The sequence below is a fragment of the Henriciella sp. genome (assembly GCF_029936995.1).
In the GTDB taxonomy this organism is placed as follows: Bacteria; Pseudomonadota; Alphaproteobacteria; order Caulobacterales; family Hyphomonadaceae; genus Henriciella.
Map to the genome: position 1 here is coordinate 230,686 of NZ_JAPYRE010000004.1, position 219,623 is coordinate 450,308.

The 219,623-nt window shown below is 59.5% G+C and carries 237 protein-coding genes, 4 tRNA genes and 1 pseudogene (1 of these 242 running past the window's edge); 141 read left to right on the forward strand and 101 right to left on the reverse strand.

The window, feature by feature from the left end; translation table 11 throughout:
• Position 1: 1 nt before the first annotated feature.
• From Q1K31_RS10500 to Q1K31_RS10520, 5 genes are all read left to right on the forward strand, one after another.
• On the forward strand, positions 2-3,148 hold the full coding sequence (locus tag Q1K31_RS10500; protein WP_300379207.1) for an efflux RND transporter permease subunit: 3,147 nt from the start codon (positions 2-4) through the stop codon (positions 3,146-3,148).
• Positions 3,145-4,572 (forward strand): efflux transporter outer membrane subunit, encoded by a 1,428-nt coding sequence (locus Q1K31_RS10505; protein ID WP_300379208.1) that lies wholly within the window; start codon positions 3,145-3,147, stop codon positions 4,570-4,572. Before Q1K31_RS10500 ends, Q1K31_RS10505 begins: the two co-directional genes overlap by 4 nt.
• A gap of 69 nt (positions 4,573-4,641) precedes the next feature.
• On the forward strand, positions 4,642-6,150 hold the full coding sequence (locus Q1K31_RS10510) for an NAD(P)/FAD-dependent oxidoreductase (RefSeq protein ID WP_300379209.1): 1,509 nt from the start codon (positions 4,642-4,644) through the stop codon (positions 6,148-6,150).
• Between the two features lie 75 nt (positions 6,151-6,225).
• Positions 6,226-6,302, forward strand: a tRNA-His gene (locus Q1K31_RS10515).
• Between the two features lie 245 nt (positions 6,303-6,547).
• On the forward strand, positions 6,548-7,738 hold the full coding sequence (locus Q1K31_RS10520) for an OmpA family protein (protein WP_300379210.1): 1,191 nt from the start codon (positions 6,548-6,550) through the stop codon (positions 7,736-7,738).
• Between the two features lie 192 nt (positions 7,739-7,930).
• On the opposite strand, the gene Q1K31_RS10525 is transcribed toward Q1K31_RS10520, so the two are convergent.
• The 3 genes from Q1K31_RS10525 to Q1K31_RS10535 all read right to left on the reverse strand — a co-directional run bounded on the left by Q1K31_RS10525 (position 7,931) and on the right by Q1K31_RS10535 (position 11,244).
• Entirely contained in the window at positions 7,931-10,105 is a 2,175-nt protein-coding gene (locus Q1K31_RS10525; RefSeq protein ID WP_367187578.1) for a S9 family peptidase, read from the reverse strand.
• A gap of 149 nt (positions 10,106-10,254) precedes the next feature.
• Positions 10,255-10,677, reverse strand: a complete 423-nt coding sequence (gene msrB, locus Q1K31_RS10530; protein ID WP_300379212.1) for a peptide-methionine (R)-S-oxide reductase MsrB — start codon at positions 10,675-10,677, stop codon at positions 10,255-10,257.
• A 111-nt stretch (positions 10,678-10,788) separates the two neighbouring features.
• The gene (locus Q1K31_RS10535) at positions 10,789-11,244 is read right to left on the reverse strand and encodes a MaoC family dehydratase (protein WP_300379213.1); all 456 of its coding nucleotides are present in this window, start codon (positions 11,242-11,244) and stop codon (positions 10,789-10,791) included.
• A gap of 189 nt (positions 11,245-11,433) precedes the next feature.
• On the opposite strand from Q1K31_RS10535, the gene Q1K31_RS10540 reads away from it, so the two are divergent.
• The gene (locus Q1K31_RS10540; protein WP_300379214.1) at positions 11,434-11,787 is read left to right on the forward strand and encodes a DUF4870 domain-containing protein; all 354 of its coding nucleotides are present in this window, start codon (positions 11,434-11,436) and stop codon (positions 11,785-11,787) included.
• Here the strand turns inward: Q1K31_RS10540 and Q1K31_RS10545 are convergent.
• On the reverse strand, positions 11,784-13,193 hold the full coding sequence (locus Q1K31_RS10545; protein WP_300379215.1) for a GH1 family beta-glucosidase: 1,410 nt from the start codon (positions 13,191-13,193) through the stop codon (positions 11,784-11,786). The genes Q1K31_RS10540 and Q1K31_RS10545 overlap by 4 nt on opposite strands.
• On the reverse strand, positions 13,186-14,736 hold the full coding sequence (locus Q1K31_RS10550) for an acyl-CoA synthetase (protein ID WP_300379216.1): 1,551 nt from the start codon (positions 14,734-14,736) through the stop codon (positions 13,186-13,188). The genes Q1K31_RS10545 and Q1K31_RS10550 overlap by 8 nt, the downstream gene beginning before the upstream one ends.
• 268 nt (positions 14,737-15,004) lie before the next feature.
• On the opposite strand from Q1K31_RS10550, the gene Q1K31_RS10555 reads away from it, so the two are divergent.
• On the forward strand, positions 15,005-15,943 hold the full coding sequence (locus Q1K31_RS10555) for a hypothetical protein (protein ID WP_300379217.1): 939 nt from the start codon (positions 15,005-15,007) through the stop codon (positions 15,941-15,943).
• Between the two features lie 4 nt (positions 15,944-15,947).
• Here the strand turns inward: Q1K31_RS10555 and Q1K31_RS10560 are convergent, their stop codons facing one another.
• The 4 genes from Q1K31_RS10560 to Q1K31_RS10575 all read right to left on the reverse strand — a co-directional run bounded on the left by Q1K31_RS10560 (position 15,948) and on the right by Q1K31_RS10575 (position 18,883).
• Positions 15,948-16,439 carry a hypothetical protein gene (locus tag Q1K31_RS10560; protein WP_300379218.1) on the reverse strand — a complete coding sequence of 164 codons (492 nt, stop codon included), beginning with the start codon at positions 16,437-16,439 and terminating at the stop codon, positions 15,948-15,950.
• Positions 16,440-16,586: 147 nt separating this feature from the next.
• A complete protein-coding gene (locus Q1K31_RS10565) occupies positions 16,587-16,760 on the reverse strand; it encodes a hypothetical protein (protein ID WP_300379219.1) in 174 nt (57 codons plus the stop codon).
• 131 nt (positions 16,761-16,891) lie between these two features.
• Positions 16,892-17,854, reverse strand: coding sequence for a sterol desaturase family protein (locus Q1K31_RS10570; protein WP_300379220.1), 963 nt, complete (start codon positions 17,852-17,854; stop codon positions 16,892-16,894).
• Positions 17,855-17,959: 105 nt separating this feature from the next.
• Positions 17,960-18,883: a sterol desaturase family protein gene (locus Q1K31_RS10575; protein WP_300379221.1), complete on the reverse strand. Its 924-nt coding sequence runs from the start codon at positions 18,881-18,883 to the stop codon at positions 17,960-17,962.
• 133 nt (positions 18,884-19,016) lie between these two features.
• Between Q1K31_RS10575 and Q1K31_RS10580 the strand changes: the two genes are divergently transcribed.
• Positions 19,017-19,934 carry a crotonase/enoyl-CoA hydratase family protein gene (locus tag Q1K31_RS10580; RefSeq protein ID WP_300379222.1) on the forward strand — a complete coding sequence of 306 codons (918 nt, stop codon included), beginning with the start codon at positions 19,017-19,019 and terminating at the stop codon, positions 19,932-19,934.
• Positions 19,935-20,034: 100 nt separating this feature from the next.
• Here the strand turns inward: Q1K31_RS10580 and Q1K31_RS10585 are convergent, their stop codons facing one another.
• Both Q1K31_RS10585 and Q1K31_RS10590 read right to left on the reverse strand, forming a co-directional pair.
• Positions 20,035-20,616 carry a hypothetical protein gene (locus Q1K31_RS10585; RefSeq protein ID WP_300379223.1) on the reverse strand — a complete coding sequence of 194 codons (582 nt, stop codon included), beginning with the start codon at positions 20,614-20,616 and terminating at the stop codon, positions 20,035-20,037.
• A gap of 129 nt (positions 20,617-20,745) precedes the next feature.
• Complete coding sequence (locus Q1K31_RS10590) at positions 20,746-22,209, reverse strand: MFS transporter (RefSeq protein ID WP_300379224.1); 1,464 nt, start codon at positions 22,207-22,209, stop codon at positions 20,746-20,748.
• 179 nt (positions 22,210-22,388) lie between these two features.
• Here Q1K31_RS10590 and Q1K31_RS10595 point away from each other — a divergent pair, with 179 nt between their 5' ends.
• The 15 genes from Q1K31_RS10595 to Q1K31_RS10665 all read left to right on the forward strand — a co-directional run bounded on the left by Q1K31_RS10595 (position 22,389) and on the right by Q1K31_RS10665 (position 33,885).
• Positions 22,389-22,856 (forward strand): hypothetical protein, encoded by a 468-nt coding sequence (locus Q1K31_RS10595; protein ID WP_300379225.1) that lies wholly within the window; start codon positions 22,389-22,391, stop codon positions 22,854-22,856.
• A 71-nt stretch (positions 22,857-22,927) separates the two neighbouring features.
• A complete protein-coding gene (locus tag Q1K31_RS10600; protein WP_300379226.1) occupies positions 22,928-24,136 on the forward strand; it encodes a DUF2336 domain-containing protein in 1,209 nt (402 codons plus the stop codon).
• Positions 24,137-24,264: 128 nt separating this feature from the next.
• Positions 24,265-24,771: a Na+/H+ antiporter subunit E gene (locus Q1K31_RS10605; RefSeq protein WP_300379227.1), complete on the forward strand. Its 507-nt coding sequence runs from the start codon at positions 24,265-24,267 to the stop codon at positions 24,769-24,771.
• Entirely contained in the window at positions 24,768-25,079 is a 312-nt protein-coding gene (locus Q1K31_RS10610) for a monovalent cation/H+ antiporter complex subunit F (RefSeq protein WP_300379228.1), read from the forward strand. Before Q1K31_RS10605 ends, Q1K31_RS10610 begins: the two co-directional genes overlap by 4 nt.
• Entirely contained in the window at positions 25,072-25,437 is a 366-nt protein-coding gene (gene mnhG, locus Q1K31_RS10615; RefSeq protein ID WP_300379229.1) for a monovalent cation/H(+) antiporter subunit G, read from the forward strand. Before Q1K31_RS10610 ends, mnhG begins: the two co-directional genes overlap by 8 nt.
• Entirely contained in the window at positions 25,434-26,030 is a 597-nt protein-coding gene (locus Q1K31_RS10620; protein WP_300379230.1) for a DUF4040 domain-containing protein, read from the forward strand. Before mnhG ends, Q1K31_RS10620 begins: the two co-directional genes overlap by 4 nt.
• A 1-nt stretch (position 26,031) precedes the next feature.
• The gene (locus Q1K31_RS10625; protein WP_300379231.1) at positions 26,032-26,490 is read left to right on the forward strand and encodes a Na(+)/H(+) antiporter subunit B; all 459 of its coding nucleotides are present in this window, start codon (positions 26,032-26,034) and stop codon (positions 26,488-26,490) included.
• Complete coding sequence (locus Q1K31_RS10630; protein WP_300379232.1) at positions 26,490-27,008, forward strand: cation:proton antiporter subunit C; 519 nt, start codon at positions 26,490-26,492, stop codon at positions 27,006-27,008. Before Q1K31_RS10625 ends, Q1K31_RS10630 begins: the two co-directional genes overlap by 1 nt.
• Positions 27,005-28,540, forward strand: a complete 1,536-nt coding sequence (locus Q1K31_RS10635) for a monovalent cation/H+ antiporter subunit D family protein (protein ID WP_300379233.1) — start codon at positions 27,005-27,007, stop codon at positions 28,538-28,540. Before Q1K31_RS10630 ends, Q1K31_RS10635 begins: the two co-directional genes overlap by 4 nt.
• Positions 28,537-30,018, forward strand: a complete 1,482-nt coding sequence (locus tag Q1K31_RS10640) for a proton-conducting transporter membrane subunit (protein ID WP_300379234.1) — start codon at positions 28,537-28,539, stop codon at positions 30,016-30,018. The genes Q1K31_RS10635 and Q1K31_RS10640 overlap by 4 nt, the downstream gene beginning before the upstream one ends.
• Positions 30,015-30,401, forward strand: a complete 387-nt coding sequence (locus Q1K31_RS10645) for a hypothetical protein (RefSeq protein WP_300379235.1) — start codon at positions 30,015-30,017, stop codon at positions 30,399-30,401. Before Q1K31_RS10640 ends, Q1K31_RS10645 begins: the two co-directional genes overlap by 4 nt.
• A complete protein-coding gene (locus Q1K31_RS10650; RefSeq protein ID WP_300379236.1) occupies positions 30,398-32,146 on the forward strand; it encodes a Na(+)/H(+) antiporter subunit D in 1,749 nt (582 codons plus the stop codon). Before Q1K31_RS10645 ends, Q1K31_RS10650 begins: the two co-directional genes overlap by 4 nt.
• 187 nt (positions 32,147-32,333) lie before the next feature.
• Entirely contained in the window at positions 32,334-32,750 is a 417-nt protein-coding gene (locus Q1K31_RS10655; protein ID WP_300379237.1) for a MucR family transcriptional regulator, read from the forward strand.
• A 165-nt stretch (positions 32,751-32,915) separates the two neighbouring features.
• Positions 32,916-33,410, forward strand: coding sequence for a PAS domain-containing protein (locus tag Q1K31_RS10660; protein ID WP_300379238.1), 495 nt, complete (start codon positions 32,916-32,918; stop codon positions 33,408-33,410).
• A 91-nt stretch (positions 33,411-33,501) separates the two neighbouring features.
• A complete protein-coding gene (locus Q1K31_RS10665; RefSeq protein WP_300379239.1) occupies positions 33,502-33,885 on the forward strand; it encodes a helix-turn-helix domain-containing protein in 384 nt (127 codons plus the stop codon).
• Here the strand turns inward: Q1K31_RS10665 and Q1K31_RS10670 are convergent.
• Together Q1K31_RS10670 and Q1K31_RS10675 are read right to left on the reverse strand one after the other, a co-directional pair.
• Complete coding sequence (locus Q1K31_RS10670) at positions 33,830-34,282, reverse strand: SufE family protein (protein ID WP_300379240.1); 453 nt, start codon at positions 34,280-34,282, stop codon at positions 33,830-33,832. The genes Q1K31_RS10665 and Q1K31_RS10670 overlap by 56 nt on opposite strands.
• An 80-nt stretch (positions 34,283-34,362) precedes the next feature.
• A complete protein-coding gene (locus Q1K31_RS10675) occupies positions 34,363-35,406 on the reverse strand; it encodes a hypothetical protein (RefSeq protein WP_300379241.1) in 1,044 nt (347 codons plus the stop codon).
• 117 nt (positions 35,407-35,523) lie between these two features.
• Between Q1K31_RS10675 and Q1K31_RS10680 the strand changes: the two genes are divergently transcribed.
• Positions 35,524-37,221, forward strand: coding sequence for a HAMP domain-containing sensor histidine kinase (locus tag Q1K31_RS10680; RefSeq protein ID WP_300379242.1), 1,698 nt, complete (start codon positions 35,524-35,526; stop codon positions 37,219-37,221).
• 26 nt (positions 37,222-37,247) lie between these two features.
• Here the strand turns inward: Q1K31_RS10680 and Q1K31_RS10685 are convergent, their stop codons facing one another.
• On the reverse strand, positions 37,248-37,484 hold the full coding sequence (locus Q1K31_RS10685; RefSeq protein ID WP_300379243.1) for a hypothetical protein: 237 nt from the start codon (positions 37,482-37,484) through the stop codon (positions 37,248-37,250).
• 91 nt (positions 37,485-37,575) lie between these two features.
• Between Q1K31_RS10685 and Q1K31_RS10690 the strand changes: the two genes are divergently transcribed.
• The 6 genes from Q1K31_RS10690 (at position 37,576) to Q1K31_RS10715 (ending at position 41,000) form a co-directional block, all read left to right on the forward strand.
• On the forward strand, positions 37,576-37,935 hold the full coding sequence (locus tag Q1K31_RS10690) for a DUF1491 family protein (RefSeq protein WP_300379244.1): 360 nt from the start codon (positions 37,576-37,578) through the stop codon (positions 37,933-37,935).
• A 90-nt stretch (positions 37,936-38,025) separates the two neighbouring features.
• A complete protein-coding gene (locus tag Q1K31_RS10695; protein WP_300379245.1) occupies positions 38,026-38,616 on the forward strand; it encodes a thymidine kinase in 591 nt (196 codons plus the stop codon).
• 136 nt (positions 38,617-38,752) lie between these two features.
• Complete coding sequence (locus Q1K31_RS10700; protein ID WP_300379246.1) at positions 38,753-39,292, forward strand: rhodanese-like domain-containing protein; 540 nt, start codon at positions 38,753-38,755, stop codon at positions 39,290-39,292.
• Positions 39,293-39,455: 163 nt separating this feature from the next.
• Positions 39,456-40,271, forward strand: coding sequence for a ferredoxin--NADP reductase (locus Q1K31_RS10705; RefSeq protein WP_300379247.1), 816 nt, complete (start codon positions 39,456-39,458; stop codon positions 40,269-40,271).
• A gap of 22 nt (positions 40,272-40,293) precedes the next feature.
• Positions 40,294-40,752, forward strand: a complete 459-nt coding sequence (locus Q1K31_RS10710) for a GNAT family N-acetyltransferase (RefSeq protein ID WP_300379248.1) — start codon at positions 40,294-40,296, stop codon at positions 40,750-40,752.
• A gap of 56 nt (positions 40,753-40,808) precedes the next feature.
• On the forward strand, positions 40,809-41,000 hold the full coding sequence (locus Q1K31_RS10715; protein ID WP_300379249.1) for a hypothetical protein: 192 nt from the start codon (positions 40,809-40,811) through the stop codon (positions 40,998-41,000).
• On the opposite strand, the gene aroC is transcribed toward Q1K31_RS10715, so the two are convergent.
• A complete protein-coding gene (aroC, locus tag Q1K31_RS10720) occupies positions 41,001-42,089 on the reverse strand; it encodes a chorismate synthase (protein ID WP_300379250.1) in 1,089 nt (362 codons plus the stop codon).
• A gap of 153 nt (positions 42,090-42,242) precedes the next feature.
• Between aroC and Q1K31_RS10725 the strand changes: the two genes are divergently transcribed.
• Together Q1K31_RS10725 and pdxH are read left to right on the forward strand one after the other, a co-directional pair.
• Entirely contained in the window at positions 42,243-42,998 is a 756-nt protein-coding gene (locus Q1K31_RS10725) for an SDR family NAD(P)-dependent oxidoreductase (protein ID WP_300379251.1), read from the forward strand.
• A gap of 51 nt (positions 42,999-43,049) precedes the next feature.
• On the forward strand, positions 43,050-43,721 hold the full coding sequence (pdxH, locus tag Q1K31_RS10730) for a pyridoxamine 5'-phosphate oxidase (RefSeq protein ID WP_300379252.1): 672 nt from the start codon (positions 43,050-43,052) through the stop codon (positions 43,719-43,721).
• Between the two features lie 4 nt (positions 43,722-43,725).
• On the opposite strand, the gene Q1K31_RS10735 is transcribed toward pdxH, so the two are convergent.
• The 5 genes from Q1K31_RS10735 to Q1K31_RS10755 form a co-directional block, all read right to left on the reverse strand.
• Positions 43,726-44,583, reverse strand: coding sequence for a fatty acid desaturase (locus Q1K31_RS10735; RefSeq protein WP_300379253.1), 858 nt, complete (start codon positions 44,581-44,583; stop codon positions 43,726-43,728).
• A complete protein-coding gene (locus tag Q1K31_RS10740; protein ID WP_300379254.1) occupies positions 44,580-44,777 on the reverse strand; it encodes a hypothetical protein in 198 nt (65 codons plus the stop codon). The genes Q1K31_RS10735 and Q1K31_RS10740 overlap by 4 nt, the downstream gene beginning before the upstream one ends.
• A gap of 63 nt (positions 44,778-44,840) precedes the next feature.
• Positions 44,841-45,713, reverse strand: coding sequence for a fatty acid desaturase (locus tag Q1K31_RS10745; RefSeq protein WP_300379255.1), 873 nt, complete (start codon positions 45,711-45,713; stop codon positions 44,841-44,843).
• Entirely contained in the window at positions 45,713-45,907 is a 195-nt protein-coding gene (locus Q1K31_RS10750; RefSeq protein WP_300379256.1) for a hypothetical protein, read from the reverse strand. Before Q1K31_RS10750 ends, Q1K31_RS10745 begins: the two co-directional genes overlap by 1 nt.
• Positions 45,908-46,119: 212 nt before the next feature.
• Positions 46,120-47,121 (reverse strand): glycerophosphodiester phosphodiesterase family protein, encoded by a 1,002-nt coding sequence (locus Q1K31_RS10755; protein ID WP_300379257.1) that lies wholly within the window; start codon positions 47,119-47,121, stop codon positions 46,120-46,122.
• A gap of 105 nt (positions 47,122-47,226) precedes the next feature.
• On the opposite strand from Q1K31_RS10755, the gene Q1K31_RS10760 reads away from it, so the two are divergent.
• Both Q1K31_RS10760 and Q1K31_RS10765 read left to right on the forward strand, forming a co-directional pair.
• Positions 47,227-48,852, forward strand: coding sequence for a long-chain-fatty-acid--CoA ligase (locus Q1K31_RS10760; RefSeq protein WP_300379258.1), 1,626 nt, complete (start codon positions 47,227-47,229; stop codon positions 48,850-48,852).
• Between the two features lie 99 nt (positions 48,853-48,951).
• Positions 48,952-49,869: a DUF1499 domain-containing protein gene (locus Q1K31_RS10765; RefSeq protein ID WP_300379259.1), complete on the forward strand. Its 918-nt coding sequence runs from the start codon at positions 48,952-48,954 to the stop codon at positions 49,867-49,869.
• Between the two features lie 75 nt (positions 49,870-49,944).
• On the opposite strand, the gene Q1K31_RS10770 is transcribed toward Q1K31_RS10765, so the two are convergent.
• The 3 genes from Q1K31_RS10770 to Q1K31_RS10780 all read right to left on the reverse strand — a co-directional run bounded on the left by Q1K31_RS10770 (position 49,945) and on the right by Q1K31_RS10780 (position 52,372).
• Positions 49,945-50,856 carry an MBL fold metallo-hydrolase gene (locus Q1K31_RS10770; protein ID WP_300379260.1) on the reverse strand — a complete coding sequence of 304 codons (912 nt, stop codon included), beginning with the start codon at positions 50,854-50,856 and terminating at the stop codon, positions 49,945-49,947.
• A 42-nt stretch (positions 50,857-50,898) separates the two neighbouring features.
• Positions 50,899-51,834: a hypothetical protein gene (locus Q1K31_RS10775; RefSeq protein WP_300379261.1), complete on the reverse strand. Its 936-nt coding sequence runs from the start codon at positions 51,832-51,834 to the stop codon at positions 50,899-50,901.
• A gap of 127 nt (positions 51,835-51,961) precedes the next feature.
• Positions 51,962-52,372: a TIGR01244 family sulfur transferase gene (locus tag Q1K31_RS10780; protein ID WP_300379262.1), complete on the reverse strand. Its 411-nt coding sequence runs from the start codon at positions 52,370-52,372 to the stop codon at positions 51,962-51,964.
• Between the two features lie 124 nt (positions 52,373-52,496).
• On the opposite strand from Q1K31_RS10780, the gene Q1K31_RS10785 reads away from it, so the two are divergent.
• From Q1K31_RS10785 to Q1K31_RS10795, 3 genes are all read left to right on the forward strand, one after another.
• Positions 52,497-53,468: an ABC transporter permease gene (locus Q1K31_RS10785; RefSeq protein WP_300379263.1), complete on the forward strand. Its 972-nt coding sequence runs from the start codon at positions 52,497-52,499 to the stop codon at positions 53,466-53,468.
• Positions 53,468-54,370 (forward strand): ABC transporter permease, encoded by a 903-nt coding sequence (locus Q1K31_RS10790; RefSeq protein WP_300379264.1) that lies wholly within the window; start codon positions 53,468-53,470, stop codon positions 54,368-54,370. The genes Q1K31_RS10785 and Q1K31_RS10790 overlap by 1 nt, the downstream gene beginning before the upstream one ends.
• A 165-nt stretch (positions 54,371-54,535) precedes the next feature.
• Positions 54,536-55,384, forward strand: a complete 849-nt coding sequence (locus Q1K31_RS10795; protein ID WP_300379265.1) for an acyl-CoA thioesterase II — start codon at positions 54,536-54,538, stop codon at positions 55,382-55,384.
• Between the two features lie 54 nt (positions 55,385-55,438).
• Here Q1K31_RS10795 and Q1K31_RS10800 read toward each other — a convergent pair whose 3' ends face one another.
• A complete protein-coding gene (locus tag Q1K31_RS10800; protein WP_300379266.1) occupies positions 55,439-55,927 on the reverse strand; it encodes a hypothetical protein in 489 nt (162 codons plus the stop codon).
• Between the two features lie 649 nt (positions 55,928-56,576).
• Between Q1K31_RS10800 and hisS the strand changes: the two genes are divergently transcribed.
• The 5 genes from hisS to Q1K31_RS10825 all read left to right on the forward strand — a co-directional run bounded on the left by hisS (position 56,577) and on the right by Q1K31_RS10825 (position 62,738).
• The gene (gene hisS / locus Q1K31_RS10805; RefSeq protein ID WP_300379267.1) at positions 56,577-58,070 is read left to right on the forward strand and encodes a histidine--tRNA ligase; all 1,494 of its coding nucleotides are present in this window, start codon (positions 56,577-56,579) and stop codon (positions 58,068-58,070) included.
• Positions 58,067-59,167, forward strand: coding sequence for an ATP phosphoribosyltransferase regulatory subunit (locus tag Q1K31_RS10810; protein WP_300379268.1), 1,101 nt, complete (start codon positions 58,067-58,069; stop codon positions 59,165-59,167). The genes hisS and Q1K31_RS10810 overlap by 4 nt, the downstream gene beginning before the upstream one ends.
• Positions 59,164-60,108 (forward strand): ATP phosphoribosyltransferase, encoded by a 945-nt coding sequence (gene hisG, locus Q1K31_RS10815; protein ID WP_300379269.1) that lies wholly within the window; start codon positions 59,164-59,166, stop codon positions 60,106-60,108. The genes Q1K31_RS10810 and hisG overlap by 4 nt, the downstream gene beginning before the upstream one ends.
• Before the next feature lie 707 nt (positions 60,109-60,815).
• The gene (locus Q1K31_RS10820; RefSeq protein ID WP_300379270.1) at positions 60,816-62,006 is read left to right on the forward strand and encodes an aspartate aminotransferase family protein; all 1,191 of its coding nucleotides are present in this window, start codon (positions 60,816-60,818) and stop codon (positions 62,004-62,006) included.
• Between the two features lie 42 nt (positions 62,007-62,048).
• Positions 62,049-62,738, forward strand: coding sequence for an SOS response-associated peptidase (locus Q1K31_RS10825; RefSeq protein WP_300379271.1), 690 nt, complete (start codon positions 62,049-62,051; stop codon positions 62,736-62,738).
• A gap of 62 nt (positions 62,739-62,800) precedes the next feature.
• On the opposite strand, the gene Q1K31_RS10830 is transcribed toward Q1K31_RS10825, so the two are convergent.
• Positions 62,801-64,078 carry an acyl-CoA dehydrogenase family protein gene (locus tag Q1K31_RS10830; RefSeq protein ID WP_300379272.1) on the reverse strand — a complete coding sequence of 426 codons (1,278 nt, stop codon included), beginning with the start codon at positions 64,076-64,078 and terminating at the stop codon, positions 62,801-62,803.
• Between the two features lie 138 nt (positions 64,079-64,216).
• On the opposite strand from Q1K31_RS10830, the gene Q1K31_RS10835 reads away from it, so the two are divergent.
• Positions 64,217-64,672 (forward strand): MarR family winged helix-turn-helix transcriptional regulator, encoded by a 456-nt coding sequence (locus Q1K31_RS10835; protein WP_300379273.1) that lies wholly within the window; start codon positions 64,217-64,219, stop codon positions 64,670-64,672.
• 129 nt (positions 64,673-64,801) lie between these two features.
• Here the strand turns inward: Q1K31_RS10835 and Q1K31_RS10840 are convergent, their stop codons facing one another.
• Together Q1K31_RS10840 and Q1K31_RS10845 are read right to left on the reverse strand one after the other, a co-directional pair.
• Positions 64,802-65,413 carry a glutathione S-transferase family protein gene (locus tag Q1K31_RS10840; RefSeq protein ID WP_300379275.1) on the reverse strand — a complete coding sequence of 204 codons (612 nt, stop codon included), beginning with the start codon at positions 65,411-65,413 and terminating at the stop codon, positions 64,802-64,804.
• A gap of 64 nt (positions 65,414-65,477) precedes the next feature.
• Positions 65,478-66,389: a YihY/virulence factor BrkB family protein gene (locus Q1K31_RS10845; RefSeq protein WP_300379277.1), complete on the reverse strand. Its 912-nt coding sequence runs from the start codon at positions 66,387-66,389 to the stop codon at positions 65,478-65,480.
• Between the two features lie 105 nt (positions 66,390-66,494).
• Between Q1K31_RS10845 and Q1K31_RS10850 the strand changes: the two genes are divergently transcribed.
• Together Q1K31_RS10850 and Q1K31_RS10855 are read left to right on the forward strand one after the other, a co-directional pair.
• Positions 66,495-66,695, forward strand: a complete 201-nt coding sequence (locus Q1K31_RS10850; RefSeq protein WP_300379279.1) for a hypothetical protein — start codon at positions 66,495-66,497, stop codon at positions 66,693-66,695.
• A gap of 25 nt (positions 66,696-66,720) precedes the next feature.
• Positions 66,721-68,001 (forward strand): S41 family peptidase, encoded by a 1,281-nt coding sequence (locus Q1K31_RS10855; protein ID WP_300379281.1) that lies wholly within the window; start codon positions 66,721-66,723, stop codon positions 67,999-68,001.
• 12 nt (positions 68,002-68,013) lie between these two features.
• Here the strand turns inward: Q1K31_RS10855 and Q1K31_RS10860 are convergent, their stop codons facing one another.
• The 3 genes from Q1K31_RS10860 to Q1K31_RS10870 are packed head-to-tail and all read right to left on the reverse strand — an operon-like array spanning position 68,014 to position 70,946.
• A complete protein-coding gene (locus Q1K31_RS10860; protein WP_300379283.1) occupies positions 68,014-68,454 on the reverse strand; it encodes a hypothetical protein in 441 nt (146 codons plus the stop codon).
• Entirely contained in the window at positions 68,455-69,936 is a 1,482-nt protein-coding gene (locus Q1K31_RS10865) for a mechanosensitive ion channel domain-containing protein (protein WP_300379284.1), read from the reverse strand.
• Positions 69,927-70,946, reverse strand: coding sequence for a zinc transporter ZntB (locus Q1K31_RS10870; protein WP_300379286.1), 1,020 nt, complete (start codon positions 70,944-70,946; stop codon positions 69,927-69,929). Before Q1K31_RS10870 ends, Q1K31_RS10865 begins: the two co-directional genes overlap by 10 nt.
• A 146-nt stretch (positions 70,947-71,092) precedes the next feature.
• Here Q1K31_RS10870 and argF point away from each other — a divergent pair, with 146 nt between their 5' ends.
• The 5 genes from argF (at position 71,093) to Q1K31_RS10895 (ending at position 76,127) form a co-directional block, all read left to right on the forward strand.
• Complete coding sequence (gene argF / locus Q1K31_RS10875) at positions 71,093-72,019, forward strand: ornithine carbamoyltransferase (protein ID WP_300379288.1); 927 nt, start codon at positions 71,093-71,095, stop codon at positions 72,017-72,019.
• Positions 72,020-72,064: 45 nt separating this feature from the next.
• Positions 72,065-73,312 carry a Xaa-Pro peptidase family protein gene (locus tag Q1K31_RS10880; protein WP_300379290.1) on the forward strand — a complete coding sequence of 416 codons (1,248 nt, stop codon included), beginning with the start codon at positions 72,065-72,067 and terminating at the stop codon, positions 73,310-73,312.
• A 74-nt stretch (positions 73,313-73,386) separates the two neighbouring features.
• Entirely contained in the window at positions 73,387-74,082 is a 696-nt protein-coding gene (locus Q1K31_RS10885; protein ID WP_300379292.1) for a hypothetical protein, read from the forward strand.
• 79 nt (positions 74,083-74,161) lie between these two features.
• A complete protein-coding gene (locus Q1K31_RS10890; protein WP_300379294.1) occupies positions 74,162-74,905 on the forward strand; it encodes a DUF3307 domain-containing protein in 744 nt (247 codons plus the stop codon).
• Positions 74,906-75,026: 121 nt separating this feature from the next.
• Positions 75,027-76,127 (forward strand): Zn-dependent alcohol dehydrogenase, encoded by a 1,101-nt coding sequence (locus Q1K31_RS10895; RefSeq protein ID WP_300379296.1) that lies wholly within the window; start codon positions 75,027-75,029, stop codon positions 76,125-76,127.
• An 11-nt stretch (positions 76,128-76,138) separates the two neighbouring features.
• On the opposite strand, the gene Q1K31_RS10900 is transcribed toward Q1K31_RS10895, so the two are convergent.
• Positions 76,139-76,882: a hypothetical protein gene (locus Q1K31_RS10900; RefSeq protein ID WP_300379298.1), complete on the reverse strand. Its 744-nt coding sequence runs from the start codon at positions 76,880-76,882 to the stop codon at positions 76,139-76,141.
• Between the two features lie 300 nt (positions 76,883-77,182).
• Between Q1K31_RS10900 and Q1K31_RS10905 the strand changes: the two genes are divergently transcribed.
• Entirely contained in the window at positions 77,183-78,385 is a 1,203-nt protein-coding gene (locus Q1K31_RS10905) for an AI-2E family transporter (RefSeq protein ID WP_300379300.1), read from the forward strand.
• A 10-nt stretch (positions 78,386-78,395) separates the two neighbouring features.
• Here Q1K31_RS10905 and Q1K31_RS10910 read toward each other — a convergent pair whose 3' ends face one another.
• Positions 78,396-79,706: an MFS transporter gene (locus Q1K31_RS10910; protein ID WP_300379302.1), complete on the reverse strand. Its 1,311-nt coding sequence runs from the start codon at positions 79,704-79,706 to the stop codon at positions 78,396-78,398.
• 209 nt (positions 79,707-79,915) lie between these two features.
• On the opposite strand from Q1K31_RS10910, the gene Q1K31_RS10915 reads away from it, so the two are divergent.
• Together Q1K31_RS10915 and Q1K31_RS10920 are read left to right on the forward strand one after the other, a co-directional pair.
• Complete coding sequence (locus Q1K31_RS10915; protein ID WP_300379304.1) at positions 79,916-80,518, forward strand: VTT domain-containing protein; 603 nt, start codon at positions 79,916-79,918, stop codon at positions 80,516-80,518.
• A gap of 83 nt (positions 80,519-80,601) precedes the next feature.
• Positions 80,602-81,804 (forward strand): serine hydrolase domain-containing protein, encoded by a 1,203-nt coding sequence (locus Q1K31_RS10920; RefSeq protein WP_300379306.1) that lies wholly within the window; start codon positions 80,602-80,604, stop codon positions 81,802-81,804.
• A gap of 15 nt (positions 81,805-81,819) precedes the next feature.
• Here the strand turns inward: Q1K31_RS10920 and Q1K31_RS10925 are convergent, their stop codons facing one another.
• A complete protein-coding gene (locus tag Q1K31_RS10925; RefSeq protein WP_300379308.1) occupies positions 81,820-83,799 on the reverse strand; it encodes an EAL domain-containing protein in 1,980 nt (659 codons plus the stop codon).
• A gap of 231 nt (positions 83,800-84,030) precedes the next feature.
• On the opposite strand from Q1K31_RS10925, the gene Q1K31_RS10930 reads away from it, so the two are divergent.
• The 4 genes from Q1K31_RS10930 to Q1K31_RS10945 all read left to right on the forward strand — a co-directional run bounded on the left by Q1K31_RS10930 (position 84,031) and on the right by Q1K31_RS10945 (position 87,069).
• A complete protein-coding gene (locus Q1K31_RS10930; RefSeq protein WP_300379310.1) occupies positions 84,031-84,951 on the forward strand; it encodes an Hsp33 family molecular chaperone HslO in 921 nt (306 codons plus the stop codon).
• Positions 84,952-85,211: 260 nt separating this feature from the next.
• Positions 85,212-86,231, forward strand: a complete 1,020-nt coding sequence (locus Q1K31_RS10935; protein ID WP_300379312.1) for an NADP-dependent oxidoreductase — start codon at positions 85,212-85,214, stop codon at positions 86,229-86,231.
• Entirely contained in the window at positions 86,228-86,560 is a 333-nt protein-coding gene (locus Q1K31_RS10940; protein ID WP_300379314.1) for a hypothetical protein, read from the forward strand. Before Q1K31_RS10935 ends, Q1K31_RS10940 begins: the two co-directional genes overlap by 4 nt.
• Before the next feature lie 62 nt (positions 86,561-86,622).
• A complete protein-coding gene (locus Q1K31_RS10945) occupies positions 86,623-87,069 on the forward strand; it encodes a hypothetical protein (protein ID WP_300379316.1) in 447 nt (148 codons plus the stop codon).
• A gap of 9 nt (positions 87,070-87,078) precedes the next feature.
• Here Q1K31_RS10945 and Q1K31_RS10950 read toward each other — a convergent pair whose 3' ends face one another.
• Positions 87,079-87,231, reverse strand: coding sequence for a hypothetical protein (locus tag Q1K31_RS10950; RefSeq protein ID WP_300379318.1), 153 nt, complete (start codon positions 87,229-87,231; stop codon positions 87,079-87,081).
• A 93-nt stretch (positions 87,232-87,324) separates the two neighbouring features.
• On the opposite strand from Q1K31_RS10950, the gene Q1K31_RS10955 reads away from it, so the two are divergent.
• The 31 genes from Q1K31_RS10955 to Q1K31_RS11105 all read left to right on the forward strand — a co-directional run bounded on the left by Q1K31_RS10955 (position 87,325) and on the right by Q1K31_RS11105 (position 116,098).
• A complete protein-coding gene (locus tag Q1K31_RS10955; protein WP_300379320.1) occupies positions 87,325-88,602 on the forward strand; it encodes a terminase family protein in 1,278 nt (425 codons plus the stop codon).
• Positions 88,603-88,718: 116 nt separating this feature from the next.
• Entirely contained in the window at positions 88,719-89,834 is a 1,116-nt protein-coding gene (locus Q1K31_RS10960; protein ID WP_300379322.1) for a phage portal protein, read from the forward strand.
• Positions 89,831-90,247 (forward strand): HK97 family phage prohead protease, encoded by a 417-nt coding sequence (locus Q1K31_RS10965; protein WP_300379324.1) that lies wholly within the window; start codon positions 89,831-89,833, stop codon positions 90,245-90,247. The genes Q1K31_RS10960 and Q1K31_RS10965 overlap by 4 nt, the downstream gene beginning before the upstream one ends.
• 130 nt (positions 90,248-90,377) lie before the next feature.
• Positions 90,378-91,556, forward strand: coding sequence for a phage major capsid protein (locus tag Q1K31_RS10970; protein ID WP_300379326.1), 1,179 nt, complete (start codon positions 90,378-90,380; stop codon positions 91,554-91,556).
• 74 nt (positions 91,557-91,630) lie between these two features.
• Positions 91,631-92,176, forward strand: a complete 546-nt coding sequence (locus Q1K31_RS10975; RefSeq protein WP_300379328.1) for a hypothetical protein — start codon at positions 91,631-91,633, stop codon at positions 92,174-92,176.
• 11 nt (positions 92,177-92,187) lie between these two features.
• Positions 92,188-92,604 carry a DUF3168 domain-containing protein gene (locus Q1K31_RS10980; protein WP_300379329.1) on the forward strand — a complete coding sequence of 139 codons (417 nt, stop codon included), beginning with the start codon at positions 92,188-92,190 and terminating at the stop codon, positions 92,602-92,604.
• Positions 92,604-93,023: a phage major tail protein, TP901-1 family gene (locus Q1K31_RS10985; protein ID WP_300379331.1), complete on the forward strand. Its 420-nt coding sequence runs from the start codon at positions 92,604-92,606 to the stop codon at positions 93,021-93,023. The genes Q1K31_RS10980 and Q1K31_RS10985 overlap by 1 nt, the downstream gene beginning before the upstream one ends.
• A complete protein-coding gene (locus Q1K31_RS10990; RefSeq protein WP_300379333.1) occupies positions 93,020-93,310 on the forward strand; it encodes a GTA-gp10 family protein in 291 nt (96 codons plus the stop codon). The genes Q1K31_RS10985 and Q1K31_RS10990 overlap by 4 nt, the downstream gene beginning before the upstream one ends.
• Entirely contained in the window at positions 93,294-93,485 is a 192-nt protein-coding gene (locus Q1K31_RS10995; protein ID WP_300379335.1) for a phage tail assembly chaperone, read from the forward strand. Before Q1K31_RS10990 ends, Q1K31_RS10995 begins: the two co-directional genes overlap by 17 nt.
• Positions 93,472-93,849 carry a phage tail tape measure C-terminal domain-containing protein gene (locus tag Q1K31_RS11000; RefSeq protein WP_300379337.1) on the forward strand — a complete coding sequence of 126 codons (378 nt, stop codon included), beginning with the start codon at positions 93,472-93,474 and terminating at the stop codon, positions 93,847-93,849. The genes Q1K31_RS10995 and Q1K31_RS11000 overlap by 14 nt, the downstream gene beginning before the upstream one ends.
• Positions 93,846-94,466, forward strand: coding sequence for a DUF2460 domain-containing protein (locus Q1K31_RS11005; RefSeq protein ID WP_300379339.1), 621 nt, complete (start codon positions 93,846-93,848; stop codon positions 94,464-94,466). Before Q1K31_RS11000 ends, Q1K31_RS11005 begins: the two co-directional genes overlap by 4 nt.
• Positions 94,467-94,480: 14 nt before the next feature.
• A complete protein-coding gene (locus tag Q1K31_RS11010; protein WP_300379340.1) occupies positions 94,481-95,122 on the forward strand; it encodes a DUF2163 domain-containing protein in 642 nt (213 codons plus the stop codon).
• A complete protein-coding gene (locus Q1K31_RS11015) occupies positions 95,119-95,550 on the forward strand; it encodes an NlpC/P60 family protein (RefSeq protein WP_300379342.1) in 432 nt (143 codons plus the stop codon). Before Q1K31_RS11010 ends, Q1K31_RS11015 begins: the two co-directional genes overlap by 4 nt.
• Before the next feature lie 3 nt (positions 95,551-95,553).
• Positions 95,554-99,231, forward strand: coding sequence for a glycoside hydrolase/phage tail family protein (locus tag Q1K31_RS11020; protein WP_300379344.1), 3,678 nt, complete (start codon positions 95,554-95,556; stop codon positions 99,229-99,231).
• Between the two features lie 42 nt (positions 99,232-99,273).
• Complete coding sequence (locus Q1K31_RS11025) at positions 99,274-100,161, forward strand: J domain-containing protein (protein ID WP_300379346.1); 888 nt, start codon at positions 99,274-99,276, stop codon at positions 100,159-100,161.
• Positions 100,162-100,216: 55 nt separating this feature from the next.
• On the forward strand, positions 100,217-100,531 hold the full coding sequence (locus tag Q1K31_RS11030; RefSeq protein ID WP_300379348.1) for a PepSY domain-containing protein: 315 nt from the start codon (positions 100,217-100,219) through the stop codon (positions 100,529-100,531).
• A gap of 9 nt (positions 100,532-100,540) precedes the next feature.
• Entirely contained in the window at positions 100,541-101,227 is a 687-nt protein-coding gene (locus Q1K31_RS11035) for a response regulator transcription factor (protein ID WP_300379350.1), read from the forward strand.
• A gap of 27 nt (positions 101,228-101,254) precedes the next feature.
• The gene (locus Q1K31_RS11040) at positions 101,255-102,655 is read left to right on the forward strand and encodes a sensor histidine kinase (protein ID WP_300379352.1); all 1,401 of its coding nucleotides are present in this window, start codon (positions 101,255-101,257) and stop codon (positions 102,653-102,655) included.
• Entirely contained in the window at positions 102,652-103,254 is a 603-nt protein-coding gene (locus Q1K31_RS11045) for a hypothetical protein (protein WP_300379354.1), read from the forward strand. Before Q1K31_RS11040 ends, Q1K31_RS11045 begins: the two co-directional genes overlap by 4 nt.
• A 79-nt stretch (positions 103,255-103,333) precedes the next feature.
• Positions 103,334-103,759, forward strand: coding sequence for a cytochrome c maturation protein CcmE (locus Q1K31_RS11050; protein WP_300379356.1), 426 nt, complete (start codon positions 103,334-103,336; stop codon positions 103,757-103,759).
• Positions 103,756-105,669: a heme lyase CcmF/NrfE family subunit gene (locus Q1K31_RS11055; protein WP_300379358.1), complete on the forward strand. Its 1,914-nt coding sequence runs from the start codon at positions 103,756-103,758 to the stop codon at positions 105,667-105,669. The genes Q1K31_RS11050 and Q1K31_RS11055 overlap by 4 nt, the downstream gene beginning before the upstream one ends.
• Positions 105,666-106,088, forward strand: a complete 423-nt coding sequence (locus tag Q1K31_RS11060) for a cytochrome c-type biogenesis protein (RefSeq protein WP_300379360.1) — start codon at positions 105,666-105,668, stop codon at positions 106,086-106,088. Before Q1K31_RS11055 ends, Q1K31_RS11060 begins: the two co-directional genes overlap by 4 nt.
• A 75-nt stretch (positions 106,089-106,163) precedes the next feature.
• Positions 106,164-107,411, forward strand: coding sequence for an alpha/beta fold hydrolase (locus Q1K31_RS11065; protein ID WP_300379362.1), 1,248 nt, complete (start codon positions 106,164-106,166; stop codon positions 107,409-107,411).
• A gap of 111 nt (positions 107,412-107,522) precedes the next feature.
• Positions 107,523-109,076, forward strand: a complete 1,554-nt coding sequence (locus Q1K31_RS11070) for a Do family serine endopeptidase (RefSeq protein ID WP_300379739.1) — start codon at positions 107,523-107,525, stop codon at positions 109,074-109,076.
• A gap of 19 nt (positions 109,077-109,095) precedes the next feature.
• Positions 109,096-109,770 carry a response regulator transcription factor gene (locus tag Q1K31_RS11075; protein WP_300379742.1) on the forward strand — a complete coding sequence of 225 codons (675 nt, stop codon included), beginning with the start codon at positions 109,096-109,098 and terminating at the stop codon, positions 109,768-109,770.
• Positions 109,767-111,170: a HAMP domain-containing sensor histidine kinase gene (locus tag Q1K31_RS11080; RefSeq protein WP_300379364.1), complete on the forward strand. Its 1,404-nt coding sequence runs from the start codon at positions 109,767-109,769 to the stop codon at positions 111,168-111,170. The genes Q1K31_RS11075 and Q1K31_RS11080 overlap by 4 nt, the downstream gene beginning before the upstream one ends.
• 9 nt (positions 111,171-111,179) lie before the next feature.
• Positions 111,180-113,909 (forward strand): bifunctional [glutamine synthetase] adenylyltransferase/[glutamine synthetase]-adenylyl-L-tyrosine phosphorylase, encoded by a 2,730-nt coding sequence (locus Q1K31_RS11085; RefSeq protein WP_300379366.1) that lies wholly within the window; start codon positions 111,180-111,182, stop codon positions 113,907-113,909.
• 46 nt (positions 113,910-113,955) lie between these two features.
• Positions 113,956-114,444: a hypothetical protein gene (locus Q1K31_RS11090; RefSeq protein ID WP_300379368.1), complete on the forward strand. Its 489-nt coding sequence runs from the start codon at positions 113,956-113,958 to the stop codon at positions 114,442-114,444.
• A gap of 135 nt (positions 114,445-114,579) precedes the next feature.
• Positions 114,580-115,080: a sigma-70 family RNA polymerase sigma factor gene (locus tag Q1K31_RS11095; protein WP_367187569.1), complete on the forward strand. Its 501-nt coding sequence runs from the start codon at positions 114,580-114,582 to the stop codon at positions 115,078-115,080.
• Positions 115,081-115,082: 2 nt separating this feature from the next.
• The gene (locus tag Q1K31_RS11100; RefSeq protein WP_300379372.1) at positions 115,083-115,556 is read left to right on the forward strand and encodes a hypothetical protein; all 474 of its coding nucleotides are present in this window, start codon (positions 115,083-115,085) and stop codon (positions 115,554-115,556) included.
• The gene (locus Q1K31_RS11105; RefSeq protein WP_300379374.1) at positions 115,553-116,098 is read left to right on the forward strand and encodes a periplasmic heavy metal sensor; all 546 of its coding nucleotides are present in this window, start codon (positions 115,553-115,555) and stop codon (positions 116,096-116,098) included. The genes Q1K31_RS11100 and Q1K31_RS11105 overlap by 4 nt, the downstream gene beginning before the upstream one ends.
• 15 nt (positions 116,099-116,113) lie before the next feature.
• Here the strand turns inward: Q1K31_RS11105 and Q1K31_RS11110 are convergent, their stop codons facing one another.
• From Q1K31_RS11110 to Q1K31_RS11140, 7 genes are all read right to left on the reverse strand, one after another.
• Complete coding sequence (locus Q1K31_RS11110) at positions 116,114-117,553, reverse strand: amidase (protein WP_300379376.1); 1,440 nt, start codon at positions 117,551-117,553, stop codon at positions 116,114-116,116.
• Positions 117,554-117,576: 23 nt separating this feature from the next.
• Positions 117,577-117,984 (reverse strand): metallopeptidase family protein, encoded by a 408-nt coding sequence (locus tag Q1K31_RS11115; protein WP_300379378.1) that lies wholly within the window; start codon positions 117,982-117,984, stop codon positions 117,577-117,579.
• Positions 117,985-117,998: 14 nt separating this feature from the next.
• Entirely contained in the window at positions 117,999-118,475 is a 477-nt protein-coding gene (locus Q1K31_RS11120; protein WP_300379380.1) for a YbjN domain-containing protein, read from the reverse strand.
• Between the two features lie 87 nt (positions 118,476-118,562).
• Positions 118,563-120,716 (reverse strand): methylmalonyl-CoA mutase, encoded by a 2,154-nt coding sequence (gene scpA, locus Q1K31_RS11125; protein WP_300379382.1) that lies wholly within the window; start codon positions 120,714-120,716, stop codon positions 118,563-118,565.
• Positions 120,717-120,763: 47 nt separating this feature from the next.
• A complete protein-coding gene (locus Q1K31_RS11130) occupies positions 120,764-121,408 on the reverse strand; it encodes a hypothetical protein (RefSeq protein ID WP_300379384.1) in 645 nt (214 codons plus the stop codon).
• A gap of 10 nt (positions 121,409-121,418) precedes the next feature.
• Positions 121,419-122,156 carry a hypothetical protein gene (locus Q1K31_RS11135; RefSeq protein ID WP_300379386.1) on the reverse strand — a complete coding sequence of 246 codons (738 nt, stop codon included), beginning with the start codon at positions 122,154-122,156 and terminating at the stop codon, positions 121,419-121,421.
• A 96-nt stretch (positions 122,157-122,252) separates the two neighbouring features.
• A complete protein-coding gene (locus tag Q1K31_RS11140; protein WP_300379388.1) occupies positions 122,253-124,196 on the reverse strand; it encodes a methylmalonyl-CoA mutase family protein in 1,944 nt (647 codons plus the stop codon).
• Between the two features lie 176 nt (positions 124,197-124,372).
• Between Q1K31_RS11140 and Q1K31_RS11145 the strand changes: the two genes are divergently transcribed.
• Positions 124,373-124,615: a hypothetical protein gene (locus tag Q1K31_RS11145; protein ID WP_300379390.1), complete on the forward strand. Its 243-nt coding sequence runs from the start codon at positions 124,373-124,375 to the stop codon at positions 124,613-124,615.
• A gap of 239 nt (positions 124,616-124,854) precedes the next feature.
• Positions 124,855-125,487 (forward strand): hypothetical protein, encoded by a 633-nt coding sequence (locus tag Q1K31_RS11150; RefSeq protein WP_300379391.1) that lies wholly within the window; start codon positions 124,855-124,857, stop codon positions 125,485-125,487.
• Positions 125,488-125,620: 133 nt separating this feature from the next.
• Here Q1K31_RS11150 and Q1K31_RS11155 read toward each other — a convergent pair whose 3' ends face one another.
• Positions 125,621-126,364 (reverse strand): pyridoxine 5'-phosphate synthase, encoded by a 744-nt coding sequence (locus tag Q1K31_RS11155; RefSeq protein ID WP_300379393.1) that lies wholly within the window; start codon positions 126,362-126,364, stop codon positions 125,621-125,623.
• A gap of 148 nt (positions 126,365-126,512) precedes the next feature.
• Between Q1K31_RS11155 and Q1K31_RS11160 the strand changes: the two genes are divergently transcribed.
• Positions 126,513-127,082, forward strand: coding sequence for a carboxymuconolactone decarboxylase family protein (locus Q1K31_RS11160; RefSeq protein WP_300379395.1), 570 nt, complete (start codon positions 126,513-126,515; stop codon positions 127,080-127,082).
• Here Q1K31_RS11160 and Q1K31_RS11165 read toward each other — a convergent pair.
• Together Q1K31_RS11165 and Q1K31_RS11170 are read right to left on the reverse strand one after the other, a co-directional pair.
• A complete protein-coding gene (locus Q1K31_RS11165; protein WP_300379397.1) occupies positions 127,079-127,402 on the reverse strand; it encodes a hypothetical protein in 324 nt (107 codons plus the stop codon). The genes Q1K31_RS11160 and Q1K31_RS11165 overlap by 4 nt on opposite strands.
• Positions 127,403-127,490: 88 nt before the next feature.
• Positions 127,491-129,068 carry an ABC-F family ATP-binding cassette domain-containing protein gene (locus Q1K31_RS11170; RefSeq protein ID WP_300379399.1) on the reverse strand — a complete coding sequence of 526 codons (1,578 nt, stop codon included), beginning with the start codon at positions 129,066-129,068 and terminating at the stop codon, positions 127,491-127,493.
• Positions 129,069-129,254: 186 nt separating this feature from the next.
• Here Q1K31_RS11170 and Q1K31_RS11175 point away from each other — a divergent pair, with 186 nt between their 5' ends.
• Entirely contained in the window at positions 129,255-130,550 is a 1,296-nt protein-coding gene (locus Q1K31_RS11175; protein WP_300379401.1) for an NADH:flavin oxidoreductase/NADH oxidase family protein, read from the forward strand.
• Positions 130,551-130,576: 26 nt separating this feature from the next.
• On the opposite strand, the gene Q1K31_RS11180 is transcribed toward Q1K31_RS11175, so the two are convergent.
• A complete protein-coding gene (locus Q1K31_RS11180; protein WP_300379403.1) occupies positions 130,577-130,996 on the reverse strand; it encodes a hypothetical protein in 420 nt (139 codons plus the stop codon).
• Between the two features lie 54 nt (positions 130,997-131,050).
• The gene (locus tag Q1K31_RS11185; RefSeq protein ID WP_300379405.1) at positions 131,051-131,860 is read right to left on the reverse strand and encodes an SDR family oxidoreductase; all 810 of its coding nucleotides are present in this window, start codon (positions 131,858-131,860) and stop codon (positions 131,051-131,053) included.
• Between the two features lie 223 nt (positions 131,861-132,083).
• On the opposite strand from Q1K31_RS11185, the gene Q1K31_RS11190 reads away from it, so the two are divergent.
• The 3 genes from Q1K31_RS11190 (at position 132,084) to Q1K31_RS11200 (ending at position 134,121) form a co-directional block, all read left to right on the forward strand.
• On the forward strand, positions 132,084-133,103 hold the full coding sequence (locus Q1K31_RS11190) for a nitronate monooxygenase family protein (protein ID WP_300379407.1): 1,020 nt from the start codon (positions 132,084-132,086) through the stop codon (positions 133,101-133,103).
• Between the two features lie 125 nt (positions 133,104-133,228).
• Entirely contained in the window at positions 133,229-133,657 is a 429-nt protein-coding gene (locus Q1K31_RS11195) for a D-Ala-D-Ala carboxypeptidase family metallohydrolase (protein ID WP_300379409.1), read from the forward strand.
• Positions 133,645-134,121 carry a hypothetical protein gene (locus Q1K31_RS11200; RefSeq protein WP_300379411.1) on the forward strand — a complete coding sequence of 159 codons (477 nt, stop codon included), beginning with the start codon at positions 133,645-133,647 and terminating at the stop codon, positions 134,119-134,121. Before Q1K31_RS11195 ends, Q1K31_RS11200 begins: the two co-directional genes overlap by 13 nt.
• Before the next feature lie 74 nt (positions 134,122-134,195).
• On the opposite strand, the gene Q1K31_RS11205 is transcribed toward Q1K31_RS11200, so the two are convergent.
• Together Q1K31_RS11205 and Q1K31_RS11210 are read right to left on the reverse strand one after the other, a co-directional pair.
• Positions 134,196-136,340, reverse strand: a complete 2,145-nt coding sequence (locus tag Q1K31_RS11205) for a TonB-dependent receptor (protein WP_300379413.1) — start codon at positions 136,338-136,340, stop codon at positions 134,196-134,198.
• Positions 136,306-137,061 (reverse strand): TonB-dependent siderophore receptor, encoded by a 756-nt coding sequence (locus Q1K31_RS11210; protein ID WP_300379415.1) that lies wholly within the window; start codon positions 137,059-137,061, stop codon positions 136,306-136,308. The genes Q1K31_RS11205 and Q1K31_RS11210 overlap by 35 nt, the downstream gene beginning before the upstream one ends.
• Before the next feature lie 278 nt (positions 137,062-137,339).
• Here Q1K31_RS11210 and Q1K31_RS11215 point away from each other — a divergent pair, with 278 nt between their 5' ends.
• The 3 genes from Q1K31_RS11215 (at position 137,340) to Q1K31_RS11225 (ending at position 141,697) form a co-directional block, all read left to right on the forward strand.
• A complete protein-coding gene (locus Q1K31_RS11215; protein WP_300379417.1) occupies positions 137,340-139,367 on the forward strand; it encodes a prolyl oligopeptidase family serine peptidase in 2,028 nt (675 codons plus the stop codon).
• Positions 139,368-139,889: 522 nt separating this feature from the next.
• The gene (gene mobC / locus Q1K31_RS11220) at positions 139,890-140,273 is read left to right on the forward strand and encodes a plasmid mobilization relaxosome protein MobC (protein WP_293948682.1); all 384 of its coding nucleotides are present in this window, start codon (positions 139,890-139,892) and stop codon (positions 140,271-140,273) included.
• Positions 140,270-141,697: a relaxase/mobilization nuclease domain-containing protein gene (locus Q1K31_RS11225; RefSeq protein WP_300379419.1), complete on the forward strand. Its 1,428-nt coding sequence runs from the start codon at positions 140,270-140,272 to the stop codon at positions 141,695-141,697. Before mobC ends, Q1K31_RS11225 begins: the two co-directional genes overlap by 4 nt.
• Positions 141,698-141,703: 6 nt before the next feature.
• Here the strand turns inward: Q1K31_RS11225 and Q1K31_RS11230 are convergent, their stop codons facing one another.
• Both Q1K31_RS11230 and Q1K31_RS11235 read right to left on the reverse strand, forming a co-directional pair.
• Positions 141,704-141,988, reverse strand: a complete 285-nt coding sequence (locus Q1K31_RS11230) for a hypothetical protein (protein ID WP_300379421.1) — start codon at positions 141,986-141,988, stop codon at positions 141,704-141,706.
• Complete coding sequence (locus Q1K31_RS11235) at positions 141,985-142,233, reverse strand: hypothetical protein (protein ID WP_300379423.1); 249 nt, start codon at positions 142,231-142,233, stop codon at positions 141,985-141,987. The genes Q1K31_RS11230 and Q1K31_RS11235 overlap by 4 nt, the downstream gene beginning before the upstream one ends.
• A gap of 371 nt (positions 142,234-142,604) precedes the next feature.
• Here Q1K31_RS11235 and Q1K31_RS11240 point away from each other — a divergent pair, with 371 nt between their 5' ends.
• On the forward strand, positions 142,605-142,784 hold the full coding sequence (locus Q1K31_RS11240) for a hypothetical protein (RefSeq protein WP_008891788.1): 180 nt from the start codon (positions 142,605-142,607) through the stop codon (positions 142,782-142,784).
• A 50-nt stretch (positions 142,785-142,834) separates the two neighbouring features.
• On the opposite strand, the gene Q1K31_RS11245 is transcribed toward Q1K31_RS11240, so the two are convergent.
• The 11 genes from Q1K31_RS11245 to Q1K31_RS11295 all read right to left on the reverse strand — a co-directional run bounded on the left by Q1K31_RS11245 (position 142,835) and on the right by Q1K31_RS11295 (position 157,834).
• Positions 142,835-143,734, reverse strand: a complete 900-nt coding sequence (locus Q1K31_RS11245) for a zincin-like metallopeptidase domain-containing protein (RefSeq protein ID WP_300379426.1) — start codon at positions 143,732-143,734, stop codon at positions 142,835-142,837.
• Positions 143,735-144,066: 332 nt separating this feature from the next.
• The gene (locus Q1K31_RS11250; RefSeq protein ID WP_300379428.1) at positions 144,067-145,476 is read right to left on the reverse strand and encodes a DUF2779 domain-containing protein; all 1,410 of its coding nucleotides are present in this window, start codon (positions 145,474-145,476) and stop codon (positions 144,067-144,069) included.
• Between the two features lie 188 nt (positions 145,477-145,664).
• Positions 145,665-147,797, reverse strand: a complete 2,133-nt coding sequence (gene drt3b / locus Q1K31_RS11255) for an antiviral reverse transcriptase Drt3b (RefSeq protein WP_300379430.1) — start codon at positions 147,795-147,797, stop codon at positions 145,665-145,667.
• Positions 147,787-149,151 (reverse strand): antiviral reverse transcriptase Drt3a, encoded by a 1,365-nt coding sequence (gene drt3a, locus Q1K31_RS11260; protein WP_300379432.1) that lies wholly within the window; start codon positions 149,149-149,151, stop codon positions 147,787-147,789. Before drt3a ends, drt3b begins: the two co-directional genes overlap by 11 nt.
• Positions 149,144-150,364, reverse strand: a complete 1,221-nt coding sequence (locus Q1K31_RS11265) for a GIY-YIG nuclease family protein (RefSeq protein ID WP_300379434.1) — start codon at positions 150,362-150,364, stop codon at positions 149,144-149,146. The genes drt3a and Q1K31_RS11265 overlap by 8 nt, the downstream gene beginning before the upstream one ends.
• Entirely contained in the window at positions 150,357-152,402 is a 2,046-nt protein-coding gene (locus Q1K31_RS11270) for a DEAD/DEAH box helicase (protein ID WP_300379436.1), read from the reverse strand. The genes Q1K31_RS11265 and Q1K31_RS11270 overlap by 8 nt, the downstream gene beginning before the upstream one ends.
• Before the next feature lie 2 nt (positions 152,403-152,404).
• Positions 152,405-152,818: a hypothetical protein gene (locus Q1K31_RS11275; protein ID WP_300379438.1), complete on the reverse strand. Its 414-nt coding sequence runs from the start codon at positions 152,816-152,818 to the stop codon at positions 152,405-152,407.
• Entirely contained in the window at positions 152,815-155,565 is a 2,751-nt protein-coding gene (locus tag Q1K31_RS11280) for a DNA methyltransferase (protein WP_300379440.1), read from the reverse strand. Before Q1K31_RS11280 ends, Q1K31_RS11275 begins: the two co-directional genes overlap by 4 nt.
• The gene (locus Q1K31_RS11285; protein ID WP_300379442.1) at positions 155,552-155,815 is read right to left on the reverse strand and encodes a hypothetical protein; all 264 of its coding nucleotides are present in this window, start codon (positions 155,813-155,815) and stop codon (positions 155,552-155,554) included. Before Q1K31_RS11285 ends, Q1K31_RS11280 begins: the two co-directional genes overlap by 14 nt.
• Positions 155,816-156,351: 536 nt before the next feature.
• Positions 156,352-156,705: an ankyrin repeat domain-containing protein gene (locus Q1K31_RS11290; RefSeq protein ID WP_300379444.1), complete on the reverse strand. Its 354-nt coding sequence runs from the start codon at positions 156,703-156,705 to the stop codon at positions 156,352-156,354.
• Complete coding sequence (locus Q1K31_RS11295; RefSeq protein WP_300379446.1) at positions 156,698-157,834, reverse strand: hypothetical protein; 1,137 nt, start codon at positions 157,832-157,834, stop codon at positions 156,698-156,700. The genes Q1K31_RS11290 and Q1K31_RS11295 overlap by 8 nt, the downstream gene beginning before the upstream one ends.
• A gap of 118 nt (positions 157,835-157,952) precedes the next feature.
• Here Q1K31_RS11295 and Q1K31_RS11300 point away from each other — a divergent pair, with 118 nt between their 5' ends.
• From Q1K31_RS11300 to Q1K31_RS16660, 10 genes and pseudogenes are all read left to right on the forward strand, one after another.
• Positions 157,953-158,393: a hypothetical protein gene (locus tag Q1K31_RS11300; protein ID WP_300379448.1), complete on the forward strand. Its 441-nt coding sequence runs from the start codon at positions 157,953-157,955 to the stop codon at positions 158,391-158,393.
• A 129-nt stretch (positions 158,394-158,522) separates the two neighbouring features.
• Complete coding sequence (locus Q1K31_RS11305) at positions 158,523-158,810, forward strand: hypothetical protein (protein WP_008891772.1); 288 nt, start codon at positions 158,523-158,525, stop codon at positions 158,808-158,810.
• Between the two features lie 21 nt (positions 158,811-158,831).
• The gene (locus Q1K31_RS11310) at positions 158,832-158,954 is read left to right on the forward strand and encodes a hypothetical protein (protein WP_008891771.1); all 123 of its coding nucleotides are present in this window, start codon (positions 158,832-158,834) and stop codon (positions 158,952-158,954) included.
• A gap of 67 nt (positions 158,955-159,021) precedes the next feature.
• The gene (locus Q1K31_RS11315) at positions 159,022-159,201 is read left to right on the forward strand and encodes a hypothetical protein (RefSeq protein WP_300379451.1); all 180 of its coding nucleotides are present in this window, start codon (positions 159,022-159,024) and stop codon (positions 159,199-159,201) included.
• Between the two features lie 2 nt (positions 159,202-159,203).
• Positions 159,204-159,488, forward strand: a complete 285-nt coding sequence (locus Q1K31_RS11320; RefSeq protein ID WP_300379453.1) for a hypothetical protein — start codon at positions 159,204-159,206, stop codon at positions 159,486-159,488.
• 2 nt (positions 159,489-159,490) lie between these two features.
• Positions 159,491-161,098 (forward strand): type IV secretory system conjugative DNA transfer family protein, encoded by a 1,608-nt coding sequence (locus tag Q1K31_RS11325; RefSeq protein WP_300379455.1) that lies wholly within the window; start codon positions 159,491-159,493, stop codon positions 161,096-161,098.
• Between the two features lie 15 nt (positions 161,099-161,113).
• Positions 161,114-161,362 (forward strand): hypothetical protein, encoded by a 249-nt coding sequence (locus Q1K31_RS11330; RefSeq protein ID WP_300379457.1) that lies wholly within the window; start codon positions 161,114-161,116, stop codon positions 161,360-161,362.
• A 2-nt stretch (positions 161,363-161,364) separates the two neighbouring features.
• Entirely contained in the window at positions 161,365-161,637 is a 273-nt protein-coding gene (locus Q1K31_RS11335) for a hypothetical protein (protein WP_300379459.1), read from the forward strand.
• A 507-nt stretch (positions 161,638-162,144) separates the two neighbouring features.
• Positions 162,145-162,486 carry a hypothetical protein gene (locus Q1K31_RS11340; RefSeq protein ID WP_300379461.1) on the forward strand — a complete coding sequence of 114 codons (342 nt, stop codon included), beginning with the start codon at positions 162,145-162,147 and terminating at the stop codon, positions 162,484-162,486.
• 25 nt (positions 162,487-162,511) lie between these two features.
• Positions 162,512-163,510 (forward strand): annotated as a pseudogene (locus Q1K31_RS16660) (recombinase family protein); the annotation flags it as partial.
• 547 nt (positions 163,511-164,057) lie between these two features.
• Here Q1K31_RS16660 and Q1K31_RS11350 read toward each other — a convergent pair.
• Positions 164,058-164,132, reverse strand: a tRNA-Thr gene (locus tag Q1K31_RS11350).
• 77 nt (positions 164,133-164,209) lie between these two features.
• Between Q1K31_RS11350 and Q1K31_RS11355 the strand changes: the two genes are divergently transcribed.
• The 5 genes from Q1K31_RS11355 (at position 164,210) to Q1K31_RS11375 (ending at position 167,976) form a co-directional block, all read left to right on the forward strand.
• Complete coding sequence (locus tag Q1K31_RS11355; RefSeq protein ID WP_300379464.1) at positions 164,210-164,359, forward strand: hypothetical protein; 150 nt, start codon at positions 164,210-164,212, stop codon at positions 164,357-164,359.
• 78 nt (positions 164,360-164,437) lie between these two features.
• A complete protein-coding gene (murA, locus tag Q1K31_RS11360; RefSeq protein ID WP_300379466.1) occupies positions 164,438-165,718 on the forward strand; it encodes a UDP-N-acetylglucosamine 1-carboxyvinyltransferase in 1,281 nt (426 codons plus the stop codon).
• Positions 165,719-165,732: 14 nt separating this feature from the next.
• Entirely contained in the window at positions 165,733-166,188 is a 456-nt protein-coding gene (locus Q1K31_RS11365) for a DUF2948 family protein (protein WP_300379468.1), read from the forward strand.
• On the forward strand, positions 166,188-167,495 hold the full coding sequence (gene hisD / locus Q1K31_RS11370) for a histidinol dehydrogenase (RefSeq protein ID WP_300379470.1): 1,308 nt from the start codon (positions 166,188-166,190) through the stop codon (positions 167,493-167,495). The genes Q1K31_RS11365 and hisD overlap by 1 nt, the downstream gene beginning before the upstream one ends.
• The gene (locus tag Q1K31_RS11375) at positions 167,488-167,976 is read left to right on the forward strand and encodes a UPF0262 family protein (protein WP_300379745.1); all 489 of its coding nucleotides are present in this window, start codon (positions 167,488-167,490) and stop codon (positions 167,974-167,976) included. Before hisD ends, Q1K31_RS11375 begins: the two co-directional genes overlap by 8 nt.
• Positions 167,977-167,980: 4 nt before the next feature.
• Here Q1K31_RS11375 and Q1K31_RS11380 read toward each other — a convergent pair whose 3' ends face one another.
• The gene (locus Q1K31_RS11380) at positions 167,981-168,994 is read right to left on the reverse strand and encodes an HWE histidine kinase domain-containing protein (RefSeq protein ID WP_300379472.1); all 1,014 of its coding nucleotides are present in this window, start codon (positions 168,992-168,994) and stop codon (positions 167,981-167,983) included.
• Positions 168,995-169,174: 180 nt separating this feature from the next.
• Here Q1K31_RS11380 and infA point away from each other — a divergent pair, with 180 nt between their 5' ends.
• Together infA and Q1K31_RS11390 are read left to right on the forward strand one after the other, a co-directional pair.
• Positions 169,175-169,393 (forward strand): translation initiation factor IF-1, encoded by a 219-nt coding sequence (gene infA / locus Q1K31_RS11385; RefSeq protein ID WP_300379474.1) that lies wholly within the window; start codon positions 169,175-169,177, stop codon positions 169,391-169,393.
• Positions 169,394-169,969 carry a Maf family nucleotide pyrophosphatase gene (locus tag Q1K31_RS11390; RefSeq protein ID WP_300379476.1) on the forward strand — a complete coding sequence of 192 codons (576 nt, stop codon included), beginning with the start codon at positions 169,394-169,396 and terminating at the stop codon, positions 169,967-169,969. It abuts the gene before it with no gap.
• On the opposite strand, the gene Q1K31_RS11395 is transcribed toward Q1K31_RS11390, so the two are convergent.
• On the reverse strand, positions 169,966-170,781 hold the full coding sequence (locus tag Q1K31_RS11395; protein WP_300379478.1) for a hypothetical protein: 816 nt from the start codon (positions 170,779-170,781) through the stop codon (positions 169,966-169,968). The genes Q1K31_RS11390 and Q1K31_RS11395 overlap by 4 nt on opposite strands.
• Before the next feature lie 134 nt (positions 170,782-170,915).
• On the opposite strand from Q1K31_RS11395, the gene Q1K31_RS11400 reads away from it, so the two are divergent.
• The 4 genes from Q1K31_RS11400 (at position 170,916) to Q1K31_RS11415 (ending at position 174,051) form a co-directional block, all read left to right on the forward strand.
• On the forward strand, positions 170,916-171,635 hold the full coding sequence (locus Q1K31_RS11400; protein WP_300379480.1) for a sulfur transferase domain-containing protein: 720 nt from the start codon (positions 170,916-170,918) through the stop codon (positions 171,633-171,635).
• A gap of 85 nt (positions 171,636-171,720) precedes the next feature.
• Positions 171,721-172,029 carry a hypothetical protein gene (locus Q1K31_RS11405; RefSeq protein ID WP_300379482.1) on the forward strand — a complete coding sequence of 103 codons (309 nt, stop codon included), beginning with the start codon at positions 171,721-171,723 and terminating at the stop codon, positions 172,027-172,029.
• Between the two features lie 140 nt (positions 172,030-172,169).
• Positions 172,170-173,066, forward strand: a complete 897-nt coding sequence (locus Q1K31_RS11410) for a hypothetical protein (protein ID WP_300379484.1) — start codon at positions 172,170-172,172, stop codon at positions 173,064-173,066.
• 22 nt (positions 173,067-173,088) lie between these two features.
• Positions 173,089-174,051 carry a hypothetical protein gene (locus tag Q1K31_RS11415; protein ID WP_300379486.1) on the forward strand — a complete coding sequence of 321 codons (963 nt, stop codon included), beginning with the start codon at positions 173,089-173,091 and terminating at the stop codon, positions 174,049-174,051.
• Here Q1K31_RS11415 and Q1K31_RS11420 read toward each other — a convergent pair whose 3' ends face one another.
• From Q1K31_RS11420 to uvrA, 3 genes are all read right to left on the reverse strand, one after another.
• Positions 174,052-174,468: a hypothetical protein gene (locus Q1K31_RS11420; RefSeq protein ID WP_300379488.1), complete on the reverse strand. Its 417-nt coding sequence runs from the start codon at positions 174,466-174,468 to the stop codon at positions 174,052-174,054.
• Positions 174,469-174,609: 141 nt separating this feature from the next.
• Entirely contained in the window at positions 174,610-175,236 is a 627-nt protein-coding gene (locus tag Q1K31_RS11425) for a hypothetical protein (protein ID WP_300379490.1), read from the reverse strand.
• 91 nt (positions 175,237-175,327) lie between these two features.
• A complete protein-coding gene (uvrA, locus tag Q1K31_RS11430) occupies positions 175,328-178,255 on the reverse strand; it encodes an excinuclease ABC subunit UvrA (protein WP_300379492.1) in 2,928 nt (975 codons plus the stop codon).
• Between the two features lie 210 nt (positions 178,256-178,465).
• On the opposite strand from uvrA, the gene ssb (Q1K31_RS11435) reads away from it, so the two are divergent.
• Positions 178,466-178,957 (forward strand): single-stranded DNA-binding protein, encoded by a 492-nt coding sequence (gene ssb / locus Q1K31_RS11435; protein ID WP_300379494.1) that lies wholly within the window; start codon positions 178,466-178,468, stop codon positions 178,955-178,957.
• Positions 178,958-178,996: 39 nt separating this feature from the next.
• Entirely contained in the window at positions 178,997-179,857 is an 861-nt protein-coding gene (blaOXA, locus tag Q1K31_RS11440) for an OXA-1090 family carbapenem-hydrolyzing class D beta-lactamase (protein ID WP_300379496.1), read from the forward strand.
• 15 nt (positions 179,858-179,872) lie between these two features.
• Here blaOXA and Q1K31_RS11445 read toward each other — a convergent pair whose 3' ends face one another.
• Together Q1K31_RS11445 and Q1K31_RS11450 are read right to left on the reverse strand one after the other, a co-directional pair.
• Positions 179,873-180,499 carry a YitT family protein gene (locus Q1K31_RS11445; RefSeq protein ID WP_300379498.1) on the reverse strand — a complete coding sequence of 209 codons (627 nt, stop codon included), beginning with the start codon at positions 180,497-180,499 and terminating at the stop codon, positions 179,873-179,875.
• A gap of 781 nt (positions 180,500-181,280) precedes the next feature.
• Positions 181,281-182,306 (reverse strand): kelch repeat-containing protein, encoded by a 1,026-nt coding sequence (locus Q1K31_RS11450; RefSeq protein WP_300379500.1) that lies wholly within the window; start codon positions 182,304-182,306, stop codon positions 181,281-181,283.
• Between the two features lie 176 nt (positions 182,307-182,482).
• Here Q1K31_RS11450 and Q1K31_RS11455 point away from each other — a divergent pair, with 176 nt between their 5' ends.
• From Q1K31_RS11455 to tgt, 6 genes are all read left to right on the forward strand, one after another.
• Positions 182,483-183,718: an acyl-CoA dehydrogenase family protein gene (locus Q1K31_RS11455; protein WP_300379502.1), complete on the forward strand. Its 1,236-nt coding sequence runs from the start codon at positions 182,483-182,485 to the stop codon at positions 183,716-183,718.
• A 270-nt stretch (positions 183,719-183,988) separates the two neighbouring features.
• Positions 183,989-186,772 carry a DNA gyrase subunit A gene (gyrA, locus tag Q1K31_RS11460; RefSeq protein WP_300379504.1) on the forward strand — a complete coding sequence of 928 codons (2,784 nt, stop codon included), beginning with the start codon at positions 183,989-183,991 and terminating at the stop codon, positions 186,770-186,772.
• Between the two features lie 45 nt (positions 186,773-186,817).
• A complete protein-coding gene (gene coaD, locus Q1K31_RS11465) occupies positions 186,818-187,312 on the forward strand; it encodes a pantetheine-phosphate adenylyltransferase (RefSeq protein WP_300379506.1) in 495 nt (164 codons plus the stop codon).
• 5 nt (positions 187,313-187,317) lie between these two features.
• Positions 187,318-188,232 (forward strand): peptidylprolyl isomerase, encoded by a 915-nt coding sequence (locus Q1K31_RS11470; RefSeq protein ID WP_300379748.1) that lies wholly within the window; start codon positions 187,318-187,320, stop codon positions 188,230-188,232.
• A gap of 13 nt (positions 188,233-188,245) precedes the next feature.
• A complete protein-coding gene (gene queA, locus Q1K31_RS11475) occupies positions 188,246-189,301 on the forward strand; it encodes a tRNA preQ1(34) S-adenosylmethionine ribosyltransferase-isomerase QueA (RefSeq protein ID WP_300379508.1) in 1,056 nt (351 codons plus the stop codon).
• A gap of 49 nt (positions 189,302-189,350) precedes the next feature.
• On the forward strand, positions 189,351-190,484 hold the full coding sequence (tgt, locus tag Q1K31_RS11480) for a tRNA guanosine(34) transglycosylase Tgt (protein ID WP_300379510.1): 1,134 nt from the start codon (positions 189,351-189,353) through the stop codon (positions 190,482-190,484).
• Positions 190,485-190,493: 9 nt separating this feature from the next.
• Here the strand turns inward: tgt and Q1K31_RS11485 are convergent, their stop codons facing one another.
• Positions 190,494-191,141: a hypothetical protein gene (locus tag Q1K31_RS11485; RefSeq protein ID WP_300379512.1), complete on the reverse strand. Its 648-nt coding sequence runs from the start codon at positions 191,139-191,141 to the stop codon at positions 190,494-190,496.
• A gap of 114 nt (positions 191,142-191,255) precedes the next feature.
• On the opposite strand from Q1K31_RS11485, the gene Q1K31_RS11490 reads away from it, so the two are divergent.
• Positions 191,256-191,331: transfer RNA gene (locus Q1K31_RS11490), tRNA-Lys, on the forward strand.
• A 242-nt stretch (positions 191,332-191,573) separates the two neighbouring features.
• On the opposite strand, the gene Q1K31_RS11495 is transcribed toward Q1K31_RS11490, so the two are convergent.
• Complete coding sequence (locus Q1K31_RS11495) at positions 191,574-192,083, reverse strand: hypothetical protein (protein ID WP_300379514.1); 510 nt, start codon at positions 192,081-192,083, stop codon at positions 191,574-191,576.
• A gap of 38 nt (positions 192,084-192,121) precedes the next feature.
• The gene (locus Q1K31_RS11500) at positions 192,122-192,934 is read right to left on the reverse strand and encodes a hypothetical protein (protein WP_300379516.1); all 813 of its coding nucleotides are present in this window, start codon (positions 192,932-192,934) and stop codon (positions 192,122-192,124) included.
• A gap of 425 nt (positions 192,935-193,359) precedes the next feature.
• Between Q1K31_RS11500 and Q1K31_RS11505 the strand changes: the two genes are divergently transcribed.
• Genes Q1K31_RS11505 through Q1K31_RS11515 form a run of 3 tightly spaced genes read left to right on the forward strand, consistent with a single transcriptional unit; the run spans position 193,360 to position 195,575 of the window.
• Complete coding sequence (locus tag Q1K31_RS11505) at positions 193,360-193,725, forward strand: hypothetical protein (RefSeq protein ID WP_300379518.1); 366 nt, start codon at positions 193,360-193,362, stop codon at positions 193,723-193,725.
• A gap of 18 nt (positions 193,726-193,743) precedes the next feature.
• Complete coding sequence (locus tag Q1K31_RS11510) at positions 193,744-194,682, forward strand: hypothetical protein (RefSeq protein WP_300379521.1); 939 nt, start codon at positions 193,744-193,746, stop codon at positions 194,680-194,682.
• On the forward strand, positions 194,679-195,575 hold the full coding sequence (locus Q1K31_RS11515; protein WP_300379523.1) for a hypothetical protein: 897 nt from the start codon (positions 194,679-194,681) through the stop codon (positions 195,573-195,575). The genes Q1K31_RS11510 and Q1K31_RS11515 overlap by 4 nt, the downstream gene beginning before the upstream one ends.
• A gap of 148 nt (positions 195,576-195,723) precedes the next feature.
• Here Q1K31_RS11515 and Q1K31_RS11520 read toward each other — a convergent pair whose 3' ends face one another.
• Together Q1K31_RS11520 and Q1K31_RS11525 are read right to left on the reverse strand one after the other, a co-directional pair.
• Entirely contained in the window at positions 195,724-196,209 is a 486-nt protein-coding gene (locus Q1K31_RS11520) for a terminase small subunit (RefSeq protein ID WP_300379525.1), read from the reverse strand.
• A 150-nt stretch (positions 196,210-196,359) separates the two neighbouring features.
• Entirely contained in the window at positions 196,360-198,123 is a 1,764-nt protein-coding gene (locus Q1K31_RS11525; RefSeq protein ID WP_300379527.1) for a phage/plasmid primase, P4 family, read from the reverse strand.
• 129 nt (positions 198,124-198,252) lie between these two features.
• On the opposite strand from Q1K31_RS11525, the gene Q1K31_RS11530 reads away from it, so the two are divergent.
• On the forward strand, positions 198,253-198,411 hold the full coding sequence (locus Q1K31_RS11530) for a hypothetical protein (protein WP_300379529.1): 159 nt from the start codon (positions 198,253-198,255) through the stop codon (positions 198,409-198,411).
• Positions 198,412-198,457: 46 nt separating this feature from the next.
• On the opposite strand, the gene Q1K31_RS11535 is transcribed toward Q1K31_RS11530, so the two are convergent.
• The 4 genes from Q1K31_RS11535 to Q1K31_RS11550 all read right to left on the reverse strand — a co-directional run bounded on the left by Q1K31_RS11535 (position 198,458) and on the right by Q1K31_RS11550 (position 201,341).
• A complete protein-coding gene (locus tag Q1K31_RS11535) occupies positions 198,458-198,643 on the reverse strand; it encodes a hypothetical protein (RefSeq protein WP_300379531.1) in 186 nt (61 codons plus the stop codon).
• A 326-nt stretch (positions 198,644-198,969) separates the two neighbouring features.
• Complete coding sequence (locus tag Q1K31_RS11540; protein ID WP_300379533.1) at positions 198,970-199,170, reverse strand: helix-turn-helix domain-containing protein; 201 nt, start codon at positions 199,168-199,170, stop codon at positions 198,970-198,972.
• A 60-nt stretch (positions 199,171-199,230) separates the two neighbouring features.
• On the reverse strand, positions 199,231-200,067 hold the full coding sequence (locus tag Q1K31_RS11545) for a hypothetical protein (protein ID WP_300379535.1): 837 nt from the start codon (positions 200,065-200,067) through the stop codon (positions 199,231-199,233).
• A complete protein-coding gene (locus Q1K31_RS11550) occupies positions 200,064-201,341 on the reverse strand; it encodes a tyrosine-type recombinase/integrase (protein ID WP_300379537.1) in 1,278 nt (425 codons plus the stop codon). Before Q1K31_RS11550 ends, Q1K31_RS11545 begins: the two co-directional genes overlap by 4 nt.
• Positions 201,342-201,648: 307 nt before the next feature.
• On the opposite strand from Q1K31_RS11550, the gene Q1K31_RS11555 reads away from it, so the two are divergent.
• A complete protein-coding gene (locus Q1K31_RS11555; protein WP_300379539.1) occupies positions 201,649-202,632 on the forward strand; it encodes an NAD(P)H-hydrate epimerase in 984 nt (327 codons plus the stop codon).
• Here Q1K31_RS11555 and Q1K31_RS11560 read toward each other — a convergent pair.
• A complete protein-coding gene (locus Q1K31_RS11560) occupies positions 202,611-203,933 on the reverse strand; it encodes a glycosyltransferase family 4 protein (protein WP_300379541.1) in 1,323 nt (440 codons plus the stop codon). The genes Q1K31_RS11555 and Q1K31_RS11560 overlap by 22 nt on opposite strands.
• A 349-nt stretch (positions 203,934-204,282) precedes the next feature.
• Here Q1K31_RS11560 and Q1K31_RS11565 point away from each other — a divergent pair.
• A tRNA-Lys gene (locus tag Q1K31_RS11565) sits at positions 204,283-204,358 on the forward strand.
• A 76-nt stretch (positions 204,359-204,434) separates the two neighbouring features.
• On the opposite strand, the gene Q1K31_RS11570 is transcribed toward Q1K31_RS11565, so the two are convergent.
• From Q1K31_RS11570 to Q1K31_RS11670, 21 genes are all read right to left on the reverse strand, one after another.
• Positions 204,435-205,616 (reverse strand): hypothetical protein, encoded by a 1,182-nt coding sequence (locus Q1K31_RS11570; RefSeq protein ID WP_367187572.1) that lies wholly within the window; start codon positions 205,614-205,616, stop codon positions 204,435-204,437.
• Complete coding sequence (locus Q1K31_RS11575) at positions 205,613-205,876, reverse strand: hypothetical protein (RefSeq protein WP_300379543.1); 264 nt, start codon at positions 205,874-205,876, stop codon at positions 205,613-205,615. The genes Q1K31_RS11570 and Q1K31_RS11575 overlap by 4 nt, the downstream gene beginning before the upstream one ends.
• A gap of 237 nt (positions 205,877-206,113) precedes the next feature.
• The gene (locus Q1K31_RS11580; RefSeq protein ID WP_300379545.1) at positions 206,114-206,386 is read right to left on the reverse strand and encodes a hypothetical protein; all 273 of its coding nucleotides are present in this window, start codon (positions 206,384-206,386) and stop codon (positions 206,114-206,116) included.
• A complete protein-coding gene (locus tag Q1K31_RS11585; protein ID WP_300379547.1) occupies positions 206,376-206,831 on the reverse strand; it encodes a hypothetical protein in 456 nt (151 codons plus the stop codon). Before Q1K31_RS11585 ends, Q1K31_RS11580 begins: the two co-directional genes overlap by 11 nt.
• Positions 206,824-207,072 (reverse strand): hypothetical protein, encoded by a 249-nt coding sequence (locus Q1K31_RS11590; RefSeq protein ID WP_300379548.1) that lies wholly within the window; start codon positions 207,070-207,072, stop codon positions 206,824-206,826. Before Q1K31_RS11590 ends, Q1K31_RS11585 begins: the two co-directional genes overlap by 8 nt.
• Before the next feature lies 1 nt (position 207,073).
• A complete protein-coding gene (locus Q1K31_RS11595) occupies positions 207,074-207,478 on the reverse strand; it encodes an HNH endonuclease signature motif containing protein (protein ID WP_300379550.1) in 405 nt (134 codons plus the stop codon).
• Positions 207,475-207,870 (reverse strand): recombination protein NinB, encoded by a 396-nt coding sequence (locus Q1K31_RS11600; protein WP_300379552.1) that lies wholly within the window; start codon positions 207,868-207,870, stop codon positions 207,475-207,477. The genes Q1K31_RS11595 and Q1K31_RS11600 overlap by 4 nt, the downstream gene beginning before the upstream one ends.
• Positions 207,870-208,328, reverse strand: a complete 459-nt coding sequence (ssb, locus tag Q1K31_RS11605; protein WP_300379554.1) for a single-stranded DNA-binding protein — start codon at positions 208,326-208,328, stop codon at positions 207,870-207,872. The genes Q1K31_RS11600 and ssb (Q1K31_RS11605) overlap by 1 nt, the downstream gene beginning before the upstream one ends.
• The gene (locus Q1K31_RS11610; protein ID WP_300379556.1) at positions 208,325-208,978 is read right to left on the reverse strand and encodes an RAD52 family DNA repair protein; all 654 of its coding nucleotides are present in this window, start codon (positions 208,976-208,978) and stop codon (positions 208,325-208,327) included. Before Q1K31_RS11610 ends, ssb (Q1K31_RS11605) begins: the two co-directional genes overlap by 4 nt.
• Positions 208,979-208,986: 8 nt before the next feature.
• Positions 208,987-209,769 carry a PD-(D/E)XK nuclease family protein gene (locus Q1K31_RS11615; RefSeq protein WP_300379558.1) on the reverse strand — a complete coding sequence of 261 codons (783 nt, stop codon included), beginning with the start codon at positions 209,767-209,769 and terminating at the stop codon, positions 208,987-208,989.
• Positions 209,769-209,999, reverse strand: a complete 231-nt coding sequence (locus Q1K31_RS11620) for a hypothetical protein (RefSeq protein ID WP_300379560.1) — start codon at positions 209,997-209,999, stop codon at positions 209,769-209,771. Before Q1K31_RS11620 ends, Q1K31_RS11615 begins: the two co-directional genes overlap by 1 nt.
• A complete protein-coding gene (locus Q1K31_RS11625; RefSeq protein ID WP_300379562.1) occupies positions 209,992-210,345 on the reverse strand; it encodes a hypothetical protein in 354 nt (117 codons plus the stop codon). The genes Q1K31_RS11620 and Q1K31_RS11625 overlap by 8 nt, the downstream gene beginning before the upstream one ends.
• A complete protein-coding gene (locus Q1K31_RS11630; RefSeq protein ID WP_300379564.1) occupies positions 210,335-210,943 on the reverse strand; it encodes a Lar family restriction alleviation protein in 609 nt (202 codons plus the stop codon). The genes Q1K31_RS11625 and Q1K31_RS11630 overlap by 11 nt, the downstream gene beginning before the upstream one ends.
• The gene (locus tag Q1K31_RS11635; protein WP_300379566.1) at positions 210,933-211,190 is read right to left on the reverse strand and encodes a hypothetical protein; all 258 of its coding nucleotides are present in this window, start codon (positions 211,188-211,190) and stop codon (positions 210,933-210,935) included. The genes Q1K31_RS11630 and Q1K31_RS11635 overlap by 11 nt, the downstream gene beginning before the upstream one ends.
• Positions 211,190-211,363, reverse strand: a complete 174-nt coding sequence (locus Q1K31_RS11640) for a hypothetical protein (protein ID WP_300379568.1) — start codon at positions 211,361-211,363, stop codon at positions 211,190-211,192. The genes Q1K31_RS11635 and Q1K31_RS11640 overlap by 1 nt, the downstream gene beginning before the upstream one ends.
• The gene (locus Q1K31_RS11645) at positions 211,360-211,728 is read right to left on the reverse strand and encodes a hypothetical protein (protein WP_300379570.1); all 369 of its coding nucleotides are present in this window, start codon (positions 211,726-211,728) and stop codon (positions 211,360-211,362) included. The genes Q1K31_RS11640 and Q1K31_RS11645 overlap by 4 nt, the downstream gene beginning before the upstream one ends.
• Positions 211,725-212,054 carry a hypothetical protein gene (locus Q1K31_RS11650; RefSeq protein ID WP_300379572.1) on the reverse strand — a complete coding sequence of 110 codons (330 nt, stop codon included), beginning with the start codon at positions 212,052-212,054 and terminating at the stop codon, positions 211,725-211,727. The genes Q1K31_RS11645 and Q1K31_RS11650 overlap by 4 nt, the downstream gene beginning before the upstream one ends.
• Positions 212,054-212,554 (reverse strand): hypothetical protein, encoded by a 501-nt coding sequence (locus Q1K31_RS11655; protein ID WP_300379574.1) that lies wholly within the window; start codon positions 212,552-212,554, stop codon positions 212,054-212,056. Before Q1K31_RS11655 ends, Q1K31_RS11650 begins: the two co-directional genes overlap by 1 nt.
• Positions 212,554-212,859, reverse strand: a complete 306-nt coding sequence (locus Q1K31_RS11660) for a hypothetical protein (RefSeq protein ID WP_300379576.1) — start codon at positions 212,857-212,859, stop codon at positions 212,554-212,556. Before Q1K31_RS11660 ends, Q1K31_RS11655 begins: the two co-directional genes overlap by 1 nt.
• On the reverse strand, positions 212,859-213,611 hold the full coding sequence (locus Q1K31_RS11665) for a hypothetical protein (RefSeq protein ID WP_300379578.1): 753 nt from the start codon (positions 213,609-213,611) through the stop codon (positions 212,859-212,861). Before Q1K31_RS11665 ends, Q1K31_RS11660 begins: the two co-directional genes overlap by 1 nt.
• Before the next feature lie 81 nt (positions 213,612-213,692).
• Positions 213,693-214,391, reverse strand: a complete 699-nt coding sequence (locus tag Q1K31_RS11670; RefSeq protein ID WP_367187573.1) for an XRE family transcriptional regulator — start codon at positions 214,389-214,391, stop codon at positions 213,693-213,695.
• Between the two features lie 271 nt (positions 214,392-214,662).
• Here Q1K31_RS11670 and Q1K31_RS11675 point away from each other — a divergent pair, with 271 nt between their 5' ends.
• Positions 214,663-214,809: a hypothetical protein gene (locus Q1K31_RS11675; RefSeq protein ID WP_300379582.1), complete on the forward strand. Its 147-nt coding sequence runs from the start codon at positions 214,663-214,665 to the stop codon at positions 214,807-214,809.
• 185 nt (positions 214,810-214,994) lie between these two features.
• Here Q1K31_RS11675 and Q1K31_RS11680 read toward each other — a convergent pair whose 3' ends face one another.
• Complete coding sequence (locus Q1K31_RS11680; protein WP_300379584.1) at positions 214,995-215,201, reverse strand: hypothetical protein; 207 nt, start codon at positions 215,199-215,201, stop codon at positions 214,995-214,997.
• A 34-nt stretch (positions 215,202-215,235) separates the two neighbouring features.
• Between Q1K31_RS11680 and Q1K31_RS11685 the strand changes: the two genes are divergently transcribed.
• From Q1K31_RS11685 to Q1K31_RS11705, 5 genes are all read left to right on the forward strand, one after another.
• Positions 215,236-215,655, forward strand: a complete 420-nt coding sequence (locus Q1K31_RS11685; protein ID WP_300379586.1) for a hypothetical protein — start codon at positions 215,236-215,238, stop codon at positions 215,653-215,655.
• 66 nt (positions 215,656-215,721) lie between these two features.
• A complete protein-coding gene (locus tag Q1K31_RS11690; protein ID WP_300379588.1) occupies positions 215,722-216,117 on the forward strand; it encodes a VRR-NUC domain-containing protein in 396 nt (131 codons plus the stop codon).
• A complete protein-coding gene (locus Q1K31_RS11695; protein ID WP_300379590.1) occupies positions 216,114-217,022 on the forward strand; it encodes a hypothetical protein in 909 nt (302 codons plus the stop codon). The genes Q1K31_RS11690 and Q1K31_RS11695 overlap by 4 nt, the downstream gene beginning before the upstream one ends.
• Complete coding sequence (locus Q1K31_RS11700; protein WP_300379592.1) at positions 217,019-217,279, forward strand: hypothetical protein; 261 nt, start codon at positions 217,019-217,021, stop codon at positions 217,277-217,279. Before Q1K31_RS11695 ends, Q1K31_RS11700 begins: the two co-directional genes overlap by 4 nt.
• Positions 217,263-219,623, forward strand: the 5' portion of a protein-coding gene (locus tag Q1K31_RS11705) for a DEAD/DEAH box helicase family protein (RefSeq protein ID WP_300379594.1). 243 nt of this gene lie beyond the right edge of the window; only the first 2,361 of its 2,604 coding nucleotides appear in the window; the start codon lies at positions 217,263-217,265; its stop codon lies beyond the right edge, outside the window. The genes Q1K31_RS11700 and Q1K31_RS11705 overlap by 17 nt, the downstream gene beginning before the upstream one ends.

The window sequence follows — 219,623 nt, forward strand, 5'->3', positions numbered from 1 at the left end:
CATGGCTAATTTCTTTATCGACAGGCCGGTTTTCGCCTGGGTGATCGCGATTGTAATCATGGTTGCGGGCGTGATGTCGCTGCGCGCGCTGCCGATTGCCCAGTATCCGGACATTGCACCGACAACAATTTCGGTAAGCGCCAATTATCCCGGTGCCTCGGCCAAGGCTGTCGAGGACTCGGTGACCCAGGTTATCGAACAGCAGATGACGGGGCTCGACGGGCTTGATTACATATCCGCTACATCAAGCTCTGCCGGTACCAGCCAGATCACGCTGACCTTCAAGACCGGGACGGACCCGGACATCGCGCAGGTTCAGGTCCAGAACAAACTGTCACTAGCGACGCCGCTCCTTCCGGAGCCGGTCCAGCGACAGGGTGTCGTCGTCAACAAGGCGAGCGACAACTTCCTGCTGATCGCGTCGCTCTATTCTCCGGATGGCAGCTATGACCAGACCGATCTGGGCGACTATATCCGCAGCAATCTCTACGATCCAGTCAGTCGCGTGGATGGCGTCGGGCAGGTTCAGCAGTTCGGTTCGCAATACTCGATGCGGGTCTGGCTCGACCCTGACAAGCTCTCCCAGTTCAACATGGTTGCGGCCGACGTCGTCTCGGCAATCCGCGCGCAGAACACCCAGGTGTCCGCAGGCGCGCTCGGCGGGTCCCCATCCGTCGAGGGACAGGAGATCAATGCGACCATCACGCTTCAGTCCCTGCTGTCGACGCCTGACGAATTCCGAGAGCTGCTGATCAAGACCACGCAGGAGGGCGGCTCGGTCCGTCTGGAGGATGTGGCGCGTGTTGAGATTGGTGCGGAGGATTACTCCTTTGTTTCACGCTTCAATGGCTACCCGGCGTCCGGCTTTGGCCTGTCCCTCGCCACAGGAGCCAATGCGCTGGAGACATCCGAGGCCGTGAAAGAGCGGGTGCGTGAACTGGCCGAGGACTTCCCCGAAGGCATTGAATATGCGTTCCCGGTGGACCAGACGCCATTTATCGAGACGTCCATCCATGAGGTCCAGAAGACCCTGATGGAAGCCGTGGTGCTGGTTTTCCTCGTGATCCTTGTCTTCCTACAGAGCTTCCGCGCCTCTTTCATTCCCATGATTGCCGTCCCGGTCGTGCTGCTGGGCACGCTGGTTGTGCTCCTGACGCTCGGTTTCTCGATCAACACGCTGACCATGTTCGCAATGGTTCTGGCTATCGGCCTGCTTGTCGATGACGCGATTGTCGTGGTGGAAAATGTCGAACGCGTGATGGAGGAAGACGGGCTCGGCCCGCGCGAGGCAACGCGGAAATCGATGGGTCAGATCACCGGCGCCCTTGTCGGGATTGCAACAGTGCTGTCCGCAGTCTTTGTGCCGATGGCGTTTTTCCCCGGCTCGGCCGGTCTCATCTACCGGCAGTTCTCTGTCACCATCGTTTCAGCCATGGTACTTTCTGTAGTGGTCGCTGTGATCCTGTCGCCGGCGCTTTGTGCGACGCTCCTGAAAAAGCCGAAGGAGGCGCATGAGAAGTCAGATGGCTGGGCTGGAAAGCCTGCCGCTTTCTTCAATCGCAATTTTGACCGGCTGCGCGGTGGTTATGAGGTTGTTGTCGACCGCATCATACGCAGACGCTGGATATTCATGGGCGTCTTCGCCGTCATCGTGGCGCTTGTTGGGCTCGGTTTCACACGGCTGCCCAGTTCCTTCCTCCCGCAGGAAGACCAGGGGTCGTTCGTGACGCTCGTGCAGTTGCCGGCCGGCTCAAGCCTCGAGCGCACGGCCGGGGTGATGGAGAACATCCAGGGTCATTACAGCGAGACATATGGCGATAATCTGAAAGGCCTTTTCACGCTCTCGGGCTTCAGCTTTGCAGGGCAGGGGCAGAATAATGGTATCGCCTTTGCTGCGCTTGAAGACTGGTCGCAGCGCACAGGGCCCGGTGAAAGCGCCAGTGAGATCGCGAATGCGGCAACTGGCCACTATCAGGGTTTCTCAGAAGCGCAGATCTTCGCCATCGTGCCCCCGCCGATCCCGCAGCTTGGTAATTCGTCCGGCTTTAACATGTATCTTCAGGATTCCGGCGGCGAAGGCCATGATGGCCTGATGCAGGCACAAGGACAATTGCTGGGGACGGCGAACCAGCAGCCCGTTCTGGCAGGTGTGCGCCCGAACGGCCAGTCCGACAGCCCGCAATTCAATGTCGATATCGACTACCAGAAGGCCCAGGCGCTTGGTGTCGATGTCAGCAGTGTGACCAACCTTCTATCGGTCGCGTTTGGCGGGGCCTATGTGAATGACTTCCTCGACCGGGGGCGCATCAAGCGGGTCTATGTGCAGGGCGAGGCAGAAGGCAGAATGCAGCCTGACGATCTGGGTGACTGGCGTGTGCGCAATGCCAATGGCGGGATGACCCCGATCGAGGAAATCGTCTCCGCCGACTGGACTTACGGCTCGCCGCAATTGCAGCGCTACAATGGCCTGCCTGCGGTCAACATCCAGGGTAATCCTGCACCGGGTGTGAGTTCTGGCGTTGCGATGGACCGTATGGAGCAGCTGGTCGAGGAGCTGCCGGGCGGTTTCGAGATGGAGTGGACGGGCATTAGTGCGCAGGAGCGTGAGGCCGGCAATCAGGCCATGCTTCTTTATATCCTGTCCTTCCTTTTCGTCTTCCTGTGCCTGGCCGCGCTTTATGAAAGCTGGGTCGTGCCGGTGGCCGTTCTCATGGTGGCCCCGTTCGGGGTGGCGGGGGCTGTGCTTGCCGCACACCTGCGCGGGCTCGACAATGACATCTTCTTCCAGGTTGCCCTTCTGACGACGGTTGGTCTGGCATCGAAGAATGCCATCCTGATTGTCGAGTTTACACGGAATCTGGAAAAACAGGGTGTCGAACTCTTCAAGGCGGTCAAGGAAGCGATCCGTCAGCGTTTCCGCCCGATCATGATGACGAGTTTCGCCTTCGGCTTCGGTGTCCTGCCGCTGGCGCTGAGCACAGGGGCCGGTGCAGCAGGTCGTGTTGCGATCGGCACTGCGGTTGTCGGCGGGTTGATCACGGCTGTTGCGTTTGGCTTGTTCTTCGCCCCACTGTTCTATGTCGTGGTGCGCAAACTGACCGGCGGGCGTCCGCTCGCCCAATCTGAGACTTCGGAGGCACGAGCATGAGCCGCTCCATACTAAAGATGACCGCTGCGACCGGAGCGCTCGTGCTCCTGTCTGGCTGCATGACGATTGACGAACCTTATGAGCGGCCAGCTGCGCCGATACCCGAAGCCCTGCCGGTAACGGATGCCAGCGGAGAGGCTGTCGCGCCGATTGTCTGGCAGGATGTGTTCACCGATCCGAAACTGCGCGAACTCATCAACCTTTCACTTCAGGAGAACCGCGACCTGCGGATCGCTGCGGCCAATGTGCGGCTTGCGCGTGCCCAGTACGGCATATCGCGGGCCCAGCGTCTGCCCACCGTGACGGCCTCTGGCTCTGTGACCGAGGGTGGAACGGTTGATAGTGGCTCGACTACTGGAGGCGGCAGTTTCGGGGATTCCGCCAGGGCCAGCCTTGGCGTGACCGCCTATGAACTCGACCTGTTCGGCCGTGTCGCCAATCTCAACGAATCCGCCCTGCAATCCTACTTCGCCACGGAAGAGGGTGAGCGCGCAGCGAAGATCTCGATTGCGGCGACCGTGGGGGAGCTCTGGCTCCAGCTTGCAGCCGACAAGGCATTGCTGGCGCTGGCTGAAGATACTGTCGAGTCGCAATCGGAGTCGCTCACCCTTACCCGGGAGCTTTTCGACGCGGGCGTATCCACAGAGCTCGACGTACGCAGGGCATCGGCGAGTGTGGAGACCGCGCGCGCCCAGGCCGCCCAGTTTGCGGCCCGGATCGACCAGGACCTGAACGCACTTCGGCTCGTTGTTGGAACTGATCTGCCGGGCGGCGTCTATGAAGCAGCTGACCTGGAGCCGGCGCCGGTCGTCACAGATGTGCCGGTCAGCCAGTCTTCACTTGTCCTGCTCAAGCGCCCGGATGTCCAGCAGGCTGAACGCCAGCTCATGGCCGCGAATGCCGATGTTGCCGTGGCGCGTGCGAATTTCTTCCCAGTGATCTCGCTGACAGGGCAGGTGGGCTATGCCAGTAGCGATCTCGGGGACCTGTTCGATGGAACGGCGGGGTGGAGCTTCGGGCCATCCATATCATTGCCTATCTTTGACGCCGGGCAGCGTCAGTCCAGCCTAGATGCTTCGCTGGCCCAGCGTCAGATTGCGGTGGCGAACTATGAACAGGCGATCCAGTTCGCGTTCCGTGACACGGCCGATGCACTGGCCATATCCCGTACGATCGACGAGCGTGTCTCGGCGCTGGACCGTCTGGTGGAGGATACATCGAAGACGCTGGAACTTTCCCAGGAGCGTTTCCAGGTCGGTGTGGACGACTATCTCTCTGTGCTGGATTCCCAGCGTCTATATTACGACGCCCGTCAGCAGCTTATCCAGGCCGAACTGGACAGCCGGCTCAATATCATTGCCCTCTACAGGGCGCTGGGGGCATGGCCGGATAGCCTGGCTGGGGCATCAGCAAGCAATAGCTGAGCCGATATCCAGAAAGTTGACGCGAGTGTCATCTAGACAGGCCTGCTGTTTGGGTGTTCACTCGCGTTCATGACCCAGACCCATTTCGATGTAATCATTGTCGGTGCCGGACTTTCCGGTATCGGTGCAGCCTATCATTTGCAGGAAAAGTGCCCGGGCAAGTCCTACACGATCCTTGAGGGCCGCGATGCGATTGGGGGAACATGGGACCTGTTCCGTTATCCCGGCATCCGCTCGGACAGCGACATGCATACGCTCGGTTACATCTTCAAGCCGTGGAAGGAACGCAAGGCGATTGCTGACGGTCCATCCATCCTGAAATATGTCCGGGAAACAGCCGAAGAGAACGGTATCGACCAGCATATTCGCTACAACCACCTGGTTGAGCAGGCAGACTGGAATTCTGAGACCGCGATGTGGGCCCTGACGACAAGGGACGCGACGACAGGCGAGTTACGGCATCTCAGCTGCAACTTCCTTTATATGTGTTCGGGCTACTATTCCTATAAGGGCGGTTACCGGCCGGACTTTCCGGGCGAGGAAAACTTCGAGGGCCAAATCGTGCATCCGCAGCACTGGCCGGAAGACCTTGATTACAAGGACCGGAACGTCGTGGTCATCGGTTCGGGCGCGACATCGGTCACGCTCGTTCCGGAAATGGCGAAAAAGGCAAAGCACGTCACCATGCTTCAGCGTTCGCCAACGTATATTGTCTCCCGTCCAGCTGAAGACAGTTTTGCCAATGGCCTCAGGAAGTGGCTGCCGGAGAAGTGGGCCTATGGCATCACGCGCTGGCGCAACATCCTTTTCCAGATGTTCTTCTTCAGCAAGTCGCGCAAGGATCCTGACAAGGTGAAGGGGAAGATCATCGACATGGCGAAGGACGAACTCGGTCCCGGCCATGATGTCGATAGACACTTCACGCCGAGCTATAATCCATGGGACCAGCGTCTGTGCCTGGTTCCGGATGGAGACCTGTTCCAGTCTCTCAAGGATGGAACATCCTCGATCGTCACTGATCATATCGAGCGTTTCACGAAAACCGGTATAGAGCTCAAATCCGGGGAATCACTGGACGCGGATATCGTGGTGAGCGCAACGGGTCTGGAACTCGTGTTTCTTGGCGGGGTCGAGTTGACCCTAGACGGGCGGCCAGTCGATGTTTCGACATTACACGGCTATCGTGGCGTGATGTTCGAGGATCTGCCGAATCTGGTTTCGACTTTTGGCTACACGAATGCCTCCTGGACATTGAAGGCGGACCTGACGGCGGACTTTGTCACGAAACTGCTGAAGCACATGGAGCAAGGCGGCCATGATTCGGTGGTGCCAAAAGTGGAGGCGCCACTTGCAGACGAACCGTGGCTGGATTTCTCTTCCGGGTATGTGAAGCGGGCCATGGACCGTTTTCCCAAACAGGGAGACCGCACGCCCTGGCGCCTGCATCAGAATTATATCAAGGACATATTCCTGCTGCGCCACGCGAAGTTTGATGACGGGGTTCTCGTTTTCCGTAAGGCTGAACGCCAGCCTAAAACAGTTGCTTCAAAGCCTGAAGCATCGGTTGCGGCGGAGTAGGTGCAGCATGACTGCAATGCGCGCGGCAAAAAATCTTGAACCTCATGCCCGCCCGGCGTATGTGGGCTACGAAGTGCCGCCTTAGCTCAGTTGGTTAGAGCGCTGGTTTGTGGAACCAGAGGTCCTCCGTTCAAGCCGGAGAGGCGGTACCATTAACGCTCTCTTAAAGAATGTGGCAAACTGGCAGCGTAATTCAGCTCGAAGCGTGGCAGAGAGCGTGGATTGTTGCATTTCAGCCGCGCCACCCGGAAAAAACTGGAAGTTTTGAGATTTTTCCGACAATCTCTTCTCGTCTTGGGAACAAAACTTCTATAGATGAGTAGTCACACGGAATGGTCCGTTAGTCTCTGCGGTCGGTGAGCAATAGTGCTCATGCGGCTCACAAAAGGGGATGAGTATGAAAAAAACTCTGATGTGCGCGACAGCTGCGGCCGCTCTGGCGTCGGCTGGCAATGTCGCAACGGCTCAGGACGGTTGGTACGGTCGTGCCGATCTCGGGTATACCTTCGAAGGTACACTCGACCATGATGCCGAAAAGAACTCACTTTATTCGCTGGGCGGTGACTCCGATGTCGCCGACGGTCTCGGCAACGTTCAAGTTGGCCTCGGTTATGGCTTCGACAACGGCTTCCGTCTTGAATCAACCTTCGGTTATCGCGGCGGCAGCCTCGACCCGGACGGCGTAATCAATGGCGGCATGCCGCCGAATACCGCTGACCGGTTCTACGATCAGGGCGCTGACGGCAAGATCAACATGTATGATCTGATGTTCAACGGCCTGTACGATTTCAACGTTGATGGCCCGGTTCAGCCCTATATCGGTGCTGGTATCGGTCTTGCGCAAATGCGCGCTGAAGCCTTCAGCCTGCGTTATCTGAACACCAATACCGGTGACACGTTCACCGCAAACGGTTTCAGTGACCAGGACACAAGCCTTGCCTATCAGGCTCTGGCTGGCATCGGCTATGACATCACCGAGCAGCTCAAACTCGACGTTGGCTATAAGTTCTTCGTTGCAGACGAGTTCGACTTCGACGGTCGTGACGAGTTCGCTAACCCGGTGGCTTATGAAGGTCAGTACCAGGATCACACCGTAACGGTTGGTCTGCGGTATCAGTTCGCGGCTCCACCGCCGCCGCCTCCGCCGCCACCGCCGCCGCCGCCACCACCGCCGCCGCCGCCACCACCGCCGCCTCCGCCTCCGCCGCCGCCGCCTCCGCCGGCTCCGGATTGCTCGACGGTCAACCAGGCGTTCGTGGTTTACTTCGAGTGGGATCAGTCCGATCTGACCAGCCAGGCTTCGGCTGTGATCGATCAGGCGGTTGCAAACATTCGTGAGCGTGAAGACTGCGCACCGGGCTCCGTGACCATTGTTGGCCACACTGACACCTCGGGTGCCAAGTCCTACAACGCCCGTCTGTCGCAGCGTCGTGCGTCCACTGTTGCGAATGCGCTTACCTCACGTGGTATCGCTTCCAGCATGATCACGACCGAAGGCCGCGGTGAGAACGATCTCGCCAAGGCAACCCGCGATGGTGTTCGCGAGCCTCTGAACCGTCGTTCGGAAGTTACGATCATCGTCCGCTAAGCGGCAGATCAGATAGATTTGGAGATGGCCCGGCCTTTGTGCCGGGCCATTTTCGTTTGACTGGATATTCCGGAAGCAGCACTTTGCCTGCTGCAGGATGCCCAAAAAAAAGCCCCGCCTCTTATCCGGGCGGGGCTTTGTCTGTGCGCTGAACCGCGGTGTTCAGCCTATTCTATACGTTGCGTCTACGAGTTACTCGCCCTGTGATGGGGAGCGGGAAAGATCCAGCGTTTCAACCTTGCCAGCCGCGGCCAGAGCAAATGCATACTCAATGGCGGTCTCTTTCAGGCCTTCAAAGCGGCCGGTGGATCCGCCATGTCCGGCATCCATGTTGATACGCAGGAAATACGGGCCAGCGTTCGGGGCCTCGTGGCGCAGCCTGGCCGCCCACTTGGAGGGCTCCCAATAGGTCACGCGCGGATCCGAAAGTCCGCCGGTAATAAGCATGGCCGGGTAGTCGCGTTCGGCCACCTGGTCATAAGGGCTGTAGGCGAGGATGGTGTCGTAATCTTCGCCGGAAGTGATCGGATTGCCCCATTCAGGCCACTCGGGCGGTGTGAGCGGCAGGCTTTCGTCCGACATGGTGTTGAGTACGTCGACGAAGGGAACCGCGGCGATAATGCCGCCAAAGAGGCCCGGGTCCATGTTGGCCGCAGCCCCCATGAGCAGACCGCCTGCTGATCCGCCATGGCCGATCACGCGGCCTTCAGCGCTATACCCATTCTCCACGAGATAGCGTCCGGCGGAAATGTAGTCCTTGAACGTGTTGGTCTTCTTCTCGAGCTTGCCATCAAGATACCATTGATAGCCTTTCGCCTGGGAGCCGCGGATATGGGCGATCGCATAGATAAAACCGCGATCGACAAGGGACAGGCGGGTGGTCGAGAAACTGGCCGGAATGGTGTTGCCGTAGGAGCCATAGCCATAAAGCAGCATTGGCGCCGAACCATCGACAGGTGTATCAGCCCGGCGCAGGACAGTGACCGGGATCTGCTCATCGTCCCAGGCCGGGGCCTGGATGCGCTCGACAACATAGTCTTCCGGGTTGTGCCCAGACGGCACTTCACGTGTCTTGCGCAAGGTCCGCTCGCGGGTCGCCATGTCGTAGTCGTAGACCTGGTCCGGCCGGGCCGGGGAGGCGTACTCATAGCGCATGACGCTGGAATTGTACTCGCCATCGCCAAGGCCGAGGGCGTAAGCCTGTTCGTCCATCTCAATGGCGTGCTCTTCTCCAGTGTCCCGCTCACGGATGACGATACGGGGAAGCGCATTGGCCCGTTCAAGTCTGACGAGGTGGTCGCGGTACGGGTCGAGCCCGAGGACCAGTGTTCCGGGGCGGTGAGGAATAACTTCTTCCCAGTTGTCCCGGCCGGGTGCGTCTATCGGCGCCTTCATGACCTTGAAATCAACCGCGCCATCTGAGTTGGTCAGGATGTAAAACGCATCGTTCCAGTGAACGATGTCGTATTCTTCATCCTCCTTTCGCGGCGCGATCAGTTTCGGTTCGGGCGATTTTGCGCCCGCTGGGAAGAACCAGGTTTCACCGGATGTATGTCCACCCGTTTCGATCAGGATGTAGTCTTCCGACTCGGTCTTGCCGACACCCACGAAGAAACCCGGATCGCTTTCGCGATAGATTTCCACGTCCTCACCAGTTTCGAGATTGCGCTGGAAGACGGCTGTTGGTCGGCCCATTTCGTCGCGTTCAACCCAGTAGAGCAGGTTGGAATCGGCCCCCCATACAAAGCTTCCATACGTGCCTTCGATCGGGGTGCCTACGGCGGCACCGGTTTCGATATCACGCACGCTGACAGTGTAGTATTCGCTGCCCTGTGTATCGACGGCGGAAGCGAGTAGCTTGTGGTCAGGAGACTGTTCGAGCCCACGTATCGAGAAGTAACTTTCGTTCTCGGCTTCCTTGTCCCCATCAAACAGGACAGTTTCAGGTGCTTCCTCGGCAAAGGCCTGACTGGCGGGCTTGCGGGCATAGACCGGATACTCGCCACCCTCGCGGTAGCGGACGTAATAAGCATATGGGCCGTCCTTGGCCGGTACGGAGCTGTCATCCTCCTTGATACGTCCGCGCATTTCCTTGAGCAGGGTCTCGCGTAGCTGTCCCGTGGGGTCTTCGAGAGCGGCCTTGGTATAGGCATTCTCCGCTTCGAGGTATTCACGGATATCCTGGCGCAGGACAGACGGGTCGCGCATGACCTGCTGCCAGTTCTCATCCTTCATCCAGTGATAGGGGTCCGTGCGTGTGCGCCCGACCTGTTCGATGGTGAAGGGGTCACGCTTTGCGGCTGGTGGAACCTGTGTGTCTGGGTTGGCAGCGGCTTCGCCAGCTTTCGGTGTATCGGCATATGTCATGGAGACGGGCAGTAGCGCGGTGAGGGCGGCACTGGCAAGCAGGTGGGGCAGGCGCATGAAGAAGACATCCGTTTCGTGGAGAATGTCTGAAAGTGATAAGCGCCCGCCCGGTATTGTCCAGCTTGGACTTGGGCCGCTTCGTTCGCGGCTCAGGCTGGTTTGAATTCCAGCACGACACCATTGATGCACCAGCGCTCGCCGGTCGGATCCGGGCCGTCCTTGAAGACATGGCCCATATGCAGCCCGCAGGTCGCGCAGTGGCATTCCTTGCGCGGCATGATCATCTTGAAGTCGGTCTTGGTGTCGACAGCTGTTTCCCGGATCGGCTTGTAGAAGCTTGGCCAGCCTGTGCCGGAGTCGAACTTGTGTTCCGATGACCAGAGGGGCGTGTCGCAACCGACGCAATGAAAAACGCCGTCGCGTTTCTCGCTGTCATGATTGCCTGGCGAAAAAGGACGTTCGGTGCCTTCCTTTACGCCGACGCGAAACTGTTCCTCGGTCAGGATTTCGCGCCATTCCTTTGTTGACCGCGAGACCCGTTTGAAATTGTCGGCCGGTTTGGGGGGAATCATTTGCGGCTCCTTCATCTGTATCTTGATGATGAATATAGGACCGGCAGGACAGACGAAAAAGGCCGGGCGCTTCTGGCCCGGCCTCAAGGTCCTGTGAACGGCTAGCGAGCCTTAGCCGTAGAGTACGGTAAGCGTCTCGGCGACGAGGGCCGGGCGGTCCTGGCCTTCGACCTCGATCGTCGCTTCCATACGGGTCTGCTTGCCGCCAGCCTTGTCTTCAACAGCGAGACATTTCTGGCGCAGGCGTACCTTGGAGCCGACTGGAACCATGTTCGTGAAACGGACCTTGTCCGAGCCATAATTGATGCCACGGGTCGTGCCCTCAACGCGCATGACTTCCGCGCCGAGCATCGGCAGGAGGGACAGCGTCAGGAAGCCGTGCGCGATCGGGCCGCCCATCTCCTTGGTGGCGCGTTCGACATCGACGTGGATCCACTGATGGTCACCGGTCGCGTCGGCAAACTTGTTGACGCGGTCCTGGTCGATCAGGTGCCAGTCGGAGACGCCGACTTCCTTGCCAGCGAGCGATTCGAGGTCCGAGTAATGAATCTTCTTCGGGTCTGCCATGATCTGTTGTTTCCTTCCTCAGAGGCTTTGAATTTGACGGGACTTTTCTGCGCCGGATTTTGCTGTGGTGCAAGACTGCCGGAGGGTGAAGGCGAGTGGCGCACGGACCGGGTTCAGTGATGATTGCCTGATGGTATTAGGCAGACTACGCTTGGGGCCACATCACTGCGCAGCGCTCAAGGGGGCTCCATGTCAGACCAGCAGATTTCGATTGATCCGGGTGAGAAGGGCAACGCCAACCTGGTCTATATTCTCTACCTGGTGAGCCTCGTCATCGGGATCACAAGCATTTTTGGCGTCATCCTCGCCTATACCGGCAAGTCGGGAGCTTCGCCGACGATGGTCAGCCACTACAACAATCAGATCAATATCTTCTGGAAGGCACTGCTCTATGTCATTATTGGCGCAGTGCTGACCATTATCCTGATTGGTGTGATTATCCTGCTGGCGGCAGTGGTCTGGTATATTGTGCGCACCATAAAGGGAATGCAGGCCCTGTCGGCTGACCAGCCGATTGAAGACCCTGGCAGCTGGGGGTTCTAGTCTGGTTCACTATCTGCGGGCGCAGCGTCAGGAATGTCGCTGGCGGGAAACTCGCTGACCGGAGGCTCTTCAACGCGGGGTTCACGCGATTGCGCGATCAGGGCCTGTAGCCAGTCATGGGATGCTTTCGGCGTACGCTCCAGCGTGTCGAAGTCACAGCGGATAACGCCAAAGCGCGTCCGGTAGCCAAGCGCCCATTCGAAATTGTCCATGAGCGACCAGATCAGATAGCCGCGCACGTCCGCGCCCTTGTCGACCGCGTTGAGCAGGGCGTTCAGGTGGCCGGTATAATAATCAATCCGGTTCTGGTCGCGCTCGCCAGCCGGCAGGGCGTCGGCCGTTCCGTTCTCAGTAATGTAGATGGGCAGGCCGGGATAACGCTTCGAGACATCGAGCAGGGCGTCAGTAAAGCTCGGCGGGTCGGCGTGCCAGCCCATCAGCGAGATGTCGGCGCCCAATGGCGGGTCGGCCATCTTCATGCCCGTGCTGTTGCGGGCGGCTTTCGCGTAGAGCGGGCTGTAATAATTCACGCCGAACCAGTCGAGCGGCTGGCGGATGGTTTCCATGTCACCCGGTTTGATCCGGTCACCAAGGCGCTTCGTCATGATCGGGTCGTAACGGCCATGCACCATTGGCTCTGCAAAGGCCCGGTTCCAGTAGGAATCGAGGATACGGGCAGCTTCACGGTCAGCGATCGTCGGGGTGGCAGGTCGCACAGGCTGCATGTTCGGGGCAAGCCCGATGCGGGCGTTTGGCACATTTGAACGGATGACCTGACACGCCTTGCCGTGCGCGAGATTGACGGTGTGGACGGCATCCAGGAACGTCTCGTGGTCTGAAACCCCCGGCGCATGATAGCCAATGAGATAGCCGAAAATGCTGAATACGTTCGGCTCATTGAAGGTGAGCCAGGTCTTTGCGCGGTCACCAAGGCGTGCCGTGACAGTGTTCGCATAGTCAGCAAAGGCATCAGCACAGGCGCGGTCTTCCCAGCCTTTGCCTGCCATGTGGAGCGCATCCGGCAAGTCCCAGTGATAAAGGCAGGGCCAGGGCTCGATTCCGGCTTCCAGAAGGCTGTCCGTCAGCCGGTCGTAGAAATCCAGCCCGGGCTCGTTTACCTCGCCAGTGCCTTCAGGAATGATACGGGGCCATGCGATGGAGAAGCGGTAGGCATCAAGGCCCAGTGTCTTCATGAGGCCGACATCTTGCGCGTAGCGATGATAATGATCGCAGGCTGTGTCGCCGGTTTCCCCACGTTCTACCTTGCCGGGCGTGTGAGAAAAAGTGTCCCAGATCGAGGGCGCCCGGCCATCTTCATCGACCGCGCCTTCGATCTGGTAGGATGCGGTCGAGGCTCCCCAGATGAAACCCTCCGGGAAGCGTGCAGCATCAACAGTCTCAGACAATCCGCGAGTCCTTTTTGCCCCAATAGCGATCTTGTACCAGACGCTTGTAGAGCTTGCCAGTCGGGTGGCGGGGCAGGGCGGGGTCGAAGTCAACGGACTTGGGACATTTGATCTTGGCGAGCTTGGAGCGGCAGAACTCCAGAAGGTCTTCTTCCAGTTCCGGGCCCGGTTCGACGCCTTCGGCCACCTGGACCACGGCTTTTACCTCTTCGCCGAACTCGTCGTTCGGCACCCCGATCACGGCCACATCGGCGACTTTCGGGTGTGTGATGAGAACGTTTTCGGCTTCCTGAGGATAGATGTTCACACCCCCGGAAATGATCATGAAGGCCTTGCGGTCTGTCAGGTAAAGGAAGCCGTCCTCATCGACGCGCCCGACATCACCCAGTGTCGACCAGTCAGGGTGTTTCGGATTGAGGGCGCCCTTCGTCTTGTCGGGGTCATTATGATAATTCGGCGGATTGGTGCCGCCATAATAGATCGTGCCGGGTTCACCGACCGCGACTTCATTGCCATCATCGTCGCAGATGTGCAGCTCGCCATGGACCGGCTTGCCGACGGAACCCTTATGGTTGAGCCAGTCATGCGAGTTGATCCAAGTCATGCCATTACCTTCAGAACCGGCATAATATTCCTCGATCACAGGCCCCCACCAATCGATCATCTGTTCCTTGACCGGGACAGGGCAGGGCGCAGCCGCGTGAATGGCGCAACGCAGGGACGAAACATCATACTTCTTGCGTGCCTCCTCCGGCAGCTTGAGCATCTTCACGAACATGGTGGGCACGAGCTGGGTGTGCGTGACCTTGTACGTCTCGACGCATTCGAGGAATTTTTCCGGATCGAACTTTTCCATGATGACCAGCGTCGCGCCGAAGCGGGTAAACGTCATGCACCAGCGCAGCGGGGCGGCATGATAGAGCGGAGCCGGGGAAAGATAGACCATGTCATCGCCGTCGGCGCGGGCGAGGACCTTGGCCAGCTGGACCAGCACGTTTGGCTCATCAATCGGCGTATCGGGTTCCAGCGCCGGGCGGATGCCCTTTGGACGTCCGGTCGTGCCTGAAGAGTAGAGCATGTCAGTGCCGGCCATCTCGTCGGCGATAGGGGTGTCGGGCTGTCTGGAATAGAGCTCTTCCAGCTTCTGGTGGCCATCAATGGCGCCATCGATGGCCCAGTAGGCCTGAAGCTCCGTTATGGTTTTTACCTCTGTTGCCACACTGGCGAGACTTGCCGAACTGATCAGCACCTTGGCGCCTGAATCCTCGACAATGTACTGGACTTCCGGTGGCGTCAGGCGTGAGGAAATGCAGACATAGTATAGCCCCGAGCGCTGAGCGGCCCAGGCGATCTCGAAATAGCGCGCGCTGTTTTCTGCGAAGATGGCGATGGTGTCGCCGGGATTGATGCCGTTCTCGCGGAAAAGATGCGCAATCTGGTTGGAGCGCTGGTCAAGCTGTTTGAACGTGACCTGCTCACCGGAATTCGCCATGATATAGGCGGCGTGGTCGGGCTTGGTTTTCGCGAAATGGCTGGGATGCATTCTGACTTTTCCTCCGGGCGGGCACCCTTGCAACCGGGCGCGTCTCAACACTCACGAGGGGTGTTTTAGCAATCGGAATCTGCGCGTCCATAGCCGACGCAGGGGAAGGGAAGACTCGCGACCCGGCTTGCAATCCAAAGTGGAACAGTTGAAACCTTGTCGTGTGGTTTTACCGATACGAGTCTCGTCGATCAGTCGATGCCTGTGTGCCGGCAAGTTCGCCGCGTTTTCCATATCGCACTGGGGATTGGCATTGGCTGTCGTGGCCATGTCGTCTTGTGCCAGCCGGGCTCCTGAGATCGACACAGAGTTCTTTTCGACGAGTGAAATTCAGGCTGCTACAGGCGCTGCATACGCCGTCGGCATTCAACTCCAAAAGCGAAATGGGACGATGGTCTATCGCACCTACTCACTCGGTGGGGACGTCCCCCTGCCTGTGCAAGAATACGATGTTGAGTGTTCCTATGTCACAGCTCAAACCGAGGTTCGAATACATTCATTAAATGACGGGCCGGCATGGACCTGTCCTGAGTTCGATCCAGGAGTTATCGTTTCAGGAGCCCAACGTCTGACGGGGCGTTCCCTTGTTGTTGACTTATACCGGGATGATGAGCGCGAATTTTATCACAGATATGAAGGACGTCTGTTGAATAACGATTCTCCAATCACGGTCGCTTTCACATTTCGGGAAACGATGTCTTTCAACAGAACGCTCGCCGCGGTTCTGCACGAGGTCTTTCACATCCACGATAATGCACTGGCCAGCAATCTCCAGTCGATCCAGGAAGAGATCAATGCCGACCTGTTCGGTATGTGCGTCGTTGTGCCTTCGCCGGGCTCTCGATATTCCGCCGAGGTATTTGAACGTTCAGAATGGGCAATGAGAGCTTCGACGATTGTTGATGAGAGTACTGGTGAAAGACGTGAAGTCAGATCCCGCTCAGATCTTGAACTCCTGCTGCGGGCGATGCTGGAATACAATGAAGTTTACCAAGCTTCTGATTATGCTGAAGTCCCTCGTGAGGTCCAATTCGTCTATTCCACCTTTTCAGAGCTAGTATTTAGATATCTCGCCTACTATGGCTCAGACGAGCCTACGACAGAACGCTTCGAGGCCCTTTGCAGCAGCCTCTGGCGAGACAATTTCAGCCAGCCGCTGACAATGGAACATATAGAAAGCGCCGACGCCGTGAGTGCTGCGAACTAGCCGCTCACGCCCGCCCGCCAGCGACGGCGTGCAGCGTGCCTGTACGTGGACGCCGGGTAACGACAGGATAGGGCAGGGCGATATGATAGCCGTGATGGGCGAAAATCGTTGCAATGCTGTCGGTCAGGCTGGTCAAGGCAGTATCCGGCGCGCTCGCGGTGAGCCAGGTCAGGTGGGCGTCTCTTAGTGCCTCATCCTGCATCTGCGCGGCGGCGAAGACGGTCAGCAGCGAAAGCTCGTCCCGGGTGATGCGCGCACAGCCAGGCATGGCGAGGCTGACCTTGCGCCGTCCGTCATGACCGATGAAGCGGGCCATTGCCAGCATGTGTCCGAGCACGGGCGCCCCGTCCGTATCGAATGCGTTCTCGAAACCGCGCACGATGGTGCAGCAGCCAGCTCCACCCATGGCGCAGGCCCGGAAGCCCCAGATAGCGAGCCCGGATGCCTTGCCCAATTCCGGCAGGTAGGTGTCTGTGACGAAGGTGTTGTTTCGCATGGGACGTGGTTCCGCGTGGGTAAGGGCTTCGGGAGCGTGAGAAGGTATGCCGTGACGCCCCGCGATCAGGGCTAGGGAGGAAACGCGCGCCTCATGATCGCAACCAGGAGCGACCCAGGAGTGGGACGCCACGACAATCTCGGTGGTTCAGGCGGCGATCTGGCGATGTGTGAGGTCAGCCAGCTGCGTGGCCAGCCAGGTTTCGTGGCGGGCGATGGCATTGGCCTTGTGGCTGTCACTGACTGTCAGGCGCCAGCCCCGCATAAGGGCCAGCTGTTCGCGCAGCCATTCAACGGAATAGGCATCTGGTTCGCTGGTCATGAAACCTCCTCTTCGGTGTCAGAAGACCAGACTATGCGAATGAGAATGATTTGCAAGTATAATTTTTGGTTATTTCGGCGCGATGGCGGTGCGGTAAGTCAGGCGCTGTCCTGAAGAGGGTGTGCGTGCGGCTATTCCGCCGCGACGCGAAAGGCTTCGGGTGCGGAATCTTCAATGATGCGATTGCCGGTGTTTTCATAGCCAGTGTGGCCAGCGCACCATCCCGCCTTGATTTCCTCGCTTCGCTGGTGACGTCCATCTGGGCACCAGCCGGGCGGGTTGAGCGCGCGCATCGCCCAACGGTGAGGTCTCAGGCCATCACGCCGGAAGTCCGCAAACAGGCCGGCAAAGCCATGATAGGCGACGATGACAGGATTGTGGGTCTCAAGCGGTGTCACAATGCCATAGCGCGTCGCCTCTTCGGCTTCTTCCGGCATGAAGGTGCCGAACAGCCGGTCCCAGACAATCAGCGTGCCGCCGAAATTGGTGTCGAGATATTCCGGATTGGTCGCATGATGGACGCGGTGATGGCTTGGTGTGACGAAGACCGCCTCGACAGGGCCGGGAAGTTTGCCGATGGCTTCGGTATGGATCCAGAGCTGGTAAGCGAGATGTGCCGTGGAGGCACCAAGCACCAGCGAGACCGGAAAGCCGAGCACGACCATCGGTCCGCCCGTCAGCAACAGGCCGGTAAGCGGACCCGTCCAGGGCTGTCTCAGGGCCGTAGTGAGATTGTAGTGCTCACTGGAATGATGGGTCACATGCTCGGCCCAGAACCAGCGGGCACGATGGCCGATCCGGTGCTTCCAGTAATACAGGAAATCATGGACAAGAAAGGCACCTGCCGCGGCTGTGACGCTCAGGCCAAGGTCGAGAACCTGCACCTTTGCTGCTAGCGTCAGCACCCAGAATGAGAGAAAGGCGAGAGTGGAATTGATGAGGATGTTGCCCGCGCCCATCGTCAGCGATGTCAGGGCGTCTTTCGCGCAGTAACGGCCATTGATCCGGCCCTTCCGCACGGCCCACCACTCTGTCGCGATGGCTGCCAGCACGATGGGTGTCGCTATCATCCCCAAGGCAGGCAGGTCAGGCATTCAGACGGGCTCCTCACGCAATACTCACGAACACTTCACATAAAGGTGAGGTCTCGCTTATCGAAAGAGGGCCACTGGTGAAAGGCCGGTGGAATTACAGTTTGCTCAGGATCCGGGCAGTCCCGGTGTGCCGGTCTCCTGCGGGTTATCACGCAGGTATGCGGCCTTGAGTTCGGCTGAACGGGTGTGCTGGCCGTCCGGGGACCAGCCGGGGCCGTTGATGGCGCGGCGAACCCAGCGGTCAGGGCGAAGGCCATCGCGCCAGCAATCCCGGGCAAGCCCGGCGGCTTCGTGAAAAGCAACGGTGAGCGGGTTGTAGCTCTCGAGCGGTTTGACAGTGCCATAGCGTGGCGGATCGCTCTCAAGCTCCGGTACGAAGCTTCCGAAAAGCCTGTCCCAGATGATGAAGACACCAGCATAGTTTGCGTCGAGATAACGGGGGTTGGTGGCGTGATGGACGCGGTGATGGGAAGGTGTGTTCATCACGGCCTCGAACCAGCGCGGCATTTTCCCGATGCTCTCTGTATGGATCCAGAACTGGTAGAGAAGGTTCAGCCCGCCAGTGAAAAAGATGAAGAGCGGGTGGAAACCGATCATGACGAGGGGCAGGCCAAGCAGGATAAGCCCGGTGAAAGGGCCAAACCAGGGCTGGCGCAGCGCGGTGGTCAGATTGTAATGGCCGGAGGAGTGATGCGTGACATGCTCCATCCAGAACCAGCGCATCCGGTGGGCGAAGCGGTGCTTCCAGTAGTAGACGAAATCATAGGCAAGAAAGAGCGCGAGAAAGCTCCACCAAGTCACCGGGATTTCCGCAATCCGGTAGGGCCAGGCAAGCAACATCATGCCGAGCGCGACAGCACCTGTCAGCGTATTTACAACCAGATTGCCCGTGCCCATGGCAAGCGATGTCAGTGCATCCTTGGTGTCATAGCGCCCGCCCGCACGGCCCGATTTCACGGCCCACCACTCCAGGGCGACGGCGAGGACAAAGGCTGGTGCGGCCAGTGTTGTGGGCGAGGGAAAGTCCATGGCGCAGAAAATGACACGCGCGTCACGGGATTTGAAGGCAGTAAATACCGTTCCGATTGGCGCTTGACGGACGCGGGGGAAATCCGCCTCTCTGGCCTCAGCTTTTATCAGAACACCTACAGGGAGAAAGCCAATGAGCGCCACCACCATCAAGGAATTCGAGCAGATCAAGCTGGAGAAGGAAGACGGTATTGCGGTGCTAACGCTTTACCGGCCGGAGAAGATGAACGCCTTCACCGGCAAGATGATGCAGGAAATGATCGCCGCCTTCGACGAGACCGACAAGGATGATGATGTAAAGGTCGTCATCGTGACCGGGGATGGCGAGCGGGCCTTTTGCGCCGGGGCAGACCTTTCTGAAGGTGCGAAGACGTTCGACTACGATGCCCGCAAGGGCGATGGAGAGGCCGGTCGCTCCACTGACGAAGATGTAAAGCGCGATGGCGGTGGCCGCGTCACGCTACGCATCTTTGAGAGCCTGAAGCCCGTCATCGGCGCGATCAATGGCGCAGCTGTCGGCATCGGTGTGACGATGCAATTGCCCATGGATATCCGTATCGCGGCCGACAATGCGCGGTTCGGTTTTGTCTTCAACAGCCGCGGGATCAATCCGGAAGCTGCTTCCAGCTGGTTCCTGCCGCGCCTTGTCGGCATCTCCAAAGCGCTAGAGTGGTGCTATACGGGGCGTGTTTTCCCCGCCTCGGAAGCGCTCTCCGGCGGTCTGGTTTCTGAAGTCGTGCCGCAGGCTGACCTGATGAAGCGGGCGAAAGAGCTTGCCCGCGAAATGGCTGACAAGACTGCCCCCGTTTCCAACGCGCTGACGCGTCACATGATGTGGCGCATGCTTGGGGCGTCTCACCCGATGGATGCGCATATCGTTGATTCGGCTGCTATCTATGAGCGGGGCCAGTCACCGGATGCGAAAGAAGGCGTGATGAGCTTCCTCGAAAAGCGCCCGGCCGAGTATACCGGCAAGGTCTCCAATGAAATGCCGAGCTTCTTCCCCTGGTGGGATGATCCGGCATTCAAATGGATTTCCAAGAAAGGCTGAAGAGTTGGGCGGGCAACCACGTGGACTGAACTGGCTGCCCGCCCCAGAGGCCGGATCGGGGGTCGAGGGGGAGGAAACCACCGGCCTCTGTGTCCTTCAGCTAGTTGTCGGGCATCATGCGTGTGGCCCTGGAGCCGCCGCGACGGCCCATGCCAGCGCGTGGTACGTCGAAAACAAGTTCGCTGCGTTCAAGCTGCCCGTCGCCGGAACTGTCATGTTTCTCGAACTCGGCGCGTAGACGCGCCTCGAACTCGGCCCGGCTGATCTGTCCATTAAGATTGGTGTCGAAGGCGACGGATGATGGCTGGGCATCGGCTGAGCCCAGGGCTGCAACCAGCCAGCTGGAGAGGTCCAGCGGCTTGATGGCGGAATCTCCGCCTGAAAGATTGTCCCAGATGCGATCCGATGCCATTGCCAGTTCAGAGCGGTCGACCAGCATGTCCTGATCTGCATCCATGCTGGCAAACAGGAGCGCGACCGGGCGGGCAAGAGGGCCTGACAGGTTGCTTGCGCCACCACGTCTGTCGTCCATCCCGCCCCGCTGTCCGCCGGATACACCATCTCCCGGTCCGCCGGGTGGACCGCCCCGCCTGCCCGGGCCGGACGACGTACACGCGCCGAGCGCCAGAGCAGCCGCGAAGAATATAAGCAGACGAGAAGAAGTCGTGGGAGAAAAACGCATGGACGGACCTTCCTGCAGTGCGCCCTGAGAGCGCTGTTATCTGAATGCAGGAGATAGAAAGAGGGTAGCCCCTATTTCCGTCGCAAATGCTGTATTAAATGATCTTCACGTTCCTGGAGCGTTGTTTGATCACTCTTTTTTGGTGACGACACTCTTCATGTTCCATATCTCCGTGCGCAGGGCGAGCCAGACGATCAGGACCGTCATGCCGGTCGCCGGGACCACGGCAACCCGCTGAGGATCATCGGGGAAGAAGTCGACCAGCCAGCCCATGAGAGCGGCCCCAAAGGGCGCGCCGGCCATGAAGCCCAGCTGGTAGATCGACAGGACGCGCGCGAGCTGGTTTCGCGGCGCGGCATCCTGGACGATGGAGCGGCTGGTGGCGATCGAGATGCCTGCGGCCAGGCCCCACACGAAGACGATGGCCAGGAAAATCCAGTGCGGGGGCCGGCCCAGCATGATCAGGATGGCCAGCGAGCCGATCAGCTGCGCGGTGAGCAGGAGGCGACCCTGACGCTTGACATTGCGAAAGACCGACAGGGCGACAGATGAAACAAACGCGCCGAGCCAGAACGTCACGAACATGTCGCGGATGCCGTCCGAGGAGAGGCCGTAGAGATCCCGGTTGATAATCGGCAGCACGACAAGAAAGGAACCGATCACGAAGATACCGACCCCGAACATCAAAACGGTCATCGCCCATAGCTTGCCGTTTGCGAAAACGACCTGGAAGCCTTCCTTGATGTCCCCGATAGCCGCGCCGACGCCTGACCGGCCTGTCTGCACGCTGCGTCCGCGCGCCAGGAAAATAGCGAAGCCCGTGCCCAGCCCGGCGATGATGGCCTGGAAGGCCAGAAGCCGCCAGCTTGCAATCGGGCCGACGGAAAACCCACCCAGCCATGCCGGCATGCGGGTAAGCTTGTCGGCATATCCGCCAATGATAAGCCCGGCGATCTGCGCGGCAAATTGCGCGATGGTCGCGAAGGCGACGCCCTGCTGGAGCGTGACGCCGGAGCCGATGCGCGAGCGGCGTTCGACCACTTCGTTGATGATGGAATCGCGCGCAGGCATCATGAAAGCGCCAACCGTGCCCATGGCGAGCCCGTAAATGATCATGAATCCATAGGCGAGATTGCCGGTCGCGATCACGATGGCGAGCGCGGCGGCGGGCAGGGCGGCTGCAAAGTGCAGGGACATCAGCAGCGGTTTGCCGCGCGTACGCTCGGCGACCACACCGCCGAGCAGTAGGAAAATGACGGAAGGGCCGGACAGCGCCATATTGGCAAGCCCGAGTTCGGTGCCGTCGAGACCCAGCCGGTTGGTAATGAGATAGGGGAACAGCACCATCTGTAGCCCGAAGGCGGTAAACCAGCTGCACTGGATCATCAGATAGGCGGGCAGTTCGGACTTCACGCGACGATGCGTGCGCCGGGCAAAGAGTGAGCGGGCGGTGAATTCCAGCGAGGCCCCAGCGCCCGTGGCGCTATCAACACCGCTTACGGGTGACTTGATCTGGACGGTGCGGTCTTCCTCGAGTCCATCAAGGTCCGCTTCCGGATCTGTCTCCTGCCATTTGCGGTCATCGTCCGTCATGCGGAATCTTCTCGCCTCAAAAGCCGGCCACTGTATAGGCCCGCGCTGACGAGAAAAGCAAAAAGGCATTACGGTTCCGCAAGGGCACTCAGGTGTAGGCAGGCCCGAGCGATTGTATTCATCCCGGCCAGTGTCTATTCTTGGCACAGAGTGAGATTCTTGGAGGCAGGGCAGAGTTGATGCGAGGACTGCGCCAACTGGCAAGCTGGGGGCTCGCCCTGTTCCTGATCTTCATGTTCGTGCAGGCCACTCTCCATCCGGTCGGTGAGGCACAGCCGGGCATGGAGCTTCTCCTGGACCCGGCTGGCGAGAACATATTATTCCACACAATGGCAGAGAAGACGGGGCTGAGCTGGCTGGAGCCGGAAGCCCGCTATGCCGTATCGGTCCTGATATTGGTTGCGTGTCTGCTGCTACTCATTCCGCATTCACGGCGGACCGGCGCGATCATTGCTGTCTTTCTCATGAGCGGCGCGATCGCAGCTCATCTATCACCAGAGGTTCTTGGCCGCGAAATTCCGGCGGCGATAGGGAGTGAGGAGAACGACACGGGACGGCAGTTCTCTCTTGTGACGGCAATGTTTGCCCTCTCGATGCTGTTGATCTTTGTCCATCCCGGCAAAAAGCCGGAAACCTTGCGCCGATAGGGCCATACCGGCTGTTAACCTCTTCCTGACAGATTGCTGCCCCAAGCAATCGCACTGAGCCGGACCTCATCATGGCAGAGATTTCAGAGTTCAACGAAGCTCCGAATACTGGTCGCGCCCGTCGTCTCCTCCTTCGCCGCCTGATCGACTTTGTGGCCTTGCCCGCAACAGCCGTGGCACCTCAGGACCGTTCAATGGCAGGCGATATACTTCTCGACATGCTTTTCCATGCCACCGATGAGGAGCGGATTTTCTGTGCCAAGCGGCTCAGGATCACGAAAGAGGCCCCGCGCCGGCTGATGCGTTATCTCGCGCAGAGCGATCTCGATATCGCGCAATACGTGCTTGAGGATAATGAAGTCTACGATTCGGCCGACCTCTGTGAGTTTGCTGACAAGACGAGCATGGAGCACCGGCTGATGATCGCCCGGCGCAAGCGTGTTGCGCCCACCGTGTCGCAGGAACTGTGCAAGCGGGAGGAGCCGACCGTTCTAAAGGCGCTGTTGCAGAACCAGGGTGCCATTATTCCCGAGGCGGGTATGGATTTGCTCGTCCATCATTCCCGCAAGGTTGAGGGGCTTCCCAACCTCATCATCAAGCGTCTTGAGCTGATTCCCAGTCAGGCGATGGCCATGTTCTGGTGGTCGGACGGGCCGACGCGGCGCACGATTTTGAGGCGTCAGGCGGCCGACCGGCTCGAACTGGTCGATCTCTGTTCGGATGTGTTCCCGATTGCGGCAGCGGAAAAATGGTCCGATCCGGTTGCCCGCAAGACATTGCAGCTGATCGAACGGCGCCAGCGCAATCGCCAGGCGATAGACAAGAGCCCATTCGACAATCTCGAGCACGCTGTCGAGACAGCCGCTGAGAAGGGGCTGAACCCGGAACTGGCCCAGGAGATCGGCTTCCTCGCCGGTGTCAAACCCGTGACCATTGCAAAAATTCTGTCCGACCCAGGTGGGGAGGGGCTGGCCGTCCTGTGCAAGGCGACCGGTCTGAAGCGACCGTACCTGACCTTGCTCTGGCAGGCGCTGCGTCGTCCGATGGAGCTTGATGGAGGAGAGCCGCACCCGCAGTTCGCGTACGTCAAGGAGACCTATGAGCTGCTTGCTGTCGCCAAGGCGCAGACAACCTTGCGCTACTGGAACTGGTCCCTGTCATCTTCCTACTCCCCGCAGCAGGCAGCCGCGCCGCAGGCTGCGGAGCTCATGGAGGAAGCTGATGCGGAGTTTTCCGCCTCCCGCCGGACGGCTCGCCTGGTCTTCGGACAGCATGGGTAAAATCACGCCGGCTGCAAAAAGACCGCGTCAAATTGGCCATGCGTGACTGCTCGGGTCTGGTCAAAGCGGGTACGAACATTTAACAGTTCCTGAGAAGTCAAAACCAAGACTGAGGGAGCGGGTTACCTGTGGGCTATTTTATTGGGCTGATCGTCGTCCTGGGCGCGCTTTGGCTCGGCCTGTCAGGCATTTACACGCCGCTGCTGCTGATCCTTGCGACAATTTCGATTCTGCTTTGCCTGATTCTGGCGGCACGCCTTGAAACGGTTGACCGGGAGGGTGCGCCCTATGCCCGTGCGCCACAGATCATCCGCTACTGGTGCTGGCTGATCGTGGAAATCTTCAAGGCCAACTGGCCTGTCATCAAGGCCTGTGTCAGCGCAAATCGGGACATCAATCCGGCGCTCGTCAAAGTGAAGACCCAGTGTGAGAGTGATCTCGCCAAGACGATATTCGCCAATTCCATCACGCTGACACCGGGCACCGTCACAATCGAGGTCGAAGGCAACAAGCTGCTTGTCCACGCCCTTTACGAAGAGGATGCAACGCCGGAATCGTTTGCCGAGATGGACGAGCGCTCCAGGCGGTCTGTCGACAGGCGTGCAACAGACGGAAATGAGCAGGTGAGCGCATGATCGGAGCAGCAGCCATAGCCCTGATCGTTGCGATCGCCCTGATGATGATTCGCGCGCTGAGCGGGCCGACACTTTATGATCGCGTGCTGGCGATGAACTCGCTCGGCACCAAGATCGTTCTGTTCATTGGCGTTCTGGGCTTTGTGCTCGGGCGTCCGGACTTCCTTGATGTTTCAGTGCTTTATGCCCTGATCAACTTTGTCTCGACGATCGCGATCCTGAAATTCTTCCGCTACCGCTCCTTCCAGGTGCCCCTGATGCGGCGCACCCCTGCGCGGCGGCCTGCCGAGGGAGGTGAGGGTGACTGAAGTGCTTGATATCATCATGGCGGTTAAGCCGGTCCTGGGCGCATTGCTGTGTCTGGTTGGCGGTATTCTGGCGATCATCGGCACGGTCGGTGTGCTGCGCTTTCCTGATTTCTATACGCGTCTTCACGCAGCCAGTATCACCGATACGAGCGCGGCCACGCTGACCATTCTCGGCATGGTATTGCTCGCGCCAAGCTGGCTGATCGTCTTCAAACTCGCGGCGATCTGGCTGTTCCTGTTCCTTTCGGGGCCGACCGGCTCTCACGCACTGGCCAATGCGGCGCATACGGCGGGGCTGCAACCTGTCATCGGGCGCCTGCGCGGCCGCGTTGATTCCTCAGGGGAGGAGCCATCATGACCGGATATGAAGGTGCCGATCTCGCCATTGCCCTGATCAATGTCGTCCTGCTGGGGCTGCTCTTCGTGATTGGTATCGCGATTGCGCGCATGCGCAGCCTGTTTGCGATTGTCATGCTGTCGGGCATCTATTCGCTGATTTCAGCCACGTGGTTTGTTGCCGTGGATGCAGTCGATGTGGCCTTTACCGAGGCGGCTGTGGGGGCCGGGATTTCGACCGCGCTGCTGCTCGGCGCGATGCTGCTGACGTCGCGCACGGCCAAGCCGGAAAAGAAGGCCATGTCTCTCGTTCCGCTGCTGGTCGTGATCGCGACCGGTGCCATGCTGGTCTATGCGACCATTGATCTGCCAGCCTTCGGTGATCCGGAAAGTCCGGCCAATACCTATGTGGGCACTGATTACATCGAGCGCACGCCTGAGGATATCGGGGTGCCAAACCTCGTGACGGCGGTCCTCGCCAGTTACCGGGGCTTTGATACGCTGGGTGAGACAGGCGTGGTGTTTGCCGCAGCCCTGGCCGTTATCCTGCTGCTTGGCTTCGGGGAGCGTTCACTCGCGTCCAGTGTTGGAAGCCGCAGGGGACGGGAGAAGTGAGATGAGCCAGAAGACAGATCATCACGTCATCCTGCGCATTGTCGCCAAGCCGCTGATCCCCATTATCGCGCTATTCGGCTTTTATGTGCACTTTCACGGGGACTACAGCCCCGGCGGCGGTTTCCAGGCCGGGTGTATCATCGCTGTCTCGGTGATCCTGTATTCCCTGATCTTCGGCATTGCCCCGGCAATGCGCGCCGTGCCGCCGGCTTTTACAAGGTCGCTTGCAGCACTCGGCTTCCTGATCTTTGGCGGCGTCGGTGTCTGGGCGCTCCTGATGGGCGGCAATTATCTCGACTATGACGCGCTGTTCAACGAGCCGCCGGGCGGCCATGACGGTCAGCACTACGGCATTCTCATGGTCGAGTTGGGCGTGCTGTTCGCCGTGGCAGGCTCCATGCTGTCGATCTTCTATGCGTTTGCGGGCCGCGTTACTGAAATCAAGGATGAGGACTGGTAATGCTGGAATTCATTCTGGAGCGCGGGAACTACTGGGCGATCATCGGCCTGATGATGATCGGGCTGTACACGCTGTTTGCCGCGACAAACCTGATCAAGCGTCTGGTGGGGCTGTCCATTTTCCAGACATCCATCATCCTGTTCTATATCTCGCTCTCACGTATTGATGGCGGCACCGCGCCGATCCTCTATGGCAAGGACGCCAAGGGACACGGCGGCGGTCATGGAGAGGAGGCTGCGGCGGGACATGCTGCAGAGGCCACACATGGCGCAGCCGATGCCGCACACGGCGCAGCCAGTCACGGCATGGCGCATATCTATTCCAACCCGCTGCCGCATGTCCTGATGCTGACAGCGATTGTTGTCGGTGTCGCGACGCTGGCGGTCGGTCTCGCGATCGTTGTGCGTATCCGCGAGGCTTACGGCACGATCGAGAGCGATGAAATCCGTCAGATGGACCTGGACGTTGCGCTGGCGGAATACGCTGAAGATCATTCTGGTGAGGCGAACCCGGCATGATGGACTGGATCCTGCAAATGGCGCCGGCATGGGCCGAAGCGCATGCCCCGGCGTTGATCGTCGTCCTGCCGCTTCTGGCCGGGCCGATCTGTGCTTTCCTGCCGGGCAAGGGGCGGATCGCCTGGTTGCTGACTGTGGCGGTGACAGCCCTCTGTACCCTGCTGGCGCTGGTGCTTCTGGCACAGGTGCGCTCGGTCGAGGGCGGGGCGATCATCTCATATGCAATGGGGGGCTGGGCCCCGCCACACGGTATCGAATTCCGCATTGATGCGCTGAATGTGCTCGTGCTCCTCCTGGTCAGCAGTATTGCCTTCCTGACCAGCATATTCGGCTGGCCCACGATCCGCGCGGAAATCAATCAGGAAAAGCGCGCCATGTTCTTTGGCGCGTTCCAGGTCTGCTTCATGGGCCTGCTGGGCGTCACCTCAACGGGCGATGCGTTCAACCTCTTCGTCTTCCTCGAGCTATCCTCGATTGCGACTTACGTGCTTGTCGCCCTCGGCTCGGGCCGTGACAGGCGCGCACTGCCGGCCGCCATCGACTATCTGTTGATGGGCACGATCGGGGCGAGCTTCTATGTCTTCGGTGTCGGCTTCCTTTATGCTGCGACGGGCACGCTCAACATGGCCGACCTGGCCCTGCAGCTGCAGGATGTCGGTGGTAACCGGGCCGTCCAGGTAGGGTTTGCCTTCATTCTTGTCGGGCTTGGCCTGAAAGCGGCAATGTTCCCGCTGCACCAGTGGCTGCCAAACGCCTATTCCTACAGCCCCAGCTTCGTCACCGCCTTCCTTGCTGCGACAGCAACGAAGGTGGCGATCTATGCACTGGTGCGCTTCCTGTTCTCGGTTTTCTCGCTGGAATACATCTTCGAGGGCGCAAGCCTCGCCATGATCCTGATGCCGATGGGGATTGCTGCGATGCTGGCCTGTTCCTTCCAGGCGATCTTCCAGACAGACATACGCCGGACGCTTGCCTATTCTTCCGTGGCGCAGGTCGGTTACATGCTGCTGGGTATCTCGCTCGGCACGGCTGTCGGCGTTTCGGCGGGCCTGTTCCATCTGGTCAACCACGCGCTGATGAAAGGCGCACTGTTCATGGCGGTCGCCGGTGTTGTGCTGACCTATCAGGGCACCCGCATTCATGACTTTGCAGGCCTTGGGCGGGCGGCTCCCTGGACGATGACGGCCTTCGCTATTGCTGCGCTGTCGCTTATCGGTGTGCCGCTGACAGCCGGCTTCCAGTCCAAGTTCGCGCTGGTTTCAGCACTGCTGGCAAGCGGTTGGTGGTGGGCTGCCCTGATCGTCGTATTCTCGAGTGTGCTGGCGGTTGTCTATATGGGCCGCATCCTTGAGGCGGTTTTCTTCAAGGCACCGAACAATCCGCACAAGGAACACAAGGAAGCCCCGCTTCTCCTGCTTATTCCACTCTGGGTTCTGGCGCTCGCCAATATCTGGGTCGGGGTGAACGGCAGCTTCGTTTCCGGGCTGGCCGATGACGCTGCCGCAGCCCTGTTTATCGGAGGTCTCCAATGAGCGGTGAGCTTCTGATTCTCGCGGCGCTTATCATCCCGCTTGTCACCGGTGCCGGTATCTTCATCTTCGGCAAGCTGCCGGACATCCGTGAGGGTGTCACACTGGTCGGCGCAGCGCTTCTGTTTGCCACAGCCATCGGGCTGGCCATGTCGGTCGGTACCGGGGCTTCGGCACAGTTCTTCCTTGGCACAGCTGTGCCCGGTCTCGACTTCGCCTTCGAGATGGAGCCACTGGGCGCCATGTTCGCGCTGGTGGCGAGCGGGCTGTGGATCGTCAACAGCTTCTATTCCATCGGCTATATGCGTGGCGGCAAGGAGCGGCACCAGACGCGTTTCTATATCTGTTTCGCCATCGCCCTGATGGGCGCGATGGGCGTTGCCATGGCGTCGAACCTGTTCACCCTGTTCGTCTTCTATGAAGTGCTGACGCTGTCGACCTTCCCGCTAGTGGCCCACAAGGGCACCGCGGAGGCGCTGCGCGGCGGACGTATCTACCTGATGACGCTGCTGGCGACCTCGATCGGGCTTTTCCTGGTTGGTATCATCTGGACGGCGACACTGGCAGGCAGCATGGATTTCGTGCCTGGCGGCCTTCTTGCCGGTGTCGATGGTGTGACGCCACTCATTGCGAGCGCGCTACTCATCCTGTTTGCCTTCGGTATCGGCAAGGCTGCGCTGATGCCGATCCATTTCTGGCTGCCAAACGCCATGGTCGCGCCAACGCCGGTTTCGGCGCTGCTGCATGCCGTGGCCGTTGTGAAGGCCGGTGTGTTCACCATGGCCAAGGTCGGGGTCTACGTCTTCGGGCTCGACCTGCTGAAAGAGACGCCTGCGCGGGACTTTGTACTGGCAGTAGCGTGTTTCACGATTGTTGTCGCCTCGCTGGTGGCTCTCACCAAGGACAACCTCAAGGCACGGCTTGCCTATTCGACGATTGGCCAGCTTGCCTATGTCACAGCGGGGGTGATGCTGGCGACCACAGCAGGCGTCATGGGCGGCAGTCTCCAGATTGCCGCGCACGCCTTTGGCAAGATTACGCTCTTCATGTGTGCCGGTGCCATCTATGTCGCGACCGGCAAGGCGCAGATTTCGGAGATGCGCGGGCTGGGGCGGCGTATGCCCTGGGTGTTTGGGGCGTTCCTCGTCGGGTCGCTGTCAATTATCGGGATTCCGCCTTTTGCGGGCACGTGGCCGAAGGTCATGCTGATGCTTGGGTCGGCTGATACCGGCGATGCCTATGTCGCGTGGGTTCTGATTCTCTCGTCGTTGCTGAACATTGCCTATCTTCTGCCGATTGCCTTCATCGGCCTGATGCCGCCAAAAGGCACGCCGGAACCTGTGGCTTATAAACGGCCCGGTGGTGCGCCGATGTTCACTGTGGCAGCGCCGGTCTTTACCGCTTTCGGGACCCTCGTCCTCTTTTTCTTCATGGGCGAGCTCTATGATTTCCTTCTGCCAGCTATTGGAGGCCAGCCATGAGCGATCCCGCCAAGCCGCCCCATCTGAGCGATCATGGTGAACATGAGCTGCCTGATGACAGCTACACCACACCGACAGCGAAATTCCTTTTCGGCTGGACATCGAAGCCGTGGACAAGCCGCCTCCTGCTGATCGTCACTGTCTTGATTTCGCTTATCCTGATCGGGCTGGAACCGCTGCTGGAGGCCCTTTCGGGCGAGGGGCATCATTTCCGCCATACCTATTTCGATATCGACGCGATCACCGCGTTCCATGCCTGGTGGGGCTTCGGATCTTTCACGCTGGTCGTGCTCGCAGGCTGGCCGCTCGGCCGTCTCATGCGCCGGCGGGAAGACTACTATGACGACGAAGCAGAACCGGCTGGCGAGGAGCCCCACGCATGAGTGAGCTGATTTCCTCCATAAACCCGGGTCTCATCCTGATCCTGGCCGGTATCCTGGCAGGTCTGGTGCCCATGCAGCGTGCGCGCCAGGCGCTGACGCTGACAGCCCCGGTCATTGGCCTTTTGCTGCTGCTGGCCGCCCCGCGTGAGACCGATCTCGCCACGATGAGCCTCATGGGCTTCGACATGGTGCTTTACCGGGTCGACTCGCTTTCCTTCATTTTCGGGCTCGCTTTCCTCATCGCGGCGTTCATCAATGCCGTCTACTCGTTGCACAATGACAGCCAGCTCGAGGATTCGATGGCGCTGTCCTATATGGGCGCAGCCGTGGCGGCCTGTTTCTGCGGCGACTTCATCAGCCTGTTTGTCTTCTGGGAACTGACGGCAGTCACGTCGGTCTTCCTGATTTTCCTGTCAGGCACGAATGCGGCCTACAAGGCAGGGATGCGCTATCTGGGCCTGCATGTCCTGTCTGGCGTGATGCTCCTTTTCGGGGCGATGCTGCTCTATTTCGACACCGGCGATCTTGGCATACGCCAGCTCGAGCTTGGTAATCCGGGTGTGCTGCTCATCTTTCTGGCGCTGGGTATCAAGGCAGGCTTTCCCTTCCTGCACACCTGGCTTGCAGACGCCTATCCCAAGGCGACAGTCACCGGCACGGTGATCCTGTCGGCCTTCACCACAAAGCTCGCCATCTATGCGCTGGCGCGGATGTTCCCCGGAGAGCAGAGCCTGATCTGGATCGGCGCGATCATGACTGTCTATCCGGTCTTCTTCGCCGTGGTCGAAAATGACCTGCGCAAGGTGCTGTCCTTCTCGCTGAACAACCAGCTCGGCTTCATGGTCTGTGCGATCGGGGTGGGTACGCCGCTGGCGCTGAATGGCGCGGCTGCCCACGCCTTCTGCCACATCATGTACAAATCGCTCCTGTTCATGAGCATGGGCGCCGTGCTCTACCGCACAGGCACGACCAAGGCGACAGAGCTTGGCGGGCTTTACCGCACCATGCCCTGGACAACGGTTTTCTGCCTGATTGGGGCCGCCTCGATCTCGGCGTTCCCGCTTTTCTCCGGCTTCGTCTCGAAGTCCCTGACCATGAGCGCCGTCGCCGGCGGAGGTTTCCTGATCCCGTTCCTGATGCTTCTGTTCGCCTCGGCTGGCGTGCTGGAGCATTCCGGCATCAAGATCCCGTACTTCGCCTTCTTTGGCCATGACAGTGGCAAGCGCCCGCGTGAGGCGCCGTTCAACATGCTGCTCGCCATGGGGGCTGCGGCCTTCATCTGTGTCGGCGTCGGGCTTCCGGCCTTTTTGCCGGGCTTTGGCTTCGACTGGCTCTATTCCATCGTGCCGTATGCCGATGATCCGTACACGCAAGGCTACGAGCCTTACACAGCGGATCACATCCTGACCCAGATGCAGCTCCTGATGCTGGCCATATTCGCCTTCGTCATCCTGCAACGTATTGGCGCGTATCCGCCGGAGAAGCGCGGGATCATCCTCGATACCGACATTCTCTGGCGCAAGGTTGGCTATGGGCTGGCCCGGTGGAGCGGGTCTGTCTGGCAAAAGGCTGGCCCCGCTCTGACTGGCGTATTCGGCGGCCTTTCAGCACGCGCCTTCACGCGCCTGGAAGCTGCGTTCAGCCCGCGGGGCACGCTGGCGAGAGGCGGACTCTATAACGGCATGGCTGTCTGGACTGCAGTTCTCCTTGGGCTGGCGCTGGTCGTGGCGTTCTTTATTCGCTAGCGGCAGGATATTGTTCGTTAAAAGCAGAGCCAGTCCGCGCAAGTCGTGCGGACTGCTTTGCTAACATATATCATGATACCGCTGCACTAGACTGCGATTTAAGAATAGAAACTGATATAGCTTGCGTTTACGCTGTGCTGTGTTTTTATAATGACTTTGTAATCACAAATAAAAGCTGGAGTAGACCGTGGACGCACCCGTAGAAAATGGCGTTACGCCCGTGACTGACCCGCTGGAACTGACGACAGAAATCGTCGCCGCCTATGTCAGCAATAATCCCGTTCAGAGTAGTGAACTCTCCAATATTATCCGCAATGTGCACGCTACCCTGACCGGGCTGTCCAGCACGCCTGTGGAGACTGTCGAGGCCAAGCCCGCCATTCCCGTGAAGAAGTCGGTGACGGATGACTACATCGTCTGCCTCGAAGACGGGAAGAAGTTCAAGTCGCTCAAGCGCCACTTGCGCGCGAAGTATGACATGACCCCCGAAGAATACCGTGAAAAGTGGGGGCTGCCGTATGATTATCCCATGGTCGCGCCGAGCTATGCTCGTAAACGCTCCAAGCTTGCCAAGCAAATGGGCCTGGGAACAGGCAAGAAGTAGAAGAGTGCTTTGTCGAATACTTCATTTCGGGTTCAAAACGAAACGTTTCGCATCCGAAATGAAGTATATGTTTCATTAAAGTTAATTTTTTACATGGCAGAGACTTGCCGCCGGAATCGAATTCCGCCACACCAGTGATATCGCATCACCACGGGGGTGGCTCACATGATCAGGCAAGGTGGATTTCGGGGGCTTTCCAGAGCCCAGAAAGAGATCATCGGACACTGGGAGGCCGTGCGCGGGGACCGTAGTCTTCCGGGCAAGAGCGACATCGATCCCGGCGCGCTACGGACGCATCTGGCTTCCATCTCGATAATTGAGTTGAGTGCGCATGGGGAGGCACGGTTCCGCATTGCCGGATCCGGTCTGCGCCGGATGCTCGGCGGCGAGATGCGCGGGCGTTTTCTGAACGAACTGGAAAGCGATCTGGCGGCGATGTGGTCACTGGGGCTGAACGGCGCTATCCGGCGGGCAGAGCCAGTCGGCGGTATTGTGGAGCGTTCCAAGGATCAGCATGCTTGGCTGCGTCTTCCGCTCGAGGCGGAGAATGGCGCGCGTAACCTGGTCATGTGTCATGACGTCCTTTTGTCCAATCGCAAGCCGGAAAGACCTGAGCACGAAGACTTCCTGTCCGCTCTTACAAGAGGTCTGGCGGCCTGACTTTATTGGGATTGATTTCCCGAAATAGGAAAAATATCCTACACCCTGTCCGGAGGGCCTAGTATGGTCTTTCAGACACAGGGAGATGGATATGAAACGAGTGGCACATCATAATGACATACATAATGTTCGCCTCGCGGCGGGCCTGACAGGGTTTGCGTTAAGGCTTCCGGCTGAAACGATCCTGTCCTTCGACCAGCGTGAGCACAGGATTGCGCGGGCCCGCCAGGTGGCTATGTATCTCTGTCATGTCGTGCTGGGGATGAGCCTGGCGCGGATTGCCACGGCGATGGGGCGGGATCGTTCAACCGTGGCGCATGGCTGCCACCGGGTCGAGGATTTCCGTGACGATCCTGAAATTGATGCCTGGCTGGATGATCTTGAGAGCCGCCTCAGGGTGGCTGCCAATCCGGTAGATGTTACCCGTTGCCAGGCACACCGTCAGACACCGGCTGAGCGTCTGCAGCTGATTTGATCCGCTCAAGCATGGAGTTCAGCCCATTGGAACGCTGCGCGGTCAGGGCCCCTGTAACACCTATGTTCTCAAGGAAAGCAGGCGCGTCAAAGGCGAGGATTTCGTCCTTTCGGGCATCAGAGAACAACCGGATGAGCAGGGCGATCAGGCCGGACACGATCATGGCGTCTGATTCGGCGCGCATCTTCAGTCGGTCACCCTCGCTGGCATCGAACACCATCCAGACCTGCGAGGCGCAACCGCGCACGCGGGCGTCCTCAGTCCGCTCTTCCGGTTCAAGCGCAGGGTTCTGTTTGCCAAGGTCGATGATGTGGGCGTAACGCGTTTCCCAGTCGTCGAGAAACTCGAACTCGGCAGAGATGTCGTCGGCGCGTTCCTGTACAGTCATGACAGCCATTTGGGGCGCTTTGAGACAAAAGAAAACCCCGGTCCGCCAGAAACGGTCCGGGGTACGAGAGATTGAAAGTATCTTTGAGTTTACTGGCTGACCTTGCTTATGCAACGCCCAACATCAGCCAGCGCATGTTCGCCAATGCAGAAAGGCACTTCGAAATGCTGGTGCGTGGCGGCGATGCACTGCTGCAAATTCAGCTGCGCCATGGTGAGGCAGCCTTCGGTCTGCTTTTCAGTAAGTGCGCTCTTCACGGGCGTGGCACCTGTGTCGTTCGCCCCCAGGATGCGATAGGCAGCCAGCGTGGCGATTCGGTCAGCAATCGGTTTCTTGCCGGCGGCGACGTTACTGTCCGGCAGGCCGGCCGTGCCGGAACTCTCTGGCGGGCGGATGGAAACGGCAGAGCTTGAAACATTCTCCCAGACAGAAGTTGCCCCTTGCGATCCGGCTGTAACCAGGACCGTGTCTATGCCGGGCGCGGAGAAGGCGGACACCATGCCGTTGCGTGCCGGGCGCCCGGTCAGCGAGGAAGCCCGAAGCTGGGTCGCCAGATTGCCGGAGTCGCCGATACGGCCTTTTGCCCAGCTCTGCGCCTGAAGGGTGTAGGCCTGTTCCTTGACGATAGCGGCGGTGTTGACGAGCCGCTGCGAGTCCGCCTCGACCGCGCCAAGCGCTGAACGTACTGCCGCGCGGCCACCATGCAGTGAGTGGGCGTAATCTGTATCGTTCTGCAGGCCGCGCACAACCGCATCCTTGCCATAGAAGCCTTCAACATCGCGAAGGGCGGCGCGGAATTCGGGGGTCTGCGAGGCAACCAGGGCCGAATACGCCATCCAGCCGCGTGCGAGCTGTTCTGAGTTCTGCCCGCCAAGCGTTCTCAGGGCCGCCTGGATATCTGAGGAGCTCTGGAAACTGTTACGCTTAATATCAGTGACATCGCCATGATAGGTCGCGTAAACGGCGGCAGCCGAAGCAAGTGGATCGGTCGTCGGGGCGGGCGTTTCCTGTGCAGTTGCCGCCGCCTGCACATTGAGTGGTTCGACTTCAGCAGCAGGCTGTACCTGGGCCACACCGGGCAGGGCTACAACAAGAGCGCCAAGAGTTGCTGCGCAAAGTCTGTTGAAATTCATGTTCAGGTTCCCTCGCATTGGCTGACACCACAGTGGCCTATCTTTCCAGCCTTGCAAAGCGTATCGTGGAGTCGGGAGTCGGTTACGACTGAAACTTAATGTTCAGCCAGAGTGAGAATGACTAACAAATCTGACCGGTCTGTTAATGCGCTGCGCCAGTCGAGGCTGACGGGACTCTTTCTCCTGTGGTTCGTGCTGACAGGCATTGCGGCTGCCACTCTGACGGGTGGCGGGGTGGCCCCGTACATTACCGGCCCGGCACTGGTCCTGTCCCTGTTTCCAGCAATACTTACCCTGTTCGTCGCGCTGGCAGGACGGGCCTGGCCGAGCAGCGTCCAGGCCGCACTTGTATGTCTGCCGTGGCTGTTGATGAGTAGCGTTTTCGTGATGCTGACCGGCGGCATTTCCTCGCCCGCCCTCGTTTTCGCGGTTTTTCCCCCGCTTTTTGCACTGGCTTTCGGCTGGCGCATGCTGGCTATTGAAGCGGCTGTCTTCTCGCTGATGTCAGCCCTGCTGGCCATCAGCCTGTCGGCCTTCTCGGCGGACTTTCCGGCGGCCAGCGATCTGGCCCGGACAGGAGAAGCATTCGCTATTGCCGGGCTTTGCCTGCTGCCCTTTCTCATTGCCGGTTTCCGCCAGCACCGGGCAGACCCTCCGAAAGCGGCCACAAGCCCTGAGCCCCTCACGAAGACAGACCTCCCTGTCGAGACGGCCGCTCCGGCTAACAGCGCAGCAGAAGGGCTGGAGCCGCTCGAGACGGTTCCTGACGCACATGAAGAACGCCGCGCCATCGTCGACCTGACAAGGGAAGGACATGTCCGTTCGGTATCAGGAGACCTGCCTGACGGCCTGTCCCTAAAGCCCGGCATGGGCTTCACCGATGCTTTTCCCGAGGAGACACGTGCCCCCTTGTTATTGCACATGACCAATGGGGGAACGTTCCGCCACCCCGTCAAAGGGGGCGGGGCTGTTGAATTGACCGTTGACCGCCACGACCTCGGGGCGCGCGTCTTTATTCTCGATGTCGCCGACATAGAGGCCGGGCTGGCCGAAACCGGGAAGGCAAGTTCGACTATCGCAGCAGAGGCCGAGGCGGCACTGGCTGAGCGGACTGCCTTTTTCGCGAGTCTCAGCCATGAGCTGAAAACGCCGCTGAATGCAATTCTCGGCTTTACCGAAATCATGCGCATGGAACTGCGCGGCGAGATGCCCGACGCCTACAAGGATTATGCCTCGCTGATCCATGAAAGCGGGCAGGACCTGCTGTTGATGGTTGAGGATATTCTTGATTACGCCCGCACTGAAGCGGGAGAGGTGCAGCTTGACTGTGAGCCTGTCGACCTTGTCGCAAGCGCCCGGTCGGTCATGGAGCAGTTGTCGGGACAGGCCCATCGCACCGGTGTCAGGGTGAGCCTTCAGGCCACCGGAGAGGTCTGGGCGCTGGCAGATGTACGCGCAGTCCGCCAGATCTGGCAGAACCTGCTTTCAAATGCGCTGAAATATTCAGAAGAGGGGGGAGTGGTCACGCTCGATGCGCGCGCCGGAAAGGAGGTTGTCGGCCTGTCCGTACGCGACCATGGCGCAGGCATGGACGCCGAAGACCTCGACCGTATTGCCCGGCCTTTCCAGCAGGGACGCAATGCCAAGGGCCGGACCGGTACGGGACTTGGCCTTGCAGTCGTGAAATCCTTTGCGGATGCAATGCAAGGCAAGGTCATCATAGATACTGCGCCCGGACGGGGCACGCGCGTGCGGGTCATGTTGCCAAAGATCGATGCAGAGCAGTATGCACCAATGGAAGATGCCGCCGAATAGCCGTGTTGGCGCATGCGTCGGCTCGCTCAGCCCTGGCGCTGTTCGATCCGGGTTTCGCGGATCAGCAGGGCGAAGCTTGAAATAATGAGGCAGCCCAGCACCACAAAAGCCACTTCGACAGGAAAGACCCCAAGGCTGACAACTTCGCTGGCACGCCCGGCAATCATTTCGGTATTGGCGGTGTTCACCGGCACGGCCTGTTCGCTGGCAAGGCCGGGGGCCTGCATGAGGGGCGAGCTGAAGAACTTTGAAAACAAGGTCATGATTGCGTGTGCCATATGGTTACCGAAATCTTTATTTGGAACACATGCTGCAATCAACATGCCGGAATAGGGCAACAGGCGGGAATTTGCGATGCAGGAAGAGAGACTTCCAAGCTGGATATGGGTTGATGCGCTGATACGCCGTGTCCAGGCGGCCGGCGCGGCCTGTTTCGTGGTCCAGTCGGGAGACCGCGAGCGCGGCGATGTCCTGGTCAAGGTTGCAGACCTTGCAGGCATGGCGCGCGGCTATGTCCCGCGTACGAGCATGGAAGGGGTGCGCGTATTTTCCGACCTGCGGCTTCAGGGAATTGGCGAGAGCGAAGCCGACATCGATTCCTATGTCGCACGCACCCGGGCGCGCGATCCAGACCTCTGGGTTCTCGAGATAGAGGACAGGCAGGCACGCCATTTCATCACCGAGCCGGTGGAGACGCCGGACACGTCTGATTAAGCTACAGGAACGGTCTTGGCAGGTCTGGTGGAAAGTCGCATCACTGGGCATCCGACAAGGCCCACAGCATAGCGTGAGGAGGCCAGCTGCTTGGCAAAGCTCTATTTCACCTATTCGGCAATGAATGCCGGTAAGACGACAATCCTGCTCCAGTCAGCCTACAATTACCGCGAGCGCGGAATGCAGGTGATGTTGTGGACGTCTGGACACTATAGCGACGAGGCGGGCGAGCGCGCAGATATCTGCTCTCGTATCGGTCTCCAGGCGGATGCCCGGCTGTACCGTGACGGGCTGGATATGTTCGAGGTCATCTCCGCGCGCAAGAATGACGGGCCGCTGAATGCGGTCTTTGTCGATGAAGCCCAGTTTCTTGATCCTGACCAGGTCTGGCAACTGGCCCGTGTGGCTGACGGGCTGGGTGTGCCGGTGATGTGTTACGGCCTGCGTACCGATTTTCAGGGCAAGCTATTTCCGGGCTCCGCAGAGCTTCTGGCGATTGCCGACCAGCTACGTGAGGTGAGAACCATCTGTCATTGCGGGCGCAAGGCGACGATGACGGCTCGCCTCGGAGCAGACGGCATGGCTATCACGGAAGGCGCCCAGGTCGAGGTCGAGAAGACGAATTATGTCTCGCTCTGCCGGCGTCACTGGGAAGAAGTGACCCATATCCATCCCGGCTGAAGACCGGGATAAAATTCCATTCAGGCACGAAAAAAGGCAAAGCGCGCGCAAGATGATCCTGCGATTGCCGTCTCCTGCGCCCAATCCGGCCCCAATTCGGGGGCAGGGTGAAATCATGGCGAGAAGGAGAGCCGCGATGAGCGAACGGCGCAATGCAATACTCGGGCTGGCTGTGATTGTCGTGTTTATCACGTCCGGCATGATGGCGAATGCACAGACACGCACTCCGGAAAAAGTGCCTGCCGACATTGATTACCGGGGATTTGCGCAGGTCAGCGAGAAGGTCATGACCTATCGGGAATCCCGCAAGGTCAGCCTTGCAGGGTTCAATGAAATGCGCACCCAGCCGGATACGATCATCCTCGATACCCGTAGCCGGGCAGCCTATGAGGCGGGTCACATCCGGGGCGCTGTGCACCTGAATTTTTCGGACATCACGGATGAGGCGCTGGCGGACCTGATCCCCACGCGCGACACACGCATCCTGATTTACTGCAATAACAACTTCACTGACGATGCCAGGCCAGTGATGCTCAAGCGTTCACCCTTCGCGCTCAACATCCCGACATTCATCACCCTGTACGGCTATGGATACGAGAACATCTACGAGCTTGGCGAGCAGGTTTCGATCCATGATGCGGACGTCTACTGGACGGGGCTGCGGCAGGCCTCCTGAAGGGTACGTTGGCGTGTAACCGGCCCCGTCTATCCCCGGCGGGGCACCGGGTTTGGCGGTTTCCCGGCTGTTTTAGTTCTGCTAAAGTGATCATTTGCTGCCTTGCACAATAGCTGCATCGCCGTCATCTGACAGGCGAACCAGCCAGTTTCAGGATTTGAGAATGACGACTGCCAGTACAGAGACAGCCGCCCCACGCGTCAATCCGAACGCGCCGACAGAGGAAACCGTCGTGTCGGTCGAGCATTACACCGACCGGCTCTTTTCCTTCCGTATCTCCCGCCCGCAAAGCTTTCGCTTCCGTTCGGGCGAGTTCGTAATGATCGGCCTGCCGCGCGAAAACGGCAAACCGCTTCTGCGCGCCTATTCGGTCGCTTCGCCGGCCTGGGATGACACGCTGGAATTCTACTCGATCAAGGTGCCGGACGGCCCGCTGACCTCGCGCCTCCAGAACATCAAGGAAGGCGACAAGGTTCTGCTCGGCAAGAAGCCAACAGGCACGCTCGTGCTCGATGCACTGACGCCCGGCAAGCGCCTCTACCTCTTCTCCACCGGGACCGGCTTTGCGCCGTTTGCAAGCCTGATCCGCGATCCGGAAACCTATGAGAAGTTCGAGGACGTGATCGTCACCCATACCTGCCGCCAGAATGGTGAGCTGAAATACTCCGCCCGCCTTGTCGAGGATCTGGTGAACGACCCGCTCGTCGGCGAGATGGTGCATGGCAAGCTGCGCCTGTTCACGACCTGCACGCAGGAAGAGTTCGAGCGCATGGGCCGGCCAACCGATCTCATCCGCTCAGGTGATCTTTTCAAATCCCTCGATGTGCCACCCATGGATCCGTCCACCGACCGGGCGATGATCTGCGGCTCCATGCCGATGACGCTCGAAATGAAAGAGCTGATGCAGGAGGCCGGTCTCACCGAGGGGTCAAACGCCGCCCCGGCTGAGTTCGTTATTGAAAAGGCCTTCGTGGGGTAGCAATCTTGCGCGCATAGTTCTTGTGCGTAATTTCACCCCGGCGGATGGTCCCGCTTTCAAGGCGCTCAATCTCGCCTGGATCGAACAGATGTTCGATGTCGAGGCCTCCGACCTTGCCCAGCTGGATGATCCCCAGGCGACGATTATAGATCTTGGCGGGCGTGTATTAATCGCTGAAGTCGATGGCGAGCCTGTCGGCACGGCCGGCCTTGTTGCCGGACATGCGCCAGGCACGCTCGAACTCGTCAAGATGAGCGCGCGCGATGACATGCGTGGCAAGGGGGTCGGCAAGGCCCTGATGGCGGCCTGCATTGAAACGGCACGCGAGGTAGGGGCGAAATGTATCTGGCTGGAATCAAACCGGAAACTTGATGCCGCGCTCGGTCTCTACAAGGCGGCGGGATTCCGTGAACTGACCGGGGAAGAGATGGCGGACACGCCATACACACGCTGTGATATCCAGATGGTTCTGGAGCTTTGAGGCGCCGCGGCAGCATATATCTCAAACGGTTCGCCTTGATTGCCGGGGCGATATTCGTGCTGACGGGGGTCGCCGCATTGGTGGGAGACGCCGATGAAGCCGCTCCAAGCAAGAAAACAGCTGTCTTCGTCAGGGCTTTACGCAGTCTGCGGGAAGCCTTTGGCGATCCGGGCGGTGGTATCGCCATGATTGCAGTGGGGCTGCTACTCGGCGGGCTTCTCTATTGGGCAGCCGGACGCAACTCCTGATTAGCCCATCTGCCCGCGATGGCGCAATTTAGCGTCCGCCAGCACGCAGGCCAGCATCGCTTCGGCGACCGGTACGGCACGGATGCCGACGCACGGATCATGACGCCCCTTGGTGCGCACATCGACCTCCTCGCCATCGCGCGTCACGGACCGTGTCACCGTCAGGATGGAGGACGTTGGCTTGATCGCAACGCGCACCACCACATCCTGTCCCGTCGATATGCCGCCAGCCACACCGCCATTATTGTTCGAAAGGAAGCGCACGCCTTCATTTCCCATGCGCATCTCGTCTGCATTCTCCTCGCCCGATAGGGCTGCTGCACCGAAGCCTGCGCCGATCTCGACACCCTTGGCGGCATTGATGCTCATCATGGCCGCGGCCAGCTCTCCGTCGAGCTTGCCATAGACCGGCGCCCCCCAGCCGGCTGGCACGCCTGAAGCCCGCACTTCGACCACTGCGCCAGAGCTTGAGCCTGCCTTGCGGGTTTCGTCCAGGAAGGTTTCCCATTTTTGTGCGGCGCCTTCGTCCGGACACCAGAACGGGTTCTTCGTCGTTTCGTCCCAGTCCCAGGCCTCCCGGTCGATCATGTGCGGGCCGATCTGGACGACCGCGCCCCGGATCAGGATATCTTCGCCGATCACCCGGCGCGCCACGGCACCGGCTGCCACACGGGCTGCGGTTTCACGTGCGGAGCTGCGCCCGCCGCCGCGATAGTCGCGTACGCCATATTTCTGGTCGTAAGGATAGTCGGCATGTCCGGGCCGGTAGCGGTCGCGGATCTCGGAATAGTCCTTCGAGCGCTGGTCTGTATTCTCGATCATCATCGAGATGGGTGTGCCAGTCGTGACCTGGCCATCGGTCCGGTCATCCTCGAAGACACCGGAGAGGATTTTCACCGCATCCGGTTCCTTGCGCTGCGTGACGAAGCGGCTGGTGCCCGGCTTGCGCGCGTCGAGATAGGTCTGCACCCAGGCCTCGTCGAGCTTCAGGCCTGGCGGGCAGCCATCGACCACGCAGCCAAGCGCGGCGCCGTGGCTTTCGCCCCAGGTGGTGACACGGAAGAGGTGGCCGAAAGTGTTATGCGACATGCAGGGCCTTGAAGCGCAAAACGGTGTCTTTGAACAGATGCACGGGCGGGTTTATCGCAAAAATCATCGCTTAAATTTCGGCGTGTGGCTCATTGATAAGTCCCTGAAAGGGAATAGGCTCGTGTCCACGAAACCATAAAGGGCAGGACCATTATGACTTACGACTTCTCCGGCAAGAATGCGGTTGTGACAGGCGCGAGCCGTGGCATCGGCGCAGCGATTGCAAGAACGCTTGCCGAGGATGGCGCCCGCGTCTGCCTCGTGGCGCGCAACACCGAGGCGCTGGAAGAACTTGCAAAGGACCTGCCGAACGATCCGGTCGTCCTGCATGCCGATCTCGGTTCGCATGATGGCTGGAAGCCGCTGGCGGAAGCCATTCTCGAACAGCTCGGGCCTGTCGATGTCCTCGTCAACAATGCTGGCGTCAGCGTGCATGAGCCAGCCGGTAAAGTGACGGAAGAAGGGCTCGACGCGACGCTCAATATCAACGTCCGCAACCTGATCCTGCTCACTGACGCGCTGACCGAAAGCCTGAAATCCCGCAGGGGCAATATCGTCAACATCTCTTCTGTCTCGGCCAGCACAGGCAGTGTCGGCCAAATTGCCTATTCGGCCTCCAAGGGCGCGGTGAACTCGATGACGCGCAACATGTCGATTGACCTTGGCCGGGCCGGGGTGCGGGTGAATGCCGTCGCGCCGGGCGTCATTGATGACGGCATGTGGAAGACTGCCTTTGAGAGCGGGCTTGATCGCGACAAGACGATGCAACGGATCGGAAAGGTCGTGCCGCTGGAAGGGCGCTGGGGCAGTGCGCAGAACATTGCTGACGCGGTCGCCTTCCTCGCCTCCGGCAAGGCGGATTATGTCACGGGACAGGTTCTGCGCGTCGATGGCGGTATTCTGGCGTGATGCTCGACCTATATGAGCCTGACAGGGCACTGCCGATACAGGATACAAGCCATGAGTAAGGCTGACCGCCAGACCGTTATCCCGCCATCCCCGAGCGAGGCTGACTATCAGCGTGATAGTGCGGGCAACCCGCTGATCCCGGATATCAGCGATCCAATCGCCCTGTTCACCACATGGATGGGCGAGGCGCGCGAGGCCGAGCCGAACGATGCCAATGCCATGTCACTGGCCACTGTCGATGCCGGGGGGCGGCCTGACGTACGTGTCGTTTTGCTCAAGGGCGTTTCGGACGAGGGCTTTACCTTCTATACCAATTTCGAAAGCGCAAAGGGCGAGCAGCTCAAGGCCAACCCGTTTGCCGCGCTCGGCTTTCACTGGAAGTCGCTGCGCCGTCAGGTGCGCGTGCGCGGAGCCATCCAGCCTGTGCCAGATGAAGAGGCCGATGCCTATTTTGCCTCCCGCGCCCGTGTGAGCCGCCTCAGCGCCGCTGCCTCCGACCAGTCGCGCCCATTGCCGTCTCGTGATGTTTTTGAGAAACGTATCGCGGCGCTGGAAAAGGAGTTCGAGGGCCAGGACAACATTCCGCGCCCGTCAGTCTGGGGTGGGTTTCGCCTGGTGCCAGAGGAGATCGAGTTCTGGCAGGATCAGGCCTTTCGTATGCATGACCGGCTGAAATTCACGCAGAAAGACGGCGTCTGGACGACCACACGGCTTTATCCGTAAGCCTTCAAAGCTCTTCAATGCGAGCGCCGCGCGCTTCAAGGACGGGTTTCATTTCCCAGTACGCTTGCGGTGTGCGGTAGAGCGGTATGCGCGGATGAAGATGGTGTACGATGTGATACTGCATCCCCATTGAGCCAAGATTACCGACAATGGAGCGAAAGCTGCGCGTATTACGATAGCGGCCTGTCTCGGTTGCTGGATGGTGCGGTGCCCAGCTGAGATAGAACTGGATATAGGTCAGCGCGATATGACGCGGCAGCCACCAGAGCAGGGCGGCCTCCAGCGCGAATCCAGTCCAGGCGAGCGTAAAAAGAATGGTGTAGAAGACGAGTTCATACACAACATAATCAAGTAGGACATCGGCGCGGCCAATTCGCTGAAGTGTCCCGCGATAGGCATTCTCGTGGCCAGGCTGTCGGTTTCGGATGCTCGTCCAGATCGCGGCAAGCGGCCCTTTCGCCTGCGTGCCATGGTCGGGGTCGAGATTCGGATCATTGGCATGCTTATGATGCTCAAGGTGTGTGAGTTTCGCGACCCGATAGGGAAGCAGGAGCGGAATCGTCGAGATGTGGCCGACGAGCTCGTTCAGCCAGCGCAGTCGGCTGCCGGGCTGGGCAATAATGTCATGCTGGGCTTCATGTGAGGGCAGATAGCTCAACATGATATTGAGTGTCGCGATGATAAATCCGGCCCAGAGCGGAATGACCCCCAGCATGACGAGTGGCCAGAGGCTGAGCCAGACAACAATATTCGTGAACGCCCAGGTCACGGCAAGATAGGGGAACTTGCCGATGTGACGCCGTGCGATCTCGCGCTCGATTTTCGCCAGCCCGGTTTCGGTCGTTGTTGATATATCGCTCATATCCAGCGTCCTCTGGCCTGCGCCACAACACCAAGCAGCCCGCCGATAATCAGGCCAGTCGTCAGTGACGAGAGACCGAAAGGCGGTGTCCAGCCTGCTGATTTGATGATCTGGGCTGTAAGGGGGGCCAGAAAACCGAAAGCAAAGAGCAGGGGGCCGAAGCGAAAAACGACTTGCACGATCTGGATCATCATTCTCTCCCGAGAAAGAAGATGACACATGCGTCAACTTTTTGCAATGAGGTTGTCGTAAGCCCTCTAAAGCCCGTCCACGTTTGCCCCGCGTGCTTCAAGAACGGGCTTCATTTCCCAATAGGCCTGTGGCGTGCGGTAGAGCGGTATACGCGGATGCAGGTGATGCACGACATGATACTGCATCCCCATTGAGCCGAGATTGCCGACGACCGAACGGAAGCTGCGCGTAGCGCGGTGTGGATGGGTTTCTTCTGCCGGATGGTGTGGTGCCCAGCTCAGATAGAACTGGATATAGGTGTAGCCGATATGGTGCGGTAGCCACCAGAGCGCGGCCGCTTCTATGGCGTGGCCGCACCAGGCAAGGGCGAACAGGCTCATGAACCATGCCAGGCGGCAAACTGCGGCTTCACGCAGCACGTCAAATCTTTTCAGCCTGACCAGTGTGCGCCCATAGGCATTGAACGCCCCTTTCGCGCGCGGCTGGCGATTGACGATCGAGCGCCAGACGGCATGCCACGGTCCGCGTGCGTGTGAGGAGACATCCGGGTCCAGCTCAGGGTGATTGGTATGCTTGTGATGTTCCTGGTGCGTGACCTTGGCCAGCTTGTAGGGAAGGGCAAGGGGAATTGTAGACAGGTGACCGATCAATTCGTTCAGCCAGCGCAGCTTCGAGCCGGGACGTGCGATGATGTCATGCTGGGCCTCATGGGACGGCAGATAGCCGACCGCGGCGTTTATGCTGGCGATGATGAGGCCGAGCCAGACAGGTATGATGCCGGTGAAGACGAGTGGCCACAGGGAGATCCATATGGCAAAGTTCACAATCGCGCAGATGACAATGAACCACGGAAACTTTCCGATATGCCGGCGGGCGATGTCGCGCTCGAGGCGGGCAAGTTCACGGTCGCTGAGCAGGCTGAGGTCACGGTCACTCATTAGATCCAGCGCCCCCGGATCTGTGCAGGAATACCAAGGGCAGCGGCGATCAGAAGGCCAGTGGCGAGCGGGCTGAGCCCGAAAGGCGGGGCCCATCCGGTACGCCCGATCAGCTGTGCGGCAAGGGGGGCAATGAAACCGGCCGCAAAGATCAGCGGCCCGAAATAGAAAACGCTCTTTAATCCCCGGCCCACAATGCCCCCTTCGGCGCGGTGTAATCCCCCGAACCGCCCAGCCTGTAATTATTACAACAGTTTCTGGACGTGTATTATATGGTAATAATTATAAACAACAGGTTTCATAAGCGCGAAATTACTAGCCTAAATCGCGTTTATTTCGGTCATTTATAAACCTGTAGGAGAAATTTGGGCGCGTAGGGCCGACTGAACCAACAGACGGGCCTACGTCACTTCATGAAATCGCGCATGCATTCCTTGCGGGCGATGTCCTGAGCCGTCCCGATGTTGCCATCGGCGCGGGCCAGCCGGTAGGGCGTATCGGTGGCCAGCATGGTCAGGCCGCCTTCGGACAGACGGTCATATTCGGAAGGGTCGCCGTCGGCCCAGTACTGGTCGTCCAGCCGCTCTCCGGGCCGGCCAAGCGTGCCAAACGCACTTTCGATGCCTTTCCTGGCAAGCGCCTGCCACTGGCCGGGCAGGGGAGAGCTCGTGCCAGTCCAGGCGATGAGGCGGTCAGGATCGGCACCGCTCTCGATCAGTGCAGCACGATGCTTATTGTCCCGGATTCCGGCAGTCATCATCATTTCCGGCGCGAGGCGGGCAACCTGTGCGGCCTCGGCATCATTATAGGTAATCAGGATGACATTCGATTCCGCACCGGCTTCACGCACCGCCGCGATAATATTGCGGAAACTGGTCGTCTCCTTGCGGTCGAGCTCGAGAATGGCGTTGTTGTCCACCGCCCATCCCAGCGCGGCGGCCAGTGTGGGAACCGGGAAATCCGTCACCGTGCCTTCATCGTCGACGAGGTTCAGCGCGGCAATCTCCTGCCAGTCAGTATCGGCGACCGCGCCGGAGCCTGTCGTCGTCCGCCCGAGCGTGCGGTCGTGCATCAGGAAGAGGGTGCCGTCACGGCTTTCGGCGACATCGACTTCCATGATGAAAGCGGCATTCGCCAGCGCATGGTCCAGTGTCTGTATCGCATTTTCCGGATAGCCGGGGGCCGGGCCGCCGCGATGGGCCGCCAGCAGCAGGCCACCTTCCTCGCGGACACAGTCGAACAGGGCAGGCAAGCGCTTATGGGCCTGCGGATCGGGGGCGGGCGATGTGGCGACGGTATCGAGGCTGGTATTGGCCATACCGGCCGTATCAGGCGCGCCTGCCTGTTCGCATGCAGCCAGCAGAACCGTGCTAATAGCCGATAAGAAAAGGCTTTTGTGAAATTTCATTGCGCCTCGCCCCTTTCAATTGCTTGCTGGCGACCCTAACGGGACATACAAGGAAAGTGAACGTCGCGTCACCCACGCGAAACAAGAAAACACCGGAGGAGACAAATGAAAGGCTTGATGCAGGATTGGCAGCTGACCGTGGACAAGGTTCTCGACCATGCCGCCCTCAATCATGGCGACCGCGAAATCGTCACCCGCAACGTCGAAGGCGAAGTTGTCCGCACGACTTACAATGCGCTGCACGGGCGCGCCAAGCAGGTTTCCAACGCGCTCCTGAAAGACGGGATCAAGCTGGGCGACCGCGTTGCTACGCTCGCCTGGAATACCGAAAAGCACATGGAAGCCTGGTACGGCACCATGGGCATCGGTGCCGTGCTACACACCGTGAACCCGCGCCTCCATCCGGATCAGGTCGCCTGGATCGCCAACCACGCTGAAGACCGTATCCTGATCTTTGACACGACCTTCCTGCCCATCGTCGAGGCGGCGAAAGACCAGTTCAAGACGATCGAGAAGTTCATCATCCTGGCCGCCCAGGACAAGATGCCGGAAAATTCACTGAATGCGGTATCCTATGAGGCCTGGATCGACGGCCAGCCGCAGGAAGCCGAATGGGGCAATTTCGACGAGCAGACTGCCTGCGGCCTCTGTTACACGTCCGGCACTACGGGCAATCCCAAGGGCGTGCTCTATTCCCACCGCTCCAACGTGCTGCACACCTTCATCACCATGGGCGTCGATACGCTGGGCATGGGCGCGGCAGATGTTGTCATGCCGGTCGTGCCGATGTTCCACGCCAATGCCTGGGGGCTGGCGTTTGCGTGCCCGGCAACCGGGGCCAAGATGGTCATGCCTGGCGCAGATATGTCCGGCAAGGCAGTCTATGAGCTGCTCGACAAGGAGAAGGTGACGATCACGGCGGCCGTGCCGACTGTCTGGCTGCTCCTGCTCACCTATCTTGAGGAAAACAATCTCAAGCTGCCGCATCTGCGCAAGGTCGTCATTGGCGGTTCGGCGGTGCCGGAACGTATTCTCAGGGCGTTCGAGGAAGACTATGATGTCGAGGTGTTCCACGCCTGGGGCATGACGGAACTCTCGCCGCTTGGCACGCTCGGCTCGCTTCCAGCCGAACTCGCCGATGCGCCGCACGAGAAACAGGTTGCCTACAAATTGCAGCAGGGCCGCCCGCCATTCGGTGTGGAACTCAAGGTTGTCGATGATGATGGCAATGAGTTGCCGCGGGACGGCGAGACGTCGGGACGCCTTGTCTGCCGTGGCCCGGCGATTGCCTCTGAATACTTCAAGGGCGATGGCGGCAATATCCTGGACGAAAGCGGCTTTTTCGACACCGGCGATGTCGGCACGCTCGACAAGCACTCGACCATGCACATCACTGACCGGGCCAAGGATGTCATCAAGTCCGGCGGGGAGTGGATCTCCTCCATCGACATCGAGAACTTCGCCGTGGGCCATCCGAAGGTCGCCAATGCCGCCGCCATCGGCATCTATCACCCCAAATGGGATGAGCGTCCGCTGCTGATCGTCCAGCCGGCCGATGGCGAGAAGCCGTCCAAGGAAGAGGTGCTCAAGCAGCTTGAGGGCAAGATCGCCAAATGGTGGACGCCGGATGATGTTGCCTTTGTCGACGAAATCCCGCTGGGCGCGACCGGCAAGATCAACAAGTTGAAGCTGCGTGAAATGTTCAAGGACTACACGCTGCCGACAGCCTGAAACAGTGACCCGGGACAAGACGGCTTGTCCCGGATCAGCCCTTGCGGGTACGCAGCAGACAGGTATGAGTCCCCGCCAGCATCCTTCGAGGAGTTATTCATGAGTGGTCCGGTTCCAACATCCGCAGGCTGGCGCCTGAAGCTGTCCATCGCAGCGGTCGCAGTCTCGCTCCTGACAGTGCTGTGGTTTGCTGCGGCTGCACTGGGGTCGAAATACGGGCTCTGGAGCTGGCAGTTCGGCCTCGGCAAGATGACCGGGAACGTGAATGCGGGTTATGGCCGGTATGTCCTGCTCGTCTCGGCACTGGTCTCGGTCGCTGCCCTTGCCGTTGCCTTTATCAGGTTTCCAAGGTTCAAGCCGGCGATCGTTGCGCTGCTCGCCACGCTGATCACGGCCTATGTCGGCGGGCGCTGGCTGGGCTTCCAGATGGAAGCGCTGGCCCTGCCGCCCATCCATGACATCCAGACAGACTGGTCGGAACCGGTGCGTTTCTCGGAAGCCCTGCTGGCCCAGCGCAAGGACGACGATGCGGCCAACCCTGTCGAGGATGAACCCGTCATTCCGGACTCTCCCGGTATCGAGGAACGCTGGCCCGGTATGGGCGGGCGCTCGGTGGCAGAAGTCCAGGAAGAGGCCGAATCCGAACGCACCGTCGATGGCGAAACCGTCCCACCGGCCTACGACCGGGAGATCGAGCCACTCTATTTTGACCAGCCTGTCAGCGACATTGCACAAATGGTGCTCCAGCTCGCTGAAGCACGCGGCTGGAACATCTTCTCACGGCCAGAGACAGGTGAGGAGGTCGAGGAAACCCTCATGGAAGCCACCGCGACGACCGGCTGGTTCGGCTTCAAGGACGATGTTGCCGTGCGTATCCGTGAGGTCGAGGGGGCAACCCGTGTCGATATGCGCTCGATCAGCCGTGTCGGCCTGTCAGACCTCGGCGCAAACGCCCGCCGCGTCTCGGCCTTCATGACCGAACTGGAAGACCGCGCCGACGGGCGGCTGGAGCCTTAGATTGGCTACAACAATGGCAGCCTCATCCTGAGCGAAGCCGATGGATGAGGTTGCCATTTGCGATTCATGGCTGGCTCAGCCCGTCGTCTGAAGCGCTTTCCAGGTGTATTCGGAGCGCACCGAGGGCTCTTTGGCCGGTGTCTCGACATAGCCTTCCTCGACCAGCTTCAGCATATGGCCGAGCACTGAGAGTGCCGCAGCCGGGTGCAGCTTCTTGTCGACATTGGCATACATGCTCTCGACCATCTTCGGAATGCTCGTCTCACCAGCCTTGAGATGCTTGATGATGGCGGCTTCCCGGTCGAGCCGGTGCTGGCGGTAGGCCCCGATGAAGCCGTTCACATCCTCGCGGATGGGCGAGCCGTGGGTTGGCCAGAGAATATCGAAATTACGGTCCTCGATCCTGTCGAGCGAGCGCATATAGTCGCCCATATTCCCGTCTGGTGGAGCAACGATCGTTGTTGACCAGCCCATGATGTGGTCGCCGGTGAAGCAGGCATTTTCTTCGCGCAGGGCAAAGCAGATATGGTTGCAGGTGTGACCGGGCGTCTCGATGGTCTCGAGCGTCCAGCCGGGGCCTGAGAATACGTCGCCGTCGCCGATCAGCACATCGGGCTGGAAGCCGAGATCGTCGGCAGAACCAAGCTCGCCCTTGGCGGTCGGCACGCCGCAATTCTTCGCATAGGTCTTGCAGCCGGCCCAGTCGGCCAGCGGCTGGGCGAGGGGGGAGTGGTCGGAATGGCCGTGCGTCACCAGGACATGCGTGACCTTTTCGTCTTTCAGGATTTCCTTCAGCGCCTCGAAATGCTCGGCCTGTTCCGGGCCCGGATCGATCACGGCAACCTCGCCATGTCCGATGATATAGACGCCGGTGCCAGTATAGGTGAATGGCCCTGGATTGTTGGCGATGACGCGGCGGATCAGTGGCGAGACCTGCTCGACCTTGCCGTAATCGAAATCTATTTCTTTGACGAACGGGATTCCCATGGGACCTCTTCGGCGGTTTCTGTTCGCTTCAGGCGACGAATATCAGTGTGACCGTTTCCGGGTGAACGCCGTGACGAAGGCATGGGCCATGCGGCGGGTCGCCTTCAGCTTGTGAGGAAGCTTCAGCGCCACGGGCGGTCCCATGTCCGTCTTGTTGGCATCCACGATATAGATACGGCCGGACGAGCGGTCGCGTAGCACGTCGATGCCGCCCCAATCCAGACCGAGCTCTGCAGCAAAGGCCCTTATGACCGCAATTTCATCAGCGGAGTAGCAATTGCGCGGCTCATCGAGCAAAACTTCGGCATTCTCATTAAGAAAGCGTCGCGTCAGCGGGCGGCGCTTTCTGAAAGAGACGGCCGGCTCTCCGCCGACGATGCAGCAGCGCAGGTCCTCGACCAGCCCCCCCTCGATCTCGTTGTCGATCAGGCGCTGATAGGTCTTGCCCGGCAGGGGGTCGAGAGGACCTTCAATGATGCGCCCGTCATGGCAGGCATTCTTTTCGGATTTTTCGACCATCGGGCCGCGATAGACGGTGGGGTCGACTTTCAGGCTGTAACCTGCGGCGCGCTCGAAAGCCTCTGCGACCTTGGTTTTGGAAATGTCGTTACAACCGAAATTGACGAGCGTGGCGCCGGGCTTGGTGGTCGGCGGGGTGTTCCGGGTGTGTGTGGAATCGTCAAACTGGAAGACGATGTCGGCCTTTTCCACTTCGGAGATGAGCTTGGCACCTGAAGCGTGCATGACAGGCCAGATGAAATACCAGGGGCGCGGCTTGTCTGGATGGAAAGCAATGGTGGGGCGTTTGTGGCCGGTCAGGAAGCGCCATGTGCGCCAGGACTGGGCGAGGGTGTAGAAGGTCAGCCAGGTAAAGATGTCATTGGCCAGCGCGAAGTTGGCCGGCACGCGGTGCCCGGTCTTTTTGACGAGCCACTTGCCGTCTTCGTATTTGAAATCTGTCAGCCAGTTGCGTGACATAAGACCTCGCTTCGCGCCCCCGCGCGCCAGAAAAAAGTTGAATCGCACGGCATATAGAGAGATTCAACCGTTTATATAGGGTGTGTTGCCGGTCAGTGTGCCGTCACATCCGTGCACATCAATGTGATCACAGAAGATGCTGGATACCTGACAGGTCATAGCCTGCGCCTGCGGCGGCATCTACGATTTCCTCCGACTGGCCCTGTCCACCATGTGTCAGCGCCCAGGCCGTGATGGAGCGTGTGCCGGTGCGGCAATATGCCAGAACCGGTGTCGGGGCTTCGTTCAGGATGGACTGCATACGCTCAATGATTTCCGGGGTCGGTGCCCCGGAAAAGGGCACGGCCACAAAGGTCAGCCCGCGGGCTTCGGCCTGCGTGCGAATCGAGCCCATGCGCGGCTGGTCGACCCCGCCTTCGCCATCCGGCCGGTTGGCGATGATGGTCTTGAAGCCTGCGGCGGCGATTTCATCCAGATCGGTCTCGTCGATCTGTGGGGCAACAGAGAAATAGTCTGTCACGCGGCGGATGTCGGCCATGTTGTTACCTCGGTGTCATGTGGCGTTGACAAGCGAACCTCTGGCGTGAACCTAGGATCGCGCTGCCGGACTTCCAAGTGCCGATAGCCGCTTCGAGTGAAACGGAAAAGAGAAAAACTCAATCGTGTCAGCGCTACAGCGAAGCTTTTCCCGTATTCCATGGGCTTATGTCACGCGACGGCTGCTGTTTGCGATTCCGACGCTTCTGGTCATCATCGCGGTTGCCTTCTTCATGATGCGCATGGCGCCGGGCGGGCCGTTCGACGGTGAACGCAAGCTCAACGCGGCCACTGAAGCCGCCATCAAGGCGAAGTTTGGCCTCGACCAGCCGCTGTGGAAGCAGTTCTGGGACTATCTGCTCGGTGTATTGCAGGGCGATTTCGGTCCTTCGATGAAAACCCTCGGCAAGAGCGTGAATGATCTTATCGCGGACGGCCTTCCGGTCAGCCTTGCCATCGGCACGCTTTCCATGCTGGTCGCGCTGACTGTCGGCACAGCGCTCGGCGTATTTGCCGGCCTGCGCCAGAACACGGCTGGCGACTATACAGTCATGGGGATCGCCATGGCGGGTATTTCCATCCCAACCTTCGTGACCGGCCCGTTGCTGATTCTCACCTTCGCGCTCGGGGCCGGGTTGTTCGCGGTCGGCGGGCTGGGCGAATACCCGAATATCGGGATGAGCTTTCACAACATGACCCTCCCGGTCCTGACACTCGCCCTGCCGCAGATCGCCATCATTTCCCGGCTGATGCGGGCCTCCACGATCGAGACGATGCGCTCGCCGCATGTGCGCACCGCGCGCGCCAAGGGGCTGGCCGAGCGCACCGTGATCCGCCGTCACGTCCTGCCATCTGCCGTCCTGCCGCTGGTCTCCTATGCCGGCCCGGCCATGGCGCGGGTGATGACCGGCTCACTCGTCATCGAGCGCATTTTCGGGCTGCCCGGCATGGGCTCGTATTTCGTCGATGGCGCGATCAACCGGGACTATACGCTCGTCATGGGCGCGCTGATCATCTACGCGACGCTGATCGTGATCTTCAACCTGATTGCCGACATCCTCTACGCGCTGCTCGACCCGAAAGTGAGTTATGACTGATGGTTGATACGCTGGACATGACGGGCCGGAAGGATCCGGTCGAGCAGGCGCTCGCAGGCGGACGTTCGCTGTGGGATGACGCCAAGCGCCGGCTGTTCAACAACAAGGCCGCTGTCATCTCCATGTGGGTGCTGGGTGTTCTGATCCTGATTGCGGCTTTCGGGCCGATGGTCTGGGTCCATGATTACAGCCAGATTTCCGCCGACACAGAACTGCCGCCCACCCTTCAGAACTGGCACCTGCTCGGCACCGATGAGCAGGGCCGCGATCTTGTCGCCCGCAACATGCTGGGCCTGCGCATCTCCATGGCGGTCGGCCTTGTGGCAACCATCGTCTCGCTCATCATCGGTGTGACATGGGGCGCGATTGCCGGTTTCGTCGGCGGGCGCGTCGACAACCTCATGATGCGCTTCGTCGACGTGCTCTACGCCATGCCCTTCATTTTCTTCGTCATCCTCCTGCTCACCGTTTTCGGGCGCAATATCATCCTGATCTTCGCCGCCATTGGCGCAGTTGAATGGCTGACCATGAGCCGGATCGTTCGCGGCCAGACACTCGCCATCAAGGGCAAGGAATTCATCGAGGCGGCCCGCGCCGCCGGCGTTTCCGGCCCGGCGATCATCCGCCGCCACATCCTGCCGAACGTGGTCGGCCCGGTCGCGGTCTATGTGACGCTCACCATCCCGGTCGTCATCATGGCGGAAAGCTTCCTCTCCTTCCTTGGTCTCGGCGTGAACGAGCCGCTGACCTCGCTCGGCGTACTGATCTCCAACGGTGCCAAGGAAATGCAGGACAAGCCCTGGCTCCTCATGGCCCCGGCTGTCCTGATGGCGGTGACGCTCCTCTGCCTGAACTTCATCGGTGACGGCCTGCGCGACGCCCTCGATCCGAAAGAACGGTAAAGCAAGCTCGGAGCAACCGGAATTGTTTGCGAACGGAGACTTGCGCCTGACCCGGACTCCAGCATTCCGGACTGGACGTTCAATTCCACGTCACGCCTGTTAGCAATAATCGGATTAAAACACCCATTCCCACCCGCGCATGAATTGCGCTAAAGCCTCATCCCCATGACCGATTCTCCTTTCATCGACCTTCAGTCGACGCACAATCCGCACCGCTGGTACCTGCCCGTGGAGGAGCGGCTCTGCGTCGGCCCGCCCGGCAAGAAGTTCCTGTTCGGGGGTGTCGGGCTGGCCACCGCAGTTACTGCGTTGGAGCGCACGACCGAGCGGCCATGTATCTGGGCGACCTCGCAATATCTCTCTTTTGCCAATCCTGGCCATGTCGTCGATGTCGACGTGCGCGCACCCGTCGTTGGCAAGAATATCACCCAGGCCCGCGTGCTCGCCCATGTCGGAGAACGGGAGATTTTCACCGCGAATGCCGCCGTCGGCGCACGCGACTCTGACCAGTCCCATCAGTGGCTGACCATGCCGGACGTACCTGCGCCGGACGACTGCCCGCCCATGCCGCGCTTCGACGAGACGAGCGAGGACCTGCACACCTTCCTCGACATGCGTGTCGGCCAGGGTCGCTACGCGCGCGGGCGTGACGTGAAAGGCGGGCGCAGTGAGGATGGCCGCGTCGTCCTCTGGGGCCGCGCAAAGACCGGCCATCCGATCGACTCGGTCATGCTGGCCGTTCTTGCAGATTTCGTCCCCTCCGGCACCAGCCATGCGCTTGGCCTGCCAGCCGGGGCGAACTCCCTCGACAATACGATCCGCATCCGCCGCATCGTCGAGACCGAATGGGTGTGCTGCGACATCCAGATCGAGGGCGTACACAATGGCTTTGTACACGGCCGCATTGCCATGTTCGCTGATGATGGCACGCTGATGGCCACCGGCAGCCAGTCCGGAATCATCCGCGTATTCGATCCGGAAGCCTTCAAGGCCCGCTTCAAGAAGGAGGGGTAGGGCGTTTCCTCGGCTCATTCCGGCCTGCGCCAGGATGAACGGCGTAAATGGTATCTACTCCAGCGCCGCCCGGGCCGCATCCGCGCTGGCGGCGCAGCTTGTCGCGCCAGCCTCCGCCGCTGGCCCGTCTTGTCCGGCTGACTGCGCCGCTGCCACCGCAATCGTTTCCGCGTCGGAGAACATCGCCGCCAGCCGCTTCAGGCTCGTATGCGTCTCGCGTGCACTGTCTGCGGTGTCGAGCGCGTCGAGTTGGACTTCGCCTTCCTCGGCCATGCCCCGAAAGATGCAGCCAAGGTCAGACGGGCCGCCATTGCCATCAATCCAGCTGCCAAGCCGGGACGCCGTCATGGAGAACCGCGCAATCTCCGTTTCAAAATCACTCGGCACATTCACCGTGCCGGAGGCTTCGATTACGGAAATCAGGCTGGCGGTGTCCTCGCGCAGGTCGCTTGCTTTCACGCCCCATTGCGTCGCCAGTTCGGGCGAGGCGGCAGCGCTGAAGGGCAGGGCGGCAGCGGCAAGGGCAAGCAGCATTCGTTTCATGTCGGCACGTCTCCGGATTTCTCCTGAGAGGCGAAGCAAGCCCCGTGCCGCTCGCCTGAAAGTAGACTCAATGTATAATTCCCAGACATGAGCACATTATCAGTGGGGCCAAGCATGGGAATTTTCAGAAGTGAAAAAGGGACCGTGTCGTTGAATCAAATGCCCAACCATGAGCCTGCAACACTTCGCAAACTGTCAGATGACGAGTTGCTTAAGTTCATTGGTGGTTGGAGAGTTGGCACGGAAAAGCATCTAGCTGGTATGCAGGAGTTGGAGCGACGTAATTCAAGACCTGCGGACATAAGGTCTTGGATCGCTATAGCTATTTCTTTCTTCGCAATGCTGGTAGCGCTTGGGCAAGCATTACTGAGTTAGTCATCTTGAACCTCGCTTGACTTCGCCGCCCCCGCCCCATATTCAGCCTCGCAATGAATACGAGAACGCATCACCACCATCACCACGCGTGACGCGCCGATCGAGGCGCGAACCGGTCCGGCTGCGCCTCTCTCTCAAGTGTTCATTCTTCTCATTGAACCGCCAGAGGCAGACGCGCCGCCACCCGGTCTCGCGCCCTATCGACGCGTCCGCCTTCACACGCTGAACAGCTTCGTCTAAGGCGAAGCGCGACTGACCAGACAGGACGGCCTCAATGAGCAAGAAGAAGAAACAGGACCCGGACGCCCCGAAGACAGGGAAGGACCTCGCCCGCAGCCCCCGAGGCTTTCCGGACCGGCGCGAGGGCCTCATTCATGCCCAGGCCGAGATGATCGACCGGGTGACATCTGTCTATCGCCGCTGGGGCTTCGAGGCGCTGGACACTGGCGCATTCGAATATGCTGACGCGCTCGGCAAGTTCCTGCCCGATGATGACCGCCCGAATGCCGGGGTCTTCTCGCTTCAGGATGATGACGAGCAGTGGATTTCGCTGCGCTATGATCTCACCGCCCCGCTTGCGCGCTTTGCTGCAGAGAACTGGCAGACCCTGCCGAAGCCCTTCCGCCGCTATGCGTCCGGCCCGGTCTGGCGCAACGAGAAGCCGGGGCCCGGGCGGTTCCGTGAATTCCTGCAATGCGATGCCGACACGGTCGGCGCGCCGGGGCCCCATGCCGATGCGGAGATGATCGCGATGGCCGCTGAAGCGATGCGCGCGGCCGGCGCGGGCGACAGCGAATTCGTCGTGCGGGTGAACACGCGCCGCCTTCTGAATGCGGTCCTCTCCGGCGTCGGCGCATCGGATGCGGGCACCCACCTCACCATATTGCGCGCGCTCGACAAGATGGACCGGCTGGGCGAAAGCGGCGTTGCCGACCTCCTGGGCAAGGGCCGCATGGACGATAGCGGGGACTTCACCAAGGGGGCCGGACTGGACCCTGAGCAAGTCAAACGTGTCCTCGCCTTCGCGCAGGCTGGCCGCGAGACCCGTGGCGAGACGCTGGAAGCGCTGGGGCAGGCCGTCGGCACCGGCGAGGAAGCGCAGGCCGGGCTCGATGAGCTCACCGCCATCGCCAGGGCGCTTGAAGCCTTTGGCTGCCCGGAAGGTGATGTGGCCTTCGACCCGTCGGTGGTGCGCGGCCTTGAATACTATACCGGCCCGGTCTTCGAGGCCGAACTGCTGCGTGAAACGCTCGACGAGGATGGCAACACCGTCCGCATCGGCTCTGTCGGCGGCGGCGGGCGCTATGACGATCTCGTCGCGCGCTTCACCGGTGAGAAAGTGCCCGCGACCGGCTTTTCCGTCGGTATCTCGCGCCTCGCCACCGCGTTTGCCATTTCCGGCAATATAGACGCGCTCAACGGCCCGGTTGTCGTGCTCAACCTCAACCGCGAAGACCCGTCAGACGCGCTCAGGGTGGCGACCGAACTCAGAAATGCAGGCATCCGCGCGGAAGCCTATATGGGTGGCTCCGGCATGCGCCCGCAGATGAAATATGCAGACCGCCGCGGCGCGCCCGTCGCCGTCATGGTCGGCGAGGACGAGATCGCCAAGGGCGTCGTCACCATCAAGGACCTGAAGGAAGGTGCGAAACAGGCCGCGGCGATCAAGTCGAATGCGGAATACCGCGAGGCGCGCCCCGGCCAGTTCGAAGCCCCGCGTAGTGAAATGATCGCCCGCGTGCGTGAGATTGTCGAGGCCGCCGAATGACCAGCCCGGAAGACATTTTCGCCCGCCTCGGCGGCGAGCTCACCGATCCCCCCATCGTCATGCCGGCGAGCCAGCCGCTGGAGCTCTCCGGCGAGGCGGTGCGTGCGCGCCTCTGCGTCTTTGTCGGCGCGAATGGTGAGGAATGCGCCCTGCGCCCTGATCTCACCCTGCCGCTTGCCATCGCGCAGGCCGAAGCCGGTGTCAGTGGCGAGACCGTCAAACGCTATGCTGCACGCGCCTTCCGCTTACCCATCGTGCCCGACGACAGGGTGGAGTTCACACAGGTCGGCTTCGAGCGCTATGGTGCGGCGTCCACGCCTGAGACCGATGCCGATGTCTTCGCACTCGTCTGCGAAGCCGCCCGCGAGTCCGGTGTGAAGGAAAGCGAGACCCGTATGGGCGACCTGGCCGTCTTCCCGGCTTTTGTCGACGCACTTTCGCTGGCGCCCGGTCTTGCCGATGCGCTGAAGCGTGCCTTCCGCCAGGTTGGCGGGGTTTCGGCGCTGCTCGAGGCAAAGCCGGAACAGCCCGCCCACGGTCTCGCTGCCCGTCTCAAGGGCGCAAGCCCGGCCGAAGCCAAGGCCATCGTGGCCGACATTTTCGCCCTGTCAGGCATCCAGCCGCAGGGCACCCGCACGCTGGACGAGATTGTCGAGGGTCTGCTGGCCCAGGCTGCTGACGCCGAACATGGCGGTGCGCCGGAACTGGCGCGCGAGACGCTCGAGGCTGTCATGGCCGTCGATTGCCCGCCCGAAGAAGCTGCCGACAGCCTCTCGACCATTGCTCGCAAGGCCGGCGTCAGCGGCGTTGATCCGGTTCTGGAAGGTCTGGAAAAGCGTGTTTCGGCGATGCGCGCGCAGGCGGGCGACTTCATGACGAGTGCCCGTTTCGGCACCCCCTTCGGACGCCGCTTCAATTATTATGACGGCTTCCTGTTCGAGCTGTTCCGCCCCGGTGAAGCCTCGGGCCGCAAGCCGTTCGGGGCGGGGGGGCGCTATGACACGCTCCTGTCAAAACTCTCGAATGGCACCGTCGATGCCACCGCGATTGGTGGGGTCGTGCGCCCCGACCGCCTGAAAGAGGGAGGCGCATCATGAGCCGCCTGACGATTGCGATTCCCTCCAAGGGGCGCCTTAAAGAGAATGCCGAGAACTGGTTCGCCAAGGCCGGGTTCAGCCTGAAGCAGACCGGTGGTGCCCGTGGCTACACGGCAGAGCTGAAGGGCCTTGCCGAAGCTGATGTGCTGCTTCTGTCTGCCCGTGAAATTGCGCAGGGACTGATCGACGGGGCCTTCCATATCGGCGTGACCGGCGAGGACCTGCTGAATGACCTCTCACCGGACCTGTCCCGCGATGCGAGCGTCATACGCCGGCTTGATTTCGGCGGCGCGGATGTCGTCGTAGCCGTCCCGTCAGCCTGGCTGGACGTGAACACGATGCGTGAGCTGGAAGCCGCTGGCGCGCTGTTCCGCCAGAAGCATGGACGCCGTATGCGGGTCGCGACCAAGTATATGCGGCTGACGCGCAACTTCTTCGCGCAGAAATCTGTTGGCGAATATCGGCTGATCGAGAGCGCCGGGGCGACAGAGGCCGCGCCCAGTTCTGGGCAGGCTGAAGTCATCGTCGATATCACCTCGACCGGCGCGACGCTCAAGGCCAATGGTCTGAAAGTGCTCGATGATGGTGTGATGCTGAAGTCCAAGGCGGCGCTCACCGGATCGCTGGGGGCGCATTGGGACGAGGAAGCGCTCGGCGCGCTGGAAAAACTGCTTGCTTCGGTCGAGGCGGTGGAATCGGCGGATGCGAAGAAACTGCTACAGGCCGCGCATCCGATCCCCGATTCTCTCCTCACAGGCGAAAACCTGGAGCCCGTGTCGGAAAATGCGGCTCTGTCGACCGCTCAGGCGGCGAAAGAAAATGCCCGGCGAATCGCGGAATCGGGGGCTGGGCCTGTTTCCATCCTCGGTGCAGAGTTCATTTTTGACCGGAATACGCCGTCATTCGAGAACTTTGTTACCAATCTGAAACAGCGCGCTTGACTTTGTGACAGAAAATTGGCGTTATGAGTCTTGCAAGTTTCTGGGAGGAAACGCTGCAAGAACTCTTACAGGCGCGGCCCGATGGCCGCGCCAATTTTTTTGCCTGATTCCGCTGTTTCAACGCCCTTTCACACAACCGGCTTTCTGGCATCACCATGCTCTCGCCAGACGTGCGGAAACAATGGACCTGGCTGAAATAATTGCGATACGAACCAGTTCTGCCCATCAACCGGGCGGACTTGCAGCATGTATGGGCGCTATTTCGTCCGGACGGGCACCTCGCCAGGGTGTCAGCCAAGAAAAAAGGCCCCCGGAGGAGCCTTTGAAGATTGGAGTTTCTCGTATGTGTTGAGCCCGACTGGTGGCTCAGGGTCAGGGCGTCAGGGGTGACACCAGCCGGGCTCTCGTTTATTATTGATAATCAATATATGCTTTATTGATAAACGTCAAGCACATATCGAAAAACAATTATTAAACATGATTTAGCCGTTGGCTCTGCAACCAACAGCGTGCAGGTAAGGCCATTGATGCTGCATGGCTAGCCTCGCTGTCAGCATGGCCCCCATGCATAATTGCAAATAAAACTATCTATCTGAAAGCCCATGTCGCAGAGGCGGCCACAGCGCCAATTTGCGCCCTGTGTTGACTTTGCCAGCCGCGCCCTACAAGTCGAATAACTTCGAAACATCAAACACTGGAGCCCGTTCATGTCTGATCCCCGCGCCCACATCCTGCCCGTCTACAGGCCGCCGGAAGAGGCGTTCGTGCGCGGTGAGGGCGTGCGCCTCTATACTGAAGAGGGTCAGGAATATCTCGACTTCATCGCTGGCATCGCTGTCAGCGCGCTCGGCCATTCCCATCCGAAGCTGGTCGAGGCCCTCCAGGAGCAGGCCGGCAAGCTCTGGCACCTGTCCAACATGTTCCGCGTCGAAGCGGGCGAGGACTTCGCCGACAAGATGTGCGCACGCACCTTCGCCGACCGTGTCTTCTTCACCAATTCCGGCACAGAGGCGGTCGAGTGCGCGCTCAAAGCTGCGCGCAAGTATCACTGGGCGAATGGCAATCCCGAGCGCATTGAGTTCGTCACCTTCACGGGCGCCTTCCACGGCCGTTCGCTCGGTGCGATCAATGCCGGCGGTAACCCGAAATATCTTGAAGGCTTCGGCCCGCCGATTGAAGGTTTCCGCCAGATAGAATGGGGCGATCATGATGCGCTCAAGGAAGCTGTCACCGACAAGACCTGTGCGGTCTTCGTCGAGCCTGTACAGGGTGAGGGCGGTGTGCGTGCGATGCCAGAAGAATGCCTCACCGGCCTGCGCAAGCTCTGCGACGAGACCGGCACGCTGCTGATCTATGACGAGATCCAGTGCGGCATGGGCCGGACCGGCAAGCTGTTCGCGCATGAGTGGGCCGAGAATGCCCAGCCCGACATCATGTGTCTCGCCAAGGGCATTGGCGGCGGTTTCCCACTCGGCGCCTGCCTGATGACCGAAGCGGTCGGCGAACCGATGCAGCCCGGCTCCCACGGGTCGACCTATGGCGGCAACCCGCTCGCCATGGCTGTCGGCAATGCCGTCTGGGACATCATTTCCGACGAAGCGTTTCTGGAGCAAGTCCGCCGCGTTTCCGGCACGGTGCAACAGGGCCTCAAGTCACTGGCTGACAGCCATCCCGACAAGGTCGAGGGCGTGACCGGCAAAGGCCTGCTCACCGGGCTCAGGCTAAAAGCCGCGCCGAAACCCGTCCAGAATGCCTGCCGTGACAAGAACCTGCTCGTCGGCGTCGCCGGAGCCAATGTCCTGCGCCTCGCCCCGCCGCTCATCATTGAGGACGCTGACGTGCGCGAAGCCATCGGCGTGATGGACACCGCGCTGACCGAGTGGGAGATGGAGGGGTAAACCTCTCTGGACTTTCTGCCGGGATCGGCCGACGCTTGAGCCATGTGCGGGCGTTTCTTCAGACAGGATGTGACATGGGCGGACTATCATGCCGCCCTGTCTATCCTTCAGCCGCCTGAAGGCGTCGACCCGCCAGAGTCAGCGTACAATATCGCCCCGACGCAGCTAGCGCCGATCCTGCGCCATGTGCCGGACAGGCCGGGGCGTGCGCCGATTGGTGAAATGGCCCCGGCCATGTGGGGGCTTGTGCCGTCATGGTGGAAAAAGCCTCTCAGCGAGAAGAAGTTCTCCACTTTCAGGGCGCGCAGTGAAACGGTTGCCGAGAGCAACACCTTTCGCGGCGCTTTTCGTCATCACCGCTGCCTGGTGCCGGCAAGCGGTTTCTATGAATGGTCCGGGCCGAGGGGTAAACGCCAGCCGTTTGGCATTGGCCTGCGCAACCGGCGCTGGTTCTGTTTCGCCGGTCTCTGGGACCGGGCCATGATTGACGGGTCGGAGATCGACACGTTCACCATCCTGACAACCCGTCCGAATGACCTGATGGCAGGCCTGCATACACGTATGCCGGTTATCCTGCGACCGGAGGATTATGCCCGCTGGCTGGACGCTGATGAGCGCAAGGTCGAAGACCTGTTCGAACCGTTCGCAACTGAGGACATGCACGCATGGCCGGTCGATCCGGCTGTCGGCAATGTCCGCAATCAGGGGGCGGCATTGGCCGCTGAAGTGTAAGGCATAAAAAAGCCGGCACCTTCGGGCGCCGGCTTTCTTCATTCTGGTATCGGGCGAAGTGCTTACTTCTGCCCTCTCATGCCCATACGGCCGATCTCGTTGCGGCCGACGACCATGTGGTGAACCTCATCAGGCCCGTCTGCCAGGCGCAGCGTACGCTGGCTGGTGTACATGTCAGCGAGCGGGGTCCACTGCGAGACACCTGTCGCGCCGTGCATCTGGATCGCGTCGTCGATGATCTTGCAGACCTTCTCCGGCACCATCGCCTTGACCATGGAAATCCAGACGCGGGCTTCCTTGTTGCCGAGCACGTCCATCGCCTTGGCGGCTTTCAGCACCATCAGGCGGCAGGCCTCGATCTCGATGCGGGCACGCGAGATCTTCTCCTGGTTGCCGCCAAGCTTGACCAGCGGCTGGCCGAAGGCATCGCGGCTCATGCCACGCTCGAGCATCAGGTCGAGCGCCTTTTCGGCCGCGCCGATGGAGCGCATGCAGTGGTGGATACGGCCCGGGCCGAGACGCAGCTGTGAGATTTCAAAGCCACGGCCAACGCCGAGCAGGATGTTCTCTTCCGGCACTTTCACGTCCGTGAAGCGGATATGCATGTGGCCGTGCGGGGCATCGTCCTTGCCGAAGACATGCATGGGGCCGAGCACTTCAACACCAGGCGTGTCCATCGGCACGAGGATCTGGCTCTGCTGCTCATGGCTCTGGCCGTCCGGATCGGTCTGGACCATCACGATCATGATCTTGCAGCGCGGGTCGCCAGCACCAGAGGCGTAATACTTCTCGCCATTGATGACCCATTCACCGTTCTTCAGCACTGCTTGCGTACGCACGTTGCGCGCGTCCGAACAGGCCGTGTGCGGCTCGGTCATCGCGAAGGCGGAGCGGATTTCGCCAGCCAGCAGGGGCTTCAGCCACTGGTCCTTCTGCGCCTGCGTGCCGACACGCTCCAGCACTTCCATATTGCCGGTGTCCGGTGCTGCACAGTTCATGCTTTCCGATGCGAGCGAGTTCTTACCCAGCTCAGCGGCGATATAGGCATAGTCGAGATTGGGCAGGCCCTCGCCGGTCTCGGCGTTGGGCAGGAAGAAGTTCCACAGGCCCTGGTCCTTGGCCTTCTGCTTGACCTTGTCGAGTTCCTCGAGCTGGCCGGGGGCGTATGAGAAGCGATCTGCGCGGTTGGCGCCGAGTTCGTGAAATTTCACGCTCATCGGATCGACTTCTTCCTTGATGAACTTCTTGACGTGCTCATACAGCGGGACGGATTTTTCCGACATCCGCAGGTCATGCAGGTCATCGCGGACGTTGAGTTTGTCGAGGCTTCCGGTATCCATGGTTTTCTTCTCCTCCCAGAGAAACTAGCGTTACGGATTGAGTCTGATGCAGGCTGGGTTTGCCAGATAGCCTGCAAATGTATATTATTTCACCTGTGAAGTATATCGGGTGTAAGCTGGAGGTGCAAGGGCAGGGCGATGGAAACTAGAACGAAAAATCCGCGGCTTTATTCACGCCTCCAGATCGCCGCCCAGCAGATGCGCAAGGTTACGGATCGCCAGCTGGTCGAGGCCGCCGGTATCACCGCCCCACAGCTTGGCGTTCTGACCCGCGTCGGCGCAGCGGAGGAACTCAACCAGACCAGCCTTGCGCGCGACCTGCGGCTCAATGATTCCGCGATCACCGCCATGGTCAAACGCCTGATCGGGCTCGGTATGCTGGAAAAGACGCGCAGCCGCAGTGACAGCCGCGCCTGGGTGCTGAAGCTGACGGGGAATGGGGAGGCAGCGATCGACTGCGCAAGCAACGCGATGCTTTCGATCAATCAGCGCATCGACGCGGAATTTGGCCCCGGAAAGCTCGACGACTTCGTCGCCAAGCTCAACCGCATCATAGATCTGTGTGATGAGGAACAGGCCGCGGCTGAAGGATAGCAGTACCGTCCACGGCACGCCTCACCCTCGACCGCGAAGCGGTCTGAGGGCCTATCTACTTAGATGTAAACCTGGCGCGTGTGGGGCTTTGGGCTTTGACACCTGCAATGAGCACGCGCCGGCTTTCTCCTAAGCCTTCGCACTCTCGCGTTTGGCCATCCGGTCAAACCAGGCAGCAACGTTCTTCAGGTCGCGATTGAGTGGCTGGCCAACCTGTTCGCCGAAGGCGAGGAAGCAGAACAGCAGGATGTCAGCGAGCGAGAAGTGATCGCCGGCCAGATAGTCCCGCTCGGCAAGCTGCTTGTCGAGGAAAGCGAGATTGTCCTGCGCGATGGCTTTCAGCCCTTCGGCGGCTTCCGGCAGGCAGCGCATCCGGTCCTTGAACATGGGCAGGCCCTCAGCGGCGCGGAAGCCCGATGTCAGCGGCTCGACGATCTGCAGGTCGGCCCAGCGGGTCCAGCGCCGCGTCTGGGCGCGTTCTTCCGGGGTCGCGCCGATCAGGCTGTCGCCAGCTTGCGTCTCGTCGAGATATTCGCAGATCGCCGTGATCTCGGTGATCAGCATACCGTCATCCAGCAGGAGGGCAGGCAGCTGTCCGGCCGGGTTGATCGCAAGATAGCCGTCCTGGCGGTTGTCGCCCTTCATGATGTCGACATCCTCGAGCGGAATGGTCAGCCCGCGTTCGGCCATGAACATGCGCACGACCTGCGGGTTTGGCCCGACGGAATTGTATAGTTTCATGTGATCCTCCCATTTTGCCGGGAGATTATTGGTGCGGCCGGGGGCTGCAAGATGCAACGTAGCGTCAACTGGCGGATTGAGCGGTGTCTTTTCTGTCGCGTCCGATGACGCCGTTCGTTTCTGCGCCGATGCAGACGGCGAAAGCCGACAGCCACAACCACATCAGCAGGGCGACCGCGGCACCAAGCGAACCGAAAGTCTCGTTATAGTCGGCGAAGTTGCCGAGATAGAAGGAAAAGCCAACCGAGGCGGCAAGCCAGATCGTGCCTGCGACAATCGTTCCGGGCAGGACCGGGCGTGTGCGCAGGTCGGCATGACGGACGCCATGCGGGCGTGCAATGCGGTAGAACGCATAGATGCCGCCGAGGAACAGGCTCAGCACCGCAATCCAGCGTACAATCCTGAGACCGGCTTCTATGAATGAGCCCAGCTGTAGCGCGTCGATAATTGGCGGCACAGCCCCAATCGCGGCCAGCGAGAGGAGGGCGAAGACGATCCCGCCGCCGGTAAAACCGAGCGCGAGCAGGTTCTGGGTGACGAAGCCGCGCTTCTTGTGGCGGTCATAGGTTACAGCCACCGCGCTGAGCAGGGCATTCACCGCCCGCGACGAAGACCAGAGCGCAAGTCCCAGGGAAAGCACCGCACCCCATGAAAGCCCGGTTGTCTGGCTGTCGGCAATCCGGATCATCTGGTTCGAGATCAGCGTGAAGGCCGATTCCGGAACGACTGCACTCAACAGGTCGAGATAGGAGCGTAGTTCGGTCTCAGTGGTGAACAGCCCCCACAGCATGAGAGCGCAGGCAATGGCGGGAAAGATGGAGAGAAAGGCATAAAAGGCCACTCCGCCCGCGACCAGCGCGACATTGTTCTCGCCCAGCTTGCCCCCGATGCCGGAAACGACGCGGGTTGTTGGCACGCCGACCTTCTGCCAGGGCGGTGAGCGGCGTATGACATTCAGCGGTCCGAACCATTGCATATAGTTTACAACGGACCAGCCGTGTGCCTGTTCCGAAGCCAGGGCTTGACCCGCGCGGCCAGAGGATCAGCATTACTGGTACATCCAGCTTCAGGAGATTTTTGAATGAAAAACGCCAAGACATGGCTCGCCTTAATCCTGCTCGCCCTTGTCATCATCTTCGCGTTGCAGAACCTGGCAACGATTCAGGTCAATTTCCTGGGCTTCGGATTTGAGACACGCCGCGTCTTCCTGATGTTGCTCTGTGTCGTGATCGGGTTCGTTCTCGGCAAGGCGATCAATCTGAAACAGCTCACCCGGCGCTGACGGTTCGGCACACGAGAGACAGCTCATGTTGAGAGGGATGCTGCCGCGCGCCCTGCCTGTACTGGCGAGCGCGATTTTCTGGACTACTGTCATACCGCTGGCGTACCACCACGAGACCATGCCGGACGTGGCCCATGCGCAGGAACGTCCAGAGGATGAAAGCCTTCCGGTCCGGCAGGATATCGACGCACTTTGCGACCTCGTGCGCGAGGAGTATGTCTATTTCGAGCCTCGGCGCGAAGGCTGGGCGGAAGCCTGCCAAATGGCACGGGCAGAGGCTGAGACCGCAGCCGCCGCGAGCCCGGCCGGCCACCTCGCAATCCTGGAGCGGCTGCTCGACCAGCTCTGGGACAATCATGTCTCGCTGAATGCCAACTCTGCTACCTCGCCGAGGCTTGTGCCTTCGGGCAGCGACTACTGGCTCGACTACAGGAGCGGCATAGCCGTGGTGACAGCTGTCCGGGCGGGCTCGCCAGCAGCTGGGGCCGGGCTGGAAGTCGGTGATATCGTGCTGGAGATGAATGGCGTGCCGGTCATTGCCAGCGCCATCGAGCGCATCCGGGCTGGGCGGAACCGGGTCAGCGAGGCGCGGCTCGAATGGGCGCTGAATGCGCAGGCCGCAGGGGTTCGCGGGGACAGCAGGACGATTCAAATTGAACGCAATAACAAGGCCCTGGAGCTTGATCTGCAAGCGTCTGGAGAGAGGGGGACGCGCGATGGTCTCGTGTCATCTCGCCGTCTGCACGGGAATATCGGCTATATCCGGTTCGAGGACTCGCTAGGAAATCCGGAGACAGTCGAGGCCTTCGAGGCCGCGCTGGATGAACTTCGCGGCGTTGAAGCCTGGGTGGTCGACCTGCGCAACACACCCGGCGGCGGCAATACCGATGTGGCAGAACCGGTGCTCGGGCGGTTCATTTCAGGGGTGAAGACTTACCAGCTCTCAGGCCCGCGCTGGGAGGGTGAGAGCAAGCGGCGGGCAGCATCACGCGGGCCTTGGCGTGTGAAGGGCCGCGTCGCGGTGCTGGCTGGGCGCTGGACGGGCAGCATGGGCGAAGGAATGGCTATAGGCTTTGACGGGCTGAACCGGGCGCGCGTCTTTGGTACGCCCATGGCCCGGCTCGCGGGCGGCGTGGAGAGTTTCGAGCTGCCGGGCAGCGGGCTCAGCGTGCGTCTGCCGGCCTATGACCTGCGCCATGTCGACGGTACGCCGCGCCATTACTGGGTGCCGCCTTACAGGGTTGTCGCGGACAATGGCAACGGGCCGGACCTGGCGCTTGAAGCGGCGCTGAACTGGCTGGACTAGGGCGCGGCGCATCTACCACGTTGTGGGATCGGCCTCGAAGAAGTCCGACATGGTCTTCCCGTTCTGGTCGCGAAATGTGGGATAGCGGTATTGTACCGCGTTTGCAGCGTCGATCACGGGAACCGCAACTGTTGCGAAGAACAGGATTGCGATCGCTGTGGCGGGCGACGTCACCCCGAAAGACGCGATCAGAAACATGAAGACCAGCCCGGCCAGCAGGACCAGGCAGCCCAGAAGCACCAGTCGATCCTGGAAACTGGCCCGTAACAGGGGGCTGAGACTGCCGCATATGGAATAAGGCAGAATGACGATGAACCAGAATGCTGTCCCGTATGCGAGACCGAAAAAGGGGTAGGCGAGCAACGCTGGTATGACGTTCAGCCCCACAACCCAGGCGAGTGTCGGCCAGGTCAGGCGAAACAGGCGTGTCTTGCCTGGTGTTGCATCACTCATCTAGGCGTCGCCCGGTTCCTCGCCATCTCTGGCCATGAAGACCTTGAAATCACCCGGATTGCGGAAATTGATATCGCGCTGCGGGAATGGGATTTCGATGTCGTATTTCGTGAGCGCGGTATGCAGTGCCCAATAGTAGTCGGCCTTTACGCGGGAGGGTTTCTTGACCGCTTCCTCTGTCAGCCAGACGACCAGTTCGAAATCGAGCGCTGAGTCGCCGAACCCGGTCAGCCAGACCTGAGGGTCACGGCCTGGGGCATCCCTGAACGTCCATTGCACTTCGTCAGCCGCTTCAAGACCGGCCTTCTTGACCACTTCCTTGTCGGAAGCATAGGCCACGCCGAACTCCACACGCATGCGGCGGCGCGCATCGCGCAGGGTCCAGTTGATGACCTGCGCCTTGATGAACTCCTCATTCGGCACGAGGATATCGACATTGTCATTCGTTGTGACCAGCGTCGAACGGATGTTGATCTCTTTGACGAGCCCCGTCACGCCGGATTGCAGCTCGATGAAGTCGCCGACCTTAATTGAGCGTTCGAACAGGATGATGATGCCGGAAATGAAGTTCGAGAATATCGATTGAAGGCCGAAACCGATACCGACACCGAGAGCGCCGCCAAAGACGGCAAGTGCGGTCAGGTCAACGCCAAGTGACGAGATCGCGAAGAGGATCGCGGCTGTCATGAAGCTGACCTTCAGGACCTGGCCAAGCAGGCCGGCCATTGAAGGGTTCAGTGACTTGCTGGATTTCAGCTGCGACTGGGCCGCATCCCCAGCCACGCGACCGATCCAGAGCGCAACCACCGCAATGAAGACACTGGTGATGATCCGCAGAATGGTGATCTTGACCCCGGCAACCGTGAAGGCTGCGGCATTCAGGGCATCTGTAACCGGCCCGAGCAGGCGGAGGATGTAGAGCGCGGCGACCGTCCAGGCGAGCACCGCGATGGCCGTCTGCCAGAAGCCTTCCTTCATGTTCGCCGTGATGAAGCGCACCACGATCCAGGCATTCAGAAGGCTCGCGGCGATGCGCAGGCCTGTATTGGGCAGGCCGACAGCATTGAACACCGCTGTCGCGATCCACAGCAGCAGGACAATGAAGACAGGCCAGACAATCCGGGCCAGCGACAGGGCAAGCCTTGAGAGGATGTCGTCATTCGGGCGGCTGTCGGCATATCTGCGCAGTTGGCCTGCCGGATAGCGTGAAACAAGCCAGCCAAGGCCGACGGCGGCCAGTACCGCAAGTGCCTGCCAGATAGAGCCAAGCGACAGGAAATTGTCCCGGAAAGTGTTGAAACCGTCGATGGTGGCCTCTCTGGCCTCGGTCCAGTCGATATGGTTCTGGATAAGATCCCCGTTCTCGCTGCCGGTGGTCTCTTCACCGTTGCTGGCCGTGTCTTCGGAGGTGGCCCCAGTTTCATCTGCGGGCTGGCTTGCGCCCTGTTGAGCGAGAGAGACTATCCAATGTGCTAGAGCCATTTGAGCTTCCTGAAGATTAAGTATTGCAGACCCATGATCGCTGCCAGCATACCGACCGTGATCCAGAAGGCATTACCGGATTCGACCCCGGGCATACCGCCGACATTGATGCCGAGCAGGCCGGTGATAAAGCCGAGCGGGAGGAACACCGCAGCCACGATGGAGAGCATGTACATGGTCTGGTTCATGCGGGCTGCGGCGCGGTTGTTGAGATCATCCTGGAGAACGAGCGCGCTCTCCTTGGAGACGTCGAGGTCTTCGAGGTAGCGCTCAAGCCGCTCGCCGGTCTCGCGGATGTCGATGAGGTTCTCCTCTGACAGCCAGGACGGTGGATTGCGCTGGATGAGGAGCAGGGCCTCACGCTGCGGCGACATGTGCCGTTTCAGGGCGAGACAGTTGCGACGGATTTCGGCGATCTCGGTGAGCAGTTCATCGACTTCGCTGTCCTCATCGTCCTCCATCTCGTCGATGCGCTCGTTCATCTCGACGATGGCACGGTTCATCTTGACGACGAGCTGTTCTGTCAGGGCGGTGAACAGGTCACCTGCGCTACACGGTCCGTTCCCGGAAGCGAGCTCGGCGTGAATGTCGCGCGGGGTTTGCAGCCGCCGGCGCCGCAGCGTGATGAGGCGCTGGCCGTCGCACCACATCTGCATGGCGATCATGTCTTCCGGGTCGGCACCGGGATTGAAGTTGATCCCGCGCAGCACCGTGATCAGGCTATCGCCCTCACGGAAGGCCCGCGGGCGGGTCTCGTTGGAGAGCAGAACGTCTGCCGTGGCTTCATTGAGATTCAGGGAATCGTGGAGCCAGTCGTCAAGGTCAGGATAGACACGGTCGAGGTGGAGCCAGAGAACGCTTCCCTTGTCGGGTTGTATCCAGCGCTGGGCTTCGGCCCATGAGACGGCTTTGGCGCCGCCTGTGCCATCCAGGACGCTTCCCAGCAGAAGCGGGCCATCGGCGGGCGCATCCGGCGGGACTGTCGTCGTGTCGGCCTTCTTGTCACTCATACATGTCAAACTAGACACAATTCGGGGGCAGGCAAGTTTGCGTTCGGGCCGTATCGCCCTAGGCACGGGTAAAATTTTCCATTAAGGCGCGGCCTTTGGTTTTTCCGCCTCATGATTTCAGGAGAGAGGCGGCAGGAGGACACGTCATGGCGATCCGGCATTTTCTCGATCTCTGGCAGCTTGAGGCTGGCGATCTGCGCAGCATGCTCGATGAGGCCCATGCCATGAAGGCGGCCCGGCGGGGCTGGCCGAAAGGCAAGGTGGACGAAGGAGCGCCGCTGGACGGGCATATCCTGGCCATGATCTTCGAGAAGTCATCGACGCGTACGCGCACCAGTTTCGATGTCGGCATACGCCAGCTCGGCGGAACCTCCATCGTGCTGAACTCCGCCGACATGCAGCTCGGTCGGGGTGAAAGCATTGGCGATACTGCCCGCGTCCTGTCACGCTATGTCGACATGGTGATGATCCGCGCGAACGATCATGGCGATGTGGAGGACTTCTCCGAGTCGGCTAGCGTGCCTGTCATCAACGGGCTGACCGACCGGTCTCACCCCTGCCAGATCATGGCGGACCTGATGACGCTGGAAGAGCATGGGGTCGACCTCAAGGGCGCGCGTCTGGCCTGGGTCGGTGATGGCAATAATGTCTGCTCCTCCTTCATCCATGCGAGCGCCAAGTTCGGTTTCACGCTGGCTGTCGGCACGCCGGACCGGTTCGCCCCGGACGAAGACGATGTCGAGATCGCCCGCGAGATGCAGGGCCGGGTCGAGCTTTATGCTACCGCCGAAGATGCCGTGGCCGGGGCCGATGTCGTGATCGCGGACACATTTGTCTCGATGGGCGACCTCGATGCCGATGAGCGCCTTGAGGCGCTGGAGCCTTACGCTGTGACCGAGGAGCTGATGGATCTCGCCCAGCCGGGCGCGAAGTTCCTCCACTGCCTGCCTGCGCACAGGGGTGAGGAGGTCGACAGCGAAGTGATCGACGGGCCGAATTCGCTGGTTTTCGACGAAGCCGAGAACCGCCTGCACGCACAGAAGGCGATCATGCGCTGGTGTCTGGACAAGTAGGGTGAGCGCGGCAGACTGTCTCCCGGATCAAGATGGAGGCGGAAGATGCTGACGAAACGCGAATTTCTTCTGACGAGCGGCGCGGCTGGGTTGGTGCTCGGCACGGGGCAGGCGACGGCGCAAACAGCCCCGGACGAGCTTCGCGACATTGCCGCCAATGCAGTGCCGATCTCACCTGAAGAACACCAGCAGCGTCTCGAAAAGGCGCAGGCGTTGATGCAGGAACAGGGCATCTCCGCGCTGGTGATCGAGGCCGGTTCGGCGCTTGTCTATTTCACAGGCATCCGCTGGTGGCGCTCTGAGCGGTTCACGGGTGTCGTGATCCCGGCCGAAGGCACGCCGGTGGTCGTCACGCCTTACTTCGAGGAGCCGTCGGTGCGCGAGAGCGTGAAGGTCGATGTCGATGTACACACCTGGCACGAGAATGAGAACCCGTTCGTGCTGGTGGCCGGGGCATTGAAAGACCGGGGCCATGACGCGGGTAAAATCGCCATAGAAGAAACAGTTCGCCACTTTATCGCGAATGGTATCGCGAAAGCCGCACCAGCCTTCGAAACGGTTTCCGGCATGAGCGTCACGCGCGGGGTTCGCATGTACAAGTCGCCCGCCGAGCTCGCCCTGATGCAGACGGCGAACGACATCACGCTGGCGGCTTACAAACATATTTACCCGCGTGTCGAACTGGGCATGAGCCAGGGCGACATTTCCGCGATGATGAGCAAGGCGACCGAAGCGCTTGGCGGGGCGGTGGAGTTTTCCATGGTGCTGCTGAACGAGGCGAGCGCCTATCCGCATGGCACAAACAGCAGGCAGACCGTGCGCGAGGGCTCGGTCATCCTGATGGATTGCGGCTGCGGGGTGCATGACTACGAGAGCGATATCTCGCGCACATGGGTGTTCGGCGAACCGACGGCGAAGCAGCGCGATGTCTGGAACACGGTAAAGGCCGGGCAGGAACTGGCGCTGGAGACTGCGCAGGTCGGTGTGCGGGCAGGGCTGGTCGATGAGACGGTGCGGGCCTTCTATGAAAGCAAGGGCTATGGACCGGGCTATCGTACCCCGGGGCTATCGCACCGGCTGGGCCACGGCATCGGGCTCGACGGGCATGAGCCGGTCAATTTTGTCGAGGGCGAGGACACCCCGCTTGCGCCGGGCATGTGTTTCTCCAACGAGCCGGGACTCTACACCTTCGGCGAATTCGGCGTGCGGCTGGAAGACTGCCTCTACATGACGGAAGACGGGCCGAAACTTTTCAGCGCGTTTTCGCCCTCCATCGACAAGCCGTTCGGTTAGTACTCAGTATTAGACAATCGTAAATGATTGTCTTATATAAGACAGTCAATAATAACTGTCTATTGGGTGCCGTAGTGGCCAATCCGCCAGAAAACCAGCGCATTCATGCCGTCCTGACGGGGGATATCATCGCCTCGTCGGAGATGCCGGCGGAGACGCTTGCGCAGGTGCGGGCGGTTTTGCAGGGGGCAGCAGAAGGGTTCTGCAACAGCTGGTCTGAACCTGTCGAAGCGCGGCTCGATATCTATCGCGGGGATGCCTGGCAGCTTCTCTTGACCGAACACAATCTCGCCTTGCGCCTGGCGCTCTATCTGCGCGCGCAGCTACGCGCCCGGCTTGAGGCCGATACGCGTATCTCCATAGCGATTGGAACATGCGAGCGTGTAGATTCCGAAAAAGTGTCGCTTTCGACGGGTGAGGCATTCACGCTTTCGGGCCGGGCGCTGGATGCGATGACCGGGTATTTCGACATGACCGCCGCACTGCCGGTACGGGCAGGTGAGACGGGCCTATGGGCAAAGGCGTCTGTTTCCCTGGTCAGTGAGCTTGTGCGCAGCTGGACACGCCGTCAGTCCGAGATTGCCGGGCTGGCTCTGCTCCACCCGGAAGAGACGCATGAGGAAATTTCCCGCCGGCTTGTTCCGCCAGTTACAAAACAGTCTGTGACCGCATCGCTGAGCGGGGCAGGGTGGCGGGCGCTTCAGGAGCCGCTTACGGCATTCGAGACGACGCAATGGAAGTCGCTTCTGGCCGCGCAAGCGACGGTGTGAGACAAGAGACAAAAAACGGCTTGTCTGGTGCCAGACAAGTGAATTGAGCTGTCAAATAGGTGTGAAAGGTCCGGTCTGAATGGCTGCAACACTTACCGCCCTGCTGTGCGCGCATTTCGTTGCCGATTTCCTGCTTCAGCCGGCCGGGCTGATCCGGAACAAGCGAAAACCTCTGGTCCTGCTCGGCCATGCGATCATCGTACTCGCGACAGCCGTGCTGTTTCTGGGCGGGTTTCCACTCCTCCCCCTGGCTCTCCTGCTGGGCACGCACATCGTCATGGATGCGGTAAAAGTCTATCTTCTGCCAGACCGTTTCTGGGCATTCCTCGCAGACCAGGGCGTACACCTTATGGTTATCCTTGGCCTCGCCATGGCCTTTCCGAACATCATGGCAGCCGGCTGGTGGGCTGACATCCTGCCTCCCGGCTGGGGCGAGGCCTACATGGCTGTGCTCGTTCTTTTGACCGGCCTTGTCGCAAGCCTGGGAGCAGGCGCGGTGCTGATCCGAAAGGCGACGGCCGGGCTGATGGACGAGATCCGCGCCCCGATCGAGGGCCTGTCGAATGGCGGGCTCTATATCGGCTGTCTCGAACGCGGGCTTGTCCTGCTGTTGATCCTGATGGGCCAGCCTTCCGGTGTCGGTTTTCTGGTGGCCGCAAAGTCCATCCTGCGCTTCGGCGACGTCACCAACCCGGCCGAGCGCAAGACGGCGGAATACATTATCATCGGCACCTTCATGAGCTTTGGCTGGGGCTTGCTGGTGGCGGTGCTGACAGCGGCCGGTGTACGTTTCTGGATGCCGGGGCTGGTGCCGGTGATCTGATCTCGGCGAAAGCGCGTTGACGCGGCGTCTGCAATGACAGGCCCGCAGCTGCATGATATTTCCAGAGTCAAACCCAAGAGAGGCCGGCACAAAAGCTGGCCCGACAGACCGGAGGAAACCCATGAAAGCTGCCGTGATGCGGGAGGCGAACAAGCCTCTGTCGATTGAAGATGTCTCGATTTCCAAGCCCGGCCCGCGCGAGGTGCTCGTGCGGCTGAAGGCGGTCGGGGTCTGCCACTCCGACGTGCATTTCTGGGACGGAGCGTTCCCGGCCGAGATGCCGGTCATCCTCGGCCATGAGAGCGCAGGCGTCGTCGAGCAGGTCGGCTCGATGGTTTCGGCGGTGAAGCCGGGCGATCATGTCGTTTCGATCCTGTCGCCCTTCTGCGGCACATGCGAGTTCTGCATGTCGGGGCACATGTCGGTCTGCCACACGGTGAACCGGCCTTTCTTCAACAGGGCCGAGAGTGAAGCGCCGCGGCTCAGTGCAGGCGGGGAACCGGTGCATCAGTTCCTGAACCTGTCCTCCTTTGCCGAACAGATTCTCGTGCATGAAAACACGCTTTGCGCCATCGACCCGGAAATGCCGATGGACCGGGCCGCACTGATCGGCTGCGGCGTGATCACGGGGGTTGGCTCGGTCTTCCATGCGGCACAGGTCGAGCCGGGTTCGACAGTGGCCGTGATCGGCTGCGGCGGGGTTGGCCTGTCGACGATCAATGGGGCCGCAATTGCAGGGGCAGCGCGTGTCATCGCGGTGGACCTTTCGGACGAAAAGCTGGCCATGGCGAAGAAGTTCGGCGCGACCGATTTTGTCAATCCGGCCAAGGGCGACCCGGTTGAGCAGGTGAAAGAGCTGACAGGCGGCGGCGTGCACTATTCGTTCGAATGCATCGGCCTGAAGCAGACCGCCGAACAGTCCTATCTGATGCTGCGTCCGCGCGGGGTCTCGACGATTATCGGCATGATCCCGCCCGGCGTGAACATCGAGATACCGGGTATTGAATTACTCGTGACGGAGAAGCGTTTGCAGGGGGCCGTTATGGGGTCGAACCGGTTCCGGATCGACTTTCCGCGCCTGATCGAACTCTACAAGCAGGGGCGGCTGCATCTCGACGACCTGGTATCCGACCGCATCGGCCTTGAGGGCATCACGGGGGCGCTCCAGAACCTGAAGGACAACAAGGGCTCGGTCGCCCGCCAGGTCGTGACGTTCGACTAGGCCGAAAGAAATCAGAAGTCGCGTGACAGCCAGATCCGGACATCATTGTCCGGGGCGGCGTCCGACACGCCGAACAGGTTGCCCACTGTCCAGCCCCACCCGTTACCGAGTGGGCCGCTGAGGGTCGGGCCGATCTGCTGGCGTTGCCCGTCTGTGCCAAAGTCGTCCAGCGTGCCGAGCTTGTTGAAGAAGAGCAGGGCGGCCTTGTAGCCTCCACCGAGATTGTAGTTCAGGCTGGCGCGTGCCTCGATGCCGATGCCGTCATCTGCCCGGTCGCCGAATTCCTTAGAGGTGGCGACCATGGCGCGTGCATGCCAGCGAGGGCCTAGCGTCCAGCGGTTTATCCAGTCGAAGCCAATCTGTTCTGGCGTTGATCCATTCGAAATTCGGCCATCCACACGCAGGGCACTCTGCCAGACGCGGGCATCTTCCGGAGTGACTTCCCAGATGAATTCCCCGCCGACATAGTTCAGGCGCGCATCGCGGCCAGCCTTGTCATCGACGACGGCGATCACTTTGACGCCCTGCCGTTCGTTCAGGGAAAAGGCATAGTCGAAGCGGTGCGCAAAGCTGTCGCCACGTCCGTTTTCGCCGGGCGTCCAGCCAAAGCGATATTCGAAGCCGCGTTCCCCGGCGTCGACACCGGGCGAAGAGACGGAGGAGGTGTTCTGCGCGCTCGCTGGAAGCGCGGTGTAGAGGGCGGCTGCGAACGTAAATGCAGCAAACCCTGTAAACCTGTTTCTGGTGATCGCCATGCCCCACCTGTCAGCCTGAATTTTGGGCAATTCTGCACAGTTTTTGAGTGCCCTCTGGGACATTCCCTACTGTTTATGGACGCGAATGAAAGGGGTTTACGACAGAAATGTGTCGGTTTCATCTTCGGGTATAATTCAACAGTTCGCAGGCCCACACAGGTTTATGACCGATGCAGGACCGGCTTCTCCGGAGGCTTTCTAACAGTCTGGACAGGAACCATGCCTGCATCTGGCCCGTTCAGATGAGCGATGGCCGGGAATCATCCTGATTCCTGCCGGGTTTTGCCGGGGGCGCAGGTCTTGAAACACGGACTATTATCCGTACAGCCGGAATCCTATTCACACTGGGCAATCATCGGTCTGTTCGTGATGATGTCGGTGGCGGCCCTGTCATTCGCGCAGGCGTTTTTCATTCCCGTCATCTTCGCCCTGCTCCTGGCGCTGACCCTGAGCCCGATCCGTCGCGGCATGGGGCGTCTCGGGATCGGTCCCGGCGTTTCCGCCGCCATCATCATGATCATTTTCTGCGCGATCAGCGCAGTCCTGCTCTTCCTGATTTCGAGTTCGCTGGCGACCATTGTCAGCGATGAGCCACAGCTGATGAACAAGGTACAGGAGCGGGTGAAGGAAATGACCGGCATGCTCGAACCGGTCCGCCAGGCTGGTGAGCAGCTGGAGCAGATGCAGCAGAACCGGCCCAATTCGCCCGAACAGGTTGTCGTACGCCAGGAAGGCATATTCAGCCTGTGGGCCCAGACGACGCCATATATCGCCGGACAGGTTGGCCTGTCGATCGTGCTGGCGACCTTCCTGATTGCCTCGGGCGACATGTTCTATGAAAAACTCGTGCAGGTGATGCCGAACCTGACGGCCAAGCAGAAAGCGCTGACTATTGCCCGGGAAATGGAACGTCAGCTCTCGACCTATTTCCTGACGATCACGGCGATCAACAGTGCGCTTGGTATCTGTGTCGGTACGGCGATGTGGCTGATTGGCATGCCCAATCCGGTCTTCTTCGGCGTTGCCGCCTTTGCCCTCAACTATATTCCATATGTCGGCTCCGTTATCGGGATCATCGTCACGTTCGTGATGGCTGTGGGCACATATGATAACCTGTTGATGTCGGTCGTGCCGCCCCTGGCATACTGGCTCATCAACACAGCCGAAGGCCAGTTCATAACCCCTGTCGCGGTTGGCAGGCGCTTGCGGCTGAACGCCGTGGCAGTCTTCCTGTCACTCGCCTTCTGGGCCTGGCTCTGGTCGTTTGCCGGCATGTTCCTGTCCACGCCCATGTTGATCGGCCTGAAAGCATTCTCTGCGCGCAAGCCGGAACTCTCCTGGCTGGATACATTCCTCGAGGGACGCAAGGCGGCAGGCGACCGTGACGATGATGTCATCAATGACGTCATGGGTGCCGGCAATGATGCCGGACAGCCCGGGGAGCCCAAAACGGCCGAGGAGGTTGCAGAACATCTGCCTGAAAAGCAGGCGCACGAATCCTGAAACGCTCGTATTAGGGGCCGTCGGCCTGAACCTCTTTCAGGCCGGCACCGACGACCGCGGCGGCTGCGCTCATTAGAGCGAGTATGCCGATAACGATGTCCAGCCCGGCAACTTCCGCAATGAGACTGAATATCCCGCCAAGGGCGACCAGAAGGCCGATAATGGTGTTTGAAAGCGCGGTATAGGCGATGCGCGTCTCTTCGGTGGCCATGTCCACCAGGTGCGTCGCACGGCCAAGGCGCACGCCCTGATAGGCAATCATCAGGGTGAAGATGACGAACGGAAGCGCCCAGACGGTTTGCAGCAAACCGGTTGCATTGAGGCCAAGCGTTGCAACCAGGGAAATCGTTGCGGCGAGCGCTGAAAAGATCAGGACCTTGCGGCTGGACTGGTCTGCCAGCCGGCCCCACACATAGGAGCTGAGCAGGGCGGCTCCGGAAGAGGCGATGACCAGCAGGCCGAGCCCGCCGAAGGCATTCTCAGCGGCCTGCGAAGCTGAAAGGGCGACCATGAAAGGCGGTGCCAGCGCGGTCGAGATCAGAAGGCCCCTTGTCGCGATGAACCTGCGCAGCTGGACGTCCTTGCCCAGCAAGGCGATGTTCTCCCAGGCCGCCTTGAGCGGGTTGCGTCCGCCCTCTGTCGAGCCGGGAACTTCTTCCAGGGTGGAGAACAGAAACGCCGCCATCATCCATAGCCTGCCTGCGACAAGCAGCGCTGAAACGACAAGGCTCAAACGGTCGAAATAGCCTGACGCAAGGGCGCCACCGAACAGGATGACGAATATGGCGGAGGCCGATGCAGCAGTGCCCGTCGCTGTGCCCCGGCGCACTTTCGAGACGGTCTTGCCGAGGACATCCTTGTAGGTGACAGATGATACACTGCGGGCAACCGCAAGCAGGCCGAGCAGCACGATGATGGCCGCACCCGCAGCCACGCCCTGCAGGGTCAGGGCGCAAACAGCGATACCGATCGCCGCGATTCCCTGCACCGCGCTGCCTGCGCTCCAGGCCCATTTGCGCTGAGGCAGGCGCCGCAGGCTGGCGGCGGTGAACAGCTGCGGCAAAAGCGCGCCGGATTCACGAACAGGGACAAGCAGACCGATAAACACCGCTGGTGCGCCAAGTTGTGTCAGCAGCCATGAGAGAACCAGTTTCGGGTCGATCAGGCCGTCTGCTGTCTTGGTCGCCCCGAGCGAAACGATATGGGTCAGGAAGTTCTGCGGCTGGTGATTACAGGCGCTTTCGGGGATGTCCCGGCATACCCTGCCGTCATCCTCCGAGGTGATCATCCGGTAGACCTTGTCGAGTGTCGTCTGTGACACGCCTGGCTCTCCTGTCAGTAATCCGCGTAGCGGAGGTAGCGCGTCGAGCCGACAAGGCAACCGGTTCCTTCGTGTTGCCGCGCCATTGCGTGCATGGCATTCAGGCCCAATCTGAAGATCGTTGCGGATGATGATGCGGACACGTCCTGCCAGCACATGAGACAGTCTGACGGGGGAACCGTTCACTTGCATACCGGTTTGATAATCTGATGTCCGAGGCCGCTGCCCCAAAGAGAAAACGCTCCATTCGCCAGAGGGTCTCTGAGTGGGGGAAGGGGCCGTGGTCGCTTCCCGTCTCGGTTCTGATCGGGTTTATCGAAAACACGATTGTCGTTGTGCCGGCGGAGCCGATCTACATGCCACTGATGGCATTGCGCCGGAAGACGGCTTGGCTGGTGGCTGCCGCGCTCCTGCTTGGTAATGTGCTTGGCGGGCTCGTCATGTACTGGCTGGGTGCGGTCTTTGCCGACGATGCGATCCAGCCGCTGGTGACCATGCTGGATGCCAATGTGGCCTATGAAGACACGATGGCGAAACTGAAGACCGATGGCTTCGCGACGCTCTTCATGGTCGGTGTGACGCCATTCCCGTTCCAGGTGGGGACTGCGGCGGCCGGAGCGGCGGGATATTCGATTCCCCTGTTCATCATTGCCGTGACGCTTTCACGCTCAATCCGTTATTTCGCCGAAGCCGGGCTGGTCATGCTAGTTGGTGACAAGGCCGAGGCGATCATGAAGCGCCATGAACTGGAGCTGACGATTGTCGGGGCCATCCTGTTTGTCGCCTTCATCATCTACTTCCTGTTTTTCTGACACTTGCCCCTGCGGCGCAGCTTGCAAGATATGCCCGCCTGACCGCAGTGTGAGCGCTGAGAGAGAACAAGGGAGACAGGCTCATGGCTGACACGGTGAAGGGGGCATGCGACCCGAAATTCGCGGAACTGAAGGACGAGTTCGCGCGGAATTTCGAGGAACGCGGCGAGGCAGGGGCTTCGGTCTGTGTCAGCGTGAATGGCGAGACAGTGGTCGATCTGTGGGGCGGGGTTGCTGATACGACAAGCGCCGAGCCCTGGCAGGAAGACACGGTTTCAATCGTCTTCTCCTGTACCAAGGCCGCCGTGGCGCTGTGTGCGCACATCCTGATTGACCGGGGGGAGCTGGAACTCCAGGCGCCAGTCTCAAAGTACTGGCCGGAATACGCACAGAAGGGCAAGGAGAACACAACGGTCCAGATGATGCTGAACCATGAGAGTGCCTTGCCGGCCCTGCGGGCACCTGTGAAGGAAGGCGGCTTTCTGGACTGGGACTATATGATCAAGCGGCTTGAAGAAGAGGAACCCTTCTGGGAGCCGGGCACACGCAATGGCTATCACATGGTCAATTTCGGCTGGACGGTTGGTGAGCTCGTCCGCCGGGCCTCGGGCAAGTCGCTGGGGCAGTTCTTCGCAGAAGAGGTTGCCGGGCCAACGGGGGCCAACTTCCATATCGGTCTGCCGGAGGACGCAAAAGCCCACATCGCGCCGATCATCCCTTATGAACCGAAGCCGGATGACCCGCTTTCGGATTTCACCAAGTCGCTTCTCGCCGATCCGAATTCGGTACAGGCGCTGTCATTCGTGAACAATGGTGGCTGGAAGGCTAACCAGCGGGAAGCGCACAGGGCGCAGATTGGCGGTGCAGGCGGGATTTCCAATGCGCGTGGGCAGGTGGCCATGTATACGCCGCTCGCCTGCAATGACGGGCAGCTGGTCTCGAAGGACCGCCTGCACGCCATGTCGATGGTTTCTACCGCGACACAGCGTGACGCCACACTGCTTATCCCGACCCGGTTTGCCTCCGGCTTCATGAAATCTATGGACAACCGGGCGCTGGCCGGGGGGCAGGACCAGTCGGCCATCATGGGTGAGCATGCATTCGGCCATGTCGGTGCGGGCGGACACATCGGTTTCGCCGATCCGGACTGTGGGATGGCGTTCAGCTATACCATGTCGAAGATGGGGCCGGGCCTGTTGATGAATGACCGCGGCCAGCCCCTGATCGATGCAGCCTACAGGGCGCTCGGCTATCGCACGAATGCGCCGGGTGCGTGGATCAGGTGATGTAAGGCGCCGGGATTATCCAGCCGCCTGGCTGCCCGGCGGGGACAGACGTGTCTCTGCCTCGATCTGGAGGACCATGTGCGTGTCGCCGGCCGACAGCGGCTTGGAATAATAATAGCCCTGTATGAGCTGGCCGCCGAGGTCGCAGACAAGGTCGAACTGTTCCTGTGTCTCGACGCCTTCGACGATACAACCGATCTCTAGATTTTCGCACAGGCTGAGTATGGAACGCAGGACGTTAGCGCTGCGCGAATTCAGTGTGAGGTCGCGGATGAAACTGCGGTCGACTTTCAGGATGTCGATTGGCAGGCGGTGGACATAGGCGAGACTGGAGAAGCCTGTTCCGAAATCGTCAATCGCGACATGCGCACCGGAGCTGCGAATATGGTTGAGCACTTCCATAGAGCTGTCGAAATCATTCATCACCGCTGATTCCGTGATCTCGAAAATCAGTCGGTTCATCGGGAGACCGGCCTGGTCGGCAATGGAGAGCAGTCGCATGATCGGGCCTGTCGAGGTCAGGCTTGTGGCAGACAGGTTGAAGCTGAGCGTAAGTTCACCGGGCCAGTGCCGGGCTTCGGCGACGGCCTTGCGGAACAGGACTTCGGTCAGGCGCCCGATCATGCCGATGTTTTCCGCAGCCTTTATGAACAGGTCCGGGCGAATTCGGCCAAGCGTCGGACTGTACCAGCGGGCAAGGGCTTCAAGCCCTTTTGTGTGACCTCGCTCAAGATCCAGGACAGGCTGGAATTCGACCGACATCTCCTTTTCCAGGTCCGCATGGCGGAGCGCCTGCTCCAGGGCGCTGTTGGCAAAGATCAGGCGTTCATGCTCATGCGAGAAGAAGACCGGCTCTGACTTGGAATTCTGTTTGGCAAAATAGAGCGCGTAGTCAGCACGGTCGAAGAGCAGGCTGCGCGTGTTGGCCGCTGCCGGGAAGCGGGCCATGCCCGCCGTCGCGCTGAGATTGGCAGAGCCTTCCTCGAAACGGTAGGTCTCCCGCAGCTTCTGACAGGCTGCATTGGCCATGGCCATGACGTCCTCATCGGCGCCGGGGGTGCGTATCAGCAGGCCGAATTCGTCGCCGCCGAGGCGGGCTACTGTGACTTGCTGAGCGTCGAACAGGCCGGTCAGGCGGTCTGCCGTCTGTATGAGAACCTGATCACCGGCCGGATGGCCGAACACGTCATTGACCGGTTTGAAGCCATCCAGGTCGAGCAGGGCGACCACGAATTCGCTGCTGTCGCGCTCATGCTGAAGGACGCATCTGTCTATCTCGGCAAGGAACTGCCGCCGGTTGGCGAGGCCGGTCAGGCTGTCAGTATTGGCGAGACGCTTGTTTTCGTCATTCAGGGATTTTAGCCGTATGTGCTGTTTTTTCTGCCTTTTTTCCTGCACGACCATATGGGCGAAATCGCGCTCGCTTCGCAGTATGAGAGTCGCGAAGACCAGTGTGATGACTGCCATGTTCAGGGCAATCGCCATCAGGACGAACTGACGGGAGGATACAAGGAAGATGCAGGTTACTGCGGCAACGACGAAGAGAAGCATCATGGCCGACTGACGCAGGTGCATCAGGCAGAAGGCGCATACAAAAGTGGTTACACCAATGAAGAAAACGACCTGCGCATGCTGTTCCGCATTGCCATACTGGTAAAAGGCCAGGCCCCAGCCGGAGAGGACAAGCGCCAGGACTGGCGTCTGCAGGACGGTCTTCCGAAGACTGTGAGTGATGTAGTCGTCGCTTAGAGGTTTATTGCGATTTCGAAGGTGAATGCTTGTGCGGACAATGCTGAAAAAGAGCACAATGGCCGGGATCACCATCGTCAGCACGACAGGCGCGGTCGACAGGTGTGTGCCGGCGACCATGAACATGTTGATCAGTATGATCCCGTACATCAGTGGAATCTGCCGGTTCAGGGCGCGGTAACGGGCCCGGTTGAGCTCGCTGTCGTCTTCTCTGACCGCCAGGAATGATTTCAGGCTGTGCAGCAAATCCCGATCCTTCGCTTGAGTACAGGTTTGCATGTATCGAAGTCATTTTAAATCGGCCTTACGGCGATAGAGCAGATTTGATGGATCGCCATTAAGCCCCGGGTAAGTTACAGTTTCAGCCTGCCGGATACCTTCCGGGCTGCTGCTCATGGCCCGACTTGCAGGCGCCCGGCTTGCCCTTGGCTGGTCAGACCGCCACATGAGCGATCAGTTTATCCAGGGGAGATATCCGTGAGCGCCCTTTCATCCCAACCTGAAGACTTCGTTGCCAGCTTCTCGTCCGACACGCTTCCCGTGAGTGGACGCATTGTGAAGATGGGGCGGCAATCCCTTTCGCCGATCCTCCAGCGCCATGCTTATCCTGATCATCTGGGGGAAATCCTTGGTGAGGCGATGATGCTGGCGACGCTGGTCGGGTCCGGCCTGAAATTCGATGGCCGCGTCATGACGCAGGCTGAAGGCGACGGGCCGATTTCGATGCTTGTCGGAGAGTATCGCAAGGATGGCGGTGTGCGCGCCTATGCGCGTTTTGAGCAGGAGCGATGGGCCTATCTGGAAAAGGTCAACAAGGGCGAGAAGCCCCATATGCCCCAGCTGTTCGGCCCGATGGGAGCGCTCGGTCTGATCATGGTGCACAACAGTGAAACGGCCCAGCCCTATCAGGGGATTGTTCCGCTCGCGAAAGGCTCACTGGCTGAATGCGCCGAGGACTATTTCCAGAAATCCGAACAGATCGATACTTGCCTGGCCATGTCGGTTGCCCGCGATGCGGCCGGAGAGTGGCATGGTGGTGGGCTGATGATCCAGCGTATCGCTGGGGATGAAGCCCGCGGCGACACAATGGATGGCTGGCGGGAGGCCCAGGCCCTCTTTGGCACGCTGACGCCTGAAGAGCTGCGCTCGGAGGAATTGTCGGCGGCTGACCTGCTGTTCCGCCTGTTCCATGAGGGTGGCGTGCGCATGGAAGCGCCGCAACTCCTGAACGATCATTGCACGTGCAATGAAGATCGCCTGAAGGGAACCCTTGCCGGTATGTCGGATGAATCCCTGCGCGAGATGGTCGAGCCAGATGGGATGCTGAAGGTCGACTGCCAGTTCTGCGCGCGCCATTACGATATCCCGATCGATGCCGTAACGGACACCACGAATTAGGCCGCTGCTGGCGATCTTCTCTGGCTTTGGAGAGACTGGCAATGTCAGGCGCGGCCGGCTTTCTGCCGGCCGCAAATTTACCTGTGCACCTGTCCGTTCATGGACTTGCAGCCCTGTAATGCCTGATATGGCTGAGGGGTTCCCGTATGGCCACAGCCTGCAAGGCCAGGCAGACCGTGCGGGCAGACCCGGCGTCATGTCTCGTCAGGCCAGCGCGGCATTCCTATGTTAGCCAGATAGCCAAGCAGGGAGGATAAGGCATGAGCGTTACGAACAAGATCTGGAAGCTGCGTAAGCGCCCGGTCGGGGACGTCAGTGAGGGCGATCTCGAATTCGTCGAGGAGCCCGTGCGCGCGCTTGAGGATGGGGAGGTGCGTATCCGGACCGTTTTCCTGTCACTCGACCCGACCAACCGTATCTGGATGTCGGACCGGGACCAGTACATGCCGCCTGTCGAGATTGGTGATCCAATGCGTGGCGGCGGCATCGCGATTGTCGAGGAGAGCCGCTTTGACGGTCTGGCGCCGGGGGATGTTGTCAATTCCGGGCTCGGTCAGTGGTCGCTCTACATGATCAAGCGCGGTGAGGAGGTAAACAAGCTGCCCGACATTCCCGGCGTGCCGCTCACGGCCTTCATGGGACCGCTCGGCATGACGGGCATGACCGCCTATTTCGGCCTGATGGACATTGGCAAGCCGAAAAAGGGCGAGACGGTTGTCGTCTCTGCGGCGGCCGGGGCTGTCGGTTCCATGGTCGGCCAGATTGCCAAGATACAGGGCTGCCGGGCTGTCGGAATTGCCGGGTCTGACGAGAAGTGCCGCTGGCTGACGGAAACGGCCGGTTTCGATGCGGCGATCAACTACAAGAAGGAGGATGTTGCTGCCGGGCTGGACAGGCATTGCCCGGACGGAATCGATGTGAACTTCGAGAATGTCGGCGGGGAAATCATGGACACGATCCTGCCGCGCCTGAACGATTTTGCACGTATGCCGCTTTGCGGGCTGATCTCATCCTACAATGCGACCGAGCCTGTGCCGGGCCCCTATAATTTTGCGATGTTCCTGATGCGGCATGTGACGCTCAAAGGCTATATCGTGACCGACTATATGGAGCGCTTCCCGGAAGGTATGCAGGCGATGGGCCAATGGCTCTCGGAAGGCAAGCTGCGGTTCGAAACAGATGTTGTCGAAGGGCTGGAAAATGCGCCAGCATCGCTTGAGCGCCTGTTCACTGGCAAGAATCTCGGCAAGCTTGTTGTAAAGGTTTCGGAGCCTGAATGACGAAGATCCTGCGAATTGCCTGGCTGGCCGTGTTCCTGATCGCCTATGCGGTTCTGGTCAGCCTGCAATTTGCGGGGCAGGGCGCGGGCGGAGATGTCCTCGGCTTTGTGCGTATCTGGCTCCCGGTATCGGGCGCGATGATGTTCTGCCTGGCCTATCTGCTGCCGCGTGAACCAGCGGTATGGGCGGTGCCTCTGCTGGCTTATCTGCTGCCCGCCGCATGGTTCAGGGAGGCAGGCTTCGTCAATCCAGTCCATATACTCCTGCTGGTGGTCGCCTCGGGGGCTTCAGCCTGGGTTTTCAGGAAATATCTCTCTGAGAGCGCGTGATGCCGTCTGACTGGCGTGTATGAGGAAAACGCGCTATTCTCCTGTTTTGGGGAGGATAAATCATGACAGATACAGCAAGTGAAGCACATCGTCGGACACCTTGGCATCTCTGGGTCGTGGGTGTGGTCTCATTGCTCTGGAACGGCATGGGTGTCGCTGACTTCACGATGACCCAGATACATTTCGAACCCTATATGAGCGGGTTCACGGAAGAACAGCTCGCCTTCTTCTACAGCTTCCCCGACTGGGCGGTGATCAACTGGGCGATTGGTGTCTTTGGCGCACTGGCCGGGTCCATCCTTCTCCTGCTGAAGCTGAAATGGGCCGAACCGGCCTTCGCGCTTTCGCTACTCGCCCTGCTGGTGGGGACGGTTTACTGGTATGGTTTCACAGATGCCTATGCCGTGACAGGTATGGGAGCGGCTATCTTCAATGGTGTGCTGGTTGTCGTCGCCATTCTGCTCCTGCTCTATGCCCGCGCCCTGAGCCGGAGTGGTGTGCTGCACTAACCTTTAGGCCTAGCCCTTGCGCTTGACAGCACCCTTGAAGGTAAAGCTGAAAGCAAGCGACAGTATAAGCGGCACCCAGATGGGAAGGGTGCCGAGGCCCGGCGTCTCAAGGGCGGCGGCAAGGTGATCGTCCACGCACCACCACAGCAGAAATAGGAACATGGGCTGTCTCCTCCTTGCAGTCTGTGATGATAGCGCGTGGCGGGCCGGACGCAATCTGTCCGACCGGGCCGGGTGTCCGGCTAAAGCTCCTTTATGGAGAATGAGCATCTGACCAGAAGCGCAGGCGGCGAGACGAAGAGTTTCCTGCTCAGCGCACGCGAAACGCAATGTGCGCCAACCGGGGATTGGCGGACATGGCTGTTCATGGGAGGGCGCGGCGCGGGCAAGACACGCGCCGGAGCCGAATGGGTTCGCCTGAGCGCCCTGTTCGGTGGATGCCGTCGGATTGCGCTCGTCGGGCCAACCTTCAGCGATGTACGCGAAGTCATGATCGAGGGCGAGTCCGGTTTGCGCCGCATCGCGCGCGCGGATGAGACAGCGCCTGTCTACGAAGTCTCCAGACATAGGCTTGTCTGGCCGAATGGCGCGGCGGCCTATGCCTTCTCGGCGGAAGACCCCGATAGCCTGCGCGGGCCCCAGTTCGATGCGGCCTGGTGTGACGAGATCGCGGCCTGGAAGGAGGGCGGCGCGGTCTGGGACATGTTGCAGATGGCGCTCAGGCTTGGCCCGGCTCCGCGTATCGTGGCGACCACAACCCCCAAGCCTGTGCCCCTGATCCGCCAGCTTGCTGCTGATCCGACTGTTGCCATGACGCGCGCGAAGACCGGGGAGAATGCGGCCAATCTTTCATCTGCATTCCTCGCGCATGTCGAGCGCGTCTATGGCGGGACCACGCTCGGGCGCCAGGAGATGGATGGGGAACTTCTCGATAATGTAGAGGGCGCACTCTGGACAAGGGCACAGCTCCGGGAGGCACGTTCGCTGGCGCCGCCAGGGCAGATGAGTGACATCATCGTGGCTGTCGATCCGCCAGCCAGTGTGGGAGCGTCCGCCGATGCCTGCGGGATCATCGCGGCGGGCCGGTGTCGTCCGCCAGGCGGGCAGGTGATGGCCTGTATTCTCGCGGACACCACGGTGCGCGGGCTTTCCCCGCTGGACTGGGCGAGGCGTGTTGTGGAGACGGCACGCATGGTGGGCGCGCGGCGGGTGATCGCCGAAGCCAATCAGGGCGGGGAGATGGTGCGCAGCATCCTGCTGTCGGCGGGGTGCGACGTGCCGGTGATCCTGCAACATGCCCGCATTTCGAAGCGGGCACGCGCCTTGCCGGTCGCCGCGCTCTACGAGCAGGGACGGGTCTTCCATCTCGGCGACTTCAAGGCGCTGGAAGACGAGATGCTGACTTTCGGTACGTCAGCCATGCGCGGCTCGCCGGACCGGGTCGATGCTTTGGTCTGGGCGCTCGATGCGCTGGTGGTCGAACCGCCCTTCAGCCCGAGTATCCGGCGGCTGGACTGGATGGCGGGGGACTGACAGCCCTGCATCCCGCGCATGGCCCCGTCCTGAAAGGGTATTTCTAAATCCGTCCGACCGGGCCCATCGCCTGCCTAATCTCCTGATCATCGACATGAAGACGGAGAGGAAAGCGCATGAGATGGCCCTGGCAGAGACCTGAAACTCGCTCCCAGTCTCCCGGACTGGTGGCGCTGGCGAACCTGCCAGCCAGCCATTGGGGGCGGATGGATGCGGGAACGCTGATGCGTGAGGGCTATGCCGGAAACGCGGTGGCGTATCGCTGTGTACGCATGATCGCCGAAGCGGCTGCTTCCATTCCGCTCGCCTGCGATCATGAGGCGGCTGCGAGCCTCATCGCCACTCCGTCGCCGGATGAAGCGGGACGTGTGCTGCTGGAGCGGCTTTATGGTGATCTCCAGATCACCGGTAATGCCTGGGCCGAAGCGGTCACGCTGGCAGGCGATGCAGCACCCAGGGGCATCTTCGCGCTCAGGGCTGATACGGTGCGCGCCGAGACCAATGCGCAAGGGGCTTTGACCGGCTGGGCGGTGCGCCAACGCCGCGGTGAACGGATCATCCCGCGCGAAGCCGATGGCTGGAGCCCGGTGCTTCACCTCAAGCTCTATCACCCGTCTGATGGAATCTATGGCCTGTCTCCGCTGGCTGCTGCGCGCAAGGCGCTCGACCTGCACAATGGCGCAGCGGCCTGGGCGAAGGCGCTGATTGACAATGCGGCCCGGCCTTCCGGCGCACTTGTCTATGGCCAGTCGGGCGCAACGCTGACGCCGGACCAGTTCGACAGGCTCAAAGAGGAGCTGGAGGCGGCGCATACAGGCAAGCACAATGCCGGGCGGCCATTGCTGCTGGATGGTGGGCTCGACTGGAAGCCGATGTCGCTCTCGCCCGCCGATATGGATTTTGCCGGGACTCGTCATGCAGCAGCGCGCGAGATCGCACTCGCCTTCGGGGTGCCGCCGATGCTGCTCGGTATTCCGGGCGACAATACCTACGCGACCTATCGCGAGGCGAACACCGCCTTCTGGCGCATGACGGTCCTGCCGCTCGTGACCAAGGTGGCGGATGCCCTGTCGATCTGGCTGGCGGGCCGGTTCGAGGACGTGACGGTGCGCCCGGACCTGGAGGATGTCCCGGCCTTCGCGGCCGAGCGTGAGGCGCTCTGGGCACGGCTCGAGGCGGCAAGCTTTCTGACGAAGGACGAGAAACGCAAGATCGCCGGGGTGGCGCAGTGAGTGGGCGCTCAGATCCCATCCTCATCGAAGGCCATGCCGCGCTATTCGGCGTGGCCGACCTGTCCGGGGATGTGGTGCGGGCAGGGGCGTTCGCGCGCAGCCTGAGAGCCGGGGGTGTGCCGATGCTGCTTCAGCACCGGCAGGGTGCAAGGGCCGGACGCTGGACGCGGATCATCGAGGATGGGCGAGGGCTTTTCGTGCGGGGGCTGATCGAAAGTGAGGGCTCACAGGCGGTGGTGAAAGCTGGACTGGACGGTCTGTCGATCGGCTTTCGCCCCCGGTTCTGGAAACCCCGCGCAGAGGGCGGACGGCTGCTGGTGGATGTCGAACTGGTGGAGGTGTCGCTGGTGGCCGCGCCGATGCAGCCGCGAGCGAGGTTTTCAATCGTAGGAGAAGCCGCGCGTGCGGCGTGAACTGACCCCAGTCCGACCTTTCCCGCAAGCGGGGGAAAGAGCCGTGAGTTTGAACCGGCACCAAGACAAGCAAGGCGCAGGCGCAAATGGCCTGAGCGAAGCGAAGAATAGCAATCGAACAGGAGAAAGAATGACCAAGGAAACCAAGATGGCCGATACTGATGTGAAGTCGCTGACGGCAGACATTATGGCGGCTTTCGAGTCCTACAAGGACGCCAATGAGGCCCGGCTTGCCGAGATTGAGGCCAAGGGATCGGCCGATACACTGATCGATGAGAAGCTGAAGAAGCTCGACAGGCGTCTCGACCAGCTGAGCCTGAAGGCCGCGCGCCCGGCAGAGGGGGCGCCTGCTGCTGAAGCCGATGGCGAGCGCTCACAGGCCTGGGCACGCTATCTGCGCACCGGTGATGATAGCGGCCTGTCGCGGCTGGATGTGAAATCACTGTCGGCAGGCACCGACGAGCAGGGCGGCTATACCGCACCGCCGGAGCTGGACCGCCTCATAGAAGCGCGCCTTATGCAAGCCTCGCCGATGCGTCAGATCGCGAGCGTACGCCAGACATCGTCGGGAGTTTTCCGCAAGCCGGTGAGCCTTGGTGTGGGCGCAGCCTGGGCCGGGGAAACCGAGGCTCGCACGGAGTCGACCACGGCGGGACTCAGCCTGCTCGAATTCCCGGCGGGCGAGCTTTACGCCATGCCGGCGGCGACGCAGACGCTGCTTGAGGATTCCTATGCTGACGTGGACGAGTGGCTGGCCGATGAGGTCGAGGCGGCATTTTCCATTCAGGAGAGCGCGGCATTTGTCTCCGGCGATGGGGCCGGCAAGCCGAAGGGTTTTCTGAGCCATGATGTGGTTGCCGAAGCGAGCCATGAGTGGGGCAAGATCGGCTCGGTGCCGGGCGACTTCGCCGTGGCCGATGCTGGCGACCAGATCATCGACCTGATCCAGACGCCAAAGTCTCAATTCCGCTCGAACGGTCGCTTCGTGATGAACCGGCGTACCGTGGCGGCTGTCCGCAAGCTGAAGGATGGTGACGGGCGGTATCTGTGGCGGCCCGGCATGAATGGCGAGGCCCAGTCGATCTTCGGCTATCCGGTGACCGAACTGGAGGACATGCCGGATATCGGCACCGGTAATGCGGCGATTGCGTTCGGCGATTTCCGGCGCGGCTATCTTATCGCTGACCGGCAGGGGGCGCGCGTGCTGCGCGATCCATACTCGGCCAAGCCATACGTCCTGTTTTACACGACCAAGCGCGTGGGTGGTGGCGTCCAGCACTTCGACGCGATCAAGGTGATGGTGTTCTAGTCGGCTAGTCGCGTCATCCCGGATGAACCGGGGTGACGTGCCAAGCCTCCGCACAATCAGACAGAGAGATAATCATGACACTGACGGTGATTTCACCGCCGGGCGAGGAAGCTTTGCCGCTCGCCGAGGTGAAGGCCTTTCTGCGGATCGGCCATGATGGCGAGGACGGCCTCGTCACGAAACTGGCGGCGGGCGCCGAGGCGCGGCTGGAAGAGGCGTCCGGACTGGCGCTGGTGACGCGCACGCTGCGGCGCAGCTGGACGGCCTGGCCATCGGCGCTGTGGCGGCGCGGCATTGCACTCAGGCCCGGTCCGGTAGGGACATTGCTGGCAGTGCGTATCCTTGAGGCGGATGGCATCGAGATGGACGTCACCGGGCGTTTCGCGCTGACGGAGGGGCGTCTGCACCTGAAAGCGGCCCAGGTCTGTCCACTCGTATCCATCGGTGGCCGGATCGAGGTGGACTTCGAAACCGGATTCGGCGACGCAGATGATATCCCGGGCGATCTTTTGCAGGCGCTGAAGGCGCTCTTGCTGGCGGCCTATGCCCGCGATGGCGGCACGGCCATGCCTGAAGCAGCGCAAGCGGTTATCGCCGCGCGCCGGGAGGTGCGGCTATGAGCGCGGACGGGATGATGTGGTCTGCCGAGGCGGCGCTGGAGCGGGCCTTCCTTGTGGCTTTGCGGGCCGATGCGGACGTTCAGGCCGTGTTCGGTAATCCGGCCCGGATTTTCGATGATGAATCGCCGGAACCGATTTTTCCCTATGCCGAGCTGGAGCGTCACGAGATCGAGGATCGCGGCACGTCCGGCAAGGCTGGGCAGGCGCATACACTGACGCTGTCGGTGCGCTCGCGCGACGACGGGCGGGCGGGCGCGAAAGCGGCGCTGGGGGCGCTGAGGGCGGCGAGTGAGCGGGCGGTGTTCTCGCTGATGGGCCAGCGCACCGTGTTGATCCAGCCGGTCTATTCCGACGTGATGCGGGCGCGCGATCTGCGCAGCTTCCGCGGTGTGCTGCGGGTGCGGATCATTACAGAGGAGGCAGGCTGATGGCGGGTCAGAGAGGACGCGATGTCCTGATAAAAATCTCCGATGGCGGGGCGCCGGAAAGTTTCGTGACGCTGGCCGGGGTCCGCACCAGCGAGCTTGAACTGAACCAGCAGCAGGTGGACGCGACCAGTGCGGACAGTCCGGAAGGCTGGCGCGAGCTGCTGGCCGGGGCGGGCCTCAAGACGATGCGGGTGCGCGGACGCGGCCTGTTCAAGGATGCGGCGAGCGACACGCGGATGCGGGCGGTCTTCTTTGCCGGAGAGATTGCCCGCTGGCGGCTGATCGTGCCGGGGCTTGGCAGCTTCACCGGACCGTTCCAGATCGCGCAGATGAACTGGGGCGGCACGCATGATGGAGAGGCGACCTTTTCGGTCGATCTGCAAAGCGCCGGCGCACTTGTATTCGGAGCGGTGGCATGAATGGCGCGCGGGGTGAAGTGAGCCTGGAGATCGAAGGCGTGGCCCGCAGGCTCTGTCTGACGCTCGGTGCGCTGGCAGAAATCGAGACGGCATTCGGCTGCCGCACACTGGCAGACCTGCAGGCGCGATTGCGGACGCTATCGGCGGCAGAACTGACCACGCTTCTGGCGGCGCTGCTTCGCGGCGGCGGCGAGGTGGAGACGGCGGCGAAGATCGCAGAGCTGAACGTGGATGCAGGTCAGGCGGCCCGCGCCGTGGCGGAGGCATTCCGTGCTGCCTTGGGCTGAGATGCTGCGGGCGGGCCTGCAGCTTGGCCTCACACCCGCCAGCTTCTGGGCCTGTTCGTTGAAGGAGTGGCGTGTGCTCACACGCGCGCCGGTGACCGTTATGGGCCGACAGGGCTTTGAACGGCTGGCGGCGAAATATCCTGACAGGAAGGAGAGATTTGATGGACGAAGTTGAGGAGAGTCTCGGCCATGCCGGGGCAGCACTACGCGGGCTGGCGGAAGGACCGGGCCGGGAAGCCGCAGAAGCGCTGGAACAGGCGTTTGGAGACGCCGGGCAGAGTATCGAGGCGGCGCTATCCAGGGCAGCGCGTAGCGGCGAACTCGATTTTGGGAACATGGCGCAGTCGGTCCTTGGTGATCTTGCCCGGATCGCAGCGCAGGCCGCGCTCGCACAGGCAGGCACAGGCCAGGCAGGTCAGGCGATGACCGTGAACCTGTCAGTCGGTCAGGGGGCGGATGCAGGCACGGTCGTGGGCGCGAAATCGGAAATTTCAAAGGCTGTCGCGCAGGCTGTCTCTCGAGGCGGGCGTTTCATATGAGCGTTGAGGGGTTTGATGACGTGCGCTTCCCGCTTGCCATCGGGCCGGGTGCGAGCGGTGGGCCGGAATGGCGAACGGATATCATCGCTCTGGCCAGTGGGGCCGAGGTGCGCAACGCGCGCTGGGCAGTTTCTCGCCGGCGCTGGGATGTGTCGACATCTGTGTCATCGCTGGCGGACCTGGCAGTGCTGTCGGCCTTTTTCGAGGCGCGGCAAGGCCGGCTTCGAGGGTTCCGCTTTCGCGATCCGGCCAACCATTCAAGTGCGCTGCCGGGAGGAGATGTGACGGCGACCGACCAGCCTGTTGGAACAGGCGATGGCGCGACACGGGAGTTCCAGCTCAGCAGGGCTTGCGGGCCGCTGGTAAAGCCGGTTTCCAAGCCAGTTTCAGGAAGTGTCCGCATAGCCATCAATGGTGCCGAAAAGGCAGATGGCTGGTCGGTGGACGCGGCGAGTGGGCAAGTCACGTTCGACATGGCGCCAGAGAACGGTGCCGATGTCACCGCGGGGTTCGAATTCGACTGGCCTGTCCGCTTCGATACCGACCGGCTGGACATCACCCATGAATTCATTGCGGCGGGCCGGGCTGTGAGTGTGCCGCTTGTCGAGCTGGTCTGAGGGAAGAAGACGTCATGAAACTGATTGATGAGACGTTCCGCGCGCGTCTTGAGCGCGGTCTACTCACGACATGTCTCTGCTGGAAGCTTGTGCGCCAGGACGGGCAGGCGGTCTGTGTGAGCGATCATGACCGGCCGCTGGTCTGGCAGGGCGAGACCTACCTGCCGGGGGCCGCGCTGGATGCCGGCCGGTTCGAGACTGCCGGCGGGCTTCGTGTGGGACGCGCGGCGGGGGCGGGCGCGCTGACGGCTGAGGCGATCACTGAGGCCGACCTTGCCGCCGGGCTGTGGACGGGGGCGCGCGTACATGTCTACCGCGTGGACTGGGATGCGCCAAAGCACGGCGTGCTCATCTGGACCGGCTATCTGAGTGAGATTACGCACACCGAAGCTGGCTTTGAGGCCGAACTCGTTTCGCTGAAGGCCGATCTGGAGCGACCGGTGGGGCGGACCTATTCGCGTCACTGTGATGCGCGTCTGGGGGATGCGCGTTGTGGCCTCACGGGTGTTGAAGGTGAAAGCTGTGACAAGCGCTTCGGCACGTGCCGGGACGTCTTTGCCAATACGGAGAACTTCCGTGGTTTTCCACACATGCCCGGCCCGGATGCCCTGCTTGCCGGTCCAGCGAGAAACGGCAATGACGGAGGCAGGCGATGAGGCGGGCGGACATTGTGGCGGCTGCCGAAAGCTGGTTGGGCACGCCTTACCAGCATCAGGCAAGCCGCAAAGGCGCGGGCACGGACTGTCTCGGCCTCTTGCGAGGTGTCTGGCGGGAAGTATGCGGGGCCGAGCCTCAACCGGTGCCTCCCTATACGCCAGACTGGGCTGAAGCGCTCGCCGATGACCTGCTTATGGCAAGTGCGCGGCAGCATCTGAACGAGACCGCACCGGGGCATGCGCGGGAGGGAGATGTCCTGCTTTTCCGGATGCGGCTTGGCGTCCCGGCCAAGCATTGCGCGATCCTCGTCGCGCCGGAGCGGATCATCCATGCATACTGGGGTCGCTCGGTCTGTATGACACGGCTCGTGCCCTGGTGGTCGCGGCGCGTTGCGGGGGCGTTTTCCTTTCCGGGGCTGGAGGATTAGACAATGGGTCAGATCATACTCTCTCAAGTCGGCTCGGTCGCCGGATCGGCGGCCTTGCCCAACGGGATCAATATTCTCGGTCAGCAGATTTCGGGCGCGGCGATCGGCTCGGCGCTGGGCGGCCTTGCGGGCCGGTCAATCGATGCAGCCCTGACACCTGCGGCCGAAGGACCGCGTATCGAAGCGCTACACCTGATGGAATCGCGTGACGGGGCCGGGATGGCATCTGTCTATGGCCGGGCGCGTGTCGGCGGTCAGCTCATCTGGGCGTCGCGGTTCAAGGAGCGCCGTCATGAACGATCGGCTGGAAAAGGTGGGCCGGAAATTGCTGAATACAGCTATTCCGTCAGTTTTGCGGTCGCGATTGCGGAAGGCCCTGTCAACCGGATCGACCGGGTCTGGGCGAATGGCGAAATACTGGCGTTGTCGGACTATAACTGGCGGCTTTACAAAGGCAGCAAAGACCAGTTGCCCGATCCACTGATCGAGGCGATTGAAGGCGCGGGCCATGCCCCCGCTTACCGCGGCACAGCCTATATCGTGTTCGAGGACATGCCATTGGACGCTTTCGGTAACCGATTGCCGCAAATGAGTTTCGAGGTGGTGCGGGCAAGTCAGCGCGATGACGGGCTGCGCCAGCTAGCCATGGGCGTGAACATCATCCCCGCCTCGGGTGAGTTCGTCTATGGCAGGGAAATTGTGCGCGAACGCCGTTTTCCGGGCATCGAAACACCGCTGAACATGAACAATGCGGCAGGCGAGGCGGATTTCGTCCGCTCGCTCGATCAGCTCACGTCCGATTTGCCAGCAGTGGAATCAGCCGCACTGACGGTTGGCTGGTTCGGGGATGACTTGCGCGCTGGCCATTGTCGTGTGCGCCCCGGCGTGGAGACACGTGAGCGTGCGACCGTGCCCTATGGCTGGGAGGTGGCGGGCAGGACGCGTGCGACAGCGAAACTGGTGAGCCAGTCTGGCGAAAGCGCGAATTATGGCGGCACACCTGCCGACAGGGCCGTCATTGAAGGCATCCAGGCAATGAAGGCGGAAGGCATTGCCGTAACACTGTCGCCATTCCTGCTGATGGACGTGCCGCCGGGCAATGGTCTGCCGGACCCGTATGGCGGGGCTGAACAAGCGGCTTTCCCGTGGCGTGGACGGATGACGAGCGAGACGGACGGAACAGCCGCGGCGCGTAGCGAGATTGAGGCATTTCTGGGTGCCGACGATGATTTCGGCTTCAGACATTTCATCCTGCATCATGCACGCCTTGGCGTGGAAGCAGGCGGGGTCGACGCGATTCTGATTGGCAGTGAGATGCGGGGCTTGAGCCGTGTACGCGATGAGACCGGTGCTTTCCCCTTCGTTGAGGGGCTGGTCCAGCTCGCGGCCGATGTGAAGGCGATTGTCGGGCCGGGCACGAAAGTTTCCTATGCTGCCGACTGGACGGAATACGGGGCTTATGTGCCCGGCGACGGTACCGGTGACGTGCTGTTTCCGCTCGATATGGTCTGGGCCTCGCCGGACGTAGATTTTGTCGGGGTGGACTGGTATCCGCCCGCCGGGGACTGGCGCGAAGGCGCCGATCATCTCGATGCGCTGGCCGGATATGAAGCAGCCGATGCCCCGGCCTATCTGGTAAGCCAGATGGCCGGCGGAGAAGCTTATGACTGGTATTATGCCGCTCAGGCTGACCGCGACGGGCAGGTCCGCACGCCCATCATTGATACCGCGCATGGCGAGGACTGGGTGTTCCGCCCGAAGGATCTGGCGGGCTGGTGGACCAATGCCCATCATGAACGCCCCGCAGGTGTACGTGATGTCCAGCCAACCGGCTGGGCGTCAGGCATGAAGCCGGTACGCCTGATGGAGATCGGGTTTCCGGCGCTCGACAAGGGCGGCAATGCGCCAAACCTTTTCTACGATCCGAAGAGTTCGGAAAGCGCTTTGCCGCCATACTCTTCAGGCCAGCGCGATGATGTCTACCAGCGTCGCGCGCTGGAGGTGGCGCTGTCATACTGGCAGGGCCAGCCTTTTATTGAGCAGGCGCTGATCTGGGCCTGGGACGGGCGGCCCTGGCCGGACTTCCCCGCGCGCGAAGACGTCTGGAGCGATGGGCCGAACTGGGCCTACGGACATTGGCTGAATGGCCGGACGGGGCTGATCGGCGTGAATGAAGTGATCGAGGACATGGCCGGGCGGGCCGGAGCCGGTGTTGCGGATATTTCTGTGAACGGGGTGCTGGAAGGGATGGTGCTGCGTGGCTCCATGCCGTTGCGCCGGGCACTGGAACCCCTGCGCGCCATGCACGGTCTGACCTGTCTGGAACGTGCCGACGGGCTCGAGTTTCTGGGCAGCCAGTCGCGCCAGTTCGTGAGCATCGACCCCGACAGGATAGCTGAACCCGGTTTGAGCCTAACGCATGAGCTGCTCGACAAGCAGCCGGGCCACTTGCAGCTAAGCCACATCAATGCCGATGGGGGCTACGCGCCTGCGACGGTCGATGCGCGTTCAGCACAGGGCGATCCCGGTTATTCCATCAAGGCTTCTGTGCCGCTTGTACTGTCTGAGGGCGTAGCGTCTGGCCTGGCAGACCATATGCTGGCGGCAGCACTCGAGCCTGACTCAGCCTCTATCACGCTGCCGCCTGAATATATTCGGGTGGACGCGGGCGACCTTGTGGCTCTGGAAGGGCAGGCAGGGCTCTGGGAAGTAGCAGACATCACCGATGATGGCCTGCTGCGGCAGTTGAACCTGACAAGACCGGCGGAAGGCGCGCATGCACGCACGCTCGGCCTGCCGGATACCGGCGAGGTTGCAGCGCCGGGTGCAGCGCCCGAACTTGTCCTGATTGATGGCCCAGCCCTTGGTGCCGAAACAGGGCGCGGGCCGTGGGCAGCAGTGAGTGCGACGCCATGGACCGGGCCGGTCACACTTCGGGCCGGAGGCGCGGAAACTGCAAAACGGGTCCGCGCAACGCTTGCCGCTCCATGCGGGATCGGGACGCTGACCCTACCCCTGTCTGAAGGCCTGCCCGGCCGCTGGGACCGGGCAAACGAGCTGAACCTGGAAATGAAGGGAGCGGATCTGGCTAGCGCGACAGAACAGGCTGTACTTGCAGGAGCAAACCGTATTCTGGTCGACGGGATGAATGGTTGGGAGCTTCTCGGTTTCGCAGACGCTGAGATAACAGGGCCGGACCGCTGGCGGCTCGGTAGCTTGTTGCGGGGGCTCAATGGCTCTCAGGCCAGCGCTGCGGAGGCAGGTGCCATCTGCGTCGTTGCAGATGAACGGCTCGTTCAGGGCCTCCTCTCCATGCAGGAGATCAGCCTTCCTCTTGAGTGGCAGGCCGGACATGGCGAGGCACAGACCTTCATTCACGAGGATGTCGCAGGCCTGCCCTGGCCGGTCGCGCATCTGCAAGCCGTCCGGCACGATGACGGGTTTACGGTCAGCTGGTTTCCACGCGGTCCCGATATTCCCGACAACTGGGATCTGCCAGATCCCGTTAGGCCCCGCCTGTTCCGGGTGGATGCGGTTCAGGATGGCAATCTCATCTCGACCCTTGTGGTCGGTGAGAATACCGCGGAAGTCCCTCTGGGCGCGACACAGGTGCGGGTTGCTGAGATTGGAACTGATGGCCGTGAGGGTCGCCGGGTTTCAATCGTGACGGGGGCATCCTAATTATAGGGCGTTGATTCCCCATAGAGAGTGACCTTCAAACCCGTGTCCCGCGACCTGTACAATATCCTGGGCGTTTCCAAGTCCGCCACCACCGAGGAGATCCGCAAGGCCTATCGCAAGAAAGCGAAGGCCTCACACCCCGACCTGCATCCTGACGACCAGAAAAAGGCTGATGAATTCAAGGAGGCTTCTGCCGCTTTTGAAATTCTCAGCGATGAGACAAAGCGTGGCAAGTATGACCGCGGCGAGATTGACGCTGATGGCAATCCGACCGGCTTTGCCGGCGCTGGTGGCTTTGGCGGCGGGCGTTATGGGGCCTATAGCGATTTTGCCGGTGCGGGGGGCGGTTCGTTCCAGGGCGATCCGTTCGAGGACATCCTGGCGGGCATGTTCGGCCAGCGTCGGGGAAGGCCCGGCCCGCGCAAGGGCGCGGATATGCGCTATCGGGTGGAAATCGCTTTCGAGGATTCAGTGCAGGGGGCCAAACGCACCATGACAATGGGCGATGGCAAGGCGTTGAATGTCTCCATCCCGCCCGGTGTCGAGACCGGGCAGACATTGCGCCTGAAAAGCCAGGGACAGCCCTCGCGCAGCGGCGGCCCGCCCGGCGATGCCCTGCTCGAAGTCCATGTGCGTGAAAGCAAGGTCTGGCGCCGGGATGGGGCTGATCTCCGCATGAGCGTGCCTGTGCCGTTGAAAACGGCGGTTCTGGGCGGTTCGGTCGAAGTGCAGACACCCGGCGGCAGTGTGACCCTCAAAGTGCCCGAAGGCGCCAACACCGGCACAGTCCTGCGTCTCAGAAACAAGGGCGTACAGTTCAGGGATAAGCCCGGCCATCTTTATGCCAGGCTGGAAATCATGCTTGAAGACCCGTCGGACCCAGCACTCAGGGAATGGGCCGCGCAGGAGGCACCGGAAAGTCATTCCTGACTGGAAGATACGTGCTTATTCACGAGGTGTTCAGGGCTGTTCAGCCATAAGGAGCATGATGAAACGCACACTTCTCGCTCTTGCGCTTTTCGCTTTGGTTTCGGCGCCACCAGCCTTTGCACAGGGCCAGTGGGGAAGCTCCTTTACGGCCGGGGAGGCCCGTGACGCGCGCGAGAAGGGCGAAATCAAACCCCTCAATGAGATCCTGCAGCCGATTCGCCGTCAGTATGGCGGCAATATGCGCCGTTTCGACGGGCTCTATGAAAGGGGCGGGCGTAAGGTTTATATTATTGACTGGGTGACAGGCCGCGGCCAGCTGGTGACGTTTACGATCGACGCCAGGTCTGGACGGGTTCTCAGTGTTGATTAGGTTGGGTATATGAGAATTCTTGTTGTTGAAGACGATGCGGACCTCCGCAGGCAGCTTGCCGACGCGCTCACGCAATCGGGATATGCGGTCGATCTCGCTGCCGATGGTGAGGATGGCCACTTTCTCGGTGATACGGAACCGTATGACGCCGTCATCCTCGATCTTGGCCTGCCCAAGATGGATGGTGTGACAATCCTTGAGCGCTGGCGCGATGACGGGAAGGATTTCCCGGTCATGATTCTCACCGCGCGTGACCGCTGGAGCGAGAAGGTGGCCGGTTTTGATGCGGGTGCCGATGATTACCTGACCAAGCCGTTCTACACCGAAGAGCTCCTCGCCCGCCTGCGTGCCCTCCTGCGCCGGGCAACGGGCCATTCGGCTGCGGCAATCGAGGCGGGCAGCCTTCGGGTCGATACACGGGCTGCACGGGCCACCGTCAGTGGGCGTCCGGTGAAGCTGACCGCGCATGAATACCGTGTGCTTTCCTACCTGATGCACCATCAGGGCCGCGTCGTTCCGCGTACCGAGCTTGTCGAGCACATCTACGATCAGGATTTCGACCGCGATTCCAACACCATCGAGGTGTTTATCGGCCGTCTGCGCAAGAAAATCGGTACCGACCGAATCCTGACCGAGCGTGGGCTTGGTTACCGGCTGGTCGTTCCGGAAGGGGAGACGGCAGGTGTTGCAGACTAGGTTTCGGTTGCGCCTTTCCCCGTCGCGATGAGCGACAAGGATACATCTCGGGCGAAACCGCGGCTGTCCCTGTCGCGGCGCATGTTCATAGGCGCCATCATATGGAGCCTGATCGCCGTGGTGGGCGGTATTTTCGCCATGACGGTCTCGTACCGGGCTCAGACCATACGCCTGCTCCAGCAGGAACTTGATTCGATCCTCGTCACACTGCCCCGTGCGCTGGAAATCCTGCCGGACGGACGGGTCGTCGACCAGCCTGAAAAACTGCCCAGTGATGTCCGTTACGACCTGCCATTGTCCGGCCGGTATTGGGCAATGATCGCGATCGAGGAAGATGGCTCGATGGGTAATGATATCCGCTCACAGAGCCTCTGGGACGGACCTTTGCCTGTGCCGCAACGCGAGGCGGATATTGCCCTCGCAAATCCCGGTATGACCGAATATGGCAATGCGATGGGCCCGGCAGACGAGCGCCTGCGGGTTGCCGTGCGTGCGATCAGTGTCCCCAACCGTGAAAACCCGATCCTGCTCATGGCGGCCGCTGACAGGCAGGCCACAGACGAAGGCGCCAACCAGCTGCGCTTCCTCCTCCTGATAAGCATGAGCCTGCTTGCCGCAGGCACGCTGATCGCGCTCTGGATCGGCCTGCGTCTGGCGCTCTCGCCCTTCGACAGGGTGCAGGCCCATATCTCGCAGGTCCGAGAGGGCAAGCGCGCGCGCCTTGATGGCGACTATCCGGTCGAGGTGCTGCCATTGACCGAGGAGCTCAACAAGCTGCTCGATAATAACCGCGCCATTGTCGAGCGCGCACAAACCCATGTCGGCAACCTCGCGCACGCGCTGAAGACGCCGCTTGCCGTGCTGCGCAACGAGGCGACGGGTAATAGCTCCCTTGATGATGTCGTGCGGCGTCAGACAGAGTCCATGCGCGCCAATGTCGACCATTATCTCAAGCGTGCACAGGCCGCCGCCCGCGCCGAAGCCCTTGGCGTGCGCACCGAGATTGCCCCTGTGGTCGATGGGTTGGTCCGCTTGCTGAACCGTTTATTCGGCGATGGCGGTATCGAAGTGGTCTCGAGCATCAAGGCTGGCGTCTATGTCCGTGCCGAGCAACAGGATCTGGAAGAGATGCTTGGCAACGTCATGGAGAATGCCTGCAAGTGGACGAAATCGCGCGTTGAAGTCTCCACGGAGGCGGGCGAAAATGACACCATGCTGATCCATATTGATGACAATGGCGACGGGCTGAGTGCCGATGAGATGACCTCTGCAGTCAAACGCGGCGTGCGCCTTGATGAAACGGCGCCTGGTACCGGGCTCGGCCTGTCCATCGTTGCTGACATTGCGGAAATGAACGGCGGCCGGCTGAGTCTGTCCGACAGTCCGCTTGGCGGGCTCAGGGCAACCATTGCGGTGCGCCGCTCATGACACGAAAAACACTGTTTGTGACGCTCGGGGGTGTGGCAGCTGCGGCCGGGCTCTATTTGTTGACGGGGCGGCCTTTCCTGTCCGAGCAGCCTTATGCCGAACGTGAAGCCGAGCTTGCCTCCCGCGATGCGTCCGAACTTTCACCACCGGAAATGCTGGCGCGTCTCCAGAAAACCGCACGTGAGCAGCCGGAGGCCCCCGAACCACAATACTATATCGGCCTCATCATGCGCTCGCAGGGACGCACGGATGATGCGCTCAGGGCGTTCCAGTCCGCGCTTCGCCGTGATGATACGCATGTGCCGTCACTCGTGGCCTTGGCCGATGCACTTGTCACAAGGGATGATGGTGTCGTTACCCAGCCCGCCGCACGGCTGTATGACCGGGCCTGGCGGCTTGATCCGACGCAGGTGAGGTCTGGTTTCCTGTCCGCCTTGCCAGCCTATCAGGCCGGGGATGTGGAAGCAGCCGAAGCGCACTGGGACAAAGTGGCTGAAGGGCTGGAGCCCGGCGATCCGCGTCTGGGGATGCTTGAAGCGCTGAAAGGCTCCATTGGCGAAGAGGATGAAGCCGGCGGGCCTGATGACAGCGCCAACTAGCCTGTTCAGGAAATCGCGCAATCATGCTGTTTCGGTCGCAGTGTCTTATGGCATCTTATGAGATATAGGCTGCGGAATTATGAGAGCGCGGACAAAGAGACTCTGGGGCGTTGGGACGGCTGCGATACTGATCGCAGCGGCCGTAGCCCTGTCGGCTGTCGCCCTGCGCCAGCACGCCGATCTGTTCTACACCCCCGGCACCATTGCGGAAAAAGGCCTGCCCGAAGCAGGCAAACGTGTGCGCGTCGGTGGCTGGGTACAGGAAGGATCGCTGGTCTATGGCGATGCGGCGGACATGACCTTCCTGATCGAGGACAGCTCCGGCGAGACAGTCGAAGTCAGCTATACCGGCATAGCGCCTGATCTTTTCCGGGAAGGCGAAGGTGTCGTTGCGACAGGCCGTTTCGACAATACCGGGGATTTTACCGCTGAGAGCATCCTCGCCAAGCATGATGAAAATTACGAGCCGCGTGAACTGAAGAAGGCCGGGCAGGCGACTTCATGATCGAGGCAGGGCACTTCGCGGCTTTCCTCGCACTGGTGTTCAGCGGTCTGCAGGCGGGGTTTGGCCTCGCTGGTGACAGGGCACGTAGCGGCCTGTTTGCCAAGATCGCCTTTACCACAATGGTTTTCGCCTTTCTGACACTGGTCTGGGCCTTTGCGCGGTCGGATTTCTCCGTTGAACTCGTCGCTTCTCACTCCCACACGCTGAAGCCATTTGGCTACAAGATTGCCGGCACATGGGGCAATCATGAAGGCTCCATGGCGCTCTGGTGCGTGGTGGCGCTCGGATTTGCGGCTTCAGCGGCGTGGTTGATGAAGTCTGACCGGCCGGCTTTCGAGGCGCGAACCCTGGGCGCTCAGGGGCTGTTGAGCTTTGGCTCTCTTGCCTATCTGCTGTTTGCATCCTCGCCGTTTACGCGGCTCGATCCGGCTCCGCTTCAGGGGCAGGGGCTCAATCCGCTGCTACAGGACCCGGCCCTCGCGATCCATCCGCCGATGCTTTACATCGGCTATGTCGGCTATTCATTCGTGTTTGCGCTGGCTGCGGCAGGGCTGATCGAAGGACGGATCGACCGGCAATGGGCGACAACGGCCCGCAACTGGGCGCTGGCTGCCTTTGTGCCACTCACGCTCGGCATCGCGCTGGGCAGTTACTGGGCGTACTATGAGCTCGGCTGGGGCGGCTGGTGGTTCTGGGACCCTGTCGAGAATGCGAGCCTCATGCCCTGGCTGATCGGCGCAGCGCTGATGCATTCCATCATCGTCACGGAAAAGCGCGGCAGCTTCTCAGCCTGGACGGCGCTGCTGGCCGTGCTCGCCTTCTGTTTCTCCATGCTCGGTGCTTTCCTGGTGCGCTCCGGTGTGCTGACCTCTGTTCATGCCTTCGCGGTTGACCCCTTGCGCGGCTCGCTCCTGCTGGCCGGGCTTCTGGTCTTTGGTGGGGCAGCTCTCCTCCTGTTTGCACTGCGGGCACCGAAAGTTTCCGGCGGGCCGTCCTGGACTGCGGCCAGCCGTGAGGGCGCACTGATGGGCAACAACCTGGTTCTTACGGTTGCCACAGCCACCGTGATGCTGGGGACGCTCTTTCCACTGCTGGCCGAAGCATTGGGTGAGACAATTTCCGTGGGCGAACCCTACTTCAATCTCACCTTCACGCCGATCATGGCGCTGGCGCTCATCGCACTGCCGGTTGTGCAGGCATGGGCGTGGGGACGGGCAGACCTCTCCTCGCTATGGAAGTGGGCAGCGGGTTTTGCCGGGCTTGTAGGCCTTTTCTGGCTGGCGGGGATCGGCCCGCTGGATATACCACTGCTGGCAGGATTCGGGCTGGCGCTCGGTGTCTGGCTGGTCTTCGGGGCGGCACAGGAAATCTGGCGGCGGGCAAAGACAGCTGCGCGCTTGCCAAAGATGCCGCTGCGGGTCTGGGGGATGACGATCGCTCATGCCGGGCTCGGTATCTTCGTGATCGGCGCTGTCCTGCAGACGTCGGGACGAACACAGACGACGCTTGCGCTTCAGGAAGGCGAGAGCCAGCCGGTGGCAGGCTGGGTCGTGCAGCTTGAGGATGTCAGCAGTATCGAGGGGCCGAACTGGTATGCCGACCGGGCGACGCTCTCGGTCCGCAAGGGAAGTGCGCGTAGTGAGCTGCAACCGCAGAAGCGCTATTATCCGGCCGCGCGGATGCCAACCAGCGAGACCGCCATTCACAAGACCGGTACCGGCGATCTCTATGTCGCGTTGGGGGATGGACGGCGCAATCGGGAAGGCGAGACACGCTGGACCTTCGAGATTTTTCACAATCCGCTCATTGACCTGATATATCTAGGGGTCGCCCTGATCGCACTTGGCGGGGGGCTGAGCATGGCCGGAAAGCGGACACGTACATCCAACCGCACCGGGGAGACCGCATGAAAACGCTGTTTGCCTCACTGATCTTGCTTTTCGCAGCGGGCGCGCAGGGCCAGCTTGATGATCCGAAAGAAGAAGCCCGCGCGCAGGACCTGATGCGGGAGATCCGTTGTGTCGCCTGCGAGAATGAACCGATCTCGAATTCAGCCTCTGACATTGCCGCCGATATGCGCGAACGTGTCCGGGCCATGGTCGCGGACGGCCAGTCGGACGAGCAGATCCGCGACTGGTTTGCCGAACGTTATGGAGAATTCGTGCTGTTCCGGCCCCGGCCGGGCGGTGCAGGGGGGCTTTTGCTCTGGGGCACCCCCTTCATTCTTCTTCTTGCTGGCGGAGCGCTCGTCTATGTCCTTCGCAGGCATGGCGGTGGCCGGCGCGAGCCAGTCGAGCCCGTTCCGCCAGAGGATGCCGGCTCGCCATAGTGTGATCGGTTCCCCTCTGGCGCGCCTGTCCCTGCCCATTATCTCTGTGGGAGGGCTGCCAAGAGAGGACCTCCCATGCATACGGAAACCGTTCAATTTGAAGGCGGCGCCGGACAGACACTGGCCGGCCGGCTCGATCATCCCGTGGGAGATGTCCGCGGATGGGCGCTTTTTGCGCATTGTTTCACTTGTTCCAAACAGGCCCATGCGGCCGTCCGTGTAGCCAAGGGACTGGCCGAACGCGGCATAGGCGTGCTGCGCTTCGACTTTACCGGGCTCGGGGAATCTGACGGCGATTTCGATTCAACAGACTTTTCGAGCAATGTCTCGGACCTGATCGCCGCGGCAGGATGGATGGAGAAGACGGGGCGTCCACCACAGCTCATGGTCGGGCATTCCCTCGGCGGGGCAGCTGTTGTCGTCGCGGCCAGTCAGGTCGACAGCATCAAGGCGGTCTCGACGATCAATGCGCCCTCGGATGCTGCGCATGTGATCCATAATTTCTCTGACGACCTTGAAGAAATCGAGAGCAAGGGCCGCGCGAAGGTAGACCTTGCCGGACGGCCTTTCATCATCACGCGGGACTTTGTCGAAGACCTGCGCGAAGCCAACGTCACGGAAGCGGCCCGTTCACTGGGCCGGCCGCTACTGGTGCTGCATGTACCAACCGACAATGTGGTCGGCATAGACAATGCAAGCGGCCTGTTTCTCGCTGCGCGCCATCCCAAGAGCTTTGTCAGTATTGATGGCGCAGATCACTTCCTGGGCCGGGCCGAGGATAGCGGTTTCGTGGCCAGCATGATCGCAGCTTGGGCGAATCGGTATCTCGGCGGGGCTCAGGATGATGGCGACCTGATCGAACAGACGCATGACGTCATCGTGCGCGAGACGGGGCTTGCCAGCCATTTCCAGAACGAGGTCTTCATCAATGGTCAGCGCTATCTGGCCGATGAACCGGAAAGTGTCGGTGGTTCGAACACCGGACCGGACCCGTACGCTTGGGTTGCCGCAGGGCTCGGCGCATGTACGTCTATGACACTTCGCATGTATGCGCGTCGCAAGTCATGGCCGCTGGAGCGCGCCATTGTCCGTGTCGATCACGCAAAGAACCATGCCGAGGATTGCGACTCCTGCGGACCAGGCGACAAGATTGATGTTTTTGACCGCCATATCGAGCTGGAAGGCGCTCTCGACCAGGATCAGGCCGAGAAGTTGCTTGAGATTGCGGACAAGTGTCCTGTTCACAGGACGCTTGAAAGCCAGGTCGTGGTGCGCACGCGCCTGGGCACCGGAAGCGGGAAAAATTCGAGCCAGACGGGGTGAATGCCTCACTCATGTCTAAATGATGTTTAATTCAGACAAAAGCTGGCACTATCCTAGCATGATTACCAATATTGCCAGGTGAGAACACGATCAGGAGGTTGCGTGACCAAGATGAAATCTTTGGGTATTTCCAGACAGGTACTGGCAGCAGGCGTTGTTGGCGCAGGTCTGACAGGTTCATTTCTTTATGTGCCGCAGGTATTCCAGCAAGCCCAGGCCAAACAGCCAATCGAAATCGAGGCGCCGAATGGTGCGCCGATCAGTTTTGCCGACCTTATCGAGGATGTCAGCCCGGCCGTCGTCAGTGTGAACGTCGTGACCGAGCGCGAAGTCTCGCGCATGGGCAATATGGAAGAGTTCTTCGAACGGTTCCGCGGCCTGCCGGGTTTTGACGACTATATGCGCGAACGCGAGGAAGAAGAGGGCCAGGGCGAGGAAGACGAGCCGCAGACCCGCGAAGCCCGCTCGCTCGGCTCGGGCTTCTTTATCTCCGATGAAGGTTACATCGTCACCAATCACCACGTCGTGCGTGAAGCGACAGAAATCGAGATTGTCCTCGAGGATGGCCGGGAACTGGAGGCCGAGCTTGTTGGCTCCGACCCGCAGACAGACTTGGCCGTGATCAAGGTGAATGAGCCGGGACCCTATCCCTATGTCGAGTTCGAGACGGATGCAGACCTGCGCCGCGGCGACTGGGTCGTCGCGCTCGGGAACCCGTTCGGGCTTGGTGGCAGTGCCACGGCCGGTATCGTTTCGGCGGAAGGGCGCCGCGAAGGCCTTCTGGCTCAGGGTAACCCCTATACCGACTTCCTCCAGATCGATGCCGCTATTAACCGCGGCAATTCCGGTGGGCCGACCTTTGACCTGAATGGCCGGGTCATCGGGGTAAACACAGCGATCTTCTCGCCAACCGGTGGGTCAATCGGCATCGGCTTCGCAATTCCCGCGGAACTTGCCGTCAATGTCACCCAGTCCCTGATCGAGAATGGCAAGGTCTCCCGTGGCTGGCTGGGTGTGACCATCCAGGATGTTACCGACGACATGGCCGAGGCGCAGGGTCTGGAGGAGACCAGAGGTGCCATTATCGCCGATGTCACGGATGAGAGCCCGGCCCAGAAGGGCGGCTTGCAACGCGGCGACATCATCCTGTCGGTCAACGGAAACGAAGCGACAGATGCCACATCCGTGACGCGGATGGTTGGCGGGCTTCTTGTTGATTCCGACAATAACTTCACCGTTCTGCGCAACGGTGAGCGTCAGGAAATCAATGTCACGGTGGGTGAGCGCCCGACCGATCCGAGTGAGTTGATGCAATCGGGCTCGGAGCGTCCTGAATCCTCTGACGAGGACGCTGAAGAAGGCCCCCTTGGTGTCAGCGTCCGTCCGCTCGATTCAGAAACACGCGACGCGCTTGGGCTTGAAGCCGATGAACCGGGCATGGTGATCGGCGACCTCGAATCGGGAAGTCAGCTCAGTGAAATCGGCGTCCAGCCGGGCATGGCGATCCTGTCGGCAGGCGGCAAGGGACTGACCTCGGTGGCTGATCTGGAGTCAGCGATTGCTGAAGCCGAGGCCAAGGGCCGTGACAAGCTGCTGCTCGCCGTGCGGAACGGACAGCGTACCATGTTCGTTACCGTTGATATTGGCGATCAGTCGGAAGACTGACAGTAAAGGAGTGCCCATGATGCGGGTCTTGGTAATCGAGGATGATCGCGAGCACGCGACATTCATCAACAAGGTGCTGTCTGAAGCCGGACACGATGTTGAAACGGCTTTCGATGGCGCCGGTGGTCTTGCCCTGGCTCGTGATGGGGGCTTCGACGCCCTTGTCGTCGACAGGATGCTACCGGAAAAGGATGGCCTTAAACTGGTCGAGGAGTATCGGGATGGCGGCGGGCAGACACCCGCCCTGTTCCTCTCGGCCCTGTCGGATGTCGATAACCGGGTCGAAGGTCTGAAGGTTGGCGCTGACGACTATCTGGCCAAGCCCTTTGCACCGGCTGAACTTGCCGCCCGCGTCGAAGCGCTTGGCCGGCGTCAGGTACAGGACGAACCACCTGTCACGAAACTCAAGGTCGGCGACCTGGAAATGGACCTGCTGGCCCGCAAGGTGTGGCGTGAAGGGAAGAAGATCGATCTCCAGCCGCGCGAATTCCGGCTGCTCGAATTCCTGATGCGTCATGCCGGACAGGTCGTCACCCGCACGATGCTGCTTGAAAAGGTCTGGGATTACCATTTCGACCCCCAGACCAATGTCATCGACGTTCATATTTCCCGCCTGCGCGCGAAAATTGACAAGGATTTTGACGAACCCCTCCTTCAAACCGTGCGTGGTGCAGGTTACTGCCTGGAGGCATGAAGGCAGGCCCGTTTGCGTTCATCCGGACGTCAACGTTCCGGATGGCGCTCGTCTATTCAGTCCTGTTTGGACTGTTCTCATTTCTACTTCTCGCCTACCTCTATCAGGCGACGGTCGGCTCTCTGCGCGCAGAAGCCGACCAGCGCCTTGATGCAGAGATGCGTGCGCTTGGCCTTGCCTATAATGCAGGCGGCCTCGAACGCCTCGAACAGTCAGTGATTGAGCGGGCGCTCGTGCCGGGAGCGCCCTTTCGCTATCAGCTGGAAACACCTGACGGCGAACGCATTATCGGCGATTTCCCAAATCTGCCGGTCTCGCCGCCCGAGACGATCGGCGAAGTCAGCATGGTGAGCCTGTCCATCGAGATGCCCGCGAGCAGCGGGGAAACGGTTGTGACAGAGGCCGAGGGCCGCATTGTCAGGCTGGCAAACGGAGATGTCCTGCTTGTCGCGATCGAGACCGGCGAGCGTGGCCGGATCGTGCGGCGGATCACGCAGGCGGTCACGACTGCTGCACCCATCGGTATTCTCCTGGCCCTGATCGGGGGCATCTTCATTTCCCGCTATGCTGCCCGCCGGGCCGAACAGCTGACCCGCACGACAGAAGAAATCGTGGCGGGCAACTTGTCCATCCGCGCGCCCGTCCAGGGCTCAGGTGACGAGTTCGACCGCCTCGCGACGCACCTCAATACGATGCTGGAAAAGCTCGAGCGCCTGATGGCGGCCAGCCGCCATTCGGGTGACGCCATTGCGCATGACCTGCGTTCGCCGCTTTCGCGTCTTCGTAACCGGCTGGAGGAATCGCTTCTGTCGCCCATGGATGAGGCGTCGGCACGCGAGACGCTGGCGCGTACGGTCGAAGAAGTCGACAGGGTGTTGAGCACGTTCAACGCCATCTTGCGCCTGTCCCGGCTGGATGCCGGTTCGGAAGGGCGCATGGTCAAGATCGACCTGCATGAAATCCTTGATGAGCTGGCAGAGCTCTATGAGCCGGCCTGCGAGGATGCCGGGCTGGCTTTCAGCCATGACATCTCCAACCCGATTGTGGTGCTGGGTGATCGTGAACTGATTGCGCAGGCGGTCTCGAACCTGCTGGACAATGCCATCAAGTACACCCCGCGCGAGGGCATGGTCCGCTTCACTGCAAGGCGGACATCGGATTCCATCGTGATAACGGTCGCCGATGATGGGCCGGGTATCCCCGAAGACATGCGCGAAAAGGCGAAACAGCGTTTCTATCGCCTTGATGCCGCACGCACACAGAGCGGGTCGGGCCTCGGTCTCGCACTTGCCGATGCCGTGGCCGAACTCCACAAGGGGCATCTCGATCTGTTCTGGACGCATGAGCCGCCCGCACATAAAGGCCTGAAAGCGGTTTTAACCTTGCCGCGGGACAAGTAGGAAGGCTGCATGTTCGAAATCAGACCGATTGGCGCCACGGCGCATGAGGCCTTCCAGGCTGCAACGGAACTAGCTCCATATCTCGCCAGGCTCGCGCGCCGGGCACCCGATGCGATCTCCTTCCTGAAATCGGACGGGGCCAACGCGCTGGCGGCGCGGGCCCTGAAGAAAGCGGAAGAGGCGGGAGAACTTTCCGATCTCGATGCCGTGATGACACAGTTGCGGCAGGCCAAGCTGGAACACCATATCGCGGTTGCCGCCATGGACCTTGCCGGCGAGGCCCGGACATCAAACATAACAGGCCACCTCACAGGCTTTGCCGACGCAGCGGTTCAGGCGGCGCTGGTGTCTGTCCTGCGCACACGCGACCTCACGCCAGACGGGATTTTTGTTATCGCGCTCGGCAAGATGGGCGCGTTTGAGCTCAACTATTCCTCCGATATCGACATGGCGGTCTTCTTTGACCCGGCGGTGTTCGCCAGTGGCGATCCCGAAGCGGGCGATACCGCCAGCCGCGTAGTCAAGCAGGCTATGCGTCTTCTCGAAGAACAGACGGGCGATGGCTACGTCTTCCGCACGGATCTGAGGCTGCGTCCCGATCCCGGCTCGACCCCGCCCGCGGTCTCCACCCAGATGGCTGACATCTATTACGAGAGCGTCGGGCAGAACTGGGAGCGTATGGTCTGGATCAAGGCGCGGACCTGTGCCGGGGACAAACGTGCAGGCGACCAGTTCATCAAACAGATGGAGCCCTTCGTCTGGCGCCGTCACATGGACTACTGGGCAATTGCCGATGTGCAGGCCGTCAAACGCATGATCAATGCGAAGACACGCGCCAGCGATCTTGCTGACCCGGCACCAGACATCAAGCTCGGGCCAGGCGGGATCCGCGAGATCGAGTTCTTCGCGCAGACCCAGCAGATCATCATGGGGGGGCGCAATGAATATCTGCGCCACAAGAAGACGCTGAGCAGTCTGGATGCGCTGGTGGCTTGCGGCGCAGTGGAAGAGGCTGTGGGCGGTGAACTGACGGAGGCTTACGGTATTCTGCGTAATGTCGAGCACCGTATCCAGATGCTCGAAGACGAACAGACCCACAGGCTGCCCAAGGATGAAGATGCCCGCAGCCGCGTGGCGAAACTTTGCGGCTGGGATGATCTCGCCGCTTTTGACGAGGCCGTCGCGGAGGTGCGCGAACGGGTCCATACCCATTACCGCGACCTCTTCGCCGAAGAGGAGCGCAAGGCCGAGACGGCTTCCCGCGGCAACCTCGTCTTTACTGGGGTCGATGAAGATCCAGGCACTGTGGAGACCCTGAAGGAATACGGTTTTTCCGAACCTTCGCGTATCATCTCGACCATTGCCGACTGGCATCGCGGCAAGACGCCAGCTACCCGCACCGAGCGTGGACGCGGCCTTCTGACTGCCATCCTGCCGGACCTGCTCGATGCGATGAGCCAGACCGGTGAACCCGACATCGCCTTTACGCGCTTCAGCCGCTTCTTCGAAGGCTTGCGCTCTGGTGTGCAGATACTCTCCATGCTGCTCAATGAACAGCAATTGCTGAGCGATCTCGTCACCACGCTCGCCATCGCGCCACGCCTGTCACAGACGCTTGCCCGCCAGCCCGGACTGCTTGAGGCGCTGGTGACGCCCGGCGGGCAGGAGTATCCGCCTGCGCTCTCCCGGGAAGCCGACTTCGAAACCCAGATGGACGAGGTCCGCCGCTGGCAGAATGAACGTGCTTTCCTGATCGGTCACAGGCTCCTTCACTCCCGCCTGCCGGCCTCGCAGGCCGCGCTGGCCTGGAGCGACCTGGCGGATGCCTGTATCGACCTCATGGCGGAAGCCGCGGCGCAGGAAACGGCCCGGCGCTACGGTCCGCAACCGGGAAGCTGGACAATCGGGGCACTCGGCAAGCTCGGTGGCAAGGAGCTGACAGCCGGGTCTGATCTCGACCTCATCATCGTCTTCGAGCCGTATGAAGACACAGCCGGAGAGGCGGGCCACTGGTTCACCAAATTTGCCCAGCGCCTCATCACCGCGCTATCGGCCGAAACGGCTGAAGGCAGCCTGTATGAAGTCGACATGCGTCTCAGGCCGTCTGGACGGGCAGGGCCTGTGGCGACCTCCATCAAGGCGTTTGACCGCTACCAGCATGAGGATGCCTGGACGTGGGAACTCATGGCGCTGACCCGTTTGCGGCCGGTCGCCGGGGATGAAGCCCTCGGCCAGCGCACACTTGAACTGGCCCGCCATGCAATCATCAATGGTAAACCGGAGGCCGAACGCCGCGCCGATATTCTCGACATGCGCCGCCGTCTCTGGAAAGAGCGTGCGCCCCGTGGTGACTGGGACCTGAAACTTGTCGATGGTGGACTGATCGACCTCGAATTCGTCCTGCAGCAGGCCATGCTGCTTTCAGGCGATGAGGCATGCGTCATCCCAACAACGCAAGAGGCGATAGAAACCCTGGCTGAAAGGGGACTGCTCGAAGCTGATGAGGCTGAAACACTGTCTTCGGCCTTTGGCCTCCTGCAGTCGCTCCAGCAGGTGCAGCGTCTGGCCGTTGGGGCAGAGCTGACGGCTGACATGTTCTCCGAAGGCCTCAAGGCGCGTTTCGCGCTGGCCGTGAGCTGCGAAACGTTTGACGAGGTCGAGCAGCGCTACAGGTCGGTTCTGAAAGATGTTTCTGCGCTCAGGCTGAAAAATATCGGGACGCTCGCGACGGATTCCTGATGCCTCTTCGTTCCACCTTGTGGGGCACATAAAGAGGATAATGAAAATGAAGAAACTTGCACTCGCAGCCATCCTTGCCGGCACCACCACACTGGGCGTCGCAGGCTTTGCAGCCGCCGAACGCCATGGCGGACACGGCAAAGGCCATATGATGGAAAAACTCGACACCAATGGAGACGGCCAGATTAGCCGCGCCGAAGTCGACGCGCTGAAAGCCGAGCGTTTTTCACGCGCCGATGCGAATGGTGATGGCGGCCTGACAATGGATGAGATGGAAGCCTTCCGGGAAGCCGAACGCGAACGCCGCATGGAAGAGCGCAAGCAGCGCCGCTTCGAACGCCGCGATGCAAATGGTGACGGGGTTATCTCCGCAGATGAGTTCGATTCGCGGGGCGACCGGATGTTTGACCGTGTCGATGCGAATGAAGACGGCATTATCACCGAAGATGAAATGAAAGCGATGAAGAAGAAACACGGCAAGCGTGGTGGACATCACCACCGTGGCGGCCCTGACAGCGACTCAACTGAACAGTAAGTCGCCTCATATGCGAACGCCGGTGCGGGAAAGGGGATATTCACCTCTCGCATCCTGCACTGGCGTCGCTAATGTGACGGTGTGCCTGGTATTACCGAGAGAGATCAGATCGCACGCGCGGCGGCAGGTGACCGAATGGCACAGGCCGCACTCGTCAACCGCCACATGCCGGTCATCTGGCGTGTGGCCTTTCGTATGCTGGGCGACCGGCAGGAGGCTGAAGACGTGACGCAGGAGACCTTCCTCAGAGCCTGGAAAATGCTTCCGGACTGGGAAGAACGGGCGAAGTTCTCGACCTGGGCCTGCACGGTCGCGATCAATCTCTGCCGCGACCGGCTGAAGAAGAAACGGCCGGTCCTGATGGATGAGCTGCCGGAGCAGACAGACGTCGCCTTGCGGCCCGATCAGGCACTTCACCAGAACCAGGCGAGTGCGCATATCACCTCGCTGGTAGATGCCCTGCCAGATCGTCAGAAAGAGGCGCTGACACTTTGCGCTTTCGAGGGAATGGGCAATATCGAAGCCGCTAAAACGATGGGTGTTAGCGTTGAAGCGCTTGAAAGCCTCCTGTCACGGGCCCGGCGCAGGTTACGGAGTGAGCTTTCTTATGAGCGGGCAGGGCAGGAAGGACATTAGAGATGAACGATGAACGTCTGCTTGAACTGATCGCCGCCTACGGCGCTGCGCCGATGGCCTGGCCAGAAGCTGAGCGCGAAGCGGCGCTAGCGCATCTCGACGCGCACCCGGCCCGCTTCGAAGCGGCCCTGGCTGATGCGCGAGCGCTCGATCATGCCTTTTCCACTGAAGTCCTGCCTGACGCGCCGGCGGAGCTGGCTGGAAAGATCATGGCCAGCGCGCCCTGGCCTGACACCCGAGCGGCGCGGCGCCCCGGTCCCGGACTTGCCGGGCGCATGAAAGAACTGGTTTTTCCGAATGGCCTTCGCTGGCCTGCAGGCGCCACGGTCGCGGCCCTTGTCATGGGGCTTTTCGCAGGCGTTGCGACAGCACCGGCCACGGCTGAAAACGGCTACAGCACGGATGGCGAGCAGGTTGTCTATTCAGCGCTCGGTTATGATAATTTCGCGGCCTATATTGAGGAAGTCGACGGATGACCCGGCAACGTACCCTATCAGCGCTGAGCGTCGTGCTCGTGATCTCCCTGATCGCGAATGCTTTGCTGCTCGGTCTTGTTCTTGGCAAGGCCATCGGCAAACCCGACAAGCCCAAGGGGCCACGGGGTGGGGGCGAAGAGTTTCACATTGCCCGTGCGATGGATGATGTCGTCCCCGAAGCCGCCCGGAAAGACATGCAGCAGGCCTTCAGGCAGACCTTCCGGGATTCCCGCGAAGCCTGGGACAACAAGCGCGCCGCCCGTGAAGCGCTCACCGAAGCGATCGTGGCCGATCCGTTCGATCCCGAGGCGGTTGACGCAGCGTTTGCGAGAATGCGTGCGGCAGACAGCCGTTTAACCGAGCGTTTTCAGGATGTCCTGTCGGCACAGCTGTCGACTTTGACAGTTGAGCAGCGTCTCGAGATGGTAAGCCGTCTTGAAGAGAAGCGTGCGCGCCGGAAAGAGCATCACAGACGCCACAAGCATGAAAAACAGGGGCGGGACGGGGACCGAAATGACGACCCGCTGCCACCGCCACGCTAGTCCCGGCTTCCTGCTTCAGTCACCACCAAACCACACAGGCGGGCGACGCCCGGTCCAGGGAGCGGCCCGTTCGATCTGACCGGCCAGTGCATACAGCAGGTCTTCCCGGCCAAGGCGCGCCCCGAACATCATGCCGAGCGGCAGGTTATCGGCGGTCTGGTGTAGGGGCAGGGAGATGGCAGGCCAGCCGGTCTGGTTGAAGACAGGACAGAAAGGCGCAAATCCCGTCACGGCTTCTCCATAGGCATCGAAATCCGCCGGATCGAGACTGAGGACGCCAAGTTCCACGGGCGGGCGCGCAAGCGTCGGTGCAAGGATGAGATCATAGCCGCCTTTATCCATGAAAGTCTCAAAAGCATGTGCAGCAAGCGCAAAGGCATTGTTTGTCTTCACGAGCTCAGACATGGGAATCGTCCGCCCCAGCTCGATAAATCGCATCGAAACCGGTTCGAAATCTTGCGCGCCGATCTTGCGCCCAAGCGTCTGCTCACGCTCGTCAGCGACCGAGGCCATGAAGGAGGAGACGATCATCATCATGCCTTTGCCGAGCGCTTCGCCGTCGAACGTCGGGCCGGCTTCCTCAACATGATGGCCAAGCGAGGCGAGCAGCTCACCTGTCGTCTTCATGCCTGCAGCCGCCTCCTTGTCCGGCGTCACGCCATTGGGCGCGGTCGTCCAGAGTGCGATTTTCAGCGGTTTCGGATCTGCCTGCGACGCGGCGAGGAAGCTCGTCTCCGGGGTCGGGGCGACATAGCGTGCGCCGGGTTCGATGCCATGGGTGGCGTCGAGCAGTGTGGCGCTGTCACGTACGCTGTGGGAGACGCAGTGATTGGTCGACAGGCCGAACCAGTTCTCGCTCATCGGCGGGCCCATTGGCACCCGCCCGCGCGACGGCTTCAGGCCGACGAGACCGGTGCACGCCGCGGGAATACGGATCGAGCCGCCGCCATCGCTGGCATGGGCCATGGGAATGACGCCCGAGGCGACGGTTGCAGATGCGCCGCCCGATGAGCCACCCGAGGTGTGTGCCGTGTTCCACGGGTTGCGCGTCTGGCCATAAAGCGCGCTTTCGGTTGACGTTGTCAGGCCGAATTCCGGGCTGGTCGTCTGTGCGAAGATGACGAGGCCGGCTTCGCGGTAGCGGGCTGCAAGCGTGGAATCGTACTCGGCCACTGTGTCCCGGAAGGCGCGGGATCCGCTTGTGAGGGGCTGGCCTTTCAGGCGCACGCCGAGGTCTTTCGTGGCGAAGGGCACGCCGGCAAACGGTCCGTCCGGTACACCGTTTTTAAGTGTCTGGCGGGCCGCATCTTCGAAGAACTGGGAGAAGCAGTTCAGTTCGTCCTGCGCGGCATGCGCGCTTTCAAGTGCTTCATCCAGCAGTTCTTCGGATGACACTTCTTTCTTGCGGACAAGTTCAGCCAGCGCGGTGGCATCATGATTGGCAAAGGATTTCATGGGGTGTGGCCTTCCTTGTGGGATCAGTCCCGGTCTTCCCGTTCGGCTTCGTCGAGCAAGCGGTGCATCTCTTCGTCAGACCAGCCGAAATGATGGCCGAGTTCATGAATGACGACGTGCTCGATCAGTTCTGTGAGGGTGACGTCCGGACGTGTTTCAAGCTCGGCGAGCAGCGGCTTGCGGTAGAGAAAGATGCGTGGATCGTCCGGGCTGGGATGGGTGACGCTGTCATGGATCAGCGGAATGCCCTGATAGAGTCCGGTCAGATGCATCGGATTGACGATATTGAGTTCTTCCAGGACGTCGCGGTCAGCAATGTCCTGGACGTGGATCACGATACGCCCGGCGGCCCGGCGGAACTCGACCGGCAGGCCGGTATAGGCGTCTTCCGCCAGTTTCTGGAACGTCTGGAGGTCCGGAGTGTCCCGCAACGGTGCGCCCCGGCCTAGCGTGAGGTGTTCCAGTGGCGGATATAGGTGTCGACTGCATTCTCGAACCTTGTGAGGTCGGCGCTGTCGAGTGTGGCTTCGCCGGAAACATCAATCACATAGTCGATGCCGATCAGGTTTGTGTTGCCATCTTCGGACGCAAAGGCGAAGGCCCGGCCAATCGGGTAGCGGTCATTGAACGTATTGGTTTTCTGAAGCGTGGCCTCATCAATGTCCTCCCCGGTCTCGAACGCATTATAGAGGATGACAAGGCCGCAACGATCCGAGGAATCACACTCATCAAGGCGGACATGAACGGTGAGGTCGTCAAGCTCGGCCTTGATGAGATGTGCGCTGTCGCTGATCCCCTGGGCGCTCGAAAGGCTAGCGCCATGGTCCTGGAGCACTGTTTCAACCTGCTGCGGCGTGACAGGGCCAGCTTCAGCCGCCGCTGCGAAAACAATGCTGGCCGCAGCCACCGTCAAGACTCTCATGGGGTATATCCTCGTGCGTCAGGTTGATTGGCCAAGTCTCGCACGCGGGTGGACGGGCCGCAAGATGAGGCCCGCCCGTATTCTCCCTTATTCGGCCGCCGTGCCGACCGGGTCATCCTCGAGCGATTCAAGCATGGCGCGGGCCGCGTCTGCGATGACAGTGCCCGGCGGGAAGATGGCCGACGCCCCGGCCGTACGCAGGGCATCGAAATCACCGGGCGGTATGACGCCGCCAACCATGATCTGTGTGCTTGCTGCGCCTTCATTGCCGAGCGCGCGCTTCAGCTCCGGCACCAGTGTCAGGTGGCCGGCGGCCAGCGAGGAGGCCGCAACGATATCGACCCGGGCCTTGCGGGCATCCTTCGCGGCTTCCTCAGGGGTCTGGAAGAGGGGGCCGATCTCGACATCCCAGCCAAGATCCATCAGCGCCGAGGCGACGACCTTCTGGCCGCGGTCGTGCCCATCTTGGCCCATTTTTGCAATATAAACCTTGGGCTTGCGGCCTTTTCTTTGCGTGAATTCTTCAGCCAGTGCGCGTGCGCCTGTGGCCTTTTCGTCCTTGCCGATGGAGTCGCCATACACGCCCTGGATCGAGCGGATGGTCGCCTGGTGGCGTCCCTGGCTGCGCTCCACGGCTTCCGAGATTTCACCCACCGTCGCCTTGGCGCGTGCCGCATCGACGGCAAGGGCGAGCAGATTGCCCTCCGTGGAGCTGGCTGCCTTGGCGATGGCGTCAAGTTTCGCCTCGACCTCGGCCGGGTCCCGGTCTTCCTTGAGCCGGGCCAGCTTGTCGAGCTGCATCCGGCGCACCGTGGCATTGTCCACCTTCAGCACCGGGACATCCTCGTCCTGGTCGAGTTCGAACTTGTTGACGCCGACAACTGTCTGTTCGCCGCTGTCGATGCGCGCCTGCGTGCGGGCGGCGGCTTCCTCGATGCGCAGTTTCGGCACGCCTTCCTCGATCGCCTTGCGCATCCCGCCCAGCTTCTCGACCTCGTCGATATGCTCCAGCGCACGTGCGGCGAGGTCATGGGTGAGGCGTTCCACGTAGTAGGAGCCGCCCCACGGGTCGATGGTCTGCGTGGCACCGCCTTCCTGTTGCAGGAAGAGCTGGGTGTTGCGCGAAATGCGTGCGGAGAAGTCCGTCGGTAGGGCCAGCGCCTCGTCGAAGCTGTTGGTGTGCAGGCTCTGTGTCTGCCCGCCGACCGCCGCAATGCCTTCAAGGCAGGTGCGGATGACATTGTTGTAGACGTCCTGCGCGGTCAGCGACCAGCCGGACGTCTGGCTGTGCGTGCGCAGGCTGAGCGACTTCTCGTTCTTCGGGTTGAGCTGCTTGACCAGCTTTGCCCAGACGAGGCGCGCAGCGCGCATCTTGGCGACTTCCATGAAGGTGTTCATGCCGATCGCCCAGAAGAAGGAAAGGCGTGGGGCGAACTGGTCGATATCGAGCCCGGCATCGAGCCCGGCGCGGATGTATTCCACACCATCGGCGAGCGTGTAGGCAAGTTCCAGGTCGGCCGTCGCCCCGGCTTCCTGCATGTGATAGCCGGAAATCGAGATCGAGTTGTACTTCGGCATGTTTTCGGACGTGTAGGCGAAAATGTCCGATATGATCCGCATCGAGGGTTTGGGCGGATAGATATAGGTGTTGCGCACCATGAACTCTTTGAGAATGTCGTTCTGGATGGTGCCTGCGAGCTTGTCGGGCGTCACACCCTGTTCCTCGGCGGCTGCGATATAGAGCGCGAGGATCGGCAGGACCGCGCCATTCATCGTCATCGAGACCGACATCTGGTCGAGCGGAATGCCCGAGAACAGCGTGCGCATGTCATAGATGGAGTCGATTGCCACGCCCGCCATGCCGACATCACCCGAGACGCGGACATGGTCGGAATCATAGCCCCGGTGGGTGGCGAGATCGAAGGCGACCGACAGACCTTTCTGGCCAGCGGCGAGATTGCGCCGGTAGAAGGCGTTGGAATCCTCAGCCGTCGAGAACCCGGCATACTGGCGCAGCGTCCAGGGCCGCTGGGTATACATGGTCGGGTAGGGCCCGCGGCCATAAGGGGCAAAGCCCGGAAAATCGTCGAGATAGTCGAGACCCCTGGTATCCGCCGCAGAGTAGGCTGTCGCGAGATCGATGCCTTCCGGCGTTTCGAGCGTGCGTTCACGCGGGCCGGACGGGGCTTTGGCATCCGGCGAACCAAGGTCGAGTCTGGTGAAATCGGGGAAGGTCGTCATTTGGCGGAAACTAACGCCACTGCAAAGAGGCACAAGACCTTATTGTCTCAATCGGCCTTTTCAGCGTTCTCACCTGTGAACTCCGGGCAGGGCGGGCCTTCCTTGCAATAGTCCAGGCCGAGCACGGTTCCGGGGACCGCCTTGTCATAGTGCTGCTCTTCCAGATATTCTGGCAGATCGGAGACGATTTGGTCCTCCAGATTGATCCGGTTTTGTGCTGAAATATGAGTATCCTCAATCGTGACACTATACTTATAAGCATTATAATCCACACCATCGAATTTTGCATATTTATAATGGGGAAGGCGGCTTATCCCGAAAAAATTCAGTTTGACTATGTAGTGGGGAATATCTTCAGGGCCGCTTCTATCGATGACTTTCCCGCAATATACGGATTCAAGCCAGTTATATTCTTGGAAATAGCTTGTATTTCGTGAGATAAAATTATCTATTTCTTCCGATATGGGCTTTCCATCTCTTGTGACACTATATGTATTTTTGCCTTGGTCAGAGCGGCTCAGGCTGACGCGATATTCACTTCCGCCACATTCAGCAGTCCATTCAGCGCTGGAAACATAACCCGCATCATCATTGTTCCAAAGCGCGAATCCACCAAAATCTGGTTCAGCAGAAGCTATATTCCCGAATATTGCGGCCGAAACCACCGCAGAAAAAAAATGTAATGGTTTCATCTTAATATTCCTAGCAATCAGAGCTAACGTCTATCGTGCCGTCATTGTTCACTCTGGCTCCAAAACGGTCAGTATCTGTGCCTGTAATATTCGAAAGTTGTTCCGAATTATATTCACGGACGACGTTATTTTGATCGATAACATACACTACAGGATTTTCATCCATACTGGGTAATAATGTCGGGAAGTCATTAAGGCGTTGCCGAACTTCAGTTTCAAATTCTGTGTCCCCTGGGGAAGCAATACCGCCTCGTCCCGTGGAATTCGGTTTATGTGTGTGAATAACTCCAACAATGGTGTCACCGGCAGCCAATCCAGAAAGATAGTTATTTGCGGCGCTCACGTTTACTCCGTCGGAAGACCCTGATGTTAATGGCCCAGATGCCTCCAAGCTGCCATCTGCTTTGCGAGTCAGATAAGCCGCATATTCTACAAATCCACTTGGATTGGTGTGAGAGCTATCAAACAGAGTAGGTGCTTGAGCTTTCGCCAGTGCCCGCAAGGCTTGCATCCCCTCTTCACCAATACCGTCAGGATACGCTGAGTTCACGATGGCATTGACGAGCGCTGCGATGCACGGATCGGAGCGTGGATCGTCTGGTTCTATTTCAGCATATTCCTTTTGATATGCAGGCGGTGGCGACACAAACAGCGGTAGGTTCACAACGAATGTTTCCCGGTCGTCAGGTTCCACGCCTTCTACAACGACAGGCGGTAGTGTTCTTGTGGGATCTTCGGGAGGGGGCATAACAAATCTCCAGCTTATAATGTCAGCCCCATTAACGTATATACCATGAGTGTGTGTGTGTGGAAACCTGTAAACTTGAAATATACAATTGGTCTGTCAGGTCAGCTTAAAGCCCAGTTCGGCCTGTGCGAGCTGTAGTGTTTCAACCGCGTCGCAGCCCATGAAGATGTTGGTGTCGATGTCTGTGGCTTCGAATTTGCCAGCCAGGAAGACGCGCTGGGCGCCTGCTGATTTGAGAGCCTTGGCGGCCGCTTCGGCTTCTTCCTCGTAGCGCTTGTCCGCCCCGCAGATCACGGCGATATGGCAACCCGATGCCTTGAAAGCGGCGGCGATGTCATCAGCCGATTTCGGCAGGGCCGGGGCATCCTTGCCCTCGATGCCGCCCGCGGCGAACAGGTTGCGGGCAAAGTCGACGCGCGCATTGTGCTCTGCCAGTGGGCCGAGCGTAGCGATGAAGATGGACGGCTGGACGCCCTTGGCCTCAGCGTGGGCAGCGGCCCGGTCGCGCAGGGCCTCGAAGTCACGCGCCAGATGGATTGGCGTGAACGCTTCGGCGGTGGTGTCCTCTCCGCCCCGGTCGGGCAGTTCCTTGAGGAAGGATTTCAGGCCAGCATCGGTGACGTCTGTGGCCTGGCTCTTATAGCTGATGTCGGCGGCTGGCGCTGGTTCGCCGTCGATCAGTGGGAACTCGCTCACACCGGTTACGGGCACCTTGCGCCTGGCAATGGCCTTGAAGCGGGCATCGCGCGTTTCAGCGATACGGGCCTGGAGCTTGCCTGCCATGAGGCTTTCGGCAAGGCCGCCCTCGGCCTCGATCTGCTGGAAGACGGCCCACGCAGATTCGGCGATATCAAGGCCAAGCGTTTCCTCGAACCATGCCCCGCCGGCCGGGTCGGCGACACGGCCGAGGCCAGACTCTTCCATGGCGATGATCTGGGTGTTGCGCGCGGTGCGCCGGCCGAGTTCTTCCGGCACGCCGAGCGCTTCGTTGAAAGCACGCACGGTCACGACATCTGCGCCACCAACGCTCGCGGCGAAGCAGGCTGCGGTGTTGCGCAGCATGTTCACCCATGGGTCGTAGCGCGTCAGCATCCGGGCGGAACTGACAGACTGGAGGCGCATCGGTTCCACGTCGAGCTCCATGGCCTCCTGCACACGTGCCCAGAGGCGGCGGGCAGCTTTCAGCTTGGCGATCTCGAGGCCGTAATTGCCCCCGGTTGCGAGGGTGAAAAGGGTCTGCGACGGGAAGGTGTTGATATCGTAACCAGCCGCTTCAAGACGGCGCATCGTGTCGACGGCATGGGCCATCAGTACGCCGAGTTCCTGGGCTTCCGACCCGCCTGCCTCATGCACGGCGCGGGCATCGACCCGTAGTGTCGTCGCGTTGGGATAGCTCAGGCAGAGCAGGCGTGAGAGTTCGGCTGTGCGCACGAATGCTGCATCAATACCGCCCTCGATCCGCCCCTTTCGTAGGAGCAGGCCAAGCGGGTCGATATTGAAAGCGAAGCCAAGCGTTTTCGGGTCGCCTGCGGTCTCGCCCCAGAGTGCCAGCAGGGCAGCAATGGATGTGCCTGCACCGTCACCGCGATGATCGAGCGCGATGGTCGCATAGTCGGCGCGCACATCTTTGAGGGCGGTTGCCAGGGTCGCTTCGTCATGGATGGCGCAGCCTTCGGCACCCGTGCAGTCGACCGAAAGTTCGACAGAAGCGACACCGCGTTCGAGGTCGCGAAGGATTTCGGCATTGGTGATGGCCGGGTCGGGGTGTGCGAAGGCCTGGCGGATGTCCCAGGGCCGGAACCTGTCCGGTTCGGCCTGCGCGCCACGCAGGTAGGGGGCCGCGCCTGGTGCGCCGAGCGGGTCTCCGGCACTGGCGAAATCGTTCTCACGGTAGAGCGGGCGTATCGCAATGCCGTCATCGCTGTGGCGTGTGATCCGGTCCAGTCCACCGCCCTTCAGCGCCTTTTCGGCCGCGGCGAGCCAGTCTGCTTCCGTCGCCGTCTCGAAACCGGCGCTCAGGGAAAGAAAATCGTCTTTCATGGCCTCTACTCATATAACTCTGTTTCTGCCCGGTATAGGGCTCTGCTTGACGTGTGCGTCAACCCTTCCATTGCGTCACATGACTGCGTTTGCCGCAGTCGGCCACCTGCTACCCCTTGACCTCGCGGCCAAATAGCCTGCAAATGAGAACTATTCGCAATATCGGAGGCGCGAAGATGATTACAGGACATGGTTTGGGGCATGAGCAGGCAGACGGGGCTGCTGAGACGGGCTGTGCAAGGCCGGGCCGGGCGACAGGCCGGGCGCGGCTTCTCGACTGGGTCGAGAGCCAGTCCCGTGTGACGCGAATCTGGCTCGACGAGCTGATCGCCGAGGGTGACCCGAACGACATGGCCAGCATGATCCACAGGCAGGCCGCCTGGCTCGAGCTGATGCAGGACCGGCTGCGGAATCACTAGAATTTCCGACCGGACGACGGCGGTAAGGTTTTCCGTGTTTCCAACGGATGGATGCGGTTTCTGATGGTGTGACAGGGGTGTGAGGATGGTGTGACGACGGTCCGGAATTCGGGGGTCGCGATATGGCTGCGCATGATTTCTAAGCCATCCCGGTGTTTATCCACGGTGTTCACCGAGCGGGCATCGCAAGTCAGGCCAATTCATCCGACACCTTTGTGGCCCATGGCAGTCTCGCCGCGATGAGTGAACCGACTTTCCACACCGACCTGGCCAGCGTGCCCAAGGGCCGGATGATGACTGTGCGCATCATCGAGACCGCCTTGCGGGCGGGCGAAACCTATGTGCAGGCTGCACGCCGGGCGAAAGTCTCACTCAGCACCGCCAAACAGTGGGCAGCGGCGATGAAGGTGCGCAAATGCGACCTCGACGCCGAAACCGCCGAAAACCGGATCGCGCGCCATGCCGCCTGGGCGGTCGCGCTGGCCCAGCTTGGCCGTGTCGACGAGGCCGGGGCGTTCGAGCGCGATGCGCGCCAGCTGGAAACGGTCGTGCGCCGCCTTGATGAGCGGATCGCGGTCGCCCCGGATGTGCCTGATCCGCAAGCGCCTGCACGTGCGTTCCTCGCTCGTGTTTCCGGAACGCCGGAAGCAGGGCCTGAAGCCATCCCCGCCTGGACGGCCGTGGCGGCCTATTACCGCCAGCTTCAGGCGCTCGGCGCGCTCATATTTCAGGACGGACGGGCAGACTGGCCGGACGGTGTACCCGCGAAAGATGTGCCGGATACACCCGACTGGCTGCCCTGCGCGCCGTGGGCGGTCGAGGATGAAGCGATGTGGGAGGCCGAGGTGGGAGAGGCTTTCAGGACGTTGTGAAACCCATAAGGAATTGGCCGCAGACACCTGCGAAGGCAGGTGTCCAAAGCGTCAGATGAGCAAACCATGTGAGATCGCAGATTTCATACCTGGATACCTGCCTGCGCAGGTATCGGCGGTAAAAGTATTGGCCCTACACCGCCTGTCCGCAGGCGCGGCGGAAGCGGCGGACGGTTTCGGCCATACCATGGGTGAGGGCGTCGGCGGTCAGCCCGTGGCCGATGGAGACCTCTGCGAGGGCCGGTATGCGTGCGACAAGCGGGGCGAGATTGGCGACGGTGAGGTCGTGGCCGGCGTTCACATCCATGCCATGCGCGAAGGCGGCCTCGGCGGTGTCTGCCAGCGCATCCAGTTCGCGCGCGGTGGCCGCCTCATCGTCATGGGCAGCGCCATAGGGGCCGGTATAAAGCTCGATCCGGTCTGTGCCCGTCGCAGCCGCTGCCTCGACATGCGATGGGTCCGGATCGGCAAACAGGGAAACGCGCGCGCCGGTGCGCTTCAGCCGGGTGACGAGGGCTTCGAGTGTCGCGCCGTGGGCCTTGAAATCCCAGCCATGATCGGAGGTGGCCTGTGCGGGATCATCCGGCACGAGCGTCACCTGTTCGGGGCTAATCTCCTCGATCAGGGCGAGAAAATCCTCCGACGGATAACCCTCTATGTTGAATTCGCGGTCTGGAAACTCACTGTCGATCAGCGTGCGGATTGCGGGCAGGTCCGCGCGCCTTGTATGGCGCTCGTCCGGACGGGGATGGACGGTGAGGCCCGCCGCGCCGGCCTCGAGCGCGATCCGGCCAAGCCCGGTCACGCTCGGCCAGGGCAGGCCGCGCCGGTTACGCAGCAGCGCCACGGCGTTGAGGTTTACGGAAAGGTCTGTCATGCGGCCGCTCGCCCGGAGCCTGAGGTTGGAAGAAGCCGAACATGTAGGCGATGCAGGGGCGCGGTGCCAGTGGTCGTTTTTACACGATGCTTGCACCCAGCCTGTTGCCGCCTTCTATTGGGCGCAAGAGTTCAGGAGGAGATGCCATATGAGACTGTCGAAACCGCGAGTCGCCCCGCTCAGCGATGAAGAGATGGGCGAGGAACAGAAGGCGCTGCTGGGCGAGCGCTTCAAGGGCGGAAACGTCTTCAACATCTTCCGCACGCTGTCGCGCGCACCGAAAGCGTACAAGCGGTTCATGCTGTGGGGCGGCTATATCCTGTCAGACCATAACAGCCTGGCCCCGCGCGAGCGCGAGCTCGTCATCCTGCGCGCGGGTTTCAACTGGAAATCCGGTTATGAATGGGCCCAGCATGTGCGCATCGGCAAGGATTGCGGGCTCACCGATGAGGAGATCGAACGCATCAAGGCCGGGCCGGACGCGTCGGGGTGGAGCGAGCTGGATGCGGCACTCCTGCAAGCCACCGATGAGCTGACCGCCGACGCCTTCATCACGGACGCGACCTGGGCGCGGCTGTCCACACTGAGCGAGAAGCAGCGCATGGACCTCGTCATGACGGTCGGCCAGTACACGCAGGTCTCGATGATGCTGAACAGTTTCGGTATCCAGCTGGACGATGACCTGACGCTGGACCCGGATCTGGATGGGCGGAGTTAGTCTGAGGTCTGCTTCTGAGCACTTATGAGTTCGCGCAAGGCTTCATTCGTGCGCTCGGTTTTGGCGTTCAGGGCTTCAAGCGATTCGGCGACTTCGGAGATCGAGATCAGCAAAAGACCGGGTAGGGCGATAAACAGGACAATAATGGCATAGGTTACAAATGCGACCATGCCAGCCTTGTCATTGTCGAGACCCGGAAAGGCGTTGAGATAGACTTCACGAAACCCCGGGTGGAAGATGTCGAACAGGATCAATGCGGCAATGCCTACAGGAATGACAATTACCCAACCGGCCAAGCCTACAACTTGCGACGCTTTCATTATAACCCCTCCACCTGCCTGCCGTGCTATAAGCATAAACAGTCTATACCGGAAGCTGGTGTGATAGAAAAAGTTACTGGCAGCATGCTTATGCAAGTTCGATCCGCCGCTCCACACTGATCGCTTCAAGGAAGCGCTCATCATGGCTGATGGCGAGGATGGCGCCGTCATAGGCGGCAAGTGCAGCTTCCAGTAACTCCACGGCCTCGATGTCGAGATGGTTGGTGGGCTCATCCAGCAGAAGGAATTCCGGCGGCTCCGGCGCGGCGAAGGCAGCGGCGAGTCCGGCGCGCAGGCGTTCACCGCCAGACAGTGTGCCAGCCGGTTGCAAGGCGTCGTCACCCCGGAACGCGAAACGGGCAAGCTGGGTGCGGGCGTCATTGTCGTTGAGGCCGGGTGCGAGGGTTTTCATGTTGTCGATCAGCGAATGCAAGGGATCGAGCCGGGTGACATGCTGGTCGAGCAGGGCGATGCGCGATGTGTGAAGCGTGACATTGCCCGCGACAGCTTTGAGATTGCCCGTTATGAGCTTCAGCAGGGTCGACTTGCCCGAGCCATTCGGCCCGGCAATGGCGACACGTTCCGGACCGCGAATTTCAAACGACAGCGGACCGAACAGGGGCTGCTCCCCAAAGCCCATGACAACATCTGTCAGACTGACGAGACGGCGCGTGGCGGGCAGGTGACAGGCTGGCAGGTCAATCGAAAGCGGGGTGACGATCTCCAGCCTCGCCTCCGCCTCTGACAGGGCGGATTCGGCTTCGCCCAGCTGCCGGTGGGCAAGATGCTGGCCACGTGCCCCAGTGGCTTCGGCGCGCTCGGCGCGGGCATCGAGCAGGATCTTTGGCTGGTCGCCACGGGCACGAACGGCCCGACCGCGCGAGTCCGAGCGGGCCTTGCGCTCCTTGGCCTGCTGGACCTTGCGTTCGGTGGTTTTCAGCTTGTTGGCGGCGCGTTCGGCCTGGCTGGCGGCACGGGCGCGGGCAGCTTCCCTTGCTTCGGCAAATTCGCGCCAGCCGCCGCCGAAAAGCGTGCAGCCGACGGGCGTGAGTTCCACGATACGGTCGACATGTTCGAGCAGCGCGCGGTCATGACTGGCGACGAGGAGACCGCCGGGCCAACGCTCTATCAGTGTCATCACCGCGGCGCGTCCGTCCGCATCGAGATTGTTGGTCGGCTCATCGAGGAGGATGAGATCGGGTTCGGCCAGCAGCAGGCGCGCGAGGCCGGTGCGCGTACGTTCCCCGCCAGACAGCGTGGCAAGACGGCGATCGAGCGGCATGGCACCAAGCCCGGTCTCCGCGAGGGCTTTCTCCAGGCGGGATTCGAGCGTCCAGTCGGCGGCGTTGAAGTCTTCAGCGGTACCATCGCCGGCAGTGATGCGGGCAAGGCGAGCAAGCTCGTCAGAAATGTTCAGGGCTTCTGCGACCGTCAGGGCCGCATCAAAACGCTGCTCCAGCCGCGCGATGCGGCCTTGCGTGTGAAGTGTGCCACTGGCAGGCGATACATCTCCGGAAATGGCACGCAGCAGGGTGGACTTGCCACAGCCATTGCGGCCGACAAGGCCGATGCGTTCGGCGCCCACGGAGAGTGTCAGATTGTCAAAAAGGCCTTCGCCCTCAGGTGTTGCGAGGCAGAGATTGTCGAGTGTGAGATAGGCAGGCATGGAGGACCGTCCGGTCAGAATGGATGTTCGGCGCGAAGTCTTTGCGGGCGAAATCCATTGTGGGTCTCCATTGGCTGGCAGTTCGATATCCCTGATTATGCCGGCAGGGTTGCAAACACAAGTCTGGACGCAGGCGCGAAGCAGCGCCATCTTCCTTGTCAGGGATGCCGGGGAGGGCACAGCGACATGACAAGTCTACTCGAACAGCCGCTTGCGTTGCCTTGCGGAGCGGAGCTGCCGAACCGGCTGTGCAAGGCGGCGATGACCGAGCAGCTCGCCGAGGCAGGCGTGCACAGGGCGCATGAGGGTCATGTCCGGTTATACGAGGCATGGGGCGAAAGCGGCTGCGGGATGCTGCTCACCGGCAATGTCCAGATCGACCGGGCGCATCTGGAAGCGCCGGGCAATGTCGTCATCGACGGGCCACAGGATGCAGGCCAGATGGCGGCATTGGAAGCCTGGGCGAAGGCTGGCCAGCGCTACGGCGCGAAGATGTGGATGCAGATCAGCCATGCCGGGCGCCAGACGCCGAAACTGGTCAATCCGCAGCCTCTGGCGCCGTCTGATATCGGGCTGGCCCTGCCGGGCGGGCAGTTCGGTACGCCGAAGCCGATGAGCGAGGATGATATTCGCAATGTCATTGCGGGCTTTGCGCATACGGCGTCTGTCGCGCGGGAGGCAGGCTTTGACGGGGTGCAGATCCACGCCGCGCATGGCTATCTTCTGAGCCAGTTCCTCAATCCGCGGGCCAACCGGCGTGAGGATGACTGGGGCGGCGCGCTTCAGAACCGGGCGCGGCTTCTTCTGGAAACTGTCGATGCGGTGCGTGCGGCTGTGGGTGCGGGCTTCCCGGTCGGCGTGAAGCTGAATTCGGCCGACTTCCAGAAAGGCGGGTTCACGTTCGCGGAGTGCCGTCAGGTCGTGAAATGGCTGTCTGAGCGCCAGATCGACCTGCTGGAGGTTTCCGGTGGAAACTACGAACAGCCGAAACTGCTCGGTATTGACGGGCTGGAAGCGGCCGAGGCGCAGCCTGTGCGTGAGAGCACGAAGGCGCGCGAGGCCTTCTTCGCTGACTATGCCGGCGAGGTGCGGGAGGAAGCCTCCATGCCGGTGATGGCGACGGGCGGGTTCCGCTCGAAGCTGGCGATGGAAGAGGCGGTCTCTGGCGGTCTGGCTGACATGATCGGCATTGGCGCACCGCTCTGTACAGATCCGCGCGGTGTGGCGAAGCTGCTCTCAGGCGAGCGTGAGCGGCTGGAGAATTACTCCAAGACGATGCGGCTCGGCCCCGGCTTTCTCAGCCCGGACAGCGGAATCGGCCTCATCAAGATGGTCAATGCGCTGGGCCAGCAGGCCTGGAACTATCTTGCCCTTCTGGCGCTGTCGGAAGGCCGTGAGGTGCCGCAAGGCATGGGGCTTCTGAGCGCTTACATGAAGCACCAGAAGCGGCTGAAAGGGCAGGCGAAGGCGCTGAAGCACTGAACAGTGAGCCTTCGCCAGCCTGTTGTCTACGACTCCTGGTCGATCTTCACGTCATGCACGATGACAGTGTATTCGCTGAAGAACTGGCGGAAGCGCTCGATCATATCGTTCCGGCCTTCCTTGGCGGCTTCTGCGGTCTCGAAGCACTGCGAAGAGCTGCCATTCAATGAGACGCCGTACTGGTCACCGACAACATCGTAGAAAAGACTGCCGAGCGATGAGCGGTCGGAGGCTTCATCCGCGATGACGTTCGAGATGAAGTAGAGCATCGTCTTGTCTTCATCCGGGGCCTGCTGGCAGAGGCTTGGCTCGTCCACATCCGCGGCTTTCTGCTCGCACTGTGCGGTGATGAATACGTAGCCGTCGCTTTCGGTGCATTGCGCACTGGCTGTACCTGCGGCCAGTCCGGCTGCGACGAAAGCTGTTGTCGCGATGAGCGATTTCATAGGCGTCCCCTCTTATTTGCCTGCCTGCAAGCACACCGTATGGGACACCGGATTTCAACCCCGCATTCTGGCGATGACGGTACGCACGTCATACTCCTCATCGCCGTCATAGCGCGGCGCATGGGTTTCGAAGGCAGCTTCTACCGCGTCGATGCGTTCACGGATGCGGACCCTGTTATAGGCATGGCTGACGACGAAGCGTTCGCCAGCCCGGATCTGGGGATAGATGATCGCGGCGAATTCGTCGGTGTCCATCGCATACTGATTGACCTCCGGCGGATTGAGTTCGGAGGCGACCCAGCCGGGAAAGATGGTGCCGACGGTGACGTGATCCGGCATGTCCTCGCGGAAATTCTCCGTCAGCCCGAGGACGGCATGTTTCGAGGCGATATAAGCAGCCGCACCCGGCATGGCGCAGAAGAATGAGTTCTCAGAGCCGGTATTGTAGATCATCGAGGGCGTGTCCTGGCTCGCCATGCGCGGGCCGAAGACAGCGCAGCCATGCCAGACGCCGAAGAAATTCACATCCATGACCCGGCGGGCTTCTGCCATGTCGACCTTGGGCAGCCGACCGGGCTTCTGGGCGACGCCGGCATTGTTTATCAGCACATCGCAGCGGGCATGTTCGCGCCAGACGAAATCGGCCAGTGCCTCGACGCTTTCAAGCTGAGCGACATCACAGACGTACCAGCGCGCATCGATGCCGTCTGAGCTGAGTGCCTCGCACGCTTCTTTCAGCCGGTGTTCGCGCGGCTCCGCAAGGACGAGCTTTGCCCCTTCGGCGCCAAACTGTTTCGCCAGTGCGAAGCCGATGCCTGTTGCGCCGCCGGTGATCACGACGACCTTGTCTTTCATGTCCATCATGGCGAATGCCTCCCTTGTGGCCTATGCCCACACCCATACGAGCGTGAAACGCGCGCGCAGGCTTCACAATGGGCTGTTTCAAAATAAGCGTGCGGGTTTTGCTCACCATCTGCGGGGCGCGGGCTCCAGTCGAGGTATCATCCCGCAACGTCACATCTTGCCGCGCGGGCCTGTACAGTTAATTTCGACCGGGAAGACAACGCCATTTTGAAGGATACCGTCCATGGCCCTGCCGCCCGTGTTCCAGAACCTGCGCCTGCCCGTTATCGGCTCGCCGCTTTTCATCATTTCCAATCCTGAACTGGTGATCGCCCAGTGCAAGGCAGGGATTATCGGCTCGTTCCCCTCGCTGAATGCGCGCCCGCTCAGCCAGCTGGACGAGTGGCTGGACCAGATCACGTCCGAACTGGACAGCTACAACAAGGCCAATCCGGACCGTCCGGCTGCCCCCTTTGCGGTCAACCAGATCGTCCACAAGACGAACAACCGGCTCGATGACGACATGGAGCTGTGCGTGAAATACAAGGTGCCGCTGGTCATCACCTCGCTTGGCGCGCGCCAGGAAGTGAATGATGCGATCCACTCCTATGGCGGCATCGTCATGCACGACATCATCAACGTCGTCTTCGCGCACAAGGCGCTTGAAAAGGGCGCCGACGGACTGATCGCGGTCTGCTCCGGTGCGGGTGGCCATGCCGGGACGCTTTCCCCGTTTGCCCTGATCCAGGAGATCCGGCAGTTCTTCGATGGGCCGCTGGCGCTGTCCGGCTCCATCGCACATGGCGGAGCGGTGGCGGCCGCACAGGCAATGGGCGCAGATCTTGGCTATATCGGTTCTGCCTTCATCTCGTGCGATGAGGCCAATGCGGTTGACGGTTACAAGGACATGATCGTCGACAGCAAGGCTGGGGACATCGTCTATTCGAACCTGTTCACCGGCGTGCATGGCAACTATCTCGCCCCCTCCATCGCACAGGCGGGACTCGACCCGAACGACCTGCCGCAAAGCGACCCGAGCGCGATGAATTTCGGCTCTGGCGGGAACCAGAAATCCAAGGCCTGGAAAGATATCTGGGGCTGCGGGCAGGGGATTGGCGCAATCGGGGAGCGTATGTCCACAGCTGCCTATATCGACCGGCTCGCCGAAGAATATGAGCAGGCCATCGGCGCGCTCGGCCAGCGCAAGGCCTTCGTGCCGGCAACAGCGCGGGCCAAGCAGAACCAGGCAGCCGGTATCGGGTGACAGGCTTGCGGGAACGCTTGCCCTATAAAAAGCCCGGCAGCGGCCAGTAGCCACACTTTGTAGATAAATCCGTCCCACAGCCCTGGGTGCCAGACATGATCCTTCTTCGTTGAAGGAGGATGCCCTTGCTGTTCAGGACGGTCGTCGAAGCCGAGAACGCGCTTTCCCGCCACTGGCGCTGGCCGCATTTTCGCGTGACGGAACTCGCCTGCCGGTGTGGCGGGCGGTTCTGCGGCGGGGAATACTGGCATGCGCCAGCCTTTCTGGAGGGCCTTGAGGCGATCCGGACAGAGCTCGGCGGGCCGCTGGTCATCAACTCGGGCCATCGCTGCCGGGGCTGGAATGCCGCGGTCGGCGGGGCGCCGCTCTCACAGCACAAGCAGGTGGCGGCCGATCTGAGGCTCGCCGGGCATGATCGTTTTGCCATGCTGGCGGCCGCAGGCCGGGCCGGGTTCACCGGCTTCGGACTGGCCGGGAGCTTCCTCCATGTCGACAGGCGGGCGCGGCCGGCGCGCTGGTTCTATCCGGGGAGTGAGCATTCATGGAAGAGATAACGGGGATTGCCGCGAGCGCGGCAGGTGGCGGGCTGTTCGGCCTGATCGGCACGGCGCTGGGGCGGCTGGCGGGCTATTTCGAGATGCGACAGGAACAGGCCCATGAGCGAGAACGCTGGGCGCATGAAACGGTGCTGATCGAGTTGCAGCAGGCCGCACGGGCGGCCGAAACGGAAGCCGAACTGGCGATCACAGAGACGGCGGGCAGCTGGGCCGGGCTGAAGGCGTCGATGCAGGCCGAAGCGGCGATTGGCGAGAGCTACCCTTGGGTCAATGCGGTGCGTGGGCTCACGCGGCCCGTGCTGACGCTTCTGCTGTGGGCGATTGCCGGCGGGATCTGGCTCGGTGCGGGTGAGGCGGCGCGTGGCTCGATCACGGAGACAGCGACCTTCGCGGCGACGGCGGCGACGCTCTGGTGGTTCGGCGACCGCAGTCCCCGGCGCGTGCGGGGCGGGGCGCCCTAGGCGGGCGGCAGGGATGAAAAAAGAAAAGGCGGGCACAGGGCCCGCCTCTTCCAGGATTGTATATCGCGTGAAGCCTAGAATTGCTTCTGGAGACGGGCGAAAGCGGCCCGGCCACGATAGCTGTACTGCGTACCGACCAGCGGGGTGTTGCCGCGACGGGTCGCTGCACCGCTGGAGACGTATGGGAACTGTTCGTCGAAGATGTTGCTGACACCGAGTGTAAGGCGCCAGTCATCTGCACGATACTGAACAGAAGCACCATGCTCGAAGTACGGCTCGGTGAACTGCTTGTAGTAGGTGTCTGGACGGCCACGGTAGGTAAAGAGCGAACCACCGTTAACAGCGTCGTTGGATGTCCGGCTAACGAAGTCCGTGAACCAGTTCAGGGTCCAGTCGCCTGTAACAAACTGGATACGCGAATTGGCAGTGAAGTCCGGCTGACCGATTTCACCATTGTCTTCGTCGACGTCGAAGTCCGTTCCACCGAACAGCAGGAACGAGTCTTCGAAGGTCCAGGTACCCTGGAGGTCGAAGATCAGGTCACCAAAGTCGAACTCGTGCTCGTAGCGAGTCGTGAGGTCGAGACCACGGGTGGTCTGGCTGTTGATGTTCACATAGCTGTCGTTGACCGTCAGGATTTGCTGGAAGGTCGGGCTATTCGGATCCAGGTCCCGCTCGAAGAGCGAGCAGAGCGGATCGTTCGGGAAGTTCGGCGAAGCGTAACAACCGCTCACAATCGAGCCGGAGCCAAGCTGAGCAATCTGGTCGTTCACTTCGATTTCGAAGTAATCGACTGCGATCGACAGGTTGGACCAGGTTGGCGTGTAGATTGCGCCTGCTGTGAACGCGTCAGACGTTTCTGCTTCCAGGACGTCTGCACCGCCACCTGTGGTGATCTGTGCCGAAGACCCGAACGGAACATAGTCGTTCGGAACCTGCGTCAAGCAGTTCTGACGGATGTTCGGGTTCTGAGGACCGCCGTCGGAGAAGTTACACGGATCGATTTCCAGCTGGCCGAGGAACGACGTCTGGTCGCCGAGGAACAGCTCATACAGGGCCGGTGTCCGGTAAGACGTACCATATGTACCACGAACGCGGACCGAAGGAGTAATCTGATAGTTCAGGCCAGCCTTGTAGACCGAGTCAGAACCATAGGAATCATACTCGAAGATACGGCCCGAGAAGTTCAGCGAAAGTTCTTCAGCAAACGGAAGACCTGCAAGAATCGGAACCTCAACTTCACCGAAGGCTTCCATGACGTTGTCGCTACCGGCAGTCACACCAGCGGAAGAAAGACCCCACTGATTGTTGTTTGCCGAGAAGAAGCCAGGTGTGTCTTCGAGTTCGTAGTCACGATACTCGACACCGAGAGCGACGCCCACATCACCTGCGGGGAGTTCGAAGACAGAACCGGTAACAACGCCGGAGAGCGTGAGCTGCTCATAGGTTGTCGTGCCGCTGTCGGTTTCGAACAGGAAGTCTTCCTGTGCCGACGTGAAGTTGCCGAAGATGAAGTCACGGGTGAAGTAGTTGATATCAACCGGGCAAGGGACGTAGGTGCCGCCGAGACCATTTTCCGCGAAATCCTGATCTTCGATGTACTGACAGCTGAAGCCGCCGTTTCCATCCGGAACATTGATTGCGCCGCCACCACGGATCGGGTCGACAACACGGTTCAGCGGAATGGTATCGCGGTTGTAGTCGGCGTCTGAATAGGAGTAGACAGCCGAGGTTTCCCAGGTCCAGTCCTGCAGGAAGCCGGAATTTCCGAAATCGCCACGGAGCCCGGCAGTTGCCGAGTAGTAGTCGATGTCGACATCGGTGTTGAACGGAACCAGCGTGATCGGGCGCGAGAAAGCGACCGGGGTCGGGTTCGTCGGGTCCGTCGGGCCAACCCAAGGGAAGAACTGGCGGAAGCTCGTCTGTTCTGTCTGGCGGTTGGTGTAAAGGAAGTCACCGAAGAACTCTGCGAAGCCGAGATTGTAGTCTGCGGTTGCAAAGAGCGACAGGCGCTCTGTTTCCGGGATCACATCCGAGGCTTGCTGACGCGGGTCGTTTGACGGTGTTTCCGCAACACCGGCGTTGCCATCCGCCCGCGGACGGAATGCGCCAATGCTCGGGTCAAAGATTTGACGGCGTGCGCCATTGTTATCGTCAAATACGTTGGCCAGGGAGTTAAAGCATTTATAGGTGCCGGTCGCCGAGGGACAGGTCTTCAAGCTTCTGGTACTGGGCCGAAATCACGGCGCTGCCACGGTCGAAGTTGAAGCCGTAGGCACCATCGATCGTCCACTGTTCGCCACCGCCTTCATACGGAGCGTTGACGGAAACATTGAGTTCCGGACGGTCGAGCGAGCGGCGGGTGATCACGTTGACCACACCAGCAACAGCGTCGGAACCATAGATCGACGAAGCACCGTCCTTCAGGATTTCAACGCGCTGGACAGCGGCGGTCGGGATGACGTTGAGGTCAACCGCGCCAACCTGGCCCTGGACACCGGATGGGCCAAGACGACGACCGTTGAACACAACGAGCGTACGCTGGGCACCCAGGCCACGAAGCGAGACTGTGTTGACGCCTGTGCCGCCCTCGACGACAAAGCCGCCGAAGTTGCCGTTGATCTGTGTGGAGCCGGAAGCGACCGACTGCGACTGGATGATGTCTGCAGCGTCGATCAGGCCTTCTGCCGTCGCCGTCTCCGCGGTGACAACCTGGATCGGCGAAGTCGAGCTATACTCGTCACGACGCAGAAGCGAGCCGGTGACGACCACTTTCTGTTGGCGTGATTCTTCTTCTCCAGCGTCGGCTTCTTCGGTCGTGATGACCGGATCGTCCTGCTCGGTTTCGGTTTCCTGCGCGTATGCGATGCCGTTAAAGGCAAGTGCACCATAGGCTACGGTGCCGAGCGCAAGATACCGAAGGTCAAGTTTCTTTGACATTGATACCCCTCAAAAAAAGTTGGATTCAGTTTCCAAACTCCCGCCCTGAGTGCCGGGATTGCGCCATGGATGCACGCGTCATTACAATTTCGCAAACTGTTACTGCTGCAATTGCCCAACTCCTGCCATAGTGTGACATTTCCGCTACAAGTGGAGGATGCTGTGCCCCGGATCGGGCGAAAGCGGGGGTCATCCGTGCGCGATGCAAGCGTCGATTGACGGCAGCTTTTCAATCGGGGAGGTTAATAACAACACTGTAATGGAGGAAGCAGACGCTCATGAAACGTCTAGGTGTGCTACTTGGCGGCGCTATCGGGGTCGCCCTTACGGTTTCGGCCGACCCGATTTCACCGGATGACCTTGCAAAGGTTCCGAATATTTCGAGCATAAGCATGTCCGGAGACGGGACATACATGGTCGGTCTTATTGCGGAGCCAGGCTCTGATAATGAGAACCTGGCGCTGGCCAGCTGGGAGCTTCCCGAAAACATTGATACCTCCAAGCCGCTGACGCCATCGCGGATCACACCGCCGAATCGCAAGATGCGTTTCATGGGAATCCAGACGCTTCCGGGCGATAATGCGTTCGTCATAGGCCACCAGGCCTGGACCGGTCAGACCTTCTGTACTGAAGGTGGTGGTTTCGGCGCGACCAAGACCTTCGTTTACAAGGCCTATGTCGGCTCGAAGGAGCTGGATGATCTTGATGAGGGTATTGCCGGGCTTGGCACAGAGCGCATGGCCAACAAGCAGCTGGAACAGTGCCGGGATATCAATAATACCACTGCGATAACGAACAGCCTTCCCCTCAACGAGGATGAAGTGATCGTGCGCTACAACAACATTTCAAGCGGCGAGACCGAGTACTATCGGGTGAACATGCGTACGGGCGCGAAGTCGTTCATGTATAACGACTCCGGACGCCAGCAGATTCTCTATACAAACCCGCGTGATGGCAGGATTCTTGCCAAGCAGGGGATCGAGTCCGCCGGCGATGGCGACTGGCGCATCGAGACCTATATGCTCAACACGGAAACAGGCGGTTTCGAGCGTGAAGAGGCCCTCGATTATCTCGCCTCCAACCGCTATCAGATCGACATTACCGGCTATGATGAAGCGTCAGGCCGTTATTACATGGTCACGGACAAGTTTTCCGATAAGGCGGCGATCTATTTCTACGATCCGAAAACGAATGAATTCAGTAGCGATCCGGTCTTTGCTCATCCCGAGTTTTCCGCAACCAGCGTTGTTCTGGGCAGGAGTGAAGAACGCTGGAATCAGCCGCTCGGCTTCCGTTATGCGGCAGATGTCGTGGAGACGTACTGGCTGGACCCGGAAATCCGTTCCATCCAGGAAGGGCTTGAGCAGGCTTTCCCCGGCAAACATGTCAGGCTGAACGAGTGGACGGATGACATGAACCGCATCCTGTTCACGACGGAATCCTCAGACTCACCGCCGGTCTATTACCTGCTGGTCAACAAGTCTGAAGTGGCCGGCATCGGTGCCAGCAAGCCCTGGATCAACGAAGAGGATATCGGTGAGACGGAGCTCGTTTATTATGATGCCCGTGACGGACTTAGCATTCCCGGCCTGCTGAGCCTGCCGGAAGGTTATTCCAAGGAAGAGGACGGGCGCATCCCGGCCATCATCCTGCCGCATGGCGGCCCGTGGGCGCGTGACTATGCCGGCTGGGACCAGTCAGGCTGGATCCCGTTCCTGACATCGCGCGGCTATGCTGTGCTCCAGCCGCAGTACCGCGGTTCGACCGGCTGGGGCCGGGAACTCTGGTTCGCTGGCGACATGGAGTGGGGCCAGAAGATGCAGGACGACAAGGATGACGGGGCGCAATGGCTCGTCGACCAGGGCATTGCTGATCCCGAAAAGCTTGCAATCTTCGGCTATTCCTATGGTGGTTTCGCAGCATTCGCAGCGACGGTGCGGGAAGACAGCCCGTATCAGTGTGCGATTGCCGGGGCGGGCGTTTCCAATCTCCAGCTTTTCCGCCGTATCGTCAGCGAAAACCGGATTTCACGTATCGTTCAGGGTGAAACGCTGGACGGGATGGACCCGATCGAGAATACCGACAAGGCAAATATCCCGATCCTCGTCTATCATGGTGACCGTGATGTGCGGGTGCCGATCGAGGAGGGCCGCGGTTTCTACAATGCGGTAAAGGACAAGGTGAACGCGAAGTTCGTCCAGATCGACGACATGCCCCACAGCCTTCCCTGGTGGCCCGACCATCACCGTGAGTCGCTTAAGGCCATCGACAGTTGGCTCAAGAGCGATAACTGCAACAATTTCTAGGGCGCAGGCGTCCTGAACGAGAATGACAGAGGCCGCAGGCATTGCTTGCGGCCTTTTTTATCTCCGGTGACCTCGGTAAGCCGGTCAGGTTCCGGCGCGCTGCGCCATAGGGCAGCCCTGAGCGCGATCCATCGCGGAACAAGGTAAAGCGGAGATCAAGATAAACAAAGCCCCTGCCGGGGCATTCAAAACCTATTTTCGTGCCACTGGCACGAAAATTTAGGCAAAGCCGAACCGGGCAGCCTTGAGCCGCGCTCATCTCGAACACCAAACTTGATCCGGGGGACGCGGGAGCAAACTTAGGAATCGCGACCGCGTTCTGGCACCTGCCGGTGCATTCGCTCCCGAAAATCGATTCACTGGATCGATTTTTCCGGCTGCTCCGGATTGGTCGCGAATGGTGCACCTGAGTAGAGAAAGCTCGAACTATTTGTTCGAAGTGCTTTCTGAATGGAATCAGGTACTTGAGACAATCGACGACCCTGTGAACGATCTTGAAATAGACGTTCACAGGGAGGTTGGATGACGACAAAGACACCTCCCTTCTCCCTCAGACTGACTTTTGAAGAGCGCGCTAGGCTTGAAGAGCTGGCTGGCGACATGCCGCTTGGAGCGTATATCCGCCGCAAGGTCTTCGACGGTCAGGGGCTCAAGAAGAAACGTGCACGGGCGCGATCTCGTCGCCCGATCAAGGATGAACAGAAGCTGGCGCAGGTGCTCGCCATGCTTGGGCAATCAAGGATCGCAAACAATCTGAACCAGCTCGCCAAGATGGCCAATCTCGGCACGCTGCCCGTTCTCCCCGATACGGAACGCGACATTCGGCGCGCATGCGCCGACGTGGCGCTGATGCGGCGGGAGCTTCTTCGCGCGCTCGGCCATCGTACCGATGTGGAGCCGTCATGATCCTGAAAGGATCACAACGAAGCGGCGCAAAGCAGCTCGGGCTGCATCTCCTCAAGACCGAAGAAAACGAGCATGTAGAGCTGCACGATATTCGCGGCTTCATATCAGATGATGTCGTCGGCGCGCTCCGCGAAGCCGAAGCCATCGCAAAAGGCACAAAGTGCCGACAGTTCATGTTTTCGGTATCTCTGAATCCGCCTGAGCACGAGCGTGTCCACGTTCGTACCTTCGAAAAAGCACTGGAAGCCATCGAAGAGAAAAACGGCCTCACGGGCCAGCCGCGCGTCGTCGTCTTCCACGAGAAGGACGGACGGCGGCACTGTCATGCGGTATGGAGCCGGATCGATCCTGAGACGATGACCGCCAAGCCGATGTCGTTCTACAAGAACAAGCTGCGGGAGGTCTCGCGCCAGCTCTATCTTGAGAACGGCTGGCAGATGCCGCGCGGCCTGATCGACCCTAAGGACCGCGACCCCCGCAACTTCTCGCTTGATGAATGGCAGCAGGCCAAGCGGATCGGACGCCATGCGGGCGAACTGAAAGAACTGATACAGGAAGCCTGGGCGACTTCGGACTCAGCTCGCACCTTCGCGCACGCTCTCGAAGAGCGTGGCTTCTATTTGGCGCGCGGGGATCGGCGCGGCCATGTGGCTGTCACCTTCGAAGGTGAAGTCATTTCAATCTCACGCGCGACGGGCAAGAAAGCGAAAGAGCTGCACGCCCGTCTTGGAAAGCCCGACGCATTGAACAGCGTTGAGGAGACCCGCAAGCGCATTGCTGAAGATATTCTCCCGCGCATCAAATCGCATGTCGATGAAGCGCGCGGGTCAGCGCGCGCCGAACTCGATCAACTGAATGCGCGCCGCATGGAGATGGCGAAGGCGCATGCCGAAGAACGCGCCAAGCTGGACGCAGGCCAGAAGACGCGGTTTGAAGCTGAAGCCCGCACAAGAGCGGATCGCTTCCGCAAGGGCATGATGGGCCTGTGGGATCGTCTGACAGGCAAGCGGGCTCAGCTCGAAAAACAAAACCAGCTCGAAGTGATATGGGCGCTGCGCCGCGATCAGGATCAGCGGCAAATGACGATCAACGCGCAACTGCGCGAGCGCGGCGATCTGCAAAAGGAAATAAATGCTGCGCGCACCAAACATGCCCAAGCCTTGCGCGCCCTGCATCACGATGCTGCCAACTATCGCCTGATGCGTCGTGGTGAAGAGCCCAAGGCAAAGACCGCCTTCGAGCGCCTGGACACACTGCGAGCGGAACCGAAAAAGCAGCCCGAGCGTCCACGCTTCGACAAGCTCAAAGAGCGCAAACCCGAGCGTCAAACCCGTTCCACCACGTCGGCGCAAGATCGTTTGCACAAACTCCGCGAGCAAAAAAGAGAAGGACCGTCCTATGACGGTCCTGATCTCGACCGATAGAAATCACTAGAACAATGAAAGCTGACGCGCGGCTTCTTCGCGCTTCTTCCATTGCGGGGTCTGCGCTTCGTGCTCAAGCCACGCGAGCACGTAGGCAACGGCCCCGCCATATTCGTCCGTGACATCGCTGTGCAGATAGTGCGAGCGATAGCCTGTCTCAGTGATGGGGATTATCCCATCGCCGATGACGTTGACTTCGATGTGGTCGAACGTCGACCACTGATGCCGATGATAGCTGACGCTTATCGCGACACCGCGCCAGTCGATCTGACTGGTGACGGGGGCGCTCATGAGCGCCCCGTGTCGTTTGCAGGTGAAGCCGTGTCTTCCAGCGGCTCGCGCAAGACGATGCGACCGCCGACAGGCAGGGATTCGAGCTGAAGCGTGTAGCCTTTGGCGTCCTTGTGCATCCACGCTGCGCCGACTTTGTTCCAGAAGGATTTGTCGCCTTTCTGGGTAACGTGCCACGCCAGAAACTCAGGGGCGCGAAACTCGCGTGTGCGCTCTTGCGCGGTTTGGGTGTTGTTGCGTGCCATGATTAATCTCCTTTGTTCGGGTTGGCTTGCTAACGCCCCCCGATAAGACCGAAGGCAAAGGATCGCCGTGTCATGTCCAACACGGGTGAGGCTACCGCCGAGCTGGTGCGGGCAGGATATTGATGCGCGATCCGCGTTCGGTCAGGGGAAAGGCGAATTGCTGCAAGCCGTGCGCGGGCAAAGGTCCATTCATGCTGCGCCAACTGCCGACACCGAATGCCTGTTCACTCGTTTTTCAGCGCCACCTCCCGATAGATTTCTAGTGCATTACCCCGATCCATCAGCGCCTTCACTGGGCCATGGATGATGTGTGCGAGGGCCGAAAGGCCCTGAACGGTTCGGGGCCTCCTGGCAATCAACAGGAGGTGACGATGAGACTCATCACACGCTTCGATGCAGCATCGCGCAGCACAGCCGAACTGCATGCCCTCTTACGCGAGGCTTTCAACGCCTTTGCTTCCGCTCCTCGCGGATCGATTGAACGCAGCAATGCTCTTGCATCGCTGCACAATATCGAGGCCGAGCTGGCGGTCCGCCCGCCAGGTCTTTGAAGCCATCAACGCGGCTGGCCCGAAGGCCAGCCGCGAATTTTTTCCGATGATCACGCGACGTTGCTCACTTCTTCGACGATAGGCTGAAGCTCATGCAGAAAATCGGCGGCGCGCTGGGCATGGGCGGCGGCGCTGAAGATCGCGCGCTTGTCGTTTTGCAGGACCTTGAGCCAGCTCTGGATATACGCCGCATGATCGGCACGCGGTTCCGGCGCGAGTTCAAGGTCAGCGCACAGAAATGCTGCGCCAAGTTCGGCGACAAGCTCTTCGCGCGCATAGCCTACATCGCCCCTGCGCTTGCGACCAAATTCGCGGTCAAGCCGCTTGGGATGTTTGGTCCAGTGCGTCAGCTCGTGCGCCAAGGTTGCGTAGTAGCTTTGCGGACTCCTGAAGGTCTCGAAGTACGGCATTTGCACATGATCACTGCCGCCGCTGTAATGGGCAGAGTTGCCGCCGTGGCGAATGTCCGCGCCCGTGCTCGCAAAAAACTCTTCAGCGTGCTGAATGCGGCGCGCGGGATCGATGATCGCTTTCGGCTTGGTGTAGTAGTGCTCGGGCAAGCCCTCGATCTGCTCGACATTAAAGACGCTGTATCCCTTCATGAAGGGGATTTTCCGCTCCTCCTCGCTGCCGTCGTCCTGTTCCTCGGTTTTGGTAATCGTGTTCGCATAGACAACCAGATTGCCGCGCTCGCCTTTGCGAACATGCGCGCCTAGTTCTTTCGCCTGTTTGAAGGTCATCCAGTACGGCGAAAGATAGCCCGCCTCGACGCTGGCTCCCCAAAGCATCAGTATATTGATGCCGCTATAAGGCACGCCGTTATGGCGTAGTGGCTTGGTGATTTTGCCTTCCATGTTGCCCGCGCTCCATGGCTTCAGCCATGTCAGCTCGCCTTGCTCAAGGTCGGCAATGATCTTGTTGGTAACCCTTTCATAAATGTCGGTTTTCATCTTTTGTCCCCTTTCTTGGGTAGTCGGTTGCGCATGCAACCGGACTAGGCCCGCGCCGATGAGCGGGGGGACGGCCGTCCAGACTGAAAGCCATGGAAGAGGTGCGGGCGCAGGCGCAGCCGAGCCACGGGCCATGGCTTTCGCCCGAAGCCATAGCGAAGGGCTTGGTCTTGACGGAGGACGGGGCCGCAGGCCCTTGAAACGAAAAGGAGGAGGTCAGCCCGCGAGGGCTGTCAGATGATGCGCAAGGGATCGAAGCCGAATGGCCGAGACAGCTTGCTGGCTTGGTTCACGAGAGCCTGGGCCGTCAGGATGCGCCCAATGCCATGAGACTATAGCGCTGCAAGAAACCTATAGATTTCCACCATCGCAAGCGTATCTCGCTCACAGTATCGCAGAAGCGCTTGAGCAATAGATTCTGCTTCATCGGACTCAGCAGAAACCATACGCTGCCACGCCTCCATGGCCGACGTTCCATCTTGAACGTCCAGATCGTCATACTTCAGCTCTGGACAAAGAATGGGCAACACCTTCTTGATCGAAGTCGAACCATCAAATTCGATATCAACGTAACTCGACTTGAAGACATCTTCTAAGTCGACCATTCGCGCATTTAATGTGTCTAAAAATGCTGCCTTGTGCGGAAAATCTACGGCTAGCTCTCTGTTCCTTGTCTTCTCAAATGAAGCGTGCCAGGACACAACACTTCCCTCGGGACCAATATCGTCTTGCATTCGTTCAATAAGCTCTAGCGGTAAACGCGCTTCCCGCTCCAAAAAATCGCGATGAACTAGAACTTCATTGGCTTCAAGAACGTGAAGTGAGTACTGCACTGGGAATTGCCGATGCGGGCTAGCGCCATCAATCAGCGGTACAGCTGAGGCGTAAGTCTCAAAATCGAAGAAGTACACAGGAAATTCGATTTTACTAAGAAATGACCTTATCTCTGAGACATTGATAATCGGCTTGCCACGTTTCGCCGACTGGACGACCAAAAGCTGACCCTCCGATAGATCGCAATCATCTGGGACATCCCGAAGATCGAAAATGCCGCGTGACACAAACTCATTCCTAAGCTTGGCACTGAGTCGAGGGATACTGTAGATCGAATGACGTGGTACACGTGGGTTGAAGATACGAAATGTATCGCATTGGTTCCCCCGAGACTTATACAGACAGGGACACCCGTCTCGATCAATAAACTCTTTCCTGGAAAGCACCAAAGCCTGATCGATTTCCAAGGCTGTCTCGCGTTCAAGATCGACAACCTGCTCGGTAACATCAATAAACGTAAGCAACTTTTCAGGTTCGATTGGACCATCGCGCTTATAGCTCGCGTTGAGATGTACGATGAAAACCCGATCAATATTTTCTCCCGCACGCTCAGCACAAATCTTCTGAAAACAAGCGTCCTTGAGATGGTTGGCTGACTGGTCAGTCTTGACGCTCGTGGAGGATTTGACCTCGTACAGGATTTTTTCACCAGACGCCGAGCGTTCGATGACATCGGCGCGAGCGTATAAACCGTCGCTGGTCTCGAACACTTTCTGGAAAGTCACGTCACGTCCGCTGTTCTTGAAGAAGCTACGGACGCATTCCTCAACCTCAAAGCCCTCCCGAGTGATCTTTTGTAGAAACAGGCTAAAGTCCCCAGGTGGATACTGGTCGGGTTGTCTCTTCAGAACCCAAAATGACTTTGGGCAGTTAAGATAGTGTATGAAATCTGTCTTCGTAACACGCATCACTTGATCCTGCTCGATTGCACCGCAGGAATAAAGCGGAGCGTGTAGCTTCCTGGTGCCTTCGAGAAATAGGGGTGGCACGCCAAGACCACCCTTTGTGCAAAGAGCCCGGTTTGAATTCAGCCTCCCCGCCGCGCATGTGTGTGTAGCTGCATACAGCCATTAACTGTCTGACGAAGCGCGTGTGCTTAGTATACCTCTTGACTTCGCTTGGCGTCCAGCTCTTTGGCGAAGTCGAACTCCAGCCAATTTGTGAACCACCGCTGAGGCTTAGAAGCATCGTCGGAGTATCCAATCATATCAGCGGCAAGTGCTGGATCAGAGACCCCAAATATCTTGAGCGCCTCCTCTTTCTTGTCGGACGGTACGTACGGGCAGGAGATCAGGTCGAACAGCAGCAAGACTAGCTCTGAGTCTTTGTGACAGGTCTCAGAACGATCACGAATACGCTTGATTGCGGTGTCCACCACATGCTCACGCAACTCATTGTACCGCACCTTATCGCGCATATAAAAGAGCGACACAGTGATCGAAAAATAGTTTAACGAGTCCCCCGTAGCACCTCTTCCTCCAACGGAAGCCACATCGATGCCTAGGTACTCAGACAACACTCCTTGCTCCAGCCAATAATCACGGCCTAATGCGGTTAAAGCGATAAGCAAATACAAAGTCTCAACCTGAACATGCTCCGAGGACTTGTTCTTTTTCAGTATGAAGCAGATGTTGTCATAAATGAGCTTGTGAACAATTTGAACTTGCGCGCGGTCGAAATGCCCCTGCCTCAAGAATGAGTTGAATACTTCAAGAATTCGGCAAAGCCGAATAGTTGTATTAACCCTTGGCGATACAGCATATATGAAAAATAAAAACTCTACGATATTTGTAATGGCGTTTGCCATCTGCCTGGGTGAGCGATTGTCTGTGTCCACCTTCATGTAGTCTTCGACAAGACTACGGCTCTTCCTCTCAACAATCGAAAGCGTATAGTTGAGCATGTCTTTATACTCTACAGCGCAAGTCTTGATGATTGTCTTAAATGACGTAATCAATGCATTGGAATTGACGAAAACGCTACCCTTAACCTCCTGTACTTCACCATCCTCATCGAAGACCTCATCTAGATTAAAATTTATCCTCTTTTCTAGAAGCTGGGCGATCTGCTGTTTTGCCATAGTAATTTCTGTGATGATAGGCTTCTCGTAGACAACCGCTTTCGCAGAATTCAAAGAAAGTTTGTAGCGCCGCAAAGCATGTTGGAGCTCGTCAACGATACGCGTCCTATCCTCGTCTCGGTTATAGAACACAAAATAGTCATCCACATACCGAAACACTTCATAGTCGACTTGGTGCTCTAGCCGTGAGCCTCCACTCCGTAGAGTGTGTTCAACCTCACGGTCGATGCTTTGAAGTATGATCTCAGCGAAAATTCGGGAGAACTCTGGACCAATTATGATCCCATTGGTCTCACCCATATTCATACGCTGCATCAGTCTATCGAACCGATCTGGGAAGGAACCACCGCTCTCTGCCAAGGCTTCCTTTTGAGCGTCTTTCCCAATGGTTGCCCAACCAATTGAGTGCGTATAGATGCTATCGAAGCACTTGGATACATCGAGTTTGATCAGGTTATTGTATTTCTTTTCGCATCGGTGGTAGCGGTAAGATTCGTAGAACTTATAGATATTACTGTACTCACGATACACGAAGAATGAGCGAAGACTTTCATACTCACTATCTATCACTTCGATCTTAGATGGTTCTACTGACAATCTCTCCTTATGAAGTTTGTCGTTGTGAAATGTGAATTTAGCAACTTTTGACGGTGCCCGGATCGAAAACGGGCTCAAGGAAGTGTAGTAGAGTATTGCCTCTTTGCATCGGTCATAGAATTCTGAGACGAGTAGCTGGCTACGGGGGTGCGGTACGCAAAGCTCTCTGAACTCAGCTTCTTTGTGATTAATCTTGTAGCAAAAGGGAACTAGGAAGCCCTCTGGTCTCGGCATTCTATTTGGCTTTGGGATGCCGCTGTCATTTAGTTGATATCTTCTAAAATCTAATAAGTTCTCGCCAACCAATCGTTTGACATCAGATAGTCGATGAGGATTGTTTGGAAGGCAGAAAAGCATACATACAAGGCGATCCAATGCGGGCGTTCCTTTGAGCCAAACAATCTCCTTGTTGTCATTCTTCTGAATTCGATGGCGCAAGATGAATGCGTACAGGTGACGGTTCGAAAACGAGACCGGAATCTCATACGGTAGAACATCCGAAAGTAGGCTGCGTTCCTTTTTATATGGTAGGCGAATCTTTTTAGGAGGCATGTTTCCAAACCTCCACAATGTCAAAGAGGTTGCGGGCCGAGAATTTACTATACCGTTTTGTCTGATATCCGTATTTGAACGACTGACTTGCTAAGCGATTCTTCAAGCGACCAGGTGGCAATGATGCAATCTTCGTCTGAAGGTACGCATCCAGATCATCAAGATCCTCGACGGTGTTTAAAAGTGGATTCGAGAAGTAGATACCTGAAACGACGTTTTTCTTGTTGTTCACAAGCCGTGTGTTACCCGTAAGAAAGCGCACCCGACGTTCGAGTAGCCGTCTAGCGCGTGGCTCTGAAGAAGTCGCGCTCTTGGAGTAAGCATCGAATGTCAAATCCATTCTCTTCTTGTATCGAGCGATCTTCTCGACGGACATTCTCAAGTCGACCTCCACGGGGTCATTTGGAGCCTTAGGTCCAACCTCAAATCTATATCCAAGGTATGTCAGTTGATAAGGCGCTTTGGATGCCACCTTCAGTATCTGAGTCTTGGCGCGGTTCCTCTTAAGCCCCATCCGTCTGAACGAGCGCCCGACTAGCTGTCGAAAAATTCTTGTTCCCACGTTGGGCGGGGGACAAAAAATGATAACTATGTCGTCCACGTATCGTGCATAGTACAGCACCCCAGGATGGTTGCGGATACTGCTGTCGATATCGCGCATATACAGTTCTGCCAGATAAGCGCTTATACCAATGCCGCGAGGAAGTCCTGCATCCCGTCCTGTAATCTGACTATACTCGTATAGAATTCGACGAATTATCTTCTTTGATTGCAAAGTCAGAAGTGGATCATTTCGCAGTTTTCCAAGAAGGATGTCTCGCGGAATGCTTTCGTAGAATGATGATATGTCCGTACGAACAATGTACTTTGGCATCGCATCCGCGAGCAATTCCCGCAACTGGCAGATGATTTCATGCCTATTGGCCTGTTTAACCTTATAGAGACGTCTTATGTTGTGCTGAATTTGCTTGAGCGCGAAGTGTGTCTCAGCACTTCGTTCGGCCACAAAAACTTTCTTGGGCCTGCCGATGTCAACCTCCCGAATGCCAAAAGAAAAGTCATTTGCACATACGTTCGAGCTTACTTCTTCAAGCTTTGCGTGGAGCATCTCCTCACGTTCTTTTCGCAGTGTTACCAATTTATCCGAAAGACTGATGCGTGCGGTCTCATATTCTTCAGGAGTGTCATTGTCTTTTTCAGTTTTGAGAGAGCGAAGCTCGCCAATGCATGATTGCACTTCCTGGCTTTTGCCTTCAATTTCTGGAAAAAATTCACCTTCGAGATAGTTTCCCTTTCGGTTCTCGATATCAAAGATTTTTCTAAAGTTTTCTGCTGAGAATGACTGATCAAGCATCGTTGGTTTTGCTCCGCGACTTTTCTGTTCGGGGAGTCAGGCGCGCTTGCTGAGGATCGTACACGTAGCCCTTGATGCTTCCGTCTTTGATCCGCTCGACGGCTTCATCGACCACATTGAACGGCACAAGGAACCACTCGCGCGGGACAACAGGATTTCCGAAGCGGTCCTTGATTTCAATGTCGAGTCGGGCCGGATCGAAGATGCGGTGAATCAGGTTTTCGAGCTTTGTTCGGTTAATGTTGTACAGTTCAAAGGTCGCAACGACCTCGACATCAGCCAGCAAGAATGTGGCGTCGATCTTTGCATTGGCGATGCGCCGCTCGACCTTTCCACTTGTCACACCGATCTTGTGGAGCACGTTGCGATGCTCCTTCACTATTGGAAGGTCAGACTTGCTGCGGAGGACGTAGATCGTGCCGCTCGCCTCATCGCCATCAGCCGTATGGTCTGCGAAGAGCGGTCCTGCTGAGGAATCCGTAATCCGACGGCCTGCATCATCCTTGTGAAGCGCCCTCTGTAGGGAGCGCATAAGCATATTGCTCTCGGTTCCGTTGTCGAAGATCACGCGCAGACGGGCATCCGTCATGCCTTGCGCCGTCAGGAAGGCTTCGTCCATCTCGGCAACATAGGCTTTTTGTCCGCCTACGATGAAAAATCGGCCTGGCGCGATCTCGGCCTTGCGTTCAAAGGGCCGTGTCGTTCGCATGCCTGTATCAATTTCGTTCTGAACCTGTTCGAACAACGGCTTGAACCGTTCGAAATCTTCACACCTCTGGCGATTGGCGATCTCCTCCGCCGCCTTCTTTTCAGCGCTGGACCTCACATGACGTAGTTCGGTGATGTCGGAAGTTTCCGCCTCGACGCCGAGTTCGGCCAGAAGCGCTTCGTCATCCATATCTTCTTCAATAGACGCGGCAACCGGAGCGCTGGCATCAAGCAATCCACTATGGTCAATCGGTTCGAGAAGTTGCCTGAACTCGCCAAGCTCTCTCAAGCGATCAAGGCGAACCGCGTAGAGCCGTTCGAATATGTCATTATTCTCTCCGTGCTGTGGTGGAGCCCCGTGCTCCTCGACGAAGCGCTGGATTTCTTCGAACCCTGCGATGACACGCTCTTCCTGCGGCGTTCTCGCAGCGACCTTCTTGGCCTCGACCTCGACCCCAAGTTCGGCAAGAAGCGCATCGTCTTCGTCGGTAAACTGCTTAGCCATCGGCGGCCTCCGCCTTCATTCGGGCCAGATAAGCAACGCCTTCCGCCATGCGTTTTTCCCACGCATCGGGCGAGGTGATTGACGGCAGCCTGCCGCGCTCCTGCTTGAACTTTAGCGCCCGTTTGGCCAGATCACGCGCCTCTTCAGGCGTTAGCTGCACCTTCTTCGCGGAGATGATGGCCGCAACCTGTTTCAGACTTTCCTCGCTCATCGTCTTGGCGAGGATCGCGTAGGCTTCGCTGAATGGATTGATGCGGTCGATCAGGTCGATGTCGAGTTCACGAACATCCATCGCAAACTTCCGCACACCGTCGATCAGAGCCGTATTGGCTTTGTCCTCGCCGTCGTCATCCTTGAGCGCTGCCTCCTTGGCCTTCTGGGTCAGGTTGAGCGCGGCGATGGCGTGCTGGCGGACAGCTTCCTGATCTTCGTCATCCAGCTCAGGGTATTTGTCCTTGATGATCTTTCCCATGCGGACCTGCGTCAGCTCTTCGGGGACAAGCTCTTCGTCGAACATGCCCCGCTCCACAGTCGGCTTGTCCTGCACGAAGGCGGCGATCACCTCGTTCAGGTCCTCCTGACAGATACGCTCGGCTTCTTCGCTCTTTGGCTCAGTGAGCCCCTTGATCTCGATCTGGAACTGGCCGCTCTCTTCGTTGAAGCCGACATTGCATTCGCCTTCTTTGTATCCGCCTTCGCCGTAGTCGAAGCCCTCGACAGGACCGCTGTCAGGACGCTTCGGAGTGAAATTGAAGCGAGGCGCAAGTACCTGTTCCATCAACAGGCTTGCGGCGATGGCCTTGAGCGTATCGTTCACGGCTTCCGTTACGGCATCTTCCGATGCATCGGGTTCGGCGATCAGGTTTGTGAAGCGGGCGCGGCTCTTTCCAGGGGCGTCGCGGGTCGCTCGCCCAATGATTTGAACGATCTCGGTCAGGCTGGCGCGATACCCGACCGTCAGCGCGTGCTCGCACCAAACCCAATCGAAGCCCTCTTTGGCCATGCCAAGCGCAATGATGATGTCTATATGATCGCGGTTGTTCTTCTGGGCGGGGTCTTTCAGCGCCGCCGAAACCTTGTCTCGCTTGGCGGCTTCGTCATCGACCAGATCGGCAATCCGCAGAATGCGTCCGTCCGATGTCTTGACCAACTGGAAGCCCGTTGTGGGGTCCGTGCCTTGCCAGTCGCCCAACTCATCGATGATGTGTTCGACTTCGCGGTGCTTGTCCTTCGTGCTTTCGCGCGAATTGACGCTCGGGATATGGATGATGGTCTTTTCGTTCGGATCGAGAACTTTCAGTATGTCATCCGCATACGCGCCAGAGTAGAAGAAATACCCGATATCGAGCTGCTTCAGATATTTGTAGCCGTTGAGCTGCTCATAATAGGTGTAGGTAACCGTATCAAACCTGGCCTCGTCGTGCGGCATGAGCACAGGTTCGGCATCGCCTCGGAAATACGAGCCCGTCATCGCGACGACATGAACCTTGTCCCGTCCGATCAACTCGGTGAGCTGCGCGCCAAGCTTGTTCTCAGGGTTTGCGGAAACGTGGTGGAATTCATCCACGGCGACAAGGCAGTCATCGAACGCCTCAATGCCGAACTTCTCAATAGCGTTTCGGAACGTCGCATGGGGACAGACAAGCACCTGATCCTCGCCCTTGAGAAACGACCCAACCGAGTCTGCTTTGCTGCCATCCGATCCAGGCGCGTTGCAAAGGTTCCACTTCGGTTCGACATGCCAGTCAGTCCAGAAACCGAACTTGGAAAGTGGTTCGTCGGCGAAGCTTGACCCGATGGACTTCTCGGGGACGGTGATGATGGCCTTGCGAAGTCCCTGATTGTGCAGCTTGTCCAGCGCCACGAACATCAGTGCACGGCTCTTGCCCGATGCGGGCGGGGACTTGATCAGAAGATACTGTTCACCGCGCTTCTCGTAAGCACGCTCCTGCATCGGTCGCATGCCCAGCTCATTCGATTTGGTCGAATTGCCGTTCTGGGCGTAGCTGACGGACACGGAGGGAACATTATTGGTCATAGTCAAATCCTAAACTCTTCTAAAAAATTGATTGCCCACACAGGCGGGGTTGGCCAGCTCCGAAAGCCCCTCTCGTGCCAGGTCACGCTGTCGTCGCCGATGAGCCCGTTGGCTTCCAGATGGGCGACAAGTCGATCGTGGTCGTAGAGATAAGCAGCATCGCCAAGAATGAAGGCAACGTGGATGCCCTTTCCCTGATACTTGCGGTCGATGACCAACCGCCCTTTGAGCTGCACCTTCAGAAAGGTTTCACCGTCAATATGGCAGGCGATGAAATCCGCCCCCTGCCAATCATCAGTCAGCCGCAGGCAATTAAAGCCGTAGTCAGCCATGCGCGCGGCCACCTTGTGGAAGTTATAGTTTTCCTTCTGACGCGAATTGAGCTCGGTATACGGGACGGGCGCGAACTGACTCATGCCGCCACCTTCTTGGTCATCTTCGTGTAGAGCTCGAAGAGTTTTTCGAGGCGCTCGGTGTCATTGCGGAAACGGCGACCGATATAGATACGCTCGAGCACTTCATCGTTGCGATCATGCGCCGCACGAAGGTCGTCTGGCATTTTCTCAGGATCGTAGAGATCGGCTAAGGTTGCAGGAAAGTGTGCTTCTCTAGCGAGCAGGATGTCTTCCGCACAGCGTGTTAGGTCTATGAAGTTCTTTTCTGTTGGCTTTGGCAACGGAAAGGTGTTCCATCCCAATGTGTTCGAGTAGTTGAACCTCGTCTCAAGCTTACCGCACACCGTGTCGATCCAGACCCAGTGAAGCCTTGATGCAATCACGGATAAATTCCAGAGAGGGGCATCGAAAATACCAAAATTTCGATTTGTAATTATAGTTCCTGCCGCCAATAAACCACATGGAAGATACTCGCGCCCTTCTGACGAAACCGCCGGAACGACGATGGTCACTTCATTTCCAGACTGTCGCCGTTCATCAAATCGGTGTGGCCAATCGGCACCCGCCCTTGTCGCTGCTTTCGAACTTTCCAGCCTCATCTTTCTGACTGCCATAAGCCGTTTTCCAAGTTCTGGATGGCTCGCAGCATAGTCGGCTTCCTCGTCGGAAATCCAAACACAGTAGCGAATTTTCCCGTTAATGAATTCTTCAGATCCCACTATGGGCGCGATGAACTTCTTTCGATCATCTTCAGAGATATCTAGATTATCCAACTCACTTTGCGACAAGAGGAGGTTTCCGCCATCGACAGGTTTGCTCCCAAATGTCATCTCTGACAGGCAGGAAACAGGTTTGGATAGCTTCTTGACAATTACATTCGCGGCGCTGACCAAGTATGCGTTTATCGCGGCTACTTCTGTTTTTTCCAATCCCTGGTCCTGAGACTCAGTAAATATTTGCTTTGTGCCGCCACCACGTCGACCAATCCCCACTATGATGACAGTTACGCCAGCGTTATGACTAGCCAGATTTTTCCACTTGAATGATGTGTGAGCGAAATGGATCTCAAAATCGGAACCAAATATCAAAGGCCAGAGAATTGGGACATGCTGTCCTTGACAAATTGAATTTGTTGAGACGAATGCAGCGCTACTTTTCGTATGCATACCAAAGTCTGTTGCTTTCATGAACCAACCTGCCACATAGTCGAGCGACTTCCAGCTCTTGGTTCGGTCCGAGAAGATAGCTTCAAGGTCGGATTTCTGCTCTTTCGATTGCCAAGTAGAACCGAGGTACGGAGGGTTGCCGCAAATGTAGGTTTCACCTCCCTCGTTTTCGAAGTCGATTTCAGCTTGATCAAGTGGCGAACTGAACAAGTCATCCCCCTGCAACTTCACCCCCGTTCCGGTAGGTGGGCAGATGCTCAGCCAGTCAATCCGCAGGGCGTTCCCACAAGTAATCCAGTTCATGGCGTCTAGCGGGAGGAAGTCACGCAGAGCTTCACGTTGCCCACGATAGAGCACGTCGCACTGATATTCGGCGATGATGAGCGCGAGGCGCGCGATCTCGGCAGGGAAGTCTCGCAGCTCGATACCACGAAAATTTGTCAGCGGGATTTCAGACCGTCTGTCCGACTCATTGCGTCGTTCGTTGATTTCAGCCTCTATCGCGCGCATCTCCTTGTAGGCAATAACTAGGAAGTTGCCCGATCCGCAGGCGGGATCGAAAACCCTGATCTTCGCCATTCGATTGCGTAGATTGAGGAGCTTGCGGACATTGTCACCCGCCTCTTTTAGCTTCTCACGAAGGGCATCGAGAAAGAGCGGGTTCAGCACCTTCAGGATGTTCGGTACGCTGGTGTAGTGCATACCCAACGCGCCGCGCTCTTCGTCGTCGGCGACGGCCTGGATCATCGATCCGAAGATGTCAGGATTAATCTTCTTCCAGTCGAGATTGCCGATATGCAGGAGGTAGGACCGCGCGATCTTGCTGAAGCGGGGTACGTCAACGCTCTCGGAGAAGAGCCCGCCGTTCACGTAGGGGAAACTGCTGGCCCAACGGGCAATACCTTCCGTCTCACGATCAGCAACTTTCGTGTTCATGGATCGGAACAGCTCGCTGATGATCTCATGCGTGTTCGAGCTATCCTTCTCGCTCATCCGTTCGATGGTGGCCGTGAACTGATCAGCCTCCGTGAAGATGTCGGTGTCCTCCGCAAAGAAGCAGAAGATCAGCCGCGCCATGAAGTGGTTCATGTCGTGACGGCGATCCGCTGTGCCCCAGTCAGGGTTGTCCTTCAGCAATTCGATATAGAGACGGTTCAGACGACCCGTCGCCTTGATGTCGAAGGCGCTTTCACGGATTTGTTTGACTGTGCTGATGCCCGCGAGCGGAAGGAAAAAGCCGAAGTGGTCGGGGAAGTCTGGGTAATCACAAACGATGACTTCACCGCTATTCAGGTCTTCGGCCTGAAAGTCCTTTCCATCGGTGGCGAGAATGAATTTCGCGCGGGCTTTTGTCGTCGCAGGGCTGACCTTGAGGGCCGCAAGGGCTTCAGTGACCGCGCCGTCTTCAGCGACTTTGAGGTGGATATTGTTGGTCTGAAGAACGCCGCCAACATCCGATTTGTTGGACGTGCCTGAACGCAGACGCTTGATCGTCGTGGCCTTGTTGCCAAACGCCTCCAAGAACGCGAAGGGGAACTCTTCGGCGTCGAACGGCTGCTCGGCAAGCTTGGATATGGCCTCTTCGATCTCAACGGCGTTCAAGGTTTCGTCCTTTGTTTTTATCGTTGGCTATGGTCTGCTCGTTGCGCTCGATGTACTCACGCATGAACTCACGGATCACTTGGGATGCCGGCCTGTCCTGCTCGCGGCAAAGTTCGAGGAACTTCTCGCGGAGCTGACGCTCGACCCTGATGCGCATTCCTGAGTCTTTCATGCGATGAGTGTAGCCTTTGGATACACAATCTGCCAACGGTATTTCGAGGATTCCTCCACAAACCATCGCCGCATCCAAGGGCGCTGCCCTTGGTCGAAGTCCAGTGGCGAAACGGTGGCGCCCATCCAACCTGCGCAAGGTTGGCCCATGTATCCAAAGAGCACGGGGAGGCTCTTGGTCGTAGGTATCGGGTCACGACAGACCTGATCGGCATCCAAACCGCGCAGGGTTGGTCTCCATGAAATGGTCATGGGGGTATCGGCGGGAGTAGGAACGCTCCCCTGATTGGCAGGTGTCGGGGGCTATTACCCTGACGAGTGGATTTCACAAGGGGCGCGATAGCCCCTTTGATCGATGGGTGCAGGGAGAGCGAAGTCTCCCGCGAGTGATGGAACGGCGAAACGTTCTGATGGCTCTGGATGGGGTCAGTACCCAGGAAGAGCCAAGGCCGGAGGGATGCAACGGGAACGCGCAGCGGGTTCCCTTGCCAAGATTGCGGTGTAGTACACCGCACATCTTGCGGGTCGGACTTATTGATATAATAAGAAAAACAGGTGATTTCGGCGTGGTGGTGATCGAAGGCAAGATTTTGACGAGGCTTTGCGGGCCGTTGCTCAGAGAGCGTTCTCGGGAGGTTGAAACATCGCTTCCTTAAGATATCCTGCGGTGACCTGATCAGAACGGGCATTCGCATGTTCGATGGGTCGTCGGTCCATCTCATCTCGTATCCAAGCAACTTGCGGATGAATCTCCATAGATACCCGTACGAAGTCTGCATGGCCCAGCGCTGCCGCCACGTGCACGGGCGTCATCAAATCTGGCTCTCGCTGATGGTCTAATCGTTGTCCGCTTTGCAGAGCAAACGCCAACTCCTCTAGATCATTGTTTTCAGCAGCACGAAATATATCTGGCGGCACATGTTCCGTGCCCGATTTATCATTCGGCATTACATCTTTTATTTTACCCAAAACTGTATCCCCTTACAAACTTTGCTATCTCAGAGGGGTCGATATCTGTGCGTATTATCGAGTGCTCTTCGTTCTGGATTTGGTGATGGTTGAACATACCAATTTCGCCATGAGACATCCTAGGCGTCTCGCTGTCCCGAAAATTTTGCGACCAAAGGGTGAGATAGATTCCCTTTAGCGGCTGATTAAAGACGAGTGGCAAGGACTCGCGGACGGTACGATGATCTCGGCGAGCCACCATACTGAATGACCAATTCATCACAGCCAGTTCGTCATCGACATCTTCGATGAAACAGGATGTCTGGAATGCATACCCAGTGACGAACGTACTCAGCTTGTCGCTTCGCCAATCATATCGCTTCAATAATTCGGCAGGCAGAGTTTCCTCGCTGGCAAGCTCATGATTGATGATTTGATCGGCGTAAGCCCTACTGCCGAAGGCGAGCGTGACGGGCGCAACCCCTTGCCTGAATTCCTCGATCAAAAGAAGGAAATGATAGCCTAGAGCTGGATCATCCTGGCTTGTGTGAAACCCATCTCTGATGCAAAGCCAAACAGTGTTTGAGAGTTCGGCCCGCTGCCATGCGGTATCCGTGGTTTGGCTATGACTGCTGAAGTCGCGAAACGCTTGAAGCTGATATTGACGCTTCGAATCCCTGATCGAAGCATCAAGTGACTGGCGCTGCTCCACAGGGATCTTGGTCTCAATGAACCGATCTACAAAGTAAAACTTGTCATCGCCTAACTGGTGCGTTGCGTTCTCCCCGAGCCAGTTCTTTAGATCGGCACGAGAAAGCAAACGATCCTCGCGTGGGGGAGCGGCATTCTTTCGTTGTGGCACCCAGCCTGACGCCTCTATTAACGCAGCATCTTCGCGCTCCATAATTTCATCGCGCAGCGCCTGTGGAGAAAGCGCCTTCTCTGACATCAAGCGTCGGAGCAAGTTGCGGGCGTATTCCTTCTGGGCATCCGGATAGTACCTGATCGTGCGCATCTCAAAGCCTTTATCAGGTTCTGAATGCGCATCTGCGGCAAATCCTTTGCCGTTGTTTTTGAACGCTTCTCTTGGAAACAGCGGCAACACATTGCCCTGCAAGTTCTGATCTTTCGTTTCACTATCGTCGCACATACCGAGTCTGCCGGAGATTTCGCCTGAATGCATTCTCCCGACAGTCTCGGCGCAACCAGTCCCGTCGTCAATCGAACGCAGGGTTGGTCAACGGACTGAAGTGATAGGAGCCAAGACTATGAACTATTCCCTTTGCGCACGCTGCCTTAGCTTGGGTTACTGCAAGAACAGCACACGCCAGCTCGTTCGAGATGCGCAACTGGAAGACCCCGAGTATCTCCGCGATCTTCGCAACTTTGCTGCCAGCTTGGGGATCAGCGCCGATCACTGGCTCGACCATCTGATGGACATGTATCGGGATTTTTCGGGGCGGATCGTCTCAGACGGGCAAGATGTCTTTCTGGACACTGAGGTGTTCGAAACTGACAGCATTCGGGAATGGCTGCGGGACTGGGCCTGCGCTTCGATTCCAGATCATGTTCGGCCTCGCCTGCGTGAGGAAAGCCGTGAACGCATCAGAGTGTTGGCGACGATACTTTCCACCCGCTTCCCGTTCGAAGCAGGACTTTGGGGATTGCGTCCAGCTAACGATAACAGACCTCCGTCTGCGGAGCGCTGAGTCAACAATGATTTATCGCTGCATCAGAAAACATCCGCTTATTCCCCCTGATCGGCATTCGGACTTTGGCAAGGTGCAATCGTCGGCAATCAAGTTCGACGGCAACATCAAGGTCTACGCATGTCATTTATGAAAAAGCATCAAGATGCAGGCCGGTCGATCTTCATGTCGTCCATCCAAGGTCTCGCGAACACTTTGGCGCTGCTCATCACGTTCTTGGGTGCGCCGCCTCTCTACAGCAACACTATTGGCTGGGTGCAGGTCTTCGTCGTCCGTCACTACGGATACGGCGTGGAAAGCGTGACCGTCATCGTCTGGGGCGGCGTCTGCGCCGCCCTGGTCTTCTTCATCTCCCGCGCATCAATCTCGACGGCGCTGGTGATGGGTGGGATCGCACTCGCGACCCGCTTTCTGTGAACCATGAAAAGGAGTTCGACAATGTTCACGAAACATCGCCGCGTCGGCGGCATCTACAAAAAGGAAACCGACTGGGGTGCCGTCTTCGGTGTCGCGTTCTGGGTCTTCGTGATCCTTGCGATCCTCGGTTCGCTCGGCGGCTGAGCGAGCACCTCATTTGGATCAATGCCTGAGCTTTGGAAACAAAGCTCAGGCAACGAGGAGAAGTCTTATGCAAGATGATCTGATCACGCGAGTTTTCCGCGCTTACGAGGAGTTCCAGAGCACCAAGAAGGCGCTGCTGGATGAACTCGAAAGAAAGCTCCATCCGTTTCTGGAAGTGCTGGGTGCAATCATCATGCTTGCACCGCTTCTGTGGATTTTTTCACTCCTGCTCGGCGCAAGTGAATAAAGATGAGCACTATTCAGATTGAATTCGTTGAGCCTGAAATGAAGCCGATTTTCGAGCGCTTCAAACTCTTTTTCGAGCCAAGCTCGGCCAAATCAGACATTCCCTCCGACGTAAAGGTTTGTGTCTGGATACGGATGATCAATGCCTTTCATCCGACCGTGAAGCCCCGCGAAATACGCTCGCATTTTATTAAATGCTTCCACCCTGATGCGGGCACGCACGTCCTGACAATTCCCGAAAAGACGAAGGTTATGGCCACGCATAACCGCATATTCAAAGGACAGTAGACATGATGAGCAATGAGGAATTTCGCTTCGGTTCTGCCTCGTGGTCGGACGAGCGTGATCTTAGACGCGCTGGCCTTCTAAGCGGACATGGACTTCAGGTTGGCTACCTAGCAGGCAAGCCCGTCTGTCTTGAGACCGATGCCCCAATCCTCACAGTGGCAGGCGCAGGTTCAGGTAAGATGCGTGACTTGCTTGCTCTGGCTGTGGCTCGCAATGCAGGCAAGAACAATTTCATCCTTGATCCGCGCGGTGAAATCGCGTCCGTGACGATGGTCAACTTCGCCCTTCAAAAGAGCTTCCTCTATTGCTGGAATCCGACAGGGATGCGCGGGCTGCCGCAGCATCGGATGAACCCGCTCGATATACTCAAACTGAACGATCCGCACTTTCATGCCGACTGCAAATTCATCGCCGAAAGCCTGATCCCGACAAGCGGCGCATCTAACGGGCGTTACTTTGAGCTGCGTGCGCGGGAATGGATCGAAAACATGATCAAGATGCTGGTGGAGGTGAACGGAAAGGTCAGCTTTCCCTCCCTGTACCGTGTCATCAACTGGATTGAGTCCGATACGAGCCTCTGGGCTGATTGCCTGGAAAACATGCTCTCCTCGTCCATGGACAGTGTGCGCCGTACTGCCGGAGAAATGCTGGCCAAGCAGCAAGAGAGCGAGAAGGAATTCGGGAGCATCCTCGGGGAGATTTATGCACATCTGAACTTCCTTGACGATCCGATGCTGCTGGCCTCCCTCGATCACGCGGACGCTTCTCTTGCCGATACTTGTAACGTAGGTCAGCCGACGAGCTGGGCTATCAACGTGCCCATCGAATATGTCGGGCTCTGGTCGCCGATCCTGCGCACGATGTTTACAGTTCAGATGCTCTACAAATCGCGTGCGCCATCAGCGCCGCGCGTCACTATGATCATCGACGAGGCGGGCCAGCTTGGAAACTTTGAGGCCCTGCTGCGCGCGTTCACATTCGGACGCGGTGCTGGTGTGCAGGTCTGGGCGCTATTTCAGGATGTCGGCCAGATTGTGCGCAACTTCGGCGCGCCAGCCTTGCAAGGCTTTATGGGGTCATCGGCCCTTCGGCAGTTCTTCGGTGTGCGCGACTATCAAACTGCACAAATGGTCTCCTCGATGCTCGGCACCGAAACTCTCGAATATGACGATGGCCTTCGTCAGGCGGATGCGAAGCGGCAGAAAATGAATGCTGCGATGAGCATAATGAATGGCGGCGATCCGTTCTCGGCCTATGCAGATATGAAATACCATGCGTTCGCCGAGGATCATCGAACCAAACAAGCTCGCGCGCTGATGATGCCTGAAGAATTACTGGCTATGCCCGAGGACAGGCAGCTGTTGTTTGTATCAGGGAAGAACCTCAAACCCATTCTGGCGGAGAAGCATCCCTACTTCACGAGGCAGGACTTTGCTGGCCGCTTCCTGCCCAATCCCTTCCACCCGCCTCATGACTCGGTGCCTATTCCCTCAAGATGGAGCGTGCGCCGTGCAAGAGTGATCATGCAAGCCGTACCGCAGCAATTTGCGCACTACCCGCAATATGCGGACGGTCTCTGGTCCTATGTCGAAGGCTATCAACCCACTTAGCAGCAGGAGAAGAAAATGAGCGATAGATCGGATAAGAAACGTCCGAGTTTCGATGCGTTTCATGTGAAGGAAGGCGCGGACGACAAATCATACTTCAACCGCGTCGGTGTAGCCTTCGCTCACAGGGACGGCGAAGGACACACGATTCAGCTCGACTCCGTTCCGGTCGATGGCCGCATCATTTTGCGAACGCCCAAGGAGCGGTTGGAAGATGCGCGTGAGGAGAAACCGCGCCGTCGCAATCGCGATCAGCGCGACCGCTGACCATGGATCATAGAGATAACGCCTATCCGGCAATCACGACGAAAGAAGAATTGTTGCGGCTGCTGCGAGAGCAACGCGCGCCCCTCAGTGCAGCCAAGCTGGAACCTGGGCGGGGGCTGGCGATAGATGCCAGACGGCAAGTCGATGAAGAGAACCGCAAGCGGATTGCAACCCTTCGCGACAGGCTTGAAAAAGCAGCTACTGAATTTGAAGCCCAACAAGTGTTTGCGCGCCTTGGCGGTTACGCGAAGTCAGGCTTCTCACAAAGTCGATAGAGGCAATAAAAATTTGAGGTTCAGCTCAATTTTTGGCACTATAGTCTTTGGGTTTATATCCTAAGACTACCCTGTTGAACGGATAAACTCCTTTCCAAAAGAGTTTGGTCTCTTGTGAGGGTTTCAATCTAATGCAGCATGATTGAAGCCCTCATTTTTATTCAATAAAAAGTTGAAACGGTACGTATAATGAACAATAATCCATCTGTTTCGATCCGCTCTCCAATCTCCCCAGATTAAAGAGGGTCGAAATTCCTCGTTAAAAGAGAATTTCTCTTTTGAAAGCCCTGATCTCTCGTAACAAGATCGGGGCTTTGCTTTTCTCTGAAACCCTTGCTGAGTTTGCGTTTCAGCCGATTGCTGCGGTATAATAAAACTATATATGCAGCATCTGCGCAGCAATATCTGCGCTTATCACCCTGCACGGGTGATATGCTGCTCTATTGTCCGAAAAGGAAATGAAACTGGTCAGCATGCGGTGCATTGCTGAAAAGGAGGGGTCTTGTCATGACCACATCCGATAAAGATTGGACATTGCCCGACGTAGGCGAAGCACTGTCGCGTGAACATGATCGAACTGTAAGGCACAGTCTTCAGTTAGATGTCGAGTTCTACAAAGAGCTGCTCGAAGATGCTGACATAGACGACGCTCAGAAGGAGCAAGTCATCGGCGCGCTTTGGAAGATCATAGTAGCGTTTGTAGAGCTTGGCTTTGACGTGCATCCGACACAGCAGGTCTGTGGAAAAGGCGGAACAAAGCACGATCATGCGAGCATTTTGTGCGAAGATGGGCTAGAATCCAACCTACCCAGTACAGAACACGAAGACGTCGTTGCGCCGGAACCTTGAGGCGGCGCAGAAAGGTTAAGGATTCATGGCCTCAGAAAAGAACAACAAGAACCAAAAAAGCACGCCAATCCGTGCACTTATCTATTGCCGTGTATCCACGACGCGCCAAAAGACAGAGGGTGCTGGCCTCGTCAGTCAAGAGCATCGGTGCCGACAGTACGCCGAGATGAAAGGTTATACCGTAGAGGCGGTATTCCCTGATGACGCTTCGGGCGGTGGTGACTTCATGAAGCGCCCAGGCATGTGCGCCATGCTGGCCTATCTCGATGCCCAGAAGGACGGCAAATTCGTCGTCATCTTCGATGATCTCAAGCGCTTCGCTCGTGACACAGAATTTCACTTTAAGCTACGTCACGCATTCGCCGAACGCGGCGCGACGGTTGAATGCCTCAACTTCAATTTCGAAGATACACCTGAAGGCAAATTCATTGAAACCATTGTTGCCGCGCACGGTGAGTTAGAACGTGAGCAAAACCGCCGCCAGGTTCGGCAGAAGATGGTTGCCCGTATCGAGAAAGGCTATTGGGTCTTTCATGCGCCAGTAGGCTATAAATACATAACCGATAAGGTACACGGAAAGCTTTTGGCTCCCGATGGCGTGCTTGCCGAATATGTACAAGAAGCACTCGAAGGGTATGCGAACGGTCGTTTCGCGTCCCAAGCCGAAGTGCAGCGTTTTTTAGAAACCAAGCCTGAGTTCCCGAAGGATTTGCCAAATGGGAAAATCCGAGCGTGGAAGATTACCAAGCTGCTCAGAAACCCGCTCTACGCAGGGTACGTCCATTCTGAGACATGGGAAGTGAGCCTGCGCAAAGGCCACCATGAAGCGCTGATTAGCTTCGGGACGCATGAAAGGATTCTGAACAATCTGGAAAATGGCGGTCGTCCTGCTGCTCGGCGTGACTTCAGCCCAGATTTTCCGCTTCGCGGCTTCGTGCACTGTGATGATTGCGACAAGCCCATGACCGCAGCTTGGTCTAAGGGGTGCCGCAAGCACTATCCGTATTATCTGTGCGACACGCCAGGTTGTCCGTCCAAGCGCAAATCGATCCCGCGTGCGAAGATCGAGGAAGGCTTCGCGGAAATTCTCAAATCCATGCAGCCAACGAAGAAGCTCTTCGGTGTCATGCGCACCATGTTTGAGCGCGCATGGGATGCGCGGTTGGACGAAGCTAAACGATCAAAAAAAGCGGTGCTCGCGCAACTCGCTGACGTTGAGGACCAGATCAACAAGCTGCTCGACAGGATCGTCGAGTCGTCGAGCGCATCCGTGATCTCTGCGCTTGAAAAGCGGGTCGAGAAATTGGAGCGGGAGAAGTTTCTGCTGACTGAGAAAGTCGAGAATATGATTCCGGCGAAGGGGAGGTTTGGAGAGTCTATTGAACTCGCGCTAAAGTTTCTCTCAAGCCCTTGGAATATATACGAAAATGGGTCTCTACCCCTGCGCCAAACCGTACTGCGGTTGGCCTTTGTGGAGCCTCTTCGATACTCCCGCGAAAACGGTTATCGAACTATAGAAACTGCCATACCTTTCAAGGTCTTAGCGGGCTTGCAGGGTCAAGATTGTAAAATGGTGCCGCGGGGGAGGATTGAACTCCCGACCTCGTCATTACCAATGACGCGCTCTACCACTGAGCTACCGCGGCATTTGAAGCCAGTGAGGCTCGCCCTTAGCTTAAGCGGGCAACGATGAAAAGACCGTTTCAGGAGGATGACTGAACAAATGACTGCGAAAGACGATGGCGGTGAGCGCGACAAGCGCCTCAAGGCGGCCCTCAGGGACAATCTGAAACGCCGCAAGCAGGCGGCCCGGCGTTCGCGTGAGGACGAGCGGGAAAGCCGGGAAGAATCACCCGATAAAACCAGCACATAGACAGCATTCCCGGTCTTTGCGCGAGATGGCCGCATTCCTGCCTTTTCCCTGCCGGCAAGACCACTATAAGGAGCCGCCATGGACAAACTGAAGATCACTGGCGGCAAACCGCTTTCCGGCACGATTCCCATCTCTGGGGCGAAGAATTCCGCGCTGAAGCTGATGGCGGCTGCGTTGCTCACACCTGAACCGGTCACGCTGACGAACATGCCGCAGCTGGCAGATACGCGCTTCCTTTCGCAGCTCCTCCAGACACTGGGTGTCGAGGTCTACTGGCCGAAGGGCGTTTCTGAGTGCCGGATGAATGCCGAAGCGCTGACATCGACGATCGCGCCGTATGAGCAGGTGCGCAAGATGCGCGCGAGCTTCAACGTGCTTGGCCCGCTGCTGGCGCGCTATGGCCATGCGACAGTGTCGCTGCCGGGCGGGTGCGCCATCGGGGCGCGGCCGGTCGACCTGCACCTGAAGGCGTTTGAAGCCATGGGCGCCGATCTCAAGGTCGAGGAAGGCTATGTGAAGGCCGCCGCCATTCATGGGCTGAAGGGCGCACAGATCGTATTTCCCTTTGCCTCTGTCGGCGCGACTGAGCACGCCATGCTGGCCGCCACGCTGGCGGAAGGCGAGACCGTGCTGGAGAACGCGGCCCGCGAGCCTGAGATTGGTGATCTGGCCGATTGCCTGAACGCCATGGGTGCAAAGATCACCGGCGGCGGTACGTCGACGGTGACGATCCAGGGCGTGAAGGCCCTGCGTGGTACGACCCATCCCGTCATGCCGGACCGGATCGAGGCGGGTACATATGCGATGGCGGGGGCTGCGGCTGGCGGCGACGTTACGCTGACCAATGCGCCAGTTACCGCGCTGAGCGCTCTCAACAATGCCCTGCGGGATGCCGGTGTGGAGGTTGAGACCGACAAGACGGCGGGGACCATAAGGATCTGCCGCAACGGATCACGGCTCAGAGCTGTCAGTGTGGATACAGCGCCGCATCCGGGTTTCCCGACCGATCTCCAGGCGCAGTTCATGGCACTGATGGCGCTGGCGGATGGCACCTCCATCATCCGCGAGAACATCTTCGAGAACCGTTTCATGCACGCGCCAGAGTTGTCGCGTCTCGGGGCGAAGATTGCCGTGCGCGGTCATGAGGCGATCGTGACCGGCGTAGAGACCCTGAAAGGGGCACCTGTGATGGCAACCGACCTGCGGGCCTCGGTCTCTCTTGTCATTGCCGCGCTGGCTGCCCAAGGTGAAACAGAGGTCAGCCGTATCTATCATCTCGATCGCGGGTTCGAGCGGCTGGAAGACAAACTGAGCGCTGTCGGTGCGGACATTCGCCGGCTGAGCGATAGCGAGGAATAGGGGCGCGGATACACATGGCTGAGACCAAACCGCTGCGGCTTATCGCCGAGGACACCGATGACCTGACCGTGATTTCGGCCAGCGTGCAGGATGCCGTCACCAAGGCGGAAAACCTTGCCTATGAAGCCCGCAGGCACAGGTTTTCCATAGAGCTGAACCGTTTTCGCTGGGAGGCCACGAGAGGCAAGAAGAAAGGCCCGCAGACGCGCGTGCGCTCACTGCTCGCCTTCGATGGCGTCCTCTCGGTCAAGACGCTCGGCATTTCCAAGACCGACCCGGAAATGGTCTATTCGCTGCTCAAGATCGATTTCGAGCCGGATGAGGATCCGCCGGGCGGGGTGGTGAGACTCTTGTTTGCCGGCGATGGCGAACTGGCACTCAGGGTCGAGGCGCTGGATGTCACATTGCTGGATAGCGATTATGAGTGGACAACACGCCATACGCCGAGCCACGAACGGAGAAAACGCTGATGGCGCGCTGGATCGACGCCACCCATTCAGATTTCCAGACGGTCTTCGCCGCGTTTCTTGATGAGCCGCGCGGAGAGGTCGAGGATGTCGCCACGACGGTGCGCGATGTCATTGCTGACGTGCGCAAGCATGGTGCAGCCGCAGTGGCGCGCTATACAGCCAAGTTCGACAGGGTGACGCTCGATCCGGAGACCCTGCAATCGGAGGCTGTGGACCTCGACGCTCTGGCGAAAGAGTGCCCCGGTGCTCTCAAGGATGCGATCGATTTCGCGGCCGAACGCATTGCGGCCTATCACGAGAAACAGCGCCCGGCAGACCATGTATTCAAGGATGCGACGGGCATCGAGCTTGGCTGGAAATGGTCCTCGCTCGACAGTGTCGGCGTCTATGTGCCGGGTGGGCTCGCCTCGTATCCAAGTTCCGTCCTGATGAACACGGTCCCGGCCAAAATCGCTGGGGTGGGTCGTATCGTGATGACCGCGCCCGCACCTGATGGCAAGCTATCGCCAGCCGTGGCCTATGCCGCACGCCAGGCCGGTGTCGACGAGTTCTACCCGGTCGGCGGGGCGCAGGCAGTCGCCGCACTCGCCTATGGGGCCGGGCCGCTGAAAGCTGTCGACAAGATCGTCGGGCCGGGCAATGCCTATGTCGCCGAAGCCAAGCGTCAGGTGTTCGGCACGGTCGGGATCGACACGATTGCGGGGCCGTCGGAAATACTGGTGGTTGCTGACGACAGTGCCAATCCGGACTGGGTCGCCGCCGACCTCCTTAGCCAGTCAGAGCATGACACCTCATCCCAGTCGATCCTGATTACTGTGGATCAGGCTGTGGGCAGGGCTGTGGAAGAGGCTGTGGAAAAGCAGTTGAAAACCCTCTCCACTGAAGAACGCGCGCAGCAGGCATGGACCAATCACGGGGCGATCATCCTGGCCGGGTCTCTCGACCAGGCAGCTGACATCGCCAATGAGATCGCGGCCGAGCACCTTGAACTCGCCATACATGACCCGGACCTGCTGTTGCCACAGATCCGTCATGCCGGTGCGGTCTTCCTTGGCCACCATACGCCGGAAGCGCTGGGCGATTATGTGACCGGCTCCAACCATGTTCTGCCGACAAGCCGGGCGGCGCGCTTCAGCTCTGGCCTCGGCCTTCAGGATTTCATGAAGCGGATGAGCATCCAGCGTGCCAGCGTGGATGGCTTCAATGCGCTCGCGCCGGCTGCGCTGAAACTGGCCGAGGCGGAAGGCCTGCCAGCCCATGCGCGCTCGGTCTCCATACGGTCAAACAGTGGCGGACATGATGGCTGAAGATCGTCTCATCGCCGTGGAGATTGACGAGGAGACGCTGACTTCCAGCGGCCCGGACGCCGAACATGAGCGGCGTGTGGCGATCTTCGACCTGATCGAGGAAAACTCCTTCGGTGTGCTCGATCATGAGGGCGGGCCATATCTGCTTTACCTGTCCATGGTCGAGCGCAAGCTGGTCTTCGATATCCGTCTCGAGGACGGCACGAAGGTGCATACATTCATCCTCTCGATTTCGCCGTTCAGGGGAATTATCCGGGACTATTTCATGATCTGCGAGAGTTATTATTCCGCGATCAAGTCCCAGACACCGCACCAGATCGAGGCAATCGACATGGCCCGGCGGGGCATTCATAATGAAGGCTCGACGCTGCTGGCCGAACGTCTTGAGGGCAAGATCGAAACCGATTTCGATACAGCGCGGCGGTTGTTCACGTTAATCTGCGCCCTGCATGCCGGCCAGATGCGTGGGCCAGGCGGCTGAGGGCTCAGCTGTCGCCCAGTACCGAACGGGGCAAACTGATACGGACCTCAAGCCCGGTGTCATGATAGGTGCGCTGAACTTCCATGTCCGGAATGAAGTCGCCGAGCTGGGTGCCAAATCCTGCATGATCCGGCGCGCTCACACCTTGCAGTCCTGTCTCCTGCCACACGATTTCCAGCCGCTCAGTGGCTGTATCCAGCGCCCAGCTGACGGCCAGCTGCCCGCCTGGCTGGCTGAAGCAGCCATATTTTGCGGCATTGGTGGCAAGCTCGTGGATGAAGAGGGAGCAGTCCTGGCTGGTGCGTGCATTGAGCTGTATGCGAGGCCCGCCAGTCGAGATGCGTGACGAGCCTGGCCCGCCATATTGCTGGAGCTCGCTTTCAAGGATGCTGTGCAAGGAAAGCCCGGCCCAGCTGACATTCTGGAGAGCCGCGTGTGTGCGGTCCATGGACATGATGCGCGCACAGAACTCCTCCCGGAAGGTCTGGACATCTTCGGCGCCGTGACTGGCGAGATTGGCGACCGCCATGACCACTGAGAACATGTTTTTCACGCGATGGTCGAGTTCACGCGAGATCAACTCGTTCTTGCTGCGAAGCATGCTGGCTTCAGTGATGTCGTCAGCATGCTGAACGATATAAATCACACGTCCATCAGGACCGTAATATGGTGTCTGGACGCATTGCCAGGTCTTGGTCGAGACCCGTCCATCGGCATGGACATGCTGGTAGTTCTGAACATCGAGATGGGTTGTGCGCCCGTTCAGAACGTTCAGAAATTTCTCGCGAACGCCTTTAATGCGTTCCTCGGTGTCGGGGAAAGCATCGAAGATATAACGCCCTACAATATCTTCTAACGCGCGCTCGACACTATCGAGATACGCCAAATTGGCGTAAACAATGACAAGCCTTGCATCCATCACCATATACGGTGTTGGCATACCATCGACGAGCGTGCGGAAGTTCAGGAAGGCGGCTTCCTCAGGTAGATACTGGTGCGTCGGCAAGCGGTGTGGCATCGCAGATGCAGCCCTCCTTTATGGAACCATCAAGGTGTGCAGAAGTATCAATTCCGTTACCTGAACTGTATGGAACTGTTCTTGCAGGCATCTTTTGGGTTGCGTGATAGAGGTGACGAAAGTACCGAACCGCACCATATTGCTTGTGGACATGATTCCGCGGCCAAGACTGGAGTGCCAATGGCAAAAGAAGAACTGATCGAATTCAACGGAACGATCATGGAACTGCTTCCCAACGCGACGTTCCGCGTGAAGCTGGAAAACGACCATGAGATTATCGGCTATACGGCCGGCAAGATGCGCAAGAACCGCATCCGTATCCTGACCGGCGACAAGGTGCTCGTCGAGATGACGCCCTATGATCTGAGCAAGGGCCGGATCACTTATCGCTTCAAGTAGATGACAGCGGCGCGCGCGCCCCTTGTGCTGGCGAGCGCGAGTCCGCGGCGCCTCGACCTGCTCGCACAGGCCGGTATCCGGCCTGACGAGGTCAGCCCCGCCGACATCGACGAAACACCCCTCAAACAGGAAACGCCCCGGCAGCTGGCCGCGCGGCTTGCCCGTGAGAAGGCCCATGCCGTCCATGCGCCGGGCCAGTACACGCTGGCGGGCGATACGGTCGTCGCCATGGGCCGTCGTATTCTGCCCAAGGCAGGCGATGCGCAGGACGTGCGGGACTGTCTCGCGCTGATGTCGGGCCGGGCGCATCAGGTCCTGAGCGGCATTGCGGCCTGCACACCGGATGGACGCCAGTCTGTTCGAGTCGTTACCTCACGCGTGCTGTTCAAGCGTCTGACACCTGAAGAGATCGAGCACTACGCCCATGAAGGCGACGGTGTGGGTAAGGCCGGAGGTTATGCCATTCAGGGGCAGGCAGCGCCCTTTGTGCGCCGGATCAATGGTTCCTATACCGCAATCGTCGGCCTGCCGCTCTACGAGGCGGTGACGATGCTCGAAGGGTTGGGCTACCGCTAGGGCGTGCCCGGGGCGGAAAGAGGCGAAGAGAATTCGCGCAGCGGGGCGACGCCACTGCCGGCTTGTGGTGCGAAGATGTTGTCCAGTGTCACAGTGACCCGCGCATCCTGCGGTATGTCCTGTTTTACCGGGACCGAGAAGCGCCGCTGCTGGCTCTCCAGCACGACAAGGTTCGAGACGGGCAGGACGATGCGCTCACCCGTTTTGCCGGTAATGACGATTTCGCCGTCGAGGCGGGCATGCGCGTTGCCGGAATTGCTGAGGTCGACTTCCAGCACGGGAGAACCGCCGCTGCGGCGCTGTAGCCGTATATCTGTGACGACAGGGTCACTGACCGCAGGGCTGGCGGTAAGGTAGAACAGGCTGGAAAGTTCGGTCTTCTCCATCAGGCCCGTCCGCGCATCCGGTTCGATGGCGGAAGCGAGAACGGCGAAGCGGTAATCTCCTGCATGTGGCAGGTCTTCAGGTATGGCGACGTCAACGATAACCCTGCGGCGCTCGCCGGGCGGTATGGTGACATAGGCCGGTGTGAAACGGACCCACTCCGTGACCGGGCTGGCGGCAGGGGCAGGCGGGCTGAGCCGCAGGGCTCCATCCCGGCTGAGCGTCCAGTCTGCCAGTCCGATGGTAAGGGCCTGCTCTTGCTCGCCTGTGTTTGTCAGCGTGAGAACCTGTCGCCGGGTTTCGCCCGGCTGTGCTGTCAGCTCAACCGAGGTTGGCTGTATCTCAGGGCCGGGCTGGGCATGGATTGCAGGCGTGAGCGCGAAAGACGCGAGTGCGCACAGGGCATGGCGGATTGCAATAAGCTTCATTCTGGCTTCCATCCTGTGGCGCAAGGAACCGGGCAGGGGAAATCTTAAGCTTCCTGTCTTACCGGGCATTTAAGCAAGTCAGGCGCATCTGCCAGCTTGCGCGTCAGGCGAGGCTTGGATAGGCGGCAGGCGTCATGAGTGAAAACAAGCAGACCCGGAAACAGAAGAAGCGCAAGAAGAGGCCGCCGCATGTCGCGGCCGACCTCTCCACGCGGGAAGGGCGCCAGCGTGCCGAGCGCGAGCTTGTCATGGGCGATCATGGCTTCCTGCGTGAGAGCTTCCAGAACCTCCACCAGATCAGCCCGGAAATGTGGCGTTCCAACCAGCCCAATCCGCGACAGGTTGCAGAACATGCCGCGCGAAGGGGTGTGCGCACGATCATCAACCTGCGCGGGGAAAGCACGAAAGGCTATTACCTGCTGGAGAAGGAAGCGTGCGAGGCGCACGGGCTGACCCTCGTCGATTTCCAGGTCTTTTCCCGCGATACGCCGAAGGTCGACAGGATCCTGGCCGCACGTGATCTGTTCGAAACCATCGAATACCCCGCCCTCATGCACTGCAAGTCCGGCGCAGACCGGGCCGGGCTGATGAGTGCGCTCTACATGATCTTCCGGCGCGGGATGCCGGTGAAGAAAGCGCTGGAACAGCTTTCGGGAAAGTATCTCCACGTCAAATCCGGCAAGACAGGGATGCTGGACGCCTTTTTTCAGGCCTATCTCGATGACACGGCAGGCACGGGCAAGGCTTTCATCGACTGGGTTCAGGAAGATTACGATCCGGCGCAGGTGAAAACGGACTTCCTCGAGACCCGGCGGAAGCGGATTTCCTGGGACAGGCTGCTCGGCCGGGAGTGAGCGGCTTTTTCCCGGCTTTTGTCTGGCCAGCGCCCGAAAATCATGAAACCTTGCACCTGCAACCAAGAATGAGGGGATTTGCACGATGAAGAAAGTTTACCTGGCAGGTCTGGGACTGTTTGCACTGGCCGCCTGCGGTGGCGGCGGAGGGGACCGCGCAGCGATCGTGAATGCCTGTGTCGAAGATGGCAGCAGCAATCAGGAAACCTGCGAGTGCATGGCCGACGCGGCGAAGGAAAACCTCGACGACGAGCTTTACTCGATGCTGGCGGATGCCGCCCGCGAAGGCGCGGATGGTGCCGAAGAGATCATGAGCGATCTCGATTCCGAGCAACAGAGCCAGTTCATGAAGTTTGCCATGCAGGCCGGAACGACCTGCAGCATGGGCCAGTAACCGCCTCTCGCGGTTTCCAGCCATGTGTGACGCCGCCTGGACGGCGGACACGATGGGGTCATGGGGCGGGAACATTCCCGCCTCATTCGTATGCGCCGGCTTGATGCCATATTCGTGTCGATGGGATAGGTCATAGCCATATGACGGTCTCTACACTCAGTCCCTCTTCCATGGTGCGCGATACGTTCGCGAACGTGAAATCCATTGCCTGGCCAACAGCGCCGGGGCTTTTGCTGTTTGCAACCGCGGTTGCCGGGCAGAGCTGGTTCAACCGGCTTGCCGCAGCGGGCGGGCAGCTGACACTGCTCTGGATGGCGGTGGGGCTTGTCACGATCTTTGTCGGCTGCTGCTGGTCAGCGGATATGTACAGGAAGCTCCTGCCTGAAGCCGGCCGGAACGGCCTGTTTGTGGATGCCGGACGGCTCTTCCTGGCCAATCTTGCCGTCTATGGCCTGTACTTCATTCTGATATTTCTTCTGACCCTGTTCTTCTCGATCTTTGCGGGCATCCTGATCGGAACGACTGGTTATGATCCTTCAGAAACACCCGAGTCGTCACAGGCGGTCTGGGAGTCGATGCGCGCGCTATCGGATTCCGGCGGCGCAGCGGTGCTTTACCTGCTCCTGTTCGTGGCACTTGCCGGGCTGGTCTGGCTGGGGCTGCGGCTTTTCGTGTTCGGGGTCGCGACGGTCGCAGAAAACCGGATGACGATTTTCCGCAGCTGGTCCTGGACGTCGCGCCATGCGTCGCGGATCGCGCTTCTGTGGGTGATGTTGCAGCTTCTGCCGTGGATCGTGCTGACCTTGCTGGCGTCCGGGCTCTTGCAGTTAAGCGGTGTGGAGACGGTCTTTTCCTTTTATGCCGTGGGCGAACTGCCCTCTGAAGCGCAGGGGCTTGCGCCCTGGCAGGTTGCGGCACTGACCGGCGTGGCCACGCTTGTGCTCGCACCATTCTACTGGCTGGGTCACGGGCTTGCCGTCGCGCTCTATCAGCGGCTTGCACCGACCCGTGTCGACGCGGAGACGACATTTGGCTGATCCGGGCTAGAGCAGACAGGCGATGGCGCAGAAATTCACATTCGCAAACGCCTGCCTGCATGCCGTGCGGACGGAAGGGCCGGGGAGCTTCATCTGGAAATATGTGGCTTGCTATGCCCTCGGGGCGATCTGCCTTGTGGCTATTGGCTATATGATGTTTCGCCCGCTTATCGGGCTCTGGTTCGATGCCTTCATCGATTTTGCCAGTTCGCTGAGTGAAGCAGAGCGTGAAGTTATCTTCTGGCAGCGCCTTACAGAAATTGTCTGGAGGATCGTGGCGGGCATCCTGTCAATGATCGCTCTGGCAGTGATGTTCTGGGCAGTGTTCGAGGCAGCCGCCCAGCGCCGCTATGTACGTGAAGAAGGCTTCAGCCTCCGGCTTGGTGGGGATGAGTTCAGGCTCATGCTGATCGGCCTGATCTGGCTGGTCTTCCTGGCCGTCGCCTTCATCTTCAGCGCCATCGCAATCGCTCTCGGTACCGCGTCACTGGTCATGATACTCGACAATCCGGCTGGCGGGGCCATCGTGATCCTGTCCGCGATCGGCGGTGTTGGCATGTTCTGGGCATGGCTTGCCATACGGCTTGCGCCAGCTGCAGCGATGACGGTGCGGGATGGCCAACTGGTCTTCTTCGGGGCATGGGGCGCGACGCGCGGGCGCTTCTGGGCCCTGCTGGGTGTATATGCAGTGCTGCTGCTCGTCAGTTTCCTGACAATCTCCGCGGCGGTTTATCTTGTTGGTTCAGGCATTGCCGCGGCGATAGAGGCGAATGTCGAACGCTTCATGGAGGCTGAGGGCGACCCGCTCGCGCTATTCATGGCGGTCATGCGTTTCGATATACTGGGGTCTGTACTGACGGGCTGGATCCTGCTCGTCATGCTGCACGGGATGATTGCCCTTGTATGGGCCGGCCCGGCGGCGCTGGCGGCCAAGACCGATCCGCGAGGTGGCGGCGTCGCGCAGGCGCCGGATGTGTTTGCTTGATTATCGACCGTAATGGTCAGGCAAGGGCTCGTCGTTTTCGTCAACCGGATGAGACGGTATTCCACGCTCTTGGGCTTCACTCGGTTTAAGCATCGAGAATCCGATAAAGAGGCTGGGCAGGGCCATTATGTAAAGGGCGACAAAGCCACCCATTAGCGCGGGTATTGCAAGGGCAATATAGGCAGCGCCAGCGCCGAAATTTACGTCTGAGATTGCTGCCCAGATAAGTAACGCTAGACTGCCCAGGATAATCGCGCCGATAACAAAATAGGAAAATGAGCTCGCGATTACCGTCCATGCGCCCGGTGGCTTCGGATCTGGCTTTTGTGCCTCTGCGGCATTGTAAGTTGCGCGGCAAGCGAGACCGACTAGAAAACCGAAAACTTGAAAGCCGGCAATAGCAAGAACCCAACCCATATCATCTGCCTTTGCGTCTTAGTTCATACCTATGGTCCGGATGAGGTTAGAGTTCAAGCATAAGCTTAAAGGCTCTTAGTTTTTGATTTCGTTATAGTTATTGGCAAACAGTTCTCTAATCGCGGGTGCTTTTACTGTGAGCTAGTGGCCATCACGCGCCTGTTTGGCGAGCCAGCCGGGTGTTCCACGCAAACGCCATCCGAAGACCATGCCCAGCACAAGCGGAAGAAGGCTCGAGAGGTAAAAGCCATAAGCGAAAAGAAAATGAGCCATCACGAAAAACAGGGCATAGCCAGCAACACCGGCACCCGGTTGACTAAGCGCATCGGTGACGGGTGGGAAAACCACACCTACTCCTGTCCAAAGTCCTAGAGCCATATGCAGGAAAACCATGCCGAACACGCCGGCGAGATTCAGCCGGGGCGTGTCAGCGCCTGAAGTGAAATTGCATCTGAAAAGTATGCTCCAGACTAGTCCAAGGACGAGGCTGGCTCCCCACCAAATTGCAATCACGGCAAGAAAGATCAGTGGTCCTTCTGCGCGCGCCTGCTCGTAATCGAAGCCGAGGCTCCAGCCTAGGCTTACCAGGACCACGAAAACAAAGGGGGTTACTATCAGAAGTAGCATGTGCAGAGCCGCAAAGGGCGATTGCCGTATGCTGTCTTCAGGATGGCTATCCCCGGTTCGCTGACGACGGATCACCTGCTCGTTGCGCCAGACATAGAAGAGAAGAAGCAGCCCCAGAATAATGGAGACAGTAACAATCATTGGCTAAACACGCCCTAGCTTGGAGCGTCGACTAGCACTTTGTCGTTGTCATGCTCTTAATTTATGATGGATTTATGAGGCTGTTTGGCGCCTACTCCGCCGCCTGTGTCTGCTTCGCCTTTCTGCTCTTCACCTGGTTACGCGCCGCGCGGCGTTCATCTTGGCGGCGGAAGGTTTCGGCGAGGAAGCGGCCTGTCCAGCTGGCATCGCTCTGCGCGACCTCTTCCGGCGTGCCAGTGATGACGATCTCGCCGCCGCCATCGCCGCCCTCAGGACCGATATCGATGAGATGGTCGGCAGTCTTGATGACGTCGAGATTGTGTTCGATCACCAGCACCGTGTTGCCCGCATCGACCAGCTCGTGGAGCACTTCTAGCAGCTTGCGCACATCGTCGAAGTGAAGCCCGGTCGTCGGCTCGTCCAGGATATAGAGCGTACGGCCTGTGGCGCGCTTGGACAGCTCCTTGGCGAGCTTGACCCGCTGGGCCTCACCACCTGACAGCGTGGTGGCCTGCTGGCCGACCTTGATATAGGTCAGGCCGACCCGGTTCAGCGTTTCCATCTTGGACTGGATCGAGGGCACGGCGGAGAAGAATTTCTCGGCTTCCTCGACTGTCATGTCGAGCACGTCGGCGATGGACTTGCCCTTGTAGGTGACTTCCAGCGTCTCGCGGTTATAGCGCTTGCCGTCGCAGGTCTCGCAGGTGACGTAGACGTCCGGGAGGAAGTGCATCTCGATCTTGATGACACCGTCGCCCTGACAGGCTTCACAACGCCCGCCCTTCACATTGAAGGAGAAGCGGCCGGGCTTGTAGCCGCGCGCCTTGGATTCCGGCAGGCCGGCAAACCAGTCCCGGATCGGGCCGAAGGCGCCGGTATAGGTTGCCGGGTTGGAGCGCGGGGTGCGTCCGATGGGCGACTGGTCGATGTCGATCACCTTGTCGAGATGGTTCAGCCCTTCAATGCTCTCATAGGGGGCAGGGGCTTCGGAGGCACGGTTCAGCTTGCGGGCGAGTGCCTTGTAGAGCGTCTCGATGATCAGGGTGGATTTGCCGCCGCCGGAGACCCCAGTGATGCCGGTAAAGGTGCCGAGCGGTATCGTGGCGTCGACATTCTTGAGGTTGTTGCCGCTGGCTCCCTTGATTGTGAGGGAGCGGGCCTTCTTGAGCGGGCGGCGATTGCGCGGAATGGCGATCTCTTCCTTGCCGGAAAGATAGGCGCCCGTGAGGCTGTTCTCGTCGGCGACGATGTCCCCGGGTTTGCCCTGCGAAATGATCTCGCCGCCATGGATGCCGGCGCGCGGCCCCATGTCGATGACATGGTCGGCGGTGAGGATGGCGTCCTCGTCATGCTCGACCACAAGGACGGAATTGCCGAGGTCACGCAGCTGCTTGAGCGTGGTCAGCAGGCGCTCATTGTCACGCTGGTGGAGGCCGATTGAGGGCTCGTCGAGGACGTACAGCACGCCCTGGAGCCCTGACCCGATCTGGCTGGCGAGCCGGATACGCTGGCTCTCCCCGCCAGACAGCGTGCCGGAAGCACGGGACAGGGAGAGATATTCCAGGCCGACGGCATTGAGGAAGATCAGCCGGTCATTGATCTCTTTCAGGATGCGCGTGGCGATCTCGTTCTGCTGGCCTGTCAGCGTCTCGGCGACGGTGCCGAACCATTTGCCCGCATGTTTGATCGAGAATTCCGACGCATCGGCAATGTCGAGGCCGTCGATCTTGACGGCGAGCGCTTCCGGCGTGAGGCGCTTGCCGCCACAGGACGGGCAGGGCGCGGTGGACTGGAACTTGGCGATCTCGTCACGTGCCCACTGGCTGTCTGTCTCGCGGTAGCGCCGGTTGAGATTGGGGATGACGCCCTCGAACGTCTTGGTGACTTCGTAGCGGCGCAGACCATCATCATAGACGAACTGGATTTCCTCGTCGCCCGTGCCGTTGAGGATGACGTCGCGCACATTTTGCGGCAACTTGTTCCACGGCTTGTCGAGGTCGAAATCATAGTGGTCGGCAAGCGCCTGGAGCGTCTGTGTCTGGTAGGGTGAGGCAGCCCGCGCCCAAGGGGCGATGGCGCCCTTGGAGAGGGTCAGGTCCTTGTCAGGTACGATGAGCTCCGGATCGACCTTGAGCTGTTCGCCGAGGCCATCACAGGCCGGACACGCCCCGAATGGGCTATTGAAGGAGAACAGGCGTGGCTCGATTTCAGGAATGGTGAAGCCGGAGACCGGGCAGGCGAAATTGGCCGAATAGAGGATGCGTTCAGGCTCGGTCTCGCCTTCCTTCAGGTCGGCGTATTCGAGCACGGCAATCCCGTCAGCAAGGCCAAGCGCGGTCTCGAAACTTTCGGCGAGGCGTTGTTCCATACCTTCGCGTATGACGATCCGGTCAACGACCACATCAATGTCATGCTTGAACTTCTTGTCCAGCGTCGGCGGATCTTCGAGCTGGTGGAACTCGCCATCGACCTTCACGCGCTGGAAGCCGTTCTTCAGGAGCTCAGCGAACTCCTTCTTGTACTCGCCTTTGCGCTGGCGAACCATCGGGGCGAGCATGTAAGCCCGCGTCTTTTCGGGCAGGGCCATGGTCCGGTCGACCATTTCCGAGACGGTCTGCGACTGGATCGGCAGGCCGGTGGCGGGCGAATAGGGGATGCCGACGCGCGCCCAGAGGAGGCGCATATAGTCATAGATCTCTGTGACCGTGCCGACGGTCGAGCGCGGATTCTTGGAGGTCGTCTTCTGCTCGATGGAGATGGCGGGCGAGAGACCCTCGATGCTCTCGACATCCGGTTTCTGCATCAGCTCGAGGAATTGCCGGGCATAGGCCGACAGGCTTTCGACATAGCGCCGCTGGCCCTCGGCATAGATCGTGTCGAAGGCGAGCGACGACTTGCCGGACCCCGACAGCCCGGTCAGCACGACAAGCTGCTCGCGGGGAATATCGACGTCGACATTCTTGAGATTGTGTTCTTTCGCGCCGCGAACGCGGATCGTGCGAAGGTCTGGAGCACTCATCGGCTAAGCCTCTGGGACAGGTCTTGTGTGTTCAATCCATATGTGTGCCCGGAGTCCAGCTTGACGACAAGAACAAAATGTGAACATCATGTTCTTGGCTGGTGTTTGGGCGGTGGCTTGTGGAAATATGGGGCGCGAGGGCGACATCCGCCAAGTCTCGTATTACATCGAAAAGCAGATGATTCGAATCCGAAATGAATGGAGCGCGACATGGCAGGCTCGGTCAACAAGGTTATCCTCGTCGGCAATCTGGGCGCAGACCCGGAAGTAAAGCAGTTCCAGAATGGCGGGCAGGTCTGCAACCTGTCAGTGGCCACCTCCGAGAGCTGGAAGGACCGTAATACGGGCGAGCGCCAGGAGCGCACCGAATGGCATCGTGTCTCGATCTTCAGCGAAGGGCTGGTGCGCGTGGCGCAGAGCTATCTGAAGAAGGGCTCCAAGGTTTACATTGAGGGCCAACTGCAGACCCGCAAATGGCAGGACCAGCAGGGCCAGGACCGCTATACGACAGAGGTCGTCCTGCGCGGCTTCAACTCGACGCTGACCATGCTGGACGGCCCCGGCGGCGGCCAGAGCGCTGGCGGCGGTGGTGGCAACCGCATGGGCGGCGGATACGGTGGCGGTGGCCAGGGCGGCCCGCGCCAGCTCGATGGCCCGCCGCAGGACTTCAACCAGGATTTCGACGACGAAATCCCGTTCTAGAACCCCTGTCGCGTTTCAGGTCTGCTGGAGAGGGACGTGATGAGTGACGCGCGTCCAGTGAAGGGGCTGACCAGACATCTCCCGGTACTGGTCGCCACTCTGGCCTGTGCCATTTCAGCCTGCATGGCTCCTTCCGCTGCTGAGGGGCCGCAATCATCTTCGCTTGTGGGGGCCGTGGAAGCCAAGGGGGTGAACCCGGAGCGTGCGGCCCTGTTGATCTCGCGGCTGGAAGACGGCGCGGAGTGGCAAAGTGGCGGCGGGCGCCTTTCGACACAGTTCAGCCCGGCCTCGACGTCCAAGATTCCGCATACGCTGATCGCGCTTGAGACCGGAGCTGTTGCCAGCCCCGACGAGATGTTCGAGTGGGATGGCCGGAAGCGTTTCGTCGATAGCTGGAACGAGGACCAGGATTTCGCGACGGCTTTCAGGCGGAGCACGGTATGGATATATCAGACCGTGACGCAGCGCATCGGTTCGCAAGTCCTCGCAGACTGGCTGTCACGGTTCGGCTATGGCAACGCCGATACGGGCACGCCGGAACAGGTCACGAGTTACTGGCTGGAAGGTCCGCTCGCAATATCGGCGCGTGAACAGGTTGATTTCCTATCGCGCCTCGCCCGGCAGGCATTGCCGCTTTCTGACGAAACCTATGCACAGGCCCTGCCTGTGATGCTTGAGCGTGAAGGCAAAGACTGGAAGCTCCATGCCAAGACAGGCTGGTACAGCAGCGCGTCCGATCAGGATATCGGGTGGTATGTCGGCTGGCTGGAGCAGGCCGGCGGCGATCACCCCGGCACCTATGTTTTCGCGTTCAACATGGATATGGATGATCCGGGCACCGACATTGCCAGGCGCAAATCGGTTGTCATGTCCGCCCTGGAGGAGATCGGCGCGCTATAAGCGGCAGCCCGTGGCTCAGCTCATGCCGCGGTAGCGTCCGGGGCGGTGATTGATGGCGACCGTCAGGTTGAGCACGAACGCGCCGACAATCGACAGGATCACCAGCTTCAGTGGCAGCATGAACAGCGCGACCACGAGGATGGCGAGGTCGACGATGAGCTGGAAGATGCCGGCCCGGATGATGCCCTTGTCCTGGAGGAACTGCGACAGGATGGTGATGCCGCCAATCCCGGCGCGGTGGCGCAGCAGCATGACAAGGCCGACGCCCATCATCGCCGCGCCCATGACGGCGGCGAAAGCCGGGGCGAGGAAGGAAAAGTCGATCCAGAGCGGGATCAGCCGGGTCATTCCCGAGATCAGCGCGATGGCGATCAGCGTCCGGATGGAAAAGCCCCAGCCCATGCGCATGATGGACAGCGCGAAGAAAGGCAGGTTGAGCACGAAGAAGACCGGCCCAAAAGTCAGGCTCGTCCCGAATTCGACAAGCAGGCTTGTCCCAGCCACGCCGCCCGTGATGAGCATCGCCTCGCTGTAGAGACTGACGCCGAAGGAGAGCATCAGCGTGCCGAGCAGCAGGGCCTGCACATCCTCATACCATTTATGGTGCTGGGTGGTGTCGTTCGGGGTCTGTGTCTCTGACATGGCGGTGGCTATTGGCGCGGCGCGGTCATCCGGTCAAGATATACAAGTCTGTTGTTCTGACTGACGAAGCAGAGACATAAATAATGCTACGGGTTTATCGTACAGGAGATCACTTTGTCTCCAATCTCATCGAGATTGAATATGAAGGTGCATAGACGTTCATCCCATGGGAAGTTTTCAAGCGGGTAGTGCAATGACCAGCTGCGCACATCTGTAGAATATCCATTTGTAATTGGAACACCGCTCCGGGTCAGTCTCAAAATGATCCGGGAAAGCGTGGCTTCCTGCTCAGCTTTTGTCGTATCCAATATTATCGCAATTTCCCGGAATGCTCGCCTATTGGTGAGCTTTTCTACGTCAACATAAAGGGGTGCTTGGTCAGCATCACCTGCAAAAAGCCATGCAGAGTGGCATTGGCTCGTTTTGTCTGGAGTGGCCCCCGCAATGTTAGTCCGATGAGGCAGAGGCGACCTTAAAGGTACGGCTTGCGCACATTCGGGATAAGAGTCCCGCGAAAAATAGCTGAAGCCGTTTGGGGTCCATTCACACACGGTGGCATTTCGCGGGAGTGTGAAAAAAGGAAAGTCCTCTGAGGCCAGCTTGGATCCGTTCTCGAATTTGAAACTGTACAGACAGAATTGATGTGAATCGACAACGCTTCGACGTGGTTGTTCATCTTCTGTCGAACTGGTCTAAAATCCGCATGAAACGATGACGATCGAGGCCATGCCTATGGCCGCTGTTTTAAGGCTTTGCCCAACACGCGAGATATGTATCGCGGTCAAGGCGTGTAGATCTCCACGGCTGCGCTTGTCCGGCTGCCGCCGCGCTCTCGCGCCCCGCCGATGAGATAGATATCGCGGCCAACCGTGACGCCGCCAAGCCCATGGCGGGGCTTTGGCATGTCAGTCACGGAAGTCCATCTGTCGCGGCGGGCATCGTAGACCCAGGCATCCGGATAGACGCCGCCGCCATTCTCGAACCACTCCCCGCCAAAGGCGTAGAGCTTTTCCCCGATGATGCCAGCGGCAAGCCCGGCCTGCGCCTGCGGCATGGGGGCGAGCGTCTCCCAGCGGTCGGTGCCGGGATCATAGACTTCGTGAACCGGCGTGTTCCCGCCGCCCACCGTGCGTCCGCCAACGACATGCAGGCGCCCGTCGATCACACCGCCCGTGGCGCTGTTGCGCGCTGTCGGCATCGCTGCAACCTTGCGCCAGCGCTCACCATCGAAACGCCAGCAGGCGGCGGTGTCGATGTGATCATCCCAGACGATATTTCGTTGGCTCGTCGGGATGCGCCCGCCTGCAATGTACAGGTGGCGACCGATCACACCGGCGACGCTTTCCGCATTCGGCACCGGCAGGCCGGGTGTCCACTCCCAGTCATCGGTGGCCTGGTTGTAGCGCCACACGGTTTTCTGCATCTGCCAGGCACCTGTCGTGTCGGATTCAAAACCGCCCACCGCGAACAGGCTGCCCATGAAGCTGACGAGCTGGGGGTGATGGCGCGCAACAGGCAGCGGCGCACGCGGGTGCCAGATGCCGGTGGCCGGATCGAGCGCATGGTGGGCATCCGTCGGCCCGGTGATCTGTCCATCCTCTGCGATGAAACCGCCGGCAAGATGGATCATGCCGTCATGCAGGCAGGGATAGATTTCCTGTACGGGGAAGGGCAGGGCCGGGCCATCATGCCAGCCGCGCCGGGCCGGGCGCGCCTGTGCCCAGGCAGCAGGCGCTGCGCCAGCCGTCGCCGTCCCGGCCAGTGTCATCAGGAGGGCGGAACGTCTTGTCAGTTTTGGAGCGTGCATCTGTGATTCCCTTGGGCTGGCCTTTGAACAGGGTAGCGTTCCGCCCACGCGCATCAATCCTGTTGCTGTCTCACCGGTTCGCCGCATGACCTCGCGTCATTCCGCCGTGAAAGCGCTGTGCAAGGCCCTGGATGGCCATTAGCCTGAGGAAAAAGAACCTTCAGGGAGGAAGTGCCATGTCGATTGATTTCACCATTCCGGACGAAGCCAAGAAGGTGCGCGAACGTGTGCGCCAGTGGGTGCAGGACGAGTGCATCCCGGCCGAAAAGCGCCTCGAAAAGGGCGAGGATTACAAGACCGTTCTGGGCGAGCTGCGTGAGAAGGCGCGTGCGCAGGGCCTGTGGCTGCCCTTCATTCCGGAAGAGCATGGCGGCATGGGGCTTGGGCCGCTCGCCAATGCGCTGGTGCAGATGGAGCTCGGCCAGAGCCATCTCGGCGCATTGTCGATGAACTCGCAGGGGCCCGATGATGCCACCATGCTGACCCTGCTGGCGCATGGCACCGATTATCAGAAGGAGAAGTTCCTCAAGCCCATCCTGAATGGTGAGAAACGTGTCTGCTATTCCATGACGGAGAAAGCGGCCGGCGCGGACGCGACAGGGATGCAGACCAGGGCCGAGAAGGATGGTAACAGCCACTATGTGCTGAATGGCGAGAAATGGTTCTCGTCTGCCGCGTCTGTCGCTGACATCGCGGTGGTCATGGCCAAGACCAATCCGGATGCTCCGCGCCGCGAGCAATTCTCGACCTTCATCGTCGAGCTGCCGGACCCCGGCTACAATATCAAGCGTGACATCGAGACCATGGCGGTTCACGGGCCGCTCTACGAAATCATGGGCGGTGGCCACGCCGAGGTCGAGATCAAGGACCTGCGCGTTCCGGCCGAGAACCTGCTTGGCGGGGAAGGCCAAGGCTTCAATATGGGCCAGCATCGCCTCGCCTATGGGCGGCTGCGTCACGGGATGCACAATGTCGCCATGGCCCAGCGCGCGCTCGACCTCGCCACGGAGCGGGTGACGAGCCGGACGACGTTCGGCAAGGGGCTGGAGGACCGTCAGGGCGTCCAGTTCATGCTAGCCGAGTGTGCAAGCGAGCTTTACATCGCGCGCCTGATGCTCATGCACATTGCCTACAAGGCGGAAAACGGCCTCGACCTGCGCCAGGAGAATGGCATCGCCAAGGTCTTCCTCGCCAACATGGTTCACAAGGTGGTCGATACCGCGATCCAGCTGCACGGCGCGCTCGGCTACTCGCTCGATACACCGCTGGCGGCCTGGTATACCCATATCCGCTCACAGCGCCTCGTGGACGGGCCGGACGAGGTCCATAAATGGATCACGGGCAAGAACGTCATCCGCGCTTTCAAGAGCGACGGCACGACGGCGGCCGCCGCCGGGGGCGACCTGCTCTAAGCCAACCGGCCTCTTGTCGTCATCCCGGCCGACCAGCGGGAGAGCCGGGACCCAGGATCGTGTATACAGCTACCTGTGATTCTGGGTCCCGGATCGCTTCGCGTCCGGGATGACGATCTTGAAGCTTGAAAATCAAGACTGGCGGCGCTGTGGAAACCGTGCCGCCAGCCGCCTTGAAGGTTTGAATACGGAGGACCCGCCTGCTAGGCTGAAATGCAGATGTCGCGGGCGATTCGACGCCCGCCTGAAACAGCAAAAGGCCAGTCTTCCGTGAGCGACGAAAACACTCCGCCAGAAGAGCCGGAAAATCCCACCCCGCCACATCAGGACGGGGTCGATCCAGTCGATATCGAGGATGAGCTGAAGCGCTCCTATCTCGATTATGCCATGAGCGTCATCGTCTCGCGCGCCCTGCCGGATGTGCGCGACGGTCTGAAGCCGGTTCACCGCCGGATTCTGTACGCCATGCAGGTCAACGGCAACACACCGGACAAGTCTCACCGCAAGTCTGCCAATATCGTCGGTGCTGTGATGGGGGCGTATCACCCGCACGGCGACAGCGCCATCTATGACGCACTCGTGCGTATGGCGCAGCCCTTCTCGATGGGGCTGACGCTCGTCGACGGGCAGGGCAATTTTGGCTCGATCGATAACGACCCGCCAGCGGCCATGCGTTACACCGAATCGCGCATGACGAAGGCGGCGCAGTACCTGCTGGCCGACATCGACAAGGACACGGTGCCCTTCCAGGACACTTATGACCAGGAAAACAAGGAACCGATGGTGCTGCCTGCGCAGTATCCGAACCTCCTTGTGAATGGCGGTGGCGGGATCGCGGTCGGCATGGCGACCAATATTCCGCCGCACAATCTCGGTGAAGTCGTCGATGCCACGCTGGCAATGATCGACGACCCGGCGATTGATGACGAGGCGCTGCTCGAGATCGTGCCCGGCCCGGACTTCCCGACCGGCGGCCTGATCATGGGATATGCCGGCTCCCGCAAGGCGCTGATGGAAGGGCGCGGTTCCGTGCTTATGCGCGCACGCACCGAGATAGAGGACGTGAAGTCCGGCCGGCAGGCCATCGTGGTTTCCGAGATTCCCTACCAGGTGAACAAGTCCGCCATGGTGCAGAAGATTGCCGAACTCGTCCGCGACAAGCGGATCGAGGGCATCGCCGACCTGCGCGACGAGTCCGACCGGCACGGCATCCGTGTCGTCGTCGAGATCAAGAAGGATGCGAGCCCGGAAGTGGTGTTGAACCAGCTTTTCCGCTTCTCGCCGCTGCAAAGCTCTTTCCCGGTGAACATGCTGGCGCTGAATGGCGGACGGCCCGAGCAGCTGAACCTGCGCGGTGTGTTGCAGGCGTTCATCCAGTTCCGCGAGGAGGTCGTCGCAAGGCGCACCAAGTTCGAGCTGAACAAGGCGCGTGACCGGGCACACGTCCTGGTCGGCCTTGCGCTCGCCGTCGCGAACATTGACGAGGTTATCCGTATCATCCGCAATGCGCCGGACCCGGCGACCGCGCGTGAGCAGCTACTCGCGAAGGCCTGGAAGGTCATGGATATGGGGCCGCTGATCGACCTCATCGCCGACAAGCGCACCCGCCGGGCCGATGAGAACACGATCTACCTTTCCGACGAGCAGGCCCGCGCCATTCTCGACCTGCGCCTGCACCGCCTGACCGGGCTTGGCCAGGATGAGATCGGTAATGAGGCCAAGGGGCTGTCTGACAAGATTGCCGACTATCTCGACATCCTGCGCTCACGCGTACGCATCCAGGACATTGTCCGCGGCGAGCTGCGTGATGTGAAAGAGAAGTTCGCCGTCCCGCGGCGCTCGGAGTTCACTTTCGCCGATGCCGACATGGACGACGAGGACCTGATCGAGCGCGAGGACATGGTCGTTACCGTCACGCATGGCGGTTATGTGAAGCGCGTCCCCCTCTCGACCTACCGGACCCAGCATCGCGGCGGCAAGGGCCGCTCCGGTGTCTCGATGAAGGACGAGGATTTCGTCACGCGGCTGTTCACGGCCAATACGCATACCGAGATTCTGTTCTTCAGCTCAGAGGGCATGGTCTACAAGGAGAAGGTCTGGCGCCTGCCGGTTGGCTCGCCGCAATCGCGCGGCAAGGCGCTGGTCAACATCTTCCCGCTGTCGAAGGATGAGCGCATCACCTCCGTGATGCCGCTGCCGGACGACGAAGAGAGCCGTAACGAACTGGATGTGATGTTCGCGACGCGCTCGGGCACGGTGCGGCGCAATAAGCTTTCGGACTTCATTCGTGTGAACCGCAACGGCAAGATCGCGATGAAGCTCGATGAGGGTGATGGCATTGTCTCGGTGAAGATCTGCACCGAGGCGAATGACGTCATGCTGACCACGGCGCTCGGCAAGTGTATCCGGTTCAGGGTCGATGATGTGCGCGTTTTCGCCGGCCGTAACTCAACCGGTGTGCGCGGTATCCGTCTCGACAAGGAGGATGAAGTGATCGCGATGGGCATCATGCACCATGTCGAGGTCACGTCAGCCGAAGCCCGTGCCTACCTCAAGCATGCTGCGGCCATGCGCCGCGCAGCGAGTGGTGAGGACGAAGGCGAAGAGACCGATGCGGCTGTAGATGACGATGCGGAAGACACTGACGAGGATGCCGCGCTCAGCACGGAGCGCATCGCGGAGCTCGGTGCACGCGAGGAGTTTATACTGACGCTTGCTGATGACGGGATGGGCAAACGTGCCTCTTCATACGACTACCGGGTGACCGGGCGGGGCGGTAAAGGCCTCGTGGCGCACAATATCTGGGGCGGCAACAAGAAGACCGGTCCAGTCAAGCAGATCGCGCAGTCCTTCGCGGTTGATGACAATGACCAGATCATGCTTGTCACGAATGGTGGACAGCTCATCCGTACACGTGTCGACCAGATCCGTATTGCGGGCCGGGCGACATCAGGGGTATGGGTGCTGCGTACCAATGAGGGCGAACGTGTTGTCTCCGTTGCACGTCTTGTAGAAGACAGCGAAGACGATACAGAAGACGGCACAGACGAGTAGCGGGCCGCCCGGCCCGGCATCACAGACGGGCAGGGAGGATCTCCAATGGAACGAGTCGGGCTTTACCCCGGTACATTCGACCCCATCACGATGGGCCATCTCGATATTATCGGGCGCGGCATGAAGCTGGTGGACCGGCTGATTATCGGCGTGGCCGTGAACGAGGCAAAAAAGCCGCTCTTTTCGCTCGATGAGCGCACGGAAATCGTGGCGAAGGATGTCGGAGACCTGCCAAATCCGCGCAATGTGAAGATCGAGGTCAAGCCGTTCGATAACCTGCTCATGCATTTCGCCGAGAGCTGCAATGCGCATGTCATCATCCGAGGCCTGCGGGCGGTTTCGGACTTTGAGTACGAGTTCCAGATGACGGCGATGAACGAGCAGCTGAACCGCGAGATTGAAACCGTCTTTCTGATGGCAGATGTTCAGCATCAGGCTGTTGCGTCTCGCCTGGTCAAGGAGATTGCGCGCTTCGGGGGCGACATCACTTCCTTCGTCACGCCGCGCGTGCGGGAGAAACTTCTGGAGAAATACAAGTGACAATCATGCGTGTTGCGTCCACCGCTCTTGCTTCTGCCGTTCTTGTGGCCGCTGCGGCCTGTGCCCAGGAAAATGGCCCTGAATCTGCTGCTGGAACTGAAGCATCAGGTGAACCGGCTTCCGAGTTCACGATGGAGGATGTCAACGCAGCGCCTGACAGCTGGCGTAAGGTCGAGGCTGACAACATGCTTGTCTTCGATACGACCAAGGGCCGCATCCTTATCGAGATGCTGCCACCGGTTGCGCCCAACCATGCAGAACAGTTCCGCATGATCGCCAGGTCCGGTGACTTCGACGGGACAAATTTTCACCGTGTGATCGACGATTTCATGGCGCAGGGGGGCGATATACAGGCTGCCAAGGGGCGTAGCTCGGGCCTGCCGAACCTGAAAGGTGAGTTCATGTTCCGGCGCAACCCGTCAGAGATGACGATTACGCCGATTGGCCGGAAGAATGAAGCCACCCAGGGGCTCTACAAGGGCTTCCCGATTGCGACGCAGAGTGCGTATCTCGCCGAAATGACAAAGGACGCAAGCGTCGACAGCTGGATTCCGCATTGTCCGGGCGTGGTTTCTACAGCGCGGACCAATGACCCGAATTCCGCCAACAGCCAGTTCTTCCTGATGCGCTATCAGGCGGCCCATCTGGACAAGCAGTACACCGCCTGGGGCCGGGTCATTGACGGTTTCGAGGCTGTGCGTGCGATCAAGGCGGGTGAAGGCCAGAACGGCACACCGATCGAGAACCCGGATACCCTGAAAGAAGCCTATATGGTGAGCGAGCTTCCAGAGGATGAAAGGCCGGTCGCATATGTCCAGCGCACGGATACGCCAGTCTGGGCGGAGAAGCTGCAGGCTGCTGCCGAGAGCGACACCGACATCTGCGATGTCGAGCGTGTTCCAGCCGTGATCGCGGAGTAGGACGCGTTCCGGCGTGGACCTTTCAGATTTTGCATTCGACCTTCCAGAAGACCTGATTGCGCTGCGCCCGGCGGAGCCGCAGGATTCTGCCCGCCTGCTTGTTGTGCATGGGGATGGCCGGCTGGAAGATGCCTCCGTGCGGGAACTGTCGCACTTTCTCGAAGCCGGGGATACACTGGTCTTTAATGATACGCGCGTCGTACCGGCCGCACTGAAAGGCGTGCGCGGTGCGCGCGATGCTGCTGGCAGTGATGTGACGGTGGACGCGAATCTTGTCGAGCGCACGGGCCCGGCGAACTGGCGCGCACTGGCCCGGCCGGGCAAGCGGCTGAAGCCCGGTGACCGGATCGTGTTCGCCGATGAGTTTGCCGCCGAAATCACAACCAAGAGCGATTCAGGCGAGATCGAGCTGGTCTTCAATCTGTCCGGTCCTGCGCTTGATGAAGCCCTTGATGCGCACGGGGCCATGCCGCTGCCGCCTTATATCGCGCGGCGCCGTGCTGCCGATGCGCAGGACAGGCAGACCTATCAGACCAGCTTTGCAGGGAATGAGGCGCAGTCGGTCGCTGCGCCGACAGCCGGCTTGCACTTCACACCACGTCTGCGCGGCGAAGTGCAGGCGGCGGGCATTGGCAGCGAGATCGTGCGCCTGCATGTCGGCCTGGGTACATTCGCGCCGCTGAAGGAAAGCCAGCTGGCAAGCGGTCGGCTGCACGAGGAATGGCGCCATGTCAGCCCGGAAGTTGCCGAACGCCTGAACGCGGTGCGCACGGCGGGAAAGCGCGTCGTGCCTGTCGGTACGACGGCGCTGCGCACGCTCGAAAGTTCCCTGGCGCCGGACGGCAGGCTGACAGCGACGATGGGGCCGACGGACATTTTCCTGAAACCGGGAGACCGGTTGCATGTCACTGATGCGCTGGTGACAAACTTCCACCTGCCGGAAAGTTCGCTTTTCATGCTCGTCTGCGCGCTGATGGGGACCGATGTGATGCAGGCGGCGTATGCACACGCGGTCAAGGAGAAGTATCGCTTCTATTCCTATGGCGATGCGTGCCTGCTGCTGCCGTGATCCGCATCCGTCTGGTTGAACGCTTCAGAAAAACGGCTAAAGCGCGCCCATGACAACGTTTCCCTTCAAGATCAGCGCACGTGAAGGCGCGGCACGCACTGGCACGCTGCAGACGCCGCGCGGGGATATCCGCACGCCTGCCTTCATGCCGGTGGGCACAGCCGGAACGGTGAAGGCGCTCTACATGGACCAGGTGGAGCAGGCCGGGGCCGACATCATTCTCGGCAATACCTATCACCTGATGCTGCGGCCCGGCGCCGAGCGGGTGAAGCGGCTGGGCGGACTGCACGCCTTCTCCGGCTGGTCCGGGCCGATGCTGACAGACAGTGGCGGCTTCCAGGTCTGGTCGCTGTCGCAGCTGCGCAAGATGGATGCTGAGGGCGTAACCTTCCGCAGCCACATTGACGGCTCCGAACACAGGCTGACGCCAGCACGCAGTATCGAAATACAGGCCGACCTGCTGGGGGCAGATATCTCCATGCAGCTCGATGAGTGCACGGATTTTCCATGCAGCCACGAAGAGGCACTACGCAGTCTCGAACTGTCTCTGGACTGGGGCGGCAAGAGCCTCGAGGCGTTCGGCCATCGTGAGAAGCAGACCCTCTTCGGCATCGTGCAGGGCTCGAATTTCGAGGATTTGCGGGAACGTTCTGCCAAAGGTGTGGTGTCGCAGGGCTTTGGCGGCATCGCGCTTGGCGGGCTGGCTGTTGGTGAGGGCCATGAACAGATGTGCGCGACCATCGACATGACCGTGCCGCACCTGCCGGACGCGCTGCCGCGCTATGTCATGGGCGTTGGAAAGCCGATTGATCTGGTCGAAAGCGTCGCGCGCGGCATCGACATGTTCGACTGCGTCCTGCCGACCCGCGCCGGCCGGCATGGGCAGGCCTGGACCTGGGACGGTCCGATTAATCTCAAGAATGCGCGGTTCAACGAAGACCTCTCGCCGCTGGATGCGGCAGTCGAGTGTCCGGCAAGCCGTGATTATTCAAAGGCTTACCTGCATCATCTCATAAAGTCCGGCGAGTATCTCGGCTCCATGATCCTGTCCTGGCACAACACCGCCTTCTTCCAGGCGTTGATGTCTGAAATGCGCAACGCCATTGCCGAAGGCAGATTCGAAAGCCTGCGTGCAGAACTCAGTCAGCGGTGGGAGGCAACGAAGTCGTCTCCAAAAGGCTAAAGCCTGTCTTTACCTGCTCGAGGCGCTCGCTGTTGCGGGCCTGAAAGGCTCTACGGGACGGTGGAGTGTCGGCCTGAGATCAAGCGGCACATGAGGTCTGCCATCAGCGGTCTTTGCCTGCTGACCGGGCTCAGCGGGCGCGTCGCACTTTTTCACCACATTGAGGGCCTTGAGATAGGTACGCCTGTGGGCGCCTCGCTCCTTGGCGTTCTTGACCCTTTTCTCGTGCGCCTTGGCCCCGCTCAATCGCCTGACCCAGCTCCTGTAAGGAATAATTCCACCGGCTTCATCGGCAATCATGGCGAGCAGCCGTTCCGAGCTTTCTTCGGCAGCACGTTCACTCAGGCTTGAACTGCCATCTTCCTGCGGGCTGGCATCCCAGTCCGGGCCGAGAATTTCGTTCAGGGCTGCGATCTGGCTTTTGATCTCCGTGCAGCTCATGTCGACGGAGATGTCATAGGGGTTGCTGATTTCTTCGAGCGCCTGTGGAATTTCGTCGCGCCTCAGGTTCAGGTCTTCAAGCGGTGTGAGCGCTGCATCGGTGATGCCGGAGCGTGTCTGCTGGACAGCATTTCCTGCTGCTGCGCCGACAGTCTTGCTGGCACAGGCCGTAATAAGGGCAAGGCCTACCAGTGAGGAAAGCACCGTCTTTTTCATGCCTGGTATTTGAACCGAACATGCGGGCAAAAAAATGACGTCAGCTGACCTGCAATTCACCGCTTCAGGCGCGTTGACGTTGCAGGCGCACCCGGCTAGGTAAGCCGCTTCGGCGCGCCCATAGCTCAGTTGGTAGAGCAACTGACTTTTAATCAGTAGGTCACAGGTTCGAATCCTGTTGGGCGTACCAAAATATTTCGATAAATCAAGGAAATGGAAATCGCCCATTATGGGGCGATTGGAGCAAACCGAGTCGGGGACACGCTCGGGGACACGGGAATCAGGTTCCCGAGCTTATAGAAATCTTGGTCTGAGAAATTTCTAGGCGTTTGCCGATTTGGCGGCTGTCGGCTCAAGTGGGATCAGGAGCACCACTCGGCTGGGTTCTGTTTCTGCCGCCGGACGGATGCTCAGCGGAAGGGAGCTTTCATATTAGTCTGATCTCACCCAGTCGGCAGGAACGATTGTCGTCTTGCAGGCTGATACGAACACTCTGGCCGATGTTAGGAGGCCATTCTTCGACGTTGTGCAAAGCGCTTTCGGATCATCTTCCAGAACCTCGGCAAACGTGCAGACCTCAACAACATCCCCATCGTTGAAAAGCGTGACTATCTGCCAGGAGAAGTCTTCCTTATCCAGGGAAACCAGAATCGGCTCTGTGCCTTCGGCTTCAGCGCTGTGCCAGCTGCCCGAAAAGTGTTTCCAACGATAGGCTATATCCCCGGTGTCCGTATCTAATTCAAAGATACTCATGCCATTTGGAATGCCATCTTTGCCCCAGCCTGCAACCTCCGGGTTATCCGCATACAAGCCTTCTGGCGCGGTGTAGACATGGCCGCTGGACATGCCGCATTCCATCTGAAGAATGTCAGCATGGGCTTTCCCGAATATGCTGAAAAGCAGTGCAGAAGCTACAACAATCGCGCCGGAGTGCATTCCCATGGGATTTCCTCAGTGGACGTTTGAACGGAGCGTGAGTGTCACCGGTTTGATCTGAGATACGAAACCCGTTCAGGAATGGACATCGCATCGACGCGCCGCTTTTCGTGCGGGGACAGTGACGCATACACCTGTTCAATCGACCGCTCGTCTGTGGTGGGCGAAGCGCGCTTGGCGGGTTTGTTCGAGATGCTTGAAGGTGTATTCATAGCTGAATGTGCTTGGCGGGCAGATGCGGACGCAACAGACGCGGGCGTAATTCGCGCAGCCAGCTGCTCTGCGTTAAGCCCAGCGGCTTTGCCGTACCGCGTCATGATCTGACGCACACTCAGAGCGTTCGACGCTTCGGGAGTCCCTTCCGAGACGAATTTCACGACAAGGTCGGTGCGGGGCTTTTCAGTTTCATACGTCTGGCCGGGATTGATGGTCGTTCTGGACGTGGAATTACCGGAGACGTTTGTGCGTGCATTGCCGCTGCACCATGTGGAGCCGCTGCCATAGCCGTAGCCGAAGGAATTACAATTTGCGGACCCGCTGGTATAGCCGGACCCGGAATAGCTGGTATCTGTCGTAACAGTCGCGGGTGTCGTATGGTACGACGTGTCCGCCCATTCATCATAGTCTAGGATCATGAAAAGGCTGTAGCCATTCATCCTGGCCAGATCAGCGGCGCGCACCATAGCGATAGCATTCGTTTTCTGTCGCGAGGTTAATCCATTGCCGTAAGCTTGGATGCGATAGGTGTCGCGGGCGAGGGGCGTTTCATTAAAGCCGCCAAACGCGCCCCCTTCGGTGTAGGTGGCGCAGCCCGTCGTCAGCGTGAGCGCGATTATGCTAATGATAGCGTTTTTCATGTCCAGCCTCCCGATTGGTAGACCAAACCTACCATACTAACGTTAAGGTTATATGTGGCAGGAGCTCCGAATTGTTGGCGTTTGACTAACCCTTCGTGGCGTAAAGAATGAGAAACGTGGCCTGTGCGTGTCCCCGCAGTGTTTTGAGCGAGAGTGAGGGCCCGCAGGCACTGGGTCATCGACGCGCGATTCGCTGTTTTTAAATCAGTGCACAGCCATAGAAAGTCTGACTTGCCGGTAGAACCTTCAATTGGGTCACAATCGCAAGAGCAACTACGGCCGTACTTAAGTAAGATACTGGTCTCCCAAGCAGCCTATTAGCCCGCTCTGCTCTCGGCACAACGAAATCAGACATAGGGGTTTACGCTAGTATCGATACAGCAGAATACTGCTCTAGCCTTTATCGGTAGGGAGAATGAAAATTCATGACGATGGTAAAGACTGCTGAACCTTATCTTTTCCGATTTGCGACGAATCGAAAATGCGAGGGGCCGGAAATGGAGGGGCGCTACTGCAAGAATAGGCAGCTCTGGGTCATCGACACCGCTGAAGGTGCGCGGCCGATTATAGAGGCCGCTTCCGAAGCTATCGCGGCGACCCAAACCAAAACTATGACTCAGGTAGAAGCTGACGATGACGATCAAAGCCGCGGTGCGATGATGGAGACCTCGACTTTCACTAGGGTCCGACAGGAAAGTGACGATAATGACGCTTCACTTGGTTTGCCCGAAATCCAAACAAAGACGGACGTTCAGCAGGAAACTGACGATCAGATCGGTAGCGTTGTTTGAGTTGACGCAGAAGCTCCTATGATTTTGCTCGCTACGAACAAGAGAGACGTGACAACCGACTTTATCGTTCGGGAGATGGAGCGCCAGAGGTTAGAATTCTTTCGGCTGAACGCGGAAGATATTGCGTGTTATCGAGTTGTGATACCGGATGGCGACCCAGCAAACCTACGACTTGAGTTTGAAGACAGGAAACTTGAGCTAAGCACGGTCCGATCCGCTTACTATCGTCGCCCACAAGCCCCCACCTTCGATGAGTATCGTCGTTCAACCGCAGAATATCTACAAGCTGAGTGGTCGGCTATTCTGCGTACTATCTGGAATGCGCTAGAGGGGCGTTGGTTGAACAGTCCCTTCTCTATTCTGAGGGCTGAGGATAAGCCGCGACAACTATCCCTTGCAAAGCGCTCAGGTTTTAAGGTTCCTGAAACGCTCGTTACCAATCATTTCGGCAGCGCCACGGCCTTTGGTGAGCAAAGTTCTGTAGTGGCTAAGCCTTTACGTCACGCCCTCATCAACGATGGTGAAGCTGGAAGAGTGATCTTTACATCACGTATCGACACTTTGGACAAAGCAAACAGTACCGGCATCGAAATGGCTCCCATTATCTTTCAACAAGAGATTCCAAAGAAGCATGACGTCCGAGTTATCGTCGTTGACAAACAAGTTTTTGCGGCAGCAATACACTCACAAGAGCGGGAAGAAACAAGTACTGATTGGCGAAAGGGTGTCAGAATGGATCTTGAGCACCGGTCTATTGGTTTGCCACAAAATGTGGCACAGGCCTGTGTGTCCATCACGAAGTCACTAGGGCTACGTTATTCGGCAATCGACCTAGTAGAAGCGTCTGACGGCGAGTTCTGGTTTCTTGAGGCCAACCCGAACGGTCAATGGGCGTGGATTGAGCAAAGAACTGGCGCCCCAATAAGCGCGGCTTTAGTCCAGGCTTTTTTGAGATGAGCTGGGCGAAGTGGCTGGATGCCGTATTTCCGTACATCGAGCCTCTAACTGCGGAGCAGAAAAAAACGCAGAATGACCTTTTGGAAAAGGACATCGAGGCGATACGCTCGGCCAAGTTCATGGATGATGGAGGGCAAGCGCTAACTCAAGCCCAATACGTTGCTGCCGCGGAGATTGAAAGGGTTAGGGTCTCGGAGAGCAAGGCAACGACCTATTTGGCGGTTCTTGCAGCTTTGGTGCCGCTCGTCATTACTATCCAGGGAGCGACATGGGATAACAAGATCGGCCCAGCACCCGAAGCTTTCAAGTTAGCAATCTTGGCGGTTGCGACGCTCTATGTGGCGGCAGCCGGCTATCATGCCTTTAAGACATTGCAGGTGTCTGGCTTCCAGCGCGTTGGTGAGAGTGAAGTAACAGATGCTTGGCAATCGTCTGAGCCGTTGCCGCGCTTGACGCGCAGCACGTTGCTGGCATCTCGGAGATCACGAAACGCAGTCAACGCAAAAATCACGCGGATTAAAGTTACACATCAACACCTTCTTAGGGCCTTCGGTGCGTTCATTCTTCTTTTGCTTCTCGATCCAATTTTCTACGCTTCGGGTTTTCAGAACAAGAGTGTGAGGACCTCAACGTCAGTAGAAGCCGAAGAAAGTCAGGCCATTCGATCCACAGTGGTACCAGATGTCTCCAATAGGGAGCCTTCTCTGGATGAGAATTCTTCGACTAATAAGTCTTCAAATCGACGCCCCAGCTGTTCAGAGCGGTCAATGCTACCCTCTCTCGAAGAGTTGGATGCAGAACCCGATTCTAGCGATCCGAATCTGGATTGTGATGATGACGGTCACTGCGCCAATCAACTTAACCAAGAAAGCAACGTCCAAACAGACGACTAAGTTCGGAGCTGGCTGAGCACCGATATGGCGAAGCTGTTGTCGCAAATTTTCTGAAATTTTCGATTTTTATCTGCATCGCCAATCGGCCCCCTACAAACCACACCACTGATCGCCACGAAGGGTGCCCCCCCCGGCCCCTGGGTTCGGTTCAGTCTGTCAGGGAAAACTCTGCATCGATAACGCGCTCGTCCTCTGCATCAGAGATATCCAGTTCGGAAATAACGTCCTCAATCGTGCGTACAGTGTGATCAACCTTCCAGCGCGATGCAATCGGTCCGTGGCCCCGATCAATCAAGTCCTTAGCGGCTGACAGTCGGGTTGCGGCAGGCGTTTTCTTGTCGGCGGCGAGGTCCACGAGCACAGCCACGCCAAGCGTTGCCGCCGCATTCAGCCGCCGTGTCAGCTCATTCCGCAGAGCTTCCAGCACCTTAGGATTTCGTAGCAGCTCATGACCGCGAACACGCGCCGCTGCGCGGCTGGTCTGCGCATAGCCCGCTGCCTGGGCAGCCGTGGCCGCTGCGCCCGGCCCGCCGCCGCTCTCAGCGTATGCGATCACAAACGCCGATTGCCGCTCTGTCAGGCCATCAAACGTTACGCGTGTCTCTTCCTTCGGTTCGGGCAAATTCCTAGACATAATGGGCCTCTCTTCCCCGATGGCGGGGTGTATTGGTGCTACGGCGGAAGGCAGGACGGGAATGACGGGTGCAGTGGGCAAACCTTTGCCGTCTTGGGTTGGTGGCCACACCAAAAAATTCTTCTTGTTGAAAATCTCCCGTCATTGCCGTCATGCGATCCGCCTTTTCAGCGATTGTGTTAGCGGTTTGAGTTGCAGGCCAGTGAGAGCCCTGTGCCCATCGGCTCTGACAGCTTCTACCTTTCCCTGGCTTGCAGCGATAACCCGCTTGCTGAAAGCGGCGGCTTTCGGTGTTGTCCGCTCATTGTATCCGTTGAGACTTGCCCATCGCTGGAAGTCCTCGTGCAAGTGCGCTGTCGCAATGGGTGGTCCTTGAACGTAAGAGCATCTTTCCGCGAGCCATGCCTGCACGATATCGGATGTGTGCGCCCACTCCCGCACGGCGGCGCGGCTGGAATCAAGCGGCGTCAACCCGCCGCGCTGAATGACGCGGCTGGCCCCCTCAACCGCCCAAGCAATGAGATTGTCGCCTTCTTCGGCGCCAATGCGCTGCCCAATCCTCGCAATCCGCTCTTCTTCGGGAATGGTCCTGTTGAATTCGAGAATGGCGAGACGCCTGATGACCCCTTCGTCCATGCCGCCTGAAAAGCCGGGCAGGGTGTTCGTTGCAAAGAGGTGCATGGCCTGTGGCTTGAAGCTCAAAGCGGGCGCATAGACTTCGCGGCCTGTCACCACATCTCCCGTGATGACCGCCTTGAACACGTCGCTTGTTATCGCCCTGCCTGTCCCGAGTTCGGAACAGACGTTCAGGGCTTTGCCATTTAGCTCGATCAGCTTGCGGTCGTCCCCAAAATCACCAGGCGGAATGCTGGAGACTGCATGTGCCGGGAATAGGGCGCGGAAGAGTTCAAGGACTTCGCTTTTGCCGTTTGCAGCTGTAACGCCGTGCAAGACAATCGCCTGCGGCGCTGTCTGCTCCGTCATCTGTCCAAGCATGGCGAGGCCAAGGCATTCCTGAAGGAACAGCTTCTTGTCTTCGTCGGCTGCGAAGCAGCCATCCAGCAAAGTCGTCAGAAGCTTGCTCTTTTGGACCGGGCCGGGCGTCCAGGATGCTCCAAGCACGAAGCGCTGACGCTGTTCAGGTGTGTGGGCTGCAATCGATGCTTCGCCGTCCTTATCGAAAGAGACAAATCCGTTCTCGCAGTTCACACCTGCGGGTGGGCAGTCAAAAAAGCCGTCCTTGTGCGCCTGGTCCTTCAGGATGGACATGATGCTGTCGGCCTTGGGGGCAGATAGCTTGAGCGTGCCTTTCTGTCCGAATGCTGCACCGTCGAACTCATAGATGGCTTTGCGAATGCTGACCTTTGCAATCGTCTCCCAGACTTTGCCATTGAACGCGTAGAAATATCCTTCGGTGTAGACGATTTCGGATGTATACCGCTCGCAGAGCTTGAGGTGGAGCGCACTGGCCACTTCGACATCGCTGCCGGTCATGATCCGCGAAAGGAAGGGGTTCACCGGGGAGGCGTGTTCCAGCAGCGCTTCCAGCGCGTCTGCGCCGTTACGAACGAGGAAGTCATCAAGCCCCTGTTTTGAGCCGTCGTCGCAGTTCGGAAGATCGACAATCCTGACTTCAGCCCCGCGTTCAACGAGCAGTTTGGCAAGCGCACGCTGAGCATGGCCGATGTGCGGGTTTGTGGCGGCGTCGCTGTCAAATACGATCCAGATTGATCGGCCTTCCCACTCAAACTGCTCAAGTTCGCGCAAGAGCTGGCCATCGCGTTTAAAGCACCATACGCCGCTGAGCCCGATTGTTGGGAAGCCGTCCAGGCAAGCCTTTAAAGCCTTCTTTTCGCCCTCGGTAATGAGCACCGGTTCCTTAGGGCTTGTCGCAATATCAGCCCAACGGAACATGCGGGTCATAGGGAAGTAGGCGTGAACGCCGCTGCCTCCTGCCTGAACGTATCGCGGTAGGGGCTTGCGCACAAAGCCACGCTGAGCGCTGTCAGCAAGATACCTCAGTCGATAGAATGGGCGTGTCCCATGTCGGTGCTCAAACTGCACGGGATCGCCATTGATGTCGTGGTAAGCGAAAGCGAGCGCTGGCGCGTTGGCAAATCCCGCGTCAAGCGATCGAGCATTCGCGCAGGGGAAAATGCCCGCATGTGCTGCGTCAGCTTCCGTGATGCCGCTGTCCTTTAAATGTGCACGCGCTCGCTCGAATAGGGCGCTAGCGTCGTTGTCGTTTCTAGGCATAGTCCCTCGCAGTCTTGGAGCGCGCAGCCAGATGACGCATCAACGCACCATAGCGGATATCGAAATCATCAAGCGCGCGTGCTGCGGCTTCTTCGCCAAACAGTTCAGGCACCACGGTTGTGGCCTCATAGAGCGCGCTGGTGATGTCGCAGGCGTCGCGGTAAACTTTCTCGATCATGTATTGCTGAGCGGATCGAGAAATCAGATTTGGTTCCTGTTCAGCCCCCGACATCGCATTCCAGTATCTGCTGCACGCAATTTCGCGGCATAGTTCGATGAGTGCGTGGGAGGCCCCCTCTGCCGAAATTTCCGATAAGCGCCAGCGGGATTCGTGCTCTGAGTAGGCTAGCAAGCCCACAGGTTCGTCGTTTTCGACTGCCCAGACGAGCCTCTCTGCCGTCGTTGAAAAGATGCCAACGGCTAGGCTTTCAGGCAGGTCTCTGACGGGCTTTCCCGCCTTGAGCCTGGCCGCGATAAATGAGGGGAGTTGATACCGGCTGAGAGTCACGACGCACCCCCAGCATGGGCAGCGCGCTCTTCGATCCAGTCATTGATGTCCTGCTCGCGCCAGCGGACGGCTGAACCAATGTCTCCTGTGCGGAGCGGTTGTGGGAACCGGCCTTGACGGACAAGTCGCATGACTGAGCCGGGATGCAGATCGAGAAATTCTGCAACGGCAGCTTTGGACAGTAGTTTCTGTTGCATATTGGCCTCCTTTTCAGAACCAAGGAGGCGAATATTGCACGTTAGATAGCGCGAAACTTCTTACTTAATCTGCCGCGTTCTTTTGCTCTGTCTCGACTTTCGAACAGAATAAGAGTTTGCATTTGCCCGCAGCGCCTCTGGCGCAGCAGCGTTTTTAAGATACTGCTTAATATCGGGGCTGCGTTTCAATTCGGGGTCATCCACCCACTTCTGCATGAGCATGCGAGCCACGGCTTCCCAGCCCCGTTTTCCTTGCCCGCTACCAATGAAGGTTGCGATAAATTCGTCAGCGAGCCGGTCTGCATCGGCTTCGATGTTTTTCGCGATGATTGCTATACGATCATCATGGCCGAGTTCCGAGAGTCCGGAGCGCTCGCAGAATTCCGCATTTTCTGCCGGACCTGTTGCGAGGTCTTTGGCGCGGGCTCGTATGTCAGCTGAGATGCACGTCCGAACACACCTTGGCGCGAAATCAACAGCAGCCGCATAGACGTGGGCACCGATTGTGACCGGGCCGGGACGCCGACCCGGATTAGCATTGTGCGGTGAATTCAATGCGGCTCGGATCATCAAATCCGCAATCCGAAGTTCGTCCATGCCGAAATCGTCGTACTTCTCACCGCTTAGAAGAGCGTCCCAGAGACTGCGAAGTCTTTTTTCGCGTCGATCCCAGCGAAGGCTGCATGCGTCCTCCAGTTCTTGCACAAATTCAGAGCCCGATGCGCCCAAGTGCTGCGCGGCATCAGAAGCTGCGACATAGGCCAACACAGTATCATCTCCATTCGGATCGGTATCGCTCCAGCGTTTCGGATCGTCCCAAGCGTCAGCGCACTCCGCAAGCAAATCAGCGGGCTCGGGCCACAGGTCCGCAAAGTCCTTTCCCTGATTGTCAGTCACTCAACTGCCCTCCTGCTTATTGGAACAACATTGGCCGGTTTCGGTTGGATAATCCGGTTGAGCAGTGCAGCCAGTGCTTCAAGTGCCTCGCGCTTTTCCTCGACATAGGCGTGCCGGTCATAAACACCGGCAACACCGGGAATAGCGTGGCCAAGCACTCGCTCAGATATGTCGGGACTCACCCTGGCGCGTGACATGAGCGTGCGACATGTGCGGCGTATGTCATGCACGGTCCAGTGGGGTAGGGGCTCGCCGTCGCGGGACTCGGTGATAGCCGCATCGAGAGCCGCTTTCAGCGCCGACCAATTGGCCATTTGCTTGGACGGGTCTCTCTGGGCAGGGAAGACGAGGCTGGACCCGTCAATTTCTGGCTGGGCGTCCACAACTGCCTTAGCCTCCGGCGTAAGCGGCACAAATTGCGGGCGCTTACCTTTGTAGACGGCGGCGGGGATTTCCCAGACGCCATCTGCTCCAATCTGCCCGCACTGCATTTGCGCGACTTCTCCGAGCCGTTGTGCGGTGTAAAACAGTGTCTTGAGCACCGCCCCATAGGTGCCGGTCAGGTGTGGCCAGATGAGCCGGATTTCTTCGTCACTGAGAACGCGGGTTCTTGCCCGGTCCTTCGGCTTTGTCCGGGCCATCCCCTTCACGATGGGAGAGACAAAATCAGGATCGCGCGTGGCATGCCAGTTCATCAACTTGCGAAGCTGAGCGAGAACGCGGTCTGCCATAACCGGTCCACCATAGGTCTTGCCATCCCGGCCCTTGAAGGCACCCGCCTCGATCTGATCAAGCCGTTCCACAATTTCCGGGCGTCGTATCTCATCAATCTGTCGGTCCTCCCAGCCGGGGCGAAGGTAGAAATCGACAATGCGCTTGTTTTCCGCATAGCTCCGGTTCCGAGCGGCGTGCTTTTCAAGAAACAGGTCCGCCACAGCGCCGAAGCGGTCACGCGCCTGCTTCTCGGCTGCGGCCTGAGCGGCAGCTTCATCGCTGGACCTGTCGCGCCGAGGGTCCACGCCACGTCTGCATGAGCCAACAGTTTCCACCGCCCATGTGCGGGCCTCGGCCAACACGCTGATATGGGCGGGGCTCTCATAAGTCAGCCGGATGGGCTGCTTCTGACCTTTGATCCGCGCGCGCACGATAAAGCTGCGATTGCCCCGCGCTGTGATCCTGAGGACCAGCGGAGACAACGAGTCACGTATCTCGACGCGCCCCGATTTCGGCGGACGCTGTTCAAGAACGGCCGGGGTCAAAAGTTTCCGGTGCATTTTCGCCTGCCCCCTACTACGGGGACACGCACGATGCACGAATTGTGCCACTCAAAGGTGTGTCCACCTGAGCAGAAAAGTTGGCTAGTATTTAGAAAAAAGCAAGCTATTACAGAGAACTATTTATCATCACTGTTCAGTTGTGTTCAACGATGAGAAATAATGATAAGGATGCTGACGTAACTTTTAATCAGTAGGTCACAGGTTCGAATCCTGTTGGGCGTACCATCTACCTCCCGGACGATCCGGTTTCCCGAAATCAGATAACACCCTTTCTGGGGGTGCAGCAGGGCGCTAGGCTCGCCGCATGAGCCACGCCATTGTCACGCCTGAACAGATGTATGCAGCCGAGCAGCGTGTGTTCGATGCAGGCACACCGAGTTTTGACGTGATGAGAGTGGCGGGTGAAGCGGTCGCAGACCGTCTGCATGAGGCATTTCCCGCAGGGCGTATTCGCGTTCTGTGTGGGCCGGGCGGCAATGGCGGGGACGGTTTTATTGCCGCACACCGGCTGCGTGAGCTGGGCCGCGATGTTGATGTCTATCTGCTGGGCAGCCCAGACAAGCTGAAAGGCGACAGTGCGCGTGCCTGCTCGCTGTGGAATGGCCCGGTCCACGGGCTTGATGATGCGGTCGGCATGGCAGCGGACATCACACTGGATGCATTGTTCGGGGGCGGCCTGTCACGTCCCTTGAAAGGGGCTGCTGCCAGCCTGGCCGAAGAGCCGGGCACGGTGGTATCTGTTGACGTGCCCTCCGGCATAGACGGTCTGACGGCTAAACCCATTGGTCCATGCTTCACCGCAGACCTTACCGTCACATTCGCGGCATTCCGGCCAGCCCATGTGCTTTCACCGGGGCGGGGCCATTGCGGGAAAGTGCATGTTGAGGACATTGGCGTGCCAGTCAGCCAGCAGGTCCGGATCAACCATCCGTCTATCTGGCTGGATGATGAAAAGGCGAGTGACACCGGGCCGGGAGCATCTGCCCCGGAAATGAGATTCTATGGAGAGGATGCGTTCGACCAAACCTTTCCGGGGAACATGCAGGACGCGGACAACCGGATAGACGCTGTCATGCGCGCTGCCAAGGTGGCGGGTGGCCTGATCGTGTTAGCGGCAAAAGAGACCCTGATTGCAGAGCCTGATGGCAGATGCGTTGTCGATCTCAGTCTCACTGGTGGTTCAGTGAGCAAAACCTCATTCAGAACAGCGTTTCAGGAAGCCATGCTGACGGGGCTCCCGCCGTTTGAAGCAGCCTGCAAGGCGGCTCAGGCCAGTTTGCGGTCATAAGCACGGCTACCGGCCGGTTGCAGACCGGGCAGCTCGATCTCGCCGAGATTCATGGCCCGGCGATAGACCTGCACCGTGCGAGCGCCAAGGCCCTCGCGGGTCCAGTTCGCGGCAAGTTCATGCCCTTTACGACGGCAGGCCAGTTGACGCGGCCTGTCGGCCTGAAGTTCCAGCACGGCCTCTGCGATGTCTTCGGGCGAGCAGCTATCTGCAAGTATGCCACAGCCGCTGCGTTCAATGTATTCGCGTGCTGCCGGGTCATCTGCGCTAGCGACAAGTGGGCGGCCAAAGGCTGCAGCTTCGTGATAGACCGAGCCGAAGGATTTATAGTGCGATGGTGCGAGAATGCACTGACAACGGGCAAGGACATGCCCCATCGCCCGGTCCGGCAGCCGGCCGTAATCGTAGATCTGGTCACGGGCAGCCTTGCTGAGTTCAAGCTCGGCGACGGCAGTTTCCAGATCACCTTTCTCAAGGCCGACCAGATGAAGTTCCGGCGCTGGCTTGCTCTGACGGGCCAGCCCATCGACGATCCGGTCGAAAGCAAGCAGCGTATCGTGAAAACCCGAACGGCCACTGGCATCACCTATCCGGGCCAGGCGCAACCGGGCATGCGCAGGCGGGAATGGAGAATTATCGCCAATGCGCGAAAGCTGTGGGTCAACCGAAAGGGGGGTCACAGAGTGAATGTGACCTGGCTTGATATCATACCAGTCCCGGATCATGCTCGCATGTGCGCGGCTGTTGGAAATGACAGCATCTGACCTGGCGATGCAGCGAGCCTCCATGCCACTTGCAACATAGGCCGATAGCCTGGCGCGCCAGCCCTGTTCCTCGGCATTGTCCAGCGCATATGGCGTCGTATTGCGGATGACGATGGGCAGACCACAATCCATCAGCATGGCTGCAGGGGCGCCATGGTTGGTCGATTCAATGATATCGAACGGGCGGCGGGCATGCTCTTCATGTACACGTTCGCGGAAAGCTGCGGCCGCGGCGACGTGATCAAGGCCTGGTACCTTGCGCATGAGACGCCTGAGCCCTGTAATACGTCCGGCGCAACCGATAACTTCAATACGCTCACTATCCGTGCCGACGCGGTCCTGCCTGTCCATGGTAAAAACGCGGACATTCGCGCCATGCTGGGCCAGGCTGTGGGCGACTTCGCAGGCAACGCGGCCCTTGGCCGTCGGGATCGGCGGATATTCCCAGGTCAGCAAGGCGACTTCGAGAGGCGGTTGCTCCTGCAGTCCGTCAATCGGGGCCTTTGCGGCGGAGTCGATATATTGCAGCTCTGTCATGATTACCCAAACGCAAGGAAGAGCTAAACGGTTGCATGGGGTGACCGCATTGCGCCTGGATCATGTTGCTCAGGGAACACACCTGCGATCAGCGGCGTCGGCTCGCGCTGCTGACAGCGTCAGGATAAATGCTTGTATAATGGATGTTTTATCCCGCTGAAGTCCGGTCCGCTGTGCCGGGCTGCGTCTTGCGCGCTGATCGGGTAACCCTTCCGTGAGCAAAGTCGGGAGCGCGCGAATGGGGGTGGTCCGTAGTATCTGAGCTGGCCTGCCTTGGTGGATTGCGCGTCCAGATCCGGTTTGCCTTTTACGGACGGAGCGACTAAATCGCTTATCCCGTACAGACGGCGCGCCCATAGCTCAGTTGGCAGAGCAGCTGACTCTTAATCAGCGGGTCCGAGGTTCGAATCCTCGTGGGCGCACCACCGTCACTATTACAGATCACGGCTTTCGGCCTCTGGTCCATTCCCACTTCCATTCCCACCTTCATTCCCACTTTTGTCACCCTGATGTTCTACGAGCGCGGTATTTCCGTCTCGCCATTTCGAGTATCAGCTCGTCTTCATCGTGCAGGTAATGGTCCAGAGACTTACTGTCCTTGTGGCGGCTGATGAGCTGTAGCTCCCGGTCCTGAAAGCCGTACTTCCGGAGCGCGGTCAGCCCGCCATGCCGGAACGCGGCGAAGGTAACATAGCCCGGTAGCTCTGCCGCTTCCCTGACGGCTCTAGCCTGGACGGCCTGATTGTTGATCGGGTACAGGCCCTTCGTGCGCTCAAGGGTCACGGTGTCGATGTGCTGGCGGCGGAAGACAAGATCATCCGGCTCGCCTTTCGGGCAGTGATTAATCAGCGCGACCAGTTCGGGAAAGAACAGCTCTCCCGTCTCCGGGTCCGCTATCGGTATCCATGCGCCGTTCTTCCGCTTGCCTGCATGGACGAAACAGTGATGCGGGTGGTCATCCGGTCGCCAGTCTTTCCAGCGGAAGTCACGGAACGCCTCTGTGGGCCTGACGTGCAGATCCCAGACGAGTTGCGCGGCAGCGGCCACCGCTGGCTCGCCCATAGCGATTGCCTTGGACGTGAAACTGGTAAGCTGGCCATAGGTGGCGTGCTTCGTCTCCTGAGCGGTGTGTGAGAGCTTCATGTCCGCGAAGGGGTTTTCCAGCGGGATTATATCGTCATGCTGGCGGTAGGCCGCAGCCCAGCACGTCTTCATGATGGTCATGGCCTTCTGTGCCTGCCGGGAGCCGCTTTTCATCATTTCGCGGTAGAGCTTGTCAGCGTGGCGAGGGCGCACCTTTTCGCACGGCATATCCTTGATCGGCTTGCCGTTCGTCGTGATCGACATGGCGGCGATCTTCTTCAGCACCCGGTCATAGTCCCGCTGTGTCTCTTTCCGGTTGTCATTGAAACGGTCAGTCTTCCGGTACACGTCCATCATCCAGCCAACGGTTCCGGTATCACCGCGCTCACGGACCACGCCAGCGCGCCAGTTGTATAGATCGGCGTTCAAGGCCTTGGCTCGCTCCACCGCTCGCCCATAATCCTGTCCAAGCGGCACAGAGGCGGGTGTGAAGCCCCCGCGTATATCAGCGGTACGCGGTGCCCAGTAATAGCCGACACGGCCTCCTGAGAGCGTCTTTGTCTTTACATAGGGTGGCAGGTCTTCGGGGTTCATGGTCACGCTACGTCCCACTCGTCTTCGGCTTCCGGCTCGGCTTCGGCCAGCCTTTCGATTTCCCGGTCCAGATCCACCTTGCGCCATTTCTTCCGCTCCCCTGGATGATGCACAGCGGGAGGATATAGACCACGGCCTACCGCTTTAAGGAAGGCAGCAGCCGGGTTCTTGCCCGTAAATCCGAGATAGTCAGCCGCCAGCGGCGCAGGCATAAGCGCGGGCCACGGGCGGATGATAACCACGGAAGGATCGGGCCGGGCGGTCATTGGGGGATAGGCCCTCCCCAGTCCATGCAGCCACAGTCAGGGCCGCATTGGTGCGCTCTCTGCTCGAAACCAAGCTCTGCGGCGCAGATGCATGGCCACTCCGGGCAATCTTCATCAATTGTCAGATCGTCCCAGTCGATGCAGAAATGCGCATACTTACCGGGCAAGCGCCCACGCTCCCGAATGAACCAGTATTCCAGCTCGGACATTCCTTGAGTGAGGATTGCTGGCGAAATATCAAACATCCTTCCCCTCCGTGAGAGAGCGGGCGGCAAATAGATTCCACGCCGCTTCAATTTCTTCAGGTCCGGGGAACACATTGTCTGGACAGCCCCGGCAGTACCCGTGCGCAAAAGCGGTCTTCTCGGCTCCCTCCGGATTCACCTCAAGCCCGCAGGCTGTGAGGGCGGCGCGCACGTCAGATTCAAGCAGAATGGCCTCGCCTGTGTCTTCGACGATGATCCGCCCATGTAGCTCATCTGTCAGCTTCTCCACGTTCTTATCCGTCATGGCTATCTCCTTGGGTGAGGGCGGTGAGGAGGGCGATCAGGAGAGCAAGGGCCGGGGTCGGCGCTGTCATGGCTGCGGCCACTCCGGTGTAGCTGGTTAATTGCCCGCGTCGGAGTTCCGCCCACCAAGTGCGATCGTCTTGCTGAGCGAGGTTTGCCACCGCCCACCCCGGCAGCTTCTCCTCAACAAGCGCTAGAGCGGCGTCGAGGGATTGAGTGTAGGCTGGCCCGCCAATACTGGCCGGGCTGTCATTGAATATGGTATCATCCGCTTCCATAAACCGTGAGCCCGGAAATTGAATATTGAGTTCGTAGTCATCAGGCAGGTAACGCCATTCACCGAGCGCTAGTCCAATATCGCGGTCCAGCTCGTAGGTTCCTTCCTCAGCCTCTCGAAGCCGCTCCACCAGCCCCTCCAGCTCTGCCTTGTCTGTGCGCTCACTCATCGTTCACGTCCTTTTTGATGGATTGGGCGAGGGCAACACGCCCTATGTGCTCGAAGATTTCAGCCCAAATATCGACATCATCAATGCCCATCTGGTCGTCCCGAAAGCCGCGCCTGCCCGACAGCGCCTCCATATAAATAGCGCCGCCCAGTCGTCGGGCTTCGCTCATCTCTGAAGGCAGAGGAGTGGGTTCATCATTGTCGTCATACTCGACGTCATAGCGGTAGATGCTGTCACTCATCTCATTTCCTCGTCTGTATCTTGCGTGAGCCTTTGGGTGGCCACGGGTTCTTGCGCCCCTGGATCGTGGACCCGCCACGGGCAGCGCGCTTGTCGGCCTGCGTGCGGCCCTCGGCGTAGCGCTTGGACCGGGCGCGCGGTGTGGCTTCCTTCACCGTCTTCCCCTTCGCGCATTCGGCGCAGTAGAGCGCGCGGTTATCCAGATCGTTGTTGCCGCCGTCCGCGAGCGGTTGCAGGTGCTCATCAATGACTTGCCGAGGCTTTGAGAAATCCAGCTTGCCCCCGCATTTGGCGCAGCGGCAGTCCTGCTTGACGAGAAGCGCGCCGAACTGCTGGCGGGTGAGGGGCTTTCGCTTCACCGCTGGCCGCTTCTGTTCGGCTTCTGGAAGAGAGGAGAAGGGAGTCATGCGGCTTGGTCCTTTTCATTCGGAGCCATCAGATCCACGCCATGCCGCTCGGCAAAGCCTTCTATGATTTCCTGAAGCAGGCTGTGCTCTTGCTTCCCGAGTTTGGAAGTATGCCGACCGATCGGCACCATTCCGCCGTCCTCGGCAGGCATGAACCGCCCGCCGTGGAGCATGTGCATGAAAAAGTCCTTCCATGCGTCTGTGTCGTAGCGCTGACCATGCCAGACCAGTTGCGTGCTGACCGCTGAGAGCATCGCCCACATACGGTCATTTTGTGGCACTGTGCGCTTGGTCTCCTGCAAGGTGAGGCGATACCCCCACGGAGCCTTGGAAATCCATTCCAGCGCCGTTTGCCGGGCCTTGTGGCTGTTTATGGTCAGTTGCCAGCGCATCAGAACGGCACTTCGCTATCGAAATCCTGGTTGAAGCTCTGCGGCGCTGCGTCCTGTGACTGTGCGCTCCCGCTTCCATAGCCTTGCTGCGGGCTCTGGTTGCCTTCCGGCTTGTCCAGTATGGTCAGCGTCGAGTTAAAGCCCCGCAGAACAACCTCTGTGGAGTAGCGGTCATTGCCCTGTTGGTCCTGCCACTTGCGGGTCTCCAACTGGCCTTCCAGATAGACCTTGGAGCCTTTCTTGAGGTAGCTCTGGGCGACCTTTACGAGACCTTCGGAGAAGATCGAGACGCGGTGCCATTCGGTCTTTTCCCGACGCTCGCCTGTGTTCTTGTCCTTCCAGCTTTCAGACGTGGCGACGGTGAGGTTGCAGACCTGCCCGCCATTCTGGAACTGCTTGACTTCCGGGTCCGCGCCGAGATTGCCAACGAGAATTACCTTGTTGATTGATCCGCTCATGATGCTTCTTTCTTTGGAGTGAGCTTACGAAGGTGCGCGCTGTATGCGCTCCGCACGTGGTTTTGATCGCTTTCGCAGAGCTTCTTGATCGCGCCGGATTTTTCCGAGCCCCACGCGTCTAGGGAGCCCCGGTCTGTGCTCTTTTCGAGATCGCCGATAAGCGTTCGAGCCTCGTCGGAAGGGTCCGGCTCGCCCACCATGCTCCGTGTCTTGTCATAGAGAGCGAGGCCAAACGGGTTGCCGAATTGCATAAGTGCCCGCTTCATGGCGTCACTCTCAGCCTCTTTGACTGCTGCCTCGTGCGCTTGCCCCAGATCGGCATCAATGCCGTGGCCTGAGCCAGTCCCTTCTTTGACGATGACATCGCCATCGGCGCGCACGGTCACGCGCACTTTTGCAATGTACGAAACCCCCCAGCCGGGCTTTTCATTGTTTCCTCGGCCAATCGTGCGCTCGCGTTCGGAAACAAGCCGCATCTCGACCGTCTCGCGGTCCCATGCGTCGTAGCCAAATATGTCGTTGGCCGTATTGATCGAGTACCAGGACTCCACGTACGAGAACGCTCGACCACTCTGCTCGCGAGACTTAACGTTTTTTGGGTCAAGCTTGGCCGAAAGCTGATGTGTCTGTTGATCGTTAAAAGGCATCATCTATCTCCCTATTGCCATGCTTGGATTTGAGATTGCGCATTGATGAAGTCGGCATCGGACCAGAAAAAATGGTCGATGTTCGGGGGGCACATTTCAGCAATCTTGTCCTTGGCTTTGTCAGGGTCTCCACCCGCGCCAATCCATGCTGCCGTCAGTGTGTTTTGCAGGCCACGAGCCCGGCGGGTCAGATCGCTGATTGCCTCTTCGACCTGCTCGGCCTCGATGTCATATATCGCGCTCTTTTTACCCGTGACGTAAAGCAGTGAGGCTTTGCCCTCCTGACGGGCACGGGCATAGCCTGCGGTTTGCAGCACATGGTCGTGCTTCGGTTTTGAGGGCAGAGCCTTTGTCGTTTTCAGGTCCAGACAGTAGCCATCCATGATATAATCGGCATACCCGATGAGCGGGACCGCTACTCCGTCCAGCCATGTCTCAATGCGTATCTGCTGCGTTATAGGGCGACCTAGCTTCGCCTCATTCCATGCGCCGATTGCCTGTTGCAGCATGGGCTCAATAAGGCCACGCTCCTTATCCACCTCGTCATCCAGATCACCTTGAGCGTCACGCTCAAAAGTCATCATGGCGTGCTGAAGTGGATCGACGTTTGCGCCCGTCACGTAGGCGGTAAGTCCATCCTCGACCGCCCCACCGCGCCATGCGGCCGGGCCAACCTCTCCACGGATGCCGTAGACGTAATGCGCTACCCATGCGCCACGGTCTCCGGTCCATTTGTTTATGGAAGAGGCCGAAAGGTATTTTACGTTAAAGGTATTGAATATTTCTTGTGACATCAGGCGGCCTCTTTCGTGTTTATCCGCGCGTCGAGCTCGCAAAGCTTTGCCCGAACCGCCTCCAAGTGTCCGTCAATGTCAGCCAGCGCCTTGCGGGCTTCTTCGATATGCCGGGCGGCGTCTTCGGGGTGCGGATTTTCAAGCGCTTTGCGTGAAGCAGTGAACAGCCAGAACTCGGCCGATTTCATTGCAGACGCGAACTCATGCGCGCTGTCATAGGGTCTAGGCATCCTGTTCCCCTTTCGCTTTGTTGTAGGTGGCTCGAGCTTTGCGGAGGTCGCTGACACAGACGCATTTGCCGCCGCTTTGCCATGTCTCGTGATGAAGATCGAAAAGCGTGTCATCCGGAATGGATTCGGGGAATCTCATGTCAACAAACGGCTCCAACGCCTCCACCAGTTCCGCTATAAGGGCTTGCTGTTCACGGGCGGCGGTGAGTTCGTGGAGAACGGCATCGAACGATTTCAGAATGTACTCATTCCCTGCCTCGGCTTCCCGTTTGGAGCCGAGCTGAATATCGTGAAGGCATCTATCCAACCGCTCCAAATCCACACGGTTCTCAGTCTCACTGCTCATTGGTTTGCTCCGGGTTGAGGGTGGTGCGACGCTCAAGGTGTGAAATGGCCACAGCCATTCGGCCCGCTTCCAGATCGGAGAAGCCGATTGACTTCAGCCATTCCTTTAGATGGGCAAACTCCGCTGCTCGGAGCCTCGCCACCTCAGCCTCCAGCCGCTCTACCCGCTCATCGGGAGGGGATTGATTGGGAGGGGTGTCGGGCGCGAAATATTTTAGATAGTCTGACAATCGACGCCGAAGCTGGCCTAGAGCAGCATTAGCAATAACCTTGGAGTGCTGAGTGCGGTCCTCCATATATTTGGCTTGGCGAGCTTCGTATTTTTCAAAAGCGTCGGAAATTGCATTAAACGCCTCTTTCCTCATCGCGTCATCACGCCACCCACTCGCCGGGAGCTGTGGGCCGGAGCGGGTATTCCATGCCTCGGCGGCATCGTGATACGCGCGCTCAAGATCGGGGCCTTGCCCGTCCGTTGCCCCATCACACGCCGTGGTTGAGGCTTCACAGTCGTAACAAAATGCGTGGGTCTCGCCGCTCGCATTAATCAGATCGATATCTTTGCTGCCACAAAATGGGCAATCCAAAAGCTCATCCGTCATTGCGAGCCTCCTGTGAAATCTCCCGCATAAGACGGCGGGTGTTGCGTTGTTTCTCGGCCACGATGGCCATAGCTTGAGCGGCAAGCTCACTGATTTCCGCGATTGCGGCCAGTTCAGCTTCCAGCTCCAGCTTGAGCCCAGCCTGGACCGCTCTGCGTCGTGCCGGGCAGTTGAGCCTTTCCCGCTGGGCAAGGTAGCCGGGGAAGCCCTTGGACGTGGCTTCGCCTGTGGTGTGGGTGCCGGTCATCAGAAACGTCCCCCCATTGCGTCCCAATACGCCTCTTCAGCCGCCTCTTCAGCGGCACCACGCACCTCGTCTCGAAGAGCCCTCATTTCAGCGCGATACTCTTCAGGGCTGGTGTGGCCTTCTTCGTAATCGCGCTCGATTTGCTCTTCAGCTCGCTCGATCCAGTCGCTCATGACTTCCTCCCATTGATATCCAGTGCCTCAGCTAGCCCTTGAGGGGCGGGGCGGAGATTGTCTGATCCGTGCCGCAGCAGGACACGCCGAAGCGATGACGGGTCGTGTTGGGCAAGATCGCGTGCCGCTTCGAGCCCGTCTTCTTCGAGCGTGTCGCGGATTTCCGCACGCCATGTGGCGCGGTAAGCGACTTCCTCGTAAGTCTCGGCTGTCTCTGCGATCCGGTCGGCTTCGGCCCGTAGGTCGGCCTCTCTCTCACGGAGGCGTTCAGCGCGTGCCTTTGCCCGCTTGGCGCGGTCTTCCTCAGATGTGCCAGCAAAGCGGCTAATCTCGGACTCGGTGAAGGGGTAGAGTTTGACGGTCATTGGGTGGCCTCCGCTGGCATGCCGACGCTTTCACGCAGGGCGCGGTAACGAGGGTTCAGCAGTTTTGCGATGAAGTCTGCTTTCATGCGCTCAATGACACGCTCTGCGCACTCAACGGCTTCCTCGCGGGTGGCATAAGCTCGGCCACGGACTTGCTGAGTTTGGGGGCCGCAGTAGTTGCTTTTGCGCATGCGAATGATTGGCACGTAGGGCCACTCAGGGCGGCGTCCGGCCTTGCGGCACTCGGCAGTCCACTCACCGAACTTTTGCTCGGCAACATGAGCGGCAGTGTCGAAATCGGCGGGGAGGATATCGAAGCTAATCATCACGCCGCTCCCTTGCTTGCGAGAGCGCGGTTGGCGTCCTCATCAGCAGGCAGCACCATGCTGATGTCCTCGCCGTTGCGGGACTCGGTGAACACCCACGGCCTAATCTGTATGTCTCTTTCCGATTGCCACTTTGCGATTGCGGCTCGCACGACTTGCTGCAGCTCGGTCCATTGTTCGCTTTTTATGTGGGAAACGATGCTGTCATCATTCCAGCCGCACGCTTCGCCAGACATATCGTAAAAGGGGCCGTTTTCGAGATCCTCGACCCAGCGGCCGACGTGAAAATAGTCAGCCATCTGGACGGGTTCTTTTCGAGCCTCCAAAATGTGAAAGCTAATATTCCACGAACCGTCTTCATTCTGGTCACCGAGACCGACCTCATCTCCAATCGCGGCCTCGATCACATCCTCGCGCGAAGCCTCCGGCCCCACGGTGTAATTTTCCTCGTCGGCTGAGGCGTACCAGCCCCATTCAAGCTCTGCTTCTCGGAGTCCCATCACGCAGCCTCCCCGTCAGATTGGAGAGCGCGGTTGGCTGCGAGCGTGACCTTCTCGTCAGCCAGCTCGCCATACATCACGTCCATGTCCGTGAACTCGTCCACGATGGACTCGCGGTAGGCTTCCAGAACGTAAGGGATGAGATCGCGTTGACCGCCCTTGATCAGCGGCTCGGCTAGCTCCACAGCAACGGCGAAGCAGTGAACCGCATACTCGGCGTCGTTCCTGGCGTGGCGGGCGGCGTCAAACGCATCAGCGCCTGCGACCTCCCCGCTCGTCATGTTCTTGTAGTTGGCGAAGGCCATTAGACCTCTCCCTTGACCAGATACTTCGCAGCGAACTCGCCCAGCGCCTCGGCGCGTGGCTTTAGGGCTGGCCACTGGTCTGCTGCGTTGGGGCCAAGCTCGATAGCGCCCTGAAGGATCGGGATGCATTTCAGCAGCAATTCCTGCCGGGCGTTGGCATCGGCGGCATCGGCGGCGGCATAGGCGGCACGGGCGGCATAGGCGGCATCGGCGGCATAGGCGGCGGCATAGGCGGCATCGGCGGCATAGGCGGCATCGGCGGCGGCATCGGCGGCGGCACCGCCGGCATAGGCGGCGGCATCGGCGGCACGGGCGGCATAGGCGGCATCGGCGGCATCGGCGGCGGCATCGGCGGCGGTGCGGGCCTGCCTTAAAGTCTTGGCGTTTTCCATCGCATCGGCAAAGTCACTCAATCCAACCGCCCGAAATGCGGTCGGCAGGATTTCACGAATGACGCGGAGCGTCATGTATTCCGCACGCTTTTGCTCGTGTTCTGGTGAGCGTGTGCCCGTCATCGGCAGCGCTAGCGGCAAGAGTTTCTGTCTGGCCTCGTCATTCAGAGCGTCATTCAGCCGGATAGCGAAAGCGCCCAAAACGGGGCAGGCACATTTAGGCTTGTCCGTCGCGACTTCACCGGCCAGCCAAGAGGCGGTTTCCATAAAGCACAAGCCATTCTTGAAGTCGCCGCCCGGTCCTGAGCGCAGACGCAGCGGGCCATAAGCATCGAGCTTGGTATAATCGGGGTTTGCCATTGGTCATCTCCGTGTTGCTGGAGATGACTATGCATTATGCGTTATGCATTTGCAACAGCTAAAATGCGTTTTGCATAAATTTTATCCGAGAGCGCGCCCGATCCACACCACTCGCCCTATTATGGCCAGCTTGTCGGCGTCTGAAATTCGGAACTCTCTATATGCGGGATTATCAGAGCGGACGATTACATCGCCATTTTCAAGGTCGCGCTGGCACCGCTTAATCAATAGCTCGTCTTCGAAAGCAATAATGTAAATCGCATCTTTCACAATTCGAGAGACCGATCGGTCCACCAGAACCTTGTCACCATCGTGCAGTGTTTCCCACATCGAGTCGCCGGAAACCTCTAGCACGGAAAGATTTTCTGGTTTTGAGCGTGTCAGGCGGCGCAACTCTTGTTCGCGATAAGGCTGATACCCAAGCGGCTGGCTATCCTCTCCAAACGAGCCCGGCCCAGCGCTGACGCGCAAGTCATATAGAGGAATCCTGGTGATCGGATCGGCACTAGCCACGCTGGCAGTGTCTCCACCCTCGCCAGTAAGCAGCCATTCGACCGTAACTCTATAAGCTTTGGCGTAACGTTTGAGCATGTCGCCCCGGATGCCTCGCGCCCCATTTTCGTGCCCGGCATACGTTGAGTATTTCCAGCCAAACGCCTCACAGGCGTCTTGCGCTGACCCGTATCCTGCGGCCTGTCTGGCTTCCCTGAGGCGATCTGCTAGCTCGTTCATCTGACCTGCATATACGATTGCATTATGCAATAGGCGTTGACATGGCATAATGCGTAACGCATAACGTAATTATGCAGACGATAGATGACCTGTTCGACGCCTTCGGTGGCATCCAGAAAGTCGCAGATGCGGCTGAGGTTGGGTATTCGAGTGCCGCCTGCTGGCGCGCCAGTTCTCGGATGCGCATACCACCCGCGCGGTGGCCTTCGCTTGTTAGGGCGGCAAAAGGGCAGGGCATCAAGCTTACCTACGACGACCTAGAGCGGATTGAGGCGCACTCAAAACGCCAACGCCAAGACGCCACCCAGCAGGTGGCCTCATGATCGACCTTCGCGCCACACCTCGCCGCAAGCTCATCCCGTTCATTCTGAACCGCGTGAAGCCCTACCGCATGACGCCTGACGAGAACCTGCGCGACCTTATGGCTGGCGCACGCAAGCAGGCGCGCGAAAGGCGGTCGGCTTGATCGCGGCTATTCGTTCCTCCTGCCTCTCTGACTGTCCTTCAGAGGTAGGCACTGCCTCGGCGCACCTTCGGGCGCGTCGGGGGCTTTCTATTCCAACACGCCCACCCGGCCCAGCCGTGTCGCGGACAGAGCCGCGTTTAGAAGTACCGGGCATCCCTTGGCGGGGGGTAGATAATACCCGCCCATTATCCCCCATTCGCGTGCGTCCTGTCCCCCCTGAAATGGTGTACGCGAGAACCGGGCGGCGCATCTGTCCCCGCGCCGTCCGGTTCGCAATTTGCTCTGTCCATGATCCGGTCGATTTCCACCCCGATCCGTATCTGGCGGAGGCCATCTATCAAGAGAGAAAGGCCCTTGCTGTAGGCTTCCTTTGCTCTCGCATCTGTCGTCATGAGCGCTCCTCTGTGTGTGCCTCGCGTCGCTCCGATGACCAACATCGGAGAAACGATCATGAATAGCACGCGAATAAATCCCAACTTGTTGGAATCCACAATGGAGGCCCGCTGGCGCAAGAAACAGCTTCAGCAGTGGCCCACCGCAAAAGTCCAATGGGCGGACCTCAACGCAGCCGGAATAGACGTGTCTCACTCGACCGTCTGCAACTGGCGCGGCGGTCTGCTGCCTCACTACTTCACTTTGATGCACATCGCCGCCGCTGGCTGGCGAAGCATCGTCACATACGTCCAGGCCCCCGCGATGGATGCGGGCGATCTGGCAGCACTCGAAAGGGAAATCGATGAAGAAGCCAAAAGGCTCAACGAGCGCCGTCGAGAGCTGGAAGCGCGCCTTTCTGCGGTGGATCGGATGGATAACCCCGGCAGCGGTGCGTCGCACAATGGGCCGTAGCAAGACGCTGCAAGATCGCGCCGAATGGATGACTGACCAGCTGGAAAGCAAGAAAGGGCAGGGCAATTGAAGCACGAAGAGCATCAAATCCAGTGCGCCATTGTCGACCTGCTTGAGGTTGCCCTTCCGGCTGACGCGACTTTCTGGGCCGTTCCGAATGGCGAGAAGCGCGGCGGGAAGAAAATCAACGTCAAGGGCAAGCTGGTCCCGCTGTCTGCAATCCGGCTGAAGAAAGAGGGCGTGAAGCCCGGCGTTGCCGACATTCACATTCTCTGGCGCGGCTGTCTGGTCTGTCTGGAAGTGAAGACCGGGGCAGGCCGTCAATCGAAGTCTCAGAAAGAGTGGGCCGACGCAATCACCACGTCCGGCGGTGTCTATCACATCGTGCGCTCTGTCGATGACGCGCGCGGATTCCTGGCCGGTCTCATTCCGACATTCAAAGCACAAGGGGTAGCGGCATGACCGATAGCATCAAGATTGATCCAGAGTTCAAGTCTTACATTCCTCCGCTGACGGATGAGGAATTTGCGCAGCTTGAGGCGAACATAGTCGAGGAAGGCTGCCGCGACCCGCTGGTCGTCTGGGGCAATACCCTGATCGACGGCCACAACCGCTATGACATTTGCAAGCGTAACGGGCTCGACTTCGCCACGGTCCAGAAAGAGTTTGCTGACCGTGAGGCTGCGCTTGACTGGATGGACGCGCACCAGCTTGGCCGGCGCAACCTGACGCCTGATCAGCGGCGGCTTCTTCTGGGGCGTCGTTACAACCGCGTGAAGCGGTCAAAAGAGCAAAATCTGGTACAAAATTCACCGAACCCTCAAAGTGAGGTTTCGGGAGGAAACACCGCCGAACGTCTCGCAAAAGAGCATGGTGTATCGCGCGCAACCGTCGAGCGTGCAGCCAAGTTTGCCGACGAAGTAGACCAGAACCCGGAATACAAAGCCGCTGTCGAGACCGGTAAATCCGTGGCGAGCGTGAAGCGTGAGCAAGAGCCTGCCGGTTCCTACGCGCCGCAATCAAAACCTGAGCCTGAGCCGGAAGACCCTGCCGAGGCCAAGCTGCGCAAGCAATACCGCGCCCTGACAGATGCGGCCCGCGAGGATGCTTATGTCGGGCTGTCGCTCGACCTTCAGGATGCCAGGGCGAAACACAAGGAACAGGCCGCAGAGATCAAGGCGCTCAAGGATCAGGTGAAAGGATTTGACGGGGATCAGGCCGAGACGATCCGGCGGCAGGCCCAGACGATCCGGCACAAGGAAAGCGAGATGTTCCGCGCCAATGAGAAGGCGGACAAGGCACTTGCCCGTGCCCGTCACCTTGAGCGTGAACTTGCAGACATCAAGCGCGTGGGGATCGCCGTATGAGCATCCTTGAGCGCATCCGTGCCAATGGCGGTGACGTGATCCGGGATGGATATTCCTTCCGGCTGCGTCCCGGTCAGCTGGACGCTGCAGCGCTCGACTGGGTGAAGAAGAATATCGAGGCCGTGAAACGCGAAGTCTGGCCTGCCTATGACGACTGGCAGGAGCGCGCGGCGATCATCGAATTTGACGGCGGAATGAGCCGAGAGAAGGCCGAGAAGCTGGCCTATCAGGAGGTGAGCTATGCTGACGCTGCATGAGGCGAAAGAGATCAATTTGCGCCCCTATCAGGCCAATGCTGTCGAGGCGCTGCGCGACAAGATACGTGACGGCATCAAGCGCATCGTGCTTTGCGCTGGCACAGGCGCGGGCAAGACGCTCACTGCCGGGCATCTGTTGAAGCAGGCCAGTCACAAGGGCAGCTATGCGCTGTTTATCGTGGATCGTGTCGCTCTGGTCGATCAGACAAGTGCTGTCTTCGACGAATACGGCATTCCTCATGGTGTCATTCAGGGCATTCATGACCGTTACGCTCCGCGCGAACATGTGCAGGTTTGTTCGGCCCAGACGCTGGCCCGGCGCGGCCTGCCACGTGACCCTGACCTGATTGTCGTTGACGAGGCGCACACGCGCTACAAGGCGACTGTAGACCTCATGAACCGCTATCCGGACGCGGTTAAGATCGGGTTGACCGCAACGCCATTCACCAAGGGCATGGGCAATGAGTGGGATGGTGTCGTCAACATCATTCCGACGCGCGACCTTATCAATGACGGCTTTCTCATTGAGCCTAAAATCTATGTCGCCAAAAGCCCGGAAGATGCCGACCTTGGCCTGAACAGCTCTGGTGAGTTCACAGACGAAAGCGCCGCGTCGGCAGGTATCCGCATCATTGGTGACGTGGTGTCGGAATGGGTGACAAAGACGCATGAGCATTTTGGCGGGCCTGCAAAGACCATCGTGTTTAGTCCGACCGTCGAGCATGGCCGCGAGCTTTGCACTGCTTTCCGGGATGCTGGCTATAATTTCCAGCAAATCAGCTATCTCGACAAGAACGAGGATGAGCGCCGCGACAAGATCAGGGAGTTTCGCCGCCCTGACAGCCTGATTGACGGGCTGGTATCCTGCGGTGTTCTGACCAAGGGCTTTGATTGTTTCGATCAGGACACAGAAATCCTCACGCCTGATGGCTGGAAGGGGATCGGGGGATTCGCGGTTGGCGACAAAGTTTACGGCTACAATCGCGAGACAGAGCGGGTCGAGATCGTAGACGTTGAATTTTATGGCGACCGCCCACTTGATGAGGGTGAGCGAATAGTCGCAATTAAAAGCCAGCGCTTCGATATTCGAACAACCGAGGGTCACGAATTTCATATCAAGTATCGTGACCCTAAGATCGGCGGTCGGCGCTCGAAAAACTTCATCACCAAAACCGCTCTTCAGATGGCCGAGCGCAAGAGCGCCTATTACCTGCCAGTTTCGGGTGAGTATGAATTTTCTGGTGTCGACCTATCAGACGATGAATTGAGGCTCATCGCTTGGTTTATGACGGACGGCTGGCTGACCGGCAGCACGCTTGGAATCTGTCAGTCCAAGGAATACAAGCACGAGATTCGCGACCTTTTGGTTCGGCTTGGAATTGACTTCAATGAGCGAGAGCGTCAGCCGGGGGCGACCTGCTACCCGAACAGCAAGCCTGCGATAGAATTTACCATTCCAAAGGGTGTTGCCGGGGGGGCGCTAGCGCGAAACGGCTGGTCTCAGTATCAGCAGTATATCGACAAGAATGTTTCCCCAGAACTCATGAACATGAGCCGAGAGCAGTTTCGCGTGTTTTGGGACGAACTGCTTAAAGGCGACGGCGCGAAGCAAGGTAAAAAAGCAGGCTGGCTTTGGTGCGACCGCAAAGAGCAAGCCGACGCGTATACCCACATGGCCGTCGTGCGAGGTTACTCGGCCAGCTTTTCAACTCAAACCACTAGCGCTGGGAAGCCTATGTATGTGGTGAGCGTGCGTGACGCTCAGTGGCTGCAGACCGAACCCAATAGTAAACTTGCGGCCAAATTCAGAATAGACTCGTCGCGCGATGGTGAGCGGGTCTGGTGCATCAGAAACCGACTATCGACAGTCATCACCAGACGCGGTGGCAAGATTGCGATTGTCGGAAACTGTCCTGAGGCACGCATCGGCATTAGCTGCAAGCCCTATCGCAAGAGCCTGTCCAGCCACATGCAGGAAATCGGCCGCGTCATGCGGGCCTTACCGGACGGATCGCCAAAGGATGCGCTCTGGCTCGATCATAGCGGCAATATCGAGCGGTTCGCGCTTGAGATGTTCGATGTGTGGGAAAATGGCGCGGGCGAGCTGGATACAGCGACCAAGCGCGACTCCGAGAAGCGCGAGCGCAACGAACAGATACGCGAGAAGGTTGTCTGTCCTGAATGTTCCGGCGCGATCCGTGGCAGCATCTGCACCGCTTGCGGTTGGGAACGTCCGGCCCGGTCAAATGTCACGGTTGCGGATGGCGAGCTGCACGAGTTCAGCCTGGAGCGGTTTGCGATGCAGCCGCGCGCCGGGTTGCGGGCCGATTGCCTGAGAGCGCCT

Coding starts and splice junctions, on each gene's coding strand:
- Q1K31_RS10500 (WP_300379207.1), top strand. CDS start 2: ATGGCTAATTTCTTTATCGACAGGCCGGTTTTCGCCTGGGTGATCGCG.
- Q1K31_RS10505 (WP_300379208.1), top strand. CDS start 3,145: ATGAGCCGCTCCATACTAAAGATGACCGCTGCGACCGGAGCGCTCGTG.
- Q1K31_RS10510 (WP_300379209.1), top strand. CDS start 4,642: ATGACCCAGACCCATTTCGATGTAATCATTGTCGGTGCCGGACTTTCC.
- Q1K31_RS10520 (WP_300379210.1), top strand. CDS start 6,548: ATGAAAAAAACTCTGATGTGCGCGACAGCTGCGGCCGCTCTGGCGTCG.
- Q1K31_RS10525 (WP_367187578.1), bottom strand. CDS start 10,105: ATGACATATGCCGATACACCGAAAGCTGGCGAAGCCGCTGCCAACCCA.
- msrB (WP_300379212.1), bottom strand. CDS start 10,677: ATGATTCCCCCCAAACCGGCCGACAATTTCAAACGGGTCTCGCGGTCA.
- Q1K31_RS10535 (WP_300379213.1), bottom strand. CDS start 11,244: ATGGCAGACCCGAAGAAGATTCATTACTCGGACCTCGAATCGCTCGCT.
- Q1K31_RS10540 (WP_300379214.1), top strand. CDS start 11,434: ATGTCAGACCAGCAGATTTCGATTGATCCGGGTGAGAAGGGCAACGCC.
- Q1K31_RS10550 (WP_300379216.1), bottom strand. CDS start 14,736: ATGCATCCCAGCCATTTCGCGAAAACCAAGCCCGACCACGCCGCCTAT.
- Q1K31_RS10555 (WP_300379217.1), top strand. CDS start 15,005: ATGTCGTCTTGTGCCAGCCGGGCTCCTGAGATCGACACAGAGTTCTTT.
- Q1K31_RS10560 (WP_300379218.1), bottom strand. CDS start 16,439: ATGCGAAACAACACCTTCGTCACAGACACCTACCTGCCGGAATTGGGC.
- Q1K31_RS10565 (WP_300379219.1), bottom strand. CDS start 16,760: ATGACCAGCGAACCAGATGCCTATTCCGTTGAATGGCTGCGCGAACAG.
- Q1K31_RS10570 (WP_300379220.1), bottom strand. CDS start 17,854: ATGCCTGACCTGCCTGCCTTGGGGATGATAGCGACACCCATCGTGCTG.
- Q1K31_RS10575 (WP_300379221.1), bottom strand. CDS start 18,883: ATGGACTTTCCCTCGCCCACAACACTGGCCGCACCAGCCTTTGTCCTC.
- Q1K31_RS10580 (WP_300379222.1), top strand. CDS start 19,017: ATGAGCGCCACCACCATCAAGGAATTCGAGCAGATCAAGCTGGAGAAG.
- Q1K31_RS10585 (WP_300379223.1), bottom strand. CDS start 20,616: ATGCGTTTTTCTCCCACGACTTCTTCTCGTCTGCTTATATTCTTCGCG.
- Q1K31_RS10590 (WP_300379224.1), bottom strand. CDS start 22,209: ATGACGGACGATGACCGCAAATGGCAGGAGACAGATCCGGAAGCGGAC.
- Q1K31_RS10595 (WP_300379225.1), top strand. CDS start 22,389: ATGCGAGGACTGCGCCAACTGGCAAGCTGGGGGCTCGCCCTGTTCCTG.
- Q1K31_RS10600 (WP_300379226.1), top strand. CDS start 22,928: ATGGCAGAGATTTCAGAGTTCAACGAAGCTCCGAATACTGGTCGCGCC.
- Q1K31_RS10610 (WP_300379228.1), top strand. CDS start 24,768: ATGATCGGAGCAGCAGCCATAGCCCTGATCGTTGCGATCGCCCTGATG.
- Q1K31_RS10620 (WP_300379230.1), top strand. CDS start 25,434: ATGACCGGATATGAAGGTGCCGATCTCGCCATTGCCCTGATCAATGTC.
- Q1K31_RS10625 (WP_300379231.1), top strand. CDS start 26,032: ATGAGCCAGAAGACAGATCATCACGTCATCCTGCGCATTGTCGCCAAG.
- Q1K31_RS10630 (WP_300379232.1), top strand. CDS start 26,490: ATGCTGGAATTCATTCTGGAGCGCGGGAACTACTGGGCGATCATCGGC.
- Q1K31_RS10635 (WP_300379233.1), top strand. CDS start 27,005: ATGATGGACTGGATCCTGCAAATGGCGCCGGCATGGGCCGAAGCGCAT.
- Q1K31_RS10640 (WP_300379234.1), top strand. CDS start 28,537: ATGAGCGGTGAGCTTCTGATTCTCGCGGCGCTTATCATCCCGCTTGTC.
- Q1K31_RS10645 (WP_300379235.1), top strand. CDS start 30,015: ATGAGCGATCCCGCCAAGCCGCCCCATCTGAGCGATCATGGTGAACAT.
- Q1K31_RS10650 (WP_300379236.1), top strand. CDS start 30,398: ATGAGTGAGCTGATTTCCTCCATAAACCCGGGTCTCATCCTGATCCTG.
- Q1K31_RS10660 (WP_300379238.1), top strand. CDS start 32,916: ATGATCAGGCAAGGTGGATTTCGGGGGCTTTCCAGAGCCCAGAAAGAG.
- Q1K31_RS10665 (WP_300379239.1), top strand. CDS start 33,502: ATGAAACGAGTGGCACATCATAATGACATACATAATGTTCGCCTCGCG.
- Q1K31_RS10670 (WP_300379240.1), bottom strand. CDS start 34,282: ATGGCTGTCATGACTGTACAGGAACGCGCCGACGACATCTCTGCCGAG.
- Q1K31_RS10675 (WP_300379241.1), bottom strand. CDS start 35,406: ATGAATTTCAACAGACTTTGCGCAGCAACTCTTGGCGCTCTTGTTGTA.
- Q1K31_RS10680 (WP_300379242.1), top strand. CDS start 35,524: ATGACTAACAAATCTGACCGGTCTGTTAATGCGCTGCGCCAGTCGAGG.
- Q1K31_RS10685 (WP_300379243.1), bottom strand. CDS start 37,484: ATGACCTTGTTTTCAAAGTTCTTCAGCTCGCCCCTCATGCAGGCCCCC.
- Q1K31_RS10690 (WP_300379244.1), top strand. CDS start 37,576: ATGCAGGAAGAGAGACTTCCAAGCTGGATATGGGTTGATGCGCTGATA.
- Q1K31_RS10700 (WP_300379246.1), top strand. CDS start 38,753: ATGAGCGAACGGCGCAATGCAATACTCGGGCTGGCTGTGATTGTCGTG.
- Q1K31_RS10705 (WP_300379247.1), top strand. CDS start 39,456: ATGACGACTGCCAGTACAGAGACAGCCGCCCCACGCGTCAATCCGAAC.
- aroC (WP_300379250.1), bottom strand. CDS start 42,089: ATGTCGCATAACACTTTCGGCCACCTCTTCCGTGTCACCACCTGGGGC.
- Q1K31_RS10725 (WP_300379251.1), top strand. CDS start 42,243: ATGACTTACGACTTCTCCGGCAAGAATGCGGTTGTGACAGGCGCGAGC.
- pdxH (WP_300379252.1), top strand. CDS start 43,050: ATGAGTAAGGCTGACCGCCAGACCGTTATCCCGCCATCCCCGAGCGAG.
- Q1K31_RS10735 (WP_300379253.1), bottom strand. CDS start 44,583: ATGAGCGATATATCAACAACGACCGAAACCGGGCTGGCGAAAATCGAG.
- Q1K31_RS10740 (WP_300379254.1), bottom strand. CDS start 44,777: ATGATGATCCAGATCGTGCAAGTCGTTTTTCGCTTCGGCCCCCTGCTC.
- Q1K31_RS10745 (WP_300379255.1), bottom strand. CDS start 45,713: ATGAGTGACCGTGACCTCAGCCTGCTCAGCGACCGTGAACTTGCCCGC.
- Q1K31_RS10755 (WP_300379257.1), bottom strand. CDS start 47,121: ATGAAATTTCACAAAAGCCTTTTCTTATCGGCTATTAGCACGGTTCTG.
- Q1K31_RS10760 (WP_300379258.1), top strand. CDS start 47,227: ATGAAAGGCTTGATGCAGGATTGGCAGCTGACCGTGGACAAGGTTCTC.
- Q1K31_RS10765 (WP_300379259.1), top strand. CDS start 48,952: ATGAGTGGTCCGGTTCCAACATCCGCAGGCTGGCGCCTGAAGCTGTCC.
- Q1K31_RS10770 (WP_300379260.1), bottom strand. CDS start 50,856: ATGGGAATCCCGTTCGTCAAAGAAATAGATTTCGATTACGGCAAGGTC.
- Q1K31_RS10775 (WP_300379261.1), bottom strand. CDS start 51,834: ATGTCACGCAACTGGCTGACAGATTTCAAATACGAAGACGGCAAGTGG.
- Q1K31_RS10780 (WP_300379262.1), bottom strand. CDS start 52,372: ATGGCCGACATCCGCCGCGTGACAGACTATTTCTCTGTTGCCCCACAG.
- Q1K31_RS10790 (WP_300379264.1), top strand. CDS start 53,468: ATGGTTGATACGCTGGACATGACGGGCCGGAAGGATCCGGTCGAGCAG.
- Q1K31_RS10795 (WP_300379265.1), top strand. CDS start 54,536: ATGACCGATTCTCCTTTCATCGACCTTCAGTCGACGCACAATCCGCAC.
- Q1K31_RS10800 (WP_300379266.1), bottom strand. CDS start 55,927: ATGAAACGAATGCTGCTTGCCCTTGCCGCTGCCGCCCTGCCCTTCAGC.
- hisS (WP_300379267.1), top strand. CDS start 56,577: ATGAGCAAGAAGAAGAAACAGGACCCGGACGCCCCGAAGACAGGGAAG.
- Q1K31_RS10810 (WP_300379268.1), top strand. CDS start 58,067: ATGACCAGCCCGGAAGACATTTTCGCCCGCCTCGGCGGCGAGCTCACC.
- hisG (WP_300379269.1), top strand. CDS start 59,164: ATGAGCCGCCTGACGATTGCGATTCCCTCCAAGGGGCGCCTTAAAGAG.
- Q1K31_RS10820 (WP_300379270.1), top strand. CDS start 60,816: ATGTCTGATCCCCGCGCCCACATCCTGCCCGTCTACAGGCCGCCGGAA.
- Q1K31_RS10825 (WP_300379271.1), top strand. CDS start 62,049: ATGTGCGGGCGTTTCTTCAGACAGGATGTGACATGGGCGGACTATCAT.
- Q1K31_RS10830 (WP_300379272.1), bottom strand. CDS start 64,078: ATGGATACCGGAAGCCTCGACAAACTCAACGTCCGCGATGACCTGCAT.
- Q1K31_RS10835 (WP_300379273.1), top strand. CDS start 64,217: ATGGAAACTAGAACGAAAAATCCGCGGCTTTATTCACGCCTCCAGATC.
- Q1K31_RS10840 (WP_300379275.1), bottom strand. CDS start 65,413: ATGAAACTATACAATTCCGTCGGGCCAAACCCGCAGGTCGTGCGCATG.
- Q1K31_RS10845 (WP_300379277.1), bottom strand. CDS start 66,389: ATGCAATGGTTCGGACCGCTGAATGTCATACGCCGCTCACCGCCCTGG.
- Q1K31_RS10850 (WP_300379279.1), top strand. CDS start 66,495: ATGAAAAACGCCAAGACATGGCTCGCCTTAATCCTGCTCGCCCTTGTC.
- Q1K31_RS10855 (WP_300379281.1), top strand. CDS start 66,721: ATGTTGAGAGGGATGCTGCCGCGCGCCCTGCCTGTACTGGCGAGCGCG.
- Q1K31_RS10860 (WP_300379283.1), bottom strand. CDS start 68,454: ATGAGTGATGCAACACCAGGCAAGACACGCCTGTTTCGCCTGACCTGG.
- Q1K31_RS10865 (WP_300379284.1), bottom strand. CDS start 69,936: ATGGCTCTAGCACATTGGATAGTCTCTCTCGCTCAACAGGGCGCAAGC.
- Q1K31_RS10870 (WP_300379286.1), bottom strand. CDS start 70,946: ATGAGTGACAAGAAGGCCGACACGACGACAGTCCCGCCGGATGCGCCC.
- argF (WP_300379288.1), top strand. CDS start 71,093: ATGGCGATCCGGCATTTTCTCGATCTCTGGCAGCTTGAGGCTGGCGAT.
- Q1K31_RS10880 (WP_300379290.1), top strand. CDS start 72,065: ATGCTGACGAAACGCGAATTTCTTCTGACGAGCGGCGCGGCTGGGTTG.
- Q1K31_RS10890 (WP_300379294.1), top strand. CDS start 74,162: ATGGCTGCAACACTTACCGCCCTGCTGTGCGCGCATTTCGTTGCCGAT.
- Q1K31_RS10895 (WP_300379296.1), top strand. CDS start 75,027: ATGAAAGCTGCCGTGATGCGGGAGGCGAACAAGCCTCTGTCGATTGAA.
- Q1K31_RS10900 (WP_300379298.1), bottom strand. CDS start 76,882: ATGGCGATCACCAGAAACAGGTTTACAGGGTTTGCTGCATTTACGTTC.
- Q1K31_RS10915 (WP_300379304.1), top strand. CDS start 79,916: ATGTCCGAGGCCGCTGCCCCAAAGAGAAAACGCTCCATTCGCCAGAGG.
- Q1K31_RS10920 (WP_300379306.1), top strand. CDS start 80,602: ATGGCTGACACGGTGAAGGGGGCATGCGACCCGAAATTCGCGGAACTG.
- Q1K31_RS10935 (WP_300379312.1), top strand. CDS start 85,212: ATGAGCGTTACGAACAAGATCTGGAAGCTGCGTAAGCGCCCGGTCGGG.
- Q1K31_RS10940 (WP_300379314.1), top strand. CDS start 86,228: ATGACGAAGATCCTGCGAATTGCCTGGCTGGCCGTGTTCCTGATCGCC.
- Q1K31_RS10945 (WP_300379316.1), top strand. CDS start 86,623: ATGACAGATACAGCAAGTGAAGCACATCGTCGGACACCTTGGCATCTC.
- Q1K31_RS10950 (WP_300379318.1), bottom strand. CDS start 87,231: ATGTTCCTATTTCTGCTGTGGTGGTGCGTGGACGATCACCTTGCCGCC.
- Q1K31_RS10955 (WP_300379320.1), top strand. CDS start 87,325: ATGGAGAATGAGCATCTGACCAGAAGCGCAGGCGGCGAGACGAAGAGT.
- Q1K31_RS10960 (WP_300379322.1), top strand. CDS start 88,719: ATGAGATGGCCCTGGCAGAGACCTGAAACTCGCTCCCAGTCTCCCGGA.
- Q1K31_RS10970 (WP_300379326.1), top strand. CDS start 90,378: ATGACCAAGGAAACCAAGATGGCCGATACTGATGTGAAGTCGCTGACG.
- Q1K31_RS10975 (WP_300379328.1), top strand. CDS start 91,631: ATGACACTGACGGTGATTTCACCGCCGGGCGAGGAAGCTTTGCCGCTC.
- Q1K31_RS10980 (WP_300379329.1), top strand. CDS start 92,188: ATGATGTGGTCTGCCGAGGCGGCGCTGGAGCGGGCCTTCCTTGTGGCT.
- Q1K31_RS10985 (WP_300379331.1), top strand. CDS start 92,604: ATGGCGGGTCAGAGAGGACGCGATGTCCTGATAAAAATCTCCGATGGC.
- Q1K31_RS10990 (WP_300379333.1), top strand. CDS start 93,020: ATGAATGGCGCGCGGGGTGAAGTGAGCCTGGAGATCGAAGGCGTGGCC.
- Q1K31_RS11000 (WP_300379337.1), top strand. CDS start 93,472: ATGGACGAAGTTGAGGAGAGTCTCGGCCATGCCGGGGCAGCACTACGC.
- Q1K31_RS11005 (WP_300379339.1), top strand. CDS start 93,846: ATGAGCGTTGAGGGGTTTGATGACGTGCGCTTCCCGCTTGCCATCGGG.
- Q1K31_RS11010 (WP_300379340.1), top strand. CDS start 94,481: ATGAAACTGATTGATGAGACGTTCCGCGCGCGTCTTGAGCGCGGTCTA.
- Q1K31_RS11015 (WP_300379342.1), top strand. CDS start 95,119: ATGAGGCGGGCGGACATTGTGGCGGCTGCCGAAAGCTGGTTGGGCACG.
- Q1K31_RS11020 (WP_300379344.1), top strand. CDS start 95,554: ATGGGTCAGATCATACTCTCTCAAGTCGGCTCGGTCGCCGGATCGGCG.
- Q1K31_RS11030 (WP_300379348.1), top strand. CDS start 100,217: ATGATGAAACGCACACTTCTCGCTCTTGCGCTTTTCGCTTTGGTTTCG.
- Q1K31_RS11035 (WP_300379350.1), top strand. CDS start 100,541: ATGAGAATTCTTGTTGTTGAAGACGATGCGGACCTCCGCAGGCAGCTT.
- Q1K31_RS11040 (WP_300379352.1), top strand. CDS start 101,255: ATGAGCGACAAGGATACATCTCGGGCGAAACCGCGGCTGTCCCTGTCG.
- Q1K31_RS11045 (WP_300379354.1), top strand. CDS start 102,652: ATGACACGAAAAACACTGTTTGTGACGCTCGGGGGTGTGGCAGCTGCG.
- Q1K31_RS11050 (WP_300379356.1), top strand. CDS start 103,334: ATGAGAGCGCGGACAAAGAGACTCTGGGGCGTTGGGACGGCTGCGATA.
- Q1K31_RS11055 (WP_300379358.1), top strand. CDS start 103,756: ATGATCGAGGCAGGGCACTTCGCGGCTTTCCTCGCACTGGTGTTCAGC.
- Q1K31_RS11060 (WP_300379360.1), top strand. CDS start 105,666: ATGAAAACGCTGTTTGCCTCACTGATCTTGCTTTTCGCAGCGGGCGCG.
- Q1K31_RS11065 (WP_300379362.1), top strand. CDS start 106,164: ATGCATACGGAAACCGTTCAATTTGAAGGCGGCGCCGGACAGACACTG.
- Q1K31_RS11070 (WP_300379739.1), top strand. CDS start 107,523: ATGAAATCTTTGGGTATTTCCAGACAGGTACTGGCAGCAGGCGTTGTT.
- Q1K31_RS11075 (WP_300379742.1), top strand. CDS start 109,096: ATGCGGGTCTTGGTAATCGAGGATGATCGCGAGCACGCGACATTCATC.
- Q1K31_RS11080 (WP_300379364.1), top strand. CDS start 109,767: ATGAAGGCAGGCCCGTTTGCGTTCATCCGGACGTCAACGTTCCGGATG.
- Q1K31_RS11085 (WP_300379366.1), top strand. CDS start 111,180: ATGTTCGAAATCAGACCGATTGGCGCCACGGCGCATGAGGCCTTCCAG.
- Q1K31_RS11090 (WP_300379368.1), top strand. CDS start 113,956: ATGAAGAAACTTGCACTCGCAGCCATCCTTGCCGGCACCACCACACTG.
- Q1K31_RS11095 (WP_367187569.1), top strand. CDS start 114,580: ATGGCACAGGCCGCACTCGTCAACCGCCACATGCCGGTCATCTGGCGT.
- Q1K31_RS11100 (WP_300379372.1), top strand. CDS start 115,083: ATGAACGATGAACGTCTGCTTGAACTGATCGCCGCCTACGGCGCTGCG.
- Q1K31_RS11105 (WP_300379374.1), top strand. CDS start 115,553: ATGACCCGGCAACGTACCCTATCAGCGCTGAGCGTCGTGCTCGTGATC.
- Q1K31_RS11110 (WP_300379376.1), bottom strand. CDS start 117,553: ATGAAATCCTTTGCCAATCATGATGCCACCGCGCTGGCTGAACTTGTC.
- Q1K31_RS11120 (WP_300379380.1), bottom strand. CDS start 118,475: ATGAGAGTCTTGACGGTGGCTGCGGCCAGCATTGTTTTCGCAGCGGCG.
- scpA (WP_300379382.1), bottom strand. CDS start 120,716: ATGACGACCTTCCCCGATTTCACCAGACTCGACCTTGGTTCGCCGGAT.
- Q1K31_RS11130 (WP_300379384.1), bottom strand. CDS start 121,408: ATGAAACCATTACATTTTTTTTCTGCGGTGGTTTCGGCCGCAATATTC.
- Q1K31_RS11135 (WP_300379386.1), bottom strand. CDS start 122,156: ATGCCCCCTCCCGAAGATCCCACAAGAACACTACCGCCTGTCGTTGTA.
- Q1K31_RS11140 (WP_300379388.1), bottom strand. CDS start 124,196: ATGAAAGACGATTTTCTTTCCCTGAGCGCCGGTTTCGAGACGGCGACG.
- Q1K31_RS11145 (WP_300379390.1), top strand. CDS start 124,373: ATGATTACAGGACATGGTTTGGGGCATGAGCAGGCAGACGGGGCTGCT.
- Q1K31_RS11150 (WP_300379391.1), top strand. CDS start 124,855: ATGAGTGAACCGACTTTCCACACCGACCTGGCCAGCGTGCCCAAGGGC.
- Q1K31_RS11155 (WP_300379393.1), bottom strand. CDS start 126,364: ATGACAGACCTTTCCGTAAACCTCAACGCCGTGGCGCTGCTGCGTAAC.
- Q1K31_RS11160 (WP_300379395.1), top strand. CDS start 126,513: ATGAGACTGTCGAAACCGCGAGTCGCCCCGCTCAGCGATGAAGAGATG.
- Q1K31_RS11165 (WP_300379397.1), bottom strand. CDS start 127,402: ATGAAAGCGTCGCAAGTTGTAGGCTTGGCCGGTTGGGTAATTGTCATT.
- Q1K31_RS11170 (WP_300379399.1), bottom strand. CDS start 129,068: ATGCCTGCCTATCTCACACTCGACAATCTCTGCCTCGCAACACCTGAG.
- Q1K31_RS11175 (WP_300379401.1), top strand. CDS start 129,255: ATGACAAGTCTACTCGAACAGCCGCTTGCGTTGCCTTGCGGAGCGGAG.
- Q1K31_RS11180 (WP_300379403.1), bottom strand. CDS start 130,996: ATGAAATCGCTCATCGCGACAACAGCTTTCGTCGCAGCCGGACTGGCC.
- Q1K31_RS11185 (WP_300379405.1), bottom strand. CDS start 131,860: ATGATGGACATGAAAGACAAGGTCGTCGTGATCACCGGCGGCGCAACA.
- Q1K31_RS11190 (WP_300379407.1), top strand. CDS start 132,084: ATGGCCCTGCCGCCCGTGTTCCAGAACCTGCGCCTGCCCGTTATCGGC.
- Q1K31_RS11200 (WP_300379411.1), top strand. CDS start 133,645: ATGGAAGAGATAACGGGGATTGCCGCGAGCGCGGCAGGTGGCGGGCTG.
- Q1K31_RS11210 (WP_300379415.1), bottom strand. CDS start 137,061: ATGTCAAAGAAACTTGACCTTCGGTATCTTGCGCTCGGCACCGTAGCC.
- Q1K31_RS11215 (WP_300379417.1), top strand. CDS start 137,340: ATGAAACGTCTAGGTGTGCTACTTGGCGGCGCTATCGGGGTCGCCCTT.
- mobC (WP_293948682.1), top strand. CDS start 139,890: ATGACGACAAAGACACCTCCCTTCTCCCTCAGACTGACTTTTGAAGAG.
- Q1K31_RS11225 (WP_300379419.1), top strand. CDS start 140,270: ATGATCCTGAAAGGATCACAACGAAGCGGCGCAAAGCAGCTCGGGCTG.
- Q1K31_RS11230 (WP_300379421.1), bottom strand. CDS start 141,988: ATGAGCGCCCCCGTCACCAGTCAGATCGACTGGCGCGGTGTCGCGATA.
- Q1K31_RS11235 (WP_300379423.1), bottom strand. CDS start 142,233: ATGGCACGCAACAACACCCAAACCGCGCAAGAGCGCACACGCGAGTTT.
- Q1K31_RS11240 (WP_008891788.1), top strand. CDS start 142,605: ATGAGACTCATCACACGCTTCGATGCAGCATCGCGCAGCACAGCCGAA.
- Q1K31_RS11245 (WP_300379426.1), bottom strand. CDS start 143,734: ATGAAAACCGACATTTATGAAAGGGTTACCAACAAGATCATTGCCGAC.
- Q1K31_RS11250 (WP_300379428.1), bottom strand. CDS start 145,476: ATGCGTGTTACGAAGACAGATTTCATACACTATCTTAACTGCCCAAAG.
- drt3b (WP_300379430.1), bottom strand. CDS start 147,797: ATGCCTCCTAAAAAGATTCGCCTACCATATAAAAAGGAACGCAGCCTA.
- drt3a (WP_300379432.1), bottom strand. CDS start 149,151: ATGCTTGATCAGTCATTCTCAGCAGAAAACTTTAGAAAAATCTTTGAT.
- Q1K31_RS11265 (WP_300379434.1), bottom strand. CDS start 150,364: ATGGCTAAGCAGTTTACCGACGAAGACGATGCGCTTCTTGCCGAACTT.
- Q1K31_RS11270 (WP_300379436.1), bottom strand. CDS start 152,402: ATGACCAATAATGTTCCCTCCGTGTCCGTCAGCTACGCCCAGAACGGC.
- Q1K31_RS11275 (WP_300379438.1), bottom strand. CDS start 152,818: ATGAGTCAGTTCGCGCCCGTCCCGTATACCGAGCTCAATTCGCGTCAG.
- Q1K31_RS11295 (WP_300379446.1), bottom strand. CDS start 157,834: ATGTGCGACGATAGTGAAACGAAAGATCAGAACTTGCAGGGCAATGTG.
- Q1K31_RS11300 (WP_300379448.1), top strand. CDS start 157,953: ATGAACTATTCCCTTTGCGCACGCTGCCTTAGCTTGGGTTACTGCAAG.
- Q1K31_RS11305 (WP_008891772.1), top strand. CDS start 158,523: ATGAAAAAGCATCAAGATGCAGGCCGGTCGATCTTCATGTCGTCCATC.
- Q1K31_RS11310 (WP_008891771.1), top strand. CDS start 158,832: ATGTTCACGAAACATCGCCGCGTCGGCGGCATCTACAAAAAGGAAACC.
- Q1K31_RS11315 (WP_300379451.1), top strand. CDS start 159,022: ATGCAAGATGATCTGATCACGCGAGTTTTCCGCGCTTACGAGGAGTTC.
- Q1K31_RS11320 (WP_300379453.1), top strand. CDS start 159,204: ATGAGCACTATTCAGATTGAATTCGTTGAGCCTGAAATGAAGCCGATT.
- Q1K31_RS11325 (WP_300379455.1), top strand. CDS start 159,491: ATGATGAGCAATGAGGAATTTCGCTTCGGTTCTGCCTCGTGGTCGGAC.
- Q1K31_RS11330 (WP_300379457.1), top strand. CDS start 161,114: ATGAGCGATAGATCGGATAAGAAACGTCCGAGTTTCGATGCGTTTCAT.
- Q1K31_RS11335 (WP_300379459.1), top strand. CDS start 161,365: ATGGATCATAGAGATAACGCCTATCCGGCAATCACGACGAAAGAAGAA.
- Q1K31_RS11340 (WP_300379461.1), top strand. CDS start 162,145: ATGACCACATCCGATAAAGATTGGACATTGCCCGACGTAGGCGAAGCA.
- Q1K31_RS11355 (WP_300379464.1), top strand. CDS start 164,210: ATGACTGCGAAAGACGATGGCGGTGAGCGCGACAAGCGCCTCAAGGCG.
- murA (WP_300379466.1), top strand. CDS start 164,438: ATGGACAAACTGAAGATCACTGGCGGCAAACCGCTTTCCGGCACGATT.
- Q1K31_RS11365 (WP_300379468.1), top strand. CDS start 165,733: ATGGCTGAGACCAAACCGCTGCGGCTTATCGCCGAGGACACCGATGAC.
- hisD (WP_300379470.1), top strand. CDS start 166,188: ATGGCGCGCTGGATCGACGCCACCCATTCAGATTTCCAGACGGTCTTC.
- Q1K31_RS11375 (WP_300379745.1), top strand. CDS start 167,488: ATGGCTGAAGATCGTCTCATCGCCGTGGAGATTGACGAGGAGACGCTG.
- Q1K31_RS11380 (WP_300379472.1), bottom strand. CDS start 168,994: ATGCCACACCGCTTGCCGACGCACCAGTATCTACCTGAGGAAGCCGCC.
- infA (WP_300379474.1), top strand. CDS start 169,175: ATGGCAAAAGAAGAACTGATCGAATTCAACGGAACGATCATGGAACTG.
- Q1K31_RS11390 (WP_300379476.1), top strand. CDS start 169,394: ATGACAGCGGCGCGCGCGCCCCTTGTGCTGGCGAGCGCGAGTCCGCGG.
- Q1K31_RS11395 (WP_300379478.1), bottom strand. CDS start 170,781: ATGAAGCTTATTGCAATCCGCCATGCCCTGTGCGCACTCGCGTCTTTC.
- Q1K31_RS11400 (WP_300379480.1), top strand. CDS start 170,916: ATGAGTGAAAACAAGCAGACCCGGAAACAGAAGAAGCGCAAGAAGAGG.
- Q1K31_RS11405 (WP_300379482.1), top strand. CDS start 171,721: ATGAAGAAAGTTTACCTGGCAGGTCTGGGACTGTTTGCACTGGCCGCC.
- Q1K31_RS11410 (WP_300379484.1), top strand. CDS start 172,170: ATGACGGTCTCTACACTCAGTCCCTCTTCCATGGTGCGCGATACGTTC.
- Q1K31_RS11415 (WP_300379486.1), top strand. CDS start 173,089: ATGGCGCAGAAATTCACATTCGCAAACGCCTGCCTGCATGCCGTGCGG.
- Q1K31_RS11420 (WP_300379488.1), bottom strand. CDS start 174,468: ATGGGTTGGGTTCTTGCTATTGCCGGCTTTCAAGTTTTCGGTTTTCTA.
- Q1K31_RS11425 (WP_300379490.1), bottom strand. CDS start 175,236: ATGATTGTTACTGTCTCCATTATTCTGGGGCTGCTTCTTCTCTTCTAT.
- uvrA (WP_300379492.1), bottom strand. CDS start 178,255: ATGAGTGCTCCAGACCTTCGCACGATCCGCGTTCGCGGCGCGAAAGAA.
- ssb (WP_300379494.1), top strand. CDS start 178,466: ATGGCAGGCTCGGTCAACAAGGTTATCCTCGTCGGCAATCTGGGCGCA.
- blaOXA (WP_300379496.1), top strand. CDS start 178,997: ATGAGTGACGCGCGTCCAGTGAAGGGGCTGACCAGACATCTCCCGGTA.
- Q1K31_RS11445 (WP_300379498.1), bottom strand. CDS start 180,499: ATGTCAGAGACACAGACCCCGAACGACACCACCCAGCACCATAAATGG.
- Q1K31_RS11450 (WP_300379500.1), bottom strand. CDS start 182,306: ATGCACGCTCCAAAACTGACAAGACGTTCCGCCCTCCTGATGACACTG.
- Q1K31_RS11455 (WP_300379502.1), top strand. CDS start 182,483: ATGTCGATTGATTTCACCATTCCGGACGAAGCCAAGAAGGTGCGCGAA.
- coaD (WP_300379506.1), top strand. CDS start 186,818: ATGGAACGAGTCGGGCTTTACCCCGGTACATTCGACCCCATCACGATG.
- Q1K31_RS11470 (WP_300379748.1), top strand. CDS start 187,318: ATGCGTGTTGCGTCCACCGCTCTTGCTTCTGCCGTTCTTGTGGCCGCT.
- tgt (WP_300379510.1), top strand. CDS start 189,351: ATGACAACGTTTCCCTTCAAGATCAGCGCACGTGAAGGCGCGGCACGC.
- Q1K31_RS11485 (WP_300379512.1), bottom strand. CDS start 191,141: ATGAAAAAGACGGTGCTTTCCTCACTGGTAGGCCTTGCCCTTATTACG.
- Q1K31_RS11495 (WP_300379514.1), bottom strand. CDS start 192,083: ATGGGAATGCACTCCGGCGCGATTGTTGTAGCTTCTGCACTGCTTTTC.
- Q1K31_RS11500 (WP_300379516.1), bottom strand. CDS start 192,934: ATGAAAAACGCTATCATTAGCATAATCGCGCTCACGCTGACGACGGGC.
- Q1K31_RS11505 (WP_300379518.1), top strand. CDS start 193,360: ATGACGATGGTAAAGACTGCTGAACCTTATCTTTTCCGATTTGCGACG.
- Q1K31_RS11510 (WP_300379521.1), top strand. CDS start 193,744: ATGATTTTGCTCGCTACGAACAAGAGAGACGTGACAACCGACTTTATC.
- Q1K31_RS11515 (WP_300379523.1), top strand. CDS start 194,679: ATGAGCTGGGCGAAGTGGCTGGATGCCGTATTTCCGTACATCGAGCCT.
- Q1K31_RS11520 (WP_300379525.1), bottom strand. CDS start 196,209: ATGTCTAGGAATTTGCCCGAACCGAAGGAAGAGACACGCGTAACGTTT.
- Q1K31_RS11525 (WP_300379527.1), bottom strand. CDS start 198,123: ATGTTCCGTTGGGCTGATATTGCGACAAGCCCTAAGGAACCGGTGCTC.
- Q1K31_RS11530 (WP_300379529.1), top strand. CDS start 198,253: ATGTCGGTGCTCAAACTGCACGGGATCGCCATTGATGTCGTGGTAAGC.
- Q1K31_RS11535 (WP_300379531.1), bottom strand. CDS start 198,643: ATGATCGAGAAAGTTTACCGCGACGCCTGCGACATCACCAGCGCGCTC.
- Q1K31_RS11540 (WP_300379533.1), bottom strand. CDS start 199,170: ATGCAACAGAAACTACTGTCCAAAGCTGCCGTTGCAGAATTTCTCGAT.
- Q1K31_RS11550 (WP_300379537.1), bottom strand. CDS start 201,341: ATGCACCGGAAACTTTTGACCCCGGCCGTTCTTGAACAGCGTCCGCCG.
- Q1K31_RS11555 (WP_300379539.1), top strand. CDS start 201,649: ATGAGCCACGCCATTGTCACGCCTGAACAGATGTATGCAGCCGAGCAG.
- Q1K31_RS11560 (WP_300379541.1), bottom strand. CDS start 203,933: ATGACAGAGCTGCAATATATCGACTCCGCCGCAAAGGCCCCGATTGAC.
- Q1K31_RS11575 (WP_300379543.1), bottom strand. CDS start 205,876: ATGACCGCCCGGCCCGATCCTTCCGTGGTTATCATCCGCCCGTGGCCC.
- Q1K31_RS11580 (WP_300379545.1), bottom strand. CDS start 206,386: ATGACGGATAAGAACGTGGAGAAGCTGACAGATGAGCTACATGGGCGG.
- Q1K31_RS11585 (WP_300379547.1), bottom strand. CDS start 206,831: ATGAGTGAGCGCACAGACAAGGCAGAGCTGGAGGGGCTGGTGGAGCGG.
- Q1K31_RS11590 (WP_300379548.1), bottom strand. CDS start 207,072: ATGAGTGACAGCATCTACCGCTATGACGTCGAGTATGACGACAATGAT.
- Q1K31_RS11595 (WP_300379550.1), bottom strand. CDS start 207,478: ATGACTCCCTTCTCCTCTCTTCCAGAAGCCGAACAGAAGCGGCCAGCG.
- Q1K31_RS11600 (WP_300379552.1), bottom strand. CDS start 207,870: ATGCGCTGGCAACTGACCATAAACAGCCACAAGGCCCGGCAAACGGCG.
- ssb (WP_300379554.1), bottom strand. CDS start 208,328: ATGAGCGGATCAATCAACAAGGTAATTCTCGTTGGCAATCTCGGCGCG.
- Q1K31_RS11610 (WP_300379556.1), bottom strand. CDS start 208,978: ATGATGCCTTTTAACGATCAACAGACACATCAGCTTTCGGCCAAGCTT.
- Q1K31_RS11615 (WP_300379558.1), bottom strand. CDS start 209,769: ATGTCACAAGAAATATTCAATACCTTTAACGTAAAATACCTTTCGGCC.
- Q1K31_RS11620 (WP_300379560.1), bottom strand. CDS start 209,999: ATGCCTAGACCCTATGACAGCGCGCATGAGTTCGCGTCTGCAATGAAA.
- Q1K31_RS11625 (WP_300379562.1), bottom strand. CDS start 210,345: ATGAGCAGTGAGACTGAGAACCGTGTGGATTTGGAGCGGTTGGATAGA.
- Q1K31_RS11630 (WP_300379564.1), bottom strand. CDS start 210,943: ATGACGGATGAGCTTTTGGATTGCCCATTTTGTGGCAGCAAAGATATC.
- Q1K31_RS11635 (WP_300379566.1), bottom strand. CDS start 211,190: ATGACCGGCACCCACACCACAGGCGAAGCCACGTCCAAGGGCTTCCCC.
- Q1K31_RS11640 (WP_300379568.1), bottom strand. CDS start 211,363: ATGAGCGACTGGATCGAGCGAGCTGAAGAGCAAATCGAGCGCGATTAC.
- Q1K31_RS11645 (WP_300379570.1), bottom strand. CDS start 211,728: ATGACCGTCAAACTCTACCCCTTCACCGAGTCCGAGATTAGCCGCTTT.
- Q1K31_RS11650 (WP_300379572.1), bottom strand. CDS start 212,054: ATGATTAGCTTCGATATCCTCCCCGCCGATTTCGACACTGCCGCTCAT.
- Q1K31_RS11655 (WP_300379574.1), bottom strand. CDS start 212,554: ATGGGACTCCGAGAAGCAGAGCTTGAATGGGGCTGGTACGCCTCAGCC.
- Q1K31_RS11660 (WP_300379576.1), bottom strand. CDS start 212,859: ATGGCCTTCGCCAACTACAAGAACATGACGAGCGGGGAGGTCGCAGGC.
- Q1K31_RS11665 (WP_300379578.1), bottom strand. CDS start 213,611: ATGGCAAACCCCGATTATACCAAGCTCGATGCTTATGGCCCGCTGCGT.
- Q1K31_RS11670 (WP_367187573.1), bottom strand. CDS start 214,391: ATGCCATGTCAACGCCTATTGCATAATGCAATCGTATATGCAGGTCAG.
- Q1K31_RS11675 (WP_300379582.1), top strand. CDS start 214,663: ATGATCGACCTTCGCGCCACACCTCGCCGCAAGCTCATCCCGTTCATT.
- Q1K31_RS11680 (WP_300379584.1), bottom strand. CDS start 215,201: ATGACGACAGATGCGAGAGCAAAGGAAGCCTACAGCAAGGGCCTTTCT.
- Q1K31_RS11685 (WP_300379586.1), top strand. CDS start 215,236: ATGACCAACATCGGAGAAACGATCATGAATAGCACGCGAATAAATCCC.
- Q1K31_RS11695 (WP_300379590.1), top strand. CDS start 216,114: ATGACCGATAGCATCAAGATTGATCCAGAGTTCAAGTCTTACATTCCT.
- Q1K31_RS11700 (WP_300379592.1), top strand. CDS start 217,019: ATGAGCATCCTTGAGCGCATCCGTGCCAATGGCGGTGACGTGATCCGG.